Raw genomic sequence first — 226,828 nt, 5'->3', positions numbered from 1 at the left:
TCCGGCGATATCATCAGTTGCACAGCGTGGTGCGCGTGATAATCCGCATCGCCGCCAGGCCCTCGATACAGAACTGCCCCGGGAGTCATCGTTAGCAGTCCATCCCAGGGAGCCTGCGGAACAAATCGCATCGACGTCATAGAGAGAAACCTGCTCCTATTCGCGGGCATTGTCGGCGATCGAACTCAGACCACCAGGACTCGACCATGATGTCAGTATCCAATGAGCGAATATTCTTGGTCTCAACACGTCAACGCATCACTACTGGTGACATGATGCGTGATCGTGGAGGCATGGATGGGCAACAAGGCGCTCGGGTTCACTGTGGAACAAGAGAACACGATCTGGGAGATGTGGCGTCGAGGCGAGTCGCTGAGTGAGGCCGGTCGGGCCATCGGGGAGAGCGTCCCTCAGATCGGCCGGTTCCTGCGTAAATCCGGCGGTATCCGGCCGCTCCCACGTCGTCGGCGAGCATCGAATCTCACGGCCGGCGAGCGTGAAGAGATTTCCCGTGGGATCGCCGCAGGTGACAGCGCTCGGACGATCGCCGACAAACTCGGAAGATCCCCGTCCACGATCGCGCGGGAGATCGCTCGCAACGGCGGCCGCGAACACTATCGGGCGGTGGACGCGGATGCCGCGGCGTATGTCCGTGCCCGCCGCCCTCAAGCCTCGACCCTCTCTACCAGGCATTTTCTTCGGGAGATCGTCACGGGGAAGCTGAGCGAGCAGTGGTCACCGCAGCAGATCTCGGCCTGGATCCGGCGCGAGTACCCGGACGATCCGCAGATGTGGGTTTCGCACGAGACGATCTACCGTTGCCTCTACATACCGTCACGACAAGTATTCGACGACACAAAATTTCACGAACTGCATACTGATCGGCGGATCCGCCGACCTCGCGGGAAGAAACGCTCCCACGGGCGCGGACAGATACGGAACAGGGTCTCCATCGATCACCGCAGCTCCGCGGCCGGCGATCGTAGCGAGCCCGGACACCTCGAAGGTGATCTCGTGTTCGGTACCCGCCCGTCGGCGGTCGCGACGCTGGTGGATCGACAATCCCGCGTCACGCATGTGGTGGCATTGCCGGACGGGTACCGGGCCGAGACGGTAGCGGAAGCCTTGATTGCCTACCTGCGCCGGTTGCCGGCGCATCTGCGTCGGTCGCTGACCTGGGATCGGGGACTGGAAATGGCCGCGCATGAGCGCATCACTGCAGCTCTCGACCTGCCCGTCTACTTTTGCGCTTCGCATCATCCGTGGCAACGCGGGACGAACGAGAATCTCAATAGTCTTTGTCAAGCCGCGTGAGCTTGAGTTCGCCGTCGATAGGGTTGGTGGTCGCGGAGCATTGCCCAGATCACGTTGACCCTGCGTCGGGCGAGCGCGAGGACGGATTGTGTGTGATTCTTGCCTTCGGATCGCTTCTTTTCGTAGTACGCGCGCGAATCCGGGCAGTATCGTGCGGCGCTCTGCGCCGCCAGGAAACTAGCACGCAGCAGCCTCCTGTCGTATCGGCGCGGACGATGATGGTTACCGCTGATCCGGCCAGAATCGCGTGGAACAGGTGCCAGACCGGCAATCCCGGCTAGACGATCGGCGCTCTCGATACCCGACAGGCCACCACCGATCGCAGCGAGGAACTCGGCGGCGAGCCGCGGACCGAAACCCGGGAGGCTGAGCAGGATCTCCGCGTCCTCATGTTGCCGGAACAAGGCCTCAATCTCGTGATCAACGTGCGCCACGTTCTCGTGCAGACGCAGAACCTCCTGGGACAGTTCAGAGACGATGCGTGAAGCTATGTCCTGTGATCGAACGACCGTGTGTTGCGCGTGCGCCACCCTGACAGCGGTCTCTGCGATCAGCTCTCCCTTACTCGCGCCGGCTTTGACCAACCACGCCGCTACGCGTCTCGTCCCGGCCCTACGTAACTGATCTGGTGTCTGATATCTCGTCAGCAGGACCAAGGCGCTCTTGTTGTTGGCATAGTCGAAAGCGGCTTCGAGACAAGGAAAGTACTCCAACAGCGTCGCCCGCAGTCGATTCAACGCCCGAGTCCGGTCGATCACCAGATCCGCACGCCGCGCCGTCAACAACCGAAGGTTCGCGCTGATCTCGTCCCCGTGTCGGAGCGGCTGAAGGTCCCGTCGCATCCGGGCTTGATCCGCGATGACCGCCGCGTCCTTGGCATCAGTCTTCCCGTCGCCGCGATACGTACTCGCGGCGTGGTGAACCGTCTTGCCCGGGATGTAAAGCAGTTCCTCGTCGTGCATGGTGAGCAGTTCGATCATCAACGCCGCTCCACCGTGATTCAGATCCGTTGCCCACGTCACTGCATCCACCTCGAGTGCGTGCACGTTCGCGATCAATGTGAGCAAGCTGCTCTCGTCGTTCGCCACCCGACGCGAAAACAGCTGCCTGCCGTCTTCGTCGATCACGACGCAGTGATGGTGACTCTTGCCCGCATCGATTCCAGCCCACACCCTGACCACCATGCTCTCCCTCCGTCAGCGCGGAAGTGAACCGTCCCCGATGCGAACGACCATGCCAGCAGTTCCTTACCAAGCGATGGATCGCGACTCTCAATCAGTGGTCAAGCCGTTGCGAGGCGCCGGGCGGCCAATCTCGTTGAGCCGTCCTCACGGCGGCAAACACAAATGAGCCATACCCGACGTCTCCGGGCCGGTCGAGAACCTACGACGTCCCCGATCCGCACCCTTCCACCGTAAGGAACACGAATGGGCTCCTTCGCCAGTACCTGCGCAAGAACGCTGACCTGCGTACTTTCAGCCAGGAGGACCTGAATGTGATCGTGGCCCGACTTAACGATCGGCCTCGGCGGGTGCTCGACTGGGATAGTCCACGACAACGAGAAGACCAGGTGCTCGGTTCCTCCGCAGTCGGATAGCAAGGCCGGCCATAACGGCGGTTGGCATGATGGTGGGCATGGCTGCTACCGGACTTCCCGAACTCGATGTCGCCCGGATCGTGAAGTATTGCGCCATTAGAGTTCCCGATCGCCTGCGACATGAGATTCGGGTCGAATGCGACATCGCGCCGCGCCATGTCACGATCTGCGAATGCCGGCCGCCGTGGCGGGAGGACCTCGGTCCGGAGTGGACGCGTTTCCCGATTGCCCGGCTGCATTTCACGAAGAAAACCGGGTTGTGGACTTTGTATTGGCGGGATCGGCACCTCAAATTTCACCGTTACCAGTTCTTGGATCCGAGCCCTCATGTTCAGGATTTGCTCGATCACATCGAAAACGGTGGGGATCCGATCTTCTGGGGTTGATCCGTTATCGTCGGTGATGCGTTGACCTATTGAGACCAAGACTCTATTCCGACAAACCAGCTTCGGCCCGCTCTCAACTCATCCACGTGAGGGAGTGGCCACATCACCGGAGGCGGGCGCCCCACCGACTCAGCCGCCCTGCCATGCCCCAGCCTCCCGGCACCGCCCGTAACCGCAGACCTTCCCGCCGGCAGGCGCGACCACATTCGACGACGCTGTACCGGCGGTAACGTAAGGATTCTCACCAGGCAATACGAAAGGGAAACGAAATGGGTACTGCCGCAAGGATTTCATCGTGTTTGATGCACGTGTCCAACCTTGACCGTTCCGTGAACTTCTACCGCGACGTGTTCCACTGCACGGTCACGATTCACGAGTCGGACGCCGCCCTTCTTCTGACGCCGAGCGGCTTCCAGATGTACTTACGCGCGCACGATGCGGGACGGGGACGCGAGATCGGCGATGTCGGCGTTGATCAGATCATCTGGTCCGCCGACAGCGAAGAAGAACTGCGACTGATCGAACAACGGCTGCGCATCCACTATCCCAGTACGTACTCGAACACACAGGACGGGATCCGTTTTGTCGACGGCATCGACCCGGACAACATTCGTGTACTGATCACCTATCCGACTCCCGAACAGCTACCACGCAACGTTATCGACAGACGATTCCGGTGACGGGCATAGGCCATTCGTTCACCTGGCCGGGGAGAACCTCACGCAGAGCAACTCCTGGACAGCCATGTGTGGGACACATCAGCGCTTCGGTTGCGCAGCAACAGGATTCGCACTATATTCCGCGATCGTCACTCAACATCGTGGATCGCTGACGGCGACATACACGGGGGTACCTAGGCTCGAGTCGAGATGACTGTGCGGGCCACCCGCACACAGGAAAGATCCCCGCCGTGACCGTTTCCAGGTGTGCGCCGACTACGTATTCACAGGTGGAGCAGGCAATTTCGCTACCGTGAGCAACACCGTGGATGCCTCGAGCGCTTCGAGCGCATGCCGCGAATCGGGCACGATAATCAGATCCCCAGGCGAACCTTCCCAAGCTTCACCCCCCGAGGTCAACCGAACGCGACCATGCAGAACATGGACCGTGGCTTCGCCCGGGTTCTCGTGCTCGTCGAGTTTCTGACCCGCAGCGAGCGCGATCAAAGTTTGACGCAGGACGTGTTCATGGCCCCCGTATACGGTGCTGGCACTGCGCCCGGCCGCCGCACGCTCTGCGCGGGCGAGCTGTTCCCGTCCCAGTGCCGTCAAAGACATTTTCTTCATTCGCACTCCATCAGTTGTCTATCAGGACAGGACTACAAGGACTGCCGGTACCCGAAGAATTGATGGTCGGTGGTGTTCCTTTTCGGAACCCTCCGTGTTCGGATCCTCCATGCATCACTCACCCTGATCGCGAGCCACCATCACGATCGGGTACCCCGCAGACAGGGGTGGACACCCAATCACCTACCAGCAGCGGCTGACGCGGTGTCGGTGATCTACCGCGATGCGACGGTGCGACACCCAGGCAGTCCCGGCTCGGACTTTGGTCACCTGCTCGAAGATCTCGAACCAAACCCTGGACGGGGCTCGGACGCGGTCCTACCGTGGATGCGGCGGGTCAGTCATGAGGGGCAGCTCGGCATGGCTAGTGGGTCTCTGTGTTGTGTGCTCAATGCAGATGACGTTGGAGGAACCCTGACTCTATCGATCGCCCGAGTCGGGGCCCCGCCATCCATACGAGCCCGTCACCTGCCCGGAAACCGGATAAACTTTGAAGTGCGGCGACGCTCCGCGTGTCGAGGGGTCTACCGCGGATGGCCTGCCCGTCCGGCTGGCGTTCGTCGGGGGTGGGCCATTCCAACCGTGTCGAAACGTAAAATTGATGCTCGCACGCATCCGGTTCAGCGTGCTGACCGTGCGAGCTTCCGACTTGAGCCCGCAGGGTCCACAAACGATAAAATGCCCCGACCTTGCGATGAGATTGCGTTGTGCCCGCCGGACCGGAACGGATGTAGTCAGCGAAGCGACCGGTAGGTAAGGGCGGGCTGCTCCCATGTCACGCACTTTCGAGGAGAGGGTTAGTTGTTGGTCGGCGTTGAGAGGGACTACTGACCTCGGCGCCTCTCAACCTGCCCTACCCAGGTCAACAGGCATCACATACGAGAACTGGCCTGGCACAACAAGTAACAAATGCCCCGCTCGGCCCGTCAGGATGAGCGGGACTTTCGGGGTGCCAGCATCAATCTGTCAGTTTCGACATCTCAGCTTCACCCACTAGAGAGCGCAACAACCGCCGTCACCACAGCACCAGCGGCAGAACCAAGAGATCGACATCCCAGATCGATATCGCGTCCAAGTCGACAACACCGGCCACACACCCGACTACCGTTCAACCACATGGGGACCACCTTCCACGGACCCAACCCGTGGCCACACATCACCCGCGCCATCCGCACACGAGGCACACGCCACGCAGCCATTGCCTACCTCGACCAGAACGCACCCGAACAACTCCCACTGCGCGCCGGCGACGTCCTCGTCGTCAACGCCTCCAAAGCAGCGATCCGCGCGCACGCCACCTCCCCCATAGCCCTCGCCCACTACCTCGGCAAAGGCGTCCGGGTTCTGTCCTGCCCCACCTTGCATGCGAAGGTGATCGCCACCAGCCGGCGAGCAGTGATCGGCTCCGCGAACGCAACCATCAACTCCACCTTCGCCGACGACGCCGTCATCATCACCGACGACCCTGACATCATCACCTCAGTACGGAAGTTCATCGACAATCTCGACGACCTCACCGAAGTCGACCACATATTCATCGACAACGCCGCCCGTGAATGGGCGATCGGCCGCGCCGTACCCATTCCAGGGGTAGCCGGCCGAATCCGCAACCCCGACAACGACTTTCTACCCACACCGATCGCCCGGATGTTCGTCAAGCATGTCGTCGACTACGAGCCCAGCCCCACCGAACGACACCTGATCCACGAGCAGCAGCCGCGGCTACCGGCCACGACAGGACCGGTAGCGAAGTACCAACTCCAATCGCTGCGCCTGGGCAAACCCAGCACCATCACATCCGGCGACGTGATCGTCTTCGTCTCCGCCGACGACGAATGGATTTACCCGCCGACCGTTGTGGCCTCCGAACCCGTCCGGATCCCGCGGTCGGGAGGAGCGGTGATGGTTTTCCTGCGTATCCGCGCCGACCTGCCCCCGCTCGCTCTCACGACCGCCGAGAAGATGCTCTCCGACCTCGGACACCCCGGTCCAAGGTTGCGGACCGACCACTTCGTCCGCTCCCCCACCCTGCGGACCGCCCTACTGGGACTGTGGAACCTCTAACCAACAAGAGGCATGTCATGTTCGAGCGCCAATTCGGAAATGTGCGGCGCCTCGGGATCTCGACGGCAGCGGCGTAGTCATATCGTGACCGGACTCCCCCACCCAGAACCACCCGAACTTCCGTGGACACAGGCAATATCGATCCATGAACGCACCCATCGACCACGTCGCTCGCCGCCGCCCTCGCCGCCATTCCGAGCGCACCCACCCGGCGCTAGCCGTCCGCAGCTACAGCGAATACACCCGCCACCTCGACGCCGGCGCCACCACACTGACCATCGACTCCGGCCCAGACCAATGGCTCGACCTCGGACACATCCCCGATAACATCGACATCACCATCACCGGACAAACCTGCGCCGCCGTCACCGGCGGATCCATCACCGCCGCCGGCCACTGCTTCCTCCAAGCCACCCACCACGCCCGCGTAACCGCCTACGACTTCGCCCACGTCGAAGCCTTCGACACCACCACCATCAACGCACACGACTCAAGTCAGATCGTCGGAACCGACAATGCCGACATCCATGCCGACGAGCACGCCATCGTCTTCGCGCACTGCCAATGCCACGTCCACGCCGCCGGATACGCCCGCATCGCAGCCACCGACACCACCACCGTCGCCATCGGCGGTGACGCCCATGTCCGCGCCAGCGCCGGCGTACACATCACCGGAGAACACCAGTCGACGAATCTGACCATCGACACACGCCCGATCAGTCGACTCGCCGACCAACTCAACCGGTCAATCCAACTGCTGGCGCCGAATGAAATCTGCCATCCCCGGAACCGTGAACGCAATCCGCCCGCGTTCAGGTGACCAGATCAGACCACGCTTGATCGCCGAATCACGCACCTCACTGGTTCCTGCGGCAGTCGACCCCATCGCCTCGGCAACCTTCGCCGACCGCGGCTGATCCTCACCGAGAGTCGACATCGCCGCCAAATACTTCCGTTCCCTCGGAGTGGCCCGATCCCACCGCGACGGGAAGAACCCATCGTCGAGGTGCCGGCGGCCGACTTCCACCGCGCCGAGCGCATCCGCAAGTTCGAACGGTGTACCGGGCGCGATATTCCAGATCGCTTTGCCGTACTCCTGCAGAAAATACGGATAACCGCCGCTCGTCTCCACGAGCACGTCCAATGCTTCGGAAGTGAAATCGCCGCCATGTGCTTGGACAGGTAGCCGAAGTGCGTCCGCCGCGTCTACAGACGCCAACGGCCCGATTGTGCTGTACAGGAACTGCCTTTCGGCGTACGAGCGGCAGTCCGCGAGAACGGCAGGCAGGTTCGGCAGACCGGCACCGACGACGAAGAACGGCCACTGCCGCTGATTCGCCTTATGCTGGACCGCGAGCAGCGCTGTGAGAAGGTCCTGGTCGAGGTCCTGCATTTCGTCGATGAACAGCCCGAATGCACTGTTTCGGGGCCGCAGAACCTCGCAGATCGCCTCGACGAGCTCTTCGAGGTCTATCGCAATATCACCCGGATCTACCTGCGGCCGGGGCGCGGAAACGTTGACCGAGGCACCCGCAACCGACACGCCCACCGAGAAGTTCCGAGCCAACGCGATCAGATCGTCGACACTGTCCTTGAGTCGCTGTTTGCGACTGTAGCGGCGCAGCCCTAACGACAATTCCTGCGCGAGTGTATTGCGGACCGCCGCAATACCCGAGGAGCTGGGACGGCCCTCGATGCTGATCGTCAGCCAACCCTGACTGTCGGCATGATGGGCCAGGTAGTTGAGCAAAGACGTCTTTCCGACACCTCGCAATCCGGAGAGAATCATGCCGCGGTCGTAATTACGCCGTTTGCTGCGCGCGACAAGAAGATCGAACGCCTCGATCTGGTCGTTGCGGCCTTCGAGGGCGGGCGGGCGGAGCCCTGATCCTGGGGTGAACGGGTTCAACTCGAGGTCCATATCCAACACTATAGGTGTATATCCATTTTTCTGGATAGTTCCCTATAAGGAAGGATAGTCCCGACATGCCACCCTTAAACACGAGGAGAGCAACCCGGCGGGCGCCTTGATCTGGAGGACGTACAACGGTTCTTCGTCAGGATGACGTGCAGATTACTGTCAGTAAGCTCCGAAGAATTGAATGGAGTGGACTACATCCGGGAAGCTCGCCGGCTGGACAGTGAACCCGAAACTCAGTCCTCCGAGATATGGGGAACCGACGCGCAGGTCGGCGCGCGTGGTTCCACACCCACACTGCCCTCAACAGGACTCGAAGTCTGACAGGTACCCACCACTCGGCCAGTCATGACGACCGGAGCGGCTCGCTCCCATCCTTCACGGCCCCGACGATGATCATCGACAGGGTGCAACGCTGCCATCAGCGTTCCAAGAGGCCGAGAAATCCTGCCCTCTTCGCTAGAGTTCCTCCTTGCATCACACATCTTCATCGCCTGCGACTTCTGTTTCGATGCCGCGGCATCAGCGCACCGTCCCGTCAGTGAGGTGAACAATGCCCCAAAGTGGCAGACCGATCCTGCCTTCGTGGGAAGAACGGGCGTCTTTCGAGCATGCGCAAGGCATGATCATGGAACTGACGGGCCTGTCAGCCATTGCCGCTCACGAAACCATCGAAAACCATGCCACGCTGCACTTGTCCTCCCGCGCAGCCGCCGTCGCCGCGATCCTGGCCCAAGCCCAGCGCTACCACACATAGCCGCCAGACCCGAGTAATTTGCGTTTCGTCGACAGCGACGCAGCGGGTACGGAAGGACGGGGCAAGACCGCACACAGATCGCCTATGACACGTCGAAGCCGACCGCGACGACTCTGCGAAAACACACCGACGCTACGCAGTGGCGGAACCGATTCGACTCCTCCCCCGGCTACGTGATCAGCAGAAGTCAGTCATGCCCGGTGAGCACAGAACACCCAAAATGCCCGGGCCACTCAGAAAGTCGCCTGAGCCGGGATCCGCGCGCACATCATCCGAAGCGATCAACTGCATCACGGCTTTCGGCCCTGGCCGACACCTGCTTGCAGCACCCGAATGAACGTACCGAGATGGGCGACCGTTTCGCGGTCTGGCAGGACGTCACCGCGAGCGGTGTTGCCTCCTGAAAGAGGACCGCCAAAGGTATGCCGTCACGCCCTTCCCCAAACAAGCTGCGCCGCTCAGTCTTTCACCAACGATCACCCGCTAGATTAGCTTTGACCGCCCTGAGGTCATTACACGAAATTGTTCATACGCAACAGTTTTCGATCAACGTCCACGCGGATGGGACATCAGCACCGAAAAACTTGCCAGATCCGAGCACAGTCAAACTGCGACGTCGTGAAAGTCGATCTCCGCGCTCAGCATCCCGGCGAACCAACGATCGAGATCCTCATCGGTCACCGACTCCGGCATCGCGTCTACCTCGCACGCCAACACAGCAACCTGCGCAACGAACGGTGGAGCGGTGTGCATCAGCACCCATTCCTGCATCGCAGGTTCTCGCTCCACATCGACAGCTGCAGCTTCTCGGCACCACGCGAGGTACAAGCTCTCGGCCGCGTACATACCCACCAGCGCCGCAGCCCGGCCTTCTTCTCGTGCGAGCGTCAATGCATGCTTCGAGAGCACGGACGACTCCTCAACTAGAGCTTCGGTGTCCCCCGTGAACGGAAATCGGGAACGCAACTGAGCGAAGTACTCACGTTGTTCGCCAACCAGATTGGACATCGAGGTCACATGATCGAACGCCTCATCGAGTGTCGGCGATTCGGCAACCACCAGTCCCAACACCTTGACTGCTGTAAGTACGAATGCTTCTTCGATCACGAGGTACCGGCGGAATCCCTCATCACTCAACGTCCCGCCGATGGCCTCTTCGATAAAGGGAACCGCCCGCGCGGCAGCGAGATTGCTCTGCTGCCGCGCAAGCAGGTCGGAAGACCGACTCATTCGCCGGCAACCCAGCTGATCAGACCGTCGAAGAGGTCGGTATAACCGGCCCACTGCTCGCAGAACTCCGGCGGGGCCCAGTGTGGTGAGCAATCCGAGGTGAAGACGATCGAGCGTCCAGCGCCGTACTCGCCGGCCGCGACGAGCGGATCGCCGTTGATCGTTGCCGGAACTACTGCACCGTCTTTCGCGACAACGCGGTTGTAACCGAGGAGCGCGGGCCACGTCGCGCCGGCGCCACCCAGTGTGGGGTGATCCGGATCCACGACGGTCGGGACGATTCCGGCCGGGGTCTCGACGCGATCGTCCTCGGCCAACATCGTCACAGGGAGGACGTCGGCGATTGCGGTTTGACGGAAAGCCGCTCGCGCCTGGAATCCCGAGAACGACAGATACCCGCCGATCATCATCAGCGCACCGCCGGAACTCACCCAATCACGAAGCGCGACAAGGCGATCCTCACCGGCCCGGAATTGGTCGAACACGCTGGGAGCCAGCTGCAGCGAGTTCGCTCCGATATCGGAGAGTACAACCACATCGAACTGGGACAATGCCTCCGGTGTTCCAGGGAACTGCGTCGGTACCAGGTGCGCGGGCATGTGCGTCACATTGTGGCCACGTGAAGTGAGGGCATCCCGCAACGGACCCACCCCCTCGACGTAGGAATGGACGCTGAACTCGTCGACGCCCTTGACGTGCGTCGACGTCGTCATCCAGCTCTCTCCGGCGATCAGTACTCGTTTACCCATGACTGCTTCTGCTTCCTTTCGCGGCCTGCTCGAAGAGCGACCTCGGGTTGTCTCGCATCAGTGCGGACACTTGCTGGGGGTCAACGCCTGCGCGCACCAGTCGTGCGGCGAAGGCGAGTGGTACGTACGAAAATCCGTTTCCGCCGTGCTTTCTGAGCATCGCTTTGAGGAAAAGGTCATGGCTGAGAAGAAGTTGCCCGGCATGTCCGGAATTCACCAAACCGGCTACAGCTGTTGCAGTTTCCGACGGATGAGGAGACAACCCCTCACCCGGGAAGTCGAAAGGCATTCCGATCATGTCGAACTCGAGGAAGACTCCGCGGTCCGCCAGTGATCGTTGGTACTCGACGTCGTGTCCCGACGGGTCCATGTGGCACAAGACAACTGCCTGCGGCTCAACGCCCATCTCATTTACCACGATGTCGACCACCTGACTGCCAACCCGCTGCCATCCAGGGAGATGCACGAACAAAGGAACGTCAACCTCACGCTGCGCGATACATGCTGCCCGTAAGGCTTTCGCCTCGTTCTGGGTGAAAAGAGGAGAGACGCCGATCTCCCCGATCACTCCCGGCGCCAAGGTCATTGCGGGATTGAACTCGTCGATCAGCGAGCCAGCCAGATCATCGACCCCGAGTTCGCATACCTCGACTGGATGGGTCTGCTCGAGGTACCACCCCGAGCCCATGACCACCCGAACGTCCGACTTCCGGGAGAACTCCGCCAATTTTTCCGGCGCCCGTCCCAATCCGGGCGGTGTCAGATCGACGATCGTCCGACCGCCCAGGCGTGCGAAGTCTGCGAGGTCCTCCACTACGGCCAACTCGTCGTCGACACGACAATTGTCGAGACTGGAGTACGGATTGTCGCGGAGGAGCCACGCGTCCTCTGCTCGCACCGGCACGGCGAGCCTTTCGGCCACAACCGGATCCGGGGATTCGATGTACGCACCGGTGACATCGTTGTGTAGATGCTCGTGTGGGAGAACCAAACCGAGTTCGGAGCTGTCGATTGTTCCGGTGACCGTACGAACGTTGCTCATGATCTCGCGGACCCTGATGGTGCCGACTGCAGCTTCCGCCACAGAGCACCCAGTGTATGTCCTCGCATGTTGATCCAGATGGCGAGTAGCAGAACAACTCCGGTGATAATCGGTGTCAAGAACGGGCTGACACCGAGCAGCGTCAGTCCATTGGCGATGATCCCTGTCAGTACGGCACCGATGACCGTACCGATCACCGTGCCACGCCCACCGAATAGGTTGGTACCGCCGAGCACCACAGCCGTGATCACGGTGAGTTCGAATCCAGTGGCGGAGTTCGCCGAGCCCGAGCCGAGCCTAGCCGCGATCAGCAATCCGGCGATGCCTGCGGCGAGCCCTGTGAACACTAGCGTCATCATCAACACTCGACGAGTGTTGACCCCCGAGCGTCGCACCGACTCCACGTTCGATCCGATACCGGTGACATACCGCCCGAATCGCATGCGGTTGAGCGCAAATGCTCCGATTACCACCACAACGAGAGCGATCCAGGCGCTCGCCGAGAACCCGAGGAACTCTGCGGTTCCCAACTTTGCAAAGTAAGTGTCAGCTGGAACCGGGACCGAGAACCCTTCGGTCCGGTAGAGCGCGATGCCTCGGATAACGGACATTGTCGCGAGTGTGACAATGAAAGGCGGAATGCCCTGGTAAGCAGCAAGCCAACCGTTGATCAGTCCCCAAGCCGCACCCATCACCGGTGCGATGACGAAAACCAGGGAGGAATCTACGCCGGCCTGGATCAGTTCGGCACTCATCGCCGCGACGAAGGCCACGATCGCGCCCACCGAAAGGTCGATCTGACCGGCAGTGATCACGAAAGTCATTGCGACGGCAATGATCAGAACAGGCGCAATTTGGGTCGCCAGGTTGGAAATGTTAGCAAAAGTCAGGAAGGACGACGTAGTTACCGAGAATACGGTTGCAACGGCAACTGTCACCGCCAGCATCGCCAACGTCGGTTTGTTCACGCTGTCCCACAACGACGGCTTTGCGGCAAGCTTTCGCTCGACCGGCGCCTGTGCCTTCTCGAGAGTGGTCATGCCGTAGCTCCCTGTGCTGCCGATGTCCGGTGCGTCACCGGTGTTCGAGTGATGAGCCCGACGAGGGACTCGATGTTGAGATCGCCGATCGGTACGTCGTCGACACTCTGTCCCTCGTACATGACCGTGATCCGGTCACATACCCGGAACAGATCCTGCAGGCGGTGCGTCACGAGAATGACACCGACCCCGGCCGCTGCCACGTCTGTGATCAGCTTGAGTACCGACTCGACCTCGGCGACAGCGAGCGCCGCGGTGGGCTCGTCGAGGATGAGTACGTCCGGGCGGAACGACACCGCACGGGCAATCGCGACAGTTTGACGCTGTCCGCCGGAAAGCTGCCCGATCTCCTGATAGGTCGACTTCACCTTGACATGCAGGTCGGCGAGAATGTGAGCTGCCTTCTCGTGCATGGCATGCCGGTCGAGGAAGGGACCTTTCCGCGGTTCTCTACCGAGGAAAAGATTGCTGGCGACATCGAGAGTGTCGCACAGCGCCAGGTCCTGGTAGACGATTCCGATCTTCTTCTGCTGCGCGTCGAGCGGCGTCGAGAAGCGCACGGGTTCACCGTTGACGCGCATTTCTCCGCCGTCATGTTGAACGGCACCCGCGAGGATCTTCATCAGGGTGGACTTGCCCGCGCCGTTGTCGCCGACAACTCCGAGTACTTCGCCCTTCGCCAGCCGAAGGTCTACTCCTCGAAGGGACTTCACCGGTCCGTACGACTTGGTGATTCCCGAAAGCTCGATCAGTGGAGGTGCCATGATTACTTCTCCAAGTAGTACATGTAGTCGGCGACGTTCTCCGGTGTAACGATCTGGGTGGGGACGGGGATGTTCGCCGGAGCGCCGCGACCACAAGCCAGGTCGATTGCCGAATTCATTGCCTCGTAGCCGAATTCGAAGGTGTTCTGCTGGACCACGCCGTTAAGCCAACCGGCTTTGAGTCCGCCTACCGCCTGATCCGAAAGATCCCAACCGACAGCCTGGATGCGATCCTGCGCCTTCTGACTGTTGACCGCCGCAACGAGCCCGATCAGAGCCGGCTCACCGGTAGCGTAGACGTACTTCATGTCGCCTCCGCCGGTCAGCAGATTCTCCGCTGCGGTCTGTGCGTTCTCCTGGATATTGCGTCCGTCCACGACGGTGCCGACGGTCATTCCCCGACCGGTTACGGTGTCGGCGAAGCCCTTCTGCCGTTCCAGCTGAACCGTGCTGTTGAGCGCGCCGACGATACCGACCGTTCCAGTGTTGTTCGCGATGTCGGCCAAGGTGTTTCCGATGTGAGCACCGCCCTCGGCGTTGGCAGTACCGACCTGAGTCGACAGTGCTGGATCGTCGATGGTCGCGTCGACTGCGACGACGGGGATGCCGGCGTTCTTGGCCTTGACCACCGACGGTTTGATTCCGTCGGTGTCGATCGCGTCGACAATAATGGCGTCGACACCACTGGCGATCAGATTGTCGAAGGCATTGGCCTGCGCCACCGAGTCATCGTTACCACTGATGATCTGCAGGTCGACGCCGGCTTTGTCTGCGACGGCCTTGGCAGCATTGTTGATCTGGTTGAAGTACAGCGCCTGCAAGTTGATCGTCACCAAGCCGACCTTGAGCTTGCCTTTCGTTCCGTCGCAGCTCTCGGCAACCCTGGTCGGCTGCGGGATCGACGCGCCTTCCGAGGAACTGGCCTTGTCGCTCGAGGAAGTTGAGTCACAAGCTGTGAGAGTGAGCGCGAGCGCAGCTCCCAGCGCCAGAGGCAATGCACGTTTCATCATCGAGTCTCCTGAAGTGTGAGAGTTGTCAATGTTGCTGTGAAGCTGTCCAATTCATCTCGGCTAGGGCATCCGCGGGGACCGGCGGTGGCGCAGGCCAGCGCAGCGGAGGCACCCGCGAGTCGTGCTGCGGCAACAGGAGAGCGCCCGGCATCGACAAAAGCGATGTACGTACCGCCGAAGCAATCTCCCGCGCCGACCGCGTCGACAACGTCGACGGACACTGCCGGTTCGATGGTCATGTCTCCGTTGGGGGTCGCGAGTGTCCACCCCTTCGAGCCGTCGGTGACGAGCAAATGGGTGTTGTGCTTAGCCGCAAGCGTCGTCCACTGATCGACGTCGATACCGAACTCGCCTTCCCAGAGTGAACGTCCGACGATCACGTGGTCTGCCAGGGCAAAGGCCCGCAATGCCGCATTTTTGTCCTCGCAACCATCCAGATCGATAACCAGGCTTACGCGCTTATCCAGTGCTGGGAGAAACGCCGCGCGGTATCCGTCGAGAAACAATCGTCCACCGCCTGCGGCGGCCAACTTCTCGGCGACGGCCGCGATCCGGTCGGCGTCGTTGGGATCATCCTGACTGATGATGGATCGATCGCCGCCCTGCGCGATCAGAACCACTGCTGTCGACAGAAATGCATCTCGCGGGGCCCAACTCGTGTCTACGCCGTCTTCTTCGAGGGCTGCGAGAAACTCGGTCGATCGTGCATCCGGTCCGACTGCGCCGGCGAAGATGACCTCGGCGCCCATTCTGGCCGCGGATACTGCTGCGTTGGCGTTCATCCCACCGTCGATCTGGCTGATGGCAGTGGCCTGAACGCGCTCTCCGAGCACCGGCACATGTGGGACATGTACCGTCACATCATTGTTGGCGTACCCACAAAAGACAATCATGGTTACTTTCCCGCCGCCCGTGACACTTCGCGGACCTTGTCGCTCGCGACCCGTCCCCACCAGCGCCCGTTGTCCTTCACCGAGGAAGCAACGATGGCGCCGTCACATTCCTTCATCAGAGCAGCCACGTTGCCGGCCGTGATGCCGGATCCGATGATGACCGGCAGAACCGTATTGTCACGGATCACGGAAACCTCGTCGACCGAGGCAGCGTCACCAGTCCGAGAACCCGTCGCGATCAACACGTCCGCATCGAAGAACTCCGCGTCCTCGGTCTGTTCTGCGACGGTCCGGTCAGCAACGATGGCGTGAGCACCGTGCTTGACGTGCACGTCAGCGAAGATCCGGACCGGATCAGCGCCGATGCGATGCCGGAACCGAGTAGTCTTCGCTGCCTGTCCTTCGATGAAACCTTCATTGGCGATGTAGGCGTTCGCCCACTGATTGACACGCACAAAACTTGCACCGGCCGCCCAGGCTGCTGCGACGCCGCACTCCCCGGCATTGGAAAGGATGCTGACGCCGACCGACTTTCCGAACTCGGCGACGACGGCGGCCGTGATAACTCCCATGGTGGCGGCAGTTTCGTACCCGTGCTCACCAGGTTTGAGGAACGGTATATCCCAGTGGTTTTCGACGATCACTCCATCGAAACCGTTGTCGACGTACGCATGAGCCTCTTCGACGGCGAAGCGTGCGATCTCCGAAACCGGCTGTCCGGTGTAATGCGGGCTGCCCGGTAGGGCAGGAAGATGGATGGCCCCGATGAGAGAAGGCGTGCCAGTGAACATCTCTGCCAATGCCGAGGGCTTGGGCGGAAAGACTCCGAGCGATGATGCGGTCACTTCAGCTACCCCATTCCATGCGCAAGAGTTGCGCTGTATGTCTATGCACAAGATCTGCACACGATGTAATCGATTGCCTTGATGAAGTAGCAGGTTATGCGATCAACACCCGGTTGTGTCAAGGGTTTTGCAATTCAAATTTGTAAACGATTGCCTCAATCGCGTTACATAGGAGACACTGGACCGTGCGGTCCGATAATCTCGGACCCGACTCGACGAGAGAATGGGGGACGCATGCGCAAGGCAACCATTCGCGATGTCGCGGAATTGGCCGGGGTATCGACGGCCACCGTGTCGCGAGCACTGTCAGGGGCCCGGCCCGTCTCCGACGAACTCGCAGCGACCATCAAACGTGCCGCGGACTCACTCGGCTACTCCGGAAACATCATCGCCAGCTCTTTGCGACGCAATCGAACGGACACTGTCGGAATGGTGGTCCCAAGCATCGCCAACCCGTTCTTCACATCGTTGGTGGTCAATGTCGAGCACGTCCTCGCACAGCGCGGTTTGCAACTGTTCCTCTGCGACTCCCGGTCCGATCCGGCAGTGGAGGCGCAGCGACTCAAGTCGCTCGTCTCCCGCCAAGTGGACGGAATCATCATCAGCCCGTGCCACGGTGAACTGAGCGCACAGGCCGTGAGGTCAAGCGCAGCATCACTTCCCGTGGTTCAACTCGACAGATTCGCCAGGAACACCCAGACGGACTGGGTCGGCGTCGACGACGATGCCGCCCAATCCCTCGTGATGGAACACCTCGCCGAGTGTGGAGCGCTGTCTGCGGCCTTCATCAGTTCCGAACTGACCAACTCCTCAACCGAACTCCGTCGGGCGGGATTCTTCCGACATGCGCAGCGTATGGGCATCGAAACTCGCAACGAGTGGACCCAACTCGGAGACTATTCCATCGAATGGGGCCGTATTGCCTCTCACACGATCCTGACCGGCAAGGCGCGCCCCGACGCACTGGTCTGCGCAGACGACCTGATCGCACTGGGAGTGCTGCAGACCTGCCACACGTTGGGCATCAACGTACCCGGCGACGTTCTTGTCACCGGGTTCGACAACATTCCCTTCTCAGAACTGTGCAATCCGCCGCTGACCACCGTGGGCCAACCTCAGGAGCGGATCGCGGAAGAAGCTGTGCGCCTTCTGGATCAGGCGATGAGCAGCTCCTCGGAATCCACGGCCCACATCGCCCTCGCCCCCGAACTTGTCATCCGTCAGTCCACGGTCGGCCAGGCCGCAGCCACAGCTCCGTAAGCAGCAATTGCATCGTCCAACTCGGATACCGTGACGCTTTCGTTTGCCGCGTGCATCAACGACGGAGTTCCTGGACCCCAGATCACCACGGGCGCACCAGGTGCCGCAGCAGCCAGTACGGAAGCATCGGTGAAGTAGGAAACCGGTTCCGCGGCAACAGCAGTCGGCAACGAACTCAACCAGGGGACAGACGAATCGGTACGTACACCTGCCAGGTGAATCGACGTTTCGACAGAATCCACCTCCGGCTGCGCCCGCCACCATTCGAGCAGGCTCGAACCATCTCCCACCGTTCGATGGTCGATCACCGCGCGGGCACTGTCGGGCACGATATTGGGCGCCGACCCACCACTGACCAATCCGAGGTTCCAGGTTTCGGCGCCGAGAAACGCATCCGACGAGAGCGGGAGCTCACGGCGGGCACGGTCGACGACATCGAGCAGCTTGAGCACTGCATTCGTCCCGCGTTGCGGCGTACTACCATGCGCTGCTTTACCTTTGACCGAAACTTCAAGCCACAGAGCACCCCGGTGCCCCAGATTGATCCGATTACCTGTCGCCTCCGGAACGATCACAGCGCCGATCTCGAGATCAGCTACGGCCGCAGCCGACCGCGCAGCGCCGAGCGAGCCGATCTCCTCGTCACTCGTCAGCAGAAATGCCACCGGAACACCACGCTCGAGCGCCCCGATTACCGCAGCTGTCGCCGCGACCAGGCCGGCTTTCATGTCCGATGTTCCTCGTCCGAGGAACAATTCGCTTTCCACCCGTGCGGCATAGGGATCGAACTCCCAGTCGGAGACGTTGCCTATCGGCACCGTATCGACATGGCATGCAAAGAGGAGCCTGGTGGCCGAAGGGTCCGCTTCATTCGTGATCAAGGCCCACGGGTGGTTGCCGCTCAGGTCCGACTGGACATTCACTTCAGGCGATCGCGACTTCACCAAGGAGACAATCGAATCCATCGCCCTTCGTTGAGGAGCTGCTTCCCCGGAAACCGTGTTGAGGGCTACGAGTTCCGAGAGAAGTCCGAGGGAATCCATATGCCCATTCTTGCACTGTGCCGCTCCGGTGAACCGTGCCGGGCATCTTGCCACTTCTACGATTCAGGACATCAGTGGCTTCTTCTGCACCTCGCCCATCGCATTTCGAGAGTATCGAGCATGCACGGGAGTGGACTGCAGGTTTTTACACGCTACGCAACCGAGCATCGCCACAGTGGACTCGGTCGGTACACGCCGGCTGCGGTACCCGTCGGTGCCGCTGCTCTGGATCAGCAACGGCGCCAGCGTGCACTCGACCGGTCCTGGGCGAGGCATCCCGAAGGTTCTGTGCGCCTAGCCAGCATTTCGGTTTCGCGGTTCGAGCAGACTGCTGCTCGTCCATTCCAACCAATCGGCACTCGGTTCACCGGCGCCTAATGCGGATCCCCCACGCAGAACAGGTTCCCTGCTGGATCGGCCAACACATCCCAAGTCGAGCCAGCCACCGAGTGTCGCTGGACATGCGTCGCCCCTGCAGTCAGAAAAGACTCGACGACTTCGTCTCGGGACGGGTCCTGCGGCTCGAGATCTAAATCGAGATGAATCTTGTTCTTCTCACTGTGGGTGAAATTGATCCGCTGAAAACCGAGAGTAAGTGGCAGGCCGGGGGCGGTCACCGTCATGAACTCGGCGTCACCAACAACCCTCGATCCGCCGAATCGCTCCGACCACCACGTCGCGAGCGATCGAGCGTCCGCTGCGTCGAAGGTAACCATTGCCAACCGCACCATCACACACCCAACTTGTCTACGAGATTCCTGATCATGCGATCTTAGCCAGCGCACAACTGCCGCCAAATTCTTCGAAGCGGTCCCCGGCCGGCAAACTGGTGACTCGGAGTACAAAATGCTCACGACGTCGAGTGACGGCATTGAAATTTGTCCAACGCCAACTCGACAACACACTCACCGGCGAAGACACTACTATTCGACGAAACCTTCTCTACACCAATGGTTTTCATGAATTCTTACACCACCAAAAAGATCTCGCCAACTCCGTTCCACGACTGGGCAGATTCGCCCTGATGTCGAGGTGCCACGAACTCAGTTCAGACGACGCGCCCCTCCTACGACGACAGCAGGGTAGGTGCAGCCGATTGCATCTGCCCCACCGATGCAATCGCCGACCCCAGAAAGCTGAGGCCAACAGCACGGCAGGCATCGAGCACCGACACACCACACCCCGTCGGCCGGAAGCTACTATTTTCCGACAAACCAGCTTCGACCCGCTCTCAACTCATCCACGTGAGGGAGTGGCCACATCACCGGAGGCAGTCATGGGCTACGCATCCTTCACCAACTCGCGGCGGCTCGAGGGCAACCCGGACCTCATCTGGCACGCCTTCACCCACCCAGTGGAGTCAGGACTGTACGAGGAACACAAGACGGAGACCGTGCTCTGGCCCGATTTCTCGATGACCGCGGGGCACGGCTGGGACAGCAGGCACGGTGAGGAATGCGATTTCGACGTCGTCCGATGGACCATCACCCGTCACGTACCGAATGCAGTGTTCGAGTTCTCCGGCAAACAGCGGGGAATCCGCCAAAACGTAGTGCTCAGTATGGAGCCGGCGGATGGAGGCCACATCGTGACCGAGACAATTCGCTTCCGCCCGGCGTTCGAAGGCAAACCAGGTGCGCAGCTGTTGTCCTGGATGCTCCTGGTCACCGGGTTGCTGGCCAAGGTCGGTGACGACCACGGCGATTCTCTCGACCTGCTCGAGCAGCACGTCACAACCTTGTAGGGGCATTCGCCAGCACCCGAACCGGGAAATCAGAACCAATCATCAACGCGGGTATTCGCGGCTCCGTCGGCGCTGGGTCGACAACGAAATCACCTCCACCGCACACATTCAGCTTCTGGATTTCACAAATGTCGTGCTGTATCGATGACCTCTCGAAATCGTCGTGGCTCCGGCCCCGCCTCGTAGTCAATAATGATGGGCTGCAACGGTTTTCTCCGCCGCTTCGACAAGGGCGTGCCACAGGTGCCAACGGTCGGCCACCTCAATGCGCCACTGGACGCGTGTCGGTTCGTAGGCCACTACCCGTTCGCCGTTCGGCAATCGAGCAGCACCTTGCCAATGTGTACACCGCTGTCGAAATGTCGATGCGCCTCCGCAACCTTGTCGAGGGGAAAAATCGAATCAATTGTCGTGTCGATTGCATCCGACTCGATCAGTGGAAGGACAATCTCCCGGGTACATGCGATATCCGTTGCATTGACGGAAGGGTTCCTAGAGGAGTCCGGTCGCGTGGTAGTAGCGCACGACTCTTACAGTGATGCTGGCCAGATTTGCCAGCTCGCCGTTGGTCATCACCGCTGCCCCTCCCCTACTCGAATCGGATTACGTCGGTAGAAACCATTCTGGATCCCTGACGCGGGGCAGGTTCAAGTGCAAACTGAACCGAGTGACCGTTGACATATGAGGCTGTGAGCTCTTCCGATGACGATCCGGCGTCCGCGGCAACTCGGATTACGGAAATACTGAACATTCATTCAGCGCATTGCCATTTCTCTGCCTACGCCACCGACGCCACCACCGGGCATGACACCCAATTGATCGAGTACCCGCTTGTCGCACAAATGCACATGGTTCTCTAAAGCGCGAAGACTCTTGATTGGAGGGTGAATTTCAGAGTGAATTGGTTCCCTGCCGACCGAAACTTGGAATCGTTGAATATATTGGAGATGAGGCCACCATTATCCTCGCGCTGGCATTCAGATCCGTTGCCAGCATATAGAATCCGCCGAGCATGCTCACGTAGACTGAAGAGCAATCCGATGCGACGAATCGGCCCGTTCGCCGTCAAGATACTGCCGAATTCGATTGTCAGCAGCCACGACCGGCGTCCGGGGTTAGCGGTTCGTGAAAGGAATCTCTGCGGTCCGACTATCTGAGATCGACAATGCGCAAATACGCCAGAAAGAGAACATCGTGAAAAACAGATTCCAGCGCCAACTCAATACGCTCTTCTACGCGCGAGGGCGACCCACGAATGCTGTGGTGGCGAAAGCACTGGCTGCGAACGGGCACCCAATCTCGACGCCGTATATCTCGCAATTACGTTGCGGGAAGAGAACTTTCCCTTCCGGCAAGGTCGTAGCATCACTTGCCAAGTATTTCGACGTCCCACCCGAGTATTTCTTCGCCGCGACAAACGATGCAGGCAACATGTACTCACCGGAAGCTGACCGCCAGGTACTTCATCAACTCGAAGCTGATCATCTGCGCGAACTCGGAAGTTTGGCCGTCGACTTGTCGCCCGCATCCCTGGACCTGCTAGTGAAGATATCCGAGCAACTACGATTGTCTGAGCGATTGCCACGCGTACCGCCGGACGCAACCCTAACTTTCAAGGGTTTCAGTCGACATCTGAATGAACGATAGCGTCGCGTCTAACGAATAGTCCACTCCGGCAAGACGAAACAAGTAGACGAAGGCTGGCTTCTCGCGCACTCACTTTGCTGGAGAAGCCAGCCTGTTCTTCTTCACGCTCATCTCAAATTTTGGGGAGCAGTTCATTCCCCTCGATGCATCCGGGCCATGGCACCAGCCGACACACGGTTCCGGACACGACCAGTTTGGCTGGCAGCCTCGCCGACAGTGCGTTCTCGCCAGCACCGCCCTCTGATGCGTTCATCGCTACCCGCGTGGGTTCAGTACTCGCGTTCACGAGTACTGAAGCCCTCCTGCTGGAACAGCTTTCGCGCAGTTTCGCTAGCCCACGACCACGATGCGGCCTCCGGGACCAAGGGGCTTGCCTGGCAGCACCTCGGCTGAGGTCCAATTGTGCGCCAGGTAAGCGTCGACACGCGTGAGGAGTCCGGTCCGGCAGCCGGGTTCCACTCCTGCGCACCCGGCCGCGTAGACGATGCCCAATATCTCGATCGTGCCGTCCATACGTGGCACCCAGACCGGGTTCCCAGAATCGTTGACAGCGACTGCGGGCACCCCCGTATCGAGATCGACGAACCTGCAAGTCGCACTCGACGTCGGACACGGTTCGATCAGCCGGCCGCACCGGACATTGCCGGCAGCTGCCGTGTACTCGGAGGCGTACCAGTCCGCACCGGTTTGGCACACCACCGTACCCATGCCGAGATCGCCTGCCACCGAGGATATTTCCGCCACACGCGGTAATGAAATTTGCTCGGTACCGTCGATGGAGGGAACCTGCACGCGTTCGAGCGCGACTGCGTCCGCCGGCGCAGTCGACAGTTGCAGGAACGGCGCGATCAGGGCGGTCCCGGTGTCAATCATTGACATATCCGGTCCGGATCCACCGGCAGGCCCGGAGAACTCCGGGTCCCAGGTCCGGGTGCTGTGGCTGACGACGGCCCGGCTAGGCGCTGAGGATCCGAGTTGGAGACCGGCTCCGACTTTTCCGGCGACGTGCCCGGCGGACAGCAAGTAGTACGAGCCGTTTCGTTCGAGAGCGATCGAGTACTTTCCCCACTGTGCCTGGGCCGCACCAGGATATGTGTTGTAGGTGACAAACGGTCCGGCCGAATCGGCCAGTTCGTCGTTGGGTTGTGCCGGGGGCTCCGAAGCTGGGGAGACAGTGTTCGTCGTCGTCGGCGGTGACGACGTTCTCAGACGTTCGGGTTCGTGTCCTGTCGTCCCCCAGCTGAGGAGTAGTGCTGACCCGCACGCCGCGGATATACCGGTCGCGAGTATCGACCGCCGCCACCTCGTCATCGTGATCGGTTACGCCATGTCGGGCAGTTCGTTGGCCCGTACTCGTGATGCTCGTAGGAGCAGAAGGCCAGCTGCCACGACTATCAGCATCAGCATCGCCGCACCGGCGACAGGAAATCCTGTGAAAGCGAGACTTCCGGCACCGCCGACCATCGCCGCTCCGCCGCCCGCAGTAGGTCCGCCGCCAAGCCCTGTGTACATCTGAACTCCTCGATTCCTCTGACTGTGATCGTCGCTTTCGATACTGCTCGGTGTGGACAGCCACTGACAGTGGGCGGACGTCCCGTGCGGAGGCTGTACGCGGTGCCGCACAGGGTTCGCAACTCACACCCCGGCGGGTTCGCGTTCGGCATTGCGTTTGGTCTTCACCCAATCGCTCTGCTTACTCGCCAAGCGTCCGAATGCGCGCCAGGCCACGACGTAGGACATCATCATGTACCCGACGTAGGCGAGACCGAGCCCGAATCCCTGTAGCCACGACAGTTCCGGGGCGCTGCGCTTGCGGTAGAGCGGACCCCAGATCGCAAATTCACCCACGCCGAGAATGAGATACGAAATGAGCAGCGCCCAACCGCCGCTCACAAAATAGGCCTTGAAGAACTCGGGATAGTTCACCATGTTCCACACCATGACCAGCAGCGGAAGGGGGTAGACGATGGTTCCCATAATCTGCAGCCAGGGAGTGAGCATAAAGTAGGTGATCTCCCAGGCGCCCAGGTTCGTCACGCGCCGCGACCGCCAGATCGCGGGCAGGTACCGGACGCATTGCATTCCACCCTGAGCCCACCGAACACGCTGCCGAACAAGGGGTTTCAGCTCGGGTAGCGCCTCCTGATCCACCCAACTGGCGGTGGTATAGGCGTTACGCCAGCCGAGCAGGATCAGATGCAGACCCAACTCGAAGTCCTCGAGCAACGCCCCGTGCCACGGCTCACCGAACCGCGCCGCCACCGCGTCGAGAGCCGACAGCCTGCTCAGTTGGCCGTTACCTCCAATGCTCACCGTGCGCGAATACCGCCGAGCCATCTGCATCGCAGAGATCGGACCACGAAACTCCATATCCTGCAACCGGATCAACGTCCTCGCGAAACTGTTCTTCCGCCGCTTTCCCGGTCCGAGTGGCAGCGGATCGGCGCGGTTGCTCATTCGCACCTCCACCTGCACCGAGCCGACGTAATCATTACCGAAAGCATCGGGACCGGCCGAGATCTCCAGCATGTTCGGCGCGGGTCGGCCGTCTGCGTCAACGATGCAGATAAGCACCTGCGACCGGTCGGCGCGGCCGGGCAGCCACTCGTTGATCCGGGCGTACCCGGCGTTGAGTGCATCGCCCTTCCCGGTCCGCGCGTTCGGGAGTAGTCGCGGTATGAGGTGAATCATCGGGTCGGAGAACATCATGTCGCGGACCACCTGTTTGGTCCCATCCTGCGAATCGTCGTCGATCACCCAGACGTAGCTGGTCGGGAAATGCTCGCGCAGGTAGGTCAGCGTGTGGCCGATGACCACTTCTTCGTTGAGGCAAGGGATCAGAAAATGCAACTCGAAGTCGTCAGGGTTTCCCGGCCGTTCCGTGGTGTGCCGTAGGAACGGGATCAGGATCGCCACAACGTACATCAGGAAGATGAGTCCGAAGATTAGTGACAGGACGATGGACAAGCCCAGGATGGTATCGAAAGTCACTGTTGTAGATCCTCTTTCAGACGTGCTCGAATCGGCGCGGCACCAGCCGCGACGGTACCGGCCATGCTGATCCAGCGACTGAACAACAGCAGTGTCACCGCGCCGCCGGCCAGCACTATCAGCGATCCGATGATGGTGTGGGCCAGCTCGAATCCCGAGCGGCCGCTATGAACGGTATAGACGCCGACTATGACGAGGCGGATCATGTTGACCGCCAACATGGCGACACAGCTGAGAAGCAGGCCGATCGTCATGTGCAGCAGTCGAACCCGACCGAAGTGCACGTATATCCCGGCGAGCAACAACATCGGAATGATCAGGAGTGCCGTGCTGCAGCCGGTGACGAGTTGGAGCGCGAACACTTTGTTGGTGCCGATCCCGACGTAGAAGACATCGGATCCGCGTGCCCATTTGGTCGGTGCACCGACGATTCCGTTGAGAAACGAGGCAAGGCCGGCCTCCCAGGCCCGAAACGCAGACTGTCTGGTCAGCAGCAGCAGCATCGCCACCGAGTACACGGCCACCCCCGCCCAACGCACCAGGGGAAGATCGGGTGTGCGCACCGTACGTTCCGCGTTCACCGGGAGGTTCCCTTCTCTCGTATTACGCTCGAACGCAATACGATCACCGAGTAGGCGCCGAGAATCAGTACGAGTCCGGTGGTGAAATCGGTCAGCATCAAGTGTTTGATCAGGTCCGAAGCACCCTCGGATAGATTGACCGCCCAGAACTGCGCGAGGGCTGCAACTGCCAGGAACAACCCGACCGCGCCGACGCTCCGGTCCTCCTGCGTCGTACAGACTTTCAGCACGATGACAAAGGCCAGGCACGAAGCAAGAGTCAGCACGATGATCAGCAACGGCAACGAAGAGAACATCATTCGCCACACCTGGTAGAACAGCGACACTCTCCACTCGAGAGTGTCCGGGCGGCCCGAGTACCACGGGTAGGAGTAGATGTAGTCGACGCGTAATCGTGCCATGCCGACCAGTCCCCGGCCCATCATCGAGAGAAGTCGGAACGGTTCATGCAGGTAGACCTGAGAGAAGAGATCCCAGGTCGAGGTCTTATCCAGAAAACCCTGATAGCCAGGCAGTTCGGTCACAGAGTTCGCTGAGTTGATCCGCGATCCACTACCGGAGATCAGCGTCGGGTCGAGACCGAGTCGCACCAGGTCCTGCTCGGGATTCTTACTGTGCGGCAGCATCTCGACGAACACCGCGTTGTACTGGTTGAGTTCGCCGAACCGTGCGGGCTGGGTACGCAGGTACTGCCCGACCGCGGCAATCAATCCACCGGACGCGGCGAGCGCAAACCATCGACCCTGCAAGAAGTATCGTTTGCCATGTTTCTGTGCGCCGACTCGGCGGCTGAGCATGAGCGGTACCGCGACCACAGCGTAGGTCGCCGCTTGCGTCTTGGTGGTCGCGGTGAACAACGCGATCGCCGCGATCACGGCGACATGCCACCAGTGCACCTGCTCGGCCCGCCACAGAGCGAGCGCTGCAACCATCAGCGCCAGCACGCCGAGAATCGCGCCGGTATCGCTGTAGGCAGAGACGAAGTAGCCGGCGAACGTCGCGTCGGCAACGATCAGCCAGACCCCGGTGACAACAAATCCCTTGCCCACCAATGAACCGGGAATCCACACGAACATCAGGGCAGCCAACACACCAAGCACAAGCGCACACACCACTCCCAGTGCCCGCAGATCCATGTCGCCGGGCAAACGCAGCAGTGGGGTCAGCCACTTCGCCAGTTGAAGCAGATAGAGCTGGGAGGAGTTGTAGGGCTGGCCGTAGGTGTTCCACGGGCAGTCCTCGCCGTACCACCGGTGGTCGAAGTATGTGGTGTACACCAGGTCGTCAACCGGGGTGTTGTAGGCATTTCCGGCGCGCAACCCGAGCCCACAGGTCAACCGTTGACCGTCACCCTGATCACTGAGACCGATTGCGCCACTGACGAACAGCCGCAACAGCAATGCTCCGGAAAAGGCAACTCCGACGCCGACAGATACCCAGCCGAGGCCGGTACCGTCCATACGGTATCCGGCGATCCGCGAGACACTTGCCAAAGCGGCCTGCAGACGTGGGCGCGGCTTGCGTCGCTTCGTACCCGGGACCAGCGCCAACGGATCATCCTCGAAGGTGCCACCGTCCGGCGCCTCGAGTTCGAACCTGGTACTCATGTCAGGCCACCACGGATCGTGCCGGTGGTGGTGCCGGATATCGGCCCGTACCAGCAGTCTGCCGATTCATCGGTGACCAGCGGCTTGATGACGAAGTCTTCGGGCGGCGCATCCGCCGTGTACTGCGCGATCACCGGCGCGCACGCCTCGAACGCGGCGTCGAGCCGGGCCTGAGCTCCACCGTGAGGCACCGGTACCGTCCCGGTCATCTCGGCGTCGTGCGGCTGATCGCAGGTAGTGGTTGTCTCGCCGGATCGGCAGAGTCGAACAGCGGCAGATTGCGTGCGTTCCATAATTTTTCGCAGTGACCCGGAAAACTCCGGACGACTCTCCGGGTGTTGCGGATCCTGAACTCCGAGCGAACACACCACGGTGCGTAGCCCGCCCGCCCACTCTTTCTGGGTCGGGTACTTCGACCACACCGAAATCCCGAACTGGTAGTCGAATTCGCGTGCACCCAGGTAATCGCGAATCCCGGCCCAGGGGCAGACATCGGCGGCCTGAAGGTGTTCGAGTGCATTCGACGGACGGTCGGGTGCAGTGAGCAAGTCCTCCGGCAGAGTGCCGAAACCGTAGACCTCGAGCTGATGCGGGTAGTCGCAGTTCACCCACGGGGAGACATTGCTCAGCGAGAGCATCTCCTCGGCAGTCTCGCGAACGTAACAGGTGCCGGCTGCCGCCTGGTACGTCGGCAATGCCTCGTCGGACCCTGCGCCACAGGCGCTTCCGAGTGCGATCACCATCGCCGTTGCAATGACCGCCCTGATTAACCTATTCACCGACACCACTTCCTCATATGCCGGCCTCACTCGGAGCATCGGTCAATTTGCGAACGCTCGAACTGTACTGAGTCGCATGGTCATTGCCGGTGCGCAAACAGCACCGGTACGGGAACGTGCACGTGATCTACGCGATCCCGCACCGGCGTAAGGTTTCAGTCAGTTGCTCAGTCGGTTACAACCTTGCGACGCCGGACCATGACAAATCCGCCTGCACCGAGTGCGACTGCCGCGCCGGCACTCAAGGCAACTGCCGGGTTCACCAACGGCACTGCGGCGCTGTCGGCGCTGGGAACCTCTGTGCACAACGGCGTTCCCGCGCAGCCGGTCGGGGGTGTGGTCGGCGCGCTTCCGGCCGCTGTGACCTGTGTAACCAGGCTGTGATCACCCTGGTTCGCATAGGGTTTAACCACCACGGAGTAGGTAATTGTCACGGTTTGACCGGGCGCCAACGACCCTGTCACGCCGTAATCGACTCCGGCACCCGGTGTCAGGGTGAGCGCAGGATCTCCGCTCGTCGGTCCGGAAACCAGGTCGGCGTCGTCGAGGACGCCCGAGAGCACCAGCACGTGATTGACCGGGACAGGTAGCTCACCGGTGTTGGTGAAGGTCGTCGTGTAGTTGACGACCTGCCCACCCTCGACCGGCGTCGAGGTATCCGAGGTGTGTGTCACCTCGAGGACGCCGGGAGAGGGAGTCTCAAGCTTCAGGGAGATATTGTCGGCGTAGGCATCGTTATTGGTGCCTTGTACACGCGTGAATGTAGCAGTGATCAGGACCGATCGTGTATTGACAGGGATCTTCAGCGACTTCTGGCGATGGACGAATCCGCTAATGTTGCCGCGCTCCGTATTCGTGACGGGATCGAGGACGGTTGTCGCGATGATGCCGCCGGACGCGTTTTTGAAGGCGTAGGTCAAACCTACGTTGTCCGGTTGCTCCTCGTATCCGCCGAGGTAGGCGGACATGTCAGCAGTAACCAGTCCCGCGTCGATGAGCGTGGCCGATGGCGACAAATTCACGGTCTGGTTCATCTTCGACTGCGCCAGCCCGGCTCCCCCCCACCACAGATTGACGCCGCCATTATAGGAGGGGGGGTGTCCGTTGAGCGGGTTGGCTTGTGTCGCGGGTGCGCCTGCCCACCCTGTTTTTCCGTTTTCGCCGCCACCGTTGACGACCAGTTCACCTGGCTGCGTAGCCACCGGAGCCGCTCCTGCGGGTGCCGCGCTGAGCAGCCCAGCCGCACCGATCGTCAGTGCTGCTGCGGCAAGGCCGGCTGTTCGCCACACCGTTGAAGATCTCTTCACGAATCCACTCCAAAGTTTTCGAGGCAGAGCGAAGTTGTATGGAAGGCCATGCGCTGCTGCCGAATCCGGCCGTGCTGAAGATTACGGACAGTCCAGCACCTGGACGCAGCGTCCGAGCGAATCGGGCGCGATCCCGCCCCCGTTGAGGCGGGAATCCCGAGAGAATCAGGTGAGGGCGTGAATCTTCCGTCGATAACGCGCCGCAAACGTTTCCCGGACTGCGATCAGCGTTGTAGTCCGGGGACGCCGACTGCGGGCTGACCTTCGTCGCCACAGTGGGGGCGTCGGTGGCGCGGCTGTAGTGTCGGTGGCAGTGTTGTCGAGGCGCAGGATGTCACAAACGAGCGAAACCGCCACTCCTACAGGAGTGTCTTCGGTGCGTCGTCGACTACAGTCCGAGTTCGTCGATCGCGGCGACTGCAAGCCGCTGTGCCTTCACTGATTGTGGTTGGGTCGTCGTCACAAGCACCGCAATCGCACCTTTGGCCACGGCGTAGACCGCACCCTCGTCCCCACCGGAACGTCCACCGGACCAGCCCGTCGGCTCAGCGGCCGGGGCGGTGTTCGAAATCGGTGCGGACCGGTTCACCAGTTCTGCAGCCACCATGGATGATTCGCCGTGATGGACCCATACCGAGACTATGATGTCACCGGCACCGTCGATGAAAAAGCAGGCGGGCGGTTGCACGCTCAGATCGAGCAGGACCGAGTCGACTCGTACACCATTGAGAGACTCGACGTTATACGCGGTCAGGTATGGACAGACACCGACCGTGCCCGGATTCGGATTTGTCGGCAGACCATATCTGGTAGCTATCGCGGTGGTAGTCACTGCCGCGTTCAAATCCCCCTCTAGTGGAATCGAACACGCCGCAACCAGCCCCACCGTCAGTACCGCGCCAGTCCCGCGCGCAACACGCTTCCAGTTCACAGCACCGCTACCCGATTGAACGGCACGAAGGACTCGATTGCTGGGAACACCAGCAGCATCAGCAGTGCCACCACCAGACTGAACAGAAGCAGTGCAGTAACAAGTTTGGCGGGCAAGGGGGCAGGGAGTCGACGCCAGATCCAGCCGTACATGGCACTATCCTTCCGAGAGAACTGTCGGGGCAGAGTGCATCTGCGGGTCCTTGGGCGTGCTGTTTACCAACATCGCCTGCACCACAAGGCGATCGGTCGCGCTGAACCGCGGGGTGCAGGTGGTCAAGGTCAACAAGGCGACACCGCCCTCGGGCGCCTCCGCGTAACTCGGGTCCATCGGAACCGGGCTGATCACACCCACCTCGTTCGGATCGACCACTTGTTGGCCCAATGCCCGTTGGTAGGGCGCCGGCAGAGAAGTGACCGGTGTGGGATCAGCTGTGCACCGGGCAGGCTTGCGCTCGGTTCCCCATTCCGATGCTTCTGCCGCACTGGGCAGTACTCGGTACGTGTACCAAACGGTGAGGGTTTCGATGACCACCGCATCGCAAGTCTGCAGCGCGTCGATGTCGTTGAAAGGTGAGCCTTTCCCGACCCGGTGACCGGCCACCGCAAAGTTTCCGACCTGACCGGGGTCCGCGCTGCCCTCGTACTGTCCGGGCCCTACCTCCAGATCGGCGTCGGAGGTCCCTTTCACTACCGTCATCTGAAAATCGCTGCCGAAGCGAGGAATTCGTATCTTCGCGAAGCCAACTGGCCCATCGATCTCTGGCGCGGCCGAACGGAATTGGGCGGAATCCTGTTGTGCCCAGACCTGATCCAATTGTTCCGTGACAGTGCGCTGTTTACGGTCCGACGAAATGTCAGTCCAGTACACCTCGTAGACAATGAACAGTGCCCCGATCAGGCCGAGTGTCAGTAGCGCGTCGCCGAACCCGCGGTACCACTTTTGAGCTCTCGTCGCCGTCGTTTCAAGCACGATCGGGGTGGGGGCATAGGGCGAGGGTTGCCGTCTTCGATCCATCGGAAAGTGAAATCCTTAGACAGTGAAGTAGGACAGCGCAGGGCTGTGCGATTGGGCAAGGCTGTGCGATTGGGCAAGGCTGTGCGAAGGCCCTGAAACACGTGGCGAGTGCGAATCGTTTTTGATCGCTGCGTACAAGCCAGCGCGTGAACGGATACCGAGCTTGCGGAACATGCTGGTCAGATGCTTCTCTACCATACGTTGCGAAATGTACAGTTGCGCGCCGATATCCCGGTTCCGCATTCCCGTGACCACAAGATTAGCGACCTTGCGTTCGGTATCGGTGAGGGCGAGTAGCCTTGGGTCGTCTTGCGCTTCAGTCGAGGAAGTTTCGGTCCAGGACCAGCGTCCGCCGTCGATCCAGCCCTGCGCCCCGACCCTCTCGAACAATGCGTGAGCGGTACGCTGCCGCCGCCGACTCTGAGCGATTTTGCCATGCGCGCGCAGTCGATCCGCATAGATTGCCAGAGTCCGTGCCCGCTCGAGTGCTGGGACTTCCAGTTCGCGCGTACCGAGAGCGAGCTCCAGCAGTTCGACACAAGAGTCGATATCAGCGACCAGCAGACGACCCCGGGCAAGAAGTGCCGAGATCAACGGTGTTGCACAGGAACGCAAACGACGTGTACTGAGGTCGAGAACCCGCTCAGCGGACGGCCGATCATCCATCATCATCAACGCCTCTATCAGATCGATGTACCGTCGCGTCTGCCAGATTCCGCTATGCCGATCGACGTGGTCGATGCTCTGTTCGAGCAACATGACGGCACGATCCGCATTCCCGCGCATCAACGCATTCTGCCCCAGCGCACCGAGCAGTCGGGCCCCGATACGGCTTGCACTACCGACACCTCCTATTGGGAGTACCTGGGCGGCAACACGATCAGCCTCCTCGAACCTTCCCAGCACTCCCAGAATCTGCAACTGCTGGCTGATTCGGCGCGACGGTAAGTGGTTACGAGCGGGAATGATCGCCTCTGCGCGATCCCAAAGTGTTTGAGCTACCAAGACATTGCCGTTCAACAGTTCGAGATCTAATTGTGGAAGCAGCAGATTGGTGCGCGTGAGTGGAGGTTGCTCGGAGTCAGGAAGGTCGCTTGCAAACTCGAGACGATCACGCGCCTCCCCCAATCGTCCGAGTCGGCCAAGGAGTGATGCCGAAATGATCGCCTCACTAACGCTGCGCCGCGAGAAACTCGACTGCGAGTCCGACTCGTCGTGCAGGGCCAGCGCGAGCGCCGGATTTTCCGCTTCGACCGCGAGCGTCACCTCCGCCAAATTGCACCATGCCGGCGCTGCGACTATCGGAGCTTCGGAGTTGGCCCGCATCAACTGGATCAAGGACTCGAGGCCGTCGGTGCGATGGTGTTCTAGCTGAGCGAGAATTGCGAGCGCTGCCAGTGACCTTGCCCCGTCGGGATCGAAATCGCCGATTGACACCGCAGCGGCCGTGACCCGTTCGAGGTTCATCGGTTGATCGGTAAGGTGACGCACCTCGAGCTTGACCCGCTCCACGAGCGCTCGATGTAGAGACCCTGGATAGTCGCGCACCACCGCGTCGGCGAATTCGTCTGCATCCGTGAGGAATCCGTGTAACATTGCTAACTTACACGCCAGCGCCAGGAGTCTCGCTCGTCCATCGCCGGTGTGCGTCGCTGCTGCTTCTCTCAGCAGACTCAACGCTTGCGCACAGGACTGGTCTCGGGCGAGGCTCGTAGCTCTGGCTAACACCATCTCCACTTCGTCCACAGGGTCGCCAATTCCTGGCATGTAGGCATCGACGGTGCTGCATCTGGCAAGTCCGCCACGTGCGATCACTCGGCGTGCTTCTGCGTCGTGAGTCGGTGTTGTGATCGTTCTGATCGCCCACCTGTCCAGGTCGCTGCCGATACGCAACTGGTCACCGAATTGTTCGATGCACCGGAGTTCGATCATCGAGGACACCTCCGCCTCGGCAGGAGCGGAGACAGCATCGCCGGAATCGCTCGTTTGCGCAATCTTTTCCGCGTCGCGTACCGAAATCGACTGCACGAGCGCCAGTACTGTCAGCAAGGTGCGCTGATTTTCGGTCAGTCGCGCACCGGCTCGTGCCCAACGCTCGATGCGCTCCGCCGAGACGGTCATCGGATATCGGAGCGCCGCCAGACCCGTGATCTGGTCTTCTGTGAGTGCCCCGCAGAGTTCCAGAGTGTCGCCAGGATTGCCCGCCGCAGCTCGATGCAGCTCCATCACCAGCGCCGGCGCGGGTCGTCTACCGAGCGAGGCTGTCGTCAGCGCCGCAGTGTCCGTGACGCTTCGTTGCAGTACCGGAATCTGAGAAAAGGGCAGAAACTGCGCCGGCCGCTCAAGGCGCGAGACGAGGATCAACAGCACCTGGTGATTTGCCAGTCGGCGGCCCATATACCCCAATAGATCCAGAGAGGAATCGGGCAGTCGGTCGGCATCGTCGATGACGATCAGCAGAGGGGCTGATTCTCGCGTGTATTTTTCGATCACATCGAGCAAGTGCTCACCTCTGGCACCGACATGTGTATCGGGAGGGAGGGGGCCCCTTGCCTTAGGTTCTCCGTCAGGTTTCGCGAGAGCAAGATTGTCGAACCTCGCCAACAAAGCTGCGATGCTGACGTCGATGGACTCGTTGGTATGCCCCGAGCCAGTGAGCGAGATGGTGCGAAACGGCTTCGGCCGACCAACTTCTCCGAGTATTCGAGTTCGTCCCGAGCGCGGTGCACCGAACAACACCACAGCGGCGCCCCGCCCTGACTGCGCCGCGTCCAGATGTCCGTTGATTCGGCGAATGGTTACGTTCAGCCGGCTCGCTCGGGCGTCGGATCCAAGGTTGATCATGGCAGTATCTATTCCTCAAATCTCTGTTTTCTTAGCCGACACTGAAATCTATGGATATCGGAATAGCCTCAATGCCAGAATTATTGTTACCTACGCAAACTAACTCTCCGCGGAGAGCAAACTTACCCACGAAGGGTGAGGTTCGGGGTGAATTATGTTGCATTGAGTTCAATTTCGCACGCTACCGTACGACGCCCGCATCAATCAGTGCGGCCGACCACATGAAACCCGCACAAACCTGCGGCCGGGCGGTTACCTCGGAGCAGACTCGGCAAAGCACGTCCGCTTGACCCTGTGCAGACCGAATCATGTTCGAGGAGTGCGTAGTGAAGCCAAGTTCGGCACTGACAGCGTTGCGTCCACGGATTGCCGTCATTTACGGAACCAGACCGGAAGCGATAAAATGTGCCCCCCTGATCAAGGCCATCGAGGCACATCCAGGCCTCGATGTCACCGTAGTGGTGACCGGGCAACACCCCGAGATGGTCAACGAAGTGCATCGGATCTTCGAGATTCACCCGGATCATGACCTAGCCCTTATGGAACCCGGCCAGCCCCTCGGTCGACTATCGGGAAGGGTCACCGTGGCGATCACCGAGGTTCTGCGTCAGTTCCGCCCCGACATCGTGGTCGTCCACGGCGACACGTCGAGTTCGACGGCCGCGGCATTGGCCGCCTTCAGTGAAGGCATTCCTGTCGTGCACCTCGAGGCGGGGCTTCGCTCGCACGATCTTCGTAATCCGTTCCCTGAGGAGGGAAACCGGCGTATGACCGCAGCGATCACCTCGCTGCACCTGTGCCCAACCGAATTGGCCCGGCAGAATCTACTTGCCGAGCGAATTCCACTGAACAACATCGCAGTGACCGGCAATACCGTGGTTGACGCGCTTCTGACGACTGCCACGAACACCGATACACCGGATAACCGGGCGCTCAGATCTGCCCTTGACAGCGGTTTGCGTGTCGTGCTGCTGACCCTGCACCGGCGCGAGTCGTGGGGAAAACCGATGGAGGCGGTCGCGAGTGCCGTTCGGCAGATCGTCGACGCAGTGCCGGACATCGTCGTGTTGTGTCCGATGCATCCGAACCCTGCGGTCCGAGCAACCCTAACCGAGCGCCTCGGTGCGCACGAGCGGATTCTGCTCGCTGAACCACTGGCCTATCGCGATCTTGTCGCTGCGCTCAAACACACGTACCTCGTGCTGACCGATTCTGGCGGAATCCAGGAAGAGGCACCGACATTCGGCGTACCGGTACTGGTGCTGCGGGACACGACCGAGCGACCCGAAGCGATAGAGGCAGGCTGTGCGAGACTCACGGGCACCGCACCAGTCTCAGTCTTTGCCGACGCCACCCGACTGCTGCTCGACGAGAACGCTTACCGAGCGATGGCGCACGCAGGCAACCCGTACGGCGACGGCCACGCTGCCGCCCGCGCAGTTGCCGCTATTGCCGAATTAGTGGGCGTTGGAAAACGATTGCCGGACTACGAGGTCAAAACCCCTGCCGATCGGGTCAAACCGCTCCACGTCTGATCGGTGTTTCCTCCCAGGTGTCGACGTATTACTTGCGAGGCCTGTCGATCTCGGATGACATCCGGCAAAGAGCTGGCTTCACTCGGCGCTCACTCCGGTCTGACGCGGTCCGGGCAGTTTCCGATTCAGCCGCATTCTGCTGCGCCTATTCCAGGCGGGGCTATCGTTTCGTTGGATTAGCCAACAAAGTCGCTCACTATGAGGAAGTGTTCTCGCAGTAGTGCATTCGACATGTATGGAATGGAACCTGTCGCTCGCCACGGCGAGGGAATGGCCACTTCTCTGTGGATGATCGATGACGAAGCGATGAAGGGTGCCTCCTACTGCAACACTCCCCCGGATGTCAGCGATCGGGATGCTCAGCCCTATCCGCTTCGAGCAGTTACTGTATGCGGTCTTGGTCGCCGCGCAACCCCTGGCCACTATTCGCGGTATGCCCTCAAACCTGTTTCGCTGATACATCTCTCGAAGTAACCCCTATCGCCGCGGTCATTTCAACTGCACGCGTCCGGGATCGAACTGACACCACACCGCCCCACAAACCCAATTATGCAGAACGCATTCAGGTCGTAGAACTGGCACCACCATCCCTGAGACGTAGACGCCACGACCTGCCTGACAACCCGCCCCGTGCGGGCGCATCATCAAAGCCCGGCTCGCACGTAGCCGTCGGGGCACGTCGCGAACGTCGTCACACTGGAAACGTCTGTACTGCAGCATCGTTCAGATTCACCTAACCACGCATCAACTCAGTGTGCAGGTGTCAGTTCATGAAGGAGCACCCGTCCCGGAACTAGGGTCTTCGTCCGGCCAAACTTTCTCAACTAATGTTCACGTATTCTGCCGACTTCACGATGGGCAAGAATCGTCGAGCGAACGAAGAAGGGCGTGCACCTCTGTGCTGCGATAGCGGCGATGCCCACCGAGGGTGGTCACGAATCCGATCTTTCCTGCCTTCGCCCACCGACTAACAGTCTTGGGATCGACGCAAAAGAGAGCTGCAACTTGTCCCGGAGTGAGAAGCTCCTCATCGAACGGTCGGCTGATTGCAGTCACTTCTTCCTGCAGAGCCACACCGACCGTTACATGTTCACTACCACCGACGGTTTCCCCAACACCGAGATCGATTCGCACGGTTACGACAACTCCTCATCGCTGCTACAACACAGCACGTAATTGAAATTCTGGACACTCGAATAGATCTCAGATATCTCCACCGTCGAACGCCACTGGCCGGCGGACTGTACATGCCCATCTACGACGGTCAGCCGTTACCCTCCAGGCCCTCACGATGACTGGATGACCCATGGTGCCTAGGAGTTTCATCGGTCACCGACGCGCACAACTCCCCGACCGATTGCGCTCGCAACCATCACATCGATGAGTCCTGTAAACGACGAATGCCCCGACCTTCCTCACGCGGGGCATTCGTCGTTAGGAGGCGCGCAAATCCCAGAGGCGTCCGCACGCTCATCCCAGCGGGCTCAGCTCAGGGGATCAATGCCGTAGCCCTCGCGCTCATGCGAGGTCTGCGGCACGCATCGAGTGCTGCCGGTGCGTCTGATGTCGCACTAACAAGGTCCTTGCATGCTGGGCTTTCGGGAATTTGGCATGCCACATGCACACTACGACAGATGAATTCGGAAATCGACGGGCGGCAGGAAAATTCACCCCGAGTATCACCCCACGGTCCATGACGAAGCCTCCTCGTCCGGCGCGTTCAACCGGGCATGAAGAATTCGTCGAGCACGGGGATCAGGAGCGGCAACTGAGACGGCTCGCTCGTCACATGCATGTAGTGGTCGGAATGAGATCACCGGCACCACCACCATGGGCAGCGTCGTCCGACCAACGCGGAGAGCGGTATCCTCTGACCGACCGCCAACGACCCGATCAAGCCCGAATCATCGAGGCCCTCTACCGAATAGCCACTGCCAGCTTGCGCCACTCAGAAGAAGTTGTGGTTCCGAAAAACGCTCACTTCTCTGATAGAAGAGCGGAAAGGACATGACATGTCGCGCTCTGGAGTTCGGATCGGTTCAATCGAAAGCGTCTGAAGAACTCGGGACGACCTCAGCCGCATCCCAACCCTGTTGGGATGAACTCGAACGCGTCAGGAACTCAACTACCGTCCACGTAGACGCTCGGCGGGGTACCCCGCCGAGCAACTACGTGATCTATTGGTGGCCAATTAGCCGCGAGTGTTGCAACGACCCCTTGAATTCGCCATATGGAAGACAGTGCAGTCCGCCGAGTCGGTAGATCTTGCTGCCAGTTCTGCTGTCAGAAGCCAATCCATGAACCGGTCGACGATCCGAGCAAATTTGTAGGTCGCAAGAACTGCCTTGTGGTCGGTAGGCCACGGGGTCGGCGACACTATGAAGTTGTCCAGAGTGTCTTCGGTTACTCGGTTGTTGTGCACGATAGACTTTCGGGGTCCGACAATTCCGGTGGACACCAATCGCAGGTCCGAGTCGCGGTGAATCACACCGGCGAGTCCGCAGACCTATAACTTGAGAACTCCACTTTGCGCAGTTCCGTGTTCGCCCTCGGACGCCTCGAGTGCGGCCGAAGAAACCTCCCCACAGTGCTCGCCATTGCAGTCGAGCGCTTCAGCCCGGCACACGCCAACACTGTCACCCGGATCCAACTTCCGAAACTTTAAGTCGTTTCCCCAAGACGAAGTTCACGTATGAGAACATCGGTTCCTATCCTTGACTTAGTGACTCGGGTTACACCATGATCTCGTATTACAACGACTGACATTCAGCAGTAGACGTAACCCCGCTTTCATCTATCCCGCCGGGTGAGTTCAATCCGTCTGCGTACCAATGTCACTCAAACCAAGCACTTCGAGTTACCGCGAGCACGAGCACTGTTCGAGCATGCGTTTGCGAAATCGACTGCAAACCAAGAGAGGTCATTCATATGAGCAGGGCTGGACAGATGACACTAGAGCGCTTGAAGGCAGCGCATCGAAATCGTCCCCTGGGGATTGCCGGCGAGACACTCTTTCTCCGCTGGTCGCTCAGCGACACCGATCGTTTGGACTCCTACGCAACCTTCGCGGTCCACCTCGACTGCAGCGAAACGAATTTGGGTCCGAGTTCGTTGTGGCGGATCAACGGACTCAGTCACCCCTGGGTCGAGTACAACGGACCCACCCTGAAACCGTGCACGAGGTACTACTGGCAGGTAACCGCGACGACCTCTGGTGGACAGCGAATCACGAGCGCCGTAGAACACTTCGAAACCGGCATCACCGATGCAGATCAGTGGGTCGGCCCGTGGATTTCGACTCCTCTTCTCGATTATCGATCCGAGGCATGGGATCCGGTTCCACAGCTGCGCAAGGAATTCCAACTCGATGCGACACCGACAGACGGGCGAATCTATGCGACCGCACTCGGCCTGTATCGAATCTGGATCAATGGGGACGAACTGACGGTCAACTCCCACTTCCGCCCTGGATGGACCGATTATCACGTACGCGTCAACCATCAGACCTTCGATTGCTCTGCGCATCTAGTCAAGGGCACCAACACCATTGCCGTCGCACTCGCTAAAGGTTGGTATGCGGGACGGATCGGTTTGGTGAGAGACCCTGGACTCTATGGCACTCAGCCTGCCTTCCGGATGCAGGCCCGCATACATGCTCCTGATGGTCTGGAGCAACTCGTAGTCAGCGATTCAACTTGGCGCTATTCCTACGGACCCATTCAAGCTTCTGACATGCTTCGCGGCGAATTCAAAGATCTCAGACGAGAAACGCCCGGCTGGGAAACTTCCAATTTTGATGACTCTCAATGGAATTCGGTATTGCCGAGAGCCGACATATCAGTCCCCATCTTCCCTCAACCCCATGATTCGATCGCCACCCGCAGCGTCATCGAAGGTTCACTCGTACACGAACATGCCCGCGGTCCAGCAGTTTTCGACTTCGGACAGAATCTGGTCGGATGGACGCGGATCGACTCTCCGACAACTCCCGGCACAGACATCATCGTCCGACACGGCGAGATTCTCACCAAAGACAAACTCGTCTACCGTGACAACCTCCGTGGTGCGTTTCAGGAGGATCGCTACGCGACCGGAACGGAGGAGCCCCAAATCCTCGAACCAGACTTCACATTGCATGGCTTCCGATACGCCGAAGTGTGGGGATTGCCCCCGAAAGATTTCGCAATGGCATTCGAACTACGTGAAAACTCGACGATCTCTGCAGTCTCGATCGAAACTCCCCACGATCAGGTCGGACATTTCTCATGTTCCGACGAGCGGCTGAACAAATTGGCTTCGGCGATCGAATGGACAATCCGCGGAAACTTCCTGGAAGTTCCCACAGATTGCCCCCAACGCGACGAACGCCTGGGCTGGCTGGGCGACGCCGGAGTGATCGCAGAAACCGCTGCATACAACTTCGACGTCGCAGCCTTCTTCACGAAGTTTGCACAAGACTGTGCCGATGCACAGTTCGAGGATGGTTCTGTTCCCTCATATGCGCCTGTAGTTCCACCGGCAACAATGAAGGAAGGCTCCCCCGGATGGTCTGACGGATACATCCGCATCGTTCATCTCTTGATGGCCCGCTATGGCGATATCACCCCAGCACGCAACCACTTTGAATCAATGTGCCGATATCTCGGACACATCGATCAGCACAATCCGGACGGACTCAGAGTCAACGCTGTCGGCTCGAACTTCGGCGACTGGCTGTCGGTCCCCGACGGGCAGGAAGGCACGATACATCCCGGCTACACCTACACCGGTGCACATTCGACCAGCCCGGTCGACGTCGTCGCTACCGCGCACACATACCGGTCCTTCGTGCAGGTCGCAGAGATTGCACACAAACTCGGGTACGAAGAAGAATCCGTGCGTCTCGGCAACAGGGCCGAACAGATCCGCACAGCGTATCGAGCGGCATATGTCTTGCCCGACGGCAGAATTTTGGGCGACACTCAGACTGTTTATGCTCAGGCGATCGGGTACAGCCTCCTCCATGATTTCGAAATCAATCGTGCTGTAGAACATCTCACCCGAGCGGTGAATCGATCCGGGCACGTCACGACGGGAATCCACGGGGTCGAGCATCTACTCCCGGTCCTGGCCGATAACGGTCAACGGGCTCTCGCATACGAACTCTTGCTGAGCGAGAAGTGCCCCAGTTGGTTACACATGATCGCTAGTGGTGGCACCACCATCTGGGAGAAGTGGAACGGAATCGGCGAAGACGGTGGCCTCGAAACCGCGGAGATGAACTCGTTCAATCACTATGCCCTAGGTGCCGTCGGACGATTCCTCTACGAGGGGATTGCAGGCATTCGACTCCAGAATAGTTCCTGGACAGGCGAATTCGGCTTCAGTCCGAAATACAGCACAAGCCTCTCCTGGGCAAGAGCACGATATGAGAGTCCGATCGGAGCGATTTCCAGTCACTGGTGTTGGGACGGGCCGTCGATACTTCACGATGTCGAAGTTCCACCGGCAGCACGCGCAACGTTTGCACTGACCGATGGTGATCGGGTGGTCCGCATCGACGGATCGACGATCGAGCCCGCCGGAACAGTAAATCTTGGACCTGGCCATCACCAGCTCCTGGTACTGCCCGGGACAAAGGACTGAAACGATGTCTACTCGATCATGGTCGAGGCCCACGCTTCGAGTGCTACGCGTACTGGCGATTCTCTGGGTGGTGTCACTGCTCTGTTTCTTCAGCATGAACCTACTTCCGGGCGATCCTGCCCAAGCAATCCTCGGTGTCACCGCCACACCCGAGGGGCTTGCCTCGCTCCGACAACAGATGGGATTGAACGAGCCTGTAGTAGAACGCTACTTGGCGTGGATAGGAGGTGTGCTCACCGGAGATCTCGGCCAGTCCTTCCACACACAACAGGAAGTGGGGGCGATCGTGCTCGAGCGGACACCCGTCACGATCGAACTCATCGTGCTCAGCCAGGCGATAGCTCTCGCCTTCGCAGTGCCTGCTGCAATCGCCGCTGCCGTGCGTAGAAGGTCCGGCGCCGACAAAGCCATCAGCCTATGGGTATTCACCGTGCTGTCCACACCGAACTTCGTCATCGGCGTCCTACTCGTCTGGGTTTTCGCGATCGTGTTGGGCTGGTTCCCTTCCAACGGTTTCGTACCGGTCTCCGACGGACTGATTCCTCACCTGTCTTCAGTACTACTTCCGTCGATCGCACTTGCCGCAGCCCCCTTCGCTCTCTATCAACGAGTCTTACGCGCAGATCTCGCATCGACCTTCGACCGTGAATTCATCGCCGTTGCACGGGCAAAGGGCATCGCACCCCACAGAGTGGTCTTCGGACACGCACTGCGCCCAAGCCTTCTGGGGTTGAGCACATCGGTCGGCGTCACCGTCGGAACGATGATCGGTTCGACGGTAGTCATCGAAACCCTCTTTGGACTACCAGGAATCGGCAGTGAACTTGTGCGTGCCGTCCAAACTCGAGACTTCGTCACCGTGCAGGGCATCGTCCTGGCCATTGCCACAGCCTTCATCGTCATCAACACCACAGTCGACTACCTGTACGGAATCATCGATCCCCGGTTGCGGTCGGCGAAGCTGATCAAAGGAGATGTACACGCATGAGTGCACTCGATATCGCTGCACCGGTGAAAGTCTCTCCAGCGCAGAAGAAACACCGCAAGCATCGCTCATGGAGTCCCACCGAAACAATTGCGTTCGGGTGGCTGATCCTTTTGGCCATTTCGATTCCCGTTGTTCCCTTCGCGTTAGGATTGGATCCGCTCGGCTTCGACAGCAGTGCACGGTTCGCCGGACTCTCCACCGAGCACCTTCTGGGCACGGACAACCTCGGACGCGACCTTCTTGCCCGCGCGCTGGAAGGTGCCAAGGTCTCGCTTCTCATCGGCATCGGCTCCACCCTCACAGCAGTCGTTATCGGCGTGCCCATCGGCATTCTCGCCGGCTACTTTCGAGGTGCCACTGACTCAGCAATCTCGTTTGTCGTCGACGTGATTCTCGGCTTTCCTGGTCTGGTACTCGCTTTGGTCCTTGCATCATTTCTGGGCGCATCGATCACAAACGTGATGATCGCGATAACCCTGCCAACAATCCCAGTTTTCGTCCGACTGGCAAGAGCCCAAACACTCGCTCTGATGCCGCGCGAATTCATCGAGGCGAGCCAAGTAATAGGTACACCTGCCCTCTCGATAGTACGTCGCGACATCATGCCGAACCTCACCGAAGCGATTGTCGCTTTCGCGCTGGTCAATGTCGGACGTGCAATCATCATCGAAGGCGGTCTCAGCTTCTTGGGACTGGGTATCCCACTGCCCCAACCAAGCTGGGGCGCAATGATATCCGAGGGCCGGGCATACGTCACATCAAACTCTCTCGTAATTCTCGTTCCCTCGGTCTTCTTGATGTTGACCATCCTCAGCCTCAACCTTCTGTCCGATCGATTCCTGGCCGAGGGCGACACTGCGAAAGGAAAAATATGAGCGACCGTGAATTGCCCCTGCTGAGTGTCAAGAATTTGAAGGTACAGTTTCCGACTCCGCGCGGGCTCGCCACTGCCGTGAACGGTGTCAGTTTCGACCTTGCACGACGTGAACGACTGGGCATCGTCGGCGAGTCAGGTTCCGGGAAGAGCGTGCTGTCGCGCACCATCATGGGATTGACAAGTTCGCGTGATGCGAAGATTTCCGGTCAGGTGATGTTCAACGGCCGAGAAATTCTCGGACTCCGAGCTGGCGAGCGCCGGTCGTTATGGGGCCGTGAAATCGCCATGGTGTTTCAGGACCCATTGAGTTCGCTGCATCCCATCATTCCGGTAGGCGACCAGGTCACTGAAGCCGTCCGACGAGCCCCCGGGGTCAGCCGACGCGAAGCACGCGCCAAAGCAACAGAGTTGTTGGATATGGTTGGGATACCTGATGCTGCAGCTAAATCCCGTTCTCGCGCACACGAATTGTCCGGAGGCCAATGTCAGCGTGTGATGATCGCGATGGCAATGGCTTGCACGCCAAAATTGCTACTTGCAGACGAGCCGACAACTGCGCTCGACGTAACCGTCCAAGCCAAGATTCTGGAACTCTTCGACGAGCTCTGCGCAGAGTTCTCGATCGGCCTGATCATGGTGAGCCACGACCTGGGAGTAATAGGCCGCCACACCGATCGCGTGACTGTGATGTACGCCGGAAAAATGGTCGAAACCGGTAGCATCACAGACGTTTTCGAAGCTCCTACGATGCAATACACCCGCGCACTCATTCGCGCGATCCCCCGCTTCGACGCCAACCACCGCGGCTTACCGGAACCGATCAGCGGCCTGCCTCCCAATTTGCTTGCACCACCCCCCGGATGCAGCTTCGCGCCTCGGTGCAGGGCCGCAATCGACGTATGTCACGAATCTGCACCGGAATTGGTGCCCGCCTGTAACTCGCCCGAGCACAGATATGCGTGCTGGCAACCGACGCTGCCAGTATCGGCATCGACACCCGGGAAGCTGGTCGGCACACAATGACACGTAGCATCGACACACCCGTTCTGGAACTACGCGACGCCTACGTTCGGTACCGCTCCCCAACCCACCAGGTGTTTGAAGCTGTCAAGAATGTTTCACTGGATCTGTGTCCGGCTGAGATAGTCGGTTTGGTCGGAGAGTCAGGATGTGGGAAATCTACGACCGCGAGGGCGATGCTGGGAATCCAATCCCTGTCCGCTGGCTCACTCCATTTCCGCGGTCAGGCGAGCACCGGAAGGGACCGTGAGTTCCGTTCCAGCGTCCAGGCTATCTTTCAGAATCCGGCCGGGTCCTTCAATCCCAAGCGTTCGATTCTGGATTCGGTTGCAGAACCGCTCCGCGTTTGGAAACGCGGCGACAACACGACCCGATTGCGTATGGCTGAAGCAGAATTGGATCGGGTTGGGCTCAACCGGGAGGCTTCTCGTCGTAGACCCAGTGAACTCTCCGGAGGGCAGTGCCAGCGTGCGGCAATCGCACGGGCCACAATACTGCGTCCGGATGTCCTGATTTGCGACGAGCCCGTCTCGGCTCTCGACGTTTCCATTCAAGCCCAAATCCTGAAGCTTCTCGCAGAGCTGCGCAGCGAACATGGACTATCCATGCTGTTTATCTCTCATGATTTAGCCGTCGTGGCCGCCCTGTGTGATCGAACAGCAGTGATGAACCAGGGCGAGGTGGTCGAGCGCGGAGCTACACACGAGGTCGCCCACAACCCGCAGCACCCATACACCAAGCTCCTCAATTCTTCAATTCCATTGCTGGACAACCTCTTTGTGAGCTAATCCAGCCCAGTACATCTCTCGAGCGCATCGTTCGACGCGCTCACACATTCGAAATCCCAAGGAGAATCCGTTGAAGCTCAACAGCAAATGGATCAGCAGAAACAGAACGCGTAACACCCTCATCATCGCGACAAGTGTGATCGCCTTGACCGCGGGCTGTACCGCAGCCGGATCCACAACGGGTTCAGGCTCGTCCGAACCGGTAACGGGCGGCATTCTCAAAGTCGCTTCCGGAACGGACCTCGTCTCACTCGATCCGACAATCGGAACCGCCACTGCCACAGTCACAGTCGGCACCGCCATCTACGACCACCTCATGATCATCGACAAGAACGGGGATGCCCCTCGCCCGAATCTGGCCACGGCGCTGGAGCCAAATGTCGACCTTACAAAATGGACGATGACGCTGCCCACAGGTGTCACCTTCAGCGACGGCACCCCGTTCAATGCGTCCGCTGTGAAGTTCAACATCGATCGTCACATCGATCCCACCCGAACATCGAGCGCTGCAGCGCTACTTTCAGCAGTCGATTCCGTTGATGTCCCAGACGAATCCACCGTAGTGTTCAACCTTGCATATCCGCAGGCCGGCTTTCCCTACATGCTAGCTAACGACGAATCAAGCACCGCAAGCTTTATCGCATCTCCGACGGCAATCACGACGTACGGCAAGGACTACACGTCGCACGCTTCGGGAGTCGGCCCGTTCAAACTTGCAAAGTGGGCTCCAGGTCAACCCGTAATCCTCGAGCGAAACCCCAACTATTGGAAAGGCGCCGACAAAGTCCATCTCGACGGTGTGGAAATACGCACTATCGAAGACCCTCAGACTGCGTTCCAAGCAGTGCAGGCTGGCGATATCGATGTCATCGCAAGCACCAATGGGGCCGTTCTCAAAGCAGCACAAACGAATTCGTCAGTCCAACTCATTCTCGGCGAAGGAAATGACCAAACGAGCATCGCTCTGAACACTGCGACCGCCCCATTCGACGACATACGCGTTCGGCAGGCAGTCTCCAAGGCCGTCAACCGGACCGAGATCGTCAATCTGGTCAAAGAAGGCATGACCAGCGACGCTGTTAGCCTGTTCCCGACTGACGACCCGTGGTACCAAGGCGCCTCATCGCCACAGTATGATCTCGACGGAGCGAAAGCTCTTGTGAAGGAATACGAATCAGACACCGGCAAGAAGGTGGAATTCACGTACATTTGCCGAGCGTCGGTTGACGACACTCAGGTGATAGAACGTCAGCTCGCCGCCGCAGGGATGAACGTCAAGATCGAGATTCAGGAGACTGCGGCAGCCCTCGCAAATTTCTTCGGCGGAAAATATCAAGCCACATGCTGGAACATGGCAGCATTCCTGACTCCGGATACATTGCCGTACAGATTCTTCCATTCCACAGGCGATCTCAACCACATGGCCTTCGCCAATGTCGATTTCGACGCATTTGTCGACGAAGCCCGCCGAACCGGCGATCTTGACAAGCAGAAAGAACTATGGGGCAAAGCGGACGAGATTCTCGCTGCGCAACTCCCATGGGTTTGGAAGACCGGTCAACCTGTTGGATTCATTGCAGGCAAGGACGTTCGGAGTATCACTCTGGACGAGCCAGCCCGACTACGCGGACGAATCGTCGACGTCCGTGAGATGTGGCTCGACCGGTGACGAATACGAATCATCCTGAGCCCAGCCATTTGTCGATGCAAGATCGCGTCGCAGTTGTCACGGGAGCAGGGTCCGGCATCGGAGCTGCAACGGCACGACTACTCGCATCCAGAGGAGCGCGGGTCGTCGCACTCGACATCGATCGCGCATCCGTCCATGCCGTTTCGGAACTCATCAACGACGACGGCGGCATGTCTTCTCCCCTGGTTGTCGATGTAGCCGACGCAGCTGACGTCGGAATCGCTTTCGACACCATCCGATCCCAACACTCACATGTCGATTTCGTGGTCAACGCAGCGGCAAGCTTCATTGCGAAGGGGCTCGACGCCACGACAGCAGACTGGGACAAGGTCCTCGGCGTGAACATTCGCGGTTACAGCAATATCGTGCAAGCCTCGCACCCCCTCATGCTTTCGTCCGATGCAGCATCGATCGTCAATGTCTCGAGCATTTCCGCGCATATCGCTCAGCCTTCCCGCTGGACCTACAACGCAACCAAGGGCGCCATTCTGAGCCTCAGCCGGTGCATGGCCATGGACCTGGCAGAACACGGAATCCGAGTCAACGTTGTCAGCCCCGGATGGATCTGGACCAACGAGGTCGCGAAAGCCGCTGACGGCGATCGTAAGAAGTGGGAACCGATTTGGGGCAAATATCACCTGCTCGGCCGGCTTGGCGAAGCACGCGAGGTAGCCACAACAATTGCCTTCTTGTTGTCCTCCGAAAGCAGCTTCATCACGGGCGCCGAGATCCCTGTGGACGGCGGCTACCTATCGATGGGCCCGGAGGGGCTCGGCGAGACTGCGACATTCGCCGGCTCCGCCTGATCGAATTCCACACGGTACAAACACACCACCAGATAGCAGGTACTGAAATGCTCAATATCGTCATCACCGATACGAATCTTGGCGACGGCTCTCACGAGATTGCAGAATTGCACGAGTTCCGCGTCTCTTGCCATCAGGCCCTCACTGAGGACTCAGTCTTGGCCGTAGCCGCCGAGGCCGACGCCATCCTCGTCCAATGGGCACCGATCACACGAAGAGTGCTCACATCCCTGCCTCGCCTTCGAGTCGTCGTTCGGTATGGAATTGGTCTCGACAACATCGATCTCGATGCCGCAGCCGAACTAGGGATTGCGGTCAGCAACGTCGACGACTACTGCCTGGCCGAAGTAGCCGATCACGCAGCCGCCGCGATCTACGCCCACAACAGAAGGCTCACAACCAGCTCTCGTTCCTTCGCTGAACGAGGGTGGACCACGGATGGCATCGATCAACCACTCCCCCCGGCCAAGACCCTGTTGGCATCGCGGGTTTCGGGCGTATCGGTCGATCTCTCGCCGAGCGGGTCGGGGCCCTCGGTTTCCCGATTCACATCTGGGATCCGTACCTCACCGAAGTGCCTGATTCGGTAATTCGTTGGGACACCGTCAGGGAGCTCGCTGCCGCAGTCAACCATCTCTCCATTCATATGCCCTCGACCCAGCAAACTGCAGGAACTATCGATGAATCGGTGCTGGAAGCACTAGGCGCGCGCGGACATCTCGTCAATACTGCTCGCGGCGCACTCGTGGACGAGGATGCACTCCTGAGTTCGTTGAATTCGGGAGCATTGGGTTTCGCTTCGCTCGATGTCCTTTCGTCTGAGCCCCCAACATCGACAGCAGCAGTGATCGCCGAACACGAGCGAGTACTAGTCACTCCCCATATCGCATACCTATCGACCGATTCGTTACCACAACTTCGACTGAGAGCTGCACAGATCGCACGGCAACTCCTCACGCGGGAGTCCGTCCGATGAGAGCCATGGTATTCACAGCCCCCAATACCGTCGAAATGCTGGACGTGGCAGTTCCCACGATCGCAGAGGGCGACGTGACCATCACCGTTCGGGCAGCCGGAATCTGTGGAAGCGAACTACACGGCATTCGCCATACCGATTTCCGGAAGCCCCCGCTCGTCATGGGACACGAACTCGCGGGCGTCGATCAAGACGGTCGACGCGTGACGGTCAATCCGTTGCTCAGTTGCGGTATGTGCGATCGATGCTCTGCGAACGAGGAGCATCTCTGTCGCGGTCGACTCATCATCGGCATCCATCGCCCCGGCGCGTTCGCCGAGACTGTTGTGGTGCCGAAAGCATCTGTCTACGAAATACCCGACTCCATGACATTCGAGACAGCTGCAATGGTCGAGCCGCTGGCAAATGCAGTGCATGCACTGCGACTGGCTGATCCCGCTGCAGGCAGTCGTATCGCAGTACTCGGAGCCGGAACTATCGGCTTGGTGTCACTGTTGGTAGCTCTCGAATACTCGATGGACGTGACGGTGTGCGATCTGTCAGAGAGCCGACTGAAGACCGCGCTCGAGTTAGGAGCGATCAGGTCCAGTACGGAACTGACCGGTGAATACGATTTGATAATCGACGCGGTCGGAGCGGAATCCACGCACCGAACGTCGGTCGAGCGTCTACGCCCGGGAGGCACCGCCGTCTGGATCGGATTACTCAGCTCGTCAACAGGTTTCGACGGGCAGGAAATCGTGCGCGACGAAAAGCGCGTACTGGGTTCGTATTGCTACACACGAAGCGACTTCGAACGTGCTCTGAGTCTGGCGGAACACACTCCGCTCGATTGGACCACGCGCTTCCCTCTCGAATTGGGTGCCACAATTTTCACCGAACTCATGGACGGACGTCAGGACGTGATCAAGGCGCTACTGTGTCCTGCCCCCGGTCCGGTAAAAACGAGGAGCCTAGTGTGACGTTCGGAGTACGCATCATCCACTTGGGCGACGGCGAAGTGCCGGGACCCGAGGTCTACTGGATGTCCGATTGGGACAACTGGTATCGCCTGGCATTTCAAGCCTTCCTTATCGAAGGTGAAGGAGTGCGGGCGCTGGTAGGCACAGGCCCGGCTCGAGATTTGGCACCCATGAATGAGGGATGGGCGAAACTTCTCGGCGAACGAGCCGCATTCACACGCGAGCCGGGCATGTGGCTACCTGAACAACTCGAACGCCTTGGTTTGTCCACTGCTGACATCACACATGTGCTGCTCACGCCATTGCAGCTGTACACCACATCGAATGTCAATCAGTTCGCCAATGCACAGATTTGCCTGTCAGAGCGAGGCTGGCAGCATTTCCACAGTTCCCATACCCACCCTCACGACAACCGCTGGACATCGATTCCACCAGAGGTCCTGAGCTATCTCACCCATGACGCCTGGGATCGGGTACGTCTGCTGGCAGATGAAGACGAGATTGTTCCCGGGTTTCGAACGTGGTGGGCGGGTTCGCATCATCGAGCGTCGATTGCCGTGGAAATTGATACGAACGCCGGCCTGGTCACAATTACCGATGCGTATTTCACGGAGCGAAATCTACGTGAGAACCACCCGATCGGGATCTGCGAAAACATATACGAAGCCATGGCTGCACATCAGCGAATCCGCACCACCGCCGATCACGCGCTCACACTCTACGACTCAGGTCAGCTGCTCCGCTATCCCCACGGAGTGGTCGCTGAAAAGCCCGAATCGCAAAGTTAGGTTCAATGTGAGAAATCGCTGACTGAAACTCGGATCGGCCATGCCACACCTTCTGTACTTTCAGACACAACCATCGCTTTTCCGAAGAGTCCCAGGGGGTTGTCATGGCGGATGCGGTCAAATCGGCAGATCGAGTATTGCGAACCTTCGAGTTACTCACAGATCATCCTTCAGGACTGACACTGACCGAGATCTGCAATGAACTCGAACTGCCAAAAAGCAGCGCACATTCACTCCTGACCACAATGGAGTCCCGAGGTTTTCTCACACAGGACCCATTAAGCCGCCGATACCGCATAGGTATTCGCCTCTGGCAGGCAGCTCAGGGCTACCTGATTGTCGGTGATATCGATCAGTCTGCCCGACCGTTCATGGAAGCCTTGCGCGACGAGTTCAATGAAACAGTTCAATTGGCAGTGTTGGACGGAGCCGACAATGTCTACATCGGCAAGGTCGATCCAGACCAACAGCTGAGACTCGAATCGAGGGTCGGAGTCCGACTTCCTGCTCATGCAACCGGCATTGGCAAGGCACTACTCAGCGGCCTCACCGAAGCCGAACTGCGGCAACGATTTCGAAAGATCCGATTCCTTCCATACACGCCCACGAGTATCACCAGCCTCGAGCAGTTGATATCCATTGTCAGGCTGGTCCGGGAGAACGGATACGCCACCGACGACTCCGAATACACGCCCGGCGTTTACTGCGTCGCCGCACCGATTTACGGCCCGGATGGTTCCATTCAGGCCGCTATCAGCTTGTCGCTACCCGAAATCCGAAAATCCGCCAGCATGCTACAAGGAATAACCCCCGCCGTACTTCGGCAAGCAAGAGCCATCTCCGCACGCTTGGGCCACCACAGTGGCTGATCACGAGACCAATACATCAGGAGCATTTCAATGGAATTCATCCGCTACGGCGCCAAGGGATCCGAGCGACCCGCCGTTCGCATCGAAGGAAACACCTATGACCTCAGCACCCTCACACACGACATCGACGGCCCCTTTCTTGAACAAGACGGGTTAAAACGCGCCCATGACGCATATCTCGACGGACAGCTTCGGCCCCTCGAAATCGCCGGCCAACGCATAGGTACGCCGATCGCCAGGCCACAAGCCATCAGTTGCATCGGAATGAACTACGCAGCGCACGCAGCCGAATCGGGTTCCGAACCACCGACCACACCCGTGCTGTTCTACAAACACCCGGGTTGCGCCGTGGGACCCGATGACGACGTCGTTCTCCCGCTAGGTTCCGAACGCTCGGACTGGGAAGTAGAGCTCGGTGTAGTCATCAAGAAAACACCGCGCTATTTGCAGGAAGGTGATGATGCCATCGACTACGTCGCTGGGTACCTCATCGCCAACGACCTATCCGAACGCGCATCTCAAATTGAGCACTCAGGAGGACAGTGGTCCAAGGGAAAATCCGCAGAGACTTTCTGCCCACTCGGCCCCGTCCTACGCCCAGCCTGGGAAATCGATCCACAGAACCTTGCGCTTCGTTCCTGGGTAAACGGAGAAGCTCGTCAGGATTCGAGCACGAAAGACATGATTTTCTCTGTTTCCGACCTCATTGTGCACCTCAGTTGGCACGTACTACTCGCCCCCGGCGACGTGATGCTGACTGGTACTCCGCAGGGCGTCGCACTGTCCGGGCGCTATCCGTACTTGCAGGCCGGCGATGTCATCGACCTGGAAATCGAGGGTCTCGGTCAGCAACGCCAGAATGTGGTCGCGTTCGCGCGATAATCAACGGCCTTTCGGAGCGAAATCACATAGCAGGGTTTCCGGTGCGCGTCATGCTGAATTCATCAGCCCTCACACTCGCTGGACGTGGAAGTCGTCCTGCGCGAGTACTGTTCGGCTGTGGTAATGGCCGGACATTCCTAGAACGTCTGTCACGGCAGAAGCAATCGTCAGAATGGGTGTTGTCTGAACCCCGTCACATTCTCGATTCGCCTGGGTGGCACCTGAGGTCACCGCTGCTCCAAACCAGCGATCCAGCACCTACGCGGGAGAGGGGCAGCATCGTCGAAATCTCGTCCACAGAAGGCAATCTCCCGATCAAAGTTCGACAACTCAAGGATGGCTGCAGTGTCACCGAACTGACACTCCGATACTTTCCAATCGAGTGAGAGGCATGTAGATGCGCGAGAACAACACTCCGCGTGAGCGATTCAAGGTGGAGATGGCCGCACGACAAGCAACGAAGCGCGCACAAGTTCTCACGGATATGGACTTGGCGGCCGTTGTCGAAGGGTTAACAGGCGAGAAGCTTGCACCGCCTCGGATCGACGATGCGTTCCGTACCGCAAAGGTCGTGCCGTCTCGGTTCGATTAGTTGACATCCTCCACGCCCTCACGGACGAGGATTCCCCGACAGCTCACGCTGCCAAGACGGTTGGTGCGGCACGTTTCCATGACTGACGCACCCGATCCCCCAGAATGCCCCCGGGTTGATATTCGAGATTGAACCCACGATCACGAATATTGATCGCAGCATTGATATCCGCATGATGCTCGAAACCGCAGCCCTGACACCGGAAAACCGCTTGACTCTCGCGATTCTCCGGGCAGATATGACCACAGTTCGAGCACTCCTGGGACGTGTACGCGGCCGGAACCGCGATGACCGACATCTTGTGGTCGAGACGCTGCGCGAACTTCCCCCAACACGACGCGAGGATCGCCCGGTTCAGACCGGACTTCGCCCGCCCACCGTTCGGCGGGAAAGCTCTCGGCGTTGTCGGGATCCGGCTTCGGCTTCGCCCGCCGGGTCATGTTCCGGATCGGCAGATTCTCGACTGTCGCCGCCGCGTATGTGTCCGCGAGGGCGGTCGTGGTCTGCTCGATCCAGTCACCACGACGATCTGCCAGACGCAGGCGCAACCGCCCCAACTTCGCCTTCGTACGGTCCCGGTTCGCCGAACCCTTCTGCTGCCGGGACAGGCGTCGTTACAGGGCCACGAACCGAACCGGTTCCCCCGCAAAGAATCCTGGGGCATGAAACATCCGGCCGTCGCTGGCGGAGATCGAATTCGCCACACCCCGATCGATACTCACCACCGCCGTGGTGGACGCTTCCCGACGCGGTACCGGCGGCGTCGTCAGGCTCACCGTCCACCGACCGTTCGACAATGCGATCCAAGCCGACGTCGCCGCACAGATGTCGGCCCAGGCACGGGAAATCCGGAACCGCACCCACCCGGCCTTCGGCACCAGAATCTCGCCCCACCGGCGGTTGATTCGCCGCACCACCGGATCGCGCACGACGAATCCCTGCCGGGCGCCTGACGGTTTCTTGAAGTTCGAAACCCGCTCCGCCGACCAAGAAGTTGACAGACGCCAGATCCAGATCGCGCACCGCACCTTGCGGCACGACCGTGGAACCGGCACGTAGCCAATCGAATTCACGCCGAGCTTCGGTCAAGTCCCGCATCTGCGAGGCAACGGTGATCTTCTGCCGAAAATGTCGACGCGACAGCGTCCAGCACGAACGCTGCTCCAACCCCACGTTGTAGACGAATCGAGCGTGATCGCAGTACATGGTCAGCGCATCGAGCTGGGCGCCCTCGGCGGGGTACACGCGCTGCACGATGCTCATACGGTCTACCGTCAACGAGGGAGCATGACAGCGCACCGAGTGACGTGGAAGTCCGGCCAACTGAGGTCATCCGATCGCAGCGAACTGACGTACAGCAGCAAGCACCTGCTGAGGTCCCACGTCGGCTAAATCTCCGTCACGCAGGAGAAGTGCGGGTGCACGATCATCCAAGATCGGGTTCAGGCCTTGGAACCAACCTGCGCGACTGCGGCGGTGTCACGGGCGGTGATCAGCTTCGCGGCGCGGTAAGCGATCCGGAGCCGTTCGACATGGGTGTCGTTGCCGATGGTTCGTGTGCCCTCGGCCCTGTCTTGACGCACTCCGCGCGACGGCCACTGCCGTCATCTTGCCTTGATCGCCTCCATCACCGGCAGCGATGTCCGGTAACTATCGGCACGCCACCGCCGACCTAGCCGGTGGTTCCGACTGTGGAGCAGGTTTCACTGCTCCGCGAATTGTCGCCGCCACAATCGGATTCGGGACACCGTATGTTCCAGCATTGGAGGGGCTGGACACCTTCACCGGCACAGTCCTTCACGCCGCCGCCTATCGAGACCTTTGAGGTTCACCCCGGATGGTGGACACCGAGATAGCGGGACTAAAGGTTCCGCTGGGAGGATGTCCTCATGTCCCGCAAGCGCAGGTCGTTCACGACCGAGTACAAGGTCGAAGCCGCCCGCCGGGTGATCGATACCGGCCGCACCATCGCCGAGGTCGCCCGCGACCTCGGGTTAAGCGAGAATCTGCTCGGGCGGTGGGTCGCCGACGAACGACGACGCATCGATGCTGCTGCAACGTCCGGAGATCAACCGTTGACCGCCGCGGAACGTACCGAACTGGCACGACTGCGCAAGCAGGTCTCCGAGCAGGAGAAAGACATAGCGTTCCTGAAAAAAGCGTCCGCGTACTTCGCGGCGCATCAACAAAAGTAGAGCTCTACACGTTGATCGCTGCGGAGTGCGCGAACTTCGCGATCCACCGGATGGCGCGACTCCTCAATGTCTCGACCTCCGGTTTCTACAAACACCAAGAACGCAGTGTCCGAACACGATTGGGTGAACGGCAACAGCGGCGCGCGGACCTGGAAGTGAAGATCCTCGACATCCACAGAGAATCGAAAGGTGTGTACGGGTCCCCGCGGATCACCGCCGAACTTCACGACGGCGGGGAGATTATTACCGAGAAGACCGTCGCGAAGATCATGCGGTCACTCGGCATCGTCGGAATCAGCCCGCGCACGTTCAAAATCCGTACCACCGTCGCCGACCCGTTTGCTTCCTTTCCGGACGACCTGGTGCAACGACGGTTCGATCAGGGCCGCGTCGACGCCGTGTGGACTTCCGACATCACGTACCTGACCTGCGGTGAAGGTGACATGTACCTGTGCGCAATCAAGGACGAGCACTCGAAGAAGGTTCTGGGATGGTCGGTGGCCGATCACATGCGGACCGAACTGGTCATCGAAGCCTTGGACATGGCGGTAGCAGCTCGCGGCGGGGATGTCGCCGGCACAATCATGCACTCGGACAGAGGAAGTCAATATACGGCCGACATCATGAAGCAGGCGTGCGAACGGTACGGGCTGCGCCGTTCGATGGGAGCTACCGGAATATGCTGGGACAACGCCGGCGCGGAGAGTCTGTGGTCCACGTTCAAGCACGAGTACTACTACCGACACGCTTTCGCCTATGCATCGGAATTAGTTGCTGCAGTTGACAACTGGATGCACATCTACAACACTCGCCGTAGGCACTCCACGATCGGGATGCTCAGCCCCACGAACTACGAAAAGTCACTGACCGCGACCTTGATGGTCGCGTGACCACTGTCCACTTTTCGGGGTGAACCTCACTTGCCGACCACGCCCCGCTAACAGAAAACCATTCCAACCTCGCGCAAGGTTGGGGCTTCATGATGCAACGGGTTTGCACAGTCCGTCTGTTGGGCACCTACTTCTTGCTGCGGCGAATCGATGTGCGCTGATTCCGCCGCGCCTGGCCCGCCTTCCGGTTGTCACTCGCCGGGGTGGGCCCTTCCCCACCTACACCGCGCGCAGGTGAGATCTCAGGCTGGCTAGTTGCCTAACCAGCAGTTCTCGACGCTCGGAGAATCGCCGAACTGCATCGTCGTCACCTGCAATCCGGGCTCGCGCCAGCAGATACTGACAATTGTCCAGTTGATCTTTGAGGGTGGTCATCGCATTCACCTCCGATCGGCATGTTGTGTAGGCACTCCTCGACTGTCTCACCGAAGCGATTTGCAGACATACGTCAAAGTACGTGGATGGGTACCTATCTCTTTGGATCAACACGCCACGAAGCCCTGACTGATTTGTCCAATAAGGGACTTTAGTCACCTTTTCAATGGGTCTAGGCAAAACCGTGGGCCCAACACGCGCGGGACCCTAGCGTGGATACGCGGGGTTAGTCATGAGGGGGCAACTCGGCACGGATAGAGGGCCGTCCGTGCTGTGTGCTCAGCGCGGACGGCGCAAAACGCCCTCGACTTTCCGGGATCCGGAGAGTCGAGGGCTTTGCACAAACCGGCAGCATCGCCACGGCGATAGACGCCTGCCCGAAGGCGGCTCCTGTTGGCTGTTGGCTCGACCATCAGCAACCTAAGTCGTGTCTTTACGAGTTCCGTACGCATCCCCGGATCTGCTGTTGCGCCCTGGAAACCGGCTCTTCCGTTTCTAGAGTGCATTGATTGATTCCCGGAGCTGACCCGAGTGAATCAGTGACCGCAAGATGTAGTGATCGAGATTGCGGAAACCCAGCGCGATACCTCGTAGATACTCGAGCCGGCCGTTGATCGCCTCGACAGGACCATTCGATGCACCGGTATCGAAGTAGGCCAGGATCTCCTTCCGCCGTTTCCAGAGACTGCGACCGAGCTGAGCCAACTCCGCAAGTTCCTTCGGGACACCGGATTTGATGCGATTGAGGACCTTGTACATCGCCAACTTCCCCGCCCGCTTGTCCGAATCATCGTACGCGGCAACAAGTTCCTGGTAGACGCGTTCGGTGACCTCGACATCGATGTGTTCCTCGTCCGCGAACACCGCCTCAAGTCGCGCATTCTGTTTGTCGGTACGCAACGTCTCTCGGGTCAGCAGCACCCGTTTGATGCCGTACAACGGGTCACCGGACCGGCCGCGGTGACCGAGCGTGACCTGCTGGACCCGCTGCCGACACACGGTCAACTTCTCCGCAGCCAAGTGCACTACGTGGAAGGGATCCATCACCGTCCTGGCCTGCGACAATACGTCTTTGGCGGCCGAGTGGTAGCCGGCGAACCCATCCATCGACACGATCTTCACCCGGTCCCGAAACACCTGATCACGCTCACGCAGCCAGTCCTTGAGCGCCGCAGCGGAACGGCCGGGAACCATGTCGAGCAACCGGGCCGGGCCGGTACCGTCGATGACCGGAGTCAGGTCCACGATCACCGTCACAAAGCTCGGATCACCTTGCCCGCGTACATGTTTCCACTTGTGTTCGTCCACACCCAGGACCCGAACTCTGTCGAGGTGGCCGGGCTGGTCGTAGACCAGGTGCCGGACCGTGGACAGGGCGAGGGAGTTCACCACGTCCCAACTCAACCCCAACGCCGTGGCCACCGCCGAAACCGGCATCTTGTCGCAGGCGAGGCGTCCGAGGATCCAGCCGGCGGTCCGGCGGGTGGTGCAGGCTTTCGAGGCGGCCACCGTGTCGATGCGTTGACGGAACACCGCCACCTCGCAGGCATCGTTGCCGCAGGTGAATCGGGGTAGCCGGATGTGAAGGCGGGTGGGATGACCGACGACGGGGAGGTCGGCGAGGGTGCGGGTGACGTGGTCGCGGAGTCGGCCAGGTTTGCCGCAGGACGGGCACGTCGGGTCGTGTTCGACGGGTCTGCATTCGATGTGGGTGAAGCGTTCGGCGATGGCGGCGCCGGTGATGGTGACGCCGAGTTCGACGGTTCGGCAGATGGTGTCGGCGACGAGGTTAGTAGTCTGGTTCATGGGTCCTGTGGTGTGTTCGGATTCGGTGTAGGAACCTTCATCCTCACATCCCAGGACCCTCTGTATGCCTCTACATCTTGTGTCTGCTCGGATCACCGGAAATCGAGTTCATGCACTCCGGATCCGGAACAGCCTGGAAACCCTTTACCCACAAGAGGGAAACAACAAACATTTCGCGATTTCACTACCTTTCTAATACGTTCCGATTTACGGTGAATGTGCGGGGCCTGTTACGGGGGCAGCCTCGGCGCGGATAGCGGGTCACTGCGTTGCCAACAGAATCCTCAGGTTGCATGCATCGCCCCAGAGTGTTTCGACACGAGGTAGCGTTCGGCGAAGATATGTCACCAGTTCGCCGTCCACTTCCACTGCCAGGTGCCGACCTCCGACCTCCGACCGGCAACCGCGCCGCGATGGCGTCGGTGACCGAACCGGTGCCCGGCCCCAACTCGACGACCACCGGCAATCCGACATTCGGCGCCACCGCCGCCAACTTCGCTGCCACTGCCATTAAACTCGGCGCGATCGCACCGACGATCCTTGGTTGTCGTAGAACGGCTTTCACGAACTGCCAGCGATGATTCAGTTCTGATGTCATCGCGTAAATCATCCCCAGCCCCACACAATCCCGCATCGTCCCCCAGAACGAACTTTCGTCCGATTTCCTCAGGACCAATCTCTAAGGGACCAAACCGTCAATTCGGGGTACACACCAAGGGTTACAACAGAATTCGTCAATCAAATTCGGCCCAAAAGTAGATACCCACCCGACACAGGATCATTTCACACACGCCATCCTCATAGAATCTCATGAAATAGTCACTGCAAGTGCATCATTCGTCAGAGACTGAGATCGACGCTACCCAAACGGTGAGCTGCGGGCGATCACCCCTAACGGTCGGGTCGGGTCGTGTCAGGATCCCGTCCGCCGGATACGGTGGCCGATCGACTGCCCGTTGGAACCGTCCACCGCAGATTGTGTTCAGCCCAATCCGTCGCAGCGCCCCTGAATCAGATTGGCATTCCCATCCGGTGCCACGCGTAGCCGATCCGCGATCCATACAACGAGGGCAGCAGTGGCGTATGCGCCGCCCAGGACGCTCACGGAACCCAACCAGCGGCATTGAAGACCACAGTGGTCGTGATCGCGCCGATTGCGCTGCCCAGCGAATAGAACACCATGTAACTGCCGATAATGCAGCCAGCCGATTCCGGTTCTTGCGCAACGATCTGATTCTGGCTCGTGACATGCATAGCCTGGACGGCGAACATACGCGCCCTGCTCGAGCCGCGACGTACATCCTTCGGCAACATCATCAATGCGGCGGCGATCAGATCGAGATAATTGCAGATCCCGAGTAGACCGCACGCCAGCCTGTCAGATCGGCAACCAGTCCGGCTGCGGTGCGGGCGAGGATGATGCCCACCACCACACCACTGGCGATGACACCGATGTTGATCGATGCCGAGTTATCCACAGGCGGGTTGAATTCGTCAACTCATCCCGGTCACTATGTCCCCTCACCTCGAAGCATGGGCGCAGTTGGCGGGGACATCAGCGGTGCCCATCTCGGGTGCACCGTCCCCCTGGTAGATGAGGTTCCCATGCCGATCCCACGTCCGAACGCCCGCAGAGCCGTCACCCTGTTGACGGTGGCCACCCTTGCCACCAGTTCGCTCGCCCTCACAGCACCCGCCATCGCCTCCACCCAATCCGGTTGTGCGGCAACATTCAACCTGTTCATCCCCGGCACCTGGGAAACCACCGAAGACGCCGACCCCACCGTGCCCGTCGGCATCCTCAAACCCATCGCCGAGCGCCTCAAGGCTGAACACGGCACCGCCGCAGAGATTTACACACTGCCCTACATGGCCAGTGCCTTCGACAACGGAAAAACCTACGCGGACAGCAAAGCCGACGCACTCACCAAAGCCGAAACCGTACTCTCCGAGGTCGCCGACAGGTGTTCGAACACCAAGTTCACCATCACCGGATACTCCCAAGGCGCAGACGCTGCAGGCGATCTCGCCTCGTCGATCGGCAACGGCTCCGGACCGGTCACACCCGACCAGGTTCTCGCCGTCGGACTGCTCGCGGACCCTGGCGCAGGCACGAAAGGCGAATCGGTCGTCGGACCGAAACCGTCCGGACAAGGCATCGCAGATCCGCGGCCTCAAGGTATGGGGAAACTCTCCGGTCGTGTCGCCTCGATCTGCGACCCCCAAGATCTCTACTGCTCAATCAAGAAGGGCTCGAGCCCTCTCCTCGGATCGCTCGGCTCGATACTGTCCACAGCGCCGAGTTCAGCAAACCCCGGCCAGGCAGTGGGTGGAAACTCGCGACTGGCAACAGCATTGGTGTCCGACTTCTCAAAAGCAGACCTGCCTGGTCTCGCAAGCAATACGAATGCCTTGACCAGCCAGCTTTCCACAACAGTGGGCACAGTCGACCTCAAACAAGTCGCAGTCAGTGCCACCGAGCTCGTCAACACCATCAAACCACTCGCGGAACTGCTCGGATCCGGTGCCGCCAACCCAGCCGCGAACGGCCAACTCGCCGCCGCACCCGCCGGAACACCGGAGAACAATGCCAGCAAAGTCCTCGACAGTGCTGGCCAATCCGATCTGACGAGCGCATTGACCGCAGCGACGACGATCGTCGACGCCGCCGCTGCACTCACAAACCAAGGCACAGCAACACTTCCGGCCAATTCACCCGACATCACCGCACTCGGGGCCACAGCCGGCACACTCGACAACCACGTCGCGCCGCTCGCATCGACACCGACCGACATGCTCCGCTCAGCGTCCGGTGTACTTTCGGTACTCAAACCGACAGTCGTCATCAACCAAATCCTCAACGTCGCCACCGGCATCACCTCACTCGACATCCCGGCGATCCTGGCCAACCTGACCCTGCTTCCACAGAAAGTCGCAGCTCTCGACGCACAAGGCGCCCACAAAGTCGCCGGCGACCTCAACAACCAGTTCTCCCCACTCGTACGCATGGCCGCCGACGTCGATCTGACATGGGTCTCACAGGTACTCTCCGTCATCCCCGACCCGTCCGGCTACTCCCAGGTCGCCTCACTTCTCACCTCGATCCTCGCAAACGTCGATATCATCAAGCTCTCCAACCTCGTCGGACAGATTCAGGAAATCGCTTGGGCCGCAATCGAAAAACTACTGCCAACACCCGGCCAACTCCCCGACCTTCTCGCCGCTGGCGCCGCGATGACCGGCCTCGTTCCCGTCGGACTCGAACTCGCCTCGGTTGCGGTGAATATGCTCTCCGGCAAAGCCACCCCAACACCCCCGACACTGCTCGGTAAACAATCAACCACCGCCGCAACAACTACCACCAACCAGACCCAGAACCTCGACCTGCCGGCACTGGCCGGATCGTTGACCACGATGGCCAACTCACAGAACGCATCCGACCTCACAGCACTCGTAGGCGAGGGAGTCGACGCCGCATCGTTCTTCGCCTCCGGCGCACACCAAAACTACAACTCACTCGTCGTCGACAACGCCGGCCGCAACGCCATCGAGTGGATCTCGGATTGGCTCAACCTCCAAATCGGCCGTGCCACATGAGCAGACACCGTGCCCACAACCCCACCGCCCGCTGGTCAATGTGCGAACGCTGCAACCACCGCGGCTACTACCACCCGCGACGACGCGAAAGCAGCCAAAAACGCCACCACGGCGTCAAAGGGATGGCAGTATTCGCATGCCCACACACAGACGGCATGTTCCACATCGGACACCGACCGGCAGCGCTCTCCGCTGGAATCATCGACCGCGCGGTCCTGCGCGAACAGGCACAACACATCGACAACCATCCCAACCATCTCAGCACAGAACCGGATTCATTGATGACTCGACACATCAAGGCGCACAACGACAGACCACCACACCAATAGCGGCATGCGCATTGACCATCGCGGCTTCTTCCACGTCAGCCGCGACCGTCCCCTCCCCCGCCCACCACCACGGCTACCGACCCCTTGCCGACCTGTCTTCCGGTCGCAACCAACACCGTGCACGCAATGCGTGCAACGCATGTATTGCACGCATGTGTTGCATGCATGTGTTGCACGCACAGTCCGCAACCGAACAGGAAATACGCTGGGCGACTGCGGAATCAGCACATACTGTGCGATCGACCCGAAGAACGAGCCACCCGAATCCATTCACCAGCATTCTGTTCGGCACTGCCGACGACCACCGCGTCGCAGTTCTGATGTGCACCCGAATCGAAAAACTATGCAGCGTCGACCGGGCGCACGCGCGAGGGTTCTTCTTCCGACGCGTGACCGCCCGACCGGACCGCCGCGCATCAAACTCGTCCGAAGCGTCCTCGGTGGCAACAGACCAGCTGCATTTCCGGGATACCTGCATGCACACCCAACCGAACCCGAAAGGCGCTCCGCCCGAGTGAACTGCTCCCCGGACGTAGGGACAGCGGTCAGGACATCGTCACCGACAGAAGGATCACCAACCGAAGATCGAGCCCAATGATCCGAGGAAACCAGCCGTAAGCGGTTCGGGCGTGACAGTGCCCGGGGCTACGGGGCCGTCACACCAAGAATCGCAGGAGTACCAAACCATTGTCAGCAGTGCGAGTGAAAACGAATATTCCTGCAGCGGTGGCCGATCCGGACACAGTCAGGATCCCTGCAACGGACTCGTTCCCGAAAGTCATACCGGGAGGAAGTTTGGTCGGGTGCACCACCGCGATGACAGGGACCGGGGACGCCGCCGCCAAACGCGCCTGCAGGGTCCTCACCGCTCTCGGAACCGCAGTCGAACTCGTTCGCGGCCGGCTACCTCCGCAGAAGCGCACCACGGCCGCCGACCCTCGTCTTGCCCGAGGATCCCTTGATTGCCGTCGAGGTCGACGAACACGGTGTCCCAGGGACCGACCCGCGCCCATTTTCCGGTGTAGGTGCACAGCCGCCCCATCTGGGCTTACCGCGCCACCTCTCGTCGATGCCGAGCGCCCGCACCTGGGCCGGTTCGGTCAGTCGCGCGTCCGCGTGGGCGACGAACGCCCGGTGGGCGGTCGGCCAGGACACGAAATGTGCGGCGGCGACTTCGGTGACCGAGCGGGCGGCGTCACCGATCGCGACGCCCAGCTGACTGTGAGCCGGCCGGTGGTCCGTGCCCGCATCGGGATCTGCTCGACAGAGTCCGTGAAGGTTCCGCGCTGGCAGTAGGCCTCTCTGCATCTCCAGCAGGTTTTGTTCCAGTGCACAATGATTCGACCATCACCGTGGGGATGTCTTTCGGTGTGGTCGTCGTGTGTTGCTTGGCCGAGGTGGCGAAGACCCCACATCCGCGGCATGCGCCGGCGAGGTCGACGTCGGTGACGGCATCGACGATTCGGGTGCCGTCCTCGCGTTGGGTCACGTTGACGACCCTCTGTCCGGGTAGTCCGAACAGCAGTGTCGGAGCATCGAGCAGCCCTCTGGTTCTCCTTCGTTTCTGAACGTGTCGCAACATTCAGATTTCAGGAGGCCCGGGGCTTTGTCGTGTGGACACGCCGGTCGGCTTTGGCTCAGGGTTGCCCGCTTAACGTTGAAGAACCGGTATAACGTCGTCCAAGCGCCGTACCCGACTCCGACACCCAGGACTACGGGACCGGAACCTCAAGTTTCATCGCTATGCGTTTGTTGAGCCGAGCCCTCATGTTCAGGCTTTGCTCGATCACATCGAAGGCAGTGGCGATCCGATTTTCTGAGGCTGATCCGTTATCGTCGGAAGAGATTCACGAGGGTGAAGCCCAGCCGGTTCAGTAGTGCTGTCTGCTCAGTAGTGCTGCACGAGAGGCTTGTGCGCTGAGACAGTCTTGTAGAACTCGGCGGGTAGAACCGAGACCTGCACCGCGTGTGGCGACGACCAGCAGCTTCCCTGTCAGGTTGCTATTCGGGCCGACCAGCGCGCACGGACTGCTCGTCGCCAGCTGTTCCGGTGCAGCACAAAGCAACTGCGCGATGACCACTGAGCGTACGTCGAAAACACTGACTGGCTCAGTCCTGACGCGGCGACATGACTGAGGTTTCTGTATCGAGGACATGCCCAATCTCGAGGCATAAACCGGACCGATGATGATTGGGCGTAGGGTCATGATCGTCACATCCTCGTTTCCTGGATTGTGACGGGGATGCTTAAGCCCTGCCGGTGGCACCGCGGCTGCGGAGTTCCACCTGCAGGGTGGCCTAGACCCTGTGTGGGGTAACACCGATCAACTCCCGCACTCAGCAACCCAATGCGATCGCAGCTCAGTGTGATCGAGCTGGAACCTTCATGCACTTCCACGCTATCTGCGGGCGAGGCACCCGTCGATCGTTTCAGACACGGAAAAGAGATCCACGGCGGCGCCAGACCCAGCCCGAAGACTAAGTGACTATTACTGACGTGTTCTGCTGATTCAATATCCGTTCCGATCACGAGGCACCAGCGTGTATCCGACTTTAGTCGTGAGTATCGAGGTCGGTGGGGGCCTGCGATGCGAATGGCGCATAAGTGAGTGCGATAGCAGCTATTGAGCCTGCCAGAGCTACCCACAGTCCGGCGCTGGCGAAAAATCGGTAGGTGAGTGTTCCCACGACAGCGCCTACAGCGAAGGCAACAGAGAGTTGCATCCTACATACGAGTCCTCGACTTGCACGGCGAGACAACACTCTTTCGGCTATATCCTGGGTAGTCGTCACGAGTTGTCCGTCAGTGTTGATCAGAGTGCTTGCGGCGCCGGCGGCGATCGCTACGAGGAACCCCACGACTGCTGCCGTGGACGAGATCGTGACGGCGACTCCGGTCGCTGCAAGCAGAATAATTGCTACTGCCAAGACCCGCGCTGGCCGCTGCGGTCGTTGACGGGTGAGCAGTGTTGCGATGACGACGCCGGAGACGAACCCTGCCAGTACGCTGGCGACGGTTACCGCCAGTGCAGGGATACTTACCGACCAGGAGCCGGTCTCGGTGATGGTTGCGTTGTGGGACGAAATGAAGGTGCCACCGACCAGAAAGATCCCGAAAACGTCGAGGAATCCGGCGTAGGTATTCATCGCTATTTCGAATGAGGATCGCGCAAGCGGGCTTTCACTCACGATGACGCCACGCGAGATCGAGTGTCATGTCAGGTGCTCTCTTTGCTCGGTTGCATTGATCTCCAAGACCTTTCAGCTCCCTTGTAGTTGTGCCATCGATTTGTACGGGGCGAGCTGACTTGTTCAGAGGCTACGCCCGTTGTCCGCTCTGCAGCTGCAACCTGGATGGGAGGTTTTCTTATGGGTGCCCGCTCGTCTACTCCGGCACGACACTAGAGTGCATTTACCAAGCATCTGCTTGGTTAGAGAAAGGGTGACGCCGTGGTTTCGGCGCCGTCTCCGTGTCAGCGCTGAGGAAAGTGGCTGCGCGGGCCAGTGTGGAGGAAAGGTTCTCAATGCCTGAGGCATACATCATCGACGCGGTACGCACAGCAATCGGGAAGAAGGGCGGCGCGCTCTCTGCCGCGCATCCCGCGGATCTGGGTGCCGGCGTCATGACACATTTACTCGAACGCACCGAGATCGATCCGCACGGCATCGACGACGTCATCTTCGGGTGCGTCGATGCAATCGGACCGCAGGCAGGAAATATTGCGCGCACGTCCTGGTTGGCAGCTGGACTTCCGGTCGAGGTTCCCGGGGTGACCGTCGACCGTCAGTGCGGTTCGAGCCAACAAGCCGTTCACTTCGCCGCCCAAGCAGTGATGAGTGGCACTTCGGACCTCATCATCGCCGGTGGAGTGCAGAACATGAGCCAAATCCCCATCGCATCGGCGATGACAGTGGGGCAACAGTTCGGGTTCGAAACACCGTTTCACGGTTCAGCGGGTTGGCGCCGCATGTACGGCGATCAGGAGGTTTCCCAGTTCCGCGGCGCGGAGATGATCGCCCAAAACTGGCAAATCAGTCGAGATGCCATGGAGCAGTGGGCATTGCAAAGTCATGCTCGGGCCAAGCATGCAATCGAGCAGGGTCATTTCGAGAACGAAATCGTCCCGGTGGGCGACTTCCGTGTTGACGAATGTCCGCGAGAGACCAGCCTCGAGAAGATGGCCGCCTTACACCCACTACTGCCCGACGGCCGGATCACCGCGGCCTCGGCAAGTCAGATCAGCGACGGGGCCAGCGCTGTGCTCATCGCGTCCGGCGCAGCGGTGGCACGGCATTCACTGACTCCGCGGGCGCGCATTCATCATCTCAGCGCGAGGGGTGCAGACCCGATTTTCATGCTCAGCGCGCCTATCCCCGCGACCAAATACGCACTGGGCAAGTGCGGTTTGAGTATCGACGACATCGATGTGGTGGAGATCAACGAAGCGTTCGCGCCGGTGGTCTTGGCATGGATCAAGGAAACCGGTGCCGATCCGGCGAAGGTCAATGTCAACGGCGGCGCGATCGCTCTGGGCCACCCACTCGGAGCGACAGGAACCAAACTGTTCGCGTCGATGCTCAACGAGCTCGAGCGCACGGGGGGCCGTTTCGGTCTTCAGACGATCTGTGAAGGTGGCGGGACCGCGAATGTGACGATCATCGAACGCTTGGGATGACATCGGTCCTTGGCTGCGCTCCGTAGCCGAAGCAGCATGGGTCGCCCGATGATCACGTGATCATCGGGCGACCTCGACTATCAGATCCGTTCGATGATCGTTGCGGTCGCCAGTGCCCCTCCGTTACACATCGTGATCAATGCTGTTGTGCCGTCGCGTCGTTCGAGCTCGTGCAGTGCCGTTGCGATCAACCGGGCACCCGAACTGCCCACAGGATGCCCGAGAGCGATCGCGCCGCCGTTGACGTTGACTTTGTCCATATCGGGGCGGTGCACACTGGCCCAGGACAGGACAACGGAGGCGAATGCTTCGTTGATCTCGAACAGGTCCAGATCGGCAATGCTCATCTGTGCCCGTTCCAGCACTCGTTGTGTGGCTTGGACCGGACCGTCGAGATGAAATTCGGGCTCCGCACCGACGAGGCACTGCGAAACGATCCGGGCTCGTGGGGTGAGGCCGAGTTGCTCGGCGCGACTCTGATCCATCAACAGGACTGCGGCGGCGCCGTCGGAGATCTGCGACGAGGTACCGGCTGTGTGGATTCCGCCGGCAATGATCGGGTTCAGGGCGGCCAGTGCGTCAGCGGTTGTCGCCCGCAGACCCTGGTCCTTCTCGACCATCACGTACTCGGCGCCCGGTTCCGACGACTGGACAGGCGCCATGACCGGCACCACTTCTGCGTCGAATCGGTGTTCGTCCCATGCCTGTCGCGCCTTTTCCTGGGATTGCACGCCGAATGCTTCGATGTCGGCGCGGGTCAGATTCCTGCGGCGGGCGATTCGTTCGGCTGCCTCGAATTGGTTGGGCATGTCGATATTCCACGAGAGTGGGCGGCGAGGTCCGGCATGCTCGCCGACGTTGGCGCCGAGAGGCACTCGGCTCATTGCTTCGACGCCGCATCCGATCCCGACGTCGAGTGCGTCGGTGGCGATCAAGCCGGCGATCAGATGGGTGGACTGCTGGGCTGAGCCGCATTGGCAGTCGATGGTGGTGCATCCGGTCTGCCAGGGGAGACCTGCGTGCAACCATGCGGTGCGTGTCACATTGTTGGACTGTTCACCGGCCTGGGTAACGCAACCGCCGATGACTTGTTCGACGATCATCGGGTCGATTCCGGAACGATCGAGCAGCCCTCGTTGGGCTGCCCCCAACAGTTCTGCGGCATGCAGACCGGAGAGCCAACCTCCACGTTTTCCGATGGGAGTGCGCACGGCCTCTACGATCACGGGATTTCCCATATTTGTCGTACCTCCTGATGTAACTCGAATATTAGAACTTGTTTGTCTAGTTGAACTTCGACGAATAAAGCTATACCACAACATATTTCAACAGCCTCGAGCAGTTGGATTGAAACATGTTTCGACAATCGCAATCGACCTACTCGCCACAAAACCTGCGATACCGACGGAGACTCGCGCAAATTGCTAAGATTCGCAAGTACCACAACCCGTGGGGACTTCTGCACTCGATCGCAGGAGCAGGACAGCGGCGCGCGCCGAACACGAAGCGTGCCGGCTGTCCAACTCGAATGACAGGAGGCGTCGTGGTCGTGAACTCGCGCCAGCCGCTTTATCAAATGAAAGCCGACTTCTTCAAGACCCTGGGGCATCCTGCACGCATTCGCGTATTGGAGCTTCTGAGTGAGCGCGAGCACGCCGTGTCGGAAATGCTGCCCGAAGTGGGCATCGAGGCGGCAAATCTGTCTCAGCAACTGTCGATCTTGCGCCGCGCAGGTTTGGTCACAGCACGCAGGGAAGGCCTGTCCGTGTCCTACGCCCTGACTTCTCCTCGCATCGCCGACCTGTTGACCACCGCCCGTGCCATCCTGACGGGCATGGTCGCCGGCCAAGCCGAGATGCTGGTCGAAGAGATTTCGGAACCGCCCGCGTTGGCCGGCAAGCATCGCAACTGAGTCGTAGCACTCGCCGGAGCTTCATCTATGCTTTACCCGCTAGTTGCGAAATTTCTAAAGTGCGTACATTGTAGAACTGGTGGACCGAAGCATCCGGCTGATCGATCCGAAAGAGGTGGTCAACGGTGACGAACGACAACGACGACGTCCAGTCGGACAACGGGCTGTTCATCGGTGTCGAGGTGGCGGTTGTCGGAGTCTCGGCAGCAAAATCTCATCGCGCAGTAACCAGAACACGATCACCGTGGGAGGCCATGGAGGACTACGCCGCCATGATCTCTGATCGAACCGCTCTGCACGCGGTCCGGTTGCCCTTGGCCACCGCAGATGTCAACACCGTCATCGCCCGCGTCCTGGGCTTGCAACCGAGAATCTCCGCAGCATTCGTCGTCGGGCTGGACGCGAACGCAGCGGTAGCACTTCAACAGGGCGTGGCCGAACGCGGCGGTCCACTTGTCATTACCGAAATCGATGTTTTGACAACAACTCTGACGGCAATGACGATCTCGACCCTGAAAAATCTTGAGGTCGGCCCGCGTGTCGGGCAAGTCGTGATCACCGGGGCCCATCGGGCTCCGATGCTCGGGCAGGTTCTACTGATGTCGGGTGTCGCCGGCATCAGTAGTTGGCGTACGAGTGACGCACATCAGTTCCCGTTGCACCGTCTGATGGAACACAACGATGTTCTCGTCGATCTCGATCGCTGCGGGAGAGATTCGGTCTCCGCGAACCGAGTGGTCGCCCTCCCCTACGAGAGCTTCGACCACGGCGCCGTGGTACTTCCGGGTTTCCTGAGTGTGCTGTGCGGCCACGGCGTGTCCGCCCTGACTGTGGAGATAATCGCTGCGTGCGCCCGCTCCCTGGCACTGATCACACCATCGGGGTGCACTCTCCCGGCGCCGGACGAGCGAATGCTGCTCTCGTCCATCGCGCGACAGGTGACCAAATCCCTCGGTCCCACCCCTCCCTACAGCACTCACCAGCACTGATCCAGCTTTTTCGCGTAGCCGCTCGGACGGGCAGCCGTGCACCGAACATATGTCAGGAGACACAGTGACAACTCATATCGACTCCGGTCCGATCGTTGCCCGCAGCACTCGGTCCGACATCGCGGCCTGGGTCGCGGAGATCGCGGATCTGACCGCGCCACGCAATGTGGTGTGGTGCGACGGATCCGACGAGGAATGGAACCGGCTGACCGAAATACTGGTCGACAAGGGCACTTTCGTTCGATTGGAGCAAAAGCCGAACTCGTTCCGGTGTGTATCCGACCCCGAAGATGTCGCCCGGGTCGAGGACAGAACGTTCATCTGTTCGCCGTCGCGTGATGATGCGGGGCCGACGAACAATTGGATGGATCCGCTCGACATGAAAACGGTCATGACCGAGCACTACCGCGGTGCTATGTCGGGCAGAACCATGTATGTCATCGCATTCTGTATGGGTCCACTCGACGCAGCCGAACCCAAATTCGGGGTGCAGATCACGGACTCGGAATATGTCGCGGTGTCGATGCAGGTCATGACTCGATCCGGCACACAGGCCTGGGATGCTCTCGGCGGCGGCGCCGAGTATGTGAAATGCCTGCATTCGGTCGGAGCGCCCTTGTACGACGGTCAGCTCGACGTGCCGTGGCCGTGCGATCACACCAAGTACATTTCTCATTTTCCCGAGGAACGCACCATCTGGAGCTACGGTTCCGGCTACGGCGGCAACGCGCTACTCGGCAAGAAATGCTATTCACTGCGCATCGCCTCGAAGATGGCGAAGGACGAGGGCTGGCTGGCGGAGCACATGCTCATACTCAAGCTCACTTCCCCGCAGAACTCCGTGCGATACATCGCGGCAGCGTTCCCGTCCTCGTGTGGCAAGACGAACATGGCCATGCTCGATCCCACCCTCGACGGATGGACAGCGGAAACCATCGGTGACGATATCGCCTGGATGCGATTCGGTGACGACGGGCGGCTCTACGCCGTCAATCCGGAAGCCGGTTTCTTCGGCGTCGCCCCAGGTACCAGCACCGAAACCAATCCCCACGCAATGGCGACGATCGACAAAGGGAACTCGATCTTCACCAACGTGGCGCTGACCGATGACGGCGACGTGTGGTGGGAAGGAATGACCAAGGAACCACCGGCTCATCTCACCGATTGGCGACAACGTGACTGGACACCGGGATCCGGTACACCGGCGGCACACCCGAATTCGCGGTACTGCACCCCGATTGCTCAGTGCCCGACAGTTGCCCCCGAATGGAACGACCCAGCGGGCGTTCCGATCTCGGCGATCTTCTTCGGCGGCCGGCGCGCCACCACCATCCCCCTGATCACCGAATCCTTCGACTGGCAACACGGGGTGTTCCTCGCCTCGACACTCTCGTCGGAGACCACGGCCGCCGCAGCCGGAGAGGTCGGCGTCGTGCGCCGTGACCCCATGGCAATGTTGCCGTTCCTGGGCTACCACGTCGGAGACTACTTCCAACATTGGCTCGATATCGGACCTCGCACCGATTCATGGAAACTGCCGAAGATCTTCTACGTCAACTGGTTTCGCCGCGGCGACCACGACGAATTTCTGTGGCCTGGTTTCGGGGAGAACTCTCGGATCCTCAAATGGGCACTCGAACGAATCGAAGGTACCGCTGACGCCGAGGTGACCCCGATCGGCAATGTACCGACCCTCGATTCGTTGGATCTGACGGGTCTGAAACTTCATCGTCCGACCGTGACGGCTGCTCTGGCGGTCGATCCGACCGAGTGGGCATCCGAACTCCCCCTGATCGACGAGTGGTACGCCACGATCGGCGGAAACAAGCTCCCCGATGCTCTGCGCGAAGAGTTGCGTGCACTTCGGCAGCGGCTGTCGGGTTTCGACTACGACCTCACAGACGCTATTCCCACTCGTGACAGCGATTTCCGGCGCGTGCGCATGCACCCCGACGATCACTGATTCCCTCAACCTGGACTTCCGGCGCATCGCACGTCGAACTGCCCGCGCCGGAAGTCCTTTTCGGAAGATCCCGATCCAGGTCAAGATCCCCCTCAACCGCCCGGATCGGGATTTTCTTCCGAGTACCACCAGCCCATTCCCGGCCGACTGCGGCAGCGCACCTGACTTACGAGTGCACCGCCGCACCCAGAACAGCTGTCGTCAATTCGTGCTCACCACACCATGGGCACACGTCGCTACCCTGCGGCACTGCAGAACGACGGCACAACCTGGTACATCCCCGGCATTGCAGCAACGGTGCACACAGCAGTCCGCGTAGTGGCGTTACACGCATCACTACTCCCTTCATCTGATTACTTGCTAATGTTAGCAAGTAATCAGACAGTCTTTCGCTTTCTTCTCGCAGTACCGAGGACCTTATGACCGAAACGCCCGCATCGAATTCCACTTCGGCACCCGAGAACACGCTCGGTCGAGCCGCCCACGCCGTACGGGACCTGTTGCCCCGGTGGAGCGAATGGAGTTCGTCGCTGCGCGCGCCCGGCGCAGACCTGCTGGCCGGACTGATCGTCGCCCTGGTCGCGCTCCCCCTGGCCCTGGGATTCGGCATCTCCACCGGGCTCGGCGCAGCCGCTGGTCTGACCACGGCAGTTATTGCCGGAGCGGTGGCCGCGGTGTTCGGCGGATCTCGCTTCCAGGTGTCGGGCCCGACCGGCGCCATGACTGTCGTCTTGGTTCCCATCGTTCACCAGTACGGCGGATCCGGTGTGCTCGCAGTCGGGCTGATCGCCGGCATCGTGCTGGTGGCTCTCGCATTCGCCGGAATCGGACGGGCAGTGCGCTTCATGCCGGCACCCGTCATCGAAGGGTTCACCGCCGGAATCGCTGTAGTGATCGCACTGCAACAGATACCGGCCGCGTTGGGTATCACCGACGCCGAGGGCGACAAGGTGTGGCGCAGCGCGGCGGACGCAGTCGCCAAGTTCGTCGAGCACCCGTCGATCCTCACTCCAGCAACCGCACTCGTTGTGGCCGCCGCAATCCTCATCGGTGGACGCTACCTGCCGAAAGTGCCCTTCTCTCTTGTCGCTGTCGCCATCGCCACTCTCGCTGCGCAACTGTTGCACCTCGATATCGCCCGCATCGGTGAAATCCCTTCCGGTATCGCAGCTCCGACGTTGAACTTCTTACATCTCGGGGACCTCACCTCACTAGTGGCCCCCGCACTCGCAGTGGCGGCGCTGGCAGCGCTCGAGTCACTGCTGTCGGCGACCGCGGCCGATTCGATGGGTGTCGGGACCCGCCACAATCCCGACCGGGAGCTGTTCGGGCAGGGTTTGGCAAACATCGCCGCGCCGCTGTTCGGCGGCGTCCCCGCGACCGGCGCGATCGCCCGCACAGCGGTCAACGTCCGTTCCGGTGCCCGCAGTCGCCTGGCCGCACTCACCCATGCGGTCATCCTCGCCGCGATCGTCTACTTGGCATCGACCCTGGTCGCCGAGATACCCCTGGCCGCCCTCGCCGGCGTTCTGCTCGCCACGACGGTCCGCATGGTCGAAACCGCCTCGATCATCGCGATAGCGCGCGCTACCCGAGCGGACACCGCAGTCATGGGTGCGACGTTCCTGGTCACCGTCGCGCTCGACCTCGTCACCGCGGTAGCGGTCGGCGTCGCGTTCGCGGCAATTCTGGCCCTGCGCGCTGTCGCCAAATCGGCCAAGATCGAGCAAGTCCCACTCGACGATGACGGACATCAAAGCGAAGAACACGAACTGCTCCGAGAACACATCGTCGCGTACCGCATCGACGGCGCATTGTTCTTCGCTGCAGCCCACAGGTTCCTCCTGGAACTAGCCGACGTCTCCGACGTCAAGGTGGTCATCTTGCGGATGTCACGCGTGACCGCCATCGATGCCACCGGCGCCATCGTGCTCAAAGACGCCATCGACAAACTCGAACACCGCCACATCACCGTCCTGATCTCCGGCATGAAATCCGAGCACCTACGGCCGCTCAAAGCACTGGGCGTCTTCACCACCAAGGACAGCGAACGCAGGCATATCTTCTCCGACACACCCCGCGCCATCGAGTACGCCCGAATGCTGGTGCTCCCGAGAAGCCATTACACGTCGATGAATACCGAGGAATGAATCACTATGTCCCAGAACGGAAATCTATCCCATCCCACCTTCGCCCAGCATGTGAAATACCTGGCGGGGCGAACGTTGCCCGACGAGTTCCTCCGTGGGTAATCGAGGACATCACCGGTCCTGGCGCATCCCGCCGCTACGCAACCCGGTACATCGTCCCATTGCTACCTATCCTGGCCGGTTTGTTGCTGATTCCCGGCCCCTGGATCATCCGAATCAGCATGGTGCTCCTACTGTTCCTCCCCTTCGTCTACTTCCTTCTCGCCTTGAAGAAGATCTATCTGAGACATCGGTTGGTCAGCCACGGCTTGAACCCATCGCTCCTCGATGTGCATCAGCAAAAGAAAATGGACGAAGAAAAACAAGCCTACGAGTCGCGCTACCGCCCATGACGACATCGAATCAGTCATTCCCCCAACGAAATGACGATCTAGGGGTACACGGTCAACTCGAACGAGGTGTCTGTTGAACCAACCACAGGAATCCCTGGCACCGGCAATGCTGTCCGCCGCCGCCGTAGTACTGGCGATGATCGGAGTTTTCTTCCTCCTCACCTCGTAAGCGGCACTGACCTGCACACAAATACATCGTGCCGCGCCGTCGGCACGGCAATCGGCTGACCCCAGACTGGAGAACGAATGTTAAAGACACCCACCGTCATTGTTGCCGGAGCCCGTACCCCGCTGGGTCGACTCATGGGTTCCTTGAAGGACCTTTCCGGGTCCGATCTGGGCGGAATCGCCATCAAGGGCGCGCTGGAAAAATCAGGCGTTGCTCCGGAGCAGGTCGAGTACGTCATCATGGGCCAGGTTCTGACCGCCGGTGCCGGCCAGATGCCGGCCCGTCAGGCCGCCGTCGCAGCCGGAATCCCCATGAGCGTTCCGGCGCTGAGCATCAACAAGGTGTGCCTCTCAGGTGTCGACGCCATCGCCCTGGCCGATCAGCTGATCCGCGCCGGCGAGTTCGAGGTTGTCGTCGCCGGTGGTCAGGAATCGATGAGCCGCGCACCGCACATGCTCGAGAAAAGCCGTGAAGGCTTCAAATACGGCGACGTCACCATGCGCGATCACATGGCCTACGACGGCCTGCACGACATCTTCACCGATCAGGCGATGGGTCTGCTGACCGAGCAGGTCAACCAGAAAGACGACAGTCACATCACCCGCGCGGAGCAGGACGCGTTTGCCGCGGCCTCACACCAGAACGCGGCCCGCGCGTGGAAGGACGGACTCTTCGACAACGAAGTTGTTCCGGTCTCCATCCCGCAGCGCAAGGGTGATCCCATGGTGTTCGCACAGGATGAGGGCATCCGCGCCGATACAACCGCCGAATCCCTCGGTAAGTTGCGTCCCGCCTTCAGCAAGGACGGCACCATCACCGCCGGTTCGGCGTCGCCGATCTCCGACGGTGCTGCCGCTGTTGTCGTGATGAGCAAGGCCAAGGCCGAAGAACTCGGTTTGACGTGGATCGCCGAAATCGGTGCCCATGGCGTTGTCGCCGGACCGGACTCCACGTTGCAGTCGCAGCCGGCGCGGGCCATCGCCAAGGCCTGTGAAAAGGAAGGCATCGACCCCAAGGACCTGGACCTCGTCGAGATCAACGAAGCCTTCGCGGCAGTCGGCATTGCGTCGACGCGTGAGCTCGGGCTCGATCCCGCCAAGGTGAACGTCAACGGCGGCGCTATTGCCGTCGGGCACCCGCTCGGAATGTCCGGTGCCCGTATTGCTCTGCACTTGGCGCTGGAGTTGCAGCGTCGCGGCGGCGGAATCGGTGCTGCGGCACTGTGCGGCGGCGGCGGACAGGGCGACGCTCTGATCGTCCGCGTCCCCAAGTCCTGAGACCCACGCCGCGCTCATCTCGCAGCTTCCACATCGAGATCGGCCAGGGCCGTAAAGGCGCTGCGCGGCGTCTTGCAGAGGAAACGTGACCCTCATGCTCCTATTTCATCTGGCTCTCGCCGCCACTGCAACCTACGGATTAGCTGCTATCGCACCCTACGCCATTTGGCTCGCACTGGATCAATTTCGGGATAATTGCGACAACAGCGATAGCGGCGAGAAATTATGGACACTGGCACAGATCGGATTCGGATTGATCACTATTGCGGCGATTGGAATCTTCTTTACCCGAAATTATGCATTCCAGTTCACCGCGATCACAATAAATTCAGTTAACGACCTTCGCGGTCGTCAGATTCACCTGAAACATGGACAGACGGTTCACTGCTGGTCAGATCGCCAAGAACTGCGGAAGGTAACCGTACCGGAATCCGCTGAAGTTCCCGCCTTACTTGAGTTTCATCGGCATCAACGTCAATGTACCGCGCAAAAAAGAGGAACGCCCCAATCACAATATAGGCAACAAAAAGGGTAGGAAATTTCACAGCAACGGCCAGCAGTGCGACGCTAATCAAAGCCACGGCCAACTTTCTCAAAGTTGCGTTCATCATATTTTTTCGAATCCTTCACAAAGAATTTTTCTCTTGAAATTTTACACCTTTGCTCGCACTCGCAAGGGCCGGAAATACCCTGGTCGGCACAAGCGTGCTGGAATTTCCGACTGCATTTCGTGGACCCTTTTCGTTCGAATGGAAATTCGCGAATCTCAGCCACGAAATTAGCCCTCGATTTCGGTTGCTGTCACATTCTGGCCAGTCACTCGCCAGGTAGACAAAAGTCAGGTCGTTCCGCGAAGGGGCGCACTCCCGTCGAGGAACGACCTGACGTGATATCCGACCAACCCGAGAAATCGCAGCCATTCAGGCGTCAGGGCGGCCGGAGGTGTTAGAGGAGTTCGAGAATGGTGGCGTTCGCTTGCCCGCCACCTTCACACATCGTCTGCAATCCGTAACGTGTTCCGGTGCTTCGCATGTGGTGAATCATGGTCGTCATCAGGCGTGCACCACTGCCGCCTAGCGGATGACCTAACGCGATGGCTCCCCCGTTGGGGTTGAGCCGCTCGGGGTCCGCGCCTGTTTCCGCCAGCCACGCAAGCGGCACCGTTGCGAATGCCTCGTTGACCTCGAAGACCCCGATGTCAGACAAGGATAAACCGCTGCGCCGCAAAGCCTTTTCTGTTGCCGGGATCGGTGCGGTCAGCATGATCACCGGATCGGCTCCGGCCAGGACGGCAGTGCGAACGCGAACGATCGGTGTCAGACCCAAGTGCGCGGCCTTCTCACTCGTCATCATCAACAGTGCGGCAGAACCGTCGGAGATCTGCGAACTGTTTCCTGCTGTCACCACACCGGTATCGGAGAATGCGGTCTTGATACCTGCGAGAGTCTCCGGTGTTCCGCCGCGCCGGATTCCCTCGTCCCGCTCGATCTTGGTGCCGTTCGAGAGCACGATCGGGACAATCTGATCGTCGAAGTGTCCGTCGTCTTGCGCGTACGCTGCTTTCGAATGCGAGGCGAGTGCGAAGTCGTCACACTGCCGACGCGTCAGACCCCACTGCTCGGCGATCATTTCTGCGCCGACCCCCTGTGAGGGTGCGATGCCGTGATAGCGCGCCATGAACAAACTCCCGAGCGGATTCCTACCGGCTGACGAAGACCCCATCGGGACTCGGCTCATGGACTCGACTCCACCGGCAACGACCACGTCGTACTGTCCGGCGATCAGTCCTGCAGCGGCGAAATGCACCGCTTGCTGCGAGGATCCGCACTGGCGGTCGATGGTCACACCGGTGACGGTGTGCGGCCAGTCCGCCGCCAGCGCCGCGGTACGCGCGATGTCTCCGGTCTGCTCGCCTGCCTGGCTGACGCAGCCCCAGATGACGTCGTCGACTTCGACCGGGTCGAGGCCGGTACGGTCCACAAGCCCTACCAAAACCTGCGCCGACAAATCGGCTGGGTGGATGGTCGACAACATGCCGTTGCGCCTCCCCGACGGTGTTCGGATGGCTTCGACGATCACTGCATCCCGCATGACGTACTCCTTCATCATCAGCCGACAAATGTCTAGATTCCTGGACCTGCCCGGTTCCCACCGCTGATCACGGAAGAAAGCTAGCCGCGGGCATCCCAGACAACAGCTAGTTGCTAATATTCTTAACTAGATATTATGGCAAGATGGCGTGAGCTTAGCCCACACAGGCCTGAGTGCACGAGCAACCCGAACATCACCCGTTCATTGGAAGGGACATCACTCATGGCCACCACGCAGGACGACATCATCGCGGGGCTCGCGGAGATCATCGAAGAGGTCACCGGAATCGAACCGTCCGAAATCAGCCTCGGCAAGTCCTTCGTCGACGATCTCGGCATCGACTCACTCTCCATGGTGGAGATCGCGGTCCAGACCGAGGACAAGTACAGCGTGAAGATTCCCGATGCGGATCTGATGGGTCTACGCACGGTTGGCGACGTCGTCGACTACATCCATGCACTCGAAGCTGCAGCAGCACTTGAACTTGCGGCCCCGAGCAGCAACCGGTGACCACCGCCGCGGCGCGGTCATGGCTCGGCCGCGCACCCAACGTAGTGGTCACCAGCCTCGCAGCCACCACATCGGTCGCCGGAGACGTAGCCGGCACCTGGGAGGCACTCCTGGCCGGGAAGAGTGGAATCGGTCTCCTCGACGATTCCTTCGTCAAAGAGTTCGATCTACCCGTCCGGATCGGCGGACACCTGAAAGTCTCGCCTGACGATGCGCTCACCCGTGTGGAGATCCGGCGGATGAGTTGGCCAGCTCGGGTGGCATTGACACTTGCTCGCACGGTGTGGGGCAACGCGGGTTCCCCGGATGTCGATAAGGATCGGTTGGCGGTGGTGATCGGCACGGGACTCGGAGGCGGCAACGCCCTGATCGATGCGGTCGAGAGACTCCGATCCGGCGGCTACCGCAAGGTATCCCCGTTCGCAGTTCAAATGATCATGCCCAACGGCCCATCCGCGACCGTCGGGCTCGAACTCGGTGCCCGCGCAGGAGTGATGACCCCCGTATCGGCGTGCTCTTCGGGAGCAGAAGCCATCTCACAGGCATACCGGATGATCGCCATGGGCGACGCCGACATGGTTGTCGCCGGCGGCGTCGAAGGCCGCATCGATTCCTTCTCCATCGCCAGCTTCGCAACAATGCGGGCACTGAGCTCGAACAACACCCATCCCACCGGGGCCTCACGCCCCTTCGACAAGGACCGCGACGGGTTCGTCTTCGGCGAGGCGGGTGCGTTGATGATCCTCGAAACCGAAGAACACGCCAAAGCTCGAGGGGCGAAAATACATGCACGCCTCCTCGGATCCGGCACCACCTCCGACGGCTACCATCTCGTAGCTCCTGACCCCATCGGACGCGGTGCCGCCCGTGCGATGACCCACGCAATTCAACGCGCTGGACTGACGCCTACCGATATCACCCACATCAATGCCCATGCCACCGCCACACCCGCCGGTGACATCGCCGAGGCTCGGGCGATTACCACCGCAGTCGGCACGCATGCGGCGGTCTACGCACCGAAATCCGCACTGGGACATTCGGTCGGGGCAGTCGGGGCGCTCGAAGCCGTACTCACAGTCCTCGCTGTCCGTGAAGGTGCGATTCCTCCCACCCTCAACCTAGACACCCTCGATCCCCAGATCGACCTCGACATAGTCACGGGAACCCCTCGCGTCGAACCTGTCGACTACGCAATCAACAATTCCTTCGGCTTCGGAGGGCACAACACCGCCCTCGTCTTCGCTCGCCCCTGACCCATCTCACGAAAACAGGACCATGCCAATAGTCACCCTCAACCGCATCCCGATCAACTACGTCGTCACCGGCTCGGGTCCACGTGTGCTGCTGATCATGGGTGCGGGGAGCCCCGGCCGCGTATGGAACACCTATCAGGTTCCGGCACTGGTGAAGGCTGGTTTCGAGGTTGTCACGATGGACAACCGCGGAATCACGAACACCGTCGGCATCGAGGGGATGAGCATCGCCGACCTCGCCGCCGACGCAGCGGCGCTCATCGAACATCTCGGCGGCCCCGCCCATGTGATCGGGACGTCGTTGGGCTCCCGGGTAGTACAGGAATTGGCGATCACCCGTCCCGAGCTGGTCGTCAAGGCGATCATGCTCGCTACCACGGGAAAACCGTATCCGATCGAAAGCGCGCTCAACCGCGGGCAACAGGCTCTCCATCACGCGGGTATCGACTTGCCACCGGCCTATACGGCGGCAGTCAATGCGCTACTGAACCTCTCGCCGCAGACTCTCGCTGATCCGCAGAAGGCACAGGAGTGGCTCGACATATTCGAGTACTCCGCACCCACCACCACATCTGCTGGAATACGCGCCCAGACAGCGATGGATCGGTCCCGCGATCGACTTTCCGACCTCGCTACCATCCTCGCGCCCACGCTCGTCGTCGGATTCGGTGACGACCGCATGACACCGCCGGCACGAGGAATCGAAGTCGCGGCGGCAATCCCCGGCGCCCGATATCAGGAAATCGAACACTGCGGTCACTTCGGTTACCTCGAGCGACCGGATGCCGTCAATGAGCTACTGATTGCATTCCTCCACGGCCACCCGCTACCTCCTCGGCTATGACGTATAGACAACTTCCCTGCAACCGTGACCACCTGATACCCAGTCGCGGCGACCACGCATCGTCGAAGGACCTCGAGACGACCGCAAAACTCGGCATCCGTGTCGACGCACACGGTCAATCCTCGGATCCGGATATACCTGTCGGTGGGAAAGTCGTTGTGATCACGGCAGATCCGATATGGAGTCCCTTCCGTCGACTACACCGCAATCGTCGAACGTGGGGTGACGCGTACGCCGCACTGATTCGATGCCGCACCGCACTGGACGCGGAGTACATCGCTCTCTCGTTCAACGATGTCCCTCGCGTTATCGAGACAATCGCAGCGCTCCCCACCAACGTCGAAACGGTCTTCTTGATCGGTCTTCCTCCCTACGGCACCGCCTTGATACAACACGAGATCGCAGCGATCAACGGACCCCTCGTCATCGCAGACAACGAAACCATGACCGCATCACTCGCGGCGCTGACGCTCACCGCGCTCGACAGACAAGGAGTGTGGCCGTGGATGGCGACGGTGTACATCTCGGAATCGCGGCACGCGCCTCTCTTGGAAGAAGCTCTCGCGAGTTGTGGTATCCGAACCATTGTCGACATCGACACCGGTAATTCCACACGAAGCGAAAAGCGTCAACTCATCTCGCAGTGCGATGTACTGGTCGACCTGTCCACCACGGAAAAGTCGACGTCGCCGCTACGTTGCATTCGTCTACCAGCAGATCCTTTCGAGTACTCGTCGTTACCGCTTCCCGGACTGCTCAGTGCAGGTTGTGGACACCGAATCACGATGATGACACCGGACCTGATCTCCGCATCGGCACGAGCATTGCGTTCCTGCACAGCCGCTCACCGATTTCTACCGGACATCACCGATCATTCCCTCGTACGAACTGTGTCCGAACACGTCGGTATCGCCATCAAGAAATCGGCACTCCACACTAGATTGCGGAGATAGGAATCCGGGGCAACCATCATCCCCGCACATGATCATCAGTGTTGCCGAATCATGCACTACAGAAAGGTCTCTCGCCGAAAGTAGCCTCCGCCGAACACAGGCTTCCCGCAAACCTAGTTCACGAACGCGAACTACGACTGACCGTCTGAACACCTGACACCCAGGAGCCACCACCATGCGATTTCGTTACATCGGAACAGAGGAAATGATCTACCAAGGTCCACCGGCCCGTGTTCTCGGATTCGGCGACATCGTCAAGGCCCGCACCAACCCCAACCCTCGATACTTCGAGCCCCTCGAAGCGAATCCGGAATTGGACAGAGACACACCGTGATCACACATGTACGATCCCCGGAATCTGTGTCCGCCGACATCTGATGCCCGAATACCTGCTCGTACAGCAGACAGGCAGACAACTTCGCCGAACAGACTCGGGTAGCCATCTGGTTCCGGCCGAATCCAACTAAACCGCTTGATGATCGGTGAACAGATCCGTCGTTTTGATCCGCCCCGCCGTAGGCACTCGCATATTCAACAAGGAGCAAGATGGAGCATCAGGTAACACCCTCACCAAAGGTCACCGCCGCCGTGACCTACTTGCTGAATCAACCCGATGCTGCCGAATTCAGAAAGAAGCACCAGGCTCTGATTGATCCCGCTTCCACACCCGGCCGGCACAGCGACGACTACACCTCCGCCGATACTTTCGCGATCAATTCAGCTCGACATCGTGCTCGTGAACTGGGGGAGTCCGATCCGACGGTGCTTCCAGCGCTGAACAACTCATATAACGAAGATGTTCAGTCACCCACCGGACGTCACCGACTGAAATAGTTCTCACACCTGGCAACGACGACTCTCCTCCGCGTCGTTACGCAAGATGGACCGCGACGCGAACTATGCAGCCCCGCTGCCTGCTCACCACACAAGTTATTGGAACTCAGCGGTAGTCCGGTGCAGAAATCGGCGTGCTCTCGTCACAAAGAGAAATCGAATATCGTTACTTCACTCCATGTTTCGGCACAAGGTACTTCGTGCGACACCCAAGACTTCCGCAATTTCACTCATCGGGACGCCGTCTCCGCGCATCTTGTTTGCTTGACGTTTCTTTGCGGCTGTCAGCGACGAGGGCCGGCCACCGATCCGCCCTCGATCGCGGGCAGCGGAGAGTCCGGCCATTGTGCGTTCGCGAATGAGGTTGCGCTCGATTATGTGGACACCTTGTGGAAGATCAGCCGTCCACCCGGTGTCGAGGCGGCAGTCCCGCCCGGACCGCTTGATCTATCGCCCCACTGCACCATGGGCGTGGTCGGCACCGACAACCTGAGCAACAAGATCGCGGTATCGGCCAGACACTGCGTCGAGGCCGTTCACTACATCAACGACGGGGATCCAGTCTACCGGTACACCCCGACAGGAGCGGGTGTCTGTTGATGCGCACGGATTTTCTCCGCGATTTCACTTGTTGACAAATTTGGCTATCTTGACCACGCCGACAATCAAAAGGGCGAAAAACGGCATTGTCAAGTTGTTTGGAGTGCAACTGTTTTCGGGTGCAGCAGGCCTTCAGCGGAGCGGTGCTCAGCCTGCCGGGGCCAATTCGGTAACGTGATCCCACACCTGAAATCGGGCGGCCATGTCGGCGCGGTGATCGGTGGCGGTCATCCGGTGACGGGGTGGCCGGAAGTGTGGGGAGATGCGACTGAACGCTGCCAGAAACCGTTGCGCTGCACCGATAGAGCGGAACCCTTTCATCGCGCGTTCGCGTTGCCGGGTGGGTTGATGGGAGTTCTCGCACCGATTGTTCAAGTATTTGTTCTGCCGGTGCTCGACCGTCGACATGGTGGTGCGGTGTGCGACCTGGTAGCTGGGGAGTTTGTCGGTGATCAGCACCCGTGGCCGACGACCCTGTTTCTTTAATATTTTCCTGAAGAACCTGGTCGCAGCCTTACTCTCCCGCTTGTCCTGGATCAATACGTCGAGCACGCTGCCGTGCTGATCGACTGCCCGTCGCAGGTATTTCCGTGCCCCGCGGACCTTGAAGAATACTTCGTGGAGGTGCCACTTGTCACCAGGTCGGGGCGCCCTCCGCCGCAGCCTGCGAGCGTACTCGGGCCCGAACCGGGCACACCAGGCGCGGATCGTCTCGTACGACACCTCGACCCCACGTCCGGCCATGAGTAACTCGATCTCACGGAACGAGAGGGTGAACCGGTGGTACAGCCATACACAGTGGGAGATGATCTCCCGCGGAAACCGGTAACCCTTGTACGTCGACGACACCTGCAGATCATCTCAGATCAGGCGATCCCAACAACTTGACAATGCCTCAAGGAAGGCACAACCAGTTTCCGAGTACGGAGCATCAAACCAGTCAAAGATCGAGCGCTCATACTGATCGGGTCCACTCTCACTCAATCGCACTGAACGTAATCTCTCACTCCCGAGGCACCAGCGAGACACCGACGTAGTCCAATTGTGATCACACGACGACACCGAAATCGGGTCCTTCCGACGTAGCAGGGACAAAGCCACCTGCCGCGAGGTGACACTCGCCGCGAATGACGATAAGCCATCGACAACAAGTAGCCATGCATGCAATGCATGCAATACGTGCTGCGCATGGCTTGCATGCGCTGCCGACAGTCGGGAAATACGAAACCTGGTGCGGGAACCTTACGGACGGACACTCCCCCTCGAACTCAGATCGTCGCCTTCTTCGATTGGCCATAAGCACGCAGTTCGTTCGCCTCGTCGGAGCCGTAGCGGTAACGGTGGCCCGAGACTGCGGAACGAGAGCATCTATTTTCCTTGCAACAGAATCGATTCCACCGATCCATTCGATCACAGCCCTGCGTTGGGCACGCTCATTGACAATCTGGTGAGGGATGCACCCCTGCTGATCCCACCGTCGCAATATTCGATCCGACAGAGGTGTCCGGACAACCTCGATCGCTGCTTGGCGCAGTCCGCCAATGCCGATTTCCGGGCGGATTTGCCGGATGGACACTCTGGTGATCAGGCCCGCCAGGCCACCACTTTTGACAGTTTCGGATTTCTCGAACCCACTGGTCGCAGCCGTGGAGACGGAGACCTTGAGCCCGTCGAGTCCCGACTGTCTTTTGCGCAGGTTCGGTTGATCGTGGCTTCGAAAGGTGTAGTGCCACTAATTGTTTTCTTCATCGACGCCAACAAAGACTGCCTTGATAGCGACGTCGATCTTGTGCGTATCGCCGGCGCCTGCAAGCGCAGCCACCAGATCATCGATAAGGGCGGCACGCTTCTCGACGGCCATCTTGCCGCGCGCATCACTGTCATCAGCGCAATAGTCGCTGCACGCCAGAACTGTTGGCCGTGGTGTTGCATCTGTTTCGCAGTCCGCATGTCGGGGTTGACCATTCGGCCGATACCCCCTTGGTCACACGTCCTGACGAAACGTTCAGGTACTCCAGTCACGTCGTTCCAGGTGACGAATCGGCCGGTCAGGTCGGGACGGAAGCGCTCATTGTGAGCAGTGCCGGCCAGACCGAAAGTGCGGCGATCCCGCTGAAAGCCAGCAAGAATCGTTGCGCCACACCAGGCGAGCGGGAGAACCTCATCGCACGTCCACGCTGCCTGACGGCCTGGTGCGAGTTCTCGGCCCGCGTATTGACGTATATCGACGCCGGCGCCCGGCCGACGGCATCAACTCCCGATGCGCCACAACGTAACTCGCCAACTTTCCACAGGCCAGTACCCATAATGCTCGACCCAGTGTTCGCATTAGCTTGGGCGAAGAACGTTGCGCCGCCTTCGCGCGACGGTGCGACTTGACTGCGATGTCTAGGACGTTCCCTTCGGGCAATTGTTGCGGCACGCACCGAATCCAGTCGCGCGAGTCGCTGCCGTCCGCTACCGACCGCACCTGGATGAACATCTCGTCGAGATACCATGTGCCGCAAGGCTGGAAAGCACACCGCCGGCGGGCCCACGATATATTCGCCGCCTGTACTTAGTGCACCATGCGGGTCGCCTCGCGCGAGACGACGATACCGCGCGCGAGAATCAACTCTTCGACGTCTCGCACGCTCAATCCGAACCTGTAGCACAGCCCCGGAGCGCACGATTATGTCCGCGGGACAGCGGTGCCATTTGCACAGCGACCTCGGCGCATCCGCCCCTTCAACTACTCATCCGATGGTCGTCGCTGACACGCGGCCAAGTTAAATCGACGGGCCGTCCTGGATTGTGTCCTATTCGCCTGCGATCACGTCTACGGTCTGCGTTCCGCGGCAACGAACTGATGCCGTGTTACTCGAAGCTCACCCACTGCCGTCGACCGAAGAATTCATCGACCACGGCCCTCGGAGGAGACCGCACTTACCTCACTTTCGATGACGGAAGCAGCAAGAACAACATCATCCGCCCAGACCCGCGACGCACTCACAGGCCTTCATTGTCGTCGGCGGCGCGCCAGGTATGGGCACGACCGGCCGACACAGCACACAATCAACGTGACTGACATCACAGCAATTGCGATGCGTTGCGACACTTCACCCTCCCCTGTGGCCGTCAGCCCTTCAATGCCTGCACCTCTGCCGCCATGCCCTTAGTTCCGTTGACCTGGCCATATTCGCCCCAGAGTCCGCATCCATCGAGGAGATCTGCAGTGTCATGGCCGTAGTTTGCGGCATCGCCTTGCTGCAGTCAGTGAACCCTCGATGCAGCCATTTCGTGCAACGGCACTCCGGAACGACTCCGGGAAACGGTGAATTTCGTGGCAACATCAACCACACGCGACACACCGAGTGGGCGCGCCTACCCGTATCAGTTACAGATTGGTTCTAGTCTTTCCTCATGGCACAGCACAACAAGGGACCTCGCGGACACATCGCGACTCGTGCTCCCCTCAAGCAACACAAGGTGTACGAGGATCGGGCCGCCGAACTCGGAATCCCTGCTGGGGATTATTCCGTGCTCATCTTGGCCATCACCCACGGACTGGACATACCGGATTACATCAGCGACAAGCTGCATCCGGAACAGCTTCGATTGCTCGAAATCGAAGCTGTGGGCTCATTGCGGCGCATCGAGCAGCTCGCAGTCGGCGCATGAACTACCCCTAGACAGCGAACAACCCCCAGGGCTTGGCGGCATCGGGGGCTGTCCGTTTATGCAGTTGCGGGAACTTCCCAGTTCCCCGACCCCCACTAACCCAGTTAAGGAAGAGGCGGTGCTTACTCGATGATATCCCAGAAACGCAATTCCGCCATACCTACTGGCGCGTTCACGGTGTCATTTTCAGCACATCCACATCACAATTCAGTTGGTATGACGCCCACGTCACACTTTGGCGTCCCACAAATCCGCGAATCCGATCAGGTCAGCAACATGCCCATGAAGGCACCTTCCCGCTGCCATTGGATTCCGACACACGTCCCTACGCACAGCGAATCCACACGATCAGTGGATTCGCAGGATTCGGGGCCGCCTGTAGCCAAGTAATCGACGAACGAACTCGATACCTAACTGCACAGCGCAGACCTCTTGAAACACAAAAGCCCCCAAAGGGGGTGATTGGGAGCGGACCGCATCGCGGCGAATAAGGACTGGCAGGTCCTTGATGTCGACTAAGAACTGGCAGGTTCTCCGACATCTGTTCTCGAAACGTTCTCGAGAGGTGAGCTCCGAAAGTTGACGCTTTCTCGGCTCGAACTGCATCCCCTGGAAGGGACTACCTATGGCAGGTATGTCTCAGGGTAACTCATACCCTGAATACGGATCAACACATTCCCTATCACCCACCTTCGGCGTGTCGCACACCAACACCCACACCGCCGTCCCGCAATCGGCCGAGGTCGACGTATGGCACGCGACCGTCGATGCTCTCCTCATTCGTGTCGCACTCATCGACTCAGAGACACGACGAATCAATGAGTCCTCTGACCAGCGCGGACGATCCTGGGCATTGCCCGTGGAACCAGCCGAACAAGCGCGGATCCCTGTCTGGACTTCGCGCCGTGAATGGCTCCGTCAGTTCCGGCACCACATCGATACCCCCGCCGGCAAGACCCTGTGCGCACGCCGCCTCATCAAGCCCGACAAGGCCTACGCCGTCGCAGAAGCGCACGCACATTTCGCTGAATCCCACACCGGTCGCGGAGTGACCGCGGCAAAATCGACGATCGCCGCACGCGCCAAGGTCAGTGAATCAGCGGTCAATCGAGCCCGCCGCGTCCTCATCGATCTCGAGATGGGTATCGAACACGTTCGGGGGCGGAACCTCAAAACCCTCGAATTCCTCGCTGCAGAGGCTCACCACGGGGGTCAACAGCACCGTGCAGCATCATCGTGGTCGCTATCCTCACCACGATGCATCGTGGAAGCGACACCGCTTGCCAAGTCGCCGAAGAAGCGCCCATCCCGCTCCGCCGAACGAACTGCCCGATACCGAACCCGGAAAGCCCTTCGCACCGGCTCCATCGCCCTCGATCAGCCAAACCAAGGCCCACCAGCAACGACAGTCGCTGACACCCTATCTAGTGTTGGTTCTTTATCTTGTGAAGTTCTTCCGTTAGGAAGAACTCACCAACGCGCACGCGCGTGGACACCCCCACCTCCAAGAAAAAAACACACCACTGCAGCCAAGACCCCCCGCCCTCTCGGACTCCAACGTGCAGCCGCAGAACTCATCAATGACGCCCCTGCCCTCTCACCACCTGGCCACATCGGCGCAGTCTGCGACATCCTCCAGAACGCAGGAATTGACCCCACGCGCTGGACAGGTCGTGACATCGCCCGCACGCTTTCACGAGACACCGCTCAACGGGGGTGGATCTGGCCGACAGCGGCCAGCCTCTCCTCGCCACTGGCGTACCTCAAACGCAGACTCCGTTCAATCGACTGGACCGGAAAATCACCCAGTGAACAGCGCAAAGCCGAAGATCTAGCCAGAAGGAAGGAACAGAAACAACTCGAAACTACACACGAAGAACGCGCCAAAGCTGTCGCAAATCCCGAACATCGCGCAAAAGCCCTGGCCAGCATCCGAGCACATCTGGCCGATAAGTTGCGTCATCAACGGCACTGAGAACCTTCGATTGCGCTTCAGCACCGGACCTGAGCAGACGCCGGTTCGGCGAGCCGCTGTCAATGTTCAGGGCCGTCCGATCCGGTGAGCTCGAACTCTCACAGGCAGAAGCGATTCTCGCTGTGAGCTGCGGAAATGCATCCACGATTGAAGTGATTCACAAACGAGGAAGTCGGTGCATGCGATATCTCGGTCCATTCCGAGCAGCTGGCCCAGCTCATAAGCCGCCTAGCCGGGAATGAAGAAAGGAGCTGAATCTGACCAGTACCAGGGCGATCCGCGTAGGGCACCGAGCGTCAGGCCCTCAGAAGCGCGCTGACGAGCTGTGGCGCACCCAAGGTGGTTTCCCCTATATGGACTGACGCAACTCACTCATTCGCTCTAGCCGGCAAGGTGCCGTTCGTGTTATGCCTGGTCAGAGCAGTATCTGCTTGCTCTTTGTCGTTGAACTCAACCGACAGAGAGTGCTTTTGCGTGGAAATTTCCCGCTGCTCTTAATGCTTGCAACACCTGCATGGGGTGCATGCACCGCGTAGCAAACGTGTATCGCGTGCAGTGCACGCATGGCGTGCATCGCGAGCATCGCGAGCGTTGCGAGCGTTGCATGGACATGAATCTGTGAACTTTCGCCGCCCCCTTTCACCGTGCGGGGTCGCTGATTCGCTGGATTCCATCCCCTGGGCGTCGGTTCTTCCGCCCAAATATCTGTGCTGACGCGGATGATGAAGGCCTATTCACTCCCCCACCAAGGGTGGATGTTGCGCTACGATGCCGTAAATTGGCCGATCTTCGGTCAGCCCCAGGCCTGCAGATGCGCGAAAGGGCCCCGAATTCGCTCGAATTTGGATGGAAGACGGCGACTTTATCCACCCAATCCCCAACACTCATTACGTCACTGTGACGTAATGAGTGGGCATAGTGGCAGTTGATTTTGGATGGCCATACGTCGGTATGCGAGAATTTTGTCTCGAAAGACCGCAACCCGCCCCTCTCCCCGGGAGAAAATTGGAGATCTGCCCCTCGATCACCGCATCGATCTCACGTCAGATGGGGTTGCAGTCGCGAGATTCCAACGAAGATCCGCCGCACCTCAACCGGTTTCGTTGCCAAAACTGAAACTCCCCCATCGCCGCCCTGTCGAGAAATTGAAGATTCTGCAGATGCACCGCAATCTACGAAACCCAGTTCACCGCTGTGCTTGGGCCGCGCACCCTATGGGCGGACTGAGTCGAGGCAGACCACAGTTCATTTCCGTGAAGAATCACCGCACTGCCTCGGCCGTACGCATCGGATATCTTCGGAATCAGGAGAGTCAAACACAAACTTGATCGGCCGAAGTGATCAATCCTGGTCCTCGAATCGAGTTCGTTCAGCGCTGGCGATCGTACCTTCGTGGTCTGCCAGAGCTCAATTTTCGGTTCTTGCAATTCGATTGCCGGCTGAATCAGCCGTTCCGGCGGGGTTCGAGGATGCGATGCGGATGGGCTTTGGTGGTAGGTATCGCAACCTCAGTACATAAGAATCGTTGCGCGGCGACACAACTTCCGGAATCTGCAGCTCCCAATATGTGCCATTTTCATGCCTCAGTGAACGAGCACCCAGAAGATCTGGAGGATCTCGATCGGATCGTTTTGAATGACCTACTGCACCTTATGTCTATGAACACGTCTGCCTCTCGACTGAGAAAGTGCTTCTACCTGCAGTTATGTCGAACGCATGCAGTGCGTGATGTGCATGCAATGCGACTAATGCATGCACTGCGTGTTTGATGAACAGAGGCACCTGCATGCATTGCGTGCATTACATGTGGAGCGTGCCGAGCACGCAATGTGTAGAGCATTGCATGCACGCAGCGCACGCAAAGCATGTTGAGCACGCAGTGCATGCATTGCGTGGCACGTAATGCTCGCCATGGGCGCATGCATAGCGATGCGCGCGTGTCATGCACAGCTTGCTGGCCATGCATTGAATGCTGCACACGCTATGAACGCATTGCATGCAGGTAACGCATGGCATGCGCGTCATGCATGGATCGCATGGAGTGCAAAGAGAGAACGCCACGCAATCCATGCAAGGTGTGCAATGAATGCTGCGCTTGCAATCTTTGCAAGGCATGCGCCGCATGCGAGAGGTGCGCTGCGTGCGCACTGTGCACGACACGCAATGAATGCACCGCACGAACTGCGTGCATTACATGCGTGTTATGCTACGCGCGCACGTAATGCACAGTGTGCGTGCATAGCTCGCAGTGCTTGCCCCGCACCAAATGCACGCACGACACGCAATGCGGGCAGTGCATGTAGCGCATGGCAAGCACGCTATGCATGTCTAGCGTGCAGCGCATGTATTGCAAGTAGCGCACCTACCGCATGCAGTGCGAGCAATGCAGCTTGTGCACGTACTGCATGCCATGCAAGCAATGCAGCTTGTGCACGTACTGCATGCCGTGCGTGTTTCGCACGCAACGCACGCCTCGCAAGTTTGAATACACTCGACGAAAGGTCCGCAATGCAGCCACGCAAAATCGCACTGGGCAACCAGAAGGGTGGCGTCGGCAAAACAGCGTCCACACTCGGACTTGCCAGTGCCATCACCGCGGTCGGCGGAAAAGTCCTTGTTGTCGACATGGACCAGCAGGGCAACACCACCAGCGGACTCGGCGTCGAACTTGAAGACGGAATGCTGACGGCCTACCACCTGATGAACCAGACCAGGGAAGGCATTGCAGCTGAAGCGATCATCGCGACCCCCTGGGACGGCGTCGATCTCATTCCCGCCGATGAAGAACTCGGCAAAATCGAATCGGACGGATCCAACGATCTCGTATTCCGCCTCGACGTCGCATTCGAGGGCCTGGACCTTTCGCCCTACGACGCAGTACTTTTCGACTGCCCACCAAACATGGGCAAGGTCCTGTTCGCGGTCCTTATCGCAGCAGACGGCGTCGTAGCCATTACAGAGCCGACCATCGACAGCGTCCGAGGAGTCCAGAAGCTCGAGCAGACCATCGATACCGTTCGTAAACGCGCCAACCCCAAACTTGCCTTTGACAAGATTGTGATCAGTCGCAGGCGTGTGACGGGTGAGCACGAGTTCCGCGAGAACGAACTCCGCGAAACATACGGCGACCTCGTGGCCAAGACGGTCATTCCGGAACTTGCAGCTCGCCAGGACGCGCATTCCAACCACACGCCCATTCATCAGTTCAAGGGCGGAAAAGCGCTGACACTCAGGGTCGCTTACACGGACCTCCTCGCTGAACTGCCCGTCGTGATCGGAGCCCCAGCATGAGCGTCAAACGCGAACCTGCGATCCGCAAAACTCACCCCGCCGAACTCATCCCCGAACGACCCTCGAGAGGGGAGTCGGCGCCCGTCGTCGCGGCGCCTGCGACCCCGGCGCCAGCCGATCCCAGTGGGCGTAAGGACGAGGAGGAGAAGCTGTCGATGACGCACAACACCCGCATCAAGCCCTCCACCAAAGACCGTCTCCGCCGTGGTGTCGACAAGTTGCGATACGAGACCGGTGATCGTGAGATCAGTGAAGCGTCTATGACGGAGGCTGCGCTGGACGAGTATCTGAAAGCCAGGGGACTGTAGCTAGTTGCGTGCAATGCGTGCATTGCATGCATGCATTGCGCGCACTGCGGAGTGGTTAATGTCACGACAACCGGGGCAGTGAACGAAGCGCAGATTGGCGTTGCGCGCCCCGGTTTCGTCCGACGCACGAGATCTCGCCTCCAGTTACACCAGGGGCCGGATTGCACTGCATTGTGCGAGAGCAGCACGCAATCTTGCGACCCGACCGTCGGCTTCGACCAGCCGACGCGTTGCGGCCATCTAACGGGCGAGTGCACTACCCCTCAACGGCTTACACGCAAAAGGGTCCGCTGCACGCACAGTGAACGAGGTTCCACGTGTGCTTGTTGTGCCATTCCGTGAAACGACGCACCTATGCATCAGCGAGGCGCTCGCATTGCGACCAGACACATATCAGCACGCATCTCACACGCAAAATGCCAGCTCAAGGCATTTTCCACCAATTCAGAACGTGAAAACGCGCCAGTCACAGGCCGGACATCGAAGGCAGGAAACGCAACCCCGAACACCCGAAAATCAAAGAGGAGCCCCGCCGGCTGCAACCAGCGAGGCCCCAGACCGAGAACACCCCTTTAGGAAGGAAAACCCGATCATGGGTGATTTTAGTCTGCGCGCTGCGCGGATCCAGCTTGGAGCACTGATCGCCGCACTTCTTATTGCAATCCTCATTGCAATCGGAATCACCACCGGCGCCTTCGTCCTCTCGTTCGCGGTGCAACGCGACCTTGCGCGGCAGGGAACCTTGCCCGAAAACCTTGCATGGATTTTCCCCGTCATTGTCGACAGCGCGATCCTCGGATCCACGATTGCGATCGTCATCTTGACCAAACTCAAAATGAGCAAATGGGACAAAGGCTTCTACATCGCTCTGGCAGTCACGGTCGTCGCGATCAGCATCCTCGGCAACGCCTATCACGCATTCCATGCCGCATCCGCAGCGCAAAGTCAGGTTGCAGCAGGTATCGATATCGGATTTGTTCCCCTCGACCCGGCCATCGCTGCGCTTATTGCGATCATTCCTCCGACGCTCGTGCTTGCCTTCACCCACGGACTCGGGATCCTCATCAAAGCAACGGGCATCGCGTACACCGACTACAAAACGCAAGCCGATGAACACGCCGCGCAAGACACAGCACCCACAGCGCCAGAGAACCGGAACTCACACAAACCGGCGACCGCCGTTGCGCAACACCTGCCTGCGATCGAAGAGCCCCCGAAAATCGCTGTCCGCGTCCATCCACCGCACCCTTCGGCAGGCGACACGGCCATCGATGTCATGGACCCGCCCGCAACGAACCCGGATCTGTCCGCAGATCTCGACTGGTTCATCACGCAATCCGACTTACCCGATGCAGTCAAAGACACCGCGCGCCGCAAACTTGCAGACCCAAACCTCACCTGGGAATCCATCGCTCAGACATCAAACCCGCCCGTTGCTACGTCAACTTCCTGGCGGCGCTACGAAAAGTTCGACACGGCGGCCCGCGCGGCCGGCTTCGAAAACCCGCCACTGATCGATATGCGAGCATCGGATATCGACTGCGCTGACGATCTCATCGCCTCAACCTGAGCCAATCAGATCGACATCTCAAGGCCTTGCCTCGGCCTGGTCGTGGCCGTGACATTTTGCCTTCGGGTACGTGAGCGTTGCGAGAACCTTTTGAATCCCAGATTGGTACCATTTAGGTATGAGCACGCAGATCGCGGTACGACTACCCGACGAGATGGTGGCATTCCTCGATGGCGAAGTGACCAGCCATCGAGCGCCGTCACGCGCAGCGTTGGTCCTACGTGCACTCGAGCGTGAACGCCGCAGGCAGATCGCAGCCAGGGACGCAGAGATCCTCGCCAAGGCGTCGAGCGAGGACGATCTGGACTCACTTGCCGCATATGCCGAAGATCGATCGGCGGACCTGATCTGATGCGACCGATCCACGAAGCGAAGCTGGACAAAGTTCGCCCCGTTCTCATACTGACCCGGGAACTTGTGCGCCCGCACCTGACCCGAGTAACAGTTGCGCCGATCACCACCACCATTCGAGGACTATCCACCGAAGTGGCAGTTGGGCGCGCGAACGGCCTGGACGCAGACTCCGTGATCAATTGCGACAGCATCACGACGATCCCGGTGAGCGCGCTCGGGCAGGGAATCGGCTATTTCTTTCCAGCACAAGAGGAATCGCTGTCGGGAGCGATTCGCGCAGCCTTCGATCTCGAATGACAACCACGACTACCGCTGGGGGCGGACTATGGCGCTGAAGAAAGGCGAGCAGTTCGCCCTATTCGAGGTCGACGAGCCCGAGGTGGTTCCCGCCGAGACCGTTACCGCCGAATCGGTACAACCTTCGCTCTTCGATGTTGTCGATGACGAAGTGCCCGAACACGCTCAGCCGGAAGCTGAATCCGGCGGCGAGACAGCCGAATCGGGGACTCCGGATGGCAATGTCGCGGCCGGCGAACCGAGTCTCGACGAAGAACTCCGAGGGAAGGTACCTACACGCGCGTCATTGCCGCCCGCGGGGGAGAGCGCAGACGGTCACGCCATCATCGTCACCGCCGCCGGAACGTACACACCGTCCGGGCAGGTCCTCACCGGACCGGTCGACTCCGTCGAGAAACTCGACAAACTCATCCGCTGGGCAACACTGACGCCCCTCGGCGCCCCAGCACAAATCTGGGTCGTCGGAATCGACGCCTGCGAGATGCTCGGATGGATCATCGACCCCGGCAACGAAGACGACGTCGACGACATGGAAGTCCTCCGCACCCGCGCCGCCGAAGAACTCACCGGCGTACTACAAGCCGCACTCACCCCGATGCTGACCGCAGGGTGGGAACTCCGCGGGGATCCCGGCCACGTCGTGCACCTGTCCCGCACGACCGGAAAATTCACATCCATGGTCGACATCGTCATCGAGCCGTACGTATGGACGTACTGGAACAAAGACTTCGGATGGGGAAACCGTGTAGGGGACATGGGGATCCTCGGATCACCCACCGCCGGAACCTATCTCCCCGACGACGACCTCCCCGCCGCACAAGAGCTGGGGCGCCGGCTCGCGTGGTGCGCACAGCATCTCGGTGTCCTCCCCGGGCCCACTCCGGCCCGTACCGGCGCCGCGGTCGTGGACAAGATCAAACGTGAACGCACCCGCAGCGGTAAGGGCATCGCCGTCACGGAGGCAGGTCCCGTCCCGCCGCTCGACGGTGAGCATCGCGGTGATCTCGAACCCGCAGTCGGCTGGACCCGAGTCCCCGAACCCGACGAACTCGACGACGCAACCCGGTTGGTGTCGATCGACCAACGAGCCGCGTACTTGGCCTCCGCCGGGATGCTCGAATTCGGCTACGGAAAACCACGGCACCTGCGCGCCGATGACGCCCGTGATGCAGCAGAGGCCACGAAAACCCCGTTCGGGCTCTGGCACGTCACCCTGCCCGCGGGAAACATGCTCGCCCTCCCCGACAAGCTGCCACTCCCGCACCCCCACATGCTCGCCGATCAACCCGTGGATACGTGGATCACATCCGTCAGCCTCGATGCCTTCCGCGCTCCCGTCGCCGACGGCGGAATCGGCGCAGAACTCGACGACCTCGACATCACCGAAGCGTGGGTGTACCCGGAACAGGGACGCGCACTGGACAAGTGGGCGAAAATCCTGAGAGAAGCCCGCAAGGTAGCCGTCGACACCGACGACACGGCGATGAAACGTTTCCTCGGGGCCTGCTACAAGGGGTATATCGGCCGAATGGTCAACCCGGACATGTGGACTGCGAAACAAATGCAACACCACCACCAACCGCTCTGGCGGGCCGCGATCATCGCGCACTGCCGCTGGCGTGGCCGCCGCGTCGCGATGCGCATCGCTAGGGAAACCGGCCGGTGGCCACTGCGCACCGTCACCGACTCCTGGGTCTACCCCCTACCCGAAGGGATCAATGTCGCTGACGATAGCGATGCGCTCGGCAAGATGACCCTCGAAAAACACGCCGCACTGACCGATGATCTGGTGGCCGCGTTCACCGAAGCTCGCGATACCCACGAGATCAATCTCGCTATCAAGGCAGTCTTCGCCGACGACAATGAAGGAAACAACTAGTGGCACTGCACCTTCCGAAGCCACGAACGAAGCAACCCGCGCAAAAGACCGTCGGACTCGACGGACTCAAGGTGTCCGTTTCCACGGCGGCGACCAGCGGGGTCGAAAAATCCAAAACCGTCAAAAGCGGTGGCCTGGCGGGCTTGACCAGCAAAGTCTCCATCCGACAAATCCGAACCGAAATCGGCAACGACGGACTACGCCAAGCAGCTATCGACGCCGGCCGGACACCACCGTCGGATCGAACGCTACGGCGGTGGGCTCAGCAAGGGCGAATCCCGCACTCGGAGGTCAACGAACGTGCCCAGCGGCGCGCCGCGATCGAACGTCTCGGTGGAATAGATGCTGTCGCAAAGAAAATCGGGCGCTCACGCTCCGCTGTCTCCCGCTATCGGTCGGGGGAGACGAACGAGCTGCGTGCTGATGCGAAGAAGAAACTCAAGAACGTGAAAGCTCACGACATCATGGACCGCGCCGGCGTGCTGCGTCCAGATGGGCAACCGAAGAAGGCGACGATCCGGGTCCGTGGGGGAGTGTCCGTCCGCAACGGCACCGAAGAAGGCTACGACTATCGGGTTCGGACACTCGATTTCGCGAACTCCGACAGCCCGTTCAGCGTCGAGGAAACGCGTGAACTCGCGGCCGCGTTGGCCAACGACGACCACGCCCGCGTGGTCGCTATCCTGGAGCGGCACGCGACGATGGATTATCCGGAGAACAAGGGCTTCGATCAGTACGGTGATGCTTTCGGGTTTCATTTCGATTCCATCGAGTCCGTCCACATCGACTGGACCTAGGAATGGGCGGAATCGTCGATTCCGCCCATTCTGACCACTGCTGGCTCAACGGTATCGACCGGGGGACATTCTTGGTGGCGATGGAGACAGATCTCGGTGGAAGAGCCACGTCGCCGGCGTCGGCGGGGACATCCGGCGGGAATCAGCGCGGCCTCGGATTGGCCGCCCAGGTCGGTGACGAACTCGTCACGGCCGTAGCAAGCCGCGGAGTCCATCTCGGGTTTCCGGACCGACTCGCAATCTCTGTTTGGCCGAGAATTATCGATGACGGTGCAGTGAGGACGGTCGACGCGAAGGCACGTTACTCGTCAACCAGGCCCTCGATTAATTCAATGAGCACGTCCACAGCGTCACGGATCTGATCGGACTCGCCTGTCACGAGATCATCGAGCAGCATGCCGTCGATTGCATCGATAGCGAGGCGCTGCACGGCTTGCCGTCTAGGCGCTGACGTGATCGGACGCAGTGTCGGCCCGATGAGCGCAACCCAGGAATTCCGCATCGCCCGGTGAGCGGTCACCCAACGCTGCGGATCCTGACCCGAGAGCACGCAGAGCTCCAGATACAACCGGGAAAGCTTCTTTCCCTCCACCGTGGACATGAAATCCCAGGCAGCTCGCAGGACATCACCGACACTCGGTGTCGAGTCGGATCGCACAGCGTCGTCGCCGACAGCACTCGTCAGCATTGCGTTCGCGCGTTCGATCACGGCCGAAACAAGGAGGTCCTTGGTCCCGAAGTGGTAGATCAGCATCCGATCACTCGTTCCGATCGCAGCTGCCAGCGGGCGCAGTGACAAGCCGATGAGACCACGGTCGAGTACATATCTCACACACAAGTCGAGCAGGCGATCACGCACGACGGACGGCTGCGGTTCAGGCTTCACTGCTGCAACGCTAGCAATGCTTGCTCATCCATGTAGCACTCGCTACGCTTTCAACTCTGTAGCGAGTGCTACAGAGAAATTGGCAGGAAAGCCATGACTCAGGAATCGACTGCTTGCAGTGGTCAGGCTCAACGCGATGTGCGCTCACTACTGCTGCTCGACGCGGGTATTGAAGCGATGAGCGCAGCGGCGTTGACAGCAGCTGCACTAACCGCACCCCACTCCGGTGCTTGGCAGATGCCTGGGTCGATAACGTCGACCGGGATTGGAATTGCAGCGACCGGATTTGCAGGTGCGGCGATTGCCTTGGTGACGTCGGCGAATCGGATTGGTCACGTTGAGATTGGCCGTATTTCGACTCCACTCGCCATGCTCGGACTCGGAAATGTCGCAGCAGCCGTCGGATTGGGTGCGTGGGGGGCGATCGACAGAGATCTGGGCAGGGGTATTCGAACAATCCTGGTGGCGTCAGGTATTTCCGTCGCGACGATGGGTGCCGCGCAGGCCTGGCGGGCCCGGAAGATCCATTGTGCAAGCCAATAATCCGTTTCACTGGTCAATATCCAGTAGGGGAAATGCGTTCAGCGTCGCCGGTCCCCTACGGATCAGTTTCACCGTCGGCAGCCAGGGGTTCACAACATGAACGTGAGAATTCTGGAGTACATCCGCGTAAGAATCCGGAGGAACTGTCGTCCCTTGTCGACAAAGTCGAGGTGGACGCGCGGTGCAGATCGTCATCGATGGTCGTTGCCGATGTCGATGACCAGTTCGTCGAACATGCCGATCTCCGCACCCATCTCTCGGCCGAGCACTGACCGTGTCTCAGCATTCAGTGCCCCAGTAACGGGCGAAGGAGAGACATCCGAATTTGTGCGCGACTCTCCAACCGATCGATCGGCTGCGAAGCCGTGCGTACGGATTCACCGTTCTGGTTTAGTGGTCTCAATGAACGCACAAGTGAGCCAGCGATCGCACATTCGCTTCCTGGCGTTTGCTGCCGGTGGCCTTCTGAGCATCGCCGCAGACCGTTCAATCTCTCATCGGAATCCGACACGTCGAACAGTGGTCTATGCCGCGGGACTGATGGGCGCTGCAGTTGTCTATCCGATCTCACACCTGGGGCGTTCTGCGGATTCGGCTGTGCTCACCCGTGAGTGGATTGCGGTGTTGGCGACGGCAGCGGTCTATGTCGGTGGGAGCGTTCTGCCAGCACAGGGCGCTGCGCGGCTGACCGCTGTCGGATGGCTTGCGCATGCAGTATTCGATCACGGACACGATCGAGGTACGTCTTCACGACTGCCACAGTGGTATCCCGCGCTGTGTGCTGGCTTCGACGTGGGCGTTGCAGCTTTGTTGTGCGTGTCGAACACTCCTGTGCCATCGAGAAACCGCCGCGTAGCCGCAGAATCCGGGCCAGCCCATTCCGTCGTGTATTGAGTTGTCGGCATTGGTATCGGCGCACGCACGGTTTGGTAACCGCTGGCATCGCGGACTGCACGTCCGCCACCGGCACATCGGCCGGATCGACAATCCTGACGAGACTGCTCGGTACCGGCTTGTGCCGGTTCCTCCGGTTGCTGATGCCCGAGATATGTGTGTTTCGCCCCCTTCCCGCAAAACGGGCATTACGGTCTGAAATCATGCCCACAACACGACGAACAACGTTCGCACTCCTGACAGCTGCTGCAGCACTGACCGTTTCACTCACCGCCTGCGGAAGTTCCGAGCCCGCAACGAAAGAAGTCACCGTCGTCGGAACAGGCGAAGTGCGCGGAGCGCCGGACATCCTGACCGCCGTCATCGGTGTCGAGTTAGTGGAACCCGACGTCGGCGGCGCGGTGTCGCAATCGAACGAGAAGGCACGTGCGATGATCGACGCGATGGTCGCCGCGGGCGTGGCCACCGACGATGTCCGGACGAGTGACCTGTCGATCCAACCCCAGTACGACGCCGTCAGCGGAAACCAGACGGGCTATCGCGCCATCAACTCGGTGCACATCATCGTCCGTGACCTGGGCAAAGCGTCAGGCGTACTGGACGCGGGAATTGCCGCCAGCGGCAATGCGGCACGTCTGCATACGGTCGCCTTCGACATCGACGACAATTCGACGTTGCTCGCAGATGCTCGCACCCGCGCGTTCGAGGATGCGAAGACCCGGGCCGGGCAATACGCGGACCTGTCCGGCACGTCGCTGTCGAACGTTGTCACCATAACCGAAGCGCTCACCACCACCACCACCACCGGCAACCAGAACATGGACACGAATTCCCTGATGCGGAGCCCCGGCGCCTACGACATGGTTCTCGCTCCGGGCACCCAACAGGTGGCATTCCAGGTGACGGTCACCTGGGCGCTGGGCTAGAGCAGGCTGGCCAACGCCTCGGATCGACACTGACGGCAGCCATTCGTGTCAGACCGCTCTTACACAAACCATCTGACACCCTCCATCCGCGCGTACCGGTGCGGGCGAACCACACGTTGGCACCCGTTACGCATCAACCAAAAATCTGGCAAAGGACACGTCTTCCAAGTGCGCGATATTCCCACCGAACCATTGACGGTCGCCCATATCTACGGTGGTCACGGGTCAGTCCAGGTGCTTACCGCTGGCGGGTACAGGACGTTGAATTAACACTCCGCGCGTGGGGGTATCGCGGCGATACCAGACAACCCACACGAGCGGGAAGAAGAACCCGGCCAATACTGCCGACGCCACCCGACGTGACCGTCGAAACTGCCCGATGCCGGTCAGCACGGCCAACGACGCGGCGAACAGAACAGGCACAGCGACGAACAATATGAGCACAACCACCGACATCACCACCATCGCCTCGATATCCCGCCCCACGGTACCGATAGTGTGCCACCGCACCCTGTCTCGGGAGCATCACGTCGTGATCGGTGTCGGGCCAAAACGCCGATTATTGGACAGTCCCCATCGTGGGCGAGGATCAGGACGAGCCCTAATCGCTGCCGCAGAACAACAACATCGGAGCACCGGGCGAACGCAGGTGTGGTTCGGCTTCGTCGACGACCGCGAAAAGAACGCACTCGGCCTGTACGCGAACCTGGGTTTCACCATTGCCGACACTGTCCGCGAGATGCCTGGAGTGGCCAAGGTCATCGGCAACGCCAACTACGTCAGCCGGTCCGGCACATGGTTCTACAAGACCTTCTGAAATGCGCCGGCCGCACACACATTTTGTGCAAGACGGGCGTCGGGTTCGAGAAGTTGCCAACTGGGGGTAGCAGGCACCACGTACGTGCGATGGTGGACTCGTACACAGGGGTTAGGTGACAGGAGGGGAGCAAACGGTGGAGGTACGTCGCGCGGTAGCAGGTTTGGCACTGATAGGTGTTGCTCTTGTAGTGGTGGGCTGCGGTAGCGGAGGCAACGAAGTTGTCGCGGGAACAGGCATCACCGTGACGGCGGAAACCGAACCCCTTCCTGACCGGTGGCCGTACACCAACCGGCCTTCCTCGACAACAATATTCCCCCTGAATCCCTACCTACATGGCCAGGACCGCACCCCTCAGAGTTCCTCAAGCTCAGTCCACCGTCGGGCAGCAGCGGTGAGATCGCCGGCGAACAAGCTGGCGTCGTCTACGTGGCGGCTCTCGACAATCCAGACGCAATTTGGAACGTAGAAGGCATCGTGGTGTGGCTGGTCGGCGAGCCTCTTCCGTGAGTGGCTTCGACCGGCACAATCGCCGGCAACTCGCAGCGAGGCGTTTGTGCGTGGAAGCGGGGCTGGAGCAGGTGAACGCGAATAGCAAAATCCAGGAATCGTGCTGCCAGGAACAGGGCGATACGACGCTGTTCACGACGTCGGCTGCTGGTAATCCTGGGCCTTGCCGGACCTTTGACCGCGTGGTGACTCGCAGTTGGGCACCGCAGATCCCACTGTCGGGCACGCGTCCGTTTCCGTGAGTGGGATGTAGACACGAAAGGACGGCGAGGCCCGCGTATTCATGACTTCGTACTGCTCACTAATAGTGCGGCCTGTCCCGCTCGATGAAGACTCTGTTCGCCGCGCAGAGTCTTCGGCTCGAACATTCCCGCACTGATCCGAGCGGCTGTTCTTCCGTGCGATCGTCGGTGCAGTTCAGGCGGGGGCCGTTCATGCCGGGGACGTACGAGGTCCCGGTGTGAAGCCATGCGACCGGGCCAGCCACACCGTTGCCGTACCAGCGGCAGCAAGGGCAAAGACCGCCCACGTGAGAGCTTGTGCGCCCGAGGATTCCAGAAGGAGTCCGCCGACCATACCGCCCATCGCGACTGCAAGATTGAATACGGTGACCAAGATCGACTGCCCTGTGTCAGCCGCATCTCCCGCCGTGTCTGCCAGCGCGGTCTGAAGCAATGTCGGTGAACCCCCGAACGTCAACCCCCACGCGGCAAAGCCCACGAACATCAGGATGGGCGCTCCATCGCCAACTGCCAGCAACAACGAGACTGCCGCGAAGACTGCCAGGCTCGTCAACGTCAGGGAACGCAGCATACGGTCCGCGAACAATCCTACGATCCAAATTCCGACGAACGACATGACTCCGAAGACGAGAAGGACCAGCCCGATCCGGTCCCCGAGTCCTACGTGATCGGAGAACGGTGCGATGTAGGTATAGAGAATGTTGTGGGCCAACATCCAGGTGAACACCACAAACAGAATCGGGCGCATCCCAGGTGACGTCAACACCCCCTGGATGGGCACTCGATGCCCGACTTGCTGGCCGGGAAAATCTGGAACTTGCGCGAGCACCCAGATTGCCAGGGCAATAGCTAGAACGGACATGGCCGCGAAGACGACCCGCCAGTCGACGAGCGTGCCGAGCCACGCCCCCAGCGGCATGCCCAATGCTAGCGCGGCCGGCTGTCCCACCAGCGCAACAGCCACCGCCCGTCCCTGTTGGTGGGGCTCGACTATGCGTCGTGCGTAACCCGCAAGAAGCCCCCACACCACCCCTGCCGCCATCCCGGCAAGAAGCCGCGCGCCCAGAGTCAATACGTAATTCGGAGAGAGCGCCGTAACGAGGTTGAAGATGCAGAAACCGCAGATCGCGAGCAAGAGCACCCGACGCCTATTCCATCCGCGGGTGACGGCTATCAGCGGAATCGCCCCCAAGACCGACCCCAACGCGTACAACGTCACGAGTTGACCCGCGCCCGCTTCCGACACATGGAGACCGTCCCCGATTTTCCTGAGCAACCCAGCCGGCATGGTCTCCGTCATGATCGCGACGAAGCCCGTCATCGCCAGCGCGCTGAGGGCGCCGATCGGCAGTCGATCCACAGTTGGTAGCGATCTTCCAGAGTCCACATGAGGATTGGCTGTGCTTTTCATGACGCGACTCCGCTGCCGTTGTGATTCCTCTGCGCGGTGGCACGAGAAATGGTGCCGCGCACGTCAAAAGGCTCGAACTCATAGTTCCGGCCCTCCTTCACCTGCGTGTGGCCGGACACGGCGGCAGGTACGCACTCTTGAGTCACCACGGACCCCGATCGCATTCGGTGGTGCGGGAAAGTTCTGGGGTTACTTCTAAATCTGCGTTGAATATCGGATGCACTTGTGCCTCTCGAGGAGTGCGTCTGGAACGGACGGGCGCCGACCAAACCAAGAAAATTGAACCGTCTAAGACGGTTCAATATTTGCACGGATGTAGCCTGTTGTCGAACCGATTGAGATGGTTCTTGCCGATGGAAGGTGCTGCATGAATGAGTCGAGTCGCCGAAGTGAGGCCGAGGCGATCTTTCGCCTCGACAATGAAATCCTTGCCTTCCGTTTCACGGCGACCCTCAGCGATCGAGGTGGCGCCCAGTTCGAACGGCTCACAGACCCGTCGCGGCTAGATCTGTGGTTGCATGCGAATTGCTTGGATTTAGGCAGTGAACCTGCATCAACTGGAGAGCTGCGAGAAGCCCTCCAGTTGAGAGAAGCGATACATCGAGTGGGGACAGCGGTGGCGGATCAGCGAAGCGGCGAGGCGCGCGACATCGACCTTCTGAATCGGGAATCTGCTTGCGGCAAAGTGCATCTAGCACTCGAAGGTGAAGCGGCCGTGTGGAAGTCGTCGGGCCCTAGTGTCATCGAGGACGCGCTTGCTGTCATTGCGGCGAATGCAATCGAGGTGTTTGGTGGTGATCGCCGGGGCAGGGTCAAAGCATGTCAGTGGAAAAGCTGTGGCGGACTGTATCTAGATACCAGTCGAGGTGACAATCGGCGATGGTGCTCGATGAATATTTGCGGTAACCGGGCCAAGAAGGCTGCGATGAACACTCCCGACCTGTGACACGTCCAACCTTTGCGGTGTCCAGGTAGGTGGTATGCCACCCCTTCTTCGAACGGCATGGGGAATTTCATCTGTGAGGGTTCGGGCCGCGAACTTACGGGCGCTCGCTTGTTTCGGGTGTAGGTCGTTGTCGTTTGCGCAACGAAATAGGCTGCGCTCTCTTCCATTAAGTGTCTACGAGAATATCTCGGCTGCAGTGTGATTTATGAATATCTCGATGCGAATCCCTCTGTCGGTGAGATGATCGATTGCAGCATCTGAATGTGCCCCAAGCCCTCGGCCTCTACGAACTTTCGCCTAATCCTGAACTCCCGGAGGGCGATCCGAACAAACGGCTCTGGATGACAACAGTTTTGACCAGGCCAGCATAGGATGCTCGTGGACACATACGCGAACCGATCGCCGGCCATCCTCCTGGAAAAATTCTGGGAACACTGTGCCGTTCCGCTCGTCGGTACCCCGACCAACCGAACGCGCCCGACTCTCGGACGGCGCTCCGATCAGGGGCCCGTCGGCGCAACGTGGCTAATCCTCGAGCCACGTTACGCTTTCGAATGCGTGCAACCCCGTGAAACACACATCCCCCCACATGATCTCGCCGCCGAAAGGTTCACATGACCAACACAGCGCCCATGCCACCATCTGCGGCCGTCTTCCTCCGCACATCCTGGTGGTGGAGTCGCCGCGACGAACTCGCCAACCGCCAGCTCGTCGACATCTTCGCCCGCCACGGCCACCCGTGCACCGACATCACCTCCCCGGCCGCTGTCGATGCGTCCCTACAGACGGCAGTGGACAACGAGGCAGCGCGGGGCGAACTCGCCGACTGGATCGACATGATCTCGACACGCCGCGGCGGCAGCGGAATCCAAAATCCCGGACACAGTCTCGGCGGCCACATCGACTACCTCACCCGCAAGCTCGGCGAAAAGCCTGTGACCGCAACCATGTTGCGTCAATGCCGTCAACAGATCGAATTCACCGACGAGCTACTGCGGGAAGGCTGTGACCTGCCGGAGCTGGCACACCCCGACGAGGCGATGACCGATCTGCTGAGCCGCTACCGCGTCATCCGCGCACAGGTGCTCACCGCCGAACCGACCGAACCGTGAAGGGTGGCATCGGTTCTCGGGTGAAAGCTGCCTGGTCTGAATGCTGCCTGGTCGGTGGCTGAGGATATCCTTGACCTCGTCCGATGCTCTGCATCGGCCCGCTGAGTGTGTGACGCCGGTATGGTCACCGGCACACTCACACGTTCAGCACTCCCGCTCAGGCGCGGGGAGCGGTGTGGCAGGCACCAACAGGGAAATTGGGGCCCGCCACACCGCACACTCCGGCCGCTGACGACACGCGGTCGCGGCTGCATACCGCCCCGTATGCGTGATCGTGTCGACGAAAGAATTGGTGACAACTGTCCGATGCCGGCCGGTAGATGATCCGGCAGTTGTGACTCTCGAGATTGTCTGGCATGTCTTTCACGAATTTTTTGGCACGTTGCGCGCGGCGCTGGTCGGGTCCCGGCGAGACTAAGGAAGATCTCACTATCCGGCCATGCATTCCCCGGAACGCTGGATGCGGACGTAGCGGGGTGAGTTTGACGCCGAATCCCCTCAAGCGTATTCCGGTTGTGGAGCCTGCCGGAGCTGTTTGCTCAGAGATCCGACTTTAGTGCTAGCGGTTTGCGGCGGGGAAGGCTTTCCCATCGGGACGGGTCGGAGATCTCGGCGATATCGAACCGGCGCTGTCAAGTTGTTTGGAGTGCAACTGTTTTCGGGTGCAGCAGGCCTTCAGCGGAGCGGTGCTCAGCCTGCCGGGGCCAATTCGGTAACGTGATCCCACACCTGAAATCGGGCGGCCATGTCGGCGCGGTGATCGGTGGCGGTCATCCGGTGACGGGGTGGCCGGAAGTGTGGGGAGATGCGACTGAACGCTGCCAGAAACCGTTGCGCTGCACCGATAGAGCGGAACCCTTTCATCGCGCGTTCGCGTTGCCGGGTGGGTTGATGGGAGTTCTCGCACCGATTGTTCAAGTATTTGTTCTGCCGGTGCTCGACCGTCGACATGGTGGTGCGGTGTGCGACCTGGTAGCTGGGGAGTTTGTCGGTGATCAGCACCCGTGGCCGACGACCCTGTTTCTTTAATATTTTCCTGAAGAACCTGGTCGCAGCCTTACTCTCCCGCTTGTCCTGGATCAATACGTCGAGCACGCTGCCGTGCTGATCGACTGCCCGCCGCAGGTATTTCCGTGCCCCGCGGACCTTGAAGAATACTTCGTGGAGGTGCCACTTGTCACCAGGTCGGGGCGCCCTCCGCCGCAGCCTGCGAGCGTACTCGGGCCCGAACCGGGCACACCAGGCGCGGATCGTCTCGTACGACACCTCGACCCCACGTCCGGCCATGAGCAGCTCGATCTCGCAGAGCGAGAGGGTGAACCGGTGGTAGAGCCATACACAGTGGGAGATGATCTCCCGCGGAAATCGGTATCCCTTGTATGTCGACGACACCTGCAGATCATCTCAGATCAGCGGATCTCAACAACTTGATGCGATGTAGGAGCGGGGTAGCGGTGCTCACGCCACTGATTCTCCCAGTTGCGGCAAGCTCCACAACGTGACAGCGCTGTCCGAACCGTCGACGCCTGCCTTGCCGTGATCGTCGTTCTATTTTGCGCTGAGAATGGACTTCATCCGGATGTCTCCGAGTAGGCGACCTGAGATCAATGCGCCCAGTCTGCGTGTGGCAAATCGCGTGCTGATCGAGGACACCCAGTTGGGTAGGCCCGATACGACGCTCGGCGGTGCACTGCGACGGTCCAATGTACGGAAAGCTGTGTCTACCAACTGAGCTGCGGTTTGCATACGACCGACCGCTGCTTCCTCGGATCCGACGACATCGAAGAACTCCGTTCTTGTCGGGCCGGGGCAGACAGCCAGCACGGTCAAGCCGGTTCCGCGCGCTTCGGCCCACAGAGCTTCCGTGAAATTGAGAACAAACGCTTTGGATGCACCATAGACGGCCATGCCTGGCGTCGGCTGAAATGATGCGGTGCTCGCGATGTTGACGAGCGCGCCGCGTCCGGCGAGTAGGTCCGGCAGGAATGTGTGCGTCAGTTCGACCAGTGTCGTGACGTTCAGCTGAATTTCTGACCGGACCTGCTCGAGGTTCTCTTCGTTAAACGCCCCGTGAGTTCCGAATCCGGCGTTGTTGATCAAGGAGTCGACGGTAATTCCTCGACCGGCCAAGTCACTTCGTAGGGCCTGGGCTATGTCGGGTTGCGTGAGATCTGCGGGCAAGACAGTGACGGTTACGCCGTGAGTGTCTCTGAGATCGACGGCAAGGGCTTCGAGGCGATCAGCGCGTCGGGCGACAAGCACGAGATTTGCGCCGCGACCGGCGAATCGATGGGCAAACTCGACCCCGAGGCCGGCGCTTGCACCCGTGATGAGGATGGTGGTTCCGGCTACGTCCAGCGACATTGTTGCTCCTTGGGTGGGCTTCGTTCTGGGGACTCTTCCGAATGTAGGCACTGACACCATAGTTGTCAATGCCTACATTTTGATAGGATGCAGCAATGTCTGGTACCGAACAGCCGTATCACCACGGAAGCCTGCGGCAGGAGTTGCTGTCGCTGGCCGAGGTGACGCTCGAAAAAGGCGGCGTCGACAAGCTGTCGCTGAGGCAACTTGCCCGTGACGCGGGTGTCAGTCACGGTGCACCGGCCAAACATTTCGTGATCGCCAGGCTTTACTCGACGCGCTTGCCGAAGTCGGTTTCCTCAGGCTGACGAGTGTGCTGGAACGCGCGACATCCAGTGCAAAACCGACTGCGCGGGAACGGTTTTCGGAGTTTGCCGAGTCCTACGTGGGATTTGCCATGGCGTATCCTCAGCTGTTGGCACTGATGTACAGCAACAAACACGCGCCCGGTGCGGCCGAAAATGTGGTTGCCGCCGGTCATGCCGCGATGGACTTGACGGTGCGTGTGGTTGCAGAAGCGCAGGTTGTGGGTGAGATCGGCGCAGGCGATCCCGAGCGAATTGCGTTGGTTGCGTTTGCCACGTTCCACGGTATCGCCACCCTGGCCGTGGGTGGGATGCTGAATGGAGTACCTGTTGCCGAGGTGGTTCGAGCAGCCTCCGATGTGTTTTGGGTGGATCGATGAGATAGCCGGCCGCGGTGATTGCACCCTCAGCGGGAATATGCACTCGCACTTGAGATTCGGACAGCTTCGCAAGGAGTGAATGCCGCAATTGTTCGTACGTGATGGGTAGGGTCAGGCGATGCGTCCCTTGACAGTTGGATTTCTTCTCATGCTATCGACGACCGGGTGTTCGGGCGCCGGCTCGAACGAGAAAGACCCTTCTACAGGACATCGCCCGTCCGTTCCGACAAACTTGGTGAGAAAGTCGCTGACCGGATATCCGACACCAACACTTGTATCAACACCGGAATCTGGTGTCATGCTGGCCGACAGTCCCGATCTGGCAGAGGTCCATGCTGTGCCCGTTGGGTCCTACAGCCTTGTCGAGGGTGTGGGAGATCGCATCGCGGTGCACTTCGAGTCGGGCAATCCCGCATGTTTCGGGGCGTTGTCATCCCTGTAGGAGCGGGGCCTTGTCAAGGGTGGCGTTTTACGGGGTTTCGGCTCCATGCGGGCAGCGCTGTGAGGGCCGGGGGCCAAGACACAGCGCCCGCAGCCTCAGCGAGATCGAATGGTCTCGATGGTGGCCCGGCCCGGCGCAGACTGGTACGAGCCTGAGAACGGCGAGGGTCAGAATCGCGATTCGATTTCTGTATGTGGTTGTGGTGCAACGTCTCCAGTGCGGTGTGGGGTTGGGCAGGGCCGAGCTTCCTCGGCTGCCGGTCATCCCTTCGCCCGGCCGGGGGCGGGCACGGAGCGATACGACGAAGCAACACGCGGGGTCAATCAAGTTGGCGACCACGCCGCCGAGGCAGGGGTCAGACAATGCAGCGGCCGCGCACGTGTTGCGCCCGGGGTGCTCACGCCGCCCCACTGTGGGTCAGTGCGCGGATATGCCCGTCGCGCAGCCCGTAATAGACGAGGGTGAGCAGTTTTCGAGCCGCGGCAATCTTCACGATGTTCTCGCCACGACGAGCTTCGATCCGCATCCGATCGGCAGCGATCTTGGCGGTGGTCTTACGCTGGATCGCCTCCACGGCGGCCCAGCGGACGATTTTGCTGCCTTGTTTGGTGATATGCCCGCGGTGCACCACGGCGTCTGGCTCGTAGTGGCGCGGTGTCAACCCGGCCCACGAGCAAAACCGCTGCGGGCCGGCGAACCGGGTGACGTCGCCGATTTCGGTAACCAAGATCGCTGCCAGGATCGGCCCGACCCCGGGCAACGCCTGGATCGCCCGATAGCCGTCGTGTCCCCCAACTGCTCACCGATCCGGCCGGTGAACACGGATTCCTCGGCGCCCTGTACATCGATCAGGTGCAGCAACAACGCCACGCGCTGCGCGTACGCGTCGGCGAGCGGCACCCGCGCCAGCTGCTAGCGGCCGGTGACACCGAACAGATCCGACACGGGGATCAGGACTCCCGCCTTGGCGAGCACCGAGCGCACCTGCGCCTTGAGCCCGGAGCGCAGCGCGACGAGCTTCACCCTGTAGCGCACCAGTTCCCGCAACTCGCGTGTGGCGGGCGGGGCGATCCAGGCTTCGGGGAGTCGGTGCATCCGCAGCAGATCCGCCAGGTCAGCGGCGTCGCGGACATCGTTCTTGACCCTCCGGTATCGGAATCCTTTGACACCCAACGGGTGTGCCAGATGCACGTTCGCGCCTGCCGCCTCCAGGGTATCGGCTGCCCAGTACCAGCCGTAGGCGGCCTCGAGGACGACCTCGGGGTTCGGGCCGGCATTTTGGATCTGCAAGCCCAACGCCACCGGATCGTTGACGATCCGTACCGCCGATAATTGTTCACCCTCCGCCGTCTGGCGGACGATCACCGATCACTGCCGGTGCAGATCGATCCCGACAACCTGTTTTCCGTCATACTCGTCCATAAGAGCCCTCCTCCATCGTTGAAGTGACACCCCCAGCATTCGCCGGGAACCACGAGAGCGGGAGGCCCCGCTCCTACATCGCATCAAGTTGTTTGGGGTGCAGCTGTTTTCGGGTGTAGAAGGGAAGCGACGGAGCGATGTTCAGGCTGCCGGGGTCCGCACGGTGACCTGATCCCACACCTGGAATCGGTCGACTATTTCGGTGCGGTGATCGGTGGCGGTCATCCGGTGACGGGGCGGTCGGAAGTGCGGAGAGATGCGGCTGAACGGAGCCAGGAATCGTTGTGCTGAGCCGACAGTGCGGACCCCTTTCATTGCGCGTTCGCGTTGCCGGGTTGGTTGGTGGGAGTTCTCGGCTCGATTGTTCAAATACCTGTTTTGCCGGTGCTCTACCGTCGACATCGTCTTCCGGTGCGCGACCTGATAACTGGGGAGCTTGTCGGTGATCAGCACCCGCGGCCGACAGCCTTGTTGCTTCAACAGTGTCCGGAAGAACCTGGTCGAAGCCTCCCCATCCCGCTTTCCTTGGATCAGAATGTCGAGAACATTCCCGTGCTGGTCCACCGCTCGCCACAAGTACTTCCGCACCCCGCCGACCTTGATGAACACCTCGTCGAGATGCCACTTGTCACCAGGACGGGGTGCTCTCTGCCATAACATGCGGGCGTACTCGGTGCCGAACGGCGCTCACCAGGTGCGGATCGTCTCGTACGTCACTTCGACCCCACGCTCAGCCATGAGTAACTCGATCTCGCGGAACGAAAGCGTGAACCGGTAGTAGAGCCATACGCAGTGAGAGATGATCTCCCGCGGAAACCGGAACCCCTTGTACGTCGAAGACACCCGCAGATCATCTCAGATCAGGCATTTTCAACAACTTGACAGTGCCTCCGGGCGAGCTGCGCGCGCGTCGCCGGGACGCTAACTGCCATCGGCAGAACTGAGATCGTCGAGAAGATCGTCCAGCGAAGCGAACTCGAACACCTTGGCATCGGCGTCCTTGTCGTCCACAGCGACACCGTCGACGCTGAGGTCGTCATCGAGTTGCACGCGAATCCAGCTGTCGGGAAACTGTTTCGGCGCTTCTAACGAGAGAAGCGTTGCGTCGCGGAAAACAACGATCGAGCGAAGGATCAGATCGTCACCTAACGGTGTCTTTTCCTCGACAGGCTGGTCTCCGACCGCGTCTTCGATCTCCGCGGCGATGGTGTCCACGATGCGCTGCCACTGAGGAACGTCGACGCAGAGAATCCGTTCGACCGCGGCGAGCAGTGCTGCAGTGTCGATGTCGGAGTACTCGTCGATTTCAGGGTCGACATTGACGTTCACGTGCGCGTCGGCTGCCGGTACCGGAGCAGTGCCGACAACGAACCCGTCCTCGTCCTGAAGGTCCGCCAGAAGCCCACTCTCATCGAGCGCATGACGAAGTGCAGCAAGACCTCCCGCATGATCGGTGTGTTCGGTATCGCTCACAGTTGTGCCTCTCGTCGACTCCATCTCGGGAATCGTGGCCGGGATTCCTTGGACCATGATCGTGGCAATCGAGGTCAGCGCGCAACACTCCGCCCGGACATGCGGTACCGAACGGCTCGGAAACAGTGAGTGAGGGTGAAGGGCTTTCGATCAGGGCCGGTACCACTCGCGGCCGCCTTCGGTCAGCTGCTCGACCTTGATCTTCGAGATGGAAACTCCGCGCGGGATGTATCTAGGGGATTCCGACTCCGTCGACATCACATCCCATCTGCTGCCACGAGGATGGCGCTGGGAAGTGATCAGCTCGCACGAAGGCCACTACCAACGCCCCGACGGATTCACTCCGCAGAAAACGCGGGGCTACCTTTGTCTCGACCGGCACCGCAAGGGGAGCAGTCATCTCGACCTCGCGACGTCGTTACGCAACGGCCAGCCCCGAGCGGCAAGCACCCGTACATGTCGAGTTGGTTCCTCTGCGACGATGCCGCTGCCGAAGAAATGCGGCAGTGGAACGTGGGCAATTTCCGAATCAGCGCAGTGACAATGAACGCGTAATCTGCTGTCAAGGAATCGGGAGGGCTGACTCCGCTCATCGTGAGAGTTGACTAAGAACGAACCACGCACGTGTACGCCATTCCATATCGACGCAATGTTGTCGGGCTGCGGGCGTCAGAGTTCCAGCCGTTTCGATGCGATTAGTTGTCTGCATAGACTGCTGAAATGACGGATCCTGCTGAGAACGCGATTGCCGCGTTGCGTGCCGCTAGGTGGATGCGGGAGGCAGCGGACGATAGCGGGGTGGCTATGCCACTTTCTCGTTATGAGGCGATTACACCGGATTTCTTGACCTGGTGGACATCATTTGCACGCCTGTCGAGCGCAGACGAAACCGTGTGGTTCCTTTCTGCGAGTGACTATGTGGGGGCAGATGGCGACGTGTTTGCGTGGAATGAGTTCGAGCTGATCAGCTTGGACGCCGCGGAGACAGCTGAGGAAGCATCGGCCGTAGTTCGGTTCTGGGATCGTCATCTTCCGATCCTCTTATCGGTGAGGAACGGGTATTCCTTCCTCGCGCTCGTGACAGCCGGCGCCGGCGCCGGCAGTGTGGTGCACGGGGAGGAACCGGAGTTCGAGGAATCAGTTCCATTCACGGCAAGCTTCGGTCATCTTCTCGAAACGCTTGCCGGCCACCGTGCGCCCCTCAATCCGCGGCTGTGGAAATCGCTCTTCACTGAGTGAGCCAGTGTGCACACGACTGTGCGCACCCAAGTCGGTCGTTCCCGCACCTAGCAGTCATGCCCGCGGTGGCAGACTGTGACCCTCACCGATATGCGGTTGGGTGCCGTGCGTGGCGCTCTCGTGTTCGCATTCTGGGCCATGACCGGTTTGGGGTAGAAGGAGATGGAAGCGATGAGTGGACGTCGGCACCCATGCCCGACCTGTGCACAGCTGACGTTTGGTAATGGCGAGTGTTGGAAGTGTCAGAATCTGCGCACGTATGACGCCATCATGGCGTTGACCGCGGACCAGGCGGATCAGCGTTTCGATGAACTCTTCGACGGCGACCGCCGTCCGGACGCGGCGACAGATTCTGAGCTTGCGAACCTCGTCGCGTTGCGTGATCTGAACACGGCCGCAGTGGTTGCCTCAGCGGCGGCAGAGTATTGGCCTCCGTTCTTCAACAAGGATGCCTCTGCGGCGAACCGCGACATCCTCCTCTCGCGTCTCGAGCAAAGCACAGATGCCGGCGACGCGAACCAGTTGCTTCTTGCGCTGGCATTCGTCGGCGACGCGACTGTCGTCGAACGATTCCACGCGTGGGAGGACACTCCGCATCCCTGGCAGGCGTTGCTGCATGTTGGCCCGAGAACATACGCACACCAAGCGGGTTGGACCCTCGGCGGCCCGGGCGTGCGCCGGGAGTTGACCTTCCCCGGCACAGTCGCCACCCGCCAGGCTTCCGACCCCGAAACTGGCGCCACCATCGGCGGCCTGCTTCTGGAGCTCTGCCCCTCGTGCGGTGCGAGCCTTGTCAACGCCCTCACGCTGGACGGCACAAACGCACAATTCGACTTTCTAGGCCTGCCAGGAATGTTGCGGATTCCCGCCTGCGCGTGGTGCAGCATGTTCAATGATGCGGCCGGCAGCCTCGGCACCGGAGTCACCATCTGGGTCCGCTACCCGCTGGATGGCACAAACACGCTGGACGTGACCGGTACGCCCGATCACGACCGGGGCGACTATCAGGAAACGATGAACCAAACCTGGTCTCCCGATCCCGTGGCGTTCGGCCCCTGGCGCGCCCAGGCCGACGTCGCCGAGGTGCCGATCATCGGCGGTCAACCGATGTGGCTCCAAGACGCGGAATACGCGGCCTGCCCAGACTGCGCGAACATCATGCGTCATCTGGCGTGGATACCGCTGAACTGTCTGGTCGTCGATGGCGCCGAGGGGATCTGGTACGTGCAAGCCTGCCCAGGCTGCCAGGTAGCAACAGTGATCTACCAACAGACCTAAACCCCACGGTGATGGCGGAGCCGGCGAACATCCCTGCTTCTTGTGCGGGGGCTCCGCTGTGCCTGGAGAACACAGCGGCCGAGACCGCAGCGGTACCACTGATCAGCCCTGCTGTCGCGGGTGTTGTGGGCGTAGTACTGGCGCTCGGTGCGGGCGGGTTCGTCGTGGTCCGCCGTCGCAAAGCTGCAGTGGGCTGATCGAGTAGAACGAATGAACTCGGTCTGCATCTGGCGGCGAAGACTCTGCGGCTGCGTACGGTTCGATCGTTTGTGACGTGACCGAAGCTCCTAAGTGAAGCCGGTAGTGGTGTCGGTGAGCAGGTCGATCCGGTTGATCGTGATGTTGGCCGCGGTGATCGCGTTCGGACGCGTGAGTAGGCAGAGCGATTGGGTGAAGACCAAGCGCAATGCCGAGCGCAGCATCGTCGCGGGTGCTCCTCCCGCGGCGGAGGGCGTGCCGGCGGCGGACCGGGCCCCGATGTAGCTGGGCGGGGGACCGTGACTGGACTGCGGCGTCGCGCACCAATGCCCGCCCGCCGGCCCCGCACCAACCCCGCTGGCCGGCCCCGCACCGCGTCGAGTCGGCGTCTTCGCGGCGCCAATGGACACCAAGCACGAACCGTGGTGGGAACAGAGGATGTCGGATGTACACAGGGCTCGGTGTCGGCGGGGGACCCGCCGCAGGTGGCGGAGTGGCCTTGATGGGCGGTGCCGGTAGTTTGGCCTTCACCGGATTTCCCGTTACCGGTGCGGCGGTTTTGATGCTGATCGTCGTTGCCGCTGGTCTTCTGCTTCTACGGGCATCGCGAGTGCGGGCCGACGAACTGCCCGACATGGCGTAACCGATCACGACAATTCACGGGCGATCGCGGCGTTGGCCACACACATGTTCTTCCTGCGAGAGCCGAATCCGAGCATGACGAGATAGTCGTCGGTGAAGTTTCTCTGGCCGCTTTGGTGGCTCACCCGCATCAGCGTCGAGTATTCGTCGATCTTCTCGTCGAGGATCGATTGTGCGTGGGTGCTCGCCACCATGCTCGAACCCCATCAGCTGCAGCTCACTGGGCTGGTTGGTGGCGCGGTGGTGTGTTGGAACCGATGCGGAAAGCAGCGCCAGGCCTACTTCTCCGACGTAGTGTGGCGGCGTCCGACTGCTCCTTCGAATAGTCAGTCGTAAGACGGTGAATCTGCTGGGACCGCGCGGCGGTGATCGGAGATGCGGAATTTGGTGGCCATATTGTTGAGCAGCTCCAGCGATACTGCGGAGAGTCCGTTCGCAGTCCGTAGGAGCTCTTTGAGTGCCAGGTCATCGAGATATTCGACGATGTCGGTGTCCGAGGCCTGTGCGCGGGTTCGATCACCGGACCAGGGGATGGTGAAGAAGTAGTCGGGGGAGACGGCGAAGTAGTCGGCCAACGCGGTCACGACTTCGTCGGACGGGCTATCGCGTACTCCGTTACGCAACTGCGAGAGATATGGCGTCGAGACCCGGCATCCTTGTGCCAGAAGTCCTTTCGCCACTGCCCTGTTGGTCGGCCGCCGATTCGCGGCGGCGAACAACTCGTTCAATCGAATCTGAAAGACGTTTTCGCTGGCTACTCGCCCGACCATTATCGACTCATTTCCTTCGTCGTCTCCTTCTGTGTTCGAGTGAGGATACCGACGAGGTGGGCGTGCAGTGCGGGCTGGTTCGCCGGTGACGCTGGCGGCGGGCTGCACGTCGACGGAATCGATCGATACTCCGGTGAGCAGAGGTCCGCCGTATCCTCGCGCGGTGCCCGAGAGAGCTCGCGCGGTTCCCGAGAGAGTCAGCGTGCCGAGTCGAGCAACAGAGTGTGTCTGTCGAGTTCTCCTCGGGGCGCCCACATAGACTCGACCGGCAATCGACGCGAGCGGTAAGGGAGGGCGTATGGGCGTCTGGGGTTCAGGAAACTTCGACAGTGACACCGTCGCGGATGGGTTGGGAATGTTGACCGGCCGGATCGTCGACGACATCACCGCGGAGTTCGAGGACGACTCGAGTTTGGAGCCGGACGAGTGGGGCGGGGAGATGGTGCCGGCGTGGCTCGAGATCCTCACCGAGATTGCCGAGACCCGACGGGTCGGTGTGACCTTTCCGTCGACGACTGTGCTGATCGACTGGCGCGACCGATATCTGTGTGTGTGGGACGGGTACATCGACGAACTCGAGCCGAACGACGATTACAAGGTTGAGCGTCGGGCGGTGCTTGTCCGTACCTTCGAGCGGGCGGTTGCTGTCGCCGCCGAGCGGGAGCGGGTCTGAGCGGTGCGGAGGCGGACCGTCTGCTGGCCGTAGTTGCTTCGGCCTCAATCCGTTTGTGGGTGTGGTCGTGATGATGCAGAGCGCGAAATTTCCGGCAGATTTGTCTACTTCGATCGGGCACTGTCACATCGGTCTCCAACGAGATTGAGGATCGAGCCGACCGGCTCCTCACCCAGCTGCTCGAACTCATCGAAGGCCCCTTGTGAAGAGACAACCGAGTTTGATCGGTCTGCCGAAAGGGGAAAGTATCCTGCGAATAAGTCGATCGCGACGGCCAGCGTCAGGTTGTGAAGGATGTGCAGTGGGTAGGTCGGTGATGGTCAGACTCCGGGTACTGGCGTTGGTGGGTCCGCTGGTCTTCTACGTACTCATGTGGTGCGTCACGCTTTCGTGGGTGGAAATCCTTCCGAATCCGGTTGCTGTTCAATGGGGTTCGACAGGTGTGACAAATACGAATTCATTGGTGTCGTTCTACGGTCTCTTCGCAGCAGGAGTGGTGGTACCCGGCGCGGTGGGATTTCTCGCCACCATCACCAGTGATCGTGGGGCACGCCGTGTGTGTACGGGCTTGGCAGTGATGTTAAGTGTCGTCTTGAGTGGGATGCCAATGGTGATCGTGTCTGGTCAGCGACATCTTCCGGATGCATCCGCGTCGTCGGTGCATCTGGCTGCCATGGGAATCGTCGCTGCCATTGGCGTTGGGTTGGGTATCGCGGCCGGATATCTTGTCGACCCCGCTGTGGCTGGCGACGAGAAGTCAGAAGAGACACTGAAGTCCCGCTATCGACTGCAGTGGCGATCCGGACAGTGATCGCCGCTCCCGCCCCAACCCGCTACGACAAACTCGCCCTCACGTACCGCGCGGAGCCGTTCTCCGAGCCATCATGGCCTGGCTCAACGCAGCAGGAGACACGCCCTAGAGTCCCCTGAGTCCGAGCAGTCGACTCGCGAGGCGAGGCGGTCGATCCCCGCGCCCCCTCAGTCGATCTACGAGCTCAGGCGTGTGGGGTGGGAACGAGTCGAGGATCTCAGCGGGCCCGAACACAATGGATTCGCCACGTTTCGCACGGTCTTGAGCATCCGTCCAACCCGCGATGAGGAGATACCATCCCGCTTCCGCGACTACCGGCGAGTCTGAGGTCAAGACCACTTCGATCTCCACGACGCCGTCGCTGAGCGAGGCGACATCCGTCCGAGATATCACCACGATCCTCGCCGATGGATCGCTGTTCCAGACCGTCGCGTTGGCCCACCGCTTGAAGAGCTCGGCCTCCCTGCGTTCTCGGGCGTCTTGACGCCACCAGAATGCGAGGAGCCCCGCGACGAGGAGCCCAGTGGAGCCCCAGAGTACGAACTCGAACATGCCCAACATCATAGGGATCGATACGCCAGCGTCTCCGAGACGAGCATGCAGGGGGGCGACAAGCGGGTCAATGAGCACGATCAGAAGGCGATGAGTGTGAACAGTCCGAGGCACCCTGGCCCCGCCGTGGGTCGCTGCCGACGACGGTGCCCGCGAGCAGATGCTCGGACCTCCGCGCTCCGGGACCCTCCGCAAGTACATGCCGGCGGGCTTGTTGCGTCCGAACGCGGTGGAGATGAGGTACACGTAGCCGCAGTGACGTTTCAACGTCCAGCACTGATCGAGTGCTATCCCATCGGTCCACTCCCGGCGACACCAACGGCGACGGTTCCAGACGATTTCGTACCGGTCGCCGGCGGATGACAATAGAAATCTGAGGTGATATGGGTAGTTGATGTCGGGCACCGGTAGGGGCAGTCTCTTCCTTCGAGTTCATGCGCTGGGTTAGCGTGGCAGCCCTATTGGCTGAGCGATCTGCAAGCAGGCTGCCCTGACGCAGATTCTTCAATCCAGTCATTGGAGAGTCGTTTTGTCGCCCGAGGTGAGGCCGCGCCGGGTCCGCAGTGGGGACGGACATAAGGTATTGACGGGTCGGTGCTGGATCGGTCCGGAGGCGGGTGGACAAGATTCCGAACGGTTTCCTAGTATCACCTGCGTGCCTGAGCAGGATTCCTCCAGAACTCGCGCGCGCGACATCGATCGCGCCCAGACATGCGGGTTGCTCGACGCCGGATACGGTGAGGGACAGCTCGATCCCACCGAGTACGAGGTACGCACCGCCGCGGCGATGAAGGCCAAGACGCTCGGTGAACTCGACACGCTGGTCTCGGAACTGCAGATCCCCGAGCATCTCGTCGAGGCCACCCGGGCGCCGGCGCCGCGGCGCCGGGTTCCCGGACGCGTCGTGGCCGCCGCCGTCGCCGCGGTCCTGGCGGTCGGCGGAACACTGGCCTTCGCCACCCGCGGGGACTACGCGGCGCCCACCACCGGTGTCGCCCGGCAAGCTCCCGCCTCTGCGCCGATCCCGGCGGGCGAGCCACAGCCAATCGTGATCGAGCCGATCGATCCCCTCACCGCCGACGGAGTCCGCGAATTCGTGCGTCAGCTCGGAGCGAAGTTCGGCGGGGATCTGCGGGTGGACCAGGTGACCTTCTACTCCAGCTACGTGTTCGTGACCCGGATGCTGGAGGACCAGCCGCACCGCGAACAGGATTGGAGCTTCCGCGCCGGCTTCTCCACATCGAGAGATCCGGAGTCACGGCCCCTTGACACCGCCACCGTCGACCTCGCGGCCCTCGACGTGGACCGGCTCGGCGACGTGATCGCGACGGGGGCGAACCGTGTCGGGATGCCGTTGGGAAGGGTGGAGTACATCTTCGTACGCCCGGACTCGCCAACCGAAGGCTTGGTCACCGTCCTGTTCAAGGACGACGCGGACCGATCGGGATCCGTCGACACGCGTCTGGACGGCTCGGTCGTCAACGTCTCCCCGGCCGAGGGATGATGATGATCGTGCGGAATCGTCGCCGCCCCATGACTGCGACAACGCGGCTGCGCGCCCGCGACGTCGACCGCGACGCCGTGCGCGACGCCCTCGACTCGGCCTTCGTCGATGGCCAGCTGACCGATGTCGAGCACCGAAATCGGACCGAGGCGACCCGGTCGGCGCGCACGCTGGCCGACCTCGACCGACTCGTGCGGGACCTGCAGCTGCCTGCGGATCTGCGGGAGAGCGTGACCACGCCGTCACCGCCGCGGAGCACCCGCTGGGCCGTCGCGCTCGCGACTGTTGTCGTCCTGGTGTGCGGAATCGTGGTGATCACGTCGGGTCGGAACAACGACGATCCGGCCGCCACCACGGCTGGAGCGCCAGCGGAACTGACCACTGCGGCGGGTTTCGGGCGGATGCTCGACGAGATCGCCCACCACCTGGACGACTCGCAGGTCGACCGGCTAACCGTCTACCCCGCGTACGCGACGTTCTCGCGCCCGGTTCCCGGCCAACCCGGCCGCGAGCAGTCGTACCGGTACGAGGTGGAGGGTGGGCAGGTCCGGATCACGAACGACGGAACGTCGCCCAACCGCACCGAGGGCGTGCCCGTCGACCTCGCGGAGCTGCTCCTGAACGTTCCCCGGCTGATCGGGCTGCTCTACGGCGCCGATCGCACGCTCGGCGTGGGCGACCCGACCGACGTCTACCTGATCGCAGACCGCGGGGACGACGGACCGGCCGTGGGCATCTACCTGCGGAACGAGGACACGGGTGCGCACGGCTTCCTGACGGTCGGCTTCGACGGCACCATCCGCAGCGTCTACCGAAGCGACCAGTAGTTTCTTGCCCCTCATGTCCTCTCGCAGCACTGGGCACGCACCATTCACCGCGCCCACGACACCGTCGACGGGATCGTCCACCGTGGGCGGTTCGCGGGCGGCACGGCAGTCGCCGTCTTCGAACGTGCGTCCGACGCTTTTCCTGCCCGACCCGAGTTGTCGCTCCCCGTGCACATCCCGCACTCCCCGACGATCGACGCCGCCGCCCGTCAACTCGGCTACACGATCACCCGAGGCGGCGGTTACGCCGACTCGGCCCAGCTCATCGCGGACACGGCGAAGCTGTGCAACGGCACTGCCCGATATCGGGCTGATCCATCGACGAATGGAATGCGAGCCGGCCCGGCCGAGGGGCGAGAACGGATCTGAAATGAAGGATCGAATCATCGGACTGTTCCGCTCTACGACCAGGACGGGCTCACTGTCACAGGAGACTCGCCATCTCCTGACGCACAAGGTCGGCGGGGTCCGAGTTTTGTCCTCACCCGCTGGTCTTCATGCCGAGGGAGCCGTCCTGACTAGCTCGTAGGCAGCCAGCGGTGCGAGAGTGTCCGGGATCCAACACGATGTTCCGGAACGTGACGAGAATCCTTACTGGTCAATGTGCAGTAGTACACAAGTTCGGCTGTATTCGGGTTCGCGCCGAAAAGGTGACGGCAGAACAGGTCTCGACCTCTGGCTCTGGGTGACCGCCGATGTAATCTTCGTTGACACTGCCTGATGGGGTCAGTCTGTTGGGGTCCACGCTGTGAGCGCGGCCCGCTCGTCGGCGGACAGACGACGCAGCGTTCCGGCTTCGGGGTCGGCGAACGCGAGCTGGGTGGTCGCGGTGACCGCAGGTTTCGAGTCCAGTGCGGTGTGTGCGGAGCGCACCTCGTAGCGGAGGGTGACGTCTACGGTGCGGAGCTTCTCGATCCACATCGTGACGGGGAGTGGGCTGTCGGAGTGTGTGAGCGGGGTGCGGTACCGGACTTCGATCCCGGCGACGACGGAGGTGCCGAAGAGGTTCGCGCTTTCGGGGCCGGCGGAGAGCAGTGAGTCGGTGCGAGCTTCTTCGAGGAGGGTGACCATGCGGGCATGGTTGACGTGCTTGAAAGCGTCCATATCGGACCACCGGACGACGACATTCGAGGTGTAGGCGCGGGCGGTGGTGGCGGTCATCGGTGGAAATCTCCTCGGCTGGCCCCATCAACCCACCAGACAGTGAGAGCGGGCGATGAAACGGTTCACCTCGGTCGGGCACGCGCAACGGTTCCTGTCCGCGTTCTGTTCGATCTCGCCGCACTTCCGGCCGGGCCGGCATCGACTCACAGCAGTCGAATGGCGTACCGAGATGGCAGACCGCTTCGCGGTTTGGCGGGAAGTCACCGCGAACGTCGTTGCCGCCTGAAAGGTGAACAACCCGAAGGTGTTCCATAGCAGCATCTCAACAATCAACTGTGCCGCTACACTTTTCAATCAACGTGATGGTGCCCCTCGAGGGTTTTAGTAAGGACTGCGTGAGGTCAGTCATCACCAGCGCTATGTGGGTCGGCACCGCGTAGATCCCTCACGGTCCGCGTCGGTTGCCGAGGCGGGTGGAACCTTCGCAATTGCAATGCTGCGCTGCAAGTTCGACAGGCGCGACTCTCGGCCTTTTCTGCTGGTGAGCACTCCCATATTTGTACAGAATGTAACTCTGCGTAACAGAATTTGTTCGAACGCATACCCGCTGGTCAGCAACGATGGAAACTTAGCGATCGATAGCTCGGGCTTGACATCCATCATTCGATGACTGTTCAATGAGGCCCAGCTCACGGCCAGTGAGCCAGTCGACGTGGATGGAGGGGGTGTTTAGTTTGATGCTGGTTCTGGTGAGTGTTGCCGCCGAAACTTCGGAGGTGCCGGTCGACATGCCGGCCTTGTGGAGCTTGGCGCCTGGAATCTTCCGTGAACCTGTCGATGTGTGCCATCCGGCGCCGACGTTGAAGGCTGGTTGAAGCCTTGACTTTTGCTGGGCTGAGGCATCGACATGATTGGATAGGTCCTCGCTAAATCTGCATCTGACTTCTCTTATTTCATTACGGGGCACCATATTTGAGCTTTCCAATGCGCAGCTAGCGGGTATACGACGATCTCGCTGCGTGGAATGGCATCTATTCGAAACTGGAGTATGTTCCTGGTCCGGAAAGGCTTGAAGTTTCGGAATGGGTTATTGCCCAAGTGCTTTCGTCTCATCCTCGCGGTAGATTGCAGACGTCATGGAGATAGTGGGGAGCGGAAGCTTGGTTACCCAAGTTTTTCGACGTTGTCGAGGTATCGACTCGACTTGCGGTCTCGAGTAAATCGAAGGTTTGTTTGGATCGCGCCTTGTCGCTCGCGCTTATGAAGCGGCGCACGCCCGTGTCGTTCTTCCGCGCTTGTGGGTGCCAATCATGAGACCTCTTTGCGGCCAACCGAAATCATGTCGCCGAGTGGAGATTGCCTCACGTACTGCAAAGGCCGATCGGCCATGCCTAAAGCTGCAACCCGAGAGGTTTCAGAACACCAACCCGAAGGAACGACTAAATGACCACTGAGCAAGTTGCGGATCCGATAGCCGACCAAACTCGAAGTGTTGACCGGCGACGTGCCTGGAGCATGACCGGGCTCGTCGTTTTTCTCTACGTCGTCAACTTCGCCGACAAAGCCATTCTGGGTATCATCGCCCAGCCACTGGCACGGGAACTGGGACTGAGTTCCACGCAGATTGGAATGGTCGGCTCACTGTTCTTCTTGACGTTCACCATCGGAGGCTTCCTTGCGGGCCCACTGAACAAGTATCTGTCATTGCGTTGGGCACTGTTAATCCTGACTGCGATTTGGTCAGTGGTGTTGCTGCCCCTGGTGGTAGCAGCCAGCCTGGTCACTCTCATCGTCGGTCGTATGCTCTTGGGTCTTGCCGAAGGCCCGAGTTCCGCGCTCATGCATACTGCGGCCTATTCGTGGCATCCACCTGCAAAACGTGGCCTCCCAGGGGCGTTTCTGATGGGTTCGGGTACTGTCGGGAAGCTCCTCCTCGCGCCAGTCCTCACCTATCTCACTGTCTCTTACGGCTGGCGAACGGCTGTCATCACGTTGACCTTCCTCGGTATTGCATGGTCGGTATGTTGGCTGATCGGCTGGAAGGAAGGCCCCTACGTCGGAAAGTCATCGAAGTCGCAGGCTGGCGACAGTGCGAACGATGACGGTGGGAACGCTGAGCCCAGCGTTCCATGGCGAAAGATCTTCCTCAACCGCACATTCCTGAGCTGCAGCGCTCTGACTATTGTTGTCTACGCTTTGACCACGGTTGTATTGACGTGGCTCCCTTCGTATTTCGAAAAGGGGCTCGGGTACAGTGCGTTGCAGGCAGGGTCGATGTTCGCTCTCCCATCCTTGATCGCCCTGGTCTTGATGATCATTTCGACCGTGGTGACTGACCGATGGCTGGCGGCCGGGGGACGCTCCCGAACCGCTCGGATTCTGGTTCCGTGTATCAGTGTGCTCATCGGAGGTTCCATCCTGGCGGCTCTGCCACTCTTCGACGTACCCATCGTGGCGGTCATAGTCCTGTCGCTCGGTTATGGGGCCGTGAGCATGGTATTTCCCCTTCTCAACGCAGCCATTTCCGACCTGTGCCCACCTCAGCAGACGGCTGGCACTATGGGTGTGTTCCTCGCAACGATGGCTATTGGTGGTCTCATTGCGCCATATGCCACGGGCGTCATCGTTGACCATGCAGCGACCCCGGTTGCCGGTTACGGCCTGGCGTTCCAGGGAATCGGCGTCCTCGCCGTCATCGCCGCCGTCGGAGTACTGATCTTCGCGGATCCCGACCGCGATCGGAAAGCCATCCGAGGCTGATCTTTACACCGTTCCAGTTCATCTGGATCCGCCCTCGGCAGCGTTCGCGCTCGATAGCGAGACTCTCTCGCTGTGAATGAACCAGCAATGTGTCGGGCTGGCAGTCGAATGACTGTCGGCCTGACAACACGGCCGGGGACAATGCCCGCCGACATCCGCACCGAATATCTCCGTGCCAGCGCCGCCGCCGTCGATTCGGTCGTCGCTGACTACCGCGCGTCCGCTGGTATCGATCTCGACCACGAACTGGGTTCAGGCGCGTGCTCGTCGAAAGGTCGGTTAGGCTGAATTGGAGTTGGTGGCCGAGTGCTGCCGGCGTTGGGCTGTCGACTCGGCCACCTGCATGTTCCCACCAATGTGGCACGCGATTTGCCCTTGAAGATGCCAGCCCCGTTGTCATGCGGCAAAGCCGAGTCAGTCGTTGGGCAGGCGCAGCGTGAAGACTGTTGCTCCGTCGACCGGATCGACGTCGATGCTGCCGCCGTGCAGATGCACGTTCTCGACTGTCAGGGACAGGCCGAGTCCGCTGCCCTCGCTACGCCCGCGGGCAGTGTCGGCTTTGAAAAATCGACGGAAGATCGCTTGTCGGTGTTCGGGCGAGATTCCGGGTCCGTGATCGATGACCTGGATGACGATATGGCCGGGTTCGGTGTGCAGTTCGACGCGCACCGGAGGCGATCCGTGACGCAGTGCATTGCCCACGAGGTTGGCGACAACGATATCGATTCTCCGTGAATCAACTCGGGCACTGATGCTTTCGGGGGAGGAGAGTTCCACGATATCGGACCATCCGCGGCTCTCGAGCGTGCGCGCGGTCAGGAGGACGAGGTCGATATCGTCCAGCACCAGTAGTGCCTGTTGAGAGTCGTGTCGCGACATTTCGATGAGGTCTTCGACAAGTCTGGTGAGTTTTGCGATTTCGCTGCTCACGATCCGGGCAGCGGCGGCGGCGTCGGGTGGCAGGTTCGGTATCTCTTCGGAGAGGATCTCGCCGACGGGTACGAGCGCTGACAACGGAGTACGAAGCTCATGCGAGACGTCGGCGACAAATCTCCGGGATTGCTCTTCCGACTCTTCGAGTTCGTTGATGACAGCTTTGTTACGTGCCACCATGTTGTTGAATGTGGTTGTCAATTGCGCCAATTCGGCAACGCCGTCTTCGGGCAGCCGGACACTCAAGTCGCCCTCGGCGGCGCGTGAGGCTGCCTCGTCGAGCCGTTTGAGCGGACGGACCAGGGTCGATGCGATCCAGAATCCCAGGAGTCCGCTGGCCAGAACTCCGAGTGTGAGGGTCAGTCCTACGACGCGCAGAAGATCGTTGAATTTGTCTTGCACTCCGATCAAGGGGCGAACGGCAACGGCCGTGACGACGGTCGGATTCTCGCTGCCGTCGATCGTTGAGGTATCGGTGCCATCGACCGACATGTTGAACTTGTCTTGTACCCCGATCAATGGGCGGACCGAGGGGTCTGTGACGGCGGTCGGATTTTCGCTGCCGTCGGTCGTTGAGGTATCCGTGACTTCGACCGAAATGCCGAGCAGGATTCGTTCGGAGTCGAGTCGCTCGAAACGAATCAGCTCGGTACTGCTGAGGTCGTTCGAGAAACTCGACGGTATCTCGGACGGATCCATGGCGCCTTGCCGGAGTACCTCGCCGTCTGCGATGACGGTCATGTCAGACTGAAAGTACTGTATGAGGTTCGCTGGCGTCAGTCCGTTGATGTACGCACCGTTGATCGGCACCACCTCGTCGCGGAACTGTGCCGTCGCAACGTCTTGGGCGTTGGAGTAGATCCATGACCTTGCCATCAGCGAGACTGCGCCCGCGGTCGCTCCGGCGATGATCACGACGATGGCGATGAAGACGAGAACCAGTCGAGTGCGGAGGCCGTTGACGTGAATTCGGGCCGGGTTCATCGGGGTTGGAGATTGAATCGGTAGCCGAAGCCGCGGACGGTTTCGATGAACGTCGGTTCGGTCGGGTCGTCTTCGATCTTGCCTCGGAGGCGCTGCGCTGCGGCGTCGACGATGCGCGAATCCCCGAGGTATTTCTGATCCCAGGCGGCCGGCAGCAGTTGTTGACGGCTCAGGACCAGTCCGGGGTTCTGGGTCAGGGCCAGAATCAAGCGGATCTCGGTGGGCGTGAGGGTCAATTGTGTTCCGGACTTGCGGATCTGGAGGGAGGATCGATCTACCTCGCGTTCGCCGAAAGTCTCGGTAGCAGAGACTATTTCAGTAGTCTGGGTTGTGGGCGCTGATCGTTGTACGACGGCTTTGATCCGGGCGTCGAGTACCCGCGGACTGGCGGGCTTGACGACGTAGTCGTCGGCACCGGCCTCCAGTCCGGCGACGGTATCGATGTCGTCGGATCGTGCGGTCAGAATAATGATGGGGATGGCGCTACGGGTGCGGATGCGTCGGCAGATTTCGTAGCCGTCGGCACCCGGAAGTCCGAGATCGAGAAGTACCAGGTCTGCGGCGAGCAGAGCGTCGTCGAAATCGGTGTTGCCGTCGGGCCGCTGGCTGACGGTGTGCCCGAGTCGGTTCAGCCCCAACATGATTGCCTCAGCGACTGCCGGATCGTCTTCTATGAAAAGGATGTTCACCATGATCCGGTACCTTCTGCAGTCGGAGGAATCTCGGTCAGTCCAGGGTACAGGCGTCTCATACTCGGGAAAGTCCTTCGTTGCCGGGGTTGCCGGGGTTGCCGGGGGTGGCGGTGTCGGCGGGTGCCGAGCGCTGTGGAACCGTGCTGTTCAACGGAAAAGCTGACACGGCGAGGGTGTAGCAGCCGACCAGAAGCAACGCACCGATCACGTCGCTGGGCCGGTGCCATTGCAACACGACTACCGAGACAGCCGTGCCGATGGTGATCAAGCCGCCGTTTACCGCAACGACTACTCGCCATCGCCGGGGAGTTGCGAGCATGATCGCGCAGACCAGGGCGGCAACAGCAGTCAGGGTGCCACTGGGGAAGGAATTGTGCATGACAAGGCCGTTCAAATCGGGTCGCTGAAGCGACTGTTTGAGTACCCAGGCCGTGGTGATCGGTCCCAGTGTCACGGCGGCAACGCGGAGTGCCAGTGCAATCGGGTCGTTGCGCAACGTGATCATGAGTACCACGAGTACTCCTCCCACTATGAGATTCGGAGTGACCAGTCCGACGAATGCCGCGGACGTCGCCCCGAGATCGTCGGAGTCAGCCGCGCCCACCATGATCTGCTGATCGAGTATCTGGCCGCCGGTGGTGTTGACTGCGAACTCGAAATCGAAGATTCCCAGTATCAGGAGTGCCAGTGCGGCAAGCAGTCTCGGTAGTTTGACACGCCGCATGGTCAGGCGCCTTCTCCCTCTTCAGAGGGGTTGCTCAATTGGGGCGGGCAATCGCCGCCGGGGTGGGTCGCCAATTCGAAATGCCACATTTCATTGGCGTAGGTCTGACACAGTCCGTAGTCGCTGCCGTGCTGGATGAGCCAGTCGTCGGCATTTGTCGGGCCGATGTCGACGGCTCGTCCGCTGACGTGCTTCGAGAGGTTCGGCGGGTGCACCCACCGTGCGGCTTCGACTACGCTGCGGTACTTTACGACTGCTTCGTCCCAGAGGCGCTGTTGAAATGCCGCCGATCGCCAACCGGAGGTGACGTGCATGGCAACGCCGGACTTCTGGGCATCGGCGGCTGCCGAGTGAAGTGCGGCGAGCAGCGCGGGGTCCAAGCGTGCCAATGCGGGCAACTGTGTGTTGTACGGGCTGATGCTGTCCTCGATCTCGCCGCCGGCCGGTCCCGAGTCGACAGAAGTATCGCCGAGACTGACGTTGTCCTCGATCTCGCCGCCGCCAAGTCTTGAGTCGGTAGAAGTGTCCGAGTCCGGCAGATAGCGGAGGAGGCTACCGTGCCCTGGCTGATCGGGGGACTCAGCTGAACAGGAACCGAGTGTGAGTGCTCCGAGCGCGAGGAGGCAGATGATTCGGCGGTCGATGGGCATGGAACCGAGACTGCTCGGTTACTGTCACAGTGAGGTGGTGACTACTCGTCGACTGCGCTACAACCTGCTACAGCTTTGTAACAAGTCAGAACGGTGAAGGTAGCAGCAATTGGGGCAGGCGGTGTGACACCAATTGCTACTACCGCCTTCGACGAGCTTTCAGCACACGGGGGACGGTAACCATTATTGGTGTCGATTCTTGGACCTGCCCCGGTGTTTCTTACTCATGCCGGTGTGAGGCACCGTCACGTTAATCTAAAAGTGTAGCGGCACATCTAGTTTGGGGCAGTCTGTTACGGGACACCGCCGGGCAGTTCAGTTCCAGGCGGCGTTGGTCGCGGTGATCTCCCGCCAAACCACGAATCGGTCGGCCATCTCGGTACGCCACTCGACCGTGGTCAGCAGGTGTCGGCGTGGCCGGAAATGCGGCGAAATACCCGAGAAAGCGGAGAGAAGCGTTGCGCGTGCCCGGCTGAGGTGAAGCGTTTCATCGCCCGCTCCCGCTGTCGGGCGGGTTGATGGGAATTCTCGGCCCGGTTGCTGAAAATACTTCGACTGCCGATGCTCGACCGAGGCCAGCATCTCGCGGTGGGCGACCTGGTAGCTGCCGAGCTTGAGTTCCTAACAACAGTCAAGCGACATCGAGCCTCGTAGACTCGGAATCGGTGGGCCGGGATGTTGGAGCGCTCGGCGACTCCTGTTGCTCCCGACCCGCCCTCACCTTCAGCCGCTTCGACTGACGTTGGTGAGCGGCCTTCTCGCGAATCTTCGGGTCAACCTGGTGGTGTTCACGGACGATGCTGAGGCCCTCCGCGGGCGTGATGACGTGGCCGTCGGTATCGCGCAACACGTAATGCTCTCCGGCACGCCAGCAGGCGGCAATCCTGGTCAGCAGCATGGTCGCGCTGTGACAGATCGCAGAGTCGTGGTGACGTTCGGAGTTCATCAACCGGACATACTTCGCCGCGAGCTGCGGGTCCGTCTTACGAGCGTGGTCGGCGGCATTGAACAAGGCCTCCCGCAGGAGTGGGTCCCCGGCCTTGGTCAGTCCGTGCTGGTGGTTGCGCAGTCCGGACTGGCTGACCTTGGGGACCAGTCCGGAATAGGCTCGGATCGCGGCGAGGCTGGGAAACCGGTGCGGGTCACCCATCCGGCCGGCGACGACAGCGGAATTGACCGGCCCCATCCCCGGCGCGGAAGCGATAATCCCTGTCGGGTCGGCTTCCTCGTAGAGATCGGCGATCCGCTCGTCGAGATCCTCGACCTGCTCGGTGAGCACTCGGGCCTGCAGTGCCTCGACCGCGATGTCGGCGGCGAGTTCGGCGAAGTCGATGCCGTCAGGACCCCACAGTTCGAGTGATTCGCGCGCCGCTGCCAGCAGCGTTCGGGCGTGTTCGTCGCGCCAGGCTCCGCGGGAATACCGGATCAGGAATCGGGTCAGACGAGCGGGGCCCAGACGCAGGATGCTGGTGGGGTCGGCGTAGCGGATCAGTACGGCGAGTGCGCATTTGCCGTAGTTACTGCCCAAGGCGTCGTACCAGGTGGGGCCGAGCAGTTCGAGTTGCGCGTCCAGTCGTTGGTAGATCGCGGTGCGCCGCTTGACGATCGACGATCGCATCTTGACCGCTCTGCGCAGCGGGTCGGCGGGTCCGTCGCTGGTGTGCTCGCGCAGTCCTTCCGGATGGAGCAGCGGTAGCCGGGCGAGCAGTTTGGAGTCGAGGTGGTCGTTCTTGGTGTGTTTGGAGTAGTAGGCCCGCAGGTCAGCGGACTGTGTGGTGGGCACCATGACGATGGTGGCGCCGCGGCGGCGAAACCACGAGGCGACCGGCGCCCACGCGTTGCGGGTCGGCTCCAACACGACGGTCACGGCGTCTTCTTGGTTGAGTCCGATTGCAGTCCAAAGCTTTTCGAGGTCTGTTGGTCGGGTGAAGAACTTTTTGCCGGTCCACATGTAGGTGCCATCTGGGCGTGCGAGCGAGGCTTGATGCGCTGCCCGGCATGCGAGGTCGATTCCGAGGGTGAGGTTCATGTGCTGTGCCTTTCTGTTCGGGAGAACGTCGACGACAAGCCCGGAACGGGGGGACGGCATTGCCCAGACATTCTGTAAGCAGGAGTCCGTCTGCACGAGGCAGCTCCAAGTTCCTGAACAGGGACACCGATCTGACCCGGGCGGGTCCGCGGGCGGACACTCAAGCTTCAGGAATCGCCAGGCGTTCCAGTCGGTGTTTCGTTCGTCTCGTGGGCCCTCACCCAATCTAAATGTCGGTGACGATCACCCGCGGCACATAGTGCAAGCCTTTGAGCAGCTTACGGAAGAATCGCTTGGCGGCGTTACCGTTTCGGTGGGACTGGACCAGGACGTCAAGCACAGTGCCGTGCTGGTCGACCGCCCGCCACAGATAGTGTTGCCGACCATTGATACGGATGAACACCTCGTCGAGGTGCCACTTGTCGCCGGGTTGTGCCCGGCGTCGGCGCAGCTGGTTGGCGTAGGCCTGCCCAAACTTGGCGCACCACCGGCGGATCGTTTCGTAGCTCACCACGACACCGCGTTCGAGCATGAGTTCCTCGACTTCACGGAAGCTGAGCGGGAACCGGAAGTACAACCACACACAGTGGTTGATGATCTCGACCGGGTAGCGGTGACTTTTGTACGACGGCATTGCGGTGCTCACCCCACCGATTCTCCCAGTTTGCCGCGTTCAGCAACGTGACAGTGCCGCCGTGACGGTGCCGGTCGGCAAGGTTGGCATCGCCACACGATTGGTGCGAGGCCTGGTCCACAACACACGGCCGGCCAATGCACGCCATCACCATCGTCCGCAGCTCAACGACCCCACAGCCGACGCCCGGTGGTTCCTGCTGTCTCAGGTCGACGGGGTCACCGTCACGACGGCCGATGGGGGCGGGGTGGTCTATCGCAAGCGCGACAACATCCAGGCCCGCGCGTTGCTCAAGGAACCCGTCGCTCTGCGCCGTGAACTCACGGCTCGGTTCTCTGCACTGAAGGACGAGTATCGCGCTGCGGTACCGCATCTCACCAGCAAGGAAACCTGGGAGCAGGTCTTCAGCTACACGAGCTGACGTGCGGTAGCAATTTCGACGGATCTCGGGCGTTGGCGGGTGCCTTGTCACTGTCAGCGAACATCGTCCGGTCCCTGACCGGCGATACACAAGCTCGGGCCCGCGCGGCTCTCACTTCTGCCCGCGATGCCAGCGGCGGCGGTGATTGGAAGTCATTGAAGTGGGGTGTCCTTCAGCGTCGTCTCGAGGTGCTCCCCGGTTTCGCGGCCCGACGTTCGGTGTTCAGATGCTTTCCCTGCTTGGGAACAGGCCGATGTACGGCAAATGGTTGTACAGCTTCGTCGTGTCCTGGATGCTTTGCGTCGGGTCGGCGTAGACGAACATGGCGTTGGCGGTATGGATGCCTCGTTCAGCGCATGCCTTCACGATTGCTGCTGCGGAGGCATCCGATTCGAGCGTGCTCTCGGCGATGAGTTCGGCGACAAGCATCGGAACATCATCGTGAATGCTGAGCAGCAGATCGTCGTCGTAGGCGTACGCCTCGTCGAGGTCAATGTTGAACCCGACACCGGCGTCGATCGCGGAGACGTCCTCGTCTTTCCAGTAGGCGTCGGGCACATCGAAGTAGGCGAAGAACTCCGCTTCAGTTTGTTCGGTCGTGCCGATCCAGAAATGCAAAGCGGAGAAGGGGGCGAGTGGTTTCGGCGGTCCATAGGTATCTACCCAGTCGAAGAGGGTGCCGGGGGTAAGTCCCTCGCGCCGTTCGATTTCGGGGAAGCCACCGGGTGGCGTCCGGTTGAATGCTTCGTCGACAAGATGCCGCTTGTACTCTTCGCTGTGCCGCGGGTTCATGAGAGGACCCTTTCGAACTCGTCGACAGACAGATTGCGCGTACGCGCGGGCGACCCGGGTAGAGGACTTGCCAGAGTGCACATAGCGGCAAGTGAACTCGCGGCTGGTCGAACGCCTAAGGTGCTGAAAGTCATGGTTTCAGGTTAGAGGGTGCCAGTGCGCGGTTGATGGATTCGCATGACGGACCCAGCTGCGGACATGCTTCCCGGTAAACGTGAATTCGGGGGATAGGCGGGCTGTCAGTCAGATCGCAGAGGCCGCTGGTCGCCGGGCAAGAATCCGCCGCTGCCAGGCTGACGTTGTCGGGACATCACGAGGACGTAGAGGTCGTCTCCCATTAGGTGAGCGTTTCGTTGCCAATCTGGTTCGTCCAGTCGGAAGTCGAGCAAGGTGATGACCTTGTCCGAACCGCCAATTGCATCGAAGTCCGGTGCTTCTAGGGGCAACACGTAGGTGGCTTTTTGGCCAGAAGGCTCGAGCCGCCATGAAAATGAAACGACGATGGTCCTGCCAATCGGGCGTACGAGGACATCGCTCATGTTCACCCATGGCGTTCGGCCGTATGAGGGGGAACCTGGCGCCGGCGCGAACCAGCCCTCCGCGCCGTCTTCGATCGGCGCGGAGGGTTCGGTTGGGAGCGAACTCGCAGCCTGAAGATAGTCCTCGAGTTGCGATGCGATTTCCCGCACGAGTTGATGATTCAGCATGCGTCAGTTTCCCAGCGTTTGATGCACCCACGTCAAAACGCACACCGAAACCCGCAGAAAGGCGTTCAGTGGTTTTCGGTCGGGGTGGTTCGATGTGAGGTTCCGCGCGGAAACGGGCGCGCCGGGTCTGCGGACGTAGGCCGGGGTGAGGGACGAGAGGACCTTGGTGTCGTCGTCGACGAGCAGGATGCGGGCGGTGTCGGTCACCTGATTCGTTGCGCCTGAGCGCGGAGGAACGAGGCCCCGGCCGCCCGCAGCACCGACCGGGTCAGCAGGCCGGCGTGGCGGATGGGACGCTCGCGTTCCTGGGTCAGGTCGCGGCCACACTCGCTGTTCGGGGTGTCGGACTGCGTGGCCGGGGCCGGATTCGCAGCGGGGGTGGAGATTACGACCGGTGCGGTCTCGGAGAGGCCACCGCTGGCCCAGGCAACGCCGGGCACGGCGATCGCCGCGACAGCAGCGATTCCGGCTGCGGTGATGGCTACTCGCCGGCGGACAGGGTTGTCGATGATGGACTTACGCATGGGTGATCCCCTCGCTCGGGGTCGTGGCCAGGATGGCCTCGACATCTCCGAATTTGTGGGCGGGAAACTCAGCGTTCGTTAGTGAACTCTTAGGGGTTGGTTAGAGAATCCTGCTCGTCTGCTGTGATGATTGCCGCGCGATCCGCAGCACACCGCGAAACTGGGCTCGGCGCAGCACCGGAACAGCGCTTCGCTCACCGACACGAGTGCATAATAACGCTCCCTGCCCGCCGGCAATCTCACCAAAGGCTCTATGTTCTAAGACTTTCCGTCCAAAGAGGCGATCGCCCAGCATCTCGTTCAGGGCTGGTCTCTCGCTGTTGCGACCACATTCTCCCGCGCCCATGCCACTGGCGAATCCGCTACCGGCCAACTACGAAACGTATTCGTCGATCTCGCGCGGAAAGGCGACAGTGATCTGCTCCTGCGCGACGGAATGAAACTGACCCTCGAACCTGCCGTCGACGGCGCGCATCAGGCCTACCGGCAATGGGTCGACGTCACCTGTGACCTCATGGACCAGGGCATCGGCTCCGGGGCGATCAGCGACACAGCGGCCGGTCACCGCCTTGCATGGAATCTGTGCGCAGGATTCACCGGAGCGGTTCACGGTGTCGAGATCCTGCGTGAGGATCTCGACCTCGCCACTCGCACCTCGGACATGCTCTCCTCGTATTTGACGAATGCAACGCCGACCGCACACGATCGAGGACTCGCATGACCGACACCACCGAGTGCCGCCCCGACTACCGTGCAGATTCTGCGTGCCGCGATCACCGACGTTCGCGGCACGCTTCGGGCGCTGTATGCGGGGCCTACCGCGTCGCCGGAGGTCGAGACTTTCCTCGCCGTCGAAGCCGAAGACCAGGACATAGTCGCTCACCTCGCCGATGCAGCTCGCAGTCTTCGGGCGGCCCATGCGATTGTGTGTGCACATCGTGACAACCTCACCCACCGCATGTGACGTGATGTCCTGGATCAAGCGCAATGCGCTGTCGAGGCGTTACCGCGCACGTCTTCTTTCGTGATCTGGGATGGTAGAGATGAACGACGGTGATCGAAAAGACCTGACCGGCAATGTCTTACAAGTTCACTGAGGACGGAATCGCCGACCTCGATCAAGCTGCATGTGGCCCACCCCCCGGCGAGTACACAGCCGGTTGGCGGGCCATCTGTGCGTTACGGGCGGAGGAACCCCTTCGGCTCGCCGCTCCGCACATCACACAATATTCCTTCCCGAAACGCCGAGGCAAGAACTTCCCCTGTAACAGGTCAGTATCAGTCTTTGTGCAGCTCACCCCGCTCGGTTTCGAAAATATGTTCGATTAGAGTGGTGTCTCGTGCGTCAGGTTGTCGCGAGGGGTGCGACACCGCGGGAGCCGCCACGTTCGCGCGCACGCAAGATTCGGCACCAGCGGTGACCGTCACGCATGCGACTGCACATGCCCAACCCCGAAGCGTCGTGCGGTGTGTCAGCGTGGACTGGCGGTGTGCGAGGAACTTGATCCGCTGCAAGGAGATATCCGATGAGCCGTAGCCGCCTGATTCCATTGTTTGGCGCCGCCATTGTGCTCTGCACTCTCGGCGGTGTCCTGATCGACGTTCCTGGTGCCGCCATCGCCGGATGGTCGGTTGCCGTCCTCCTCGGGATCACATGGCTGGTTGTCGAACTGACTCGGCGGCTCGATCAGCGTCAATAGTCGCCAGCCGATCTCCGTCAACGCGTTGGGTGGGCGCCTGAATCATCAATAGTGCTGGTGCCCAGTACATTTCCGGACATAGGGTGTGTTGCCAAACAGGTATCGGTGCCACGCTGGTTACCATGTATCGCATGAGTATGCCCGGTTTTCCGCGTATCACCTCCGTGGACGAGGACGGGTTCATATGCCTCGTCGCCGCAGGCCATTACGACGGATTCGTCGGTACAGACTGGGAGTTGGACGAGCTCCTGACGCGGTTCGCCGAACAGATGAGCCGCGGTGCACTGTTCGTCGCCTACGCGGGCCCCGATGCCGCGGGCGGAGAGCTGCGAATCGTCGCGGAGGGGTCGTCGCAGCGGGCCGAGCGGGAAGCGGCAGGAGTGATCGACGCGGCCGACGGCGTCTGGTTGACTGACTACACGCAACTCACGATGGGCGCGCAGTTCGACGATGAACGACCGGAGACCGACGATCCCGACTCCCGACTCTCTGTCCCCGCAGGACGGTATCGGATCCTGCTCCGCGAGTTCGCATCCGACGACGGCCCGGTCTTCGAGCTCGTTGTCTCTCCGGCCGGTGTTGACGACACGGTGGCGCACGCCGAGGTCCCGTGGTTTGAGTAGGAACCGCAGTGCCCGCCGAAAAGTGCTGACCTGCGCGCCGCCCCGAGCACTCGACGATCGCTCCCGGAGGGTGTCGCGAAAGGTCGGTGGTGAGCCAGTGCGGGATGGCGGCGAGGCAGTGGTCGGAGTGGTAGTTGCGGGCATTCTTGTCTGAGCGCATTGCGATCCCGCGCCACTACTCGAGCGCCTATGAAGCACCCTTCGAAGACGTTGCGACCAGATCCCCGCAATGGTTGCTGACGCCGAGCGTGTCCGGCAGGTCGGTGCGCTCCGGAACGAGCGTTGAACGAGAAGGAATCTCGGTGACGTTCCTCGACGCGTTTGACGACGCCGCTGAGACCCTCACCCCGGGCTGACGCCGCTGAGACCCTCACCCCGGGCTGACGCCCAGCGCACCCTGTCTCAGTGTCCGACATCGCCGCCACGGACCGAGTAGCGGCCCAGAGTTGCGCCGCTGGAAACCTCACATCAGAGTTTCAGTGCTGCGACCTGGGGTGATGGCACGTCCCGGATGGCGGTTGCATCTGGTTTGTACCGATTGCCGTCGACGAGAAGGCGACGGACCGTAGTCGTCGGGCATGGGGGAATCACCGAAAGTATCCGGCCATGTCCTGACGGCATCGACTCTGCGCGTGGGCGTGGGAATCGCGCTGGTACTCACCGGATGTACGAACGACGACCGAGGAGCCGAGAGCACGGACACCACGACATCAGTAGTTGGACGCAGGCGGAACCGTAGGTGGATTGCTCGTCCGGACTGTCCGGGGAGTTCGGGCCCGCGCGCCCCGGCGCCGCCGAGGTGATGGTTCCGGACACGCCGCTGTTCGCTGAGGTGTGCCGCTACGAGAAGGCCGGTGGAGAAGAGACCCGACGCATCTCGAAATGCTCTCCGACCTGCGTAGATGGCACGTCCCGGGCGGGGCTGCCGGAGCAGTTCCACGGACTGCAACGAACGAGGTCACGAACTCGAAAGAGTCCGTGGCCTCGTTTTCGTTGGCAGGGTCGGCCGGGAAGGACGTCGAGACTTGGCGCGTGAGCGCCGTCGCTTCTGGCTCTGTGGCTCAGGTCTACGTCAACGCGGAGTGAGCGAGCGATCGGCGTGTAGCGCGAGGTGAACGTGTCCGTGGCTTGCAGGCGCTGCTGCTTGACGCCCGAGCGCCTCGGGTCGCGGTGGCGTCCCGGCGGATCTCAGCCTCGAGCGGATCCGGATGAGCTGTGGGTCAGAGACGGGCAGGCCTCAGCGGCTCAATGACCTGGGCCTCGGAGCGCTCGCGCAGCTTGAGAAGCGCCTCGTCAAGGCTCGGGCCGAGCAGGTGGAGGGTGTTCATGCCGCGCGATTCCCACACCGGAAACTCCTCGTCGGCATTGCGGCTTGCGACGTCCCAGAGGAGAAGGTCGCCGTTCTCGCTCCAGCCGAAGACTTCGAGTCGTTCGGCGAGGTCCCAGCTACCGTCGGGCTCGATCATCCAGTCGAATTCCTCCTCTTCGCCGTCGCGGAAGACCGTGTGGAAGTGTTCGGTGAGGTTCGCTGCACGGGCCCGCCCGTCCGCGAAACCGGATTGCACGGGCGGGTAGATGAGCCACAGGCCGAACGTGCGGGCCCAGCCGCAGGAGCGAACAAACTCGCGGTAGCTCTGGGGGTACCCGCCGCCGTCCGGGAAACGGAACGAATCGAGTGCCTCGAAGTCGACATGCTCGAACGAGGGGGATTCAGGCGTGGGGACACTCATGACTCGATTATGGTCGGGTTGCTGGAGCCGCGCCCCTGGAGCCGGATGGAGGGAAGGCGGCGACTGTCAGTCCCACACCAGGAACACGACGCGTTCGTGTCCGGCCACTGCAGGGATCCGGCAGTACTCCTCGCCCGACATCGGACGCCAGTTGACCGTAGACATCGCAGGTAGAGCCCAGGATCGCGTCGAACCGCGCGAGTTAAACTAGTGTCGCGTTTCGCTGATCTTCGCTGATCTTCGCTGCAAGTCGACACATACGGCGGTGTACCGGTTAGTTGGGCGACCCATCGATGGCGGCCGGAGCAACTCGTGGACGGCTCTGGGTATGAGCCGGTAGGGCGTCCGACGCACATTCGAGGAAGAACTGCGATTCGAGTTCTTGGCGGTCAACAACGCGTTCTCTCACTGCCGTTGGCAGGATGCATCGCGCGTCTGTCGAAGAACTCTAGGGCTCGAGCGGTGCGTCGAGCGCGACGTGGGGTTCCCAGCGATAGCACCATGTGGATAGCGGTTGGCCAGATTCGTTGAGCTCGGGGCCCACCCTGGCATAGACCGCGTTCGCGGAGGTGGTGATTGTTGGCGGCAGGGGGATTGAAACGTCCTTGGAGTCGCCATGTCGCGGTCCGCCGTAGAGCCATACCGTGACGACAGTTCGAGCGGAACGTGACTGATCACTCACAGACTTGATTCTATGCGGCGCGCTGTTCCCACTCCAGAATTGCAACGTCAGGCGCAACCACTCAGATGGATGAGCGAGATGCCTTGCGCGAGTTCTCGTATGTCGCCGCCCAAAGATCGTCGTATGCCGTAGACGGGTTGAGCCGGTCAGAATGCTTCTGCCAGTAGCCTTCTCCGAATACTCGCAGCATGGCGTAGTGCCACGCTTGGTCATGAAAGATCGCGCCGCGGTCGGGGTCATCAGCAGACTCGTACAGATACATGGTTTTCGCGAAATGTGCTGCCGCATCAGGATCCAGGTGACCCAGCATCTCCAACGCCCATGCCATACACCGACGTTCCGCCAGCAGATATGCTGTGTACTCTCCTTCGTCACTCCAAGCGATATCCCTCATCGCTCCTCCAAGAGTCCGCGCAGGTACTCGGCGGTGTCCGGGTGCGCGGCGTTGACGGCTGTGACGATGTGTTCGCGGCGATCGTCAGCGAGCGCGGCGAGCGCACCGATGAACTTCGGGAGTTCGTTCCTCCGACGCATGAGCAGTGGGTTGAGGAAGTCGGGTACCTCTCGCCAGCGCGCGCCGTGGCCGAGTTCCATGATCGCGAACACGCGGTCGAAGTTGCTCGGGAAGTCCTTCTCGTTCGTCCAGGCGTGATCGACGCGACCGCTCTCGCGGAACGCCTCGGCTGCGGATCTCCAGTCCTCGGGCCAGTCGTCCGGGATCGGGTCGAGCACCGGCTTTCTGTTCGTGCCGCCGAGTGCCTCGTGGATCGGTTCCCACTCCTCGTCTTCACGGACCCAGCGGCCGAGCGTTCGGCGCACGAGCGCGCGCTGCGCATCGCCCCAGTTATCGGTCACAGTGAGGAACGCGCGGGTCGCGTCCTCGCTACCCGTGACGAACATCGAGCCGATGCGGATGCTCTCGTGATCCCCGCGCGACTCTAGCCAGTTCGGCAGCACCCGGGTGGTGGCGGCTCCACCCGTTGCCGAATCGGCTTGCGAGAGCAGACTGTAGGCGGCCTCGTAGATGCCGTAGTCGTCGAGCGGGTGCAACGACCACAGGATCGCATCGATGGTTTCCGCCTCGATGGCCCGCCCGTCGAGGGCATCGAGCATCGCGAGGTACCGATCGACGCCTGCCTGCTGGACGGCGTCCTCCTCTTCGCTGAGCGGCCCTGCCGCGTCCTGATGGATACTGCCGCCCAGGCCGATCAGCTCGTCCCGCCACGCCTGGCCGGGACCCTCGTCACTCATCTCCGGTCCTTGTTCGACCCCGATTGATGTACTGCTCGACCAGTGCAAGCGCACTGTCGTCGAGCGTGCGACCTGGCACGAAGAACGCCGTCTTCCCCGCCATGTTCCGAAACACGATGCCGTCCTTGATGCGCACCGCGCCGGAGAGCGAATTCCACGGCGCACGCGATGAGCCGAACCTGCCGTCCAACCCCAGCCCGTCAGCATCGATCCGCACCGTGAGTCGAGATCCGACACTCATGCCGTCTTCAACCGCCTTCGCGGCAACGCGACGAAGGATGACCACGAAGACGACAAGCAGCAGCGTGAGGGCCGCGATCACCCCGAATGCGAACACCCCGATGGGGCGACCCGACACCGCCAACACAATGCCGACGACCAGTGCGATCGGGAGCACGATCATGCCTGTGATCCGCAGGCGACGCGTCACTGCCGCATCGACAAACGCCCGCCGGACAGCCGCCTTGTCCGCCCCGTCGATCGTGATGCTGTTTTCGAACACAGACCGCGGCTCGCTTCCATGCGTCGCCGGCACGGTGAGTGCCGCACGAATCCGTTCGAACGCCTGGCGAGTCTCCGACGGTGCGAGGAAGTCATCCAACGGCGCCCCACTCGACTGGAAGTCCGCCTGCTCGAGCAGAGAGATGCCGAGTGCGGCGATCGGCTCCGACGATCGTTCCTCCAGATACGCGGCCCACGTGTCCAGTGCGGTGATCGCGCGCAGGAGATCGGGATCCATGTCGCCATCTGACAGGTCGCCTTCGTCGATCTCCACAATCCATACCCGAAGCTGCTCGGCAGAGGCCGTACCCACTGTGTTGGCCGCCGCGCTGACGGCGCGTGCTCCGGCCTCCGTCAGCTCTGCTGCCGCTGCCACCGCCACGCCATGCGCGGTGAGGAGCTCCCGCGTGACCGCGATCCCGAACTCGACCTGCGCCTCGGCCGTAGCGTGGGCTGCATACTCACGAACGGAGTTCTCGACTTCCTGATAGCTCCTCACGCCGCGCCGCCTTTCCAGCCTCGGCGAGGTTCGTCGCGTTTCGTAGCTCCTGGTCGGGATGTGGGAGAGACCGTTGCATATTGGCCCGGGACTCCGGGTCGTGGGGCGTACTCATCACGGACAGTGGTCAGTTCCGTGACTGCGGGCTCCTGCGGCCGCATGCTGTCGTACGCAAGGGTGCTTGTCGCGCTGACCATGACCGAGTGGCTGCCTGTTGCGGTGAGATCTATCGCCGGCTGGTTATCGCTCGGATCGGCCCGCATGATCCTGACCCGGGAACGCGCTGCCGCACTGGTGATCATGTCAAAGGGTCCGTTCGCGAAGAGGATCGGTTTCGCCGTCTCTGCAGAAGCCGAGAGTCCCTCGGACTCGGATTCGAAAGCGCGCTTACCGGATTGCAGGTCATCATTCCTCGTCCTCGTCCTCGTCAGCCCGCCAGGCAGCTTCGAGTGCATCGAGTACGGAAGGCGGCATTCCCTCGTTCCATCCGTTGGACTCCACGTATCCGCGGATGTCGACGCCGTCTCCGGTGACGGGCTCGAACATCACCGGAGAGATCAGCCATCCCGGATCGTCGTGTGCGCCGAGCGCTTCCGCCGTCCAGTCCTGGCCGGGGTGCTTCGGATTCCCGGTCGGAGTCGAGAGATCGTTCGCAGGGTCGAACGACGCGCCGGCCACCGACACCGTGTCGGAGACGACACGGTCCTGCAGCGCATGCACATTCGCCCATCCCGCGCGATTGACCGACGGGACATCGGCCTCGCTGCGGAACCTCTGGTAGTAGCCGGGCTGGGAGTACCAGAACAGGGCCGCCGCCGTGGCACGATCGAGGTTCGGATGCGTGGTCATCCATGCGATCAGCTCGGACTTGCCGTCGTAGTTCATCGTGAGTGCAGTCACCAGCCACTGGGTCGTGGACGCGCTCTCCAGGAACTCGCGCATCAGACGCAGCTCCAGCTCGTCGAAGTCATCGCTCATAGTTCACCTTCGTATCGACTCCAGGGAACTTGTGACATTTCGATCTCCGAATCTCGACCAAAGGGGATTTTGTATCACTGTATCGATCTGTGTACTGGGGCGATGACATGTCCCTGTGGTGGTGTTCACCGAGTCGACTGGGCTCGGTGAGTGCCGGCTGCGCGGGGAGATGCTGCTGCTCGTAGGTTCGGGTGGGGCGTGCGCGTGGAAACCGATTTTCGGGCTATTTTTGAATGTTGTTGTGTTTCAGTGACTTTAAATGTTCAGTTGGGGTAACCATTTCGATGGCTGTGCATGAAGGAACTTCAGCGAGATTCGAATTGCACTGTGTCAGTGCTGATTGCGAGGTTGGATATTTCCATCTTGTTCGTGAGGAATCGGACAGCCGTCGGAGAAACGTGAGGACGACGACGCCGGTCTGGTTTCGCATCGCCGTGAAGTCAGCTGCCTGAGATGGACCCGTGCAGAGTGAACCCACACAACAGCGGCGAGCTAGCTGCCAGGGCAGGGATGGCGGTAAGGATCGCCGGCGGGCAGCGGAGAACCTTGTAGTGCGCGTGTGATTAGTTCTGGCGCAGCGTAATTGGCAACCTTAGTATGATAGGTTGAGGCTAGAGCGTGTTACGCGCCCAAAGCGGTGGTCGCTCCGTTTGGAATCGCGCACTGCTCTCAACGGCTCATGGAACGCGATCGCCACTGTAGACCGCTCTACACTTCGTCTGTAAGTGCTCTACATGAGCTTCTTTCGGGTGCAGTCCGCAGGCGCAGACCCCGCAGACCCCGCAGACCCCGCAGACCCCGCAGACCCCGCAGCCCTCCTGAGCCCGGACATGCAGGTCTCCGAGTCCTACTGCTCAGGCACCGTCCGCGCCGGCATCTCCGTCTGCGACTCCCTCGAAGAACTCGCCGCCTATCTCGCCGGAAGTGGCGTCCCGTTCGACGCCACCTCGATAGTGGTCGAGCTGGACGGACCGGATTCCGACGACACCGACGAGACAGCCATCTCGGCGCGCGCCTGATCATGCCGACCTCAATTGTCTCGGTCACCCCGATCACCGACAGCTTGCTCGACCTGATCGACTCCGCTTACGACGCACTGGAGGCATGAGAATGGATATCCGCGATTGGGCTGGCGACGCCTGGGCTGAGCTGGACGCAACGCAACAGGCGCGTCTCGTGCGCGCGGCAGAGGCGATCGACGAACGCTATCCGGACCCGGACGATCAGCCGGAGCGGGATGCAGCTCTCTCGACTGCCGTGCAATACATGCTGGGGGAGACAACCGCCCCCGAGGTGCGCGAGCGACTGAATCGCGCCCGTGCCGAACTCACGCAAGCACGTGCAGCGGCCCAACAGATCGCCGTGATGACGGTCGAAGACGGTGGCGCGGAAGCAACGACTGCCCGCGCGGTGGGGGTGGACCGGATGACGATCCTTAACTGGCTCGGCAAAGCGCGCTGATGGGGCGGTGACCCGGACGGTCACAGTAGGTAGGCGATCCTCGACGACACCGATGGCTGGCTGATCTGCCACGAGTGCGGGCACACCTATCTGCATTTGACGCACCTCGCGCAAACCCACGACATGCTCTCGGAGACTTACCGTGCGGCGCACGGGTTGCCGCTCGGTGTTCCGCTCGTCGCCGCGTCGGTGCAGACCCGGACGCGAACGCAGTGGCATGCACACGCTGATCTGCATATGCCGGCGTTGGAGGAGCAGTGGAAGCCCAATACGGCACAGAAAGGGAATCGGCCGAGGAGTCAGTGGACAAGCTGCGACGAGCAGGATTCTCTAACCAATCCCTAAGAGTTCGCTAGCGAGCGCCAAGTTTTCCGCCCATAGATTCGTTGATGTCGAGGCCAGCAGGGCCGCGGCACCGAGCGAGGAGATCACCCATGCGTAATTCCATCATCGACAACCCCGTCCGCCGGCGAGTAGCCATCACCGCAGCCGGAATCGCTGCTGTCGCGGCGATCGCCGTGCCCGGCGTTGCCTGGGCCAGCGGTGGCCTCTCCGAGACCGCACCGGTCGTAATCTCCGCCCCCGCTGTGAATCCGGCCCCGGCCACGCAGTCCGACACCCCGAACAGCGAGTGTGGCCGCGACCTGACCCAGGAAGAGGTCGACGCGCTGGTCGAGAAGGGTGAGATCAGCCTGGCCGACATCACGCCCGCAGCCGCCATCGAACCCGCGGTCGTCGCCAGCGCCGAGGAGATGCGTGCCTACGCCGAGGGGACCGGTACCGGCGAGGCGGCCGTGAGCACGGACGCGCAGAACGGCGGCGTCACACCCGCCGCGCCGGCCTGCTGACACCGCCCGCATCCTGATCGTCGACGACGACACCAAGGTCCTCTCGTCCCTCTGTCCGGGGGTTCCGTCTGTCCGGTTTCGGCATCGAGACCGCGCAGACGGAGCCTCCGCGCTGTGCTCGGTCGGGCGCAACTGAAGCGCCGGGTGTGGGGCTACGACGTCGACACTGACACCAATGTCGTCGACGTGTTCGACACGGACACCGACGTCGTCGACGTGTTCGTCACGTACCTGCATAGAAAACTGGAGGCGACGGGAATGCCGCGAGTGCTGCACACCGTGCGGGGGAGTCGGATTCGTACTGCCGGAGCAGCTATGAGGGTGCGCCGGCGATCACCGTCCCTCCGGACCCGGGTGGCAATGGTGTCGGCACTGGCGGCGGCCGTCGTCATAGCCGCGATCGGTATTGCATGCGCTGTGTTCCTGCGAGTGAACGGATCCGCTCAGCTCGACCGCACACTCGACTCGGTGGTGTTGAGCGTGGCCGCCGAGACGACGATCGCGGAAACCTCGGAGCTCCCGAGCGCGGGGACCCCCGAACCGGCGGTGACCGCACCCGGCGACCACGTCGCCGAATCCGGCACGGTCCGAACGGAAACCCTGGCGGGGACGACCGTGCGCGCCCGCGACGTCCCGGTCAACGGCACAGACGGCACGTACCTCGCCGTCACCGTCCCGGAAGACACACTGTCGCAGGCGATCCGCCGACAACAGTGGCAGGTCGCGGCAGCCGCGGTCGCGGCGATCGCGGTGGCGGCCGGGCTCGGCTGGCTGCTCGCCGGCCGTGCCGTGCGGCCCCTGCAACGGCTTGCTGCCGCCATGCGCACTGTCGGGGACGACCCGTCCAATGTGCTTGCGAACGTTCGGGGCGCCCGCGAGGCGGAGGAACTCTCCGACGCGATCACGGACATGCTCGGACGGATGCAGCAGGCGCGTAACCGAACCCAGGAGGCGCTCCGCTCGGCTCGCGACTTCGCCGCGGTGTCCGCTCACGAGCTGCGCACCCCGCTCACGTCGATGCGCACCGATCTCGAGGTGCTGGCGACGATGCCGCTCTCCGACGAGCAGCGCGCCGAGATCGTGCGTGATGTCCTGCTCACGCAGCGTGAGGTCGAGACGACGCTCACGGACCTCGAGCGTCTGGCGGTCGGTGAACTCTCCGACGTGGCCGACCATGAGGAGGTGGACCTCGTCGACCTTGCGGATCGCTGTGTGCAAGAGTCCGCGCGGCGGCTACCCGACCTGGAGATCGAACTGTGTGGCCCGGACGCGTTGACGGTGCGCGGGATTCCGTCGGGGCTGCGGCTGGTGCTCGACAATGCGATCATCAACGCTGTCCGTCACGGGCACGCCGAGCGGGTACGGATCACCCTCGCCGAGAACGGTGCTCACGGCATCGCCGTCACGGTGGACGATGACGGTATCGGTATCCCCGAGTACGAGCGGGCGGGGATGTTCGTCAGGTTTACTCGGGGCTCGGCCGCGCAGGTCGAGGGCTCCGGACTCGGTCTGGCGTTGATCGCTCAGCAGGCCGCGTTGCACGGCGGCACCGCCGGCCTGTCGGAGAGTCTGCTCGGGGGTACCCGACTGCGGCTTCGGCTGCCTCAACCCCCACACGTTCAGCTGGCTAGAGCGTTGTCGAGATGCAAGAAAGATTGACGGGACACGCCGGGCTACTTTGACGAAACTCGGGTGTGTCCGCCGTGCCCGTCAATCTAGGTGCTGCCGCGGACACGGAAACTTGAGACAAAGGTCGGACACGTTGAGATGTTGAGATAGAAATCGGACATTTCCGGATTGTTGAGACGAACCCGAGAGTTCAAGCGCCCTCGCGGCCACCGCCAGTAACGATGCGCCTGCCCCAGCGGATATACAGACCGTCCGTTTCTTTTGTAGGAGGTAGATCTGAATGAAGCGCTCATTTCTCGTCCGAGCTGGCGCAGTGGCCGTCGGACTCGCGGCGCTCGGCGCGGGCGTAGCGGCGCCGCAGGCGAGTGCGGCGGAGGCGTACGTTCCGCCGCCCGGGTACGAGCTGAACACAAGGTGGTTCAAGCTGCCGTGGGAGCCCAGCAGGTCGTGGGACAACAACTCGAACCTGCTCAGTCCGTTCGGCACTAGCGACATCTACTGCTACACCTACCCGGGGGCCGTGACCGGCCCGCTTCCGTTCGACTGCTTTCAGCTCGATCCATGGCGGCAGACCCATCAGGTGATGCGGGTCCCGTTCTCACAGAACTTGCACACCATCAATCCGGTCCCGACCCCGCCCGGCCTGCTCCCAGGGACGCTTGGATCGTCCTGACACGTGAAGTGTCCAACCGATTACGTTTGGGCACTTCACGGTTCGCCCTGAGCGCCGCGGCCGGAATTCTCTCATCAGCTCCGGGTGTGCGGCGGGGTGCGGGTGTGGATCTCAATGCGGGAAGCAACTGAGATTGAATCGCGTAGCTGTCGGACACTGTGACGCCGACAGCCGCACAGCAACTCGACACCCTTCATTGAGCTGCGGCGCGCGTTAAGACCGATACGGTGTGCTCATGCTCTGGCGTTGGTTCGCAGTCGTGATCGCTGTACTCGCTGTCGCCGGAATCTGGCAGCTGACCACCCCCGACCGACCTGTTGCCGCAATAGTCGACGCCGAGACGCTCGAGTGCGCGCCCCCGTATCCCATCGGCCCACGCCAGGCGAGATCAACGGCGACGGTTCCCGACGATTTCGTACCGGTCGCCGCCGTCACGTGCGACCCCTATGTCAGCGACGCCGTGGCAGCCGATCGAACCGTCAGCTTCTCTGCTCACCGTTGGGAGGGTGATTTCGGTCGGGCGGTGAAACTGCTGAACCGGTCGTCCGCGCACACGACCTGGTTTCCCGGCGGCTGCGGCGACAACTACAGCCTGGCGGTGCTGGACGAATTCTGGTTGGTCGACGATCGAGGCCGAGCAATACGGCCGGGGCATCCCTCCGACTCGTGTGGACTACCCAAACCCGGCGGCCTGGCTGCCATTAAAGAATTGACGTCGGTCAGCAGTACCGAACATCGAACAACGTTGTCCGACGATCAGATCTACGAACGCTCGCATTGTTGGCCGACGTACCGACCTCCCACAGCAGGTACCACGCTGCCGACATCGCTGTCGGCGAGAGGCGGTTTCTGTCGATTCTCCTCCACCGAATTCGTCGGTACATCGTGGACAACGGAAACCGTCGACGGTCTCCCACCTGCACCTGACTGTGACGCAGTGGCCACCGAGGTGGCGTCGAGGATGTACCTGGACGGTGTCACGAATGAGGAACGATTGCTCACCGTCGAACTCGACGGCTGTCGCCGTGTCATCGCTGACGGGTACGCCCCCTTGCAAGCGTCGGACGAACTGTTGGTGTCGTTCCGATAGCGCTGCGCAAATGATCGTTTGACGACACCGTCCCATGTTGATCGCGGCCGCGTGGTGAGCGCGTTTCCCGACGTCAATGCCCACCCAAACCTGCTGATCTTGTACTGCCACAGTGTCCTCCGTTCCCCAACCGGTCACCCGTGGGACGGTCCGCCGGCACACCCATAAACAGCGACGAATTCGCGAACAGATCTCAATCAGCAGCCAGAACGTCCGCGGCGAGCGGGGTGGCTTTCCACGCCAAGCCACCAAAGGCAACCGGTGATTGTCAGCATCGCCCGCCCGCCTACGGGCACCGAAAGCGAGCACCTCGAGCGCCATCCACGTTAAAGGTGGTTGTCGGGGTTCGAGATCGTGGTGGGTGCACCGTTTATGTGGTCTGACCTGCGGTGATGACATGTCCAGGTGGTGGGTGATCGTCGAGTCGGTTGGGTGCCGGCAGTGGGGTGCCGGCTGGGTTCGGGTCGATCGTTCGGTGGGTGCCGGCTGCGGGTGGGGAGCTGCTATTGCTCGGCGATGAGGGTGTGTGGCGGGCTCGGGAAGGCCGATTTTCGAGTGTTTTTGAATGTTGTTGTGTTTCGGTAACTTTGGGTGATCGGTTGGTGGGTAATCAGTTTCGGTTGTTACACATGGAGGCGTTTTGGCGAAGCCTCAATTCTGTTGTGGTGGTCGATGCGGGTGTAGTCGCATCTAGTGAAACGTCGACTGCGCCGGGCGGGTGGCTCGGCGCAGTCGTGGTCTATGAGCCTTTCGGTCGGCACCTCGGTTGATTACCGACTGGTGCGTTCACCGCCGTTCACTGCCAGCACCTGGCCGGTGATCTGCCGGGCACCTGATGATGCGAGGAAGAAGACTGCGGCCGCGATGTCTTCCGGTGTTCCCGCACGCTTGGTGCTGGTGGATTCGATCATGGCATCACGCCGCTCGTCGGTGAGGATATCGCGAAAGAATTCGGTGTCCCCGATGTATCCGGGAGACACGATGTTGGCTGTGATTCCTTCGGGGCCGAGTTCGGCAGCCAGATCGATATTCCATGTTGCGACAGCGGCTTTGGCGGCTCCGTATGCGCCCGCACCCTTGTCGACTGTGATCGACCCGATCGTGATTACGACCCAGTTAAGTTGACGATTTCCCCCGCTCACTTTCTGTTCGGAGCTGTACTCCGGTGTGCGGAATTCTTGTGCAGAGCGTGGTGGAGTTCGTCGACGCAGCTCGGCGTCGCGCCGGCGAACCCCTGCCATAGGGGTTCGCCGGTCATCGTTCAACGCACATCCACTTCTACCTGCACGCCGATGCGCTGCAAGTTCCGGGAGCACGTCCACGGCTATACAGTTGTTCGGATGCTGTCACCGGCGGATGTGGATGTTCGTCGAGCAGAAACCACTCCGACTATTGCCGCAACGATGTGAGCTGCGGCGGCGGCTCCGAAAGCCCAGGCATAGCCGTCGATGGTATCGATTCGTGTCGCGGCTACTGCCATCAATACGGCAAACCCTACCGTCGGTCCGAGCTCCATCGCAGTGTTCATCACGCCGCCAGCCAGACCTGACTGGCTCGCCGGCACACCCGCGATGGCCAGGACAGCCCCAGCGGAGAAGACCAGCGACGCACCGGCCGGAAGTAGAATCAAACCTGGTAGTAGACCTACGACAAAGTCTGTGTCCGGGTGCAAGTTTGCGAGCAACGCCAGGCCGGTCGCGCTGATGATCAGGCCAGCTGTCGCAACACGCATGGCACCGAACCGGCCGATCAACGGTCCCGCTGCACGATTCGAAGCGATTAAAGCTGCCGTGTACGGAATGAACGCACCAGCTGTCGCAAGGGTCGTCCACCCACGTTCGTTCTGCAAATACAGTGCAAGCAAGAAGGCAATCAACCCCGATCCAGCAGCTGAAAGCAGGATCCCGACCAGACCGAACAAACGCTGACCTCGCCCGATGAATCCAGCGGGGAGTAGCGGCTGCCTTACTCGGCGCTCGATCACGGTGAACGCGACGAGGAGCGCGAGACCGATCACGAGCGACACGAGAACTCCAGCAGACGTCCAGGAGTTCTCGAGGCTGAGGATGAGACCGTAACTTCCGATCGAGATCCCGAGCGTCGCCAGCACAGCCCCCAAGGGATCGAGTCCGGGAGGGCTGCCGGCGGTGTCGGGTTCGGCAGCCGGGAACAACCGGCGGTGCAGCGCCAACGTCAATGTCGTCACGACAACCGGAATGACGAACATCCAACGCCAGGACACCCACGTGGTAATCGCTCCCGAGACAACGGTTCCCGCAGCGGCGCCGAGTACGGACACCCCGCCCCACGCCGCCATGGCCCGCCCGAAGGCCGCGCCGTCGGTGAATACTGCCCGCAGAATCGCTAACGCAGCCGGGGCGGTCAGTGCTGCACCAATTCCCTGAACGAAACGCGCAACGACCAGAGCCGTGAAGGTCGGGGCGAACGCCCCGGCGAGGGACGCCAACCCGAAGATCGCCAAACCGATCACCAACAACTGTCGCCCACCGAACCGGTCGGTCAATCGCCCACCGAACAGCAACAGGCCGCTGTATGGCAGGCCGTAGGCGGCGTTGACCAAAACAAGGCCGGAGGAATCGAGGCCGAATTCTCGTCCGATCAGCGGAAGTGGGACAGCGATCAGGGTGATCGTGAAGATCAGCGTCGCCTGAACTACTGCGAGGACGGCGAAGGCCCGTCCTGTTCCCGCGGCGGCGCGCACTCTCGCTCGGGGCATAGATTCGCCAGGGGTGATCTGGGGTTGTGAAGACATGAAGACTCTTCCTATCCAAAAGGATTGAGTAAGTGAAGACGTGGCGGTGGCGGCAACTCGGTTCGAGTGCTCAGCGGATGCAGCTTGAATCAGTACTGAATATGAAGAGTCAAGATCATATTCGCGTCCGATGAGGGGAGTGGCACGGATACGAGCATGATTGTGAAGATCAGTGTTGCCTGGACGGTTCCGAGGATGGCAAAGGCAACACACCTGGGCGGAACGTGCGCCCGTCGTGTGTGTTCCCGTCGAGAGGACGGCGACCTGCCGCGACGATGGTGTCGTCGGAGGTAGATGACACTGTGACTGCTCGGTAAGGGGCAGTGGTGCACTGCGGGCTGAGAAGGGGCGAGATCCAGGCTACCCATCACATCTTCGATCGGTGAGATCGGTTGGATTTGGTCTGCTGGAAATGAAGCTGGGGGCCTAGCTAAGGACATTCGCGAAAGAACTTCGCAGAACTACTGGTTCCGCTGAATGCAGAGGTCCAATGTGTCGCCCTCCACGCGGACTTTCGCGGCAAAGCAACGCGGGAGAGGGCAGTGTCGACTATTCGGTCGAAGTGGGGTGGGGTGTCGAGTGTGGTTGTCAGGGTATGTGTTTGGTGATGTCGGCTAGGAGTGTGGCTTTCGGTTTTGCGCCGGTTGTGCGGGTGACTTCTTGTCCGTTGACGATGAGCATGGTGGTGGGGACGCCCATGATTTTGTATGTCATTGCCGCGACGGGGTTTTCGTCGATGTTGAGCTTTTTGACGGTGAAGGTGGTGGTGTTTTCGTCGGCGATTTCTTCGAGGGTGGGTGCGAGCATTCTGCATGGTCCACACCAGGGTGCCCAGAAGTTGACGACGACCGGTATGGGGCTTTCGAGGACGGTTTTCTGGAAGGTGTCGTCGGTGACGGGGGATGTTGGCATGGTTGGTTTCCTTCGATCGTGGTCGTGGTGGTTAGAGGTAGTGGGTGGTGGTTGTGGGGTTTTCGGCGCGGCGTTGGTCGAGTAGTGCGGTGCTGATGGCGAGTTCTGTTGCGGCGGAGAAGACGTCGTGTGTTTCGGGGGTGCGGTCGTTCCGTGCGACGGAGCGTTCGACATCGTCGGCCAGGAGGTAGCCGTTGAGGGCGATGGCTGCGGCGGACCCGGCTCCTGCGGCTGTGATGACTTGGGCTCTGGGGTCTACGACGTTGCCGGCGGCCCAGACACCGGGGATGCTGGTTTGCCCGGTGGGATCGGTGGAGACGAATCCGTTCGGGCCGATGTCGCAGCCGAGTGTGGTCAGCATTTGGTCACGGGGGACGAACCGAGGCCCTACGAATACTGCTGCGCGGGGGACGAGTTGACCGTTGTCGAGTTCGACTGCCCGGAGATGGTCGCGGTCGATGATGAGTCCGCGTACCGGTTCGTCGACGATGGTGACTCCGTGGGCGGTCAACCGGCTTCGTTCGATGGCGGTGAGTTCGATGCCGTTGGGGAAGAACACCACATCGCTCGACCATTGCCTGAGTAGGAACGCCTGGTGGATGGAAAGTTCGCGGATATTTCCGCCGAGGACGCCGATGGCTTCTTCGCGTACTTCGTAAGCGTGGCAGTAGGGGCAGTGCAGGACGTCGATGCCCCAGCGTTCTTGTACTCCAGGGATTTCGGGGAGGATGTCTTGGAGGCCGGTGCTGACGAGCAGGGTGCGGCTGAGCAGTTCGTCGCCGTTGGCGAGTGTGACAGCGAAGCCCGCTTCTTCTCCTCGCCATGTGGCAGCGGTGACGTTGCTGTCGACGATGTTCACCCCGTACCCGAGTGCCTCGCCGCGTCCGGCACGGGCCAAGTCAGCTGGTGGCATTCCGTCGCGTGAGAGGTAGCCGTGCATGTGTGCAGCGGGGCTGTTTCGTGGGCTTTGTCCGTCGATGAGTGTGACGTCGCGGCGGGCGCGGCCGAGGACTTGGGCGGCGGTCAGTCCAGCTGCGCAGCCGCCGATGATGATCGCGTCGAGTACTGCGGTGGTTGATGGTTGGCTCATGAGTCGAGGGTGCATCGTCGGGAGTCGATATGGCAAGAATGTTTGCTGTTTCCGGGAAATGTCGGCACAGTAGTCCTATGACCTACTCTCCACAGATTTCCGCTTCACTCGCGAGAGTTGGACCGCGAATCAAACAAGTAAGAACCGATCGAAGGGTCACGTTAGCGGCGCTCGCCGCAGACACCGGAATCTCAATGAGCACTCTGTCGCGTCTTGAAGCAGGTCAGAGACGTCCCAGCCTCGAGCTCTTACTTCCCATCGCTTTGTCGTTGCAACTTCCTCTGGACGAGCTTGTCGCCGCGCCGCGCATCTCGGATCCTCGGGTAGTCACCGAACCTCGGGTAGTGAGCGGCCGGACGATCCTCCCCTTGACGCTGCAGCGAGGCGGTCTCCAAGCCTACAAACTCACCATTCCGCGTACACAATCCGAACCGGATATGACTGTCCATGAGGGCTATGAATGGTTCTACGTCCTTTCGGGACGGCTCCGGCTGATTCTGGGTGAACAAGACCTCTTGCTCGGACCGGGTGAAGTGGCTGAGTTCGATACGACGGTGCCTCACTGGTTCGGCAGCACGGGACGAGGGGCCGTCGAGGTGCTCAGCCTCTTCGGCCCGACGGGCCAACGAATGCACGTGCGCGCGAAGGCCCTCTAACCTGCTGAGAATAGGTTGGTGACCGCGATAGGGCGTTCGGATGTGAACACAAGTCCTCAGGATGGAGATCGGATGAGGTGGTTGCGGATAGTGTTGCACAAGTTACGAATCCGGGCGATTTCTCGGGGCCGACGGTTGGTGGCGTGATGTTTCCAGCTGCACCGCCGCGAGCGGGCCTTCGCCTTCCACGTCGACTACCCCGGGTCGGTGGTTGGGTCTTCGACCAGACCTCCCATGCGTCAGGAATACTCGTGGCGCGCCCTGACCGCTGGCAAACTCCTGCTTCTGCACAGAATCTCGGCGAACACGATGTGGTCTACGTTCTTTCAGGCTGAAGACGGAACGTGCGATACGCGCGAGTCACTAGGCTTAGGAGATCTCGATAGGTAGCTTCTGGGGGTCTCATAGGAAAGATCACCGCGCCGGCGGGAGGTGTCACTATTGCACTTGTGCTCAAACGGCGGGTTGTCGCGGATCAGTTTCCCGGGAGTGGCTCCGGCCCTCCCTAGGGCGTTCCCCAGCCTGCGCCATAGAGTGTCGGCATGTCGCCGGTTGTCCACAAGATCACTACGCGCAATGCGCGCTTCCAGCAATGGCACGCGATGCTGACGAACCGCAACAAGCGGCAGCGGCTGGGCGCGTTCGTCGTACAAGGGGTGCGGCCCATCACGATTGCACTCGACCAAGGATGGGCCGTCGAGGCCGTCCTCTTCGATGCCGACCGCCGACTATCCGAGTGGGCGCAGAATGTCGTAGCGACGGCCGTAGGCGAGCGTTTCGCCCTCTCTCGTGAGCTGATCGCGGAACTCGGTGAGAAGGAGACCGACGCCCCGGAGCTCATCGCAATAGTGTCCCTTCCCGGCGACGACCCGGGGCGCATCCCTGTCGCGCGAGACTTCCTCGGCGTTGCCTTCGACCGGCCCGCCAGTCCCGGCAACCTCGGCTCCGTCATCCGCTCCGCCGACTCGTTTGGTGCGGCGGGTGTCATCGTCACAGGGCACGCGGCCGACCCATACGACAGTGCTGCCGTGCGGGCAAGTACGGGATCGCTGTTCGCCGTGCCGACCGTACGAGTGTCGTCCCCACGCGACGTCTGGGCGTGGGTCGAGTCTCATCGCGCCGCAGGCGTCCCCATCCAGATAGTCGGAACTGACGAGAACGGTGACGCCGACGTCTACGACGTCGACCTGACGCTGCCGACGCTGCTCGTCGTCGGCAACGAGACGGCCGGCCTGAGCGCCGCGTGGCGCGACGGCGTTGACCGGCTCGTGCGCATTCCCATGACGGGCTCTGCTAGCTCCCTCAATGCCGCCAACGCGGCGTCCGTCGTGCTCTACGAGGCAATGAGGCAGCGCCTCCGCCAGCCACTGAGCGATGTTCCCGGACAGGTTGCGAACGGCGTGCCGTGACGCGACCGGTGAGGACCTCTGGAGGCACGTCTACGGATATGATTTCGGTCCGTATCGAACAGCTACAACAACGGTGAACCTGCGAGAGATCCGAGGCACTGGCCCTCGATGTAGGTGTCAGTTTCAGATGTGGCTGTCAGTTCAGAAGACAACTGAATTTTTCAGAAGTCCGCCGCACGCCATCGCTTCGACCTCGACATCATCGCTGAGTCATTCCCGATCTAACGGCTGAACTAGTCGAGTCAGGGGATCGATCGGGTGTTTCCATCGAAGCTGTCCGCAACGCAACTCTCGTCCTCGCGAAAAAAGCTGACTCCACATAGGGATTATCCAACAGTTCGCCTCCCCGATCGTTAATGGACCACCTCAGATTCGGAGACGCGCTCAAGGTGATTGGATGACGCTGTGAGCCGCGCACAGGAGGAAACCAACCGGCGGATGCTTCGCGCCCGCGACGCGATGGACCGCAGATACGCAGACCCGCTGGACATCCCGACTCTCGCCCGAATCGCGCACGTGTCCGAAGCACATTTCATCCGGACCTTCCGTGCCACATTCGGGGAAACCCCGCATCGCTATCTTCAACGGCGCCGGATCGAGCGGGCGATGTTCCTTCTGCGCGAAACCGATCGGAGCGTCACCGACATCTGCTTCGAAGTCGGCTTCTCGAGCCTCGGAACATTCAGCAGGACGTTCCGGGACATCGTCGAGGAACCCGCCACCGACTACCGCAACCGCAGGCGCAACCACGAGATGCCTGTCCCCACCTGCTTCGTGCGGTCGTGGACACGACCGAGCAGTTTTGGATAAGCACACGAATCCAGGGACTGCTTACAGTGATTGGCATGTACAAAGCAATCACGCAATCACAAATATTCGTCCTCGACCAAGACGAGGCACTCGACTTCTACGTCAACAAGTTGGGCCTCGAGGTGCACACGGATCAGGACCTCGGATTTATGCGTTGGCTGACGGTCAACGTGCCGGGCGATCCGGGCCGACAGATCCTTCTGGAAAAGCCGGGTCCTCCCGCGATGAACGAGGCCATGGCTGCGCAGGTCCGCGACATGGTGACAAAGGGCGCGATGGGCGGGTGGTTGTGCATCAGCACCGATGACGCTCACAAGACCTACGAGACACTCAAGGCCCGGGGCGTCGAGCTCACCGACGAGCCGACCGAGCGACCGTACGGCATCGACTTCGGGATCCGTGACCCGTTCGGCAACGCCATCCGAATCGGGCAGATGAAACTGCCTGCATAGCCCAAACCGTTTGTCGGCCTGTCGAATTCACGACGGGATCCCGCTCGGTCAAGTCAAACACGGTAGTCCGCCCGATCACTCCTCGTGACGGGCGGGCATCAGCCGGCCCGGTGGGAAGTCCCGGAGCAGACCTGCATCGAAACCAATCAGGAATGGATGCCATGAGAACGATCACCCGGTCATTACAAGCCGTGGTCGCCATAGCTCTTTCGGCAGTAGTCATGACAGGATGCACCACTGGTGAGGCGGAGAGCATCGGCACTGCGGAAACCACAAGCTCCGGGCGTCAAGTACCCGATTCCGACAGGGCAAGCGACGACGGCGAGGGCCACTACGCCGCGGTCAACGGCCTCGAGTTGTACTACGAAATCCATGGCACCGGCCGACCTCTCGTCCTGATCCACGGTGGCCTGGACACGATCGACTCCGCGTTCGGGACCCTACTGCCAGACCTCGCGAAGACCAGGCAGGTCATCGCCGTCGAGCTCCAGGCCCACGGGCATACGGCCGACATCGATCGCCCACTGCGATACGAGCTGATGGCCGATGACATCGTCGGCCTCGTCACGCACCTCGGACTCGAAAAAGTCGACGTCCTCGGCTATTCGCTGGGCGGGGGCGTCGCCCAGCAGCTGGGAAGCCGGAATCCGGACCTGGTGAACAAGCTGGTGGTCATCTCAGCCCCCTACAAAAGTGATGGGTGGTATCCCGAGGTCCGGGCCGGAATGGCAGCGATGAACCCGGACGCCATGACCGCGACACCCATGCACGAGATCTACGCCCAGACCGCACCGAAGCCGAGCGAGTGGCCCGTGCTTGTGACCAAGACGAGGGAACTGCTCGCCGAGAACTACGACTGGACGGCTGCCATCGCCTCGATCACGGCACCCACTCTCGTCGTGATCGCCGATTTCGACAGTGTTCGCCTGACCCACGCGGTCGAGTTGTTCGGCCTGCTCGGCGAGGGAAAGGCCGACGGAGCAATGGGCGGCGCCCCGAGCTCCCGACTGGCGGTTGTCCCCGGTTCGTTGCATTACAACATTCTGAGCCGCACTGACTTATTGCTGCCGATCATCTCCCCGTTCCTTGACGAGCCCAATCCGAAGTGACGTCGAGTTCAGGACAATTGCGTGACGCTGAATGGACAGTTGTCGGACAATCTTCGTTCGCCCATTTTGTCTCGGCTTTCGGTGTCAGCCTCACAATCGGCCGATATCTTTAGCTGGCTGCTGTCCTGGGCCTTGAACTGAGCTCTTGCGAATCGCAGGGATGAACCGTGTCGTCGCGGGACTTTTGTTGGCGTTGTCAAGTTGTGTGGGGTGCAGCAGTTTTCGGGTGCAGTAGGGCATTACACAGAGCGGTCGGTCAGGCAGTGACGGTCTGTTCGGTGACCTGATCCCATACCTGGAATCGGATGGCGAGTTCGGTGCAGTGATCGGTGGCGGTCATGCGGTGCCGCGCTGGGCGGAAGTGCGGGGAGATGCGACTGAACGCGGACAGAAACCGTTGCGCTGCAACGACAGTGCGGAAGCCTTTCCTCGCGCGTTCGCGTTGCCGGGCGGGTTGGTGGGAGTTCTCGCACCGATTGTTCAAGTATTTGTTCTGCTGGTGCTCGACCGACGACATCATCCGCCGGTGCGCGACCTGGTAGCTGATGATCTCCCGAGGTAATCAGAACCCTGTGTACGTCGATGACACCACCAGATGATCCCAGATCAGGTCATCTCAACAACGTGACAATGCCCTCAGAACACCAGAACGATCATCTCCTGCCGATTTCCGCTCCTGCCGGAACGGCACGCGGCGCGAGGTGAGCCATCACGGAAAGTGGGCTAGAACCAGTTTTCAACCGTCGTTAACGGTTGCCTGCTCGACCGCACAGGGCTTGCCTTCGGGGCACTGATCCCAGGCCGGCAAATATCGGGTGCTTCAGCCACGAGGATAGGGATAGATTGTTGTGCGTGAACGGACAAGTGATCATCCTGACCGGCCCGCCCGGGGCCGGCAAGTCGACCCTCGCCGCGAAGCTTGCCCGCTGTTACAGCAAGGGCGTTCATCTGCACACGGACGACTTCTGGCACTGCATCGTTTCGGGTGCGATACCTCCGTACGATCCCGCGTCTGATGCGCAGAACCAGACTGTCGTGGATGTGATCGCCGGTGCCGCCTATACCTATGCGCTCGGCGACTTCACCACGGTGATCGACGGGATCATTGGGCCGTGGATGCTCGACCACTTCCGGACCCGAGCAGCGCAGCGCCCGAACCTGGCGGTCCACTCCGTCGTGCTCCGGCCGCAGCGCGACATCACGCTGAAGCGTGCCCAAGCCCGAACCACTCCGTGGGCCTTGATCGATGAGGGGCCGATCCTCACGATGTGGGATCAGTTTTCCGACCTCGGAGAGTTCGATGGCCATGTACTCGACACGTCGGGCGAAGCGGAAGACCATAGTGCCGAACGGGTGACAGAGGCCATTCGCGATGGTCGTTTCCGACTATTTGCCGCGTAGCGGTTGGACCCGCTGGGAAAAGTGTTGTTGCAGAGTACATCTCGCGAGCGTGCGGTGGGCTGCATGCCAGCCACCAAGGGGGAGGTCCGCGATGACCCCGACTGATCCATAGGGCGCCGTTGGGCAAGTCGCGTTGTTGAGATCGCGCGATCCGGGATGTGGTGGTGGTGTCGTCGACGTACAAGGGGTTCCGGTTTCCGCGGGAGATATCTCCCACTGCGTGTGGCTGTATCGCCAACTTGTTGAATGTGGAGCAGGGATCGTGGTCTGCGGCCTTGATGTCCGAGACGGTGGCCGGGTCGCTCGTGTACCACCTGTCGCCCGATGGGGTTGATTTCGAACCGGCCTGCGCGTCTGGCCCATCGTCGACTGCGGGGAGTCGCTTGGAAGAGGCCTGCAAAGCCGAAAGTTGTTGTGCCCTACCCTCTCCCGAAGTCACTCTGAGGCGAGGAATTGTTATGACGCATATAGCTCAGGACTCCAGAAGTCGGTAATGATCGCTGTTGATCCACACAAGGCGTCGTGTACCGCGGCCGCGGTTGATGCCTCGCTGCGGACGTTGGCCACCATCCGTGTGCCGGTCAGCGACGACGGATATCGGTCGCTGCGCCGGTTTGCGCGGAAATGGGCGGATGCGGGCTGGGCGATCGAGGGTGCCACCGGTCTGGGGGCGCCGTTGACGACCCGCCTGAGTGATGACGGTGTGGACGTGGTCGATGTCCCCGCGAAGCTGGCTGCACGGGTGCGGGTGCTCTCGACCGGACCGGTCATGGACGCAAGAGCGACGACGCCGACGCGGTTTCCGTTGGGGTCGCTGTGTTGACCGCGCACGGGCTGAGCACCGCCCGGATCGGTGCCACGGTCACCGCACTCCGCAATTGTCGAACACCGCGAGGACCTGGTCAGGACCCACCCAAACCGTCAATCGGCTCCATGTCATGCTCGCCCACCTGATTCCCGCCGGTGCTCCCCGTGGGCCCCGCGCTGAACAGGCGGCCGAGATGCTGCGCCGGGTCCGTCCCCGCGATCTCGCCGACAAGACTATGCGCGGCCTTGTTGTCGACCTGGTAGCCGAGGTGCTGCAACTGGATCGGCCGATCACCAAGGCCGCAAGCGATATCGAGGAAGTCGTCGTCGAGTCCTGCAGCACTCTGACCGAGAGGAGCGCTATACGCGGTCGATGTGGAGACGATCCTTGCCTGTATGGTTCGTGTTGATCCTCAAGGCGGATTAGTTCTGGGGAACTGTTGAACTATCTCTCTCACAACGCATTCCGAGAGATCTCTTTTTCGAGAACGAGTATTGCAGTTGGTGATGAGGCGCTCGATTCCGAGTGCAGGTCCAGGTCCATTCGATCGACGAGTTGGCGAACTATATACAACTCGAAGGAATACGGATCCGGGGGGATCTGCGACCCCATTCTCGTTGCAAGCATCACGCGCAGCACGCCGGTCTGCAGCGCGCACTGGCACGTGAGTACATTGTCCCGTGCAGCGTGGCTGAGCAAGAAGATCGCGGCTTCGTTGATTGCCAGCATGAGGTCCGCCGTGGTGTCGGCATCGACGCCGCAGTCGCGGGTGAGCTTCGCGATGAGCTCCCGTAGTGCTGTGGTCGTGAATGGTGCTGGGTGAGTAGGGATTTCTATTGTTGATCGGTAGAGCATCCTCATGTCTCCAGGTCGGTGAAGAATCGTCGGGAATCGGTAGAGGTCGTCTCCGCTGTCAGGAAGAGGTGACGGTTGCGCGCTTGGTCCCGAATGGGCCTGCTGTCCGGGGTCTTCGGGATTGACGGTCAACTCCAATTTTCGGGGTACGTCTCGCGTTCTCGCGGCGGGCTCGGTTGGTTGCGGCCCATGCCGGGATCCACCTTGAGTGAACGTGTGCGGTACGTCCGGAATTGGCTGCCGCATGGGCAATCTCGTGTGGTTGGTCGATGCTGTGCACTGTCAGGTCAATTTTTTCGTTGATTGCTTGTCTGTGCTGTGCGCCAGGAAACAGTCAGCCAGGCACGAACCGGCGCGGTGATACCCGCATCGCGCACCGCCGGTACCGGTCCGTGGTAATAGACGTTGGCCTTTACCAGCGCCCATCACTTCGCACGTGCGGGCTCGCAACTGCAGAGCCGCGGCGTTGTCGCGGATGGCATCGAGGTCGACGCCGACGCCGGCGCAGGCCGGCGGCGGAACCGGTATCACCGGGAGCTTGTTCTCACGGATCGTGACTACCTCTTCTCAATGTGTCCGGCTGATCGCGGTTGACCTGGCGATGCATTGTGTTGATCTTGCAGCGCTTGGCGTTTCGGTACTCTCAGAACGGTCCTGGTTCGTCGATCGAGATCCGATTCCGGTCACCTTCGGTGGTGCCACCCCAGACTCCGAAGGGTTCTCGGGTTTGGAGCGCATGAAGCCGGCACGTCCGCAGGACTGGACACGGAGCGCAGACGGTTTTCGCGACGCGTTTGCGGCGGGCTCGCGCGATGCGTCCTTCGCCTTCTCGCGGGAAGAACAGATTGGTATCGAGCTGTCGGCACCGCACACGAAGTTGCCAATCCCATGCCTCGCTGACAGGGCCGGGGAATTGCGAGGTGGATTTGGGCATCGTGATGTCCTCCTCGTCGATGTAGCGGTCGTTCTCCGTAGGTCGTACGCCTGCGGTGCGTCAGTGGTCGCGACGAGGACCGGACTGAGCCTTTCGGTTGATGCAGAGGGTGTCGAGTTGATGCGCAACGTGCTCCGGCAGGGTTAGGGCTGCGCCGCTGCGCAGGTAGTCGTGCAGTCGCTGGAAGTACGTGGTCGGGGTGAGACCGAACTCCACCAGGATGTCGCCGGCCGAACCTCCTCCCCAATGCATCCACTTCAGGGCAAAGGCAAGGAGGTGGTCGTCATTGGTCATCATGACTCCTTGGGATTGTTCCACCAATGTGTCTGTGCTGCTGAGGAATTTCTTGTTTCGAAGTTCCTTGTCGACGATCGATAGGGCTGACGACGACGAACTAACGTGTGCCGGGTGGTCGCACAAGCATCTGGGAGGAGTGCCATACGGCCGTTCGATCACAGATTGATCGGACGACGTTGTCGGCTACGTGAAACCGGGCGCCCGACTGCTCGCCTCCGGCAGTCCGATGGTCGGTGGCGGTCGAGTGCGGGACGTTCTCAGTTCGGTGCGGCCGACAGAGGTCAGAGTGTGGCGGCACTGTATCCGTGAGCCTCGGCGACTTCGTCGGACAGAAGTGCACCGTTGTGGGTGCTCAGGCCCTGGCGGAGACCTGAAACGGTGTTCGTCGCTACTTCCCATCCTTTGTCGGCAAGCGCGACGACATACGGGAGTGTGGCGTTGGTCAGTGCGTAGGTAGAGGTGCGCGGTACGGCACCGGGCATATTGGCCACGCAGTAGAAGACAGAGCCGTGTACCTGGTACGTGGGCTCGGCATGTGTGGTCGGACGCGAGTCCTCGAAGCAGCCGCCCTGGTCGATGGCGATGTCGACGAGCACTGAACCTGGCTTCATTCGTGCGACCAGGTCATTGGCGATCAGTTTGGGGGCCTTGGCGCCCGGGATCAGGACCGCGCCGATAACGAGATCCGCATCAAGGACGGCCTGTTCGAGCTCGAGACTGTTGGAGGTGATCGTCTTCACCTGCCCGTGGTAAAGAGCGTCGATCTCGCGGAGGCGGGCAGTGGAGAGGTCGAGAACCGTTACGTCGGAATGCATTCCGTACGCGACGGCGATCGCGTTCCTGCCGGACACTCCGGCGCCGATGACGACCACTTTCGCCGGTCGCACCCCGGGGACACCGCCCATGAGCACTCCGCGGCCGCCGCCGTGCCGCATCAGGTGATAGGCGCCGGCCTGCGGGGCGAGCCTGCCGGCGACCTCGCTCATCGGGGCCAGCAGGGGGAGTGAGCCGTCTGCGCCGACAACCGTTTCGTAGGCGATGGAGGTGGTCTCGGAGGCCAACAAGGCGTCGGTGCAGTCCCTCGACGCGGCCAGGTGCAGATAGGTGAACAGCACCTGGCCTCGACGCAGTCGAGAGTATTCGACGACGATGGGTTCTTTCACCTTCAGCAGCAGGTCGCTTGTCTCCCACACCTGGTCGGCAGTGGAAAAGACCTGGGCGCCTGAGGCTTTGAAGTCATCGTCGGAGAAGGATGATCCGAGGCCGGCTCCGGTTTCGATGGCCACTTCGTGGCCGCGACCGACCAGTTCGTGCACACCTGCGGGGGTGATGGCAACTCGGTACTCGTGGTTTTGATTTCGCGGGGGATCCCGACTCGCATGTCCTACTCCGGTGATCGAAGGGGCCGCAGCGCCGAAATGGGCGCTGGGTTGATGTCGTGAGTTCGACTGGCGAAAGCAATAGTGAAGAAAGATTGAGCAAGTGCCAATAGTCTGGAACAAAATTCTGTAAAATATCGACATGAGTAACGAATATTCGGCCAGCACGCAATCTGCAGCCGTCAGATCGAATGATGTTCGGCGTGCAATTCCCCTCGATGACATCGACAGAATCCTTCTCGATCAGCTCTCCTACGACGCGCGAACTACTAACAGTGCCCTCGCTGCCTTGGCAGGCATTGCTCCCTCGACCTGCCTGGGGCGCGTACGTTCACTGGTCGACCGGGGGGTAATCCGTGGCTTCCATGCAGACATCGACCCGGCTGCGTTCGGCAGGGATCTGCAGGCAATGGTTGCAGTTCGCGTGCGGGCCAATGCGCGACATCATCTGGGGCAGCTCGCCGAACAGCTAGCTGGCATCGAGGAAGTGCTCAACGTGTACTTCATCTCCGGCGCCAACGACTTCTTCGTCCATGTCGCCACCGCAAACAGTGATGAGTTGAGGCGGTTCGTCCTGGATCACCTCAGCGCCCATCCGGCGTTCGCTTCGACCGAAACCATCCTCATCTTCGAACACCTGCTTCCTCGTCGTCGCCCCGTGGAGCCTGGACTGGACACGGCCCCTAGGCGAGGCTGACACGAGAGGTTTACACCCAGTGCCCTCGTAATCACCGTTGCTTGGGTGATCGCGCAGCGATGACTTCACCGATCGAGCCTGGCATGTCGCCTGGCTGGGCCCGCCCATTTATGTCATGAAATGCACTGTGTAGCAGTAGATTCTGAGCCTTTGGTCGTTTCTGTGATGTCTCCAGAAGCGGTGTCCGGTTGCATCTGTCGGTGCGCACCCATACAGTGTGACGCGCAGCACATCGACTGGCCGAGGTGCTGCATTCACAAAGGAACGCAGTTCGGTCGCGGTGGGCGCCGGGGTGAGCACATTCTCCCGGGAATCCCTCAGATACCTGGTACCGGTGCGCCGTGCCTACCTGAATGTGGACGGGTAAATTGCCCGGACCGCGCATGCCGCCGACCAGCATCGTGTCGCAGTGCAGGGCCGGTGATCCGCAGATCGAACCGATCTACCCCGGAGTCGCCGTGCGATCCTCCTCGCTCGGGACGTACGAAACCGACCTCGTCTACCCACCTCACTTCGCCGTCTTTGTCGGCGTCCATTTCTTAGGAGCACCTGTGTCCGATCAGACTGAGCCCGCCGTACCTTCGGCGTCGCCCACCGCCGCTCGCGGCCCTGTGAAGCCGGAGTCGCACGAGCCGGGACTGTCCCGGCAGCTGTCCAATCGACACATTCAACTGATCGCGATCGGTGGTGCGATCGGCACCGGCCTGTTCATGGGGTCCGGTAAGACGGTCTCGCTGGCGGGGCCGTCGGTGATCTTCGTGTACATGATCATCGGCGCGATGCTGTTCTTCGTCATGCGGGCGATGGGCGAGCTGCTGCTGTCGAACTCCGCCTACAAGTCGTTCGCGGATTTCGCCTCGGATCTGCTGGGGCCGTGGGCGGGCTTCTTCACCGGATGGACGTACTGGTTCTGTTGGATCGTCACCGGCATCGCCGACGTGATCGCGATCGCGGGCTACGTGGCCTACTGGTGGGGCTCGCTGCCGATGTGGATCCCGGCGCTCGCGGCGGTGGTCGTTCTGATCGGGATGAACCTGCCCACGGTTAAGGCGTTCGGCGAGACCGAGTTCTGGTTCGCGATGATCAAGATCGTCGCGATCGTCGGCTTGATCGTGGTCGGGCTCGTGATGATCTTCACGCACTTCATCGCGCCCGGTGGTGCCGAGGCCTCGTTCGCCAACTTGTGGAACGACGGCGGTATGTTCCCGACCGGGATCATGGGCTTCGTTGCCGGGTTCCAGATTGCGACCTTCGCGTTTGTCGGCATCGAGCTCGTCGGTACCACTGCGGCCGAGGCCAAGAACCCGGAGAAGAATCTGCCCAAGGCGATCAACTCGATTCCGGTTCGTGTGATGCTCTTCTACATTGTCGCGCTGACCGTGATCATTTCGGTCACCCCGTGGCGGGAGATCGTCGCGGACCGTAGCCCGTTCGTGGCCATGTTCGCTCTCGCCGGCCTCGGGATCGCCGCCTCGGTGATCAACTTCGTGGTGCTGACATCGGCGACGTCGTCGGCGAATTCGGGTATCTACTCGACCTCGCGGATGGTCTACGGCCTCGCCCAACAGGGCGATGCGCCGGCCTCGTTCGGCAAGCTGACCTCCCGCAGGGTCCCGGCGAACGCGCTGTATCTCTCGGGTGTGTTCCTGCTGGCCGGTGTCGTGATGGTCGCGGTCGGAAGCTCGATCATCGAGGCGTTCACCATCGTGACGACCATCTCCTCGCTCTGCTTCATTTTCGTCTGGACGATCATCCTGATCAGCTACATCGTGTACCGCAAGCGCCGCCCGCACCTGCACGAGGCATCGACATTCAAGATGCCAGGCGGGATCCCGATGTGCTACGTCGTGTTGGCCTTCTTCGGATTCCTGATCTGGGCGTTCACCCAGAAGGAGGACACGCTCCATGCACTGCTGATCACCCCAGTGTGGTTCGCAATTCTGGGTGTTGCGTGGGCGATTCTTCGCTGTCGGCCGGTGCAGATGGCTCGCGCGGCGGCCTTCCGGGGCGAACGGAACGAGGGGTGATCGTCGGGTCTGGCACTCGTATGAAACGCTGAAAACTGTTGATCGTGAACGTGTTCAAGGTTTCCCTGGGTCCCTGCATGGCCGCGGCCCTGTCGGGTGCAGGTTGCGTTGCGCCTACGCCTCGGTGCATTCCGCGTGTGTCCGGATCAGACGTTCTGTGACACGGTTGAGACACAGGCAGCAGGTCTGTGGACGTGTTCCTCCGCGCATCCTGGTGGTGGAGTCGCCGCGACGAACTCGCCAACCGCCAGCTCGTCGACATCTTCGCCCGCCACGGCCACCCGTGCGCCGACATCACCTCCCCGGCCGCTGTCGATGCGTCCCTACAGACGGCAGTGGAGAACGAGGCAGCGCGAGGCGAACTCGCCGACTGGATCGACATGATCTCGACACGCCGCAGCGGCAGCGGAATCCAAAATCCCGGACACAGTCTCGGCGAAAACATCGACTACCTCACCCGCAGGCTCGACGAAAAGCCTGTGACCGCAACCGCATTGCGTCAATGCCGCCAACAGATCGGGTTCACCGACGAGCTACTGCGGGAAGGCTGTGACCTGCCGGAGCTGGCGCACCCCGATGAGGCGATGACCGATCTGCTGAGCCGCTCCCGCATCGTCCGCGCGCAGGTGCTTGCCGCCGAACCGACCGAGCCGTGAAGGGTGGCATCGGTTTTCGGGTGAACGCCGTCTGGTCGGCGGCTGCGGCGGCTGCGGATATGCTTGACGTCGTCCGGTGCTCTGCATCGGCCCGCTGAGTGTGTGACGCCGGTATGGTCATCGGCACACTCACACGTTCAGCGCTCTCGCTCAGTAGCGGGGAGCGGTGTGGCGGGCACCGAAGGGGAATTTTGGGGCCTGCCACGCTGCACGCTCCGGCCGCTGACGGCACGCGGTCGGGGCTGCATACCGCCCCGTATGAGTGATCGTGTCGACGAAGAATGATGACACTGTCCAATGCCGGCCGATAGGTGATCCGGCAGTGTGACTCTCGGACCTATCTGGCATGTCTTTCACAGAATTTTTGGCACGTTGCGTTGGCTTGGCACGTTGCGCGCGGCGCTGGTCGGGTCACGGCGAGACCAAGGAGGATCTCACTATCCGGCCATGCATTCCCCGGAACGCTTGATGCGGACGTAGCGGGGTGAGTTTGACGCCGAATCACGTCGAGCGTATTCCGGCGATGGATGGCTGTACCGCGCGTGTGTACTTCATCAGGGAGCCGGCGGCCGCGTCGAAGCCTGCCGAAATCACCTGGCGCTCCTCTGCGGTACCGCCAACCACTTTGTCACCACGAACCGCTACTCTCCTACCGACTGCTATCAACAAGGTCGGACTCGCGGATGAATGGAGCGATGATGGGAATCCTGGGATCCAGCGAGAGCGGAACCCCCAATGGTGAAGAAGCAGCGGCGACGAGTATTCCCGCACCGCTGCTTCGGGACTACCGCCACATCGGAGGCATCGAATCAATCGAGATTGACGGCACTCGGCACTTTTTCGGGTATGACTTCAGCGAAGATGTGGTCCTTTCCCCACTCATCAACGACATCGAACTCATGTCGGTCTTCGCGGAGACACATATGGAGCAGCGGGACGGCAGTCATGATCGCGAGTACTGGCGGGATCTCGTTGATGAATCACTCGAATCTTCAGCTCTGGCGGAGCCGGAATCTTGCTCCTTCGAGTCCGAACAACTGCGGTTGATCATCACCTCGCTGAAGAACATTGCAGAAACCGGGGTACCGGTGCCCGACTTCAACTACCCCTATCACCTCAGATTCCTATTGTCATCGGCCGGGCAATGGAAAGAGCGATTCACCGCAACAGCAGAGGGTATTAGGTCCATCAAGGGAACTGAGAGCGCTGCCGAAGGGGCCACGCTTGAGCAGATCGCTCGGGACGTTCTCCGTGAGACTCAGAATGTGATGAATGCTGCTGGGGGAAACTGGGCAGAAGTCTTCAACGCACTCGCCCAGTGACACCACGCGGTACTGCTCCCCGCCCGCACCGATCGACATCGAAGCCGGTGCCAATGATCGTGGGCAGTCCTTCGGCACGGGTGAAGGTGTCGAGTCCGGTGCGGATCTTCCCGATCTGATTGCCGCGATCGGTACGAACGGTGACATCGGATACATCCAGAAGGATGCGTTCGGCGGACCTGCCGCCACACCTGAGCAGGCGTTGGCCAGTGGCCCTGGTGCGCGGACTGTCCCGCCCTACGATCAGGACGCTCACTGTCATAGGAGAATTCGCCATCTCCTGATGCAGGAATGTCGGTGGTTGGGTTCGAGTCTCGATCTCAACTACCGGCTGTCACGGCAAAAGAACAGTACTGACTCGCCGGAATGCTGCGATCGGTTCGAGTGTCTGCGGGTCCAGCACGATTGACCATATGTAGCGGCCAGCTACCGTGAGATGAACAGCCGCAGCCTCTGATTCCGGGTATTCGTCGATCGTTCGGATGAACTCGTCCTTTCTCTCGTCTCTCCATTTCTTGAGCGTGTTCGGTTTGCGGGTTTCCGCCCGGTAGTGCGCCATGTCGATGTGCAGGGTGACCAGGATGGTGTGTCCGTGGTTGTCGGTGTTGAGGTCGTGCAGGAGTTCAGGGAAGAGAGGCCGATCCAGGTGGCGGCCCACTGAATCCCGGAAAGTGCCGATCGGAAGCTCTTGGTGCTGGGGCGGATTCGCTGGCTGTTCGAAACCTCGAAACACACCGTCGGAACCTGCCGTATTGACGAAATCGATGAAGTCCATGTTCGCGAGCGACAGGTTGGACTCGATCGACTCGATTCCCGGTTGTGTCACCCGCACGCTCTGGCCGGGTGTGTGTAGTTCGTATTCCGCGCTGCCGGTGTCGACGACGAGAAGCGGATGTTCCGGATCGGTTATGGTCTGCCGGTCGGCCAAGAAAATGTAGCTTCTATCCGGTCCCACGATGTCGAGTAGCTCGCCGATCGTGAGGTTCTCGAACTGTGGGTCGTCGACGATGGTGAACTGCGGATAGAAGGGCTCCTCTTCGTCCTCGTTGCCGGTCGAACGCAGGACTCCCTCCCATACGGTGTCATCGGAGAAGTCGGTACGGACAAGCAAGGACAAGCCTTCGGGTAGTTGTCGGTCCATCACTGCACACTACGACGACCCATTCTGAAATCGGCTGTACCACCGTTGTTGATGCCGCCGATTCTGTCTTGGGCACAACCTCAGCGAGTATCGGTGGGCTCACAGATCAGCGGACTGACTAATTGAGCGGTACCCAGTCCGCTGAGATGGTCAATTTCGAGCCTCGCGGGTACCACGAATTCAGGTTTGGGCAGTCTGGGTATGATTCGAACTCCTCCCCTACAATTGGTGGCCCGCAAGCAGGCCTACCCAATTCTCGGGGCTTCTTGTCACAGATCAATCTTGGTCCACGAGTATTGATCGGTGATCGCGTCACCGTCACTTGCCAGCCACGCTTTCATCATGCCGACGACCTCTGGCGCCGCAACCACTTCGGTACCGAAATGCTGGTCTGCAGATCCTGCGCGGTGCTCAACGGTGAAGGCCTCGATATTAATTCGCGTCGTTTGTATATAGACTTCTCCACGGGTTTCGACGATGACGAAATCGTCCACTTTCATTGCCCCAACGAAATGGTCGATCAAATCTGGAGTGATCGTGGGGAAGGTTCCTTCGCGAGAGGTTGAGACCCTTCCGGCGACCGACCCGCGCGGACTCAGCACTATGTCGAGCTGAGGGTCGTACATGCCATAGTCTGCGGCGAAGGCTCGTGGCACCACCACATCGCGAGCATCCTGTATGTGTCGCCACGGCGAAGGAACAAACACCGCGGCGCCGGTTCCACTCAATGGAGTGACCGACAAGAAACCCTGCTCCTCCGTCAGATCTGCGTTGACTGCGCTGATGTCCGCGGCAAGGCTGCAGGCAATCGATGTCGCCGGTTCGTCGGCCTCGTCCTGGGTCAGTGCGAAGGCGCGGGCCGCTGCGGCGTCATGGCAGTGCTCGGCGGGCAAAAGCCAGAAGTCATAACTCACCTCACGATGCTACCCACTTCCCAGGTAGCTGCTGTAAGGCAGACGCTGTCGAAGCGATGCATTGAGCTCCTCAGTGGGCAGGATCATCTACGACGTCGAACCTGCCGGGGCCTCGTCCTCGTAGGTTCCGTGACACGCTGCCACAAACCCGCCGATGCGAAACTTGTCAAGGCGTCTGAGTCCAGTAGGTGTTAAGCCGCTGCGGTTTCGGAGCCCTCTGCGACCTCGGATACGTCGGCTGGTCGATTGATCCGGACGCTGTCGGGTAGATCGATCGAGGATCCTCGGCGCAACCTTGGTGCCGAAACGGTGTGGATGTTGCTCGCGGGCCGCAGTGAGGACACTTCTTCGGTCAGCGGCCTTGCCGGCCGCGAGTCCGAAGTGAACATCGGCGGGAGTATGCAGGCCGATCCCGGTGTGCCGATGCTCGTAGTTGTACCAGTTGGTGAAGCTGTCCATGAATTCCCTTGCTGCAAATAGTGATCCGAACCGCTCAGGAAACTCCGGCCCGTACTTCAACGTCTTGAACAACGACTCCGAAAATGGGTTATCGTTCGATACTCGCGGACGCGAGTGCGAGCGCGTCACCTCGAGATCCGCCAGAAGCGTCGCGACGGTCTTGCTGGTCATCGATGTTCCGCGGTCGGCGTGGACCACGTTCGGAATACCATGCACCGCGAAGATGTGTTCCATCAATTCTCTTGCCAGCACACCGGATTCGTGCGTGTGAACATGGACGCCGACGATGTAGCGGGAATTGGGGGTCCCTCCCTTGACGAAGTCCTTGGGGAATGTCGATCATCGAAATACGCATCGAAGTACTGGCCTTTCACCGGGCCGGCGAGCTTGGTGATGTCCCACGAATAGACCTGCCTGGCCGCAATCGCGACCAGTTCCGGACATGCCTTCGCCGGGTGCCGCGCGAGCCGTCTACGCTCGACGACCTGCGCATTCTCGCGCAGGACTTGGTACATCGTGGACACCGAACACAGGTACGTACCCTCGTCGAGGAGTTGAGCGAATATCTCCAGCGGCGCCTGGTCGACGAACCTCTCGCAGTTGAGGACGTCGAGGACGCGGCGGCGTTCGAGGTCGCTGAGTTTGTTCGCCGGTGCGCAGTGGGCCGCTGGTGGTGTGGGCAATCGTGCTGCGGTGCGGCGTCTGGTTGCTGTCGAGCGGACGAGACCGGTCAGCGTGCTCGCAGCCCGGGTACCGATACCGGCAGCGGTGAGTTCGGACCAGGCAGCGGTCATCGTTTGTTGTTCGTCTCGCCCGAATCCGCTCCCTCGGAGAGACTTTCCAAGAGAGCGTGTGCTTTCCTATGATGTCCAGAGCGGCTTCGGTGGTGGTCAGTCGCTTGTTCGCCCGGGCAAGTTCGCGGGTCAGTCTCGCGATCTCGGCTTGTTCGGAGGTCAGTTTGCCGACCTTCTCGCCAGGTTTCTTACCTTGGAATACTCCGGCATCGCGTTGCTTGCGCCATTCGCTGATCAGCGACGAGTACAGCCCCTCCCGTCGCAGGTACGCGCCGCCGCCGTGTTCGCAGGCGTGTTCGTACGCCGTGAGGTGCGCGATCTTGTCCGCGGTGGTGAAGGTGCGGCGCCGGCACACTCACACGTTCAGCGTTCCCGATAGTAGCGGGGAGTGGTGTGGCAGGCACCAACAGGGAAATTGGGGCCCGCCACACCGCACGCTCCGGCCGCTGACGGCACGAGGTCGCGGCTACTGCCGGTATGAGTGATCGTGTCGACGAAGAATGATGACACTGTCCGATGCTGGCCGGTAGGTGATCCGGAGTTGCGTCTATCGGACCTATTGGCATGTCTTTCACGCATTTAGGTCGCCGGTCGTGAGGGAGAATGGCGGTTCGTGTGCGCCGCCCACGGCTGCTGTTCTTCGGCGCTGAGTTTGTAGTTGGTGTTGTGCCGCTGAAGCATTCGGCCGATCGGGGTGATTTCGCTTACGTGATCGTGTAAGTCCGAAGTCGGAATGCCTTCAGCTGTTCGAAGAGCAGCCCAAGCCGGTCATCGTCACCAGTGGTGCCACAGTGCGACAACCTCAGCCGCACGATCGGGCGTCGTCGTTGGCGAGGCCACTCAGCGGAAGATCCATGCGTAGAACGTGCCAGCATCTCCGGAAAATCGCTATTACACCATCTCCTGAAAACCACTCTCAGGCAAGGATGTTCGCTCGACCTCCGCAGTGACACCGTTGCCCGCTTCATCCGAGGCGCCGGTGTGGATATCGCAACTGGTTTCGGACGAGCCCAGCGGAAGGATTAGCTGGAATGTAACAATTCGTCACTGAGACTCGATCTCTTTTCCTGTGACTAGCCTTCCCCATCGCAACCGCCTCTGCGAGATCCCCATTCGTTCATCGGCCCTCTGCGCGGTAATGGCGGCCGCCCTGCTGGCATCCGCCCCTGCCGCAATCGCCGCTCCCGCAGCCGACGCTCCCGCGGCCTGCGTGCCATTCGGCACCGCGCAGTTACCGCCTGGGCTTCCGTCCTTCGGCAGTCGTGATGGACTTACCAACCTCCCGGTGTTCAACGATCAAACCGCCCCGACCAGCATCGAACTGCGAACGCAGACAACACAATTCAACAGCTTCTGGGACTACGCACTCGTCGACCACGCGTTGCTGACGCGACCCCGGGTGTGGAACGGACCCAACCCCGAGCCGTGGCGTTACGCGCCGCTGCCGGAATGCATGCGGGATCGCCTCGTTGGGATCTCGGTGGACGATGACGAGCTGATCGCCGTCGACGAGTCCGGCTGGATCTACACCATGGACAATGCGTCACAGCAACCAACTGTGTGGAACTGGACGTCGGCGTTCGGCGCCCCCATGTGGACCGGTAAAGGCAAGCAGCTACCCGGCGGCGATCCAGGCACATGGGCGCTGAGCGTCGGCTCCCCGTGGGACAACCAGACCTACGCCGACGTCGCGGGTCGACTCCACTACTTCGGGCTGGCGAAGATGACGATGATTCCCGCGCTCACCGGCGACGGCAGCCGCATCACCTACGCGGACCCGTGGCTGCCCGACGACTCCAGCTATGAAATCGGCGGGCCCGTAGGGGGCCGGTTCCAGTCGATGGCGCTTTCCTCATCGGCCTCGACAACCTTCGTCACGAATAAATACGGCGACATGTACACCCGCAACTTCGACATCGACTCCTCCGGAGGCGACTCGGTATTCTTCCGCTACAGCTGGGACGACCAGACGGGCAAGCCCACCGCTCCCAACTCCGCCTTCGAAGCGTGGTTCAAGAACTACGCCGCAATCCAATTGCCGGCGCAGGACTGGGTCCACCAGCCCAAGATCCCGGGCGAGATCACCTCGGCGATCAGCGTGCACTCCACCGGGGTCGGCCCGAATCGTCGGGAGCTGCGCGTGGCCGGGAAGCAGGACGGACGCACCGGGTTCTGGCACAAGGATCTGACCGCCCCGATGTGGGAGTTCACGCCCACCGACGCTCCGCTGCCCGGCACCGAGCTGGCGAACTCACCGGCCGACCGATCCTCGGACACACTCGCGCCCGCAGTGCCGTGGAACCTGTCTGCAACCCTGCCTGCCCGCGACACCCTCGTCGACGGGCAGTTGCTCGTCGACTGGCAGGTTCCGTATTCGATTCTCGATCCACGCCTGCTGGACGAGGCCGGACTGAAGGCGGGGCCCTCCGGGTACCGACTCTCGGTGGAACACTTCGATCCCGTGGCCACCACCCGTCCTGGGACAGTGACGACGCCGGACGGGAAAACTCTGCCGGTGCTGATACACACCGCGGACGGGCTTCGGACCGCTCCACGCGGTGCTGGCCTGGACAATCAGCCGCGGCAGCTGGTGGGCGCCATCGAGATCCCCCGTGCGGCCTTCGATTCGCGCAGCACCGATCCGGCCCTCGACACGTTCATCCGCGACTGGACGCGGGGTAAACGGATCGTGCCGATCACCCTCAGCGCTACGGACCACGACCTGGTAGTGCGGTGAATTCACACCAGACGATCTGAGACGGTTTGCGTCGCCCCGGCTCGAACTGGTCAGCCTCACATCGACGATTCAGCAAGGTCGGGCACGCTTTTGATCAAGCCGCTGAGGTGGGCCGGATCGGTGCCGGCCGCCCACTGCAGCCGGACAATTCATAGGCGAGGCATCCGCGGCGGGCGATCGAGTCCCGCCGGGCTCGCGCGTGGATTACACACCGAGCAGGGCAACAAGCCGCCATCGTGGTCATGGAAAGGATCGGCTCCGTCAGAGCTGGGCTCTCCGATTGCGTTCTTGCGGCTGAATTTTCGGTTGCCGAACCCGCCGCGACGGGTCCACCGGATCGGAGAGGAGTCGGTAAGACTGAGGATCTCGAGGCTGGCCGCGTTGCGGCGCCGGTTTCCGCAAAACGCAGCACAGGACGGCATCGGATGGGGCTTTCGTCGTGTGCGGGGCTCACCGACGAGATGGTTGCGAGCGCACTCTGTCGGTGAGCCGTGGCCGGTGGACTTCGGTGCGCAGTTCGCGCGGCCACCCGGCGGGATGGCGCCCGGTAGGCGGGTCATCTGCAACAAGGACCACCCGCCGCGTCGGGGAGATAGCCGCCTGTGTGAGAGTGGAAAACCCCCGACTCGGACCATTGAAGAGCCGGGGTTTCTCCAACGCCATCCGCGTTGAGCACACAACTCGGAGACCCACTATCCGTGCCGAGCTGCCTCCTCATTACTGACCCTGCACTGCCGCCGTGGCCGATCGCTCCCAGGCCCGAAACAGTTGTTGATCTGTCGCAGCGCCCGACGCGATGGATCGAGAGCGCGATACCGCCGGCCGCGCCGGTGTTGCGCCGGTACCACACTGATGCACTGACATCGTTCCCATCGGCCACAGACACACGTTGCTGAGGGGTGTGGCGGCGGCAACCGAGCCGGGCGCCGGGTGTTCATGTCACGCATTTGTTCGCGTCGGATGGCTTAGCGCCTTGTGGCACTCTGACCAGGGAAGATGCCACATCCCGTTGTCGGTGGCGGGGTGCGGATGGCGGGGCGCGGCTTTTCACGAACTGCGCAGACGAGGTCACGAACTCAACAGAGTTCGTGACCTTTTGTCGTGGCAGCATACTCAGGTATTCGCGTCTACAAGTTCGCGGATTGCAGCAGCGAGTGGTTTCCATGCGTGCGTAGGCAGGTCGTGCCCGACTTCGGGGAGGATGAGCATGCGTGAGCTGGGAATCCTGGCCGTAATGGCATGCGCGGCTTTGGATTTGATCAGAGGATCGTCCTCGCCGTGCACCACCAGGGTGGGCTGCGTGATCGCGGTGATCGGTGGTCCGCTCCACTGAGCGCCGATCTGTCGGCTCTGTGCCTCCTGGTCGTGAACCCCAGGGTCGGGACTGCTTTCCAATCGTGCTCGCATTGCGGCCTCGTCGAACTCGCGGCGCGGAGACGCCAGCAGCCGTGCGACCGCGAGGCCGGCCTCGATCGCGCCCTCTCTGGTATCAGGAAACTTGAGGCGCGCAAACTTCGAGAGAGTACGCAAACGGATGTAGCGGAATGTGCGCAACCCGGTGACGTCGCCCGGGACGGCCGCGACCGACGTGAGAGAACGCACTCGGTCGGGATGCCGAAGGGCGACGCGTTGCGCGAGTGCGCCACCGAGCGAGACTCCGAGCACGTGCGCCGAGCTCCAGCCGAGTTCGTCGATCACCGCAATTGCATCGTCCGCCATGTCTTCGGCGGTGTATGCCTCACCGCGTTTGGCCAGCAGCGCGGCGATCGGGTTTCGTACGGCCGTCGGCGGCAGGTGAGTCGACTCTCCGCCGTCACGCTGGTCGTACCGCACGACAGCGAAACCGTGTTCGGCCAGTTGCTCACAGAACCCGTCGGGAACTGCGTGGCGATTGACGCCCAGTCCGGTGGCGATCAGTAGCGGTTCTCCGCTGAGTTCCGGCCGGAATTAATCGAACGCGAGACGTACCGATTCGTTCTGTGCCCATCGCCGCGGTCCCCATGCGTTGTCGAGTGCCATTTTGAACCTCCCTTTACTGTGTTCACTGAACGCAGTTTTAGTATAGGTCACGACAGACAGCAACGAATGGAGAGTGGCGTCGAGTGACACAGTCCGGAATGGAGCAACCGCACACGACAGTGTGGGACCGCTCGTACGGCAAACGCGGTCCGGCGCCGGCCCATAGTCGCAACGATGTCGCCGACGCGGCGATCGAACTTGCAAACGAGGGGGGATTGTCCGCAGTCTCCACCCGCCGGATCGCGCAGAAACTCGGGGTGAGTCAGTCGGCTCTGTACCGCTACGTGGCGGGGCACGACGAAGTGTTCGACCTCATGGTGGATGCCGCTGCCGGCGAGATCGACCTCGATGTGGCGCTGCGCGGCGAGGCGATCGACGACCTCACCGCCCTCGCGGCTCGCGCGAGAAGCGTCCACGTGAGATACCCGTGGCTGCTTGATATTCCGGTCGAGGCGATGCGCGTCGGCCCTCGCGGAATCGACTTTCTCGAGTATGCGCTGCGCGCTATGGCGGTGGTCGAAGTGCCGGGGCCGGTGAAGCTGCAGGCGATCGCCGTTCTGAACACGCTTGTCCAGCAGTTCGCCCGCGCCGAGGTCGGTGGCGGAACGGCAAGTCGGGAGCGTCGAATCTCTCAGGTGATGTACTTGCACAAGACGGCCGCGGTCGGCGATCATCCGTATCTTGCGGCGGCGCTCCATATTTCGGATCCAGGCGCCGACCAGCCGGGCGACATGTTCGAGCCCGTAGTACGCCGAGTCCTCAAGGGTGTATTGACGTCGGACTGAACCGCAACCCTTGCTGTGTGGCATCCATGCCACGGTCGAAGTCCGAGCGGACCGTCCTCGTTGAGGATTGAGCGGCCGGTGTGGCCTCTGATCCAGGTGGGCCGCGTCGGAGCCTGATGGCGGGACGCGACTGTCCGTCGTGATCGATGACATGTGCGTGTCTTCGTTGGCGGGACAAACGGGAGTAATGCTCTGGAAATCGTCGGGAAATCCTCTGGGTCGAGAACGCGGAGTCCGTGCGCGACCAGGCAACGCGAACCGCACGTTATGCGATCGACTTTCTGCGTACTACCAAAAACGCATCACAGCGGAAGGCATCTTCCTCAACCTCGAGCTCAGAAAAGGAAACGGCAATGCGCTGTTGCCAGTCCGGAGGCGATTTTTGATACGCCGGCGATATACGCCGCCTACTAGCTGGCGAGCATGCGTGTGTTGGTCGTAGAGGACGAGCTCTTCATGGCGGAAGCCATCCGCGATGGGCTGCGCCTGGAAGCGATCGCTGCCGACATCGCCGGTGACGGGGACACTGCCCTGGATCTGTTGGGCGTCAACGCCTACGGCATCGCCGTCCTCGACCGCGACATTCCCGGACCCTCCGGTGACGAGATCGCCCAGCACATCGTCACTTCCGGTAGCGGCATGCCAATCCTGATGCTCACTGCCGCAGACCGGATGGACGACAAAGCGTCCGGGTTCGAGCTCGGTGCCGACGATTACCTCACCAAGCCGTTCAAGCTGCAAGAGCTCGTGCTCCGTCTCCGGGCGCTCGATCGCAGGCGCGCGCACAGCAGGCCACCCGTCCGGGAGATCGCTGGCTTGCAGCTGGACCCGTTCCGCCGCGAGGTCTACCGGGACGGCCGGTACGTCGCGCTGACCCGGAAGCAGTTCGCGGTGCTCGAAGTTCTCGTCGCTGCCGAGGGCGGGGTGATCAGTGCCGAGGAACTGCTGGAGCGGGCGTGGGACGAGAACGCCGATCCGTTCACGAATGCCGTGCGCATCACGGTCTCTACGTTGCGCAAGCGGCTCGGCGAACCGTGGCTGATCGCCACCGTGCCGGGCGTCGGGTACCGCATCGGAACCAAACCGGGCGCCAGAGGCGGGGTGGCGGTGGATAGAGCGCCAGGGTTGGGCGTTCGCCTCAAACTCACTCTCAGCTAGGCCGGGTTCCTCATGCTCGCTGGTGTCTTGCTCCTTGCGGCGGTTTGGGTCTTCCTGCTGAGAGGGGGAGCCACGAACTTCCGATTCCCTGATCTGGCTGACTTTGCCCGGGTATTCGACCCGCGCAGCTTCGGTCCCGTGGTGTTTGTCCCAGCAGCGATCTTGGCGCTCGGGTTCTTGCTGGTGTTCGGCCTTGTGGGTGGTTGGATCCTCGCGGGCCGAATGCTTGCCCCTTTGGAGCGGATTACTCGCGCCGCGCGGGAGGCGGGGGCGGGGGGCTGTCGTACCGGATTGAACTGGAGGGACGCAACGACGAGTTCCGTGAACTTGATGCCTTCGACGCCATGCTCGTACAGCTCGAAGCACGAGATGCCGAGCAGCAGCGGTTCGCCGCCAACGCCTCCCACGAGCTGCGCACCCCGCTGGCGATCACACAGACTCTTCTCGATGTCGCTCGTAACGATCCGAACCGCGACGGCGGCGAGCTCGATGAACGCCCTTCGCGCTGTCAACACACGAGCGATCGAACTCACCGAGGCACTGCTCCTACTCAGCCCGTACCGACCAGCGTTCCTTCAGCAGAGAAGACGTTGATCTGTCGCTCATCGCGGAAGAAGCCGCCGAGACGCTCCTCCCGTTCGCGGAGAAGCAGGGCGTCACCATCGAGACCTACGGGGACATCGCGCCGGTCATCGGCTCACACGCGCACTTGCTGCAGCTGACTACGAACCTCCTGCACAATGCGATCGTCCACAACCTCCCCGAGGACGGCAGCGTGCAGATCAGCACCGCCATCGACCCCGAGTCCGTCATGCTCACGGTCGAGAACACCGGCGACAAGCTCAGTCCAGAGTTGGTCTCGGCACTCACCGAGCCGTTTCAGCGCGGCACTGCTCGCATCCGCAAGGACGATGCGGGTGTGGGCCTTGGCTTGGCGATCGTCAAGAGCATCACTCAGGCACATGACGGAACTCTCACGCTCAGCCCCCGGGCTGCTGGCGGGCTCTGCGTCGCAGTGCAACTGCCCGCCGCCCAGCGACGACCGTAAGCACGTGCCGGGCCAGCAGCGCACCCACGTCGGGTGCGCCGGCCGCCAACGCCTGAGCCGACATCACCGCTCTCCGCTCGGTATCAGTGAGCAGTGGGATCAGAGTGGTTTCGATCCAGCCTGCGTTGAGATCGGCCTCGTCGACGATCACTGCCCCGCCGGCAGCAACGACCGCCTCGGCGTTCAAGCGCTGCTCGCCGCCACGCAGCGGCAGCGGCACGTAGGCGGCGGGCAAGCCGACAGCGGCGAGCTCGGCGCACGTCATCGCCCCTGAGCGGCAGATAGCGAAGTCGGCCGCGGCGTAGGCGTACTGCATCTCATCGATGTACGGGACGACGACGTAGGGCGGGTCGCCAGGGTCGCCGTCCGGGGGCTCGACTATGTGCTGTGGCCCGGTGATGTGCACCACCTGCACGCCGGCCGCCCTCAACGTTGTTGCAGCGCCGGCCACTGCGGCGTTGATCACTTGGGCTCCCTGCGAACCGCCAGTGACCATCAGTACCGGCTCGTCCAGGCGCAGGCCGAACCGTTGCCGAGCCGAGTCGCGCAGCGAGGCCCGGTCGAGCCTGGTGATCGCCGGCCGCAGCGGGATGCCGATCGCGCTGGCGTGAGCCAGGTGGACACGGGGCGCGGCGGTAAACACGTGGGTCGTCATCCTGGCTGCCAGTCGGTTCGCCACTCCGGGCCGGGCATTCGCCTCATGGACGACGATCGGAATGCCCCGCTGGCGTGCGGCAAGATAGGCGGGCACGGCCACGTAGCCCCCAATGCCCACCACGACCTCGGCCCTCACGCGGTCGAGCACCGCTCCGGTCGCGCTGACGGCGTCGCGTAGTTTGCCCGGCGTGTGCAGTAGGTCGCGGCTCAGCTTGCGCGGCAGTGGCACGGGCGGGATAAGTTCGAGTGAGTAGCCGCGGGCAGGGATGAGCGTGGTGTCCAGGCCACGGATAGCGCCGAGGGCGGTGATCTCAGCCGTGGGCTCCAGTAAGCGCAGCGCGTCGGCGAAGTTCATCGTGGGCTCGATGTGCCCGGCCGAATGGCCGCCCGCGACAACGACGCGCGGTGCCGGTTCGCCAGGCTTCATCACGATGCCCCTCTGATCAAGATTCCTCGGCTGGCATGAAAACGCTCGAACACATACATGGGCACCGATGCAGAGTCCGAATTGTGGGAGTAACCCGACGGATTATGAAACCGCACCAGTCCATCATCGACTGCATAGATCAGCACAAGATGGCCTCCCCGTCGCGGCTCGTAGGTGTTGGGATCGCGAATCTCAGGCGATACCGAAGCGATCATGACTTTCCCGGGCCGCAACTCTCGGGTCGAAACCTGAATCGGGGTTTGCTCGACCAGTTGGCAGTTGAATCCGAATTGTGAGCTGACCCATGCCATGAACGGCCGGTAGAGCAGGCCGTGGACCTTGCCCGAAGGCTCCACCACATAGCAACCCCACTCGACGGCTAGCCCAAGAAGTTCGCCTATCGACAGTCGGACGTCAGTCCAGCCGTGGAGCAGCGACTGCAGACACGCCAAGCCGCAGACCTTGCGGGACCAGAACAGGTACTCCTCGCTCGAGCGGTATCCATCGGAGGCCCAGTCGTGCAGTTGCGATGGATCGGAGTGCCGCAAGGAGACCTCCAGCCCCGATAGGCCGGTGCGCCGAATCACGACCTCGTCGTTGTTTTCCAAACGCCCCACTGCGAGACGCAATGGAGACCCATCACGTGATCGGAAAGTCGAAGTAGACATCCGGATATGGTTCGCGTTTCAGCGTGTAGTGCCACCACTCGCAGTCGTACCGATCAAATCCGCAGTCCTCCATGATGGAACGAAGAAGCTCACGATTCTGGGACTCGATCGGCGTGATTCCTCGCGCTCGATGACCTGAGATCGGGTCCCTGAGGTCATGGTCGCCACCCATAGGAAAAAGTTCACTGGTCGCAAGGTGATAGAGCGTCAGGTCAACAGCGCCGCCCCTACTGTGGCCCGACTGAGTTGCCACATAACCCTTTTCGACCATCTCGTGTCTATCGATATTGGGATAGTGCCGCTGCTTCGTCTGGCCGTCCTCCGGCTCTTCTGACCAGCGTAGGAAGGCGTCGACGGCGCGCCGAGGACGGTAGCCGTCCCAGAGAAGGAGTCCGAAGCCGAGGGAGGCTGCCTTCTCTCGTGCTTGCTCGAGGGCAGCGCACAAAGCCCGGGTGCCGACGATGCGATTCGTGAGGTAGCCGTCGAGGGCGCGGTCTGTGTAGTACGCGGAGTGTGGACTGATCAGCACATTCGGCAGGCGCGGGCCGCGGCCGATCGACTCTTCTTCTGTTGAAATCTCGGCAGGTGGGGCGCAGTATTTACAGATGAAGAACGAAGAGGAGTATCGTCTGATCGCTCATGCAGTGAGGCGGTTGTCCGCGAAGTATCCCTCGATCTCGGCAGACGTCGTGGCCGACACTGTGGCGTCTGCTCACGCTCATTTCGACGGGCATCGGGTCCGTGACTTCGTTCCTCTGCTCGTCGAGCGCATGGCGGGGGAGAAACTTTCCTCGCTAGTCCCGTCGTAGCCCACGTGTCAGCGGTAGACGAGTCCGATATCGCGCAGGCGAGAGCGTTTCTGCCCCTGCTCAATTCGGAGATCGACGAGCTATCCGAGCGCATCGAATCAGCGCTGCGACTCGTGCGGGGTGCGCGTCCGGTCGCTCCAGCGGCCGCGTCGGCGGCGCGCACCGATGCGGCGGCTCTGCGCAAAGACCTTCACCGGGTCCATCGTCTGGTCGAACAACTCATCCGCCGCTTTCCTACCGCCAAATTTCCAGCCGATCATTGGGCTGTAGCCGACGGACTTCCGTTGCAGCGTTGATCGGACTCGGTCCGCGGCCTAGCGGCTATCCTGAGTCGCCTCCTTCTCGGCGGAGAGGCACGCACAGGGTCGGAGGGCTGCGAGTATGGATCGACAACCAGCATCGATCGACGCCGCGAGCGCTGTCGTCGACTGCGCGGCCTACGTCGACGGCGTGCGCGTCCCCGGCACTTACACACCGGAGAGTGCACTGCGTGAGGTTCGGCGACGCGGATCGGGTTTCGTGTGGCTCGGGTTGTTCGAACCCACATATGTCCAGATGACTGCTGTCGCCGAGACATACGGCCTGCACGAACTCGTCGCCGAGGACTCGGTACACGCGCATCAACGCCCGAAAATCGAACAGTACGACGACGTGATCGTGCTGGTCATGCGCACCGCGCACTATCTCTCGCCCACCTCCATTCACACCGCTGACGACATCGTCGACACCGGTGAGATCCTGGCAGCGATCGGATCGGATTTCATCGTCACCGTAAGGCACGGCGGTCACACCGCACTTACCGGTGTGCGCGACGAACTCGAAGGGGCGCCCGAGCGGATGCGGTTGGGGCCGTGGGTTGTCCTGCATGCAGTGATCGACCGGATCGTCGACGGATACCTGGCGGTCATCGATTCGGTCGAGGGCGATATCGACACTCTGGAAGTGGAATTGCTCAGCCCCGATCGCTACACCCCGATCGAGCAGATCTATCTCGTCAAGCGTGAAGTGCTCGAATTGCGGCGCTCGGTGAACCCCCTCGCGGTGGCGCTGTCCACCCTTGCCGCGACCACCGCCGTCCTTTCGAATCCGATCCCGAAGGAAGTCCGCAGACATCTGCGTGATGTCGCTGAACATCACGCCGCCGTAGCCGAACGTATCGTCGAATTCGACGAGGTCATTAGCTCTCTCGTCGCCGCGACTCTTGCCCGGGTGAATCTCCAGCAGAACACCGACCTGCGCAAGATCACCGCCTGGGCCTCTCTGGCGGCATTCGTGACCGCGTTCGCCGGGATCTACGGCATGAACTTTCAGTTCATGCCTGAACTGCGATGGCGGTACGGGTATCTGTTGTGGTGGATCATCGCGGTGACCGGCGCAGCATCGCTATTCACCCTGTTTCGGCGCAAGCGGTGGCTGTAGATCCGAGTACCCATGTGGTGGCGATCTTCGAAGTGGCGATCTGGCCTCGGCTACCCGAACCTGAATTCCCGACATCACCACAGCGTGAACGGCAACCCGGCATGCTCGGCCTCACGGATTTTCCGCTCGATCATGTCGAGATTCTCGTTGCGGTCGAGACCGCTGCGGATGGCGTCGGCGATGGCCCGTGTGCGGCCGGCCGGTCCGCGGACATCGGCCAGTGGACTGGAAATATTGCGACGCGGAGATCGTATTCGCTGCTGTTGGTGCGATTGGTCCCCAGCAGCATGTAGGCAGGGTTGACGCAGCCAGCGAAATCGCACTGATGACGCAGCACCGCATCATCGGTGTTGGACCACCCCAACCGCGGAATGACCCTGTATTCGAGCTGGTAGGCGAACAAATGCGCCGGCACGGTACCGCGGCGGGACGGGCCGGGCAGGCTCGCCGCGCGGAAGGAACCGTGACCGGTCGAGGACACACCGGCAATCCAGGGCCAACACTGATGATGTTGTCGTCGATAGCGTTTGGATTCGAACCGGGCGACGACAGCAGGATCGTCGAGCCAGGACCGCCACAGGCGTTCGGGGATCCGGACCGGTTGCGCCTGACCGATCAGCGTCATCTGGAACGCAGGCGTTGCGGGGATGCTGTCGGGCATCCCGGGAAGCGGCAGCGGAGCATCGCTGACGAACGACATCACTCGCCTCCTGAAACCTCGATTCGGGCTGTTACCCAGACTGACTGTAGGAGCGTGCACCGACAGAAATATGTCCGATTGGTATTCGGGTGGGTGCCGGTAACAGTCCCAGCAAGGTAACGGCACCCCTTACGCTCATCAGCAACCCGCACAAACCTCATCCGCATCCAGCGTGGATAGCCGAGACCTGGGTGCGATTGCCATAAAGTTGCTCTGACAGAATCAGGCGAATGACCGACAAAGACGGCGACAGCCAAGACGTGATCACTGTGGGGCTCCGAGTGAGAATCACGATGCCCGACTCCGATACCGGTATCAGCGTGACATGCACGGGCGTGGTGATCGAGGACTACGCGGACATGGTCATCGACCGCGGTTCGGTGGGACGGGACTGGGCTCCGGTACATCGATGGGCGATCGCGCTCGACGATGGAAGGCTGATCTTCGCCAACGACGAAGACCTGACAGTCGCAAACTAGGGGCGACTGCCTTTCGAGAAACCCGTTCGGCTACCGAGGCGGGTAGCAGCGTCCCCACAAACGCATTCAGTGTCGCCGGAGACCTGGCGCAACGCCGAATGCCTGAATTTGATTTAGTTATTCGGCCGTGGGATCTGCCTGCGGAAATGGGCCGTTTCGAGTTATTCGGGCGGTTATTCGCGGCGAGACTCTAGGCAAAAACCGTCTTGACCTGCGAAAATGACGCTTGAGCGCCGCGCCGCCCTGTATCATCCTTGCTGATCGAGTCCGGGGGCAACTGAAGGGAGACAACTATGGGAATGGCCAGCAAGGGCGAACGACGATTACTCGCCGCGCGCATCCCAACCGAGGTGTACCGGATCCTCGAGGATCGTCGGCGAGACGCCGGCGTCGGCTCTCTGAGTCAGTACGTCGCGGATCTGTTGGCGAGCTATACCGGCCGCACAGATCTGATTCGGGAACTTGATTCGAAGGTCTTGCCGCAGGATGTACTGCCCGCGGCGCGGGCCAGCTCCCCGACCAGTACGCCCTGACCACGCCCGCAACGGGCACGGCCCCAACCGGGTATCGATCGCACGAGCGCACGTCGCCCCTGTTCACCAGGCATGGAGTGTGCTCGGGCTGCGCTCGCGGTTGCTCTACGACCTGATCCACAGAGGTCAGGTGACCACCGCAAATGACGCGCTCGCCGCAGCGAAGTTGGGTACCTCGGCCGGCTACGCGGCCTTGACGGATCTGCGGCTGGCCGGGCTGATTACCCGACGCCGAGAGTTCAGTCGGCTGACCAGCAGTGGAACCCCCATGAACCCGCACTCTGCCTTCCCGGCGCGTGCGGGTTCTTCTCTTTCGCCACACGATCATCCATCCGGCGCACGTCCACATCGGGGGAGTTGGCGGAGCCAACATCGGAACAAGTTCGAACCACACAGGCATCATCGACCGCCAACCTGCGCCGAGTGCCCCGGAAGACCGCTGGTCATCGACCTGCTGATGCATCTTCCGGCCTCTGTGAAGGCAACACCTGCGCCGAAACCAGCGCCCCACGAAAAGGATGACGACACGATGAGCGGACTCATGACATTCACCATCACTGATCGCCAGGTCGACGCCGGCAAGTGCGACGGAATGAGCCTGTACACCGCAACGACAGACGGTCGCACCATCCTGCTCGAAGCGCCGAACGAAATGTACAAGCCCGGCCAGACGGATACTTCGATCCTCACCGACATCAGCCACGTGAAAGACGCCGGCGGCAAGGCCGACTACTGGATCGGCATCAATGCCACCTTCTGACCGAGATTGCTGCTGACCAGCAGCGCAATCCTGACGAACCCGCACTCTGCCTCCCCGGCAGGTGCGGGTTCTTCCTTTTCTGTCCGGTCGAAGGCTGTACCAACGAGATGACGCCCAGACAGGCAAACCGACCGTTTCGCCCGGTTTCGTCTAGCATCGAATCCATGCGTACCTGCGAAATCCTCGACTCCCGTTACGGCTCGATCATCCTCGACCGCAACGACGACGGGCGCAGCTTCGCGGTTTCCGGCGAATCCATTCCCACGGCCTTGGTTATCCGCGGCGGCACCTGCGACGCAGTACGAACCGACGTGCCCATCGGCACCCGCGACGGCCGACATCTCCACCTGCGGGTCGCCGCAAGGAATACGACCTCGATCCTTCTCCCGGCAAGTTCTCGCGCCGGTCTTACCAGATCCGCATCACCGGGCACGATCAGCAGTGGCTCTTCACAGCGGCAACCCCGCACTCCCACAGGCTCCTCCAAGGGCAGCGGTGCACCGGAAACAACGAAATCGGCGTGTTCACTGCCGACGACAAGAACAACGTCACGGTCGAATGGACGGAAGCTATTCGGGTAGCCGGGATGGTCGCCAACAAAGTCGATCCGACGCCTCTGACCTGCTCACTCGGATACGTTCTCGCAGCTTCCTTCGGTACCGGCGCACAGCTGATGCTGCCGGCGCTCTTCACCGCTGCCGCAGACATGCTTCCGTTCTAGGGCCCTGACCAGCAGTTAACTCACGCGAACCCGCACTCTGCCTCACCGGCAGATGCGGGTTCTTCCTTCATCTCGTCGCAGATTTCCGGAGAGAACAATGCAGCGCACCGCCGCGCACCTGACATCCACAACCGCATCCGACCCCGAGGTGAACGAATGAGCTTGACCCGAAAACAGATAGTGATCGTCGTGACCTCGCTCGGATTGGTTGTCGTCCTGGTGATCGGGGTAAACCTCGTCGCCTGCATCGTGAAACGGGTGCTGCCGACATACGCCGCGGTCGCCGAATCCAGCCAGGGACTGACCGACACGGACATGCAGTTCCCAGATAGCGAGTGCACGCCGGCCGAATGGCGCTCAGACATCGCCTACCAGGAACGGTATGCGGAAGGGGTGTTTGCCTGTCTGGACGAGATGTGGAGACCCGCTGTGGGCGGCGAACAGCTTGAGAGCGACCTTGTGGCACCTCACGTCGACATGCGCCTCGAAGGAGACGATGCACCCGCTGTCTGCGGGGGTGGCTCAGACGCGTACGGGGCTAGTTTCTATTGCGTCCGCAACCGCACCATCCGAATCTGGACGTACGAAGGTTTCAACGAACTCGACCTCGTCAGAGTTGCCACCCACGAATACGGCCATCACCTTCAAGAAGCGGGTCTTCTGGTTTGACGGGCTCGCTTGGCGACCCGGGGATGGGCTTGCGACGCTGGTCGCCGAGCGAGGCCTTGATCTCGTTTACGACTCTGGGGTCGCCCACTGCACCAGCTGGTATCTGCTGGATCAAGAGTTCACTCCGAAATCACTGATCGCAGATGGCGCCGAGGATCAGTTCGGCGTCAGCCTCGACCAGTTCACGGCAGTGTTCGCGGCTGCTGCGCCTTAGCGCGTCGCTCCGCTGGTGCGAAGCCAGATCAGGGTCGCGGCGCTCTAACTGCGGGCGAGCTCTGTCGGTCCACACCGTCCCCACCGGCGTGAGCACCGGCTCCAGCACAGCCCACACCTCATCCAGAAATCACCTGGTGAACCCAGCACGGCCGTATCCGATACAGCCCGTCGCAACCACAGAATCCGCACTCTGCCTCCCCGGCAGGGGCGGGTTCTTCCCTTTTTCTGTCCGTCACCGTCCCGGAAGACACACTGTCGCAGGCGATCCGCCGACAACAGTGGCAGGTCGCGGCAGCCGCGGTCGCGGCGATCGCGGTGGCGGCCGGGCTCGGCTGGCTGCTCGCCGGCCGTGCCGTGCGGCCCCTGCAACGGCTTGCTGCCGCCATGCGCACTGTCGGGGACGACCCGTCCAATGTGCTTGCGAACGTTCGGGGCGCCCGCGAGGCGGAGGAACTCTCCGACGCGATCACGGACATGCTCGGACGGATGCAGCAGGCGCGTAACCGAACCCAGGAGGCGCTCCGCTCGGCTCGCGACTTCGCGGCGGTGTCCGCTCACGAGCTGCGCACCCCGCTCACGTCGATGCGCACCGATCTCGAGGTGCTGGCGACGATGCCGCTCTCCGACGAGCAGCGCGCCGAGATCGTGCGTGATGTCCTGCTCACGCAGCGTGAGGTCGAGACGACGCTCACGGACCTCGAGCGTCTGGCGGTCGGTGAACTCTCCGACGTGGCCGACCATGAGGAGGTGGACCTCGTCGACCTTGCGGATCGCTGTGTGCAAGAGTCCGCGCGGCGGCTACCCGACCTGGAGATCGAACTGTGTGGCCCGGACGCGGTGACGGTGCGCGGGATTCCGTCGGGGCTGCGGCTGGTGCTCGACAATGCGATCACCAACGCGCTCCGTCACGGGCACGCCGAGCGGGTACGGATCACCCTCGCCGAGAACGGTGCTCACGGCGTCGCCGTCACGGTGGCGATGACGGTATCGGTATCCCCGAGTACGAGCGGGCGGGGATGTTCGTCAGGTTTACTCGGGGCTCGGCCGCGCAGGTCGAGGGTTCAGGGCTCGGTCTGGCGTTGATCGCTCAGCAGGCCGCGTTGCACGGCGGCACCGCCGGCCTGTCGGAGAGTCCGCTCGGGGGTACCCGACTGCGGCTTCGGCTGCCTCAACCCCCACACGTTCAGCTGGCTAGAGCGTGTCTGCTAATTACGGACGCGGTGATCGAGTCCGGACCGAGACACCAGGCCACCCAATCTCCGGACAGAAGATCAGTCGCTGGCACAGACGACCGTCGTCGCAGTTCGTGCAAGGTCACACGCACCCGCCAAGCTGACTCGCGTATGGTCGCCGGCACTTCGCAGCCGGCGGAAGGTCGTCGGCACTCCTGGTGGTTGCTTGTGTAGGTGCGTGCAGGGTTGCGTGCAAGGGGGTGTTTATGTGTGTTGAACTGGGATGATGACACGTTCCCCGGGGTGGTGTGTTCGTCGAGTTGGGTGCTGGCGGGTTTTGGGGCCCGGAGGTTTGGCGTTCGGCGGTGCGGTGGATGGCGCCTTTTCGGGTAGTTTGAATGTTGTTGTGTGGCATAAACTTTGGTCGTTCTGTTGCTGTACTATTGATTTTGGCTGTTGCGCAGCCGATTCTTCATCGAACCGAGTCCGACGCACGCCGTCGATCAATTCATCGGTGTCTTCGCACGCCTCATTCATCGCTCACCGTCGGAGGTTCTCAATGCTGAGATTGGTCAGTGCCTTGCGGAGTCGAGCCGTTCGAGGTACGGCATTACCAGGCGGAGTTGCAAGTCCATGCCTGTTCACGCGCGCCTATTACGGGTACTCCGGGACCGAGGCTCAACAAGCCCGCCCAAGTCTTGATCATTCTCCCGACTTTCAGTGGACCTGTTGGGTTCCAACCCGCTGTCAGGAAAGGAGAAAGAGTATGTCTGTCGTAATTCGTCACCACGCACCCGGCATGACTGCCGATCAGTACTCGGCGATCGCGGAGGTCACCCTGGACGAGCTCCAGTCGGCGAAGGGGTTCGTCGCTCACTACGCATTTCTCGAAGGCGACAGCCTCACCGTCTCCGAGATCTGGGACAGCCAGGCCGATCACGACGCCTTCTTCGACGAACACATCAAGCCGAAGCTCCCCCAGGAGATACCCACACCGGCTGTGTTCGAGGTCCTCAACGCCACCACCGCCAGGACCATGGTCGGCGGGGCCGCACACACCGCCAAACATGCCGCCGGGATGCTCGGAGGAGCAGCTGGCGACGCGTGGTCCTGGACACGCGGCAAGCTAGGAGAGCTGACGCACAGGCCGGAGAAGGCAGAAGCAAAGACCGGGTCACAACCCGAGATCACGGCCACCCTCGAGCCGGAGGCATTGCCCGCGACGGGAGACATCGCCGGGAAGTCGGCCGCGAAGCCGACGCCGACCGCACCCGCACAATCGACGCCGACCGCACCCGCACAATCGACGCCGACCGCACCCGCACAATCGACGCCATCGGAGGTGCCGCCCGCAAAAGGAGGCGACACCGGCAGTGCCGACGACACCTCCGCATAGCAGTGCACCCTGATCGCCGCGCCGGGCGCCCGCAGGCGGTGTGGGGTGGCCCCCGGCGGGCGGGCCACGTGCGACGGCGCCGAACGCGACGAGTCCGGCCACAAGCAGGGCCGGAAGGGAATCACGAGCAGGACCCGGAACCGGGTGGACGGCATCCGAGGAGCCGATCGGGCCGACGGCTACTTCGAGTGGCAGAAGAAGGAACACGGCAAAGCAAAAACTCCCTACTTCCTGCACGGGAATGGGGTCCTCGCGATGGCCGGCCTCTACGAACTGTGGCCCAATCCCGATCTCCCGGAGGATGATCCGAACAAATGGCTGTGGACGACAACAGTTTTGACTAGACCAGGGTGCTCTCGGGCACGTACGTGACCGATCGCCGGTCATCCTCCCGGAAACTTTCTGGGAACACTGGCTCGACCCCGCGGTGGCCAGCCTCGAAGACGTTGACGCGCTGCTGAATTCGGTTCCCGAGCCGCACCTCGAACCCTACGAGGTCGGAACCGCGGTTAACTCGCCCGGCAACAACACCCCGGAGCTTCTCAATCCGGTCTGACCGCAGTTTCTCGTTCGGCGCCGGAGATCCGGCACCGTGATCGGGGGAGGGGGCGTGTCGTTTCCTATGGTCAATGCACATTTCTTGGCGGTATTGGGTGGTAGTCGGACTATCGCCAGCGGTGACGGCGCAGTTCCAATTGGGGTGCGGGTGAACTCTGCATGTTGTGTGTCACGTCCCGTAACAGATGTCGGCTCTGCGAAGTTTGCCCGAAATGCAGCCCGCTGCCGTGCCGAACGATGTCTTGGTCGGTAGGGCTGGATTCGCAGCCACCGCAGAGGCCTTCACCCCGGCCGACGCGCAGCGCACCGCAAGACGGGCGGGGAAAGGTGTCTCTCATCGCTAGGGCTCAAGAGGTTGGGGGCTTTCTGCTGTTCGGGATCTGCTCAGTCGCGTCTTGACTTTGTCACGCGACGTGATATAGTTAGAACCGGAAAGGTGCGCACATGGACCCGCCGAACTGGACCGAGATCATCGGACTTCTCACCGTCCTGCTGGGATGGGCGGAATTCATCCGAAGGCTCTTGGAAGCCCGAAAGCGCCCCAAGCGGAAACGCAAAAAGCGCAGGTAGGAAAGGGAACCTGCCCGAAGGTAGCGGGCAGGTTCCCCTCCACAGTTTCCCACACACGGAAGGGTCGGATGATGACGAAACAAGACAAGACCAGCCTGACAATCTTCGCGCTCGTCGCTGCCGCACTCGCTATCACGCACCAGCCGTGGCAGTACTGGGCACTCGCCGGCGTCGCTGCCGCCGGCACCGCTGCAGTGTCATTGCGGACGCACTGTGCCTGAGCGATACCTCTCGACCACGGAGGTTGCCGAGCGGTTGGGAGTGGATCGCTCGGCGATCAGTCATTACAAGATGCCCGAGCCCGATGCGTTCATCGGGAAGACGCGGGGCTGGCTGCCGAAGACCATCGACGCATGGAATGCGAGCCGCCCCGGCCAAGGGGCGAGAACGGATCTGCGGTCGAGATGAACTGATCCGGAATGGGCGGAGGCGAGCGAACACGCTCGCACAAGGCAAATCGCGACCCAAAAAATGCCCTGGCGGTGCGCAAACACCGCCAGGGCTGACAGCCACAGAACGGACCCGCAGCCATGAGTAATCCTATCGACGTACCAGCCGTCTCCACATCTGGAACCGCGAACCTGGATCAGCATCCCAGAGCAGTGGTGACCCGAGAGAAAATTCTTCTCGAATCGGCCAGGGTTTTCGACGCCAGCGGATACAGCGCCGCGAGCCTCAGTGCGATCATCGCCACGAGCTATCTCACCAAAGGTGCTGTGTTCTATCACTTCCCGTCCAAAGAGGCTATCGCCCAGCATCTCGTTCAGGGCTGGTCGCTCGCTGTTGCGACCGCGTTCTCCGCGGCCGCTGCGACCGGTGAATCCGCTACCACGCAGCTGCGTACCGCGTTCACCGCCCTCGCCAACTCCGTCGAGGGCGATCAAACTATCCGCGCCGGAATGAAACTCACCCTTGACCCATCCATCGAGGGCGCGCACGAGTCGCACCGAAGCTGGATCGATACCACCAGCGACCTCGTGGACCAGGGCATCGAATCCGGCGCGATCAGAGACACAGCGGCCAGTCACCGCCTCGCATGGAATCTGTGCGCAGGATTCACCGGAGCAGTCCACAGCGTCGAGATCCTGCGTGAGGATCTCGACCTCGCCACTCGCACCTCGGACATGCTCTCCTCGTATCTGACGAATGCAACGCCCACCGCACACGATCGAGGACTCGCATGACCGACACCACCGATTACAGCCCTGACCACCTCACGGATTCTGCGTGCCGCGCCCGTGAACTCGCCGCAGTCATCGGCCGCGAGGAAGTGGCAGCGCACGCGCAGTTGTCGGCGATGCTCGATTCCCTCGAGAAGGCGCGTGCCGCGATCACCGACGTTCGCGGCACGCTTCGGGCGCTGTACGCGAGGCCCACCGCGTCGCCGGAGGTCGAGACTTTCCTCGCCGTCGAAGCCGACGACCAGGACATAGTCGCCCACCTCGCCGATGCAGCTCGCAGTCTTCGGGCGGCCCATGCGATTGTGCGTGCGCATCGTGACACCCTCACCTACCGCATGTGACGTGATGTCCTGGATCAAGCGCAATGCGCTGTCGAGTCTCGTGCGTCAGGTTGTCGCGAGGGGTGCGACACCGCGGGAGCCGCCACGTTCGCGCGCACGCAAGATTCGGCACCAGCGGTGACCGTCACGCATGCGACTGCACATGCCCAACCCCGAAGCGTCGTGCGGTGTGTCAGCGTGGACTGGCGGTGTGCGAGGAACTTGATCCGCTGCAAGGAGATATCCGATGAGCCGTAGCCGCCTGATTCCATTGTTTGGCGCCGCCATTGTGCTCTGCACTCTCGGCGGTGTCCTGATCGACGTTCCTGGTGCCGCCATCGCCGGATGGTCGGTTGCCGTCCTCCTCGGGATCACATGGCTGGTTGTCGAACTGACTCGGCGGCTCGATCAGCGTCAATAGTCGCCAGCCGATCTCCGTCAACGCGTTGGGTGGGCGCCTGAATCATCAATAGTGCTGGTGCCCAGTACATTTCCGGACATAGGGTGTGTTGCCAAACAGGTATCGGTGCCACGCTGGTTACCATGTATCGCATGAGTATGCCCGGTTTTCCGCGTATCACCTCCGTGGACGAGGACGGGTTCATATGCCTCGTCGCCGCAGGCCATTACGACGGATTCGTCGGTACAGACTGGGAGTTGGACGAGCTCCTGACGCGGTTCGCCGAACAGATGAGCCGCGGTGCACTGTTCGTCGCCTACGCGGGCCCCGATGCCGCGGGCGGAGAGCTGCGAATCGTCGCGGAGGGGTCGTCGCAGCGGGCCGAGCGGGAAGCGGCAGGAGTGATCGACGCGGCCGACGGCGTCTGGTTGACTGACTACACGCAACTCACGATGGCCGCGCAGTTCGACGATGAACGACCGGAGACCGACGATCCCGACTCCCGACTCTCTGTCCCCGCAGGACGGTATCGGATCCTGCTCCGCGAGTTCGCATCCGACGACGACCCGGTCTTCGAGCTCGTTGTCTCTCCGGCCGGTGTTGACGACACGGTGGCGCACGCCGAGGTCCCGTGGTTTGAGTAGGAACCGCAGTGCCCGCCGAAAAGTGCTGACCTGCGCGCCGCCCCGAGCACTCGACGATCGCTCCCGGAGAGTGTCGCGAAAGGTCGGTGGTGAGCCAGTGCGGGATGGCGGCGAGGCAGTGGTCGGAGTGGTAGTTGCGGGCATTCTTGTCTGAGCGCATTGCGATCCCGCGCCACTACTCGAGCGCCTATGAAGGCACTGTCACGTTGGTCGAAAAGCCTAGCAGCGACACCTTTTTGGGACAGGCTGTTACGGGACACCGCCGGGCCGTTCACTTTCAGGCGGCAACATTGGTCGCGGTGACTTCCTGCCAGACCGCGAACCGGTCGGCCATCTCGGTGCGCCATTTGAGTGCTGTGAGCCGGTGTCGGCCGGGTCGGAAATGCGGTGAGATGCCCGAAGGCGGACAGGAATCGTTGCGCGTGTGCGACCGATGTGAAGCGTTTAATAGCGCGCTCGCGCTGTCGGGTCGGTTGATGGGAATTCTCGGCCCGGTTGTTCAAGTACCTGGACCGGCGATGCTCGACAGAGGCCAGCATCTCGCGGTGCGCCACCTGGTAGCTGCCGAGCTTGTCGGTGATGATCACCCGCGGCACGTACCTCAGCCCCTTGAGCAGCTTGCGGAAGAATCGTTTGGCGGCGTTGCCGTTTCGGCGGGACTGGACCAGCACGTCGAGCACGTTGCCATGCTGTCCGACCGCCCGTCACAGGTAGTGCTGGGTGCCGTTGATGCGGATGAAGACCTCGTCGAGATGCCATGTGTCACCGGGTTGTGGGCGTCGGCGGCGCAGCTGGTTGGCGTAGGTCTGCCCGAACTTGGCGCACCACCGCCGGATCGTCTCGTAGCTGGCCAGGACACCGCGTTCGAGCATGAGTTCCTCAACCTCACGGAAGCTGAGCGGAAACCGGAAGTACACCCACACGCAGTGATTGATGATCTCGACAGGGTAGCGGTGGCCCTTGTACGACGGCATTGCGGTGCTCACCGCACCGATTCTTCGACTTCAACAACGTGACAGCGCCTCGCGGCCATGGCGTTTAACCTCACTCGTGCCGCCGCCACCGTCACGGGTCATCGATTGGCGAAGGTGACCACCGCCACGATTCGCCGGACTCCGATCACGGTTCTTGCCCGGATAGCTTCTTCGGCTCGGCGCCTGAAACTGCATCTTCGCACTGATTGGCCGTGGGAAACGGCATGGACCGAACTGTTCACTTGAGTCTGCGGACCGCCGAACCAGGTACACCCCTGACCGCCCAGCCGGAGACGGCGCGATCGAAGCAAAATCCGTGGAGCACTCCGACGAGGTGGTCGGAAGATCATTCATGCCTGCATGCCGAATCCGCCACCGCACGCCGGAAACAACTTTCTATCAAGGCGAGTCGGTGGATCGGGGCTTAGCGGACTGCGTCCGTCGCCGGAGGCCACCAACCCTGGTAGACCGGGCTTCTGCCATCCCCTTGGAGCGCGTCCCATCGGTCAGCCCACGCGGCACGGGTCGTGGTTGGCGGCCACGTGCTGCCTCGGAGCTCGAGAGGGAGGAGAGGGTCGTCTCGCAATGCCCGTTCGAGTGCGTCGGCGAGGTGCAGCTGGCGCACGACGTTGGGTGTCGTGGTGTCAGCGGCGTCTTGCCGGAGGGCCTCGTCGATGGCCGTGTAGGCGGTGACGGTGTGGTCGTGGGGCCAGAGGGTCTCGGCGATCGCGAGGGGATCGGTGGTCCCTTGGATGGCGAGGTCGGCGGTGGTCGCGGTCGACAGGTACGGACCCGCGTCCACGCGCAACGCGTCGATGAGGTCGTGAGGGCTGACGTAGAGGCCGGTCGAGATGGCGACGGCGCCCAGGTCGCAGAGCTCGCGGCGTAGTGTGTCCCGCACCGTCCGGTCGCGCTCGGGGATGCTCACGGCGATCAGGCGCCAGCAGCCATCCCACGGCGCATCCCCGGCGTCTTGAGCGAAGGCGAGAGTGAGGCTCTGCCGGTCGCGCTGCAGGCGATGGCGCCCGGCGCTGGTGAGACTGAGGGTGCCCGCTCGACCCCGCCCGTGCTGTTCGGCGTTGCCGCTGGCGATTAGGCGACGGATCGCCAGACGCACCGGCTGGTCGGCGATCCCTGCGAGATTGGCGGTGTCGTAGATGTCGGCCAGCAGAGCTTCGCCAGAGACTGGCAGGAATGCCTCGATGACGGTTCGCGGAGCGATCTGGCGCGTCATTGGTCGACCGCGAGTTCCATCGTGGTGTAACCGTCGAAGCCGTACACCGGTGAGAACGGGCCGAGAGTCCCGCGATCCACCGGTACGAAGCCTTGTCGTTCGTAGAGGGCGCGCGCTCGAGGGTTGCCATCGACCACCGAGAGCCGGACGGCGCGCGCGCCGTCCCTCCGAGCGTGCTCGGAGGTTGCACCCAGCAGTGCTGTCCCGACGCCGAGGCCACGCGCGGCGCGGTCGACACAGATGCCGTCGAGCACGAGCGAGCCCGGGTGGGTTGACCGCGACAGCACGGACAGGACGAGGCTTGCGCGCAGGGCTGCTGGGACCGACAGCGTCCGTCGCAGGCGAGTCCATCTGAGGTCTGCCGCCCCAGTGCCAGCATCGTAGAAGCCGCAGACCCCGAGGACATCGTCACCACGGCGAGCGACGAACATGTGGTCACGGCGCAACGCAGCCCGGACGACCGCGATCCCGGTCGGCTCGTCGACGAATCCCGGCCGGAGCTTGCGTCCGAAGGCCTCCCAATACAAGGAGGCGACACAGCCGCGTTCGTCCTCGGTGAAGCCGCAGCTGATGGTCACGTCATTCATGACACAAACCTATCGCATAGACTACGAACGTGCAGATTAAGAAACGTAGGCGACCAGCGTTCGTCGTCGTCCTCGCTCTCATCACAGTCGCCGCGCTCGTCACCGGCATCGCTCTCGTCGGCAACAGCTTCCGCTTCAGCCAGGAGCCCGTCACGATCCCCGGTCCTGACGGAGACCTTGCCGGCATCCTGACGCTCCCGGACGAGGGGGCGGCGCGAGGCCTCGTGGTGATGGTCCACGGCGACGGGCCGGTCGAGGCGACCCAGGGCGGCCTCTACGCTCCATGGTTCGAGGGCGCGGCCGACGCGGGCTTCGCCACGCTCTCGTGGAGCAAGCCCGGCATCGGCGGATCGGACGGGGACTGGCTGTCGCAGTCGATGGATGATCGAGCAGCCGAGGTCTCTGCGGTTCTCGACTGGGCCCAGCGCAGCGACGATGTCCCGACCGACACGATCGTGCTATGGGGCGCGAGCCAGGCCGGATGGGTGCTCCCCAAGATCACCAGCGCTCGTGAGGACATCGACGGCGTCGTGGCCGTCGGGACAGCGATCGGCTGGCTCGGTCAAGGCCGGTTCAACCTCCTCGCTCAGCTCGAGCACGACGACGCGGACGCGCAGGAGCGAGAGAGCGCCATAGCGGAGAGTGACCAGACGCGCGGACTTCTCAAGCGCAGGGCGTCGTACGAGGAGTACCTCGCGTCGACGACCAGCTCCGATCCGATGACCGCAGATCGCTGGGGCTTCGTCCTGCGGAACTTCGACGCCGACGCGACCGAAGACCTGATCGCCTCAGCCTCTCGCGCGATCCCCGTGCATCTGATGGCAGGCACGCACGACCGCAACGTCGACGTCGCGGAGACCGAGAACACCTACCGGTCGATCTTCGGGCCGTCCCTCACCGTCACACACGTCGACGGTGCGCACTCCCTAGCCCGCCCAGTCATGGAGGACAACGACGCCATCGGCCTCCTCACCGGCATCATCTGGCCTCAAGCCCTTCTTGCCCCCGGGGCCATCGACGACTACAGCGCATTCCTCTCTGGAGTCCGGCGCTGATGCAGATCCATGAACGACCGTCCATGAGACACCTGCACCGGTGTCAGTGTCAGAAGTCGACTGCACGATGTACTGGGCGAACGGCACTGTCACGTTGTTGAACGCGGCAACCGGGGAGAACGTGGCGTGACCACCCCAATGCTGTCGTGCAAAGGTCACCGCGACCCGGTCGAGATCATCAATCACTGCGTGTGGTTGTACTTTCGGTTCCCGCTCAGTTTCCGTGAGGTCGAGGAACTTATGCTCGAACGCGGTCTGGTCTACGCGAAAGGTGATGCCGAACCCCGCAGCATTGACATCATCGGGGCAGACATCACTATCTACTGTCATGCTCTCGATCTCGCATTACTGCTAGCCGATTTGTTGACCTCGATCGATGTGCTCATCGACGGGATCGTCGGGCGGCTCGACACCGCCACCAATTAGTGAGTGCATCAAGCCTGTGATGTATGCCCACCCCGCGTACCGTTCTCGGTCTACGACGCAGTCGCACACCTTCGGGCTGCGCAGGTGTCGACCCGCACGGCCAAGTGCTAATTCAATGTTTGGTGAATTATGTACTCGGAGTGAGGAATTCCGGTGCCTGCGGGTCGGATACATCGTTCGTGCCGCATGAGGTCTTCTCCAGCTGCGGTCGCCGCCGGTGAAGGAGCTACTGCGGTGTGGGCATCTTGAGGATTTCGTCGAACTGGCCGTCGCCCGTGCCCGAGTACATCGTCAGCGAGACGTCGGGAATCTTGTCTGCGCCGCTGCGGAAGGCAGCGAGAGCATTCCGAGCACCCTTCGAGCCCTTGTCGCTGCCGTAACAGGAGTCGATCGCTGCCGGCGGGGTGTACCGGCCTCCGAACTCGTCGTCGCCGCAGATCCATGTCTGCCGGGCACTCCACCAGCGTTCGAGGGCCTGCTCGTGTGCGACGGCGGCAGGCACCTCCACTCCGATGATCTGGACCCTCGTGTATTCGGCGGCCGCGAGTTCGCCCATGATCCTGAGCCCGTGGCCGGGCCATGAGAGGGTGCCCTCGATCAGAATGTTCTCGCGGCGGCTGAGACAGAGTTCACGGATGGTGTCGATCAGCATGGTCGACTCGTTGTGCACCAGAGCCGCCAGCTCGGCGGGGGCCAGAGGATGCTCGTCGGTGAGGGTGTGGTCGAGCAGATCGTCGTAGATGCGGTCTTCGAGCGCTTGCCGGATCAGGTAGTTCTTGATCACGTCTGCGTCCAGCCGTCGATACCCTTGCAGATCGGCGATCTGTTGGGTGAGCAGCGTTGACTTACCCGCACCGGGTGGGCCGGCGGTAATCACTGCAGACCGGCCCTCCTGGAGCGGCGTGTCGACGTCCTCGAGGTATCGGTCGATCACCGCCCGGCGGAAGTTGAGTCGCTGCATCGATGCTGCGTAGCGGATCGTGGTGTTCAGCGGTGAGGAGGTGTCCAACGGTCCGCCGGGCGCCGACATGTCGGCGAGTTGCTTGGCGACGGCGTCGCGGGACGAAACATCAAGGGAAGCACTGTCGTTCACTTGTCGCGTGCTGCCCGCTCGAGCGCATCCTTGTTCCGCTCCATCAGTTGGGACACCTCGTCCGCGGTCAGTAGACGGCGGTAGTACGCGCGCTCGATGTCGTCCCAGCTGCCCCGTTCGTAGGCGTCCGTCGAGGTGCCGTCGATTGTCGGGATGTGCCCGAACGTGTAGTCCCAGCTCAACAGTTGGTTCATCATTTCTTCGGTGCGGATCTGCCCGGCGGCTCGTTGGTCGATAATGTCCGCGGGCCTCGCATCGAGAGCCTTCGGGTCCGCTGTGGCCTTCTGGAGTAGACGGTGCACCGTGCTCTGCGAGACGTCGAGGTGCTTTTCGATCTCTCGGTGGACCATGCCTACACGCTGAGCTTGCGCCACTGCCTTCAGTAGCGCGCGGTTGTCCAGACGTAGCCGCGCGGCGACTCCGTCGAGTTCTACCGCCACCTGTTCCCGGCTGAGATTCATGGTGCTCATACGTCCCACCTTTCTTGATTCAAAATGAACCAACAAGTTCAGGGTATCCGCCCGTGTCCTCGGCGTCCACAGCGGAGTAGGGGCCTCGGCTGTCGGCGACCCACGTCGTGGTCCGGGACCTGTTGTCGAGGAGTTGAAGACACAGGATCTGGTCCGTGGCCGACCCTCCACCTATGGTCGCGCGTGGCGTGACGTGTCATGGCGGTCATATCACCGGCGGATCTGAATCGTGCTGGCCTCTTGGCTGAGTCCCGACGTTTGCGAGGGTTGAGGAGTTGAACCTGGATCACCGCCGGATCCCCGTCGCCGCGAATTCTCTGCACCGCGTCACTATGGAGGAACCGGAACAAACCCGTGCGGAGCAGTTTCGTCGGGTGTTTGATCCAGCAGATGTACCGGTTAGCCGACGTGCAAGCCGCTGTTGTAGCGATTCCGCAGCGGATTCCTGTGATCAAGTGCCGGCAAGGACGTTCGATGGGCAATGCTGTACCGCAGCCAGGTTCAGTGTTGCGGGTTGCTGCGTCGGCGAGTTTTCGCGGCGCTTGTGCGTTGAGGTCGTCGAGGTTTTGTGGTTGACCGGCGGGGTGAGGTTACGGCTGGCATGGTGCGGAGGCGGGCGTTGACGATGCAGTAGTCGGCGTAGGTGTCGATGAGGAAGTCGGTGTCGTTGAGTCTGCGTGCGAAGGCGAATATCCAGGTTTCGAGTTTTCCCGCGCGATTGCCGCTGGCGTCGTTCTTGGAATCTCGCCATGCTTGTTTAGCGTCGATGTAGTGGTCGCGCATGGTTTCGGTGACGGAATTGCGGCGGCTTTCGCTCCACATCGACCAGTCGACGACGAGGCGGTGTGCCCGCGACAGGCGCCCCTGTTCACTGTCCCAATCGCCGGCGCTCAGCGTGATGACAAGTTGGTGGAGGTTGGCGTAGTCCGGCTCGGCTTTCCAGAGAAGAGGGCCGTACACGATGGCGTGCGGTTGCTGTCCGGATTCCAAGAGTCCATTGGTGCTCAGTTGGAGGAAAGCATCGGCATAGGGAATGTCGACGGTCTGCTGCCCCGAGTACAAGGCGGGCAATTCGAGAGTTCGGCTGTCGAGGTGGTGACGGTAGTGGACGTAATGCGCGCAGATCGGCCGGATTGTCGCGACTTGACTGCGCCGTGGTCCTTTGCTGGCGCTCGGTGCGGACTGCGTGGTCGTATGGGGGCGGCTGCTCATGCTGGAGCGCTCAGGTCGATCGGCGTTGCTGTCTACGCGTTCACGTTCGACGGCGCGCACGAGTCGGGCCGGATAGGTGGATGCAGGTGGAAGTGCGCTCTTCGCGGTAAGTAGTTCACCGTTCTGCATGAGCTTTTCGGTTTGTCCTGCGGCGCAGTCAGTCTGGTGTGAGACGCCAGTGTCGGAGCGGAAGTGGGGGTGGAGTTGGTACCGCCCGTTCGGGCTTTTCGGGTTTACACCGACTGCGACCATGATTGCAGGGAACCCACATTTACAGAAGTGTGGACCGAACGAGTCCCGGGGTGTCCGGACCGCATCAGGTCATCGAGGTCGGAGGCCCATTCATCGCGTTCGGTTCGGGTGCTGTGTGCGTAGTCCACAGTGCCCGAGGTTATCCGACGGATTGTTCGGTCGGTGGCTTGCTGTCTCCGTGTCGCGGTGTCATGACGAAGGTTTGTTTGTGCGGTGATCCGGGGTTTGCCGGGGATGGCTCGGTAGGAGCCTCTGCAGGCGGTCAAGGGTGCGGGGCCGAGTCGCCGAGAGCAAGGTCGACATGTGCCCCGCCACCGATATGGGCGTGGGTGGCGGATCGACACCCTCCCGCTCACATGCGGGATTCATCCGCCGGCGAGCCACCGATCCCGCGGCGCCACACAGGTTTCGGAATGAGTCCGCTGGTGGTACGTGTGAACGATAAAATCGCCGATCGCCGCGTCGAGCTGCGCAAGGACAGTGTCGGGGCGGTCACCGTTTTGTCGTATGTTCCGTCCTGGACGTGTCAGGCAACGAACCGCTGAATGCGGCAGCGAGACGGGGACGATTCGTCTGTGTTCTTCGGCTCACGATGTATGGAAACTCCTGGTGGTTGAGCACGCCGCCACAGGTCCGCCCTCGAGCCGGCGCTCACTTCCCTTGGGATGCTGCCATTTTCGTGTAGCGAAGCTCCCGACATTCTGGGATTTTTTGGAGAGTTGAGAGTTTTCGTTGTTCGTGGAACTCCCCGACACGATGGCGGGGATGTGCTCTTCTCGGTGAGGCGTGGGCACCGTGAAGCCGAGGTGGAAGCAGTGCGTAAACCTTTGTTGCCCCGCCGACGGTCTGGGGGATGTCGCATCGGCGGGGCCGGGCGCCGCAACCCGGGGTTGGGTCGGGAATGCGGCGGCGCCGAAGTGGAAACGTACGGGATCACGTCTCGTAGTACCAGTTTGTGTCGAGTTACATCTACTCGAGGATCTCAAATTGCTTCTGGGCGATGTGCAGGCTGCGGACACTATGCGCGGCGCGGGGTCTGCGTGCAGGTCGCCTGATCTACGCGACAGGCGACCCTCGAACCCTGTGGATGGGCTGCGAAAAAACATCGACGAAGGGAACGCGAACCGTCCGAGCGATGGAGTCCGGGCGGATCTCGCGACGTACCATCATGGGTGCGCGTTCACGTTTGCCGGCCCGGGCGCGCACGGCCCACCGGACTGGCACCTTGGGTTCCAGCGGTCGTCGCAACACCCGATGTTTTGGGAGTGCAACGACCGTGGCTCATGTGGGAGAAGGACCGTCCGGGAAGCGGTTGTACACGCACTCCGAAAAGGACCAATTCTTTCGGGAATTGGATCGGGTCGGCAGTGTGACTACAGCCGCCCGATCGTTGAGCTTCAAGCGGTCGGTGTGCGCGCAGTGGGCTCGCAGGCGTGGCCTGAGCAGTAAGCGAGCGCGGCACAAGGGCTACGAGGAGTTCCTCCGTCTACGCACGGAGGGAGTCACTCGCCGAGAAGCGGCGGTGGCGGTGGGGGTGCATTTACGGACGGCGAAGGATTGGGATCGAGGGATCCGAAAGGTGGGGAACTCGAGGATCTACCCGGATGGACGCAAGGTCGACTACACACGCGGTGTGACCATTGTGAACTTTTCGCCCGGCGGATCCGAGACCATCCCGTACCCGGCAGTGACGGTTGCCCAGCTGGAGGCACGGGTTTCGGCTCGGTATCTGTCGTTGCAGGAGCGTGAGACGATCCGTGACATGGTCTCCTCAGGATGGTCGATGCGGGCGATCGCAGTGGCGTTGGGGCGGGCGCCGTCGACGGTCAGCCGAGAGATCGCCCGCAACAGCAATCCAATGCACGGCGGTTATCAACCGTATGCAGCGCAGCGCGCTACCGTCGCTCGCAGGCCACGACCGAAGACTCGCAGATTCGTCGAATCCGAGCCCTTGCGACGCTATGTGCAGGAAAGCTTCTCGTTCGCTGGTCTCCGGAACAAATCAGCAAGACTCTGATCAAGGAATTTCCCGATGATCAGGAGATGCGGGTGGCCCACGAAACGATCTATCAGAGTCTGTATTTGCAGGGACGCGGCGGGCTGCGTCGGGAAATCACTACGGCGCTACGAACTGGCAGAGCCCGACGGAAGACCCATCGATCGACGCAGAAGCGAACGCCGAGGTTTGTGGATCCGATGATCATGATCTCCGAACGGCCGCCGGAAATCGAAGACAGGGCCGTACCGGGGCACTGGGAATCTCAACGCTGTTGTCAAGCAACGAGAGACCGGGCGGCGGGGCCGGGTTCCTGGTAGGTGGTGTGGTCGCGGAGCATGGCCCAGATGACGTTGATGCGGCGGCGAGCGAGCGCGATGAGAGCCTGTTTGTGCGACTTCCCTTCGCTCCGTTTCCTGTCGTAGAACGCCCTGGACGCCGGACTGTTCTTCAGGCTGGAGAGCGCAGCGAGATAACAGGTTCGGAGCAGTCTGCGATTGAAGCGACGGGGTCGGTGGAGGTTGCCGCTGATCCGTCCGGAGTCCCGTGGGACCGGCGCCAGGCCGGCGACGGCAGCGAGCCGGTCGACGGTGTCGAAGCCGTCCAGGTTGCCGCCGATGTTCGCGAGAAACGTCGCAGCGAGCACGGGCCCGAACCCGGGCAGGCTCAACAGGACCTCGGCGCTCTCGTGGCGGGTGAATCGTTCGGTGATCTGAGCATCGAGGTCGGCCAGTTCGTGGTCGATCACCGTGATCTCAGCCGCTAGTTTCGTGACCAACACGGATCCCGTCGCCTGGGTCGCCAGCACCGTGCGCTGCGCGCCTGCAGCATCGACGGCTTTCTGCGCGACGGCGGCACTGTTGCGGCAGCCACGATTCTTCAACCAAGCGGTGAGTCTGACAATTCCGATGCGGCGCAACCCATCCGGCGTCAGATAGCCGGAGAGCAACGTCAGGGCTGCCTTGCTCTTGGAGTAGTCGAAGGCCCGCTCGAGCGACGGGAAGTACTCCAAGAGGGTGCCGCGGAGTCGGTTGATCGCGCGGACCCGGTCACAGATCAGATCGGTGCGGCGGGCGGTGAGCAGTCGTAGGTCGACGCTGATCTGGTCCGCTCCGCGGACGGGCTGCAGTTCGGTGCGCATCCGTGCTTGATCGGCGATGATCCGGGCATCTTTTGCGTCGATCTTACCGTTGCCGCGGTAGGTGGCTGCGGCGTGGCGCACGATCCATCCCGGAATGTAGAGCAACTGCTGGGAGTGGGCGGCGAGCAAGGCGATCAGTAGTGCCGCGCCGCCGGAGTTGAGATCCGTTGCCCAGCACACGTTGTCGCCGTCTGCAATCCCTACGACTGTTTCGACGAGATCGAGCAGCACGGTTTCGTCGTTCTCCACGCGTTTGGACAACAAGACCGTTCCGCTCTGATCGATCACGACGCAATGGTGCGTCCACTTGCCCGAGTCGATTCCTGCCCACACTTGCGACATGGCGGGTTCCGCCCCTTCGCTCCGTTCCTTCTTTTGTTGGCCCTGTCGATAACCACGCCGGCACGTCCTTACCCAACGATCGATGTCGTAAGTCTCAATCAGCGGTCGAGTTATCGGCGGGTAGCGGGCGGCCATTCCCAGTGAGCCGTCCAACGCGGCAGGGCGATCTGTGCCATACCCGCTGCCCGAGGGTGATTCGAACATTACGACAGTCCGAAATCACCCACTACAACAACGTAAGGAAGGAGATTTGATCACCGGCGCCTTCAACCGGTCAGCGATCGCCACGCTCGTCGAACGCACCTCCCGCTACGTCATGCTCGTCCACATCCCGGAGGAACACAGTGCGGAAATAGTCCGAGACGGACTGATCGCGACGATGGGGACATTGCCCGAACATCTATGCGGGTCGTTGACGTGGGATCAAGGTGTGGAGATGGCCAACCACAAATCTTTCAGCATCTCCACCGGCATGGACGTCTACTTCTGCGATCCCGCCAGCCCTTGGCAACGAGGCTCGAACGAGAACACCAACGGCCTACTGCGCCAATACTTTCCGAAGAGAACAGACCTCTCCGTCCACGGTCCTGAGGATCTCGAACGCGTTGCCCAAGAACTTAACGGGCGACCACGAAAAACGCTCGACTGGGATACCCCAGCCGAGCGTTTACGTGATCTACTACTTCCGGCGAAACAAATCACCAGTGTTGCGACGACCGCTGGAATCCAAGCACTCACACTCACGCCGGTGGGCCACCTCATCTCCCTCGGCTACATTCATCTCGATCTTGACCTCGTCACCACGGCCTGTAGCGTTCTCGAAAACCGTAGTCCGAGAGGGAAATCGGGAACAAAGTGGTGTGTTGGTCGCCATGGCAGGGTGACCATCTCTCGATCCCGCACGGCGGGACAGCCACGACATCCCTTCCATCAGGGAACGAGGACTGCCAGGTTTCGATCCGGTCTGCGGTGTGAAGAGTCTTTTTGCTGCTCAGCCCGCGCAGTCCCGACAGAGCAACTGATCCGAGGTGGGGTCTGCGCGGCGGCTGCGGTGATGGACGAGAAAACAACTGATGCAGGTGAACTCGTCCGACTGCTTCGGTAGTACTCGTACCGTGAATTCCTCACCGGAGAGGTCCGACCCGGGAAGATCGAAGGATTCGGCCGCGTCCGGTTCGTCGATGTCGACGACTGCGGATTGGGTTTCGTTGCGTCCGGTGGTCAATTGGGCCAACGAATCGTCTGTTACTTCGTCGGCTTCGGTGCGTCGTGGTGCGTCGTGGTCGGTTGCCATGGTTCCTTCGGATGATGTGTCGTGTTCCGGTCCGATCGGTGTCGGTCCGGGACACGTGCGGTGCAGGTGTTTGCGGCATCGGGGTTGGTCGCGTACTTGTATGCCACCTCGTGTGCCTGGCCTGAGACGGTACCCCGGGCCGTGGTGCCGCTACCGATGTGGCGCTTGCAAGGGAACCAACCGATGCGCGCCGCAACCTGAGGGCTCCGGGGGTGGTGAAATCGCATCGACGGGATGTGCTCAGTTGGTCAGAGGTTCCACAGCTCGAGTAGTGCAGTCCGGATGGACACAGAGCGGACGTAGTGGTCGGTCCGCAACCTCGGAGCGGGGTGTCCGAGGTCGGCGAGATGCTTCTCGGCGACGTTAAGCGAGAGTGGGGGTAGGTCGGCGCGGATGCGCAGGAAAACCAGCACCGCGCCGCCGGACCGTGGGATGCGGGTGGGTTCGGAGGTTACGAGGGCCGGTGGGTAGATCCATTCGTTGTCGGCGGAGACGAGGACGATCATGTCGCCGGGGATGATGCTGCTGGGTTTGCCCAGGCGTAGCGATTGGAGTTGGTACTTCGCTACCGGTCCGGAGGTGGTCCGCGACGGTTGCTGCTCGTGGATTAGGTGTTGTTCGGTGGGGTTGGGCTGGTAGTCGACGACGTGCTTGACGAACATCCGTGTGACTGGTGTGGGGAGGAACTCGTTGTCGGGGTTGTGGATTCGGCCGGTGATGCCAGGGATGGGTACGGCGCGGCCGATCGCCCATTCGCGAGCGGCGTTGTCGATGAATGCGTGGTCGACTTCGGTGAGGTCGTAGAGGCCGTCGATGAACTTCCGGGTGTCGGCGATGATCGGGGGGTCGTCGGTGATGATGACGGCGTCGTCGGCGAAGGTGGAGTTGACGGTTGCGTTCGCGGAGCCGATCACTGCTCGCCGGTTCGTGGCGATAACTTTCGCGTGCAGGGTCGGGCAGGAGAGGACTCGGACGCCTTTGCCGAGGTAGTGGGCGAGGGCGGCGGGGGAGGTGGCGTGTGCTCGGATCGCGGCTGCGCCCGCGTTGACGACCAGGACGTCCCCGGCGCGCAGAGGAAGTAGTTCGGGTGCATCCTGGCCGAGGTAGGCGATCGCTGCGTGGCGTGGGCCTCGGGTGCGGATGGCGCGGGTGATGTGTGGCCACGGGTTGGGTCCGTGGAAGGTGGTGCCCATGGGGTGGAACGGTAGTCGGGTATGTGGCCGGCTTTGTCGACTTGGTTGCGATATCGATCTATTGAGTCTGTGGCGGGTCGTGTGCTGACGGCGGTTGTTGCGCTCTCTACGGCTCTCTAGGGGGCGGCGCGGAGATGGTGGAAACTGACAAAGTGATGCATATAATCCGAAATGCCCCGCTCATCCTCACGCGCCGAGCAGGAAGCCGTCCGCCCCATGCGCACCGGTCGCTTCGCTGACGACATCCGGCGCGCAGTGACCGAGTCTCGAAGCTGCCGAAGAGAATGAGATTGTCGCTGCCGATCGGGATCAGCCGAGTCGTCTTGGCCCGGATTCGCGGCCAAAGCAGGGACATACAGTGTGGGCAAAACGTTCGTACTCCATATCTCCTGCACGGGGTGTGGTCGTGGCAATGCGTTGACCTGCTGAGACCAACACCGCGAGAAAACGGAGACTTGTGTGTTGGGGTAGACCCACCGGCGCGAAACTTGTGACCGCGGCGCGCCGGTGGGTGCGCATCGATCCGACGCGACGCGCTTTCCCTGCCGTCCACCTCCGGCGAGTGACAGCCGGTAGGCGGATAATGTGCGGCGGGCTTCACGCCCGTGAATTCTCCGCCGCGACAGTGATGTATCCGATTGCTTCGAATCCGAAACGTCTGCTCGAGAAGTGTCGAGTCGGGACGTTGATGCGCTGCCGGATTGGCAGACTCGCTCGCCGGTTCCGCGAAACGAAACGCCGCGCAGAATCACAACAGTGATTCGGAGCAGCGGTGATCGGTGCAGTGCAGTGACGACCCGTCCTGTTCTCGTGCGCGGCTCCTGCGTTGTTCTCCGAGCTGCTGGTCGCTGCCTTCTGCCGAGTACACGCATGGCTGTTCGCATCCATGCGTGCGTAGATGCGAACAAAAATGCATGTATGGATGAATGAGGTGATACCGAGCCGCAGGGCGGTGTCGTGGTCGAGGACAGCGCAGACCGGAACTGTCAACGCTATCCGCCGATTTGTTCGAAGCGACCAGCCGCAACATCGAACGACATACTAAAAAGAAGAAGATGAAGGCCGTGATCGGATGGGGTCATCGGCACAGGCTGGCCAGGAGTTCCTCGGCAACGAGTCGAACCTTCTTGTTGCTCTCTTGCGATGTCTCGACCAGCATCCTGAACGCTGTCTCGGAGTCGACGGCGTGCACCGCCATCAACACGCCTTTAGCCTGGTCGATAACCGCTCGTGAATCGAGCGCACGTTCGAGTTGGAGCGCGAAATTACGGGCACCGCGATAGCGTTCGACGCTCATGATCGCGTATCCAGCCGCCGTGGTGAACAGATTCGTCAAAGCTACCTCCGCTCTGGCGAATCCGTCCGATCGAGTGCCGTATAAGTTGACGGCGCCGGTGCGCACTCCCATCTCGAGTGGGGGTAGGGGGACCGACAGGAAACTCACGACGCCGTATGTCTTCGCTTCGGCAGCCAATCCCGGCCATCGCTGCGCCGCTGCGTCCTGATCGGCTACGACGACCTCGAATTTTTCGACTGCCTCCAGGCATGGCCCTACACCGGCGAGGTATTGGAGTTCGTCGATCGCTCTGACTGTTGGCGAGGTGAGTGCCGCTGTCGACGGGTTTCCGTCACGGTCGAAGACTGTCACTCCTGCCATGTCGGCGTCGTCGACGAGTTCGACCGCGTGTTGACAGAGTTTGTTCAGGTACGTTTCGACGTGGTCGGTGGGGTTGAGGGTGCGGTACAGGTCTTGTAGGGCTTGGGTGGCGGCGTCGAGTGGAGGAAACCAGTCGTTGTCGTTCGACGGGTTATCGGCGACATCCATTTCACACCTCGCGAGGCTTCCGGGGAGACCTCGCATGCGAAGGTGGTGGGCGATCCGGATCTCCAGTTATGTGTATCGAATTCCCGAGAGTGACTAGTCGAAACGCATGGCGTGGGGTTCGCCGGCGTCGAGGTATGGAGGTATGTCAGTGCGGATGGCGGTGAACGGTGCGCACTGGGTGGCCGCTGACCAGGTATCGCGAACCGCACGTTATGCGATCGGCTTGCTGCATACTGCCCATACGAGTGGTTGCTTCGATGAAGAGTTGGCGATGCGCCCCGATGTCCGGCGATATCTACGCTCGGTTCAAGGGCCGGCGTTTCCGATTCCGACGTCTGTTGTAGATCGAGTTCTCGACGAACGCAACGAAACGATACCCGATAGGTCGGAACGAGTCTCGGCGGTGATACCCGAATGTCGTCCTCTGCCCGCGGTGCCGGCGGCCTGGGCAGCAGCAGCCGGCACTAAGTCGCTGGCAATCTTGGTGGTTGCTTGTGTGGGTGCGTGCAAAGTTGTTTGCAGTGGTGCGTGCAGGGTTGCGTGCAAGAGGGAGTTTTTTGTCTTGACCTGGGGTGATGGCACGTCCCGCCCCTGCCTCATGGTGCAGTTCCGCGAAACTGCGACAAACGAGGTCACGAACTCGAAAGAGTCGTGGCCGCGTTTTTTCGTGAGGAGTGTGGCGCACGATCAACGACCGTTGGGCTCGTCCTATGATGGTCGGACACGACTGGCGAGGGTAGGGAACTACCGGGGAGTGAAGTCGAGAACGTCGTCCGCCTGGGCGTTCTCCGCATCGAGCGGAGGACGTGATGGAAGCTCAGTTGATGGATGGTGTCGCCCTCGCGGCGGATACCCTTGCGCGCGTTACCGACGGAGTGGCAGATTTCGTGGCCGAGACGGGGCGCCGTCCCTGTTTGGTCACGGTCCTCGTCGGGGACGATCCGTCCTCGCACGTCTACGTTCGTATGAAGGTGAACCGCTCGCGGAGGGTCGGTATCGAATCTCGACGAATTGATCTGTCTCAGGCGACGACGACGCAGGAACTCGTGGCAGTCCTCGATGCTCTCTCTGATGACTCGTCAGTTGACGGCATCTTGCTCCAGCACCCGGTGCCGTCGCAGATAGATGAACGCGCCGCGTTCGAGGCGATCGACCCGGGTAAGGATGTTGACGGGGTGACGCGAACGTCGTTTGCTCGGATGGCGTTCGGGGAGAAGGGATTCAGGTCGGCCACGCCGGGCGGAATCATGAGGTTGCTCGACGCTTACGATGTTGATCTTGTCGGCGCTCGTGCTGTTGTGGTCGGCCGCAGTCCCATACTCGGGCGGCCGGTGGGCATGCTTCTTCTTGCCCGGGACGCCACGGTGACGTTCTGCCATTCTCGAACGCAGGAACTCGCTGAGGTGGTGTCGCAAGCGGATGTTGTCATTGCCGCTGTCGGTCGCCCCGAACTGATTCGTGGCGATTGGATCAAGCCTGGGGCGGTTGTCGTCGACGCGGGTTACAACGAGGGCAACGTCGGTGATGTCGAGTTCGCGGCGGCGCGCGAGAGGGCGAGGCTTATCACCCCGGTGCCTGGTGGGGTGGGTCCGATGACTATTGCGGTGCTTCTTGATCAGACTCTCGCAGCAGCAACCAGTCGCATGAGCGGTTAGTTGTCAGGCTGTGTCTGGCACGGTGAGCGCCGCACGAATCCGTTCGAACGCCTGCCGAGTCTCAGGCGGTGCGAGGAAGTCATCCAACGGCGCCCCACTCGCTTGGAAGTCCACTTGCTTCGGGGGTAGGCAGCTTCAGTTGACTTCGCGTTGGTTTTCGGGCTGTGTGTGGGAAGGGAATCAGTTGATTGTGTTGAAAGCTCAGAATGTGCCGCCGAGACTGACCGTCGACGACCACAGCTCCCGCACCGCTGATCTTCTTGGCTGTACGCCCCCGGTAGCCTCGACTCGATACGCGGGAGGCGGAAGGTGAGCGGCATGGAAAGCGAATCGGGCGCACCTCGCCCGCCCTGTCGGGTGAAGTACATCGCGGCCGTTGCTGTCGCTGTCACCGTCGCGATGACCGCGGTGATCGCGGTAACCGTCGACGCGCCGGGTCGGATCAGCCGGGCGTTGAGTGGCACGTCGCTCGAGGACCTGTTTTCCTCGCCGCGGCTGGACTCGGAACTGGACGTGGTGCGCGCCCAACTGGGAGGGCTGCCGATTCGGCGAATGGACGTCACCTCCAACCTCATTTCCGTCGAGGCCGTCGCCGCCGACGGTCTGCTTCACCTCTACTGGGTGCGCGACGGCGAGGTGGAGGACATGGACTCGATCACCGACCTGCATGCGGGCGAGACGGCGTTCGCCGCGGCGGATCTGTCGGGGCCGCGGATACGGGCGGTGGTGTCCGATGTTCGCAGCCTCGGGAAGCCGGGCGAGATCGAGCTGGTCTCCTACATTTTCCGTCCGAGGCATCCGCTGTCGGTGGCGGTGTGGATCCGGCATGACCCGGTGAGTTCGGTGCTGCACTTCGACCCGCGGGGCGGGTCTACCGTGGTGCGCGAGGAGTCGATCGAGACCGACGAGCACACCTCGTCGTTCGGCGGCTGCTGGTGTTGACCGTGTAGGTCGCGCCGTGTCCATCGCCGCCGAAACATGTGCACCGGGCCGTCAAACGACACTGTCACGTTGGCGAGCTGCCCGGGCGGTTGGCGGGATCCGTGTCGTGACCACCCCGACGCCGGCCTCGAGCAGTTTCGGGATTCGGCTCTGTGTGAGCGAATATCGGGCACACAGAGCCGGCCGGTCGGATCAAGAGTTGCAATCCCAGGGGACTCGACGTTTCTCGTTCCCCGGCGCAATCACGCGCCTGACGACGTTTCCGAGTCGTAGGACGGTGAATCTGCTTGGACCGCGCGGCGGTGATCGGAGATGCGGAATTTGGTGGCCAGATTGTTGAGCAGCTCCAGCGATGCCGCGGAGAGTCCGTTGGCGCTCAGTAGTAGCTCTTTCAGGGTCAGGTTGTCGAGGCATTCGACGATCTCGGTGTCCCCGTCGTATTACAAAGCGAGGCTTACTCAGGGGTGGTGAGCATCTGCGTGCCCAGCCAGCGGCAGGCAAGTAACGCGAGGTCGAGGTCGAGGCAGTTGCCCGAGACGGGGTATCCCAAGAGTCGTTCGCTGGCGCGAAGGCGGTACAGGACGGTGTTCTTGTGGCAGTTCAAGGTGCGAGCGGTGGCGATGGCGCTTCGATTCGACGCGGAGTAGGCGCCGAGGGTGCGCCGCAGTTCCTGCTCGCGGTGGCCGTCGACGGCGAGCAGGCCGAGTGTCTCGGCCACCCACCGGCGGGCCCGGGGTAGATCGGTACACAGGAACACCAGGCTCGCCACCTCCCGGTACGGGATTACCGTGGCCCCTTGCCCTGATGCCAGCCCGATCTCGTGCGCGGCCGCGGCCTGCCGATGGGAGGCGGCGAAACCGTCCAGCCCGGGCGCGGGTCGGCCCAGTGCGATCCGCAGCCGTGGCAGCTCGGCCGAGACTACTTCCTGCACTCGTGTCGTGTCGATCTCGCGGTTGCCGGGCAACGGAAGCCAGGCCCAGACAGTGGTCCGGTCGCGGGCGACGATCAGGGGACGAGTGCGGCACTCGGCGAGTTCGGCGACGGCGGTCACCGCGCGTTGGGTACGGATGAGTGCGTCGCCGGAGTCCTCCTCGCCGTCGATCCACAGGATCACCGCGAGGTGCCGCTGCCGCAGGCGGTAGCCCAGCGCGGCTTCGGCAGCGGGCAGATCGTCGGCCGTGCCCTCGAGCAGTGCGAGGACCCGGTCGACACGGAATGACTCCTCCTGTCGGCGCCAGCGTTCCCGCTCGGTCTCGTACTCGACGGCGATGCGTTGACACACTCGGTCGAGGTAGGCGTGGGCGAGGGTACTCAGTGCGATCGTCTCGGACACCAGCACAGCCGGGTCGTCGGTCAGCGTCGCGAGCTGCTGCAGACAGATCTGCACCCAGCGTGACTCGGCGAGGTTGTAGGCACGCACGATCTCGTAGAACGGGAGGCCTTGATGGGCGAGCCGATGGACAGTCGAGACCGCGCCGATCGGTGGTTCCGCCAGGGCCAGGTCGTCCGGGTGGGCAATGAGGTGGAGCATTACCTCGATGTTGGCCTGGGTCGAGATGTGCAGCCAGTCGCGGTAGCCCTGGTCGCCTTTGAGGCTGTCGATCTGCTCGGCGAGCAGATCCGTCACCTCGTCCACGATCTCCGCCGAACGGGTGGTGAGCAGCCGTGCCAGAACGGACCGCGCCGGTCGTGTCGTCGTCACCACGCCAGTGTGGTTGTTTTGGACGATTGGCACAAATGTTGAGCGGAAGCCTGTTCGGTCGGTCCGATGCTTAATCAGACTCAACCAGATGAAATGGGTTACGACAGCAATGACGCTTCCCTCTGAAGGCTCTCCGATATGGCCGGAAGGTACGAGATCCGGCCCACACCACGGTTCCCTGGGGCACGTCACGAAAGCAAATTCGACGAACGACAGAAAGCGAGCTGACATGAGCGGATTCGCACGGGAGACAACGAAGCTCGAGTACGTCGACGTGCTGATCGTCGGCGCCGGCCTGTCCGGGATCGGCCTGGCGTACTACCTGGCGGCGAATCAGCCGAGCCGGACCTTCGCGATCATCGACAGTCGCGATGCAATCGGCGGCACGTGGGATCTGTTCCGCTACCCGGGCATCCGGTCCGACTCGGACCTGCACACGTTCGGTTTCGAGTTCAAGCCGTGGACGAACGAGAACGCGATCGCCGACGGCCACGAGATCCTCGACTACCTGCACGAGGCGATCACCGAGAACGACCTCGCCCGACACATCCATCTCGGGCACACAGTACTGCGCGCGGACTTCTCGTCCGACGACGGCCAGTGGACCGTCACGCTGCAGCGTATGAGCGACGGTGAGCGGTTCGACGTCACCTGCAACGTCTTATTCTCCGCTGCCGGGTACTACGATTACTCCGGCGGATACACTCCGCACTTCGAAGGCCGCGATGACTTCCGTGGTCAGGTCGTGCACCCGCAGTCGTGGCCGGAGGATCTCGACTACGCCGGCAAGAAGGTCGTCGTCGTCGGCAGTGGCGCCACGGCAGTGACGCTCATCCCGGCGATGGTCGACCTCGCCGATCATGTGACGATGCTGCAGCGCTCACCGTCGTACGTCCTGCCGGTCCCGCGCAAGGACCTGATCGCCAACACGTTGCGCCGGCTGCTGCCGGATCACGTCGCGTACGGGATCACGCGCCGGATGAACATCGCCCGTTCGCGGCTGATCTTCGGTGGCAGTCAGCGGTACCCGAGGCAAGTGCGGCGCCTGATCCGCGCGCTCAATGCCCGCTTCCTACCGGAGGGTTACGAGGTTGATGTCCATTTCAACCCGCAGTACGACCCGTGGGACCAGCGACTGTGCATGGTCCCCGACGCGGACCTGTTCAAGGCGCTCTCCAGCGGAGCGGCATCGGTGGTCACCGACCGCGTCGCGCGGTTCATCGAGCGTGGGATCCTGCTCGAGTCGGGCGCCGAGCTCGAAGCCGACATCATCGTCACCGCCACCGGCCTACAGATGCAGTCGTTCGGCGGGGTCGAACTGCACGTCGACGGGCAGCTGGTCGACGTCCACGACCGGCTCGTTTACAAGAGCATGATGCTCAGCGGGGTGCCCAACTTCGCCTTTGCCATCGGCTACACCAACGCGTCGTGGACGCTGAAAGTCGGCCCCGTCGCCGACCACCTGTGCCGACTGCTCGCCCACATGGACCGCCACGGCCACGCCGTCGTCACGCCGATCGTCGGCGACCCGACCATGGCCCGGCGGCCACTGTTCGACTTCGACGCCGGGTATATGAACCGTGGCGCTCACCTGTTCCCGCAGCAGGGGGAGTCCGGTCCGTGGACGGTGGTCCAGGACTACGCCGTCGACAATGCCCGTCTGCGCAAGGGCCCGGTCGAGGACCCCGCTCTGCGGTTCGCCGCCGGCGTCGTCGGGTCGGATATCCGCGTGATCGCGAAGGAGGCGACCGCATGAGCACCTCCCGCATCCTCGTCGGCGGCCGACGCACCCGGGTCCGGGTCGTCGGCGATCCGGATGCGCCCCCCGTGCTGCTGTTGCACGGTATCGGCCGCAGCCTCGAGGACTGGGCGCCGCAGTACCCTCGGCTCGCCCGTACCCACCGGGTGATCGCCCTCGATCTTCTCGGCTTCGGGTTCTCCGCCCGGCAGCCCGAACCGGTCACGCTGGCGGCGTTCGCGCGCGGGGTGATCGAGACTCTCGACGCGCTCGGTGAACGGCGACCGGTGCATGTGATCGGCAATTCCTTAGGTGGTGCCGTCGCGCAGCAGCTGCTCGTTCTCGCACCGGATCGGGTGGCGAGCCTGGTCCTGGTCAACAGCGCGGGCTTCGGGTCCGAGGTCGCTGCACTGATCCGGTTGCTGACCGTGCCGGGTATCGGCCGATTCGCGGCCGAGCACCCCACCCGGACCAGCGCACGACTGACCGAACACCTCGTCTTCGCCGACCCTAAACTGGCCAGCCGAGAACGAATCGACCACGCCATGGCCATCGCCCGGCAACCGGACTCGGGCGTCGTGCTGTACGAGACCGCGCGTGCGCTCGCCACCGTCCGCGGGATCAATCCCGGCTGGCGGGCCGAGCTGGCCGTCGCGGCCGCGAAGCATCTGCGTCCCACCCTGATCGTGTGGGGCGACCGCGATCGGATTCTGCCCGCGCACCAACTCGCCACCGCCCGCATGAACTACCCGCACGCTGAGACTCACCTGTTCACCGGTGTCGGCCATATGCCGCAAATCGAATGTCCCGACGAGTTCGCGGATCGCGTGCTGGCCTTCCTGTCCGGGATTGCCGGCGGCGAACAACCGGGACCGTCGCAGTCCCCGGTGCTGTTGCGCACCGTCGGCGAAACCGAGTGAGTCGTAGGCCAGGATTCGCCCTTGCCGCTAGCGGATGCAGATAGGCAAAGTCATCAGCTGCACGACCAAAGCGTCCACTGCCACAGGTTCGCCCGGTTTAGACCCCTCTGCGGAGGGCCGTCCGCCGAAGTCCCTGTTTATGCACTTAATGCACGCCGTCGAGATAAGGAAAATCCAATGTCAAATCTGAATCACATCACCGTACTGGGCGCCGGAGTTCTCGGCGGCCAGATCGCCTGGCACAGCGCCTTCAAAGGTAAGACCGTAGTGGTTTACGACATCACCGAGACGGCGATCGAACAATGCCGTGCCGCGCACGAGCAGTATGCCGGCATCTATCTTGCGGCGGTAGGTGCCAGCGAGGACGATATCGCGCTGACCCGTGTACGACTGACCTACACCACCGACCTGGCCGCTTCGGTGGCAGAGGCGGATCTGGTGATCGAGGCGGTACCTGAGATCCCCTCGGTGAAGACGAGCGTGTACGAGGAGATGGCCGAATACCTGCCCGAACGCACTCTGATCGCCACCAACTCGTCGACGTTGCTGCCTCGGGACTTTGCCGCGGCGACCGGCCGCCCGGACAAGTACTGCGCTCTCCATTTCGCCAATCTGATCTGGATGATGAACGTCGTCGAAATCATGGCGCACCCGGGCACCTCCAAGGACACCCTCACGGCGGTCGTCGAGTTCGGGATCGAGATCGGCATGCTGCCCATCGCCGTTCAGAAGGAGCAGAACGGATATGTGCTCAACACTTGGTTTGTGGCACTGCTCAACGCTGCGATGACTCTGGTAACGAACGAAGTCTCAACGCCGGAAGATGTGGACCGCACGTACTTGATAAGCAATCGCGGAGCTCCCCTGGGGCCGATGGGGCTGATCGACATGGTCGGCATGAAGACGACGTTCGATGTTCTCTTCCACTGGGGCAATGAGAACAACGACGAGCAGATGCTCTTGAACGCCGGCTACATCAAGGAGAAGTTCCTCGACAAGGGGAATTTGGGAATGAAGACGGGGCAGGGCTTCTACAGTTACCCGAATCCCGCATACCAGAACAGCGACTTTCTCGAGGTGCCGGCTCTGCTGACCGTTCCGGACCTGGTGAAGAAAATTATGCTGGCCTGAAGAAGCTGACCGTCCTGGGGCGTCCCTCCGGTGCCGCCGCGTTCAGCGGGACTAGCGCCTGATGTCCGCCCTTGCCATCGATATCACCGGCGAGCGGACCGCCCTCTTGAGCAGGGCAGGCGCCGAGACATTCCCGTCAGCCTCGACGGTGAGGGTGGCGGAGGCGATACAGCCGAGGACGATGGTGGTTTCGATGGTCGTTCCGAGCAGTGCCCGTATGCGTTTTCTTCGGTGGTTGGTGGCGGAGTGGTGCGTTGGAACCGAGGCGAAAGCAGCGCCAGGCCTACTTCTCCGACGTAGTGCGGCGGGGTCCGACTGCTCCTTCGGATAGTCGGTTGTAAGACGGTGGAGGTGAATCTGCTTGGACCGCGCGGCGGTGATCGGCGATGCGGAATTTGGTGGCCATATTGTTGAGCAGCTCCAGCGAGTCCGCGGCGAGTCCGTTCGCGGTCAGTAGCAGCTCTTTCAGTGCCAGGTCGTCGAGGCATTCGACGATCTTGGTGTCCCAGGCCTGTGCGCGGGTTCGATTACCGGACCAGGGGATGGTGAAGAAGTAGTCGGGTGAGACGGCGAAGTAGTGGGACAGCGCGGCCACGACTTCGTCGGACGGGCTATCGCGTACTCCGTTACGCAACTGTGAGAGACATGGCGCCGAGACCCGGAATCCTTGTGCCAGAATCCCTTTCGCCACTTCCCTATTGGTCGGCCGCCGCGGATCCGTGGCGGCGAACAACTCGTTCAAACGAACCTGAAAGACGTTTCCGCTGGCTACCTGCCCGGCCATCATCGACTCACTTCCTTCGTAGTCTTTTTCTGTGTTGCAGTGAGGTTACCGACGAGGTGGTCGTTCGGTACTGACTGGTTCGCAGGGACTTTTACGGCTGCGTACGGTTCGTTTGTTCGTGACGTGACCGAAGCTCCGCAGTGAAGCCGGCATACGAGGAAGTGATGTCGGTGACCAGGTCGATCCGGGTGATCGTGATGTTGGCTGCGGTGATTGCGCCCGGACGCATGAGTAGGCAGAGCGATTGGGTGAAGACCAAGCGCAATGCCGAGTGCATCATCGCGGGTGCTCCTCCCGCGGCGGAGGGCGTGCTGGCGGTCGGTACTCGCGGCCGGTGCAGCCGCGGCGAAACCGATCCCGCAGGCGGACGGGCCGAGTACGCCGGAGTCGACGAGGTTCTCGATTACCGCCTTGCTGTCAACAGGTCAACGCATCACCGACGATAACGGATTAGCCCCAGAAAATCGGATCCCCACTACCGTCGATGTGATCGAGCAAATCCTGAACATGCGGACTCGGCTCCAAGAACCGGTAGCGATGAAACTTGAGGTCCCGGTCCCGACAAAACAACGTCCGCAACCCGGCTTTCTTCGTAAAATGCAGCCGGGTAATCGGAAATCGCGTCCACTCCGGACCGAGGTCCTCCCGCCACGGAGGCCGACATTCGCAGATCGTCACATGACGCGGCGCGATGTCACATTCGACCCGAATCTCATGACGCAGACGATCGGGAACCCTACTCGCGCAATACTTCACGACCCGAGCGACATCGAGTTCGGGAAGTCCGGTTGCAACCATGCCCACCATCATGCCAACCACCGTCGGCGGCCGGCTTTGCTATCCGGCTGCGCAGGAATCGAGCACCTGTTCTTCTCGTTGTCGTGGACTGTCCCAATCGAGCACTCGCCGAGGTCGATCGTTGAGTCTGGCCGCAATCATATTCAGGTCATCCTGACTGAAACTGCGCAGGTCAGCGTTCTTGCACAGATACTGCCGCAGCAACCTGTTCGTATTTTCGTTCGTCCCTCGTTGCCACGGATGATGCGGGGCGCAAAAGTAGACGGGCATGTCGAGGGCTGCGGTAATGCGCTCGTGCTCGGCCATTTCCCGTCCCCGATCCCAGGTCAGCGACCTACGCAGATGGGCAGGTAGCGAGCCCAGGTAGGTGATCAGCGCGCCCGCGACCGTCTCGGCCGGTACCCGTCCGGCAATGCCACCACATGGGTGACACGTGATTGCCGATCCACCAGCGTCGCGACTGCTGACGGCCGGGTGCCGAATACAAGGTCACCTTCTAAGTGTCCGGGCTCGCTACGATCGTTTGCCTCAGAGCCGCGAAGATCGATCGAAACCATATTTCGTATCCGTCCACGACCGTGGGAGCGTTTCTTCCCTCGCGGCCGACGAATCGGCCGATCGGTACGCAGTTCGTGAAATGCAATGCTGTCGAACACTTTCCGTGACGGTATGTAGAGGCACCGGTAGATGGTCTCGTGTGAGACCCACATCGACGGCTCCGCCGGGTACTCGCGTCGAAGCCAGGCCGAGATCTGCTGCGGCGACCACTGCTCATGGAGCTTGTCCGTGATGACGGTCCGCAGAATCGGCCGGGCGCACAGGATCGATTCTTTGGGGCGGCGAGCGCGGACATACGCCGCTGCATCCGCGTCCATCGCCCGGTAGTTCTCCCGCCCTCCGTTGCGGGCGATCTCGCGTGCAATCGTGGACGGGGATCTTCCGAGTTTGTCGGCGATCGTCCGAGCGCTGTCGCAGGCAGCGATTCCACGGGATATTTCTTCGCGCTCAGCTGCGGTGATGTGGCCATCTCTCCGCATTCGTGGGACGGGTCGGATACCACAGGACTCACGCAGGAAACGACGAATTCGGGGCATCGTTACTCCGAGAACCCGCTCGATTTCTCGTATCGATTCTCCACGGCGATGCAGATCCCAGATCAGGTTCTCCTGCTCCACAGTGAACCCGAGCGCCTTGCTGCCCCATCCGTGCCTCCACGATCACGCATCATCTCACCAGTTGTGATGCGTTGACCTGTTGAGACCAAGGCCGTTTACGGTTCATCGCCGTGCAGGCGGTGGCGGCGTTGGGTGAGAAGGAACCGTGCTCGATGTCCCGCGAGTACGGCGTCGGACTCGCACTGGATCTGATGTCGCCGGCGGGCGATACCGTATCTGATGACGGCGCTGCGTTGGTACATTCGCTCAGCGTGCGCGGCTGCCGATTCGTCATCGAGAGCAGTAGCAGCGATCCGGTCGCATCCGATCAGGAAGTGTTCGTACACCAGTTTCGTGGGCGCGTGCTCGTCGAAGAATGCCGACACGATGTCGTTGTCGATGCGGTGGAGGGGATATCGCAGAAGTTGGTATCCGGAGCGCAGCACCGCCAGTGTTGCACCGTTGAGAGAGATCACCGCATCGCACCTACGTCTGCGGTCGACGTAGAGGTGCAGTGTGTCATCGAGGACTTTTCTTCCGGAAAACAATTCGACGTTCTCACCGTGTCCGTATACCCGTGACCGTGACCGATAAACTGTCGGTAACTCTTTTCACAGTATTTTTCGGATAAAATCTACCTGTAACTTCAGGGTGCGCGTACCGACCGAAGCGATGAGAACGCGCGTTTCGGTTGAATGTCCAGTTCACCTTTCGCGTTTGCGTCACATGCGATCTATTCCCTCTGGACAAGGGGGTAATTCACCGTCGATGGCATTCGGCTCGATCGATTGTCCACATTTCAATTCTATATCCACGCATTAGTACTTTCGGTGGATAAACAATTTTCCGGATGTGCCGGTAACGCATCACGCAGGTGGCCGGCATGAATATTATTTTCGTCGAAAATGTCCGAATTGTCGTGCTACGTTTCCATTCGATTCCGTTTCCCGAGAAGTTGTGTGAAAGGAAATTCTTCATGTCTCTCCATTCCAAGCGTCGCGCCGGTTTCGTATGTGCACTCGTCAGCGCAGCAGCGCTCACCGCTCCGGCACTCGCCGGCGCCACCGGTTCACTGGGCTCTCTGGACACCGGATCCCTCGGCTCATCAGGCGGATCACTCGGCTCTTCCGACGGCTTCACCTGCTCGACACTGTCCACCGACCAGGACCCCGCCGGCTGGGGCATCCCCTTCCCCGACGAAAAGCAACAGAAAGCGTTCTACTCGTCAGAGAACGTCCTCGACACCGACGGCTCACTGAACCTCAAGATCGTCGAACCTTCACCCAACAACCGTTCCGTGTCCTACCACTCGGCCCGATCGATCCCGCTCGCCGAGGCCGCCGCGAAGGAAATCGGATTCGACGAGAAGGCCCCGACCTCACAGGCAGCCTTCCAGCTGCGCCTGACCGGAACCACCAACCCGAACGACAACGGATACACCACCATCTACTGGAAACCGAACCCGAACAACGCCGCCAGCCCCGTCAACGGTGCAACACGCGCCAATCTCCAGAACGGTCTGTGGACCAGCACCCGCACCATCGGCGGTGCAGCTGCGGACGTCCCGACCAGCCTGGCGACGATCGTCGCCGCCAACCCCGCCGCCACCGTCGAGCACTACGGCATGAGCATCGGCCGCGCCGCTTCCGGCGACACCAACGTCGACGCCGTGAAGTTCAACGGTTGCACCACCAACTTCGCCGTCGTCGAGCCCACCGGCTCGCTCGGCAGCTTGGGCGACCTGGGCAGCCTCTTCGGTAGCTTCGGCAGCTGAAAACCGGTTGGCGTCAACGCAGGCAGGTGCCGAGCGGGGTGGACCGGAACGCGCCAGGTTCCGGTCACCCCATCGGCTTGAGAATGTTCACCCGCAGGCTTGACGAAAAGCCTGTGACCGCAACCATGTTGCGTCAATGCCGCCGACAGATCGGGTTCACCGACGAGTTACTGCGGGAAGGCCGTGACCTTCCGGAGCTGGCGCACCCCGATGCGGCGATGACCGATGTGCTGGGCCCGCTACCGCATCATCTGCGCACAAGGTGTTCGTCGCCGAAACTGCCGAACTATGAAGGGTGGCATCGATTTTCGGGTGAAAGCTGCCTGGTCGGCGGCTGAGGATATCCCTTGCGGCGGCTTGTCCACGAAGATCCGCCAACTCGTCGACGGCAACGGACTACCACTGGTCACGCTGATCACCTCAGGGCAGGCGGGCGACTCGCCGATGTTCCTGCCACTGATGGCGCAACTGCGCGTCGGCCGCGACAATGGTCGGCCACGAACCCGCCCGGACGCGGTGCGCGGCGACAAGGCGTACTCATCTCGAGCGATCCGTGGTCACCTCAGCTCCCGCGGCATCAAGGCCGTGATCCCCGAACCCGACGACCAGAAAGGACACCGGAGACGGCGAGGATCACGCGGCGGAAGACCCGTCGGACTCGACGCCGACGACTACAAGAACCGAAACGTGATCGAACGCCGCTACTGCCACATCAAGCAATGGCGCGGCCTCGCTACCAGATACGACAAACAGATGCAGTCATCTACCGCAGCGCGGTCGTCTTCAACGCCGTCGTCGCCTGGACAAAGGCGTTGTCAGTCACAGCCCTTTCCTTCGATGAGGCGCACGACGAGGGTGAGTCGACCGGCTGGCGTCCACGCGCCGACGGCGACGTTCCCCGAACCCAAATGCGTGAGGCTCTCGATCTCTCCCTCGTCGCCGAAGTCGATCGGCAGTGCGATGCGTTCGGGCGAGTCGAAGTTCTCGTCGGTGACGATCAATGCGTCCTCGGTCGCGTACACAGCGGCTCGGTCGTCGTTGATCCAGCATCCGGCGAGCCCGAAACCGTACGCGGCGTCGACGTCACTCGCGTCGAGCCGTGAGATCTCCTTCAGATCCGGCCACGACAGCATCCGTACGGTCTGCGGATCGCTTGGATACGGGGTGACAAGTAGCCTCGCGCCCGACGGACTGAAGCCCGCGATCACTGGGTCATCTCCTGCGAGGATCTCGGTCAGATGTAGGCGCGATCCCTCGACATCGACGCGGAAGGCGAGAACGCCATCCTGCCCCATGGCGAGCTCGAGAATCGCCGTGTCTTCGGCAGGATGAGGATGCAGGAAGGCGCGAGCATCATCGGCGTCGATCGCCTGGTCGTCGAGGATCGCCCCGGACGCGGAGTCGAGCATGAGCAGCCGGTGCCCTCTCGCCGTCCGGGACAGCGACGACAAGTAGACCGCCCAGGAGTGCAGCCGCGTCGGCGGGTATTCCGGGCACCGTGACCACTTCCTCTCCGGCGATGACGAGCCCGCCGACGGAGGCGAGTATGAGCAGATCGAGGCTGGACGCCGCAAGGACGCAGACGTCATCCTCCAGAGGGAGCTCTCGCTGCGAGTTCTCGGCGAGTCTGTCGTCGAGAAGACGCACCGCACCGTCTCGCCACAGCGCGAAAGTCAGACGCCCGCCCGCCTCGCCAGCAAAAACGAGGCCCAACATCGGGTCCAGGACGTCGATCACGTCAGCGGAAATGAGCATGCGATCACTGTATCGAGCACGGGCGGTCATCGACTGGACCAAGACTTTGCCAGACACGCCCTAGATGATCATCTTCTTCTGCGTTGCGCCCACGGTGCCGAATTCCTTGAGTACGGAGAGGGACTGGCCAGTAATCGGTGTCTCGGCCCGACAAGCTGAGTGAATGCTCGGCGAGGAGGTGCCAAGATGACCACACTGGATGATGTGACGAAGAAGAGGGCCAAGCCACCCTCCGCGGCCGCGGAGTTGGTCAGGTTGGCGAAGGAGCAAGGCCTGTCCCTGACCGGGCCGGACGGACTGCTCAAACAGTTCACCAAGACCGTCCTCGAATCCGCCCTGAACGAAGAGATGTTCCCCCTGGACTTCGTCTAGGGGAGACCCCTACTCACATCTCGGTCACGACAAGAACCAGGCCCAGCCGGATCGGGACTCGACGAACATCCTTTGGCGGCACCCGGCCGAAAACCGTGTTGACTTCAGGCCACCGGCCATGTCCCGATCGAAGTTCCCGGCGATCGGGAAGGGACATTCGAGCCGCAGATCGTCAAGAAACGCCAACGATGCCTCAGCAGGGTCGATGAGATCGTGTTGTCGTTGTACGCCAAAGGATTAACGACCGACTCGATGAGCGTGTGGAGAAGCAGGTCTGAGCTACCCACCCCCCGACCCGGGGAATGCCGCGTTGAGGATGCTTGAACGCCTCCGCATTGAGCACCCAATGCGGGAAATTTCTATCCGCGCCGAGGAGGCGCCGTAGTAACCGGCCCCGCAGATTCGCGGCAAAGCGGAACGTGTCGGAAGAATGTGAAATCGGCGAAATGTTTGCTGTTTCCTTATCGAGGGTAAAGAGTTTTCAGGTCGCAAGAGGCAGATCCGGGAATGCGCACGGAACTCGAAAATACGACTCAGGTTCTTGGCGGTTGAGCACACAGCCGGCAGGAGCTGCCTTCGGGCAGGCATTCACCCCCGGGTGGTACTGCCAGTTTCGTACGAAACCCCCGCTTTCGTACGAAACCCCCGATTCTCTGGAAAATTTCGGAGAGTCGGGGGCGCTGTACGTCGTCCGCATTGAGCACACAACACGGACGACCCACTATCCGTGCCGAGCTGCCCCCTCATGACTAACCCCGCACATCCACAGTAGGACTGCGCCCGCGTTCGGTGCAGCGCTTTGCGCGGATACATTCAGGCAAGTGGCTAAAGTCTCTTCACCGCACGCGACATGCCCGGACCTGGCCACCGGTGAGGGCATGATCTGTCAATAGAGCTCGAACACGGCTCAGAGGAGCTGGGTGCTCGCCCACCGGTGACTACCGACCCCACCCTGCCTCATGCGGAGTCGGATAGCTCTCATTGGAGGAGCTAGGGATAGTCCGTCCCCCGAAGTGAATTCGATACTTGGTGAAGGTCTCACGGTGTAAGAGTTGAGTGCGATGTTCCGACCGGACGAAGGTCCGATTCGGGTAAGTACTGGAGTGGCGGGTCACGGCAAGGTGGAGCGTGTGTTGGTTGCGGTGCGGCGACGGAGCCACCAGAGCATTGCTGCAGCGATGAGCACGATTGCTGCGGCGCCGCCTGCGACCGCCGAGGCGTAGGACTTCTGCGGTTCGACGGTCTCGCCCAGCCTGGCGTCCGGGAACGTGATGTCGGCCTCCGAACTGCGTTCGAGGAGACCACTTTTCAGATGCAGGTTGGCGTTCCACGGGCCGTTGGGCAGTTCTGGGGACATGGTCGTGACGACGGTCCCGGTACCTCCAGGAGCGATGGTCGTGCCCTGCTGGGCGGTGACGGGTCCGGCGGACAGTCCGCCGGGGCCCTTGGTGAGGGTCAGTTCGCCGGTGATGTCGACGGCCCGGCCGCCGGTGTTGGTGACCAGGGCCGAGATCTGGGGATTGCCCTGGGTATCTCGGGACGTGGTGAGGGAGGTGATGGCGAAGTCTGCCGGTGCTCCGTTGCCCGGTCCCACGGAAAGGTAGATGCGGATGCCGGCTCGGCTGGCCTGCATGATGTTCGATCCTTGCGATGCCGCACTGCGGATTTCGGCCCACACCGCGCCGTAATGTTCGGCCTCCGCGGCGTTCTCGGGAACGTCGATGGTCACCGTGACCTCGGCTGCGCCGCGGGACGGCAGGTCGATGTTCGTCTGATTGACCGAAGTCCACCCTGTCAGTTCGTTCACCGACGGATCACTGTCTCCGACGAAGGTGCCGTTGTCGATGTGCGCGGCACCTGTGTAGATGCGCACCGACTGGGCGGAGTCAGAGTTGTTGCGCACCTGGATGCGGCGGTTGATGACCGTGCCCGGTGGTAAGTGGTCGACGACATAGGCGCGGGCGCGGGGATCGCGCTGCGTGGCAGCTGGAATATCGAGCAGTTACACTTCGATCCCCGACTGCGCGGGGAGGGTCTGTGCTGTCCCGTCGGCCGCGGACAGCACGGTCAGGACGAGCACGCACAGAGCGGTAATGACAGAACGCACGATCCGAGGGCTCCCAGGGTTGTCGGTGTTCACCCGTTGGGGCGAACACGATCGTCGATCGAGAGGTACTGCGGGGGCGAGTCGCCGAGATGATTGCCCCCGCAGTTGTTCTCGGTAGGTCAGAGAACGGAGTGTGTCAGTGTTGCGGTGTAGATGTCAGCCAAGGTGTTTGCCGGGACCGGAATGGCCAGGTCCGCATCCCAGGTTGCGGTGTTGTTGCCGGATACCCCGGTGGCGGTCTGAACAGTGCGGGGTGCAACAGGATTGCTTGCCGTGGAGGGGGTTACGGTCGCTGTGCCGGTGGTGGCGGCAGCCTCGGGGATGTATATGACGCCGGAGGCGGGGAGAATCGCCGCGGTAGCGCCGCCCACGAAGTCGGTCAGGGTGATGGAGGCTGCCCAGTCGACTTTGCCGGAGCGGTTGTCGGTCACCTCGATGCCGAGTACGTCAACTTCGGCGGTGGAGAAAGGGGTTACCACGAAAGCGGCGGCGTTGGCGGGGGCGGTGATGGCGATTCCGCCGGTGGCGGCCACCTCGACGGTCGTGGTGGTGTCTACGGCGGAGGCAGGCATCGCTACACCTGCGGCGATTGCCGCGGCGAAGCCCAGGACGAGTGTTGTGCGAGTGATCGAACGCATGAATGAACCCCTATGGTGAGAAATGACAGGTGAATGCTGCACGAAAATGGAAGACGCTGACGATCGCGCGAGTGCACGGTTGGTGAATTCGTTTGATGTGCAACATCTTTCACCGACAACAGTTGACCGTATGGTCTGGGGTGATTGTCTGCGACGGCTGGGGGAAAGTCAACGAGGGGCTGTGGATCGGCGTTTTCATCCAGTCGATCGATGTCCAATGTGTTTGGAAGCTCTCTGTTGGTGGAGCGGCGTCCCTCTCGGTTCTCTGTGGATGTGAACGATTCCCGGATTGGAGCGGATGAGATCGCGGGCATGGAGCCGCGGTTTCCGGCGCTTCGAAGCCCTCGAGGGTTGCGCGCCAAGAGTGGGCTACATATCAAGTTGGACTTCATCTTTGGGGTCTACGCGAACGTAGCTTAAATGAGCGCTCGGATGTCGAAAGCCTGCGAAGTGGGGACGAAATCCGGCGAAGTGGGGACGAAGAACCCCGACGAACAGGGAACGAAGAGATACCGACGTTCGTCCGTTGTCTGCAGACGACAGTTCGTTCAGGTGCCGGTAGAAGCGCAAGCGGTTTGGTTGGTGCGCAGCGCCCAACACCGGGTCTACGCATCGCCGTCGAAAACGCACTACGCAACGCTGTTTTTTGGGGCTTTGCGCTGGGGTGATCACCACCCCAATCCCAATGCCGAGTTGCAGCAACCGGTTTTCGGTCGTCCCACGGGCGGAATCTACGGCTACACGCACCCGTTCGGCGGTTACCAGGGATCCTATGCCGAATACATTCGGGTGCCGTTCGGTGATGTCAATTGTTTCACCGTCCCGGACGGAATTACCGACGAGCAGGCATTGTTCCTTTCCGGCGCTGTCCCGACAGGGCTCATGGGTGCGGATTTCTGTGATATCTCTTCCGGCGACACTGTTGCCGTGTGGGGTAGCGGCGGTGTCGGCCTTAGCTGCCCGCAGCGCGCGTCTTCTCGGTGGGGAACGTGTGATCGTCATCGACAGGTTTCCTGAGCGGCTTCAGCTGGCGCGCAACGTGGTTGATGCCGAGACTATCGACTATTCGCGCGTCGACAGCGTACAGGAAGCCCTGCGTGAAACCACGGGTGGCCGCGGCCCCGACTCGTGCATCGACGCCGTTGGCATGGAAGGCCACGGTACCGGGATCCAACAACTGTACGACCGGGCCAAACAACTACTGCGATTGGAAACCGACCGTGCTACTTCCCTCCGTCGAGCTGTCCTCGCATGCTGGAAGGGCGGCGTCATGTCTGTTCTCGGCGTCTATGGCCTCACTGACAAGTCTCCGATGGGGCTGATCACGAACAAGAGCCTGACGCTTCGTTCGGCGCAGCAACGTGGGCAGCGGTATATGCCACGGATGTTCGTGTACGTGCTGCAGAGCGACCTCGACCCGTCGGTATTGATCACCCACGACATGCCGCTCACCGACGCCGTGCGTGGTTACGAATTGTTCAAGGAGAAGAAGGACGGATACGTGCGGGCAGTCTTCCGGCCGTGACCGCACCGCGCACCGACACCTTCTCGATTATTGCTTCGACTGGTGCATTGATCGACGCCCTACTGGGTACGTCTGTGGTGGTTCAGTGCGCTCACCGATTTCGGCGACTCCGACAAGGTGACGACCGATTCGGACGGCGTCTGTACTCCATGAGATACATACATACGGATCGGAAGGACCGCCTTTACCCTCCGCTCCGGTCGAGGAGATGAATTCACATGTCATCATCTACCCACGCACCGATGCACACTCACCCTGACATCATGGCACTGCGTGAGCGCTACGATCAGGCGGCCGAACAACCAACCGCCCAAGTCGTCGAGGGGCTGATGTTGCTGTCCGGACTGTATGCAGCGGCGTCCGCGTGGATCATCGGCTTCGCCGGACAAACCAATCTGAGCGTCACCAACTTGATCTGTGGCGCTGCGATCGGGTTGCTGGCCGTGGCATTCGGATCCGCGTACGGTCGCACGCACGGCATGACATTCGTTGCACCACTACTCGGGATTTGGCTGATCGTCTCCCCGTGGATTGTTGCCGGTGTCGATACCAGCACTTCCATGATCTGGTCCAATGCGGTTGTGGGAGCACTGGTCTGCGTTCTTGGCCTCGCTACTGCTGCACTGGGAATGGGTCGCGGTCTTCAACGACGCGAACCGCGACAAGAGCCGCGATGACTACCGAGACGGGGATATCCGACATAGGTGTATCCGAGACGGGTGATTCGACCGCGACAACTACGAAGCGTGGTGTCGTCGATTGGTTCAACTGCGAACATGGATTCGGGTTTATCGTGCCTGAGGAAGGTGGCCCAAGTGTCTTCGTGCACTTCACCGAGATCGCGGGAAACGGTATTTACCACACACTGCAAGACGGGGAAGTTGTCGCGTACGAACACGACCCGACATCACACCCACCGCAGGCTCGCAATGTCCGCATCGCTGCCGCTGCCGGCTCGGATGACGATCGTCACCTGCACCCGGTGCGGCCTTTCCGGCTTCCGTGGTAGGCATTGCGGCGCGCAGCAGTAAA

At 61.3% G+C, this 226,828-nt stretch carries 233 protein-coding genes, 23 pseudogenes and 1 riboswitch (1 of these 257 running past the window's edge); of the genes and pseudogenes, 144 read left to right on the top strand and 112 right to left on the bottom strand.

Annotated elements, in window-relative coordinates; genetic code table 11:
* Positions 1–89: the start of an AraC family transcriptional regulator gene (locus BDB13_RS29925; protein ID WP_254923124.1), read on the bottom strand. 652 nt of this gene lie to the left of the window's left edge; the window shows 89 of its 741 coding nt (coding positions 1–89); it begins with the start codon at positions 87–89; its stop codon lies beyond the left edge, outside the window.
* Between the two features lie 208 nt (positions 90–297).
* On the opposite strand from BDB13_RS29925, the gene BDB13_RS29920 reads away from it, so the two are divergent.
* Positions 298–1,314 carry an IS30 family transposase gene (locus tag BDB13_RS29920; RefSeq protein ID WP_141210768.1) on the top strand — a complete coding sequence of 339 codons (1,017 nt, stop codon included), beginning with the start codon at positions 298–300 and terminating at the stop codon, positions 1,312–1,314.
* Here BDB13_RS29920 and BDB13_RS29915 read toward each other — a convergent pair.
* A complete protein-coding gene (locus BDB13_RS29915; protein WP_094275630.1) occupies positions 1,302–2,498 on the bottom strand; it encodes an IS110 family transposase in 1,197 nt (398 codons plus the stop codon). The genes BDB13_RS29920 and BDB13_RS29915 overlap by 13 nt on opposite strands.
* A 451-nt stretch (positions 2,499–2,949) precedes the next feature.
* Here BDB13_RS29915 and BDB13_RS29910 point away from each other — a divergent pair, with 451 nt between their 5' ends.
* Positions 2,950–3,297: a DUF3024 domain-containing protein gene (locus BDB13_RS29910; RefSeq protein WP_094275930.1), complete on the top strand. Its 348-nt coding sequence runs from the start codon at positions 2,950–2,952 to the stop codon at positions 3,295–3,297.
* 302 nt (positions 3,298–3,599) lie between these two features.
* Positions 3,600–3,977 carry a VOC family protein gene (locus tag BDB13_RS29905; RefSeq protein ID WP_094275629.1) on the top strand — a complete coding sequence of 126 codons (378 nt, stop codon included), beginning with the start codon at positions 3,600–3,602 and terminating at the stop codon, positions 3,975–3,977.
* 255 nt (positions 3,978–4,232) lie between these two features.
* Here BDB13_RS29905 and BDB13_RS29900 read toward each other — a convergent pair whose 3' ends face one another.
* Positions 4,233–4,583 carry a cupin domain-containing protein gene (locus BDB13_RS29900; protein ID WP_094275628.1) on the bottom strand — a complete coding sequence of 117 codons (351 nt, stop codon included), beginning with the start codon at positions 4,581–4,583 and terminating at the stop codon, positions 4,233–4,235.
* A gap of 1,116 nt (positions 4,584–5,699) precedes the next feature.
* Here BDB13_RS29900 and BDB13_RS29895 point away from each other — a divergent pair.
* Positions 5,700–6,647, top strand: a complete 948-nt coding sequence (locus BDB13_RS29895; protein ID WP_094275627.1) for a phospholipase D family protein — start codon at positions 5,700–5,702, stop codon at positions 6,645–6,647.
* A gap of 145 nt (positions 6,648–6,792) precedes the next feature.
* Entirely contained in the window at positions 6,793–7,467 is a 675-nt protein-coding gene (locus tag BDB13_RS29890; RefSeq protein ID WP_254923123.1) for a hypothetical protein, read from the top strand.
* Here BDB13_RS29890 and BDB13_RS29885 read toward each other — a convergent pair.
* Positions 7,393–8,568, bottom strand: coding sequence for an ATP-binding protein (locus tag BDB13_RS29885; protein WP_094275626.1), 1,176 nt, complete (start codon positions 8,566–8,568; stop codon positions 7,393–7,395). The genes BDB13_RS29890 and BDB13_RS29885 overlap by 75 nt on opposite strands.
* 550 nt (positions 8,569–9,118) lie before the next feature.
* Between BDB13_RS29885 and BDB13_RS31940 the strand changes: the two genes are divergently transcribed.
* The gene (locus tag BDB13_RS31940) at positions 9,119–9,322 is read left to right on the top strand and encodes an ANTAR domain-containing protein (RefSeq protein ID WP_141210767.1); all 204 of its coding nucleotides are present in this window, start codon (positions 9,119–9,121) and stop codon (positions 9,320–9,322) included.
* A gap of 603 nt (positions 9,323–9,925) precedes the next feature.
* On the opposite strand, the gene BDB13_RS29875 is transcribed toward BDB13_RS31940, so the two are convergent.
* Genes BDB13_RS29875 through BDB13_RS29840 form a run of 8 tightly spaced genes read right to left on the bottom strand, consistent with a single transcriptional unit; the run spans position 9,926 to position 16,895 of the window.
* Positions 9,926–10,552: a TenA family protein gene (locus BDB13_RS29875; RefSeq protein ID WP_094275625.1), complete on the bottom strand. Its 627-nt coding sequence runs from the start codon at positions 10,550–10,552 to the stop codon at positions 9,926–9,928.
* Positions 10,549–11,301: a glutamine amidotransferase gene (locus tag BDB13_RS29870; protein ID WP_094275624.1), complete on the bottom strand. Its 753-nt coding sequence runs from the start codon at positions 11,299–11,301 to the stop codon at positions 10,549–10,551. Before BDB13_RS29870 ends, BDB13_RS29875 begins: the two co-directional genes overlap by 4 nt.
* Entirely contained in the window at positions 11,294–12,385 is a 1,092-nt protein-coding gene (locus BDB13_RS29865; protein WP_254923122.1) for a phosphotriesterase family protein, read from the bottom strand. Before BDB13_RS29865 ends, BDB13_RS29870 begins: the two co-directional genes overlap by 8 nt.
* Entirely contained in the window at positions 12,340–13,383 is a 1,044-nt protein-coding gene (locus BDB13_RS29860) for an ABC transporter permease (protein WP_094275623.1), read from the bottom strand. Before BDB13_RS29860 ends, BDB13_RS29865 begins: the two co-directional genes overlap by 46 nt.
* Positions 13,380–14,147 (bottom strand): ATP-binding cassette domain-containing protein, encoded by a 768-nt coding sequence (locus BDB13_RS29855; protein ID WP_094275622.1) that lies wholly within the window; start codon positions 14,145–14,147, stop codon positions 13,380–13,382. Before BDB13_RS29855 ends, BDB13_RS29860 begins: the two co-directional genes overlap by 4 nt.
* 2 nt (positions 14,148–14,149) lie before the next feature.
* Complete coding sequence (locus BDB13_RS29850; protein ID WP_094275621.1) at positions 14,150–15,157, bottom strand: substrate-binding domain-containing protein; 1,008 nt, start codon at positions 15,155–15,157, stop codon at positions 14,150–14,152.
* Positions 15,154–16,050, bottom strand: coding sequence for a carbohydrate kinase family protein (locus BDB13_RS29845; RefSeq protein ID WP_094275620.1), 897 nt, complete (start codon positions 16,048–16,050; stop codon positions 15,154–15,156). Before BDB13_RS29845 ends, BDB13_RS29850 begins: the two co-directional genes overlap by 4 nt.
* 2 nt (positions 16,051–16,052) lie before the next feature.
* A complete protein-coding gene (locus BDB13_RS29840) occupies positions 16,053–16,895 on the bottom strand; it encodes a BtpA/SgcQ family protein (protein WP_094275619.1) in 843 nt (280 codons plus the stop codon).
* A 234-nt stretch (positions 16,896–17,129) separates the two neighbouring features.
* Between BDB13_RS29840 and BDB13_RS29835 the strand changes: the two genes are divergently transcribed.
* The gene (locus tag BDB13_RS29835; protein WP_094275618.1) at positions 17,130–18,155 is read left to right on the top strand and encodes a LacI family DNA-binding transcriptional regulator; all 1,026 of its coding nucleotides are present in this window, start codon (positions 17,130–17,132) and stop codon (positions 18,153–18,155) included.
* Here the strand turns inward: BDB13_RS29835 and BDB13_RS29830 are convergent.
* On the bottom strand, positions 18,116–19,198 hold the full coding sequence (locus tag BDB13_RS29830; RefSeq protein WP_094275617.1) for a M20/M25/M40 family metallo-hydrolase: 1,083 nt from the start codon (positions 19,196–19,198) through the stop codon (positions 18,116–18,118). The two genes, BDB13_RS29835 and BDB13_RS29830, sit on opposite strands and share 40 nt — an antisense overlap.
* Before the next feature lie 120 nt (positions 19,199–19,318).
* On the opposite strand from BDB13_RS29830, the gene BDB13_RS29825 reads away from it, so the two are divergent.
* Positions 19,319–19,576 carry a hypothetical protein gene (locus BDB13_RS29825; protein ID WP_094275616.1) on the top strand — a complete coding sequence of 86 codons (258 nt, stop codon included), beginning with the start codon at positions 19,319–19,321 and terminating at the stop codon, positions 19,574–19,576.
* Here the strand turns inward: BDB13_RS29825 and BDB13_RS29820 are convergent.
* Positions 19,573–19,914 carry a VOC family protein gene (locus tag BDB13_RS29820; RefSeq protein WP_217902182.1) on the bottom strand — a complete coding sequence of 114 codons (342 nt, stop codon included), beginning with the start codon at positions 19,912–19,914 and terminating at the stop codon, positions 19,573–19,575. The genes BDB13_RS29825 and BDB13_RS29820 overlap by 4 nt on opposite strands.
* Positions 19,915–20,450: 536 nt before the next feature.
* On the opposite strand from BDB13_RS29820, the gene BDB13_RS29815 reads away from it, so the two are divergent.
* Positions 20,451–20,942, top strand: a complete 492-nt coding sequence (locus BDB13_RS29815) for a hypothetical protein (RefSeq protein WP_094275614.1) — start codon at positions 20,451–20,453, stop codon at positions 20,940–20,942.
* A 299-nt stretch (positions 20,943–21,241) separates the two neighbouring features.
* Here BDB13_RS29815 and BDB13_RS33360 read toward each other — a convergent pair whose 3' ends face one another.
* Positions 21,242–21,376 carry a zinc-binding dehydrogenase gene (locus BDB13_RS33360; protein WP_441347257.1) on the bottom strand — a complete coding sequence of 45 codons (135 nt, stop codon included), beginning with the start codon at positions 21,374–21,376 and terminating at the stop codon, positions 21,242–21,244.
* Positions 21,377–21,631: 255 nt separating this feature from the next.
* Between BDB13_RS33360 and BDB13_RS32500 the strand changes: the two genes are divergently transcribed.
* Positions 21,632–21,802 carry a hypothetical protein gene (locus BDB13_RS32500; protein ID WP_176459803.1) on the top strand — a complete coding sequence of 57 codons (171 nt, stop codon included), beginning with the start codon at positions 21,632–21,634 and terminating at the stop codon, positions 21,800–21,802.
* A 265-nt stretch (positions 21,803–22,067) separates the two neighbouring features.
* Positions 22,068–22,589: a transcriptional regulator gene (locus BDB13_RS29805; RefSeq protein ID WP_254923121.1), complete on the top strand. Its 522-nt coding sequence runs from the start codon at positions 22,068–22,070 to the stop codon at positions 22,587–22,589.
* A gap of 330 nt (positions 22,590–22,919) precedes the next feature.
* Here the strand turns inward: BDB13_RS29805 and BDB13_RS29800 are convergent, their stop codons facing one another.
* From BDB13_RS29800 to BDB13_RS29750, 11 genes are all read right to left on the bottom strand, one after another.
* Entirely contained in the window at positions 22,920–23,900 is a 981-nt protein-coding gene (locus BDB13_RS29800) for a hypothetical protein (RefSeq protein ID WP_094275612.1), read from the bottom strand.
* A gap of 9 nt (positions 23,901–23,909) precedes the next feature.
* Complete coding sequence (locus BDB13_RS29795) at positions 23,910–24,101, bottom strand: hypothetical protein (protein ID WP_094275611.1); 192 nt, start codon at positions 24,099–24,101, stop codon at positions 23,910–23,912.
* Positions 24,102–24,224: 123 nt separating this feature from the next.
* A complete protein-coding gene (locus tag BDB13_RS29790) occupies positions 24,225–25,580 on the bottom strand; it encodes a glycosyltransferase (RefSeq protein ID WP_094275610.1) in 1,356 nt (451 codons plus the stop codon).
* The gene (locus tag BDB13_RS29785) at positions 25,577–26,161 is read right to left on the bottom strand and encodes an exosortase/archaeosortase family protein (RefSeq protein ID WP_094275609.1); all 585 of its coding nucleotides are present in this window, start codon (positions 26,159–26,161) and stop codon (positions 25,577–25,579) included. Before BDB13_RS29785 ends, BDB13_RS29790 begins: the two co-directional genes overlap by 4 nt.
* Positions 26,158–27,768, bottom strand: a complete 1,611-nt coding sequence (gene wsfD, locus BDB13_RS29780) for a glycan biosynthesis hexose transferase WsfD (RefSeq protein WP_094275608.1) — start codon at positions 27,766–27,768, stop codon at positions 26,158–26,160. Before wsfD ends, BDB13_RS29785 begins: the two co-directional genes overlap by 4 nt.
* Positions 27,765–28,547: a septum formation family protein gene (locus BDB13_RS29775; RefSeq protein ID WP_176459802.1), complete on the bottom strand. Its 783-nt coding sequence runs from the start codon at positions 28,545–28,547 to the stop codon at positions 27,765–27,767. The genes wsfD and BDB13_RS29775 overlap by 4 nt, the downstream gene beginning before the upstream one ends.
* Positions 28,548–28,714: 167 nt before the next feature.
* Entirely contained in the window at positions 28,715–29,854 is a 1,140-nt protein-coding gene (locus BDB13_RS29770) for a DUF7927 domain-containing protein (RefSeq protein WP_141210766.1), read from the bottom strand.
* A 388-nt stretch (positions 29,855–30,242) separates the two neighbouring features.
* Positions 30,243–30,686 carry a DUF2020 domain-containing protein gene (locus BDB13_RS29765; RefSeq protein WP_176459801.1) on the bottom strand — a complete coding sequence of 148 codons (444 nt, stop codon included), beginning with the start codon at positions 30,684–30,686 and terminating at the stop codon, positions 30,243–30,245.
* A gap of 95 nt (positions 30,687–30,781) precedes the next feature.
* On the bottom strand, positions 30,782–30,937 hold the full coding sequence (locus BDB13_RS32495; RefSeq protein ID WP_094275604.1) for a hypothetical protein: 156 nt from the start codon (positions 30,935–30,937) through the stop codon (positions 30,782–30,784).
* A 4-nt stretch (positions 30,938–30,941) separates the two neighbouring features.
* Entirely contained in the window at positions 30,942–31,802 is an 861-nt protein-coding gene (locus BDB13_RS29755) for a class E sortase (RefSeq protein WP_094275603.1), read from the bottom strand.
* Positions 31,803–31,817: 15 nt separating this feature from the next.
* On the bottom strand, positions 31,818–34,646 hold the full coding sequence (locus BDB13_RS29750; protein WP_094275602.1) for a helix-turn-helix transcriptional regulator: 2,829 nt from the start codon (positions 34,644–34,646) through the stop codon (positions 31,818–31,820).
* Between the two features lie 326 nt (positions 34,647–34,972).
* On the opposite strand from BDB13_RS29750, the gene wecB reads away from it, so the two are divergent.
* Positions 34,973–36,181: a non-hydrolyzing UDP-N-acetylglucosamine 2-epimerase gene (gene wecB, locus BDB13_RS29745; protein ID WP_217902181.1), complete on the top strand. Its 1,209-nt coding sequence runs from the start codon at positions 34,973–34,975 to the stop codon at positions 36,179–36,181.
* A gap of 849 nt (positions 36,182–37,030) precedes the next feature.
* On the opposite strand, the gene BDB13_RS29735 is transcribed toward wecB, so the two are convergent.
* Positions 37,031–37,237, bottom strand: a complete 207-nt coding sequence (locus BDB13_RS29735) for a BldC family transcriptional regulator (RefSeq protein ID WP_094275927.1) — start codon at positions 37,235–37,237, stop codon at positions 37,031–37,033.
* Positions 37,238–39,127: 1,890 nt separating this feature from the next.
* On the opposite strand from BDB13_RS29735, the gene BDB13_RS29725 reads away from it, so the two are divergent.
* From BDB13_RS29725 to BDB13_RS29660, 14 genes are all read left to right on the top strand, one after another.
* Positions 39,128–41,806, top strand: coding sequence for an alpha-L-rhamnosidase (locus BDB13_RS29725; RefSeq protein ID WP_176459800.1), 2,679 nt, complete (start codon positions 39,128–39,130; stop codon positions 41,804–41,806).
* Positions 41,807–41,810: 4 nt separating this feature from the next.
* Positions 41,811–42,794, top strand: coding sequence for an ABC transporter permease (locus BDB13_RS29720; RefSeq protein WP_094275598.1), 984 nt, complete (start codon positions 41,811–41,813; stop codon positions 42,792–42,794).
* A complete protein-coding gene (locus BDB13_RS29715) occupies positions 42,791–43,669 on the top strand; it encodes an ABC transporter permease (RefSeq protein ID WP_094275597.1) in 879 nt (292 codons plus the stop codon). Before BDB13_RS29720 ends, BDB13_RS29715 begins: the two co-directional genes overlap by 4 nt.
* Positions 43,666–44,694: an ABC transporter ATP-binding protein gene (locus BDB13_RS29710; protein ID WP_094275596.1), complete on the top strand. Its 1,029-nt coding sequence runs from the start codon at positions 43,666–43,668 to the stop codon at positions 44,692–44,694. Before BDB13_RS29715 ends, BDB13_RS29710 begins: the two co-directional genes overlap by 4 nt.
* Entirely contained in the window at positions 44,691–45,479 is a 789-nt protein-coding gene (locus BDB13_RS29705) for an ABC transporter ATP-binding protein (protein WP_094275595.1), read from the top strand. The genes BDB13_RS29710 and BDB13_RS29705 overlap by 4 nt, the downstream gene beginning before the upstream one ends.
* A 70-nt stretch (positions 45,480–45,549) precedes the next feature.
* On the top strand, positions 45,550–47,148 hold the full coding sequence (locus tag BDB13_RS29700; RefSeq protein ID WP_094275594.1) for an ABC transporter substrate-binding protein: 1,599 nt from the start codon (positions 45,550–45,552) through the stop codon (positions 47,146–47,148).
* A complete protein-coding gene (locus BDB13_RS29695; protein WP_217902180.1) occupies positions 47,145–47,975 on the top strand; it encodes an SDR family NAD(P)-dependent oxidoreductase in 831 nt (276 codons plus the stop codon). The genes BDB13_RS29700 and BDB13_RS29695 overlap by 4 nt, the downstream gene beginning before the upstream one ends.
* A gap of 47 nt (positions 47,976–48,022) precedes the next feature.
* The gene (locus BDB13_RS33355; protein ID WP_094275593.1) at positions 48,023–48,565 is read left to right on the top strand and encodes a hypothetical protein; all 543 of its coding nucleotides are present in this window, start codon (positions 48,023–48,025) and stop codon (positions 48,563–48,565) included.
* Positions 48,457–48,951: an NAD(P)-dependent oxidoreductase gene (locus tag BDB13_RS33710; protein ID WP_369597491.1), complete on the top strand. Its 495-nt coding sequence runs from the start codon at positions 48,457–48,459 to the stop codon at positions 48,949–48,951. The genes BDB13_RS33355 and BDB13_RS33710 overlap by 109 nt, the downstream gene beginning before the upstream one ends.
* On the top strand, positions 48,948–49,913 hold the full coding sequence (locus tag BDB13_RS29680) for a zinc-dependent alcohol dehydrogenase (RefSeq protein WP_094275591.1): 966 nt from the start codon (positions 48,948–48,950) through the stop codon (positions 49,911–49,913). Before BDB13_RS33710 ends, BDB13_RS29680 begins: the two co-directional genes overlap by 4 nt.
* On the top strand, positions 49,910–50,701 hold the full coding sequence (locus BDB13_RS29675) for a hypothetical protein (protein WP_176459799.1): 792 nt from the start codon (positions 49,910–49,912) through the stop codon (positions 50,699–50,701). The genes BDB13_RS29680 and BDB13_RS29675 overlap by 4 nt, the downstream gene beginning before the upstream one ends.
* Before the next feature lie 104 nt (positions 50,702–50,805).
* On the top strand, positions 50,806–51,570 hold the full coding sequence (locus tag BDB13_RS29670; RefSeq protein ID WP_094275590.1) for an IclR family transcriptional regulator: 765 nt from the start codon (positions 50,806–50,808) through the stop codon (positions 51,568–51,570).
* 30 nt (positions 51,571–51,600) lie between these two features.
* On the top strand, positions 51,601–52,452 hold the full coding sequence (locus BDB13_RS29665) for a fumarylacetoacetate hydrolase family protein (RefSeq protein ID WP_094275589.1): 852 nt from the start codon (positions 51,601–51,603) through the stop codon (positions 52,450–52,452).
* Positions 52,453–52,849: 397 nt separating this feature from the next.
* Positions 52,850–53,044 (top strand): hypothetical protein, encoded by a 195-nt coding sequence (locus BDB13_RS29660; RefSeq protein ID WP_094275588.1) that lies wholly within the window; start codon positions 52,850–52,852, stop codon positions 53,042–53,044.
* A 43-nt stretch (positions 53,045–53,087) separates the two neighbouring features.
* Here the strand turns inward: BDB13_RS29660 and BDB13_RS29655 are convergent, their stop codons facing one another.
* From BDB13_RS29655 to BDB13_RS29640, 3 genes and pseudogenes are all read right to left on the bottom strand, one after another.
* On the bottom strand, positions 53,088–53,390 hold the full coding sequence (locus tag BDB13_RS29655; protein WP_254923171.1) for a transposase: 303 nt from the start codon (positions 53,388–53,390) through the stop codon (positions 53,088–53,090).
* 142 nt (positions 53,391–53,532) lie between these two features.
* A pseudogene (locus BDB13_RS33705) lies at positions 53,533–53,601 on the bottom strand (hypothetical protein); the annotation flags it as partial.
* A 772-nt stretch (positions 53,602–54,373) separates the two neighbouring features.
* Positions 54,374–54,636: pseudogene (locus BDB13_RS29640) on the bottom strand (hypothetical protein); the annotation flags it as partial.
* A 47-nt stretch (positions 54,637–54,683) separates the two neighbouring features.
* Here BDB13_RS29640 and BDB13_RS29635 point away from each other — a divergent pair.
* The 3 genes from BDB13_RS29635 (at position 54,684) to BDB13_RS29625 (ending at position 56,129) form a co-directional block, all read left to right on the top strand.
* Positions 54,684–54,869, top strand: coding sequence for a hypothetical protein (locus tag BDB13_RS29635; protein WP_094275584.1), 186 nt, complete (start codon positions 54,684–54,686; stop codon positions 54,867–54,869).
* A gap of 64 nt (positions 54,870–54,933) precedes the next feature.
* The gene (locus tag BDB13_RS33345) at positions 54,934–55,239 is read left to right on the top strand and encodes a transposase (RefSeq protein WP_094271004.1); all 306 of its coding nucleotides are present in this window, start codon (positions 54,934–54,936) and stop codon (positions 55,237–55,239) included.
* A gap of 11 nt (positions 55,240–55,250) precedes the next feature.
* Positions 55,251–56,129, top strand: coding sequence for an IS3 family transposase (locus tag BDB13_RS29625; protein ID WP_176459483.1), 879 nt, complete (start codon positions 55,251–55,253; stop codon positions 56,127–56,129).
* A 219-nt stretch (positions 56,130–56,348) separates the two neighbouring features.
* Here BDB13_RS29625 and BDB13_RS32490 read toward each other — a convergent pair whose 3' ends face one another.
* The 4 genes from BDB13_RS32490 to BDB13_RS33335 all read right to left on the bottom strand — a co-directional run bounded on the left by BDB13_RS32490 (position 56,349) and on the right by BDB13_RS33335 (position 59,788).
* Positions 56,349–56,504 (bottom strand): hypothetical protein, encoded by a 156-nt coding sequence (locus BDB13_RS32490; RefSeq protein WP_176459798.1) that lies wholly within the window; start codon positions 56,502–56,504, stop codon positions 56,349–56,351.
* A 495-nt stretch (positions 56,505–56,999) separates the two neighbouring features.
* Entirely contained in the window at positions 57,000–58,310 is a 1,311-nt protein-coding gene (locus tag BDB13_RS29620; protein WP_094270437.1) for an ISL3 family transposase, read from the bottom strand.
* 1,101 nt (positions 58,311–59,411) lie between these two features.
* Positions 59,412–59,582, bottom strand: coding sequence for a hypothetical protein (locus BDB13_RS33340; protein WP_254923120.1), 171 nt, complete (start codon positions 59,580–59,582; stop codon positions 59,412–59,414).
* 59 nt (positions 59,583–59,641) lie between these two features.
* A complete protein-coding gene (locus BDB13_RS33335; RefSeq protein WP_254923119.1) occupies positions 59,642–59,788 on the bottom strand; it encodes a hypothetical protein in 147 nt (48 codons plus the stop codon).
* A gap of 127 nt (positions 59,789–59,915) precedes the next feature.
* On the opposite strand from BDB13_RS33335, the gene BDB13_RS29605 reads away from it, so the two are divergent.
* Positions 59,916–61,907 carry a cutinase family protein gene (locus BDB13_RS29605; protein ID WP_094275925.1) on the top strand — a complete coding sequence of 664 codons (1,992 nt, stop codon included), beginning with the start codon at positions 59,916–59,918 and terminating at the stop codon, positions 61,905–61,907.
* Between the two features lie 35 nt (positions 61,908–61,942).
* Here BDB13_RS29605 and BDB13_RS32485 read toward each other — a convergent pair whose 3' ends face one another.
* Both BDB13_RS32485 and BDB13_RS32480 read right to left on the bottom strand, forming a co-directional pair.
* Entirely contained in the window at positions 61,943–62,155 is a 213-nt protein-coding gene (locus BDB13_RS32485) for a hypothetical protein (RefSeq protein WP_176459797.1), read from the bottom strand.
* Between the two features lie 943 nt (positions 62,156–63,098).
* Positions 63,099–63,278: a hypothetical protein gene (locus BDB13_RS32480; protein ID WP_176459796.1), complete on the bottom strand. Its 180-nt coding sequence runs from the start codon at positions 63,276–63,278 to the stop codon at positions 63,099–63,101.
* Positions 63,279–63,352: 74 nt separating this feature from the next.
* Between BDB13_RS32480 and BDB13_RS32475 the strand changes: the two genes are divergently transcribed.
* Both BDB13_RS32475 and BDB13_RS33330 read left to right on the top strand, forming a co-directional pair.
* Positions 63,353–63,532, top strand: coding sequence for a hypothetical protein (locus BDB13_RS32475; protein ID WP_176459795.1), 180 nt, complete (start codon positions 63,353–63,355; stop codon positions 63,530–63,532).
* Between the two features lie 85 nt (positions 63,533–63,617).
* Positions 63,618–63,749, top strand: coding sequence for a hypothetical protein (locus BDB13_RS33330; protein ID WP_254923118.1), 132 nt, complete (start codon positions 63,618–63,620; stop codon positions 63,747–63,749).
* A 1,040-nt stretch (positions 63,750–64,789) separates the two neighbouring features.
* On the opposite strand, the gene BDB13_RS29580 is transcribed toward BDB13_RS33330, so the two are convergent.
* On the bottom strand, positions 64,790–65,425 hold the full coding sequence (locus tag BDB13_RS29580) for a DUF1275 family protein (protein WP_141210765.1): 636 nt from the start codon (positions 65,423–65,425) through the stop codon (positions 64,790–64,792).
* 335 nt (positions 65,426–65,760) lie between these two features.
* On the opposite strand from BDB13_RS29580, the gene BDB13_RS29575 reads away from it, so the two are divergent.
* On the top strand, positions 65,761–66,912 hold the full coding sequence (locus BDB13_RS29575; protein WP_094275924.1) for an acetyl-CoA C-acetyltransferase: 1,152 nt from the start codon (positions 65,761–65,763) through the stop codon (positions 66,910–66,912).
* A gap of 80 nt (positions 66,913–66,992) precedes the next feature.
* On the opposite strand, the gene BDB13_RS29570 is transcribed toward BDB13_RS29575, so the two are convergent.
* Positions 66,993–68,150: a steroid 3-ketoacyl-CoA thiolase gene (locus BDB13_RS29570; protein WP_094275579.1), complete on the bottom strand. Its 1,158-nt coding sequence runs from the start codon at positions 68,148–68,150 to the stop codon at positions 66,993–66,995.
* A 305-nt stretch (positions 68,151–68,455) separates the two neighbouring features.
* Here BDB13_RS29570 and BDB13_RS29565 point away from each other — a divergent pair, with 305 nt between their 5' ends.
* The 7 genes from BDB13_RS29565 (at position 68,456) to BDB13_RS31920 (ending at position 76,299) form a co-directional block, all read left to right on the top strand.
* Entirely contained in the window at positions 68,456–68,824 is a 369-nt protein-coding gene (locus tag BDB13_RS29565) for an ArsR/SmtB family transcription factor (protein ID WP_094275923.1), read from the top strand.
* Between the two features lie 125 nt (positions 68,825–68,949).
* A complete protein-coding gene (locus BDB13_RS29560; protein ID WP_094275578.1) occupies positions 68,950–69,813 on the top strand; it encodes a hypothetical protein in 864 nt (287 codons plus the stop codon).
* Between the two features lie 49 nt (positions 69,814–69,862).
* Positions 69,863–71,776: a phosphoenolpyruvate carboxykinase (GTP) gene (locus BDB13_RS29555; protein ID WP_094275577.1), complete on the top strand. Its 1,914-nt coding sequence runs from the start codon at positions 69,863–69,865 to the stop codon at positions 71,774–71,776.
* Between the two features lie 419 nt (positions 71,777–72,195).
* Positions 72,196–73,926, top strand: a complete 1,731-nt coding sequence (locus BDB13_RS29550; RefSeq protein WP_094275576.1) for a SulP family inorganic anion transporter — start codon at positions 72,196–72,198, stop codon at positions 73,924–73,926.
* A complete protein-coding gene (locus tag BDB13_RS29545) occupies positions 73,923–74,318 on the top strand; it encodes a DUF5313 family protein (protein ID WP_369597481.1) in 396 nt (131 codons plus the stop codon). The genes BDB13_RS29550 and BDB13_RS29545 overlap by 4 nt, the downstream gene beginning before the upstream one ends.
* A gap of 246 nt (positions 74,319–74,564) precedes the next feature.
* On the top strand, positions 74,565–75,764 hold the full coding sequence (locus tag BDB13_RS29540; RefSeq protein WP_094275575.1) for an acetyl-CoA C-acetyltransferase: 1,200 nt from the start codon (positions 74,565–74,567) through the stop codon (positions 75,762–75,764).
* A gap of 85 nt (positions 75,765–75,849) precedes the next feature.
* Entirely contained in the window at positions 75,850–76,299 is a 450-nt protein-coding gene (locus BDB13_RS31920) for a hypothetical protein (RefSeq protein WP_141210764.1), read from the top strand.
* 410 nt (positions 76,300–76,709) lie between these two features.
* Here BDB13_RS31920 and BDB13_RS29530 read toward each other — a convergent pair whose 3' ends face one another.
* The gene (locus BDB13_RS29530) at positions 76,710–77,855 is read right to left on the bottom strand and encodes a thiolase family protein (protein ID WP_094275922.1); all 1,146 of its coding nucleotides are present in this window, start codon (positions 77,853–77,855) and stop codon (positions 76,710–76,712) included.
* Between the two features lie 222 nt (positions 77,856–78,077).
* Here BDB13_RS29530 and acpM point away from each other — a divergent pair, with 222 nt between their 5' ends.
* The 6 genes from acpM (at position 78,078) to BDB13_RS29505 (ending at position 82,249) form a co-directional block, all read left to right on the top strand.
* Entirely contained in the window at positions 78,078–78,365 is a 288-nt protein-coding gene (acpM, locus tag BDB13_RS29525) for a meromycolate extension acyl carrier protein AcpM (protein ID WP_094275573.1), read from the top strand.
* Positions 78,362–79,618, top strand: a complete 1,257-nt coding sequence (locus BDB13_RS29520) for a KasA/KasB family beta-ketoacyl-ACP synthase (RefSeq protein ID WP_094275572.1) — start codon at positions 78,362–78,364, stop codon at positions 79,616–79,618. Before acpM ends, BDB13_RS29520 begins: the two co-directional genes overlap by 4 nt.
* A 22-nt stretch (positions 79,619–79,640) precedes the next feature.
* A complete protein-coding gene (locus BDB13_RS29515; protein WP_094275571.1) occupies positions 79,641–80,462 on the top strand; it encodes an alpha/beta fold hydrolase in 822 nt (273 codons plus the stop codon).
* The gene (locus BDB13_RS29510; RefSeq protein ID WP_094275570.1) at positions 80,459–81,415 is read left to right on the top strand and encodes a hypothetical protein; all 957 of its coding nucleotides are present in this window, start codon (positions 80,459–80,461) and stop codon (positions 81,413–81,415) included. The genes BDB13_RS29515 and BDB13_RS29510 overlap by 4 nt, the downstream gene beginning before the upstream one ends.
* A gap of 175 nt (positions 81,416–81,590) precedes the next feature.
* On the top strand, positions 81,591–81,749 hold the full coding sequence (locus tag BDB13_RS32470; RefSeq protein ID WP_176459794.1) for a hypothetical protein: 159 nt from the start codon (positions 81,591–81,593) through the stop codon (positions 81,747–81,749).
* A gap of 212 nt (positions 81,750–81,961) precedes the next feature.
* Entirely contained in the window at positions 81,962–82,249 is a 288-nt protein-coding gene (locus BDB13_RS29505; RefSeq protein ID WP_094275569.1) for a hypothetical protein, read from the top strand.
* Positions 82,250–82,420: 171 nt separating this feature from the next.
* Here the strand turns inward: BDB13_RS29505 and BDB13_RS33325 are convergent, their stop codons facing one another.
* A complete protein-coding gene (locus BDB13_RS33325; protein WP_254923170.1) occupies positions 82,421–82,504 on the bottom strand; it encodes a hypothetical protein in 84 nt (27 codons plus the stop codon).
* Positions 82,505–82,513: 9 nt separating this feature from the next.
* On the opposite strand from BDB13_RS33325, the gene BDB13_RS33320 reads away from it, so the two are divergent.
* A complete protein-coding gene (locus tag BDB13_RS33320) occupies positions 82,514–82,849 on the top strand; it encodes a hypothetical protein (RefSeq protein ID WP_254923179.1) in 336 nt (111 codons plus the stop codon).
* Between the two features lie 147 nt (positions 82,850–82,996).
* Here BDB13_RS33320 and BDB13_RS29490 read toward each other — a convergent pair whose 3' ends face one another.
* The 3 genes from BDB13_RS29490 to BDB13_RS32465 form a co-directional block, all read right to left on the bottom strand.
* Positions 82,997–83,698 carry an IS6 family transposase gene (locus tag BDB13_RS29490; RefSeq protein ID WP_441347252.1) on the bottom strand — a complete coding sequence of 234 codons (702 nt, stop codon included), beginning with the start codon at positions 83,696–83,698 and terminating at the stop codon, positions 82,997–82,999.
* Between the two features lie 883 nt (positions 83,699–84,581).
* On the bottom strand, positions 84,582–84,710 hold the full coding sequence (locus tag BDB13_RS33315; protein ID WP_254923117.1) for a hypothetical protein: 129 nt from the start codon (positions 84,708–84,710) through the stop codon (positions 84,582–84,584).
* 187 nt (positions 84,711–84,897) lie between these two features.
* On the bottom strand, positions 84,898–85,155 hold the full coding sequence (locus BDB13_RS32465) for a hypothetical protein (RefSeq protein WP_176459793.1): 258 nt from the start codon (positions 85,153–85,155) through the stop codon (positions 84,898–84,900).
* A gap of 1,096 nt (positions 85,156–86,251) precedes the next feature.
* On the opposite strand from BDB13_RS32465, the gene BDB13_RS29475 reads away from it, so the two are divergent.
* From BDB13_RS29475 to BDB13_RS29435, 8 genes are all read left to right on the top strand, one after another.
* Entirely contained in the window at positions 86,252–86,509 is a 258-nt protein-coding gene (locus BDB13_RS29475) for a hypothetical protein (RefSeq protein ID WP_094275566.1), read from the top strand.
* A gap of 4,483 nt (positions 86,510–90,992) precedes the next feature.
* A complete protein-coding gene (locus BDB13_RS29465) occupies positions 90,993–91,775 on the top strand; it encodes a ParA family protein (RefSeq protein WP_094275564.1) in 783 nt (260 codons plus the stop codon).
* Positions 91,772–92,083 (top strand): hypothetical protein, encoded by a 312-nt coding sequence (locus tag BDB13_RS29460; RefSeq protein ID WP_094275563.1) that lies wholly within the window; start codon positions 91,772–91,774, stop codon positions 92,081–92,083. Before BDB13_RS29465 ends, BDB13_RS29460 begins: the two co-directional genes overlap by 4 nt.
* A gap of 592 nt (positions 92,084–92,675) precedes the next feature.
* The gene (locus BDB13_RS29455; RefSeq protein WP_094275562.1) at positions 92,676–93,653 is read left to right on the top strand and encodes a DUF2637 domain-containing protein; all 978 of its coding nucleotides are present in this window, start codon (positions 92,676–92,678) and stop codon (positions 93,651–93,653) included.
* A gap of 118 nt (positions 93,654–93,771) precedes the next feature.
* Positions 93,772–94,005 (top strand): YlcI/YnfO family protein, encoded by a 234-nt coding sequence (locus BDB13_RS29450; protein ID WP_094275561.1) that lies wholly within the window; start codon positions 93,772–93,774, stop codon positions 94,003–94,005.
* Positions 94,005–94,304 (top strand): type II toxin-antitoxin system PemK/MazF family toxin, encoded by a 300-nt coding sequence (locus tag BDB13_RS29445; RefSeq protein ID WP_094275560.1) that lies wholly within the window; start codon positions 94,005–94,007, stop codon positions 94,302–94,304. Before BDB13_RS29450 ends, BDB13_RS29445 begins: the two co-directional genes overlap by 1 nt.
* Positions 94,305–94,332: 28 nt before the next feature.
* A complete protein-coding gene (locus BDB13_RS29440; protein WP_094275559.1) occupies positions 94,333–96,183 on the top strand; it encodes a hypothetical protein in 1,851 nt (616 codons plus the stop codon).
* Positions 96,183–96,980, top strand: a complete 798-nt coding sequence (locus BDB13_RS29435) for a hypothetical protein (RefSeq protein ID WP_094275558.1) — start codon at positions 96,183–96,185, stop codon at positions 96,978–96,980. The genes BDB13_RS29440 and BDB13_RS29435 overlap by 1 nt, the downstream gene beginning before the upstream one ends.
* Positions 96,981–97,281: 301 nt before the next feature.
* Here the strand turns inward: BDB13_RS29435 and BDB13_RS29425 are convergent, their stop codons facing one another.
* The gene (locus BDB13_RS29425; RefSeq protein WP_094275556.1) at positions 97,282–97,866 is read right to left on the bottom strand and encodes a TetR/AcrR family transcriptional regulator; all 585 of its coding nucleotides are present in this window, start codon (positions 97,864–97,866) and stop codon (positions 97,282–97,284) included.
* A 93-nt stretch (positions 97,867–97,959) separates the two neighbouring features.
* On the opposite strand from BDB13_RS29425, the gene BDB13_RS29420 reads away from it, so the two are divergent.
* From BDB13_RS29420 to BDB13_RS29405, 3 genes are all read left to right on the top strand, one after another.
* Positions 97,960–98,409: a hypothetical protein gene (locus tag BDB13_RS29420; RefSeq protein WP_141210763.1), complete on the top strand. Its 450-nt coding sequence runs from the start codon at positions 97,960–97,962 to the stop codon at positions 98,407–98,409.
* A 414-nt stretch (positions 98,410–98,823) separates the two neighbouring features.
* Complete coding sequence (locus tag BDB13_RS29410; RefSeq protein WP_254923116.1) at positions 98,824–99,303, top strand: hypothetical protein; 480 nt, start codon at positions 98,824–98,826, stop codon at positions 99,301–99,303.
* 203 nt (positions 99,304–99,506) lie between these two features.
* Entirely contained in the window at positions 99,507–100,229 is a 723-nt protein-coding gene (locus BDB13_RS29405; RefSeq protein ID WP_094275553.1) for an SIMPL domain-containing protein, read from the top strand.
* Between the two features lie 225 nt (positions 100,230–100,454).
* Here the strand turns inward: BDB13_RS29405 and BDB13_RS32460 are convergent, their stop codons facing one another.
* Entirely contained in the window at positions 100,455–100,652 is a 198-nt protein-coding gene (locus BDB13_RS32460; RefSeq protein WP_176459792.1) for a hypothetical protein, read from the bottom strand.
* A 13-nt stretch (positions 100,653–100,665) separates the two neighbouring features.
* Between BDB13_RS32460 and BDB13_RS31915 the strand changes: the two genes are divergently transcribed.
* The gene (locus tag BDB13_RS31915) at positions 100,666–101,046 is read left to right on the top strand and encodes a GNAT family N-acetyltransferase (protein WP_176459791.1); all 381 of its coding nucleotides are present in this window, start codon (positions 100,666–100,668) and stop codon (positions 101,044–101,046) included.
* 276 nt (positions 101,047–101,322) lie between these two features.
* Positions 101,323–101,556, top strand: coding sequence for a hypothetical protein (locus BDB13_RS33310; RefSeq protein ID WP_254923115.1), 234 nt, complete (start codon positions 101,323–101,325; stop codon positions 101,554–101,556).
* A 432-nt stretch (positions 101,557–101,988) separates the two neighbouring features.
* On the opposite strand, the gene BDB13_RS29390 is transcribed toward BDB13_RS33310, so the two are convergent.
* Positions 101,989–103,209 (bottom strand): MFS transporter, encoded by a 1,221-nt coding sequence (locus tag BDB13_RS29390; protein ID WP_094275551.1) that lies wholly within the window; start codon positions 103,207–103,209, stop codon positions 101,989–101,991.
* 340 nt (positions 103,210–103,549) lie between these two features.
* Here BDB13_RS29390 and BDB13_RS29385 point away from each other — a divergent pair, with 340 nt between their 5' ends.
* Together BDB13_RS29385 and BDB13_RS29380 are read left to right on the top strand one after the other, a co-directional pair.
* Positions 103,550–104,155 (top strand): CGNR zinc finger domain-containing protein, encoded by a 606-nt coding sequence (locus tag BDB13_RS29385; RefSeq protein WP_254923114.1) that lies wholly within the window; start codon positions 103,550–103,552, stop codon positions 104,153–104,155.
* Between the two features lie 614 nt (positions 104,156–104,769).
* Complete coding sequence (locus BDB13_RS29380) at positions 104,770–105,267, top strand: hypothetical protein (RefSeq protein WP_094275549.1); 498 nt, start codon at positions 104,770–104,772, stop codon at positions 105,265–105,267.
* 690 nt (positions 105,268–105,957) lie between these two features.
* On the opposite strand, the gene BDB13_RS29375 is transcribed toward BDB13_RS29380, so the two are convergent.
* Complete coding sequence (locus tag BDB13_RS29375; RefSeq protein ID WP_094275548.1) at positions 105,958–106,665, bottom strand: IS6 family transposase; 708 nt, start codon at positions 106,663–106,665, stop codon at positions 105,958–105,960.
* Between the two features lie 150 nt (positions 106,666–106,815).
* Positions 106,816–107,631, bottom strand: coding sequence for an SDR family NAD(P)-dependent oxidoreductase (locus tag BDB13_RS29370; protein ID WP_094275547.1), 816 nt, complete (start codon positions 107,629–107,631; stop codon positions 106,816–106,818).
* A gap of 95 nt (positions 107,632–107,726) precedes the next feature.
* Between BDB13_RS29370 and BDB13_RS33700 the strand changes: the two are divergent.
* Positions 107,727–108,316 (top strand): annotated as a pseudogene (locus BDB13_RS33700) (TetR/AcrR family transcriptional regulator).
* Between the two features lie 839 nt (positions 108,317–109,155).
* Here the strand turns inward: BDB13_RS33700 and BDB13_RS33870 are convergent.
* The 3 genes and pseudogenes from BDB13_RS33870 to BDB13_RS29350 all read right to left on the bottom strand — a co-directional run bounded on the left by BDB13_RS33870 (position 109,156) and on the right by BDB13_RS29350 (position 111,653).
* Positions 109,156–110,123, bottom strand: a pseudogene (locus BDB13_RS33870) (IS110 family transposase).
* 198 nt (positions 110,124–110,321) lie between these two features.
* Positions 110,322–111,029, bottom strand: a pseudogene (locus tag BDB13_RS29355) (IS6 family transposase).
* A gap of 72 nt (positions 111,030–111,101) precedes the next feature.
* Positions 111,102–111,653, bottom strand: coding sequence for a cytochrome C5 (locus tag BDB13_RS29350; protein ID WP_254923109.1), 552 nt, complete (start codon positions 111,651–111,653; stop codon positions 111,102–111,104).
* A gap of 720 nt (positions 111,654–112,373) precedes the next feature.
* Between BDB13_RS29350 and BDB13_RS29340 the strand changes: the two genes are divergently transcribed.
* The 3 genes from BDB13_RS29340 (at position 112,374) to BDB13_RS29330 (ending at position 114,367) form a co-directional block, all read left to right on the top strand.
* Positions 112,374–112,892 (top strand): hypothetical protein, encoded by a 519-nt coding sequence (locus BDB13_RS29340; RefSeq protein WP_094275545.1) that lies wholly within the window; start codon positions 112,374–112,376, stop codon positions 112,890–112,892.
* Between the two features lie 270 nt (positions 112,893–113,162).
* Positions 113,163–114,170 carry a hypothetical protein gene (locus BDB13_RS29335; protein ID WP_094275544.1) on the top strand — a complete coding sequence of 336 codons (1,008 nt, stop codon included), beginning with the start codon at positions 113,163–113,165 and terminating at the stop codon, positions 114,168–114,170.
* A gap of 11 nt (positions 114,171–114,181) precedes the next feature.
* Positions 114,182–114,367: an LPXTG cell wall anchor domain-containing protein gene (locus BDB13_RS29330; protein WP_094275543.1), complete on the top strand. Its 186-nt coding sequence runs from the start codon at positions 114,182–114,184 to the stop codon at positions 114,365–114,367.
* A 90-nt stretch (positions 114,368–114,457) separates the two neighbouring features.
* Here BDB13_RS29330 and BDB13_RS31905 read toward each other — a convergent pair whose 3' ends face one another.
* Positions 114,458–114,781, bottom strand: a complete 324-nt coding sequence (locus BDB13_RS31905; protein WP_141210761.1) for a hypothetical protein — start codon at positions 114,779–114,781, stop codon at positions 114,458–114,460.
* Positions 114,782–114,813: 32 nt separating this feature from the next.
* On the opposite strand from BDB13_RS31905, the gene BDB13_RS29320 reads away from it, so the two are divergent.
* Positions 114,814–115,011 carry a hypothetical protein gene (locus tag BDB13_RS29320; protein WP_094275541.1) on the top strand — a complete coding sequence of 66 codons (198 nt, stop codon included), beginning with the start codon at positions 114,814–114,816 and terminating at the stop codon, positions 115,009–115,011.
* A gap of 4 nt (positions 115,012–115,015) precedes the next feature.
* On the opposite strand, the gene BDB13_RS29315 is transcribed toward BDB13_RS29320, so the two are convergent.
* The gene (locus BDB13_RS29315; RefSeq protein WP_094275540.1) at positions 115,016–115,204 is read right to left on the bottom strand and encodes a hypothetical protein; all 189 of its coding nucleotides are present in this window, start codon (positions 115,202–115,204) and stop codon (positions 115,016–115,018) included.
* A 132-nt stretch (positions 115,205–115,336) separates the two neighbouring features.
* Positions 115,337–115,780 carry a helix-turn-helix domain-containing protein gene (locus tag BDB13_RS29310; protein ID WP_094275919.1) on the bottom strand — a complete coding sequence of 148 codons (444 nt, stop codon included), beginning with the start codon at positions 115,778–115,780 and terminating at the stop codon, positions 115,337–115,339.
* 298 nt (positions 115,781–116,078) lie between these two features.
* On the opposite strand from BDB13_RS29310, the gene BDB13_RS29305 reads away from it, so the two are divergent.
* The gene (locus tag BDB13_RS29305) at positions 116,079–116,453 is read left to right on the top strand and encodes a DUF4259 domain-containing protein (RefSeq protein ID WP_094275539.1); all 375 of its coding nucleotides are present in this window, start codon (positions 116,079–116,081) and stop codon (positions 116,451–116,453) included.
* A 301-nt stretch (positions 116,454–116,754) separates the two neighbouring features.
* Entirely contained in the window at positions 116,755–117,264 is a 510-nt protein-coding gene (locus BDB13_RS29300) for a hypothetical protein (RefSeq protein WP_141210760.1), read from the top strand.
* A gap of 105 nt (positions 117,265–117,369) precedes the next feature.
* Here BDB13_RS29300 and BDB13_RS31900 read toward each other — a convergent pair whose 3' ends face one another.
* Positions 117,370–117,816, bottom strand: a complete 447-nt coding sequence (locus tag BDB13_RS31900) for a hypothetical protein (protein ID WP_141210759.1) — start codon at positions 117,814–117,816, stop codon at positions 117,370–117,372.
* A 655-nt stretch (positions 117,817–118,471) separates the two neighbouring features.
* Here BDB13_RS31900 and BDB13_RS29290 point away from each other — a divergent pair.
* From BDB13_RS29290 to BDB13_RS32455, 3 genes are all read left to right on the top strand, one after another.
* On the top strand, positions 118,472–119,320 hold the full coding sequence (locus BDB13_RS29290) for a DUF1707 SHOCT-like domain-containing protein (RefSeq protein WP_094275536.1): 849 nt from the start codon (positions 118,472–118,474) through the stop codon (positions 119,318–119,320).
* A gap of 29 nt (positions 119,321–119,349) precedes the next feature.
* Positions 119,350–120,147 carry a DUF1707 SHOCT-like domain-containing protein gene (locus BDB13_RS29285; protein ID WP_094275918.1) on the top strand — a complete coding sequence of 266 codons (798 nt, stop codon included), beginning with the start codon at positions 119,350–119,352 and terminating at the stop codon, positions 120,145–120,147.
* A gap of 168 nt (positions 120,148–120,315) precedes the next feature.
* Positions 120,316–120,516, top strand: coding sequence for a hypothetical protein (locus BDB13_RS32455; protein ID WP_176459790.1), 201 nt, complete (start codon positions 120,316–120,318; stop codon positions 120,514–120,516).
* 357 nt (positions 120,517–120,873) lie between these two features.
* On the opposite strand, the gene BDB13_RS29275 is transcribed toward BDB13_RS32455, so the two are convergent.
* Positions 120,874–121,308, bottom strand: coding sequence for an acyl-CoA thioesterase (locus BDB13_RS29275; RefSeq protein ID WP_094275535.1), 435 nt, complete (start codon positions 121,306–121,308; stop codon positions 120,874–120,876).
* Between the two features lie 25 nt (positions 121,309–121,333).
* Here BDB13_RS29275 and BDB13_RS29270 point away from each other — a divergent pair.
* From BDB13_RS29270 to BDB13_RS33280, 4 genes and pseudogenes are all read left to right on the top strand, one after another.
* Positions 121,334–121,537: pseudogene (locus BDB13_RS29270) on the top strand (IS6 family transposase); the annotation flags it as partial.
* Between the two features lie 439 nt (positions 121,538–121,976).
* Positions 121,977–122,126 carry a hypothetical protein gene (locus BDB13_RS32450; protein ID WP_169637030.1) on the top strand — a complete coding sequence of 50 codons (150 nt, stop codon included), beginning with the start codon at positions 121,977–121,979 and terminating at the stop codon, positions 122,124–122,126.
* A 568-nt stretch (positions 122,127–122,694) separates the two neighbouring features.
* Positions 122,695–124,011: an MFS transporter gene (locus BDB13_RS29265; protein WP_254923108.1), complete on the top strand. Its 1,317-nt coding sequence runs from the start codon at positions 122,695–122,697 to the stop codon at positions 124,009–124,011.
* Positions 124,012–124,083: 72 nt separating this feature from the next.
* Positions 124,084–124,299 carry a hypothetical protein gene (locus tag BDB13_RS33280; protein WP_254923107.1) on the top strand — a complete coding sequence of 72 codons (216 nt, stop codon included), beginning with the start codon at positions 124,084–124,086 and terminating at the stop codon, positions 124,297–124,299.
* Positions 124,300–124,425: 126 nt separating this feature from the next.
* Here the strand turns inward: BDB13_RS33280 and BDB13_RS29260 are convergent, their stop codons facing one another.
* The 7 genes and pseudogenes from BDB13_RS29260 to BDB13_RS29230 all read right to left on the bottom strand — a co-directional run.
* Positions 124,426–125,928 carry an ATP-binding protein gene (locus BDB13_RS29260; protein ID WP_094275533.1) on the bottom strand — a complete coding sequence of 501 codons (1,503 nt, stop codon included), beginning with the start codon at positions 125,926–125,928 and terminating at the stop codon, positions 124,426–124,428.
* Entirely contained in the window at positions 125,925–126,620 is a 696-nt protein-coding gene (locus BDB13_RS29255; RefSeq protein WP_094275532.1) for a winged helix-turn-helix domain-containing protein, read from the bottom strand. The genes BDB13_RS29260 and BDB13_RS29255 overlap by 4 nt, the downstream gene beginning before the upstream one ends.
* Positions 126,621–126,675: 55 nt before the next feature.
* Positions 126,676–127,344: a phosphatase PAP2 family protein gene (locus BDB13_RS29250; protein ID WP_094275531.1), complete on the bottom strand. Its 669-nt coding sequence runs from the start codon at positions 127,342–127,344 to the stop codon at positions 126,676–126,678.
* 2 nt (positions 127,345–127,346) lie between these two features.
* A complete protein-coding gene (locus BDB13_RS29245; RefSeq protein ID WP_254923106.1) occupies positions 127,347–127,994 on the bottom strand; it encodes a M15 family metallopeptidase in 648 nt (215 codons plus the stop codon).
* Between the two features lie 315 nt (positions 127,995–128,309).
* Positions 128,310–128,609, bottom strand: a pseudogene (locus BDB13_RS33865) (DDE-type integrase/transposase/recombinase); the annotation flags it as partial.
* A gap of 16 nt (positions 128,610–128,625) precedes the next feature.
* Positions 128,626–130,023 carry an IS110 family transposase gene (locus BDB13_RS29235; protein WP_094275530.1) on the bottom strand — a complete coding sequence of 466 codons (1,398 nt, stop codon included), beginning with the start codon at positions 130,021–130,023 and terminating at the stop codon, positions 128,626–128,628.
* Between the two features lie 232 nt (positions 130,024–130,255).
* Positions 130,256–130,657: pseudogene (locus tag BDB13_RS29230) on the bottom strand (IS6 family transposase); the annotation flags it as partial.
* Position 130,658: 1 nt separating this feature from the next.
* Between BDB13_RS29230 and BDB13_RS29225 the strand changes: the two are divergent.
* Both BDB13_RS29225 and BDB13_RS33695 read left to right on the top strand, forming a co-directional pair.
* Positions 130,659–131,078: pseudogene (locus tag BDB13_RS29225) on the top strand (glycosyltransferase family 2 protein); the annotation flags it as partial.
* A 22-nt stretch (positions 131,079–131,100) separates the two neighbouring features.
* Positions 131,101–131,223 carry a zinc finger domain-containing protein gene (locus BDB13_RS33695; protein ID WP_141210795.1) on the top strand — a complete coding sequence of 41 codons (123 nt, stop codon included), beginning with the start codon at positions 131,101–131,103 and terminating at the stop codon, positions 131,221–131,223.
* A 77-nt stretch (positions 131,224–131,300) separates the two neighbouring features.
* Here the strand turns inward: BDB13_RS33695 and BDB13_RS29220 are convergent, their stop codons facing one another.
* The 4 genes from BDB13_RS29220 to BDB13_RS32445 all read right to left on the bottom strand — a co-directional run bounded on the left by BDB13_RS29220 (position 131,301) and on the right by BDB13_RS32445 (position 133,101).
* Positions 131,301–131,870 carry an immunity 22 family protein gene (locus BDB13_RS29220; protein WP_094275415.1) on the bottom strand — a complete coding sequence of 190 codons (570 nt, stop codon included), beginning with the start codon at positions 131,868–131,870 and terminating at the stop codon, positions 131,301–131,303.
* 239 nt (positions 131,871–132,109) lie between these two features.
* Positions 132,110–132,409 carry a hypothetical protein gene (locus BDB13_RS31885; protein ID WP_141210758.1) on the bottom strand — a complete coding sequence of 100 codons (300 nt, stop codon included), beginning with the start codon at positions 132,407–132,409 and terminating at the stop codon, positions 132,110–132,112.
* A 171-nt stretch (positions 132,410–132,580) separates the two neighbouring features.
* The gene (locus BDB13_RS29210; RefSeq protein WP_094275528.1) at positions 132,581–132,784 is read right to left on the bottom strand and encodes a hypothetical protein; all 204 of its coding nucleotides are present in this window, start codon (positions 132,782–132,784) and stop codon (positions 132,581–132,583) included.
* Positions 132,781–133,101, bottom strand: a complete 321-nt coding sequence (locus BDB13_RS32445) for a hypothetical protein (RefSeq protein ID WP_094275527.1) — start codon at positions 133,099–133,101, stop codon at positions 132,781–132,783. The genes BDB13_RS29210 and BDB13_RS32445 overlap by 4 nt, the downstream gene beginning before the upstream one ends.
* Positions 133,102–133,537: 436 nt before the next feature.
* Between BDB13_RS32445 and BDB13_RS29200 the strand changes: the two genes are divergently transcribed.
* From BDB13_RS29200 to BDB13_RS29180, 5 genes are all read left to right on the top strand, one after another.
* Positions 133,538–133,822 carry a hypothetical protein gene (locus tag BDB13_RS29200; protein WP_141210757.1) on the top strand — a complete coding sequence of 95 codons (285 nt, stop codon included), beginning with the start codon at positions 133,538–133,540 and terminating at the stop codon, positions 133,820–133,822.
* Positions 133,823–133,852: 30 nt separating this feature from the next.
* Positions 133,853–134,065: a hypothetical protein gene (locus BDB13_RS29195; RefSeq protein ID WP_094275525.1), complete on the top strand. Its 213-nt coding sequence runs from the start codon at positions 133,853–133,855 to the stop codon at positions 134,063–134,065.
* Positions 134,066–134,627: 562 nt separating this feature from the next.
* The gene (locus BDB13_RS32440; protein WP_169637014.1) at positions 134,628–134,801 is read left to right on the top strand and encodes a hypothetical protein; all 174 of its coding nucleotides are present in this window, start codon (positions 134,628–134,630) and stop codon (positions 134,799–134,801) included.
* Positions 134,802–134,932: 131 nt separating this feature from the next.
* On the top strand, positions 134,933–135,424 hold the full coding sequence (locus tag BDB13_RS29185) for a hypothetical protein (protein ID WP_141210756.1): 492 nt from the start codon (positions 134,933–134,935) through the stop codon (positions 135,422–135,424).
* 146 nt (positions 135,425–135,570) lie between these two features.
* Entirely contained in the window at positions 135,571–135,780 is a 210-nt protein-coding gene (locus BDB13_RS29180) for a hypothetical protein (protein WP_141210755.1), read from the top strand.
* Between the two features lie 864 nt (positions 135,781–136,644).
* On the opposite strand, the gene BDB13_RS29170 is transcribed toward BDB13_RS29180, so the two are convergent.
* From BDB13_RS29170 to BDB13_RS29145, 7 genes are all read right to left on the bottom strand, one after another.
* Positions 136,645–137,154 carry a hypothetical protein gene (locus BDB13_RS29170; protein ID WP_094275521.1) on the bottom strand — a complete coding sequence of 170 codons (510 nt, stop codon included), beginning with the start codon at positions 137,152–137,154 and terminating at the stop codon, positions 136,645–136,647.
* A gap of 448 nt (positions 137,155–137,602) precedes the next feature.
* Positions 137,603–137,836: a hypothetical protein gene (locus BDB13_RS31875; RefSeq protein ID WP_141210754.1), complete on the bottom strand. Its 234-nt coding sequence runs from the start codon at positions 137,834–137,836 to the stop codon at positions 137,603–137,605.
* 61 nt (positions 137,837–137,897) lie between these two features.
* Complete coding sequence (locus BDB13_RS29165; RefSeq protein ID WP_094275520.1) at positions 137,898–138,164, bottom strand: hypothetical protein; 267 nt, start codon at positions 138,162–138,164, stop codon at positions 137,898–137,900.
* A 62-nt stretch (positions 138,165–138,226) separates the two neighbouring features.
* Entirely contained in the window at positions 138,227–139,087 is an 861-nt protein-coding gene (locus tag BDB13_RS29160) for a hypothetical protein (protein WP_094275519.1), read from the bottom strand.
* Positions 139,080–140,087, bottom strand: a complete 1,008-nt coding sequence (locus BDB13_RS29155) for a YcxB family protein (protein WP_094275518.1) — start codon at positions 140,085–140,087, stop codon at positions 139,080–139,082. Before BDB13_RS29155 ends, BDB13_RS29160 begins: the two co-directional genes overlap by 8 nt.
* Positions 140,084–140,389: a hypothetical protein gene (locus BDB13_RS29150; protein WP_094275517.1), complete on the bottom strand. Its 306-nt coding sequence runs from the start codon at positions 140,387–140,389 to the stop codon at positions 140,084–140,086. The genes BDB13_RS29155 and BDB13_RS29150 overlap by 4 nt, the downstream gene beginning before the upstream one ends.
* Positions 140,390–140,492: 103 nt before the next feature.
* Positions 140,493–141,065, bottom strand: coding sequence for a DUF4274 domain-containing protein (locus tag BDB13_RS29145; RefSeq protein ID WP_094275516.1), 573 nt, complete (start codon positions 141,063–141,065; stop codon positions 140,493–140,495).
* A 734-nt stretch (positions 141,066–141,799) separates the two neighbouring features.
* On the opposite strand from BDB13_RS29145, the gene BDB13_RS29140 reads away from it, so the two are divergent.
* The 7 genes from BDB13_RS29140 to BDB13_RS29110 all read left to right on the top strand — a co-directional run bounded on the left by BDB13_RS29140 (position 141,800) and on the right by BDB13_RS29110 (position 146,766).
* Positions 141,800–142,084: a hypothetical protein gene (locus BDB13_RS29140; protein WP_141210753.1), complete on the top strand. Its 285-nt coding sequence runs from the start codon at positions 141,800–141,802 to the stop codon at positions 142,082–142,084.
* A gap of 91 nt (positions 142,085–142,175) precedes the next feature.
* Positions 142,176–142,526, top strand: a complete 351-nt coding sequence (locus BDB13_RS29135; protein WP_094275514.1) for a hypothetical protein — start codon at positions 142,176–142,178, stop codon at positions 142,524–142,526.
* A 36-nt stretch (positions 142,527–142,562) separates the two neighbouring features.
* Entirely contained in the window at positions 142,563–142,871 is a 309-nt protein-coding gene (locus tag BDB13_RS33690) for a MucR family transcriptional regulator (protein WP_094275513.1), read from the top strand.
* A gap of 89 nt (positions 142,872–142,960) precedes the next feature.
* Positions 142,961–143,374: a hypothetical protein gene (locus tag BDB13_RS29125; protein ID WP_094275512.1), complete on the top strand. Its 414-nt coding sequence runs from the start codon at positions 142,961–142,963 to the stop codon at positions 143,372–143,374.
* A 114-nt stretch (positions 143,375–143,488) separates the two neighbouring features.
* Positions 143,489–145,033, top strand: a complete 1,545-nt coding sequence (locus BDB13_RS29120; RefSeq protein WP_094275511.1) for a sensor histidine kinase — start codon at positions 143,489–143,491, stop codon at positions 145,031–145,033.
* Positions 145,034–145,283: 250 nt separating this feature from the next.
* Entirely contained in the window at positions 145,284–145,676 is a 393-nt protein-coding gene (locus BDB13_RS29115) for a hypothetical protein (protein WP_094275510.1), read from the top strand.
* A 235-nt stretch (positions 145,677–145,911) separates the two neighbouring features.
* Positions 145,912–146,766, top strand: coding sequence for a hypothetical protein (locus BDB13_RS29110; RefSeq protein ID WP_094275509.1), 855 nt, complete (start codon positions 145,912–145,914; stop codon positions 146,764–146,766).
* Positions 146,767–147,536: 770 nt separating this feature from the next.
* Here BDB13_RS29110 and BDB13_RS29105 read toward each other — a convergent pair.
* The 4 genes from BDB13_RS29105 to BDB13_RS29090 form a co-directional block, all read right to left on the bottom strand.
* Positions 147,537–148,007 carry an SDR family NAD(P)-dependent oxidoreductase gene (locus BDB13_RS29105; RefSeq protein WP_254923105.1) on the bottom strand — a complete coding sequence of 157 codons (471 nt, stop codon included), beginning with the start codon at positions 148,005–148,007 and terminating at the stop codon, positions 147,537–147,539.
* A gap of 83 nt (positions 148,008–148,090) precedes the next feature.
* Entirely contained in the window at positions 148,091–149,539 is a 1,449-nt protein-coding gene (locus BDB13_RS29100) for an MFS transporter (RefSeq protein WP_094275508.1), read from the bottom strand.
* Between the two features lie 588 nt (positions 149,540–150,127).
* The gene (trxA, locus tag BDB13_RS29095) at positions 150,128–150,451 is read right to left on the bottom strand and encodes a thioredoxin (protein ID WP_094275507.1); all 324 of its coding nucleotides are present in this window, start codon (positions 150,449–150,451) and stop codon (positions 150,128–150,130) included.
* A gap of 31 nt (positions 150,452–150,482) precedes the next feature.
* Complete coding sequence (locus BDB13_RS29090; RefSeq protein ID WP_094275506.1) at positions 150,483–151,541, bottom strand: NAD(P)/FAD-dependent oxidoreductase; 1,059 nt, start codon at positions 151,539–151,541, stop codon at positions 150,483–150,485.
* A gap of 77 nt (positions 151,542–151,618) precedes the next feature.
* On the opposite strand from BDB13_RS29090, the gene BDB13_RS29085 reads away from it, so the two are divergent.
* From BDB13_RS29085 to BDB13_RS29065, 5 genes are all read left to right on the top strand, one after another.
* On the top strand, positions 151,619–152,197 hold the full coding sequence (locus BDB13_RS29085; RefSeq protein WP_094275505.1) for a helix-turn-helix domain-containing protein: 579 nt from the start codon (positions 151,619–151,621) through the stop codon (positions 152,195–152,197).
* A 542-nt stretch (positions 152,198–152,739) separates the two neighbouring features.
* Positions 152,740–153,606: a TrmH family RNA methyltransferase gene (locus BDB13_RS29080; RefSeq protein ID WP_094275504.1), complete on the top strand. Its 867-nt coding sequence runs from the start codon at positions 152,740–152,742 to the stop codon at positions 153,604–153,606.
* A 405-nt stretch (positions 153,607–154,011) separates the two neighbouring features.
* On the top strand, positions 154,012–154,416 hold the full coding sequence (locus BDB13_RS29075; protein WP_369597480.1) for a helix-turn-helix domain-containing protein: 405 nt from the start codon (positions 154,012–154,014) through the stop codon (positions 154,414–154,416).
* Between the two features lie 35 nt (positions 154,417–154,451).
* Complete coding sequence (locus tag BDB13_RS29070) at positions 154,452–154,868, top strand: VOC family protein (protein WP_094275915.1); 417 nt, start codon at positions 154,452–154,454, stop codon at positions 154,866–154,868.
* A 161-nt stretch (positions 154,869–155,029) separates the two neighbouring features.
* Positions 155,030–155,977, top strand: coding sequence for an alpha/beta fold hydrolase (locus BDB13_RS29065; protein ID WP_217902179.1), 948 nt, complete (start codon positions 155,030–155,032; stop codon positions 155,975–155,977).
* 256 nt (positions 155,978–156,233) lie between these two features.
* Here the strand turns inward: BDB13_RS29065 and BDB13_RS29060 are convergent.
* Positions 156,234–156,530: pseudogene (locus BDB13_RS29060) on the bottom strand (DDE-type integrase/transposase/recombinase); the annotation flags it as partial.
* 299 nt (positions 156,531–156,829) lie between these two features.
* Here BDB13_RS29060 and BDB13_RS29055 point away from each other — a divergent pair.
* The 3 genes from BDB13_RS29055 (at position 156,830) to BDB13_RS32430 (ending at position 158,595) form a co-directional block, all read left to right on the top strand.
* A complete protein-coding gene (locus BDB13_RS29055) occupies positions 156,830–157,378 on the top strand; it encodes an AAA family ATPase (RefSeq protein WP_094275502.1) in 549 nt (182 codons plus the stop codon).
* Between the two features lie 493 nt (positions 157,379–157,871).
* Positions 157,872–158,201 carry a hypothetical protein gene (locus BDB13_RS32435; RefSeq protein WP_176459788.1) on the top strand — a complete coding sequence of 110 codons (330 nt, stop codon included), beginning with the start codon at positions 157,872–157,874 and terminating at the stop codon, positions 158,199–158,201.
* Positions 158,202–158,316: 115 nt separating this feature from the next.
* The gene (locus BDB13_RS32430) at positions 158,317–158,595 is read left to right on the top strand and encodes a hypothetical protein (protein WP_176459787.1); all 279 of its coding nucleotides are present in this window, start codon (positions 158,317–158,319) and stop codon (positions 158,593–158,595) included.
* 44 nt (positions 158,596–158,639) lie between these two features.
* Here the strand turns inward: BDB13_RS32430 and BDB13_RS29045 are convergent, their stop codons facing one another.
* The 4 genes and pseudogenes from BDB13_RS29045 to ald form a co-directional block, all read right to left on the bottom strand.
* Positions 158,640–159,047, bottom strand: a complete 408-nt coding sequence (locus BDB13_RS29045; RefSeq protein ID WP_141210752.1) for a hypothetical protein — start codon at positions 159,045–159,047, stop codon at positions 158,640–158,642.
* A gap of 637 nt (positions 159,048–159,684) precedes the next feature.
* Positions 159,685–159,975, bottom strand: coding sequence for a WhiB family transcriptional regulator (locus BDB13_RS29040; protein WP_094275500.1), 291 nt, complete (start codon positions 159,973–159,975; stop codon positions 159,685–159,687).
* Between the two features lie 60 nt (positions 159,976–160,035).
* Positions 160,036–160,272, bottom strand: coding sequence for a DUF3263 domain-containing protein (locus BDB13_RS29035; RefSeq protein WP_141210751.1), 237 nt, complete (start codon positions 160,270–160,272; stop codon positions 160,036–160,038).
* A 281-nt stretch (positions 160,273–160,553) separates the two neighbouring features.
* Positions 160,554–161,653 (bottom strand): annotated as a pseudogene (ald, locus tag BDB13_RS29030) (alanine dehydrogenase).
* Between the two features lie 140 nt (positions 161,654–161,793).
* Here ald and BDB13_RS29025 point away from each other — a divergent pair.
* From BDB13_RS29025 to BDB13_RS29010, 4 genes are all read left to right on the top strand, one after another.
* On the top strand, positions 161,794–162,348 hold the full coding sequence (locus tag BDB13_RS29025; protein WP_094275498.1) for an Lrp/AsnC family transcriptional regulator: 555 nt from the start codon (positions 161,794–161,796) through the stop codon (positions 162,346–162,348).
* 611 nt (positions 162,349–162,959) lie between these two features.
* Positions 162,960–164,375 (top strand): D-serine/D-alanine/glycine transporter, encoded by a 1,416-nt coding sequence (cycA, locus tag BDB13_RS29020; protein ID WP_094275913.1) that lies wholly within the window; start codon positions 162,960–162,962, stop codon positions 164,373–164,375.
* 188 nt (positions 164,376–164,563) lie between these two features.
* Complete coding sequence (locus BDB13_RS29015; protein WP_094275497.1) at positions 164,564–165,031, top strand: hypothetical protein; 468 nt, start codon at positions 164,564–164,566, stop codon at positions 165,029–165,031.
* A gap of 695 nt (positions 165,032–165,726) precedes the next feature.
* Positions 165,727–166,353 (top strand): hypothetical protein, encoded by a 627-nt coding sequence (locus tag BDB13_RS29010; RefSeq protein ID WP_254923104.1) that lies wholly within the window; start codon positions 165,727–165,729, stop codon positions 166,351–166,353.
* Here the strand turns inward: BDB13_RS29010 and BDB13_RS29005 are convergent.
* From BDB13_RS29005 to BDB13_RS28990, 4 genes and pseudogenes are all read right to left on the bottom strand, one after another.
* The gene (locus BDB13_RS29005; RefSeq protein WP_176459786.1) at positions 166,334–166,609 is read right to left on the bottom strand and encodes a hypothetical protein; all 276 of its coding nucleotides are present in this window, start codon (positions 166,607–166,609) and stop codon (positions 166,334–166,336) included. The two genes, BDB13_RS29010 and BDB13_RS29005, sit on opposite strands and share 20 nt — an antisense overlap.
* Before the next feature lie 78 nt (positions 166,610–166,687).
* Positions 166,688–167,494, bottom strand: coding sequence for a DUF6924 domain-containing protein (locus tag BDB13_RS29000; RefSeq protein ID WP_094275495.1), 807 nt, complete (start codon positions 167,492–167,494; stop codon positions 166,688–166,690).
* 269 nt (positions 167,495–167,763) lie between these two features.
* A complete protein-coding gene (locus tag BDB13_RS28995) occupies positions 167,764–168,408 on the bottom strand; it encodes a hypothetical protein (protein ID WP_094275494.1) in 645 nt (214 codons plus the stop codon).
* A gap of 276 nt (positions 168,409–168,684) precedes the next feature.
* Positions 168,685–170,016 (bottom strand): annotated as a pseudogene (locus tag BDB13_RS28990) (transposase); the annotation flags it as partial.
* Between the two features lie 783 nt (positions 170,017–170,799).
* Between BDB13_RS28990 and BDB13_RS28985 the strand changes: the two are divergent.
* The gene (locus BDB13_RS28985; RefSeq protein ID WP_094275493.1) at positions 170,800–172,398 is read left to right on the top strand and encodes a hypothetical protein; all 1,599 of its coding nucleotides are present in this window, start codon (positions 170,800–170,802) and stop codon (positions 172,396–172,398) included.
* 1,113 nt (positions 172,399–173,511) lie between these two features.
* Here the strand turns inward: BDB13_RS28985 and BDB13_RS28980 are convergent.
* The gene (locus tag BDB13_RS28980) at positions 173,512–174,312 is read right to left on the bottom strand and encodes an alpha/beta fold hydrolase (RefSeq protein WP_254923168.1); all 801 of its coding nucleotides are present in this window, start codon (positions 174,310–174,312) and stop codon (positions 173,512–173,514) included.
* Positions 174,313–174,500: 188 nt separating this feature from the next.
* Between BDB13_RS28980 and BDB13_RS28975 the strand changes: the two genes are divergently transcribed.
* The 4 genes from BDB13_RS28975 to BDB13_RS33505 all read left to right on the top strand — a co-directional run bounded on the left by BDB13_RS28975 (position 174,501) and on the right by BDB13_RS33505 (position 177,408).
* On the top strand, positions 174,501–175,202 hold the full coding sequence (locus tag BDB13_RS28975) for a TetR/AcrR family transcriptional regulator (protein ID WP_217902139.1): 702 nt from the start codon (positions 174,501–174,503) through the stop codon (positions 175,200–175,202).
* A gap of 423 nt (positions 175,203–175,625) precedes the next feature.
* A complete protein-coding gene (locus tag BDB13_RS28970) occupies positions 175,626–176,360 on the top strand; it encodes a response regulator transcription factor (protein WP_094275492.1) in 735 nt (244 codons plus the stop codon).
* A 344-nt stretch (positions 176,361–176,704) separates the two neighbouring features.
* The gene (locus tag BDB13_RS33685) at positions 176,705–177,082 is read left to right on the top strand and encodes a histidine kinase dimerization/phospho-acceptor domain-containing protein (protein ID WP_369597479.1); all 378 of its coding nucleotides are present in this window, start codon (positions 176,705–176,707) and stop codon (positions 177,080–177,082) included.
* Complete coding sequence (locus tag BDB13_RS33505) at positions 177,070–177,408, top strand: sensor histidine kinase (RefSeq protein WP_303396291.1); 339 nt, start codon at positions 177,070–177,072, stop codon at positions 177,406–177,408. Before BDB13_RS33685 ends, BDB13_RS33505 begins: the two co-directional genes overlap by 13 nt.
* On the opposite strand, the gene BDB13_RS28960 is transcribed toward BDB13_RS33505, so the two are convergent.
* The 3 genes and pseudogenes from BDB13_RS28960 to BDB13_RS28950 all read right to left on the bottom strand — a co-directional run.
* Complete coding sequence (locus BDB13_RS28960) at positions 177,341–178,492, bottom strand: UDP-N-acetylglucosamine--N-acetylmuramyl-(pentapeptide) pyrophosphoryl-undecaprenol N-acetylglucosamine transferase (RefSeq protein ID WP_094275491.1); 1,152 nt, start codon at positions 178,490–178,492, stop codon at positions 177,341–177,343. The genes BDB13_RS33505 and BDB13_RS28960 overlap by 68 nt on opposite strands.
* Positions 178,492–179,160, bottom strand: coding sequence for a hypothetical protein (locus BDB13_RS28955; protein WP_141210749.1), 669 nt, complete (start codon positions 179,158–179,160; stop codon positions 178,492–178,494). Before BDB13_RS28955 ends, BDB13_RS28960 begins: the two co-directional genes overlap by 1 nt.
* Positions 179,132–179,650: pseudogene (locus BDB13_RS28950) on the bottom strand (M15 family metallopeptidase); the annotation flags it as partial. The pseudogene BDB13_RS28950 and the gene BDB13_RS28955, both read right to left, overlap by 29 nt.
* Before the next feature lie 115 nt (positions 179,651–179,765).
* On the opposite strand from BDB13_RS28950, the gene BDB13_RS28945 reads away from it, so the two are divergent.
* The 3 genes from BDB13_RS28945 (at position 179,766) to BDB13_RS28935 (ending at position 181,388) form a co-directional block, all read left to right on the top strand.
* A complete protein-coding gene (locus tag BDB13_RS28945) occupies positions 179,766–179,969 on the top strand; it encodes a three-helix bundle dimerization domain-containing protein (protein WP_094275488.1) in 204 nt (67 codons plus the stop codon).
* Positions 179,970–179,974: 5 nt separating this feature from the next.
* Entirely contained in the window at positions 179,975–180,265 is a 291-nt protein-coding gene (locus BDB13_RS28940; RefSeq protein WP_094275487.1) for a hypothetical protein, read from the top strand.
* Positions 180,266–180,350: 85 nt separating this feature from the next.
* Complete coding sequence (locus tag BDB13_RS28935; RefSeq protein WP_094275486.1) at positions 180,351–181,388, top strand: magnesium and cobalt transport protein CorA; 1,038 nt, start codon at positions 180,351–180,353, stop codon at positions 181,386–181,388.
* Between the two features lie 74 nt (positions 181,389–181,462).
* Here BDB13_RS28935 and BDB13_RS28930 read toward each other — a convergent pair.
* Positions 181,463–182,088 (bottom strand): annotated as a pseudogene (locus BDB13_RS28930) (hypothetical protein).
* Between the two features lie 230 nt (positions 182,089–182,318).
* Between BDB13_RS28930 and BDB13_RS28925 the strand changes: the two are divergent.
* From BDB13_RS28925 to BDB13_RS28900, 5 genes are all read left to right on the top strand, one after another.
* Positions 182,319–182,567: a hypothetical protein gene (locus BDB13_RS28925; RefSeq protein WP_094275485.1), complete on the top strand. Its 249-nt coding sequence runs from the start codon at positions 182,319–182,321 to the stop codon at positions 182,565–182,567.
* Positions 182,568–182,860: 293 nt separating this feature from the next.
* Positions 182,861–183,100 carry a hypothetical protein gene (locus tag BDB13_RS28920; RefSeq protein WP_094275484.1) on the top strand — a complete coding sequence of 80 codons (240 nt, stop codon included), beginning with the start codon at positions 182,861–182,863 and terminating at the stop codon, positions 183,098–183,100.
* A 130-nt stretch (positions 183,101–183,230) separates the two neighbouring features.
* Complete coding sequence (locus tag BDB13_RS28915) at positions 183,231–183,860, top strand: hypothetical protein (protein ID WP_141210748.1); 630 nt, start codon at positions 183,231–183,233, stop codon at positions 183,858–183,860.
* Between the two features lie 520 nt (positions 183,861–184,380).
* The gene (locus BDB13_RS28905) at positions 184,381–184,581 is read left to right on the top strand and encodes a hypothetical protein (protein ID WP_094275481.1); all 201 of its coding nucleotides are present in this window, start codon (positions 184,381–184,383) and stop codon (positions 184,579–184,581) included.
* A 156-nt stretch (positions 184,582–184,737) separates the two neighbouring features.
* Positions 184,738–185,250, top strand: coding sequence for a hypothetical protein (locus BDB13_RS28900; RefSeq protein ID WP_094275480.1), 513 nt, complete (start codon positions 184,738–184,740; stop codon positions 185,248–185,250).
* Positions 185,251–185,380: 130 nt separating this feature from the next.
* On the opposite strand, the gene BDB13_RS32425 is transcribed toward BDB13_RS28900, so the two are convergent.
* Entirely contained in the window at positions 185,381–185,572 is a 192-nt protein-coding gene (locus tag BDB13_RS32425; protein ID WP_094275479.1) for a hypothetical protein, read from the bottom strand.
* A gap of 209 nt (positions 185,573–185,781) precedes the next feature.
* Between BDB13_RS32425 and BDB13_RS32420 the strand changes: the two genes are divergently transcribed.
* From BDB13_RS32420 to BDB13_RS28860, 11 genes and pseudogenes are all read left to right on the top strand, one after another.
* On the top strand, positions 185,782–186,549 hold the full coding sequence (locus BDB13_RS32420) for a sensor histidine kinase (RefSeq protein ID WP_176459785.1): 768 nt from the start codon (positions 185,782–185,784) through the stop codon (positions 186,547–186,549).
* Positions 186,483–186,872 carry an ATP-binding protein gene (locus BDB13_RS33680; RefSeq protein ID WP_176459784.1) on the top strand — a complete coding sequence of 130 codons (390 nt, stop codon included), beginning with the start codon at positions 186,483–186,485 and terminating at the stop codon, positions 186,870–186,872. Before BDB13_RS32420 ends, BDB13_RS33680 begins: the two co-directional genes overlap by 67 nt.
* A 532-nt stretch (positions 186,873–187,404) precedes the next feature.
* Positions 187,405–188,034, top strand: coding sequence for a hypothetical protein (locus tag BDB13_RS28885; protein WP_094275478.1), 630 nt, complete (start codon positions 187,405–187,407; stop codon positions 188,032–188,034).
* Positions 188,035–188,205: 171 nt separating this feature from the next.
* Positions 188,206–188,590, top strand: a pseudogene (locus BDB13_RS28880) (SOS response-associated peptidase); the annotation flags it as partial.
* Positions 188,591–189,036: 446 nt separating this feature from the next.
* Positions 189,037–189,162, top strand: coding sequence for a hypothetical protein (locus BDB13_RS33270; RefSeq protein ID WP_254923102.1), 126 nt, complete (start codon positions 189,037–189,039; stop codon positions 189,160–189,162).
* 68 nt (positions 189,163–189,230) lie between these two features.
* Entirely contained in the window at positions 189,231–189,383 is a 153-nt protein-coding gene (locus tag BDB13_RS32410) for a hypothetical protein (protein ID WP_176459783.1), read from the top strand.
* On the top strand, positions 189,376–189,570 hold the full coding sequence (locus BDB13_RS28875; RefSeq protein ID WP_094275477.1) for a helix-turn-helix transcriptional regulator: 195 nt from the start codon (positions 189,376–189,378) through the stop codon (positions 189,568–189,570). Before BDB13_RS32410 ends, BDB13_RS28875 begins: the two co-directional genes overlap by 8 nt.
* Positions 189,571–189,692: 122 nt before the next feature.
* Complete coding sequence (locus BDB13_RS28870; RefSeq protein WP_094275476.1) at positions 189,693–190,346, top strand: TetR/AcrR family transcriptional regulator; 654 nt, start codon at positions 189,693–189,695, stop codon at positions 190,344–190,346.
* Positions 190,343–190,684 carry a hypothetical protein gene (locus tag BDB13_RS28865; RefSeq protein ID WP_094275475.1) on the top strand — a complete coding sequence of 114 codons (342 nt, stop codon included), beginning with the start codon at positions 190,343–190,345 and terminating at the stop codon, positions 190,682–190,684. Before BDB13_RS28870 ends, BDB13_RS28865 begins: the two co-directional genes overlap by 4 nt.
* Positions 190,685–190,910: 226 nt before the next feature.
* On the top strand, positions 190,911–191,084 hold the full coding sequence (locus BDB13_RS32405; protein WP_169637014.1) for a hypothetical protein: 174 nt from the start codon (positions 190,911–190,913) through the stop codon (positions 191,082–191,084).
* Positions 191,085–191,215: 131 nt separating this feature from the next.
* Entirely contained in the window at positions 191,216–191,707 is a 492-nt protein-coding gene (locus tag BDB13_RS28860) for a hypothetical protein (protein ID WP_141210746.1), read from the top strand.
* Positions 191,708–191,984: 277 nt separating this feature from the next.
* On the opposite strand, the pseudogene BDB13_RS28855 reads toward BDB13_RS28860, so the two are convergent.
* Positions 191,985–192,681, bottom strand: a pseudogene (locus BDB13_RS28855) (IS6 family transposase).
* Between the two features lie 48 nt (positions 192,682–192,729).
* On the opposite strand from BDB13_RS28855, the pseudogene BDB13_RS28850 reads away from it, so the two are divergent.
* Positions 192,730–192,927, top strand: a pseudogene (locus BDB13_RS28850) (IS1380 family transposase); the annotation flags it as partial.
* A gap of 178 nt (positions 192,928–193,105) precedes the next feature.
* Here the strand turns inward: BDB13_RS28850 and BDB13_RS28845 are convergent.
* The gene (locus BDB13_RS28845) at positions 193,106–193,915 is read right to left on the bottom strand and encodes a PaaX family transcriptional regulator (RefSeq protein WP_094275473.1); all 810 of its coding nucleotides are present in this window, start codon (positions 193,913–193,915) and stop codon (positions 193,106–193,108) included.
* Positions 193,912–194,502: a GNAT family N-acetyltransferase gene (locus BDB13_RS28840; RefSeq protein WP_094275472.1), complete on the bottom strand. Its 591-nt coding sequence runs from the start codon at positions 194,500–194,502 to the stop codon at positions 193,912–193,914. The genes BDB13_RS28845 and BDB13_RS28840 overlap by 4 nt, the downstream gene beginning before the upstream one ends.
* A 29-nt stretch (positions 194,503–194,531) precedes the next feature.
* Between BDB13_RS28840 and BDB13_RS28835 the strand changes: the two genes are divergently transcribed.
* Both BDB13_RS28835 and BDB13_RS28830 read left to right on the top strand, forming a co-directional pair.
* Positions 194,532–195,557, top strand: a complete 1,026-nt coding sequence (locus BDB13_RS28835; RefSeq protein WP_176459782.1) for an alpha/beta hydrolase family protein — start codon at positions 194,532–194,534, stop codon at positions 195,555–195,557.
* A 138-nt stretch (positions 195,558–195,695) separates the two neighbouring features.
* Positions 195,696–195,815 (top strand): annotated as a pseudogene (locus BDB13_RS28830) (IS6 family transposase); the annotation flags it as partial.
* A 394-nt stretch (positions 195,816–196,209) separates the two neighbouring features.
* Here the strand turns inward: BDB13_RS28830 and BDB13_RS28825 are convergent.
* The 3 genes from BDB13_RS28825 to BDB13_RS28815 all read right to left on the bottom strand — a co-directional run bounded on the left by BDB13_RS28825 (position 196,210) and on the right by BDB13_RS28815 (position 199,010).
* Positions 196,210–197,076: a zeta toxin family protein gene (locus BDB13_RS28825; protein ID WP_094275471.1), complete on the bottom strand. Its 867-nt coding sequence runs from the start codon at positions 197,074–197,076 to the stop codon at positions 196,210–196,212.
* Positions 197,073–197,546, bottom strand: a complete 474-nt coding sequence (locus tag BDB13_RS33265; RefSeq protein ID WP_254923101.1) for a winged helix-turn-helix domain-containing protein — start codon at positions 197,544–197,546, stop codon at positions 197,073–197,075. Before BDB13_RS33265 ends, BDB13_RS28825 begins: the two co-directional genes overlap by 4 nt.
* Before the next feature lie 501 nt (positions 197,547–198,047).
* Positions 198,048–199,010, bottom strand: a complete 963-nt coding sequence (locus BDB13_RS28815; RefSeq protein ID WP_141210745.1) for a hypothetical protein — start codon at positions 199,008–199,010, stop codon at positions 198,048–198,050.
* A gap of 1,369 nt (positions 199,011–200,379) precedes the next feature.
* Between BDB13_RS28815 and BDB13_RS33860 the strand changes: the two genes are divergently transcribed.
* A complete protein-coding gene (locus BDB13_RS33860; RefSeq protein ID WP_176459781.1) occupies positions 200,380–201,027 on the top strand; it encodes a helix-turn-helix domain-containing protein in 648 nt (215 codons plus the stop codon).
* Between the two features lie 256 nt (positions 201,028–201,283).
* Here the strand turns inward: BDB13_RS33860 and BDB13_RS28800 are convergent, their stop codons facing one another.
* Complete coding sequence (locus BDB13_RS28800) at positions 201,284–202,489, bottom strand: IS110 family transposase (RefSeq protein ID WP_094275467.1); 1,206 nt, start codon at positions 202,487–202,489, stop codon at positions 201,284–201,286.
* A gap of 241 nt (positions 202,490–202,730) precedes the next feature.
* Between BDB13_RS28800 and BDB13_RS28795 the strand changes: the two are divergent.
* Positions 202,731–203,171 (top strand): annotated as a pseudogene (locus tag BDB13_RS28795) (IS30 family transposase); the annotation flags it as partial.
* Between the two features lie 309 nt (positions 203,172–203,480).
* Here the strand turns inward: BDB13_RS28795 and BDB13_RS28790 are convergent.
* From BDB13_RS28790 to BDB13_RS28775, 3 genes are all read right to left on the bottom strand, one after another.
* Positions 203,481–203,783, bottom strand: coding sequence for a DUF4193 domain-containing protein (locus BDB13_RS28790; protein ID WP_094275466.1), 303 nt, complete (start codon positions 203,781–203,783; stop codon positions 203,481–203,483).
* A gap of 248 nt (positions 203,784–204,031) precedes the next feature.
* A complete protein-coding gene (locus BDB13_RS28785; protein ID WP_094275465.1) occupies positions 204,032–204,976 on the bottom strand; it encodes a phospholipase D family protein in 945 nt (314 codons plus the stop codon).
* A gap of 1,078 nt (positions 204,977–206,054) precedes the next feature.
* Positions 206,055–206,801, bottom strand: coding sequence for a GAF and ANTAR domain-containing protein (locus BDB13_RS28775; protein WP_176459780.1), 747 nt, complete (start codon positions 206,799–206,801; stop codon positions 206,055–206,057).
* Between the two features lie 713 nt (positions 206,802–207,514).
* A riboswitch (ZMP/ZTP riboswitch) is annotated at positions 207,515–207,591 on the top strand.
* 19 nt (positions 207,592–207,610) lie between these two features.
* Between BDB13_RS28775 and BDB13_RS28770 the strand changes: the two genes are divergently transcribed.
* A complete protein-coding gene (locus tag BDB13_RS28770) occupies positions 207,611–208,456 on the top strand; it encodes a bifunctional 5,10-methylenetetrahydrofolate dehydrogenase/5,10-methenyltetrahydrofolate cyclohydrolase (RefSeq protein ID WP_094275462.1) in 846 nt (281 codons plus the stop codon).
* A gap of 318 nt (positions 208,457–208,774) precedes the next feature.
* Positions 208,775–209,398 carry a hypothetical protein gene (locus BDB13_RS28765; RefSeq protein WP_141210744.1) on the top strand — a complete coding sequence of 208 codons (624 nt, stop codon included), beginning with the start codon at positions 208,775–208,777 and terminating at the stop codon, positions 209,396–209,398.
* Positions 209,399–209,852: 454 nt separating this feature from the next.
* Here the strand turns inward: BDB13_RS28765 and BDB13_RS28760 are convergent, their stop codons facing one another.
* Positions 209,853–211,100, bottom strand: a complete 1,248-nt coding sequence (locus tag BDB13_RS28760; protein WP_176459779.1) for a PucR family transcriptional regulator — start codon at positions 211,098–211,100, stop codon at positions 209,853–209,855.
* Positions 211,101–211,329: 229 nt separating this feature from the next.
* Between BDB13_RS28760 and BDB13_RS28755 the strand changes: the two genes are divergently transcribed.
* From BDB13_RS28755 to BDB13_RS28745, 3 genes are all read left to right on the top strand, one after another.
* Positions 211,330–212,856 (top strand): flavin-containing monooxygenase, encoded by a 1,527-nt coding sequence (locus BDB13_RS28755; RefSeq protein ID WP_094275459.1) that lies wholly within the window; start codon positions 211,330–211,332, stop codon positions 212,854–212,856.
* A complete protein-coding gene (locus BDB13_RS28750; RefSeq protein WP_094275458.1) occupies positions 212,853–213,758 on the top strand; it encodes an alpha/beta fold hydrolase in 906 nt (301 codons plus the stop codon). Before BDB13_RS28755 ends, BDB13_RS28750 begins: the two co-directional genes overlap by 4 nt.
* Before the next feature lie 177 nt (positions 213,759–213,935).
* A complete protein-coding gene (locus BDB13_RS28745) occupies positions 213,936–214,889 on the top strand; it encodes a 3-hydroxyacyl-CoA dehydrogenase (protein WP_094275457.1) in 954 nt (317 codons plus the stop codon).
* A gap of 283 nt (positions 214,890–215,172) precedes the next feature.
* Here BDB13_RS28745 and BDB13_RS28740 read toward each other — a convergent pair whose 3' ends face one another.
* Positions 215,173–215,676: a transcriptional regulator gene (locus tag BDB13_RS28740; RefSeq protein WP_141210743.1), complete on the bottom strand. Its 504-nt coding sequence runs from the start codon at positions 215,674–215,676 to the stop codon at positions 215,173–215,175.
* Between the two features lie 167 nt (positions 215,677–215,843).
* Here BDB13_RS28740 and BDB13_RS28735 point away from each other — a divergent pair, with 167 nt between their 5' ends.
* Positions 215,844–216,119 (top strand): hypothetical protein, encoded by a 276-nt coding sequence (locus BDB13_RS28735; protein ID WP_141210742.1) that lies wholly within the window; start codon positions 215,844–215,846, stop codon positions 216,117–216,119.
* A gap of 4 nt (positions 216,120–216,123) precedes the next feature.
* Here BDB13_RS28735 and BDB13_RS28730 read toward each other — a convergent pair whose 3' ends face one another.
* The 3 genes and pseudogenes from BDB13_RS28730 to BDB13_RS28715 form a co-directional block, all read right to left on the bottom strand.
* Complete coding sequence (locus BDB13_RS28730) at positions 216,124–216,471, bottom strand: DUF3024 domain-containing protein (RefSeq protein WP_094275909.1); 348 nt, start codon at positions 216,469–216,471, stop codon at positions 216,124–216,126.
* A 39-nt stretch (positions 216,472–216,510) separates the two neighbouring features.
* A pseudogene (locus BDB13_RS28720) lies at positions 216,511–217,646 on the bottom strand (IS30 family transposase).
* Between the two features lie 95 nt (positions 217,647–217,741).
* Positions 217,742–218,101: a hypothetical protein gene (locus BDB13_RS28715; RefSeq protein ID WP_094275452.1), complete on the bottom strand. Its 360-nt coding sequence runs from the start codon at positions 218,099–218,101 to the stop codon at positions 217,742–217,744.
* A 500-nt stretch (positions 218,102–218,601) separates the two neighbouring features.
* Between BDB13_RS28715 and BDB13_RS28710 the strand changes: the two genes are divergently transcribed.
* The 3 genes and pseudogenes from BDB13_RS28710 to BDB13_RS33670 form a co-directional block, all read left to right on the top strand.
* Complete coding sequence (locus BDB13_RS28710) at positions 218,602–219,399, top strand: hypothetical protein (RefSeq protein ID WP_094275908.1); 798 nt, start codon at positions 218,602–218,604, stop codon at positions 219,397–219,399.
* A 113-nt stretch (positions 219,400–219,512) separates the two neighbouring features.
* Entirely contained in the window at positions 219,513–219,737 is a 225-nt protein-coding gene (locus BDB13_RS32395; protein ID WP_176459755.1) for a hypothetical protein, read from the top strand.
* Positions 219,688–220,155 (top strand): annotated as a pseudogene (locus BDB13_RS33670) (transposase); the annotation flags it as partial. The gene BDB13_RS32395 and the pseudogene BDB13_RS33670, both read left to right, overlap by 50 nt.
* A gap of 59 nt (positions 220,156–220,214) precedes the next feature.
* Here the strand turns inward: BDB13_RS33670 and BDB13_RS33255 are convergent.
* Both BDB13_RS33255 and BDB13_RS28700 read right to left on the bottom strand, forming a co-directional pair.
* Entirely contained in the window at positions 220,215–220,808 is a 594-nt protein-coding gene (locus BDB13_RS33255) for a hypothetical protein (protein WP_176459754.1), read from the bottom strand.
* Positions 220,753–221,154 carry a hypothetical protein gene (locus tag BDB13_RS28700; RefSeq protein WP_094275451.1) on the bottom strand — a complete coding sequence of 134 codons (402 nt, stop codon included), beginning with the start codon at positions 221,152–221,154 and terminating at the stop codon, positions 220,753–220,755. Before BDB13_RS28700 ends, BDB13_RS33255 begins: the two co-directional genes overlap by 56 nt.
* A gap of 186 nt (positions 221,155–221,340) precedes the next feature.
* On the opposite strand from BDB13_RS28700, the pseudogene BDB13_RS28695 reads away from it, so the two are divergent.
* Positions 221,341–221,784 (top strand): annotated as a pseudogene (locus BDB13_RS28695) (transposase); the annotation flags it as partial.
* An 853-nt stretch (positions 221,785–222,637) separates the two neighbouring features.
* On the opposite strand, the gene BDB13_RS28690 reads toward BDB13_RS28695, so the two are convergent.
* Together BDB13_RS28690 and BDB13_RS28685 are read right to left on the bottom strand one after the other, a co-directional pair.
* The gene (locus tag BDB13_RS28690; RefSeq protein ID WP_176459778.1) at positions 222,638–223,399 is read right to left on the bottom strand and encodes a hypothetical protein; all 762 of its coding nucleotides are present in this window, start codon (positions 223,397–223,399) and stop codon (positions 222,638–222,640) included.
* A 353-nt stretch (positions 223,400–223,752) separates the two neighbouring features.
* Positions 223,753–224,271: a hypothetical protein gene (locus BDB13_RS28685; protein ID WP_094275449.1), complete on the bottom strand. Its 519-nt coding sequence runs from the start codon at positions 224,269–224,271 to the stop codon at positions 223,753–223,755.
* Between the two features lie 678 nt (positions 224,272–224,949).
* On the opposite strand from BDB13_RS28685, the pseudogene BDB13_RS28675 reads away from it, so the two are divergent.
* From BDB13_RS28675 to BDB13_RS28665, 3 genes and pseudogenes are all read left to right on the top strand, one after another.
* Positions 224,950–225,796: pseudogene (locus BDB13_RS28675) on the top strand (zinc-binding dehydrogenase); the annotation flags it as partial.
* Between the two features lie 218 nt (positions 225,797–226,014).
* Positions 226,015–226,473 (top strand): SPW repeat protein, encoded by a 459-nt coding sequence (locus tag BDB13_RS28670; protein WP_176459777.1) that lies wholly within the window; start codon positions 226,015–226,017, stop codon positions 226,471–226,473.
* Positions 226,470–226,805, top strand: coding sequence for a cold shock domain-containing protein (locus BDB13_RS28665; RefSeq protein WP_094275447.1), 336 nt, complete (start codon positions 226,470–226,472; stop codon positions 226,803–226,805). The genes BDB13_RS28670 and BDB13_RS28665 overlap by 4 nt, the downstream gene beginning before the upstream one ends.
* The last annotated feature ends 23 nt before the right edge of the window (positions 226,806–226,828 follow it).

This window comes from Rhodococcus sp. OK302 (assembly GCF_002245895.1).
In the GTDB taxonomy this organism is placed as follows: Bacteria; Actinomycetota; Actinomycetes; order Mycobacteriales; family Mycobacteriaceae; genus Rhodococcus_F.
The sequence above is the reverse complement of the archived record's forward strand: the minus strand, read 5'-3'. Positions and strand labels throughout refer to the sequence as shown.

What these genes read in the sequence shown, in the direction of transcription:
- BDB13_RS29920 (WP_141210768.1), top strand. Translation starts at nt 298, where the DNA reads ATGGGCAACAAGGCGCTCGGGTTCACTGTGGAACAAGAGAACACGATC.
- BDB13_RS29915 (WP_094275630.1), bottom strand. Translation starts at nt 2,498, where the DNA reads ATGGTGGTCAGGGTGTGGGCTGGAATCGATGCGGGCAAGAGTCACCAT.
- BDB13_RS29910 (WP_094275930.1), top strand. Translation starts at nt 2,950, where the DNA reads ATGGCTGCTACCGGACTTCCCGAACTCGATGTCGCCCGGATCGTGAAG.
- BDB13_RS29905 (WP_094275629.1), top strand. Translation starts at nt 3,600, where the DNA reads ATGCACGTGTCCAACCTTGACCGTTCCGTGAACTTCTACCGCGACGTG.
- BDB13_RS29900 (WP_094275628.1), bottom strand. Translation starts at nt 4,583, where the DNA reads ATGAAGAAAATGTCTTTGACGGCACTGGGACGGGAACAGCTCGCCCGC.
- BDB13_RS29895 (WP_094275627.1), top strand. Translation starts at nt 5,700, where the DNA reads ATGGGGACCACCTTCCACGGACCCAACCCGTGGCCACACATCACCCGC.
- BDB13_RS29890 (WP_254923123.1), top strand. Translation starts at nt 6,793, where the DNA reads ATGAACGCACCCATCGACCACGTCGCTCGCCGCCGCCCTCGCCGCCAT.
- BDB13_RS29885 (WP_094275626.1), bottom strand. Translation starts at nt 8,568, where the DNA reads ATGGACCTCGAGTTGAACCCGTTCACCCCAGGATCAGGGCTCCGCCCG.
- BDB13_RS31940 (WP_141210767.1), top strand. Translation starts at nt 9,119, where the DNA reads ATGCCCCAAAGTGGCAGACCGATCCTGCCTTCGTGGGAAGAACGGGCG.
- BDB13_RS29875 (WP_094275625.1), bottom strand. Translation starts at nt 10,552, where the DNA reads ATGAGTCGGTCTTCCGACCTGCTTGCGCGGCAGCAGAGCAATCTCGCT.
- BDB13_RS29870 (WP_094275624.1), bottom strand. Translation starts at nt 11,301, where the DNA reads ATGGGTAAACGAGTACTGATCGCCGGAGAGAGCTGGATGACGACGTCG.
- BDB13_RS29860 (WP_094275623.1), bottom strand. Translation starts at nt 13,383, where the DNA reads ATGACCACTCTCGAGAAGGCACAGGCGCCGGTCGAGCGAAAGCTTGCC.
- BDB13_RS29855 (WP_094275622.1), bottom strand. Translation starts at nt 14,147, where the DNA reads ATGGCACCTCCACTGATCGAGCTTTCGGGAATCACCAAGTCGTACGGA.
- BDB13_RS29850 (WP_094275621.1), bottom strand. Translation starts at nt 15,157, where the DNA reads ATGATGAAACGTGCATTGCCTCTGGCGCTGGGAGCTGCGCTCGCGCTC.
- BDB13_RS29845 (WP_094275620.1), bottom strand. Translation starts at nt 16,050, where the DNA reads ATGATTGTCTTTTGTGGGTACGCCAACAATGATGTGACGGTACATGTC.
- BDB13_RS29835 (WP_094275618.1), top strand. Translation starts at nt 17,130, where the DNA reads ATGCGCAAGGCAACCATTCGCGATGTCGCGGAATTGGCCGGGGTATCG.
- BDB13_RS29830 (WP_094275617.1), bottom strand. Translation starts at nt 19,198, where the DNA reads ATGGATTCCCTCGGACTTCTCTCGGAACTCGTAGCCCTCAACACGGTT.
- BDB13_RS29825 (WP_094275616.1), top strand. Translation starts at nt 19,319, where the DNA reads ATGCACGGGAGTGGACTGCAGGTTTTTACACGCTACGCAACCGAGCAT.
- BDB13_RS29820 (WP_217902182.1), bottom strand. Translation starts at nt 19,914, where the DNA reads ATGGTTACCTTCGACGCAGCGGACGCTCGATCGCTCGCGACGTGGTGG.
- BDB13_RS29800 (WP_094275612.1), bottom strand. Translation starts at nt 23,900, where the DNA reads ATGACGAGGTGGCGGCGGTCGATACTCGCGACCGGTATATCCGCGGCG.
- BDB13_RS29795 (WP_094275611.1), bottom strand. Translation starts at nt 24,101, where the DNA reads ATGTACACAGGGCTTGGCGGCGGACCTACTGCGGGCGGCGGAGCGGCG.
- wsfD (WP_094275608.1), bottom strand. Translation starts at nt 27,768, where the DNA reads ATGAGTACCAGGTTCGAACTCGAGGCGCCGGACGGTGGCACCTTCGAG.
- BDB13_RS32495 (WP_094275604.1), bottom strand. Translation starts at nt 30,937, where the DNA reads ATGTACGGCTGGATCTGGCGTCGACTCCCTGCCCCCTTGCCCGCCAAA.
- BDB13_RS29755 (WP_094275603.1), bottom strand. Translation starts at nt 31,802, where the DNA reads ATGGATCGAAGACGGCAACCCTCGCCCTATGCCCCCACCCCGATCGTG.
- BDB13_RS29750 (WP_094275602.1), bottom strand. Translation starts at nt 34,646, where the DNA reads ATGATCAACCTTGGATCCGACGCCCGAGCGAGCCGGCTGAACGTAACC.
- BDB13_RS29725 (WP_176459800.1), top strand. Translation starts at nt 39,128, where the DNA reads ATGACACTAGAGCGCTTGAAGGCAGCGCATCGAAATCGTCCCCTGGGG.
- BDB13_RS29720 (WP_094275598.1), top strand. Translation starts at nt 41,811, where the DNA reads ATGTCTACTCGATCATGGTCGAGGCCCACGCTTCGAGTGCTACGCGTA.
- BDB13_RS29715 (WP_094275597.1), top strand. Translation starts at nt 42,791, where the DNA reads ATGAGTGCACTCGATATCGCTGCACCGGTGAAAGTCTCTCCAGCGCAG.
- BDB13_RS29710 (WP_094275596.1), top strand. Translation starts at nt 43,666, where the DNA reads ATGAGCGACCGTGAATTGCCCCTGCTGAGTGTCAAGAATTTGAAGGTA.
- BDB13_RS29705 (WP_094275595.1), top strand. Translation starts at nt 44,691, where the DNA reads ATGACACGTAGCATCGACACACCCGTTCTGGAACTACGCGACGCCTAC.
- BDB13_RS33355 (WP_094275593.1), top strand. Translation starts at nt 48,023, where the DNA reads ATGCTCAATATCGTCATCACCGATACGAATCTTGGCGACGGCTCTCAC.
- BDB13_RS29680 (WP_094275591.1), top strand. Translation starts at nt 48,948, where the DNA reads ATGAGAGCCATGGTATTCACAGCCCCCAATACCGTCGAAATGCTGGAC.
- BDB13_RS29670 (WP_094275590.1), top strand. Translation starts at nt 50,806, where the DNA reads ATGGCGGATGCGGTCAAATCGGCAGATCGAGTATTGCGAACCTTCGAG.
- BDB13_RS29665 (WP_094275589.1), top strand. Translation starts at nt 51,601, where the DNA reads ATGGAATTCATCCGCTACGGCGCCAAGGGATCCGAGCGACCCGCCGTT.
- BDB13_RS29660 (WP_094275588.1), top strand. Translation starts at nt 52,850, where the DNA reads ATGCGCGAGAACAACACTCCGCGTGAGCGATTCAAGGTGGAGATGGCC.
- BDB13_RS29635 (WP_094275584.1), top strand. Translation starts at nt 54,684, where the DNA reads ATGTCCGGTAACTATCGGCACGCCACCGCCGACCTAGCCGGTGGTTCC.
- BDB13_RS33345 (WP_094271004.1), top strand. Translation starts at nt 54,934, where the DNA reads ATGTCCCGCAAGCGCAGGTCGTTCACGACCGAGTACAAGGTCGAAGCC.
- BDB13_RS32490 (WP_176459798.1), bottom strand. Translation starts at nt 56,504, where the DNA reads ATGACCACCCTCAAAGATCAACTGGACAATTGTCAGTATCTGCTGGCG.
- BDB13_RS29620 (WP_094270437.1), bottom strand. Translation starts at nt 58,310, where the DNA reads ATGAACCAGACTACTAACCTCGTCGCCGACACCATCTGCCGAACCGTC.
- BDB13_RS33340 (WP_254923120.1), bottom strand. Translation starts at nt 59,582, where the DNA reads ATGTTCGCCGTCCAGGCTATGCATGTCACGAGCCAGAATCAGATCGTT.
- BDB13_RS29605 (WP_094275925.1), top strand. Translation starts at nt 59,916, where the DNA reads ATGCCGATCCCACGTCCGAACGCCCGCAGAGCCGTCACCCTGTTGACG.
- BDB13_RS32485 (WP_176459797.1), bottom strand. Translation starts at nt 62,155, where the DNA reads ATGGTTGTCGATGTGTTGTGCCTGTTCGCGCAGGACCGCGCGGTCGAT.
- BDB13_RS32480 (WP_176459796.1), bottom strand. Translation starts at nt 63,278, where the DNA reads ATGGGGCGGCTGTGCACCTACACCGGAAAATGGGCGCGGGTCGGTCCC.
- BDB13_RS29575 (WP_094275924.1), top strand. Translation starts at nt 65,761, where the DNA reads ATGCCTGAGGCATACATCATCGACGCGGTACGCACAGCAATCGGGAAG.
- BDB13_RS29570 (WP_094275579.1), bottom strand. Translation starts at nt 68,150, where the DNA reads ATGGGAAATCCCGTGATCGTAGAGGCCGTGCGCACTCCCATCGGAAAA.
- BDB13_RS29555 (WP_094275577.1), top strand. Translation starts at nt 69,863, where the DNA reads ATGTCAGGAGACACAGTGACAACTCATATCGACTCCGGTCCGATCGTT.
- BDB13_RS29550 (WP_094275576.1), top strand. Translation starts at nt 72,196, where the DNA reads ATGACCGAAACGCCCGCATCGAATTCCACTTCGGCACCCGAGAACACG.
- BDB13_RS29545 (WP_369597481.1), top strand. Translation starts at nt 73,923, where the DNA reads ATGAATCACTATGTCCCAGAACGGAAATCTATCCCATCCCACCTTCGC.
- BDB13_RS29540 (WP_094275575.1), top strand. Translation starts at nt 74,565, where the DNA reads ATGTTAAAGACACCCACCGTCATTGTTGCCGGAGCCCGTACCCCGCTG.
- BDB13_RS29530 (WP_094275922.1), bottom strand. Translation starts at nt 77,855, where the DNA reads ATGCGGGATGCAGTGATCGTCGAAGCCATCCGAACACCGTCGGGGAGG.
- acpM (WP_094275573.1), top strand. Translation starts at nt 78,078, where the DNA reads ATGGCCACCACGCAGGACGACATCATCGCGGGGCTCGCGGAGATCATC.
- BDB13_RS29515 (WP_094275571.1), top strand. Translation starts at nt 79,641, where the DNA reads ATGCCAATAGTCACCCTCAACCGCATCCCGATCAACTACGTCGTCACC.
- BDB13_RS29510 (WP_094275570.1), top strand. Translation starts at nt 80,459, where the DNA reads ATGACGTATAGACAACTTCCCTGCAACCGTGACCACCTGATACCCAGT.
- BDB13_RS32470 (WP_176459794.1), top strand. Translation starts at nt 81,591, where the DNA reads ATGCGATTTCGTTACATCGGAACAGAGGAAATGATCTACCAAGGTCCA.
- BDB13_RS29505 (WP_094275569.1), top strand. Translation starts at nt 81,962, where the DNA reads ATGGAGCATCAGGTAACACCCTCACCAAAGGTCACCGCCGCCGTGACC.
- BDB13_RS33325 (WP_254923170.1), bottom strand. Translation starts at nt 82,504, where the DNA reads ATGCGCGGAGACGGCGTCCCGATGAGTGAAATTGCGGAAGTCTTGGGT.
- BDB13_RS33315 (WP_254923117.1), bottom strand. Translation starts at nt 84,710, where the DNA reads ATGGCCGTCGAGAAGCGTGCCGCCCTTATCGATGATCTGGTGGCTGCG.
- BDB13_RS32465 (WP_176459793.1), bottom strand. Translation starts at nt 85,155, where the DNA reads ATGGGTACTGGCCTGTGGAAAGTTGGCGAGTTACGTTGTGGCGCATCG.
- BDB13_RS29475 (WP_094275566.1), top strand. Translation starts at nt 86,252, where the DNA reads ATGGCACAGCACAACAAGGGACCTCGCGGACACATCGCGACTCGTGCT.
- BDB13_RS29465 (WP_094275564.1), top strand. Translation starts at nt 90,993, where the DNA reads ATGCAGCCACGCAAAATCGCACTGGGCAACCAGAAGGGTGGCGTCGGC.
- BDB13_RS29460 (WP_094275563.1), top strand. Translation starts at nt 91,772, where the DNA reads ATGAGCGTCAAACGCGAACCTGCGATCCGCAAAACTCACCCCGCCGAA.
- BDB13_RS29455 (WP_094275562.1), top strand. Translation starts at nt 92,676, where the DNA reads ATGGGTGATTTTAGTCTGCGCGCTGCGCGGATCCAGCTTGGAGCACTG.
- BDB13_RS29450 (WP_094275561.1), top strand. Translation starts at nt 93,772, where the DNA reads ATGAGCACGCAGATCGCGGTACGACTACCCGACGAGATGGTGGCATTC.
- BDB13_RS29445 (WP_094275560.1), top strand. Translation starts at nt 94,005, where the DNA reads ATGCGACCGATCCACGAAGCGAAGCTGGACAAAGTTCGCCCCGTTCTC.
- BDB13_RS29440 (WP_094275559.1), top strand. Translation starts at nt 94,333, where the DNA reads ATGGCGCTGAAGAAAGGCGAGCAGTTCGCCCTATTCGAGGTCGACGAG.
- BDB13_RS29420 (WP_141210763.1), top strand. Translation starts at nt 97,960, where the DNA reads ATGACTCAGGAATCGACTGCTTGCAGTGGTCAGGCTCAACGCGATGTG.
- BDB13_RS29405 (WP_094275553.1), top strand. Translation starts at nt 99,507, where the DNA reads ATGCCCACAACACGACGAACAACGTTCGCACTCCTGACAGCTGCTGCA.
- BDB13_RS31915 (WP_176459791.1), top strand. Translation starts at nt 100,666, where the DNA reads ATGAGCACAACCACCGACATCACCACCATCGCCTCGATATCCCGCCCC.
- BDB13_RS29390 (WP_094275551.1), bottom strand. Translation starts at nt 103,209, where the DNA reads ATGAAAAGCACAGCCAATCCTCATGTGGACTCTGGAAGATCGCTACCA.
- BDB13_RS29385 (WP_254923114.1), top strand. Translation starts at nt 103,550, where the DNA reads ATGGTTCTTGCCGATGGAAGGTGCTGCATGAATGAGTCGAGTCGCCGA.
- BDB13_RS29380 (WP_094275549.1), top strand. Translation starts at nt 104,770, where the DNA reads ATGACCAACACAGCGCCCATGCCACCATCTGCGGCCGTCTTCCTCCGC.
- BDB13_RS29370 (WP_094275547.1), bottom strand. Translation starts at nt 107,631, where the DNA reads ATGTCGCTGGACGTAGCCGGAACCACCATCCTCATCACGGGTGCAAGC.
- BDB13_RS29340 (WP_094275545.1), top strand. Translation starts at nt 112,374, where the DNA reads ATGACGGATCCTGCTGAGAACGCGATTGCCGCGTTGCGTGCCGCTAGG.
- BDB13_RS29335 (WP_094275544.1), top strand. Translation starts at nt 113,163, where the DNA reads ATGGCGTTGACCGCGGACCAGGCGGATCAGCGTTTCGATGAACTCTTC.
- BDB13_RS29330 (WP_094275543.1), top strand. Translation starts at nt 114,182, where the DNA reads ATGGCGGAGCCGGCGAACATCCCTGCTTCTTGTGCGGGGGCTCCGCTG.
- BDB13_RS29320 (WP_094275541.1), top strand. Translation starts at nt 114,814, where the DNA reads ATGTACACAGGGCTCGGTGTCGGCGGGGGACCCGCCGCAGGTGGCGGA.
- BDB13_RS29315 (WP_094275540.1), bottom strand. Translation starts at nt 115,204, where the DNA reads ATGGTGGCGAGCACCCACGCACAATCGATCCTCGACGAGAAGATCGAC.
- BDB13_RS29310 (WP_094275919.1), bottom strand. Translation starts at nt 115,780, where the DNA reads ATGGTCGGGCGAGTAGCCAGCGAAAACGTCTTTCAGATTCGATTGAAC.
- BDB13_RS29305 (WP_094275539.1), top strand. Translation starts at nt 116,079, where the DNA reads ATGGGCGTCTGGGGTTCAGGAAACTTCGACAGTGACACCGTCGCGGAT.
- BDB13_RS31900 (WP_141210759.1), bottom strand. Translation starts at nt 117,816, where the DNA reads ATGTTCGAGTTCGTACTCTGGGGCTCCACTGGGCTCCTCGTCGCGGGG.
- BDB13_RS29285 (WP_094275918.1), top strand. Translation starts at nt 119,350, where the DNA reads ATGACTGCGACAACGCGGCTGCGCGCCCGCGACGTCGACCGCGACGCC.
- BDB13_RS29275 (WP_094275535.1), bottom strand. Translation starts at nt 121,308, where the DNA reads ATGACCGCCACCACCGCCCGCGCCTACACCTCGAATGTCGTCGTCCGG.
- BDB13_RS29265 (WP_254923108.1), top strand. Translation starts at nt 122,695, where the DNA reads ATGACCACTGAGCAAGTTGCGGATCCGATAGCCGACCAAACTCGAAGT.
- BDB13_RS29260 (WP_094275533.1), bottom strand. Translation starts at nt 125,928, where the DNA reads ATGAACCCGGCCCGAATTCACGTCAACGGCCTCCGCACTCGACTGGTT.
- BDB13_RS29255 (WP_094275532.1), bottom strand. Translation starts at nt 126,620, where the DNA reads ATGGTGAACATCCTTTTCATAGAAGACGATCCGGCAGTCGCTGAGGCA.
- BDB13_RS29250 (WP_094275531.1), bottom strand. Translation starts at nt 127,344, where the DNA reads ATGCGGCGTGTCAAACTACCGAGACTGCTTGCCGCACTGGCACTCCTG.
- BDB13_RS29245 (WP_254923106.1), bottom strand. Translation starts at nt 127,994, where the DNA reads ATGCCCATCGACCGCCGAATCATCTGCCTCCTCGCGCTCGGAGCACTC.
- BDB13_RS29235 (WP_094275530.1), bottom strand. Translation starts at nt 130,023, where the DNA reads ATGAACCTCACCCTCGGAATCGACCTCGCATGCCGGGCAGCGCATCAA.
- BDB13_RS29220 (WP_094275415.1), bottom strand. Translation starts at nt 131,870, where the DNA reads ATGAACCCGCGGCACAGCGAAGAGTACAAGCGGCATCTTGTCGACGAA.
- BDB13_RS31885 (WP_141210758.1), bottom strand. Translation starts at nt 132,409, where the DNA reads ATGAGCGATGTCCTCGTACGCCCGATTGGCAGGACCATCGTCGTTTCA.
- BDB13_RS32445 (WP_094275527.1), bottom strand. Translation starts at nt 133,101, where the DNA reads ATGCGTAAGTCCATCATCGACAACCCTGTCCGCCGGCGAGTAGCCATC.
- BDB13_RS29200 (WP_141210757.1), top strand. Translation starts at nt 133,538, where the DNA reads ATGAAACTGACCCTCGAACCTGCCGTCGACGGCGCGCATCAGGCCTAC.
- BDB13_RS32440 (WP_169637014.1), top strand. Translation starts at nt 134,628, where the DNA reads ATGAGCCGTAGCCGCCTGATTCCATTGTTTGGCGCCGCCATTGTGCTC.
- BDB13_RS29185 (WP_141210756.1), top strand. Translation starts at nt 134,933, where the DNA reads ATGAGTATGCCCGGTTTTCCGCGTATCACCTCCGTGGACGAGGACGGG.
- BDB13_RS29170 (WP_094275521.1), bottom strand. Translation starts at nt 137,154, where the DNA reads ATGAGTGTCCCCACGCCTGAATCCCCCTCGTTCGAGCATGTCGACTTC.
- BDB13_RS29165 (WP_094275520.1), bottom strand. Translation starts at nt 138,164, where the DNA reads ATGGCATGGGCGTTGGAGATGCTGGGTCACCTGGATCCTGATGCGGCA.
- BDB13_RS29160 (WP_094275519.1), bottom strand. Translation starts at nt 139,087, where the DNA reads ATGAGTGACGAGGGTCCCGGCCAGGCGTGGCGGGACGAGCTGATCGGC.
- BDB13_RS29150 (WP_094275517.1), bottom strand. Translation starts at nt 140,389, where the DNA reads ATGATCACCAGTGCGGCAGCGCGTTCCCGGGTCAGGATCATGCGGGCC.
- BDB13_RS29145 (WP_094275516.1), bottom strand. Translation starts at nt 141,065, where the DNA reads ATGAGCGATGACTTCGACGAGCTGGAGCTGCGTCTGATGCGCGAGTTC.
- BDB13_RS29140 (WP_141210753.1), top strand. Translation starts at nt 141,800, where the DNA reads ATGAGCTTCTTTCGGGTGCAGTCCGCAGGCGCAGACCCCGCAGACCCC.
- BDB13_RS29135 (WP_094275514.1), top strand. Translation starts at nt 142,176, where the DNA reads ATGGATATCCGCGATTGGGCTGGCGACGCCTGGGCTGAGCTGGACGCA.
- BDB13_RS29125 (WP_094275512.1), top strand. Translation starts at nt 142,961, where the DNA reads ATGCGTAATTCCATCATCGACAACCCCGTCCGCCGGCGAGTAGCCATC.
- BDB13_RS29115 (WP_094275510.1), top strand. Translation starts at nt 145,284, where the DNA reads ATGAAGCGCTCATTTCTCGTCCGAGCTGGCGCAGTGGCCGTCGGACTC.
- BDB13_RS29110 (WP_094275509.1), top strand. Translation starts at nt 145,912, where the DNA reads ATGCTCTGGCGTTGGTTCGCAGTCGTGATCGCTGTACTCGCTGTCGCC.
- BDB13_RS29105 (WP_254923105.1), bottom strand. Translation starts at nt 148,007, where the DNA reads ATGGCAGGGGTTCGCCGGCGCGACGCCGAGCTGCGTCGACGAACTCCA.
- BDB13_RS29100 (WP_094275508.1), bottom strand. Translation starts at nt 149,539, where the DNA reads ATGTCTTCACAACCCCAGATCACCCCTGGCGAATCTATGCCCCGAGCG.
- trxA (WP_094275507.1), bottom strand. Translation starts at nt 150,451, where the DNA reads ATGCCAACATCCCCCGTCACCGACGACACCTTCCAGAAAACCGTCCTC.
- BDB13_RS29090 (WP_094275506.1), bottom strand. Translation starts at nt 151,541, where the DNA reads ATGAGCCAACCATCAACCACCGCAGTACTCGACGCGATCATCATCGGC.
- BDB13_RS29085 (WP_094275505.1), top strand. Translation starts at nt 151,619, where the DNA reads ATGACCTACTCTCCACAGATTTCCGCTTCACTCGCGAGAGTTGGACCG.
- BDB13_RS29080 (WP_094275504.1), top strand. Translation starts at nt 152,740, where the DNA reads ATGTCGCCGGTTGTCCACAAGATCACTACGCGCAATGCGCGCTTCCAG.
- BDB13_RS29070 (WP_094275915.1), top strand. Translation starts at nt 154,452, where the DNA reads ATGTACAAAGCAATCACGCAATCACAAATATTCGTCCTCGACCAAGAC.
- BDB13_RS29065 (WP_217902179.1), top strand. Translation starts at nt 155,030, where the DNA reads ATGAGAACGATCACCCGGTCATTACAAGCCGTGGTCGCCATAGCTCTT.
- BDB13_RS32435 (WP_176459788.1), top strand. Translation starts at nt 157,872, where the DNA reads ATGATCGCTGTTGATCCACACAAGGCGTCGTGTACCGCGGCCGCGGTT.
- BDB13_RS32430 (WP_176459787.1), top strand. Translation starts at nt 158,317, where the DNA reads ATGCTCGCCCACCTGATTCCCGCCGGTGCTCCCCGTGGGCCCCGCGCT.
- BDB13_RS29045 (WP_141210752.1), bottom strand. Translation starts at nt 159,047, where the DNA reads ATGAGGATGCTCTACCGATCAACAATAGAAATCCCTACTCACCCAGCA.
- BDB13_RS29040 (WP_094275500.1), bottom strand. Translation starts at nt 159,975, where the DNA reads ATGCCCAAATCCACCTCGCAATTCCCCGGCCCTGTCAGCGAGGCATGG.
- BDB13_RS29035 (WP_141210751.1), bottom strand. Translation starts at nt 160,272, where the DNA reads ATGATGACCAATGACGACCACCTCCTTGCCTTTGCCCTGAAGTGGATG.
- BDB13_RS29025 (WP_094275498.1), top strand. Translation starts at nt 161,794, where the DNA reads ATGAGTAACGAATATTCGGCCAGCACGCAATCTGCAGCCGTCAGATCG.
- BDB13_RS29010 (WP_254923104.1), top strand. Translation starts at nt 165,727, where the DNA reads ATGATGGGAATCCTGGGATCCAGCGAGAGCGGAACCCCCAATGGTGAA.
- BDB13_RS29000 (WP_094275495.1), bottom strand. Translation starts at nt 167,494, where the DNA reads ATGGACCGACAACTACCCGAAGGCTTGTCCTTGCTTGTCCGTACCGAC.
- BDB13_RS28985 (WP_094275493.1), top strand. Translation starts at nt 170,800, where the DNA reads ATGGCGGCCGCCCTGCTGGCATCCGCCCCTGCCGCAATCGCCGCTCCC.
- BDB13_RS28970 (WP_094275492.1), top strand. Translation starts at nt 175,626, where the DNA reads ATGCGTGTGTTGGTCGTAGAGGACGAGCTCTTCATGGCGGAAGCCATC.
- BDB13_RS33685 (WP_369597479.1), top strand. Translation starts at nt 176,705, where the DNA reads ATGCTCGTACAGCTCGAAGCACGAGATGCCGAGCAGCAGCGGTTCGCC.
- BDB13_RS28960 (WP_094275491.1), bottom strand. Translation starts at nt 178,492, where the DNA reads ATGAAGCCTGGCGAACCGGCACCGCGCGTCGTTGTCGCGGGCGGCCAT.
- BDB13_RS28955 (WP_141210749.1), bottom strand. Translation starts at nt 179,160, where the DNA reads ATGTCTACTTCGACTTTCCGATCACGTGATGGGTCTCCATTGCGTCTC.
- BDB13_RS28945 (WP_094275488.1), top strand. Translation starts at nt 179,766, where the DNA reads ATGAAGAACGAAGAGGAGTATCGTCTGATCGCTCATGCAGTGAGGCGG.
- BDB13_RS28935 (WP_094275486.1), top strand. Translation starts at nt 180,351, where the DNA reads ATGGATCGACAACCAGCATCGATCGACGCCGCGAGCGCTGTCGTCGAC.
- BDB13_RS28925 (WP_094275485.1), top strand. Translation starts at nt 182,319, where the DNA reads ATGACCGACAAAGACGGCGACAGCCAAGACGTGATCACTGTGGGGCTC.
- BDB13_RS28920 (WP_094275484.1), top strand. Translation starts at nt 182,861, where the DNA reads ATGGGAATGGCCAGCAAGGGCGAACGACGATTACTCGCCGCGCGCATC.
- BDB13_RS28900 (WP_094275480.1), top strand. Translation starts at nt 184,738, where the DNA reads ATGAGCTTGACCCGAAAACAGATAGTGATCGTCGTGACCTCGCTCGGA.
- BDB13_RS33680 (WP_176459784.1), top strand. Translation starts at nt 186,483, where the DNA reads ATGTTCGTCAGGTTTACTCGGGGCTCGGCCGCGCAGGTCGAGGGTTCA.
- BDB13_RS28885 (WP_094275478.1), top strand. Translation starts at nt 187,405, where the DNA reads ATGTCTGTCGTAATTCGTCACCACGCACCCGGCATGACTGCCGATCAG.
- BDB13_RS33270 (WP_254923102.1), top strand. Translation starts at nt 189,037, where the DNA reads ATGGACCCGCCGAACTGGACCGAGATCATCGGACTTCTCACCGTCCTG.
- BDB13_RS32410 (WP_176459783.1), top strand. Translation starts at nt 189,231, where the DNA reads ATGATGACGAAACAAGACAAGACCAGCCTGACAATCTTCGCGCTCGTC.
- BDB13_RS28870 (WP_094275476.1), top strand. Translation starts at nt 189,693, where the DNA reads ATGAGTAATCCTATCGACGTACCAGCCGTCTCCACATCTGGAACCGCG.
- BDB13_RS28865 (WP_094275475.1), top strand. Translation starts at nt 190,343, where the DNA reads ATGACCGACACCACCGATTACAGCCCTGACCACCTCACGGATTCTGCG.
- BDB13_RS32405 (WP_169637014.1), top strand. Translation starts at nt 190,911, where the DNA reads ATGAGCCGTAGCCGCCTGATTCCATTGTTTGGCGCCGCCATTGTGCTC.
- BDB13_RS28860 (WP_141210746.1), top strand. Translation starts at nt 191,216, where the DNA reads ATGAGTATGCCCGGTTTTCCGCGTATCACCTCCGTGGACGAGGACGGG.
- BDB13_RS28845 (WP_094275473.1), bottom strand. Translation starts at nt 193,915, where the DNA reads ATGACGCGCCAGATCGCTCCGCGAACCGTCATCGAGGCATTCCTGCCA.
- BDB13_RS28840 (WP_094275472.1), bottom strand. Translation starts at nt 194,502, where the DNA reads ATGAATGACGTGACCATCAGCTGCGGCTTCACCGAGGACGAACGCGGC.
- BDB13_RS33265 (WP_254923101.1), bottom strand. Translation starts at nt 197,546, where the DNA reads ATGAGCACCATGAATCTCAGCCGGGAACAGGTGGCGGTAGAACTCGAC.
- BDB13_RS28815 (WP_141210745.1), bottom strand. Translation starts at nt 199,010, where the DNA reads ATGGTCGCAGTCGGTGTAAACCCGAAAAGCCCGAACGGGCGGTACCAA.
- BDB13_RS28800 (WP_094275467.1), bottom strand. Translation starts at nt 202,489, where the DNA reads ATGTCGCAAGTGTGGGCAGGAATCGACTCGGGCAAGTGGACGCACCAT.
- BDB13_RS28790 (WP_094275466.1), bottom strand. Translation starts at nt 203,783, where the DNA reads ATGGCAACCGACCACGACGCACCACGACGCACCGAAGCCGACGAAGTA.
- BDB13_RS28785 (WP_094275465.1), bottom strand. Translation starts at nt 204,976, where the DNA reads ATGGGCACCACCTTCCACGGACCCAACCCGTGGCCACACATCACCCGC.
- BDB13_RS28775 (WP_176459780.1), bottom strand. Translation starts at nt 206,801, where the DNA reads ATGGATGTCGCCGATAACCCGTCGAACGACAACGACTGGTTTCCTCCA.
- BDB13_RS28770 (WP_094275462.1), top strand. Translation starts at nt 207,611, where the DNA reads ATGGAAGCTCAGTTGATGGATGGTGTCGCCCTCGCGGCGGATACCCTT.
- BDB13_RS28765 (WP_141210744.1), top strand. Translation starts at nt 208,775, where the DNA reads ATGGAAAGCGAATCGGGCGCACCTCGCCCGCCCTGTCGGGTGAAGTAC.
- BDB13_RS28755 (WP_094275459.1), top strand. Translation starts at nt 211,330, where the DNA reads ATGAGCGGATTCGCACGGGAGACAACGAAGCTCGAGTACGTCGACGTG.
- BDB13_RS28750 (WP_094275458.1), top strand. Translation starts at nt 212,853, where the DNA reads ATGAGCACCTCCCGCATCCTCGTCGGCGGCCGACGCACCCGGGTCCGG.
- BDB13_RS28745 (WP_094275457.1), top strand. Translation starts at nt 213,936, where the DNA reads ATGTCAAATCTGAATCACATCACCGTACTGGGCGCCGGAGTTCTCGGC.
- BDB13_RS28740 (WP_141210743.1), bottom strand. Translation starts at nt 215,676, where the DNA reads ATGATGGCCGGGCAGGTAGCCAGCGGAAACGTCTTTCAGGTTCGTTTG.
- BDB13_RS28730 (WP_094275909.1), bottom strand. Translation starts at nt 216,471, where the DNA reads ATGGTTGCAACCGGACTTCCCGAACTCGATGTCGCTCGGGTCGTGAAG.
- BDB13_RS28710 (WP_094275908.1), top strand. Translation starts at nt 218,602, where the DNA reads ATGTCTCTCCATTCCAAGCGTCGCGCCGGTTTCGTATGTGCACTCGTC.
- BDB13_RS33255 (WP_176459754.1), bottom strand. Translation starts at nt 220,808, where the DNA reads ATGCTCGACTCCGCGTCCGGGGCGATCCTCGACGACCAGGCGATCGAC.
- BDB13_RS28700 (WP_094275451.1), bottom strand. Translation starts at nt 221,154, where the DNA reads ATGCTCATTTCCGCTGACGTGATCGACGTCCTGGACCCGATGTTGGGC.
- BDB13_RS28685 (WP_094275449.1), bottom strand. Translation starts at nt 224,271, where the DNA reads ATGCGTTCGATCACTCGCACAACACTCGTCCTGGGCTTCGCCGCGGCA.
- BDB13_RS28670 (WP_176459777.1), top strand. Translation starts at nt 226,015, where the DNA reads ATGTCATCATCTACCCACGCACCGATGCACACTCACCCTGACATCATG.
- BDB13_RS28665 (WP_094275447.1), top strand. Translation starts at nt 226,470, where the DNA reads ATGACTACCGAGACGGGGATATCCGACATAGGTGTATCCGAGACGGGT.